225 protein-coding genes, 12 tRNA genes, 7 pseudogenes, 2 riboswitches and 3 other annotated features (1 of these 249 cut by a window edge) are annotated in these 230,686 nt (G+C 47.5%); of the genes and pseudogenes, 186 read left to right on the forward strand and 58 right to left on the reverse strand.

The window, feature by feature from the left end:
• Positions 1–42 precede the first annotated feature (42 nt).
• The 12 genes from AB447_RS05840 (at position 43) to AB447_RS05895 (ending at position 1,101) form a co-directional block, all read left to right on the forward strand.
• A tRNA-Met gene (locus AB447_RS05840) sits at positions 43–116 on the forward strand.
• A 5-nt stretch (positions 117–121) separates the two neighbouring features.
• Positions 122–198, forward strand: a tRNA-Ile gene (locus AB447_RS05845).
• A gap of 7 nt (positions 199–205) precedes the next feature.
• Positions 206–298 (forward strand) — tRNA-Ser (locus tag AB447_RS05850).
• Between the two features lie 14 nt (positions 299–312).
• A tRNA-Met gene (locus AB447_RS05855) sits at positions 313–389 on the forward strand.
• A 7-nt stretch (positions 390–396) separates the two neighbouring features.
• Positions 397–473: transfer RNA gene (locus AB447_RS05860), tRNA-Asp, on the forward strand.
• 10 nt (positions 474–483) lie between these two features.
• Positions 484–559 (forward strand) — tRNA-Phe (locus AB447_RS05865).
• Positions 560–585: 26 nt separating this feature from the next.
• Positions 586–661 (forward strand) — tRNA-His (locus AB447_RS05870).
• A 19-nt stretch (positions 662–680) separates the two neighbouring features.
• A tRNA-Gly gene (locus tag AB447_RS05875) sits at positions 681–754 on the forward strand.
• Positions 755–766: 12 nt separating this feature from the next.
• Positions 767–843 (forward strand) — tRNA-Ile (locus AB447_RS05880).
• A gap of 6 nt (positions 844–849) precedes the next feature.
• Positions 850–924: transfer RNA gene (locus AB447_RS05885), tRNA-Asn, on the forward strand.
• A 3-nt stretch (positions 925–927) separates the two neighbouring features.
• Positions 928–1,018 (forward strand) — tRNA-Ser (locus tag AB447_RS05890).
• Between the two features lie 11 nt (positions 1,019–1,029).
• A tRNA-Glu gene (locus tag AB447_RS05895) sits at positions 1,030–1,101 on the forward strand.
• A 358-nt stretch (positions 1,102–1,459) separates the two neighbouring features.
• Here the strand turns inward: AB447_RS05895 and AB447_RS05905 are convergent.
• Both AB447_RS05905 and AB447_RS05910 read right to left on the reverse strand, forming a co-directional pair.
• A complete protein-coding gene (locus AB447_RS05905; RefSeq protein ID WP_048355304.1) occupies positions 1,460–2,212 on the reverse strand; it encodes a TraR/DksA C4-type zinc finger protein in 753 nt (250 codons plus the stop codon).
• Between the two features lie 105 nt (positions 2,213–2,317).
• Positions 2,318–3,253: a 1,4-dihydroxy-2-naphthoate polyprenyltransferase gene (locus AB447_RS05910; RefSeq protein WP_048355296.1), complete on the reverse strand. Its 936-nt coding sequence runs from the start codon at positions 3,251–3,253 to the stop codon at positions 2,318–2,320.
• A 267-nt stretch (positions 3,254–3,520) separates the two neighbouring features.
• Between AB447_RS05910 and AB447_RS05915 the strand changes: the two genes are divergently transcribed.
• From AB447_RS05915 to AB447_RS05975, 13 genes are all read left to right on the forward strand, one after another.
• Positions 3,521–4,945, forward strand: a complete 1,425-nt coding sequence (locus tag AB447_RS05915; RefSeq protein WP_048355295.1) for an isochorismate synthase — start codon at positions 3,521–3,523, stop codon at positions 4,943–4,945.
• Complete coding sequence (gene menD, locus AB447_RS05920) at positions 4,942–6,681, forward strand: 2-succinyl-5-enolpyruvyl-6-hydroxy-3-cyclohexene-1-carboxylic-acid synthase (RefSeq protein ID WP_048355294.1); 1,740 nt, start codon at positions 4,942–4,944, stop codon at positions 6,679–6,681. The genes AB447_RS05915 and menD overlap by 4 nt, the downstream gene beginning before the upstream one ends.
• Positions 6,669–7,490, forward strand: coding sequence for a 2-succinyl-6-hydroxy-2,4-cyclohexadiene-1-carboxylate synthase (menH, locus tag AB447_RS05925; protein ID WP_048355293.1), 822 nt, complete (start codon positions 6,669–6,671; stop codon positions 7,488–7,490). Before menD ends, menH begins: the two co-directional genes overlap by 13 nt.
• A 12-nt stretch (positions 7,491–7,502) precedes the next feature.
• Positions 7,503–8,321 carry a 1,4-dihydroxy-2-naphthoyl-CoA synthase gene (gene menB, locus AB447_RS05930; RefSeq protein ID WP_048355292.1) on the forward strand — a complete coding sequence of 273 codons (819 nt, stop codon included), beginning with the start codon at positions 7,503–7,505 and terminating at the stop codon, positions 8,319–8,321.
• A 77-nt stretch (positions 8,322–8,398) separates the two neighbouring features.
• Positions 8,399–9,835: an o-succinylbenzoate--CoA ligase gene (locus AB447_RS05935; protein WP_048355291.1), complete on the forward strand. Its 1,437-nt coding sequence runs from the start codon at positions 8,399–8,401 to the stop codon at positions 9,833–9,835.
• An 11-nt stretch (positions 9,836–9,846) separates the two neighbouring features.
• Positions 9,847–10,956, forward strand: a complete 1,110-nt coding sequence (menC, locus tag AB447_RS05940; RefSeq protein ID WP_048355290.1) for an o-succinylbenzoate synthase — start codon at positions 9,847–9,849, stop codon at positions 10,954–10,956.
• A gap of 355 nt (positions 10,957–11,311) precedes the next feature.
• Positions 11,312–12,625, forward strand: coding sequence for an LLM class flavin-dependent oxidoreductase (locus AB447_RS05945; RefSeq protein WP_048355289.1), 1,314 nt, complete (start codon positions 11,312–11,314; stop codon positions 12,623–12,625).
• 16 nt (positions 12,626–12,641) lie between these two features.
• Complete coding sequence (locus tag AB447_RS05950; RefSeq protein ID WP_048355288.1) at positions 12,642–13,139, forward strand: GNAT family N-acetyltransferase; 498 nt, start codon at positions 12,642–12,644, stop codon at positions 13,137–13,139.
• 23 nt (positions 13,140–13,162) lie between these two features.
• Positions 13,163–13,957, forward strand: a complete 795-nt coding sequence (locus tag AB447_RS05955) for an amino acid ABC transporter substrate-binding protein (RefSeq protein ID WP_048355287.1) — start codon at positions 13,163–13,165, stop codon at positions 13,955–13,957.
• A 21-nt stretch (positions 13,958–13,978) separates the two neighbouring features.
• Positions 13,979–14,653 carry an amino acid ABC transporter permease gene (locus tag AB447_RS05960; RefSeq protein WP_048355286.1) on the forward strand — a complete coding sequence of 225 codons (675 nt, stop codon included), beginning with the start codon at positions 13,979–13,981 and terminating at the stop codon, positions 14,651–14,653.
• Positions 14,654–14,665: 12 nt separating this feature from the next.
• Complete coding sequence (locus AB447_RS05965) at positions 14,666–15,415, forward strand: amino acid ABC transporter ATP-binding protein (RefSeq protein WP_048355285.1); 750 nt, start codon at positions 14,666–14,668, stop codon at positions 15,413–15,415.
• Positions 15,416–15,430: 15 nt separating this feature from the next.
• A complete protein-coding gene (locus AB447_RS05970) occupies positions 15,431–16,582 on the forward strand; it encodes a M20 peptidase aminoacylase family protein (protein ID WP_048355284.1) in 1,152 nt (383 codons plus the stop codon).
• Entirely contained in the window at positions 16,579–17,922 is a 1,344-nt protein-coding gene (locus AB447_RS05975; protein WP_048355283.1) for an MmgE/PrpD family protein, read from the forward strand. Before AB447_RS05970 ends, AB447_RS05975 begins: the two co-directional genes overlap by 4 nt.
• A gap of 67 nt (positions 17,923–17,989) precedes the next feature.
• Here the strand turns inward: AB447_RS05975 and AB447_RS05980 are convergent, their stop codons facing one another.
• The 4 genes from AB447_RS05980 to AB447_RS05990 all read right to left on the reverse strand — a co-directional run bounded on the left by AB447_RS05980 (position 17,990) and on the right by AB447_RS05990 (position 20,836).
• On the reverse strand, positions 17,990–18,181 hold the full coding sequence (locus AB447_RS05980) for a hypothetical protein (RefSeq protein WP_048355282.1): 192 nt from the start codon (positions 18,179–18,181) through the stop codon (positions 17,990–17,992).
• A gap of 27 nt (positions 18,182–18,208) precedes the next feature.
• Positions 18,209–18,367, reverse strand: a complete 159-nt coding sequence (locus tag AB447_RS25065; protein WP_082142542.1) for a DUF1540 domain-containing protein — start codon at positions 18,365–18,367, stop codon at positions 18,209–18,211.
• A gap of 63 nt (positions 18,368–18,430) precedes the next feature.
• Positions 18,431–19,474, reverse strand: coding sequence for a cytochrome d ubiquinol oxidase subunit II (locus AB447_RS05985; protein WP_172796323.1), 1,044 nt, complete (start codon positions 19,472–19,474; stop codon positions 18,431–18,433).
• 30 nt (positions 19,475–19,504) lie between these two features.
• Entirely contained in the window at positions 19,505–20,836 is a 1,332-nt protein-coding gene (locus tag AB447_RS05990; protein ID WP_048355281.1) for a cytochrome ubiquinol oxidase subunit I, read from the reverse strand.
• 191 nt (positions 20,837–21,027) lie between these two features.
• Between AB447_RS05990 and AB447_RS05995 the strand changes: the two genes are divergently transcribed.
• A complete protein-coding gene (locus AB447_RS05995; RefSeq protein WP_048355280.1) occupies positions 21,028–21,273 on the forward strand; it encodes a type B 50S ribosomal protein L31 in 246 nt (81 codons plus the stop codon).
• 43 nt (positions 21,274–21,316) lie between these two features.
• On the opposite strand, the gene AB447_RS06000 is transcribed toward AB447_RS05995, so the two are convergent.
• Positions 21,317–22,294, reverse strand: coding sequence for a metal ABC transporter solute-binding protein, Zn/Mn family (locus AB447_RS06000; RefSeq protein ID WP_048407154.1), 978 nt, complete (start codon positions 22,292–22,294; stop codon positions 21,317–21,319).
• A 201-nt stretch (positions 22,295–22,495) separates the two neighbouring features.
• Between AB447_RS06000 and AB447_RS06005 the strand changes: the two genes are divergently transcribed.
• The gene (locus tag AB447_RS06005) at positions 22,496–23,065 is read left to right on the forward strand and encodes a beta-class carbonic anhydrase (RefSeq protein WP_048355279.1); all 570 of its coding nucleotides are present in this window, start codon (positions 22,496–22,498) and stop codon (positions 23,063–23,065) included.
• Here the strand turns inward: AB447_RS06005 and yidD are convergent.
• Positions 23,062–23,289 (reverse strand): membrane protein insertion efficiency factor YidD, encoded by a 228-nt coding sequence (yidD, locus tag AB447_RS06010; RefSeq protein ID WP_046131357.1) that lies wholly within the window; start codon positions 23,287–23,289, stop codon positions 23,062–23,064. The two genes, AB447_RS06005 and yidD, sit on opposite strands and share 4 nt — an antisense overlap.
• 132 nt (positions 23,290–23,421) lie before the next feature.
• Here yidD and AB447_RS06015 point away from each other — a divergent pair, with 132 nt between their 5' ends.
• On the forward strand, positions 23,422–23,895 hold the full coding sequence (locus AB447_RS06015; RefSeq protein WP_048355278.1) for an S-ribosylhomocysteine lyase: 474 nt from the start codon (positions 23,422–23,424) through the stop codon (positions 23,893–23,895).
• A 132-nt stretch (positions 23,896–24,027) separates the two neighbouring features.
• The gene (locus AB447_RS06020) at positions 24,028–24,474 is read left to right on the forward strand and encodes a FixH family protein (RefSeq protein ID WP_048355277.1); all 447 of its coding nucleotides are present in this window, start codon (positions 24,028–24,030) and stop codon (positions 24,472–24,474) included.
• Here the strand turns inward: AB447_RS06020 and ytzI are convergent.
• Positions 24,468–24,620 carry a YtzI protein gene (gene ytzI / locus AB447_RS25720; protein WP_096891879.1) on the reverse strand — a complete coding sequence of 51 codons (153 nt, stop codon included), beginning with the start codon at positions 24,618–24,620 and terminating at the stop codon, positions 24,468–24,470. The genes AB447_RS06020 and ytzI overlap by 7 nt on opposite strands.
• A gap of 134 nt (positions 24,621–24,754) precedes the next feature.
• Between ytzI and AB447_RS06025 the strand changes: the two genes are divergently transcribed.
• The 3 genes from AB447_RS06025 (at position 24,755) to AB447_RS06035 (ending at position 26,115) form a co-directional block, all read left to right on the forward strand.
• Positions 24,755–25,192 carry a Dps family protein gene (locus tag AB447_RS06025; protein WP_048355276.1) on the forward strand — a complete coding sequence of 146 codons (438 nt, stop codon included), beginning with the start codon at positions 24,755–24,757 and terminating at the stop codon, positions 25,190–25,192.
• A 146-nt stretch (positions 25,193–25,338) separates the two neighbouring features.
• Complete coding sequence (locus tag AB447_RS06030) at positions 25,339–25,743, forward strand: phage holin family protein (protein WP_048355275.1); 405 nt, start codon at positions 25,339–25,341, stop codon at positions 25,741–25,743.
• 48 nt (positions 25,744–25,791) lie between these two features.
• Positions 25,792–26,115 (forward strand): hypothetical protein, encoded by a 324-nt coding sequence (locus AB447_RS06035; RefSeq protein WP_048355274.1) that lies wholly within the window; start codon positions 25,792–25,794, stop codon positions 26,113–26,115.
• A 46-nt stretch (positions 26,116–26,161) separates the two neighbouring features.
• Here the strand turns inward: AB447_RS06035 and AB447_RS06040 are convergent, their stop codons facing one another.
• Positions 26,162–26,968, reverse strand: coding sequence for an AIM24 family protein (locus AB447_RS06040; protein WP_048355273.1), 807 nt, complete (start codon positions 26,966–26,968; stop codon positions 26,162–26,164).
• Positions 26,969–27,218: 250 nt separating this feature from the next.
• Between AB447_RS06040 and ytkD the strand changes: the two genes are divergently transcribed.
• A complete protein-coding gene (gene ytkD / locus AB447_RS06045; RefSeq protein WP_048355272.1) occupies positions 27,219–27,695 on the forward strand; it encodes an RNA deprotection pyrophosphohydrolase in 477 nt (158 codons plus the stop codon).
• A gap of 31 nt (positions 27,696–27,726) precedes the next feature.
• Here the strand turns inward: ytkD and AB447_RS06050 are convergent, their stop codons facing one another.
• Genes AB447_RS06050 through AB447_RS06060 form a run of 3 tightly spaced genes read right to left on the reverse strand, consistent with a single transcriptional unit; the run spans position 27,727 to position 30,265 of the window.
• Positions 27,727–28,539 (reverse strand): ABC transporter permease, encoded by an 813-nt coding sequence (locus tag AB447_RS06050; protein ID WP_048355271.1) that lies wholly within the window; start codon positions 28,537–28,539, stop codon positions 27,727–27,729.
• A complete protein-coding gene (locus AB447_RS06055; RefSeq protein WP_048355270.1) occupies positions 28,514–29,296 on the reverse strand; it encodes an ABC transporter ATP-binding protein in 783 nt (260 codons plus the stop codon). Before AB447_RS06055 ends, AB447_RS06050 begins: the two co-directional genes overlap by 26 nt.
• 12 nt (positions 29,297–29,308) lie before the next feature.
• Positions 29,309–30,265 carry an ABC transporter substrate-binding protein gene (locus tag AB447_RS06060; RefSeq protein WP_232517724.1) on the reverse strand — a complete coding sequence of 319 codons (957 nt, stop codon included), beginning with the start codon at positions 30,263–30,265 and terminating at the stop codon, positions 29,309–29,311.
• 145 nt (positions 30,266–30,410) lie between these two features.
• Between AB447_RS06060 and AB447_RS06065 the strand changes: the two genes are divergently transcribed.
• Positions 30,411–31,184 (forward strand): alpha/beta hydrolase family protein, encoded by a 774-nt coding sequence (locus tag AB447_RS06065; protein WP_048355268.1) that lies wholly within the window; start codon positions 30,411–30,413, stop codon positions 31,182–31,184.
• A gap of 54 nt (positions 31,185–31,238) precedes the next feature.
• On the forward strand, positions 31,239–31,481 hold the full coding sequence (locus AB447_RS06070) for a DUF2584 domain-containing protein (protein ID WP_048355267.1): 243 nt from the start codon (positions 31,239–31,241) through the stop codon (positions 31,479–31,481).
• A 41-nt stretch (positions 31,482–31,522) separates the two neighbouring features.
• Here AB447_RS06070 and pckA read toward each other — a convergent pair whose 3' ends face one another.
• Complete coding sequence (pckA, locus tag AB447_RS06075) at positions 31,523–33,106, reverse strand: phosphoenolpyruvate carboxykinase (ATP) (protein ID WP_048355266.1); 1,584 nt, start codon at positions 33,104–33,106, stop codon at positions 31,523–31,525.
• Between the two features lie 194 nt (positions 33,107–33,300).
• Positions 33,301–33,432: riboswitch (SAM riboswitch) on the forward strand.
• 309 nt (positions 33,433–33,741) lie between these two features.
• Here pckA and metK point away from each other — a divergent pair.
• Positions 33,742–34,944 (forward strand): methionine adenosyltransferase, encoded by a 1,203-nt coding sequence (metK, locus tag AB447_RS06080; protein WP_048355265.1) that lies wholly within the window; start codon positions 33,742–33,744, stop codon positions 34,942–34,944.
• A 219-nt stretch (positions 34,945–35,163) separates the two neighbouring features.
• Entirely contained in the window at positions 35,164–37,062 is a 1,899-nt protein-coding gene (gene asnB, locus AB447_RS06085; protein ID WP_048355264.1) for an asparagine synthase (glutamine-hydrolyzing), read from the forward strand.
• A gap of 45 nt (positions 37,063–37,107) precedes the next feature.
• Here the strand turns inward: asnB and AB447_RS06090 are convergent, their stop codons facing one another.
• From AB447_RS06090 to AB447_RS06100, 3 genes are all read right to left on the reverse strand, one after another.
• Positions 37,108–38,244 (reverse strand): glycosyltransferase family 4 protein, encoded by a 1,137-nt coding sequence (locus AB447_RS06090; protein WP_048355263.1) that lies wholly within the window; start codon positions 38,242–38,244, stop codon positions 37,108–37,110.
• A gap of 58 nt (positions 38,245–38,302) precedes the next feature.
• Positions 38,303–38,815 (reverse strand): phosphatase PAP2 family protein, encoded by a 513-nt coding sequence (locus tag AB447_RS06095; RefSeq protein ID WP_172796324.1) that lies wholly within the window; start codon positions 38,813–38,815, stop codon positions 38,303–38,305.
• A 194-nt stretch (positions 38,816–39,009) separates the two neighbouring features.
• Positions 39,010–39,528 (reverse strand): gamma carbonic anhydrase, encoded by a 519-nt coding sequence (locus tag AB447_RS06100; RefSeq protein ID WP_046129340.1) that lies wholly within the window; start codon positions 39,526–39,528, stop codon positions 39,010–39,012.
• Positions 39,529–39,582: 54 nt separating this feature from the next.
• Between AB447_RS06100 and AB447_RS06105 the strand changes: the two are divergent.
• Positions 39,583–40,367 (forward strand): annotated as a pseudogene (locus AB447_RS06105) (lysophospholipase).
• 14 nt (positions 40,368–40,381) lie between these two features.
• A complete protein-coding gene (locus tag AB447_RS06110; RefSeq protein ID WP_048355262.1) occupies positions 40,382–41,461 on the forward strand; it encodes a tetraprenyl-beta-curcumene synthase family protein in 1,080 nt (359 codons plus the stop codon).
• A 39-nt stretch (positions 41,462–41,500) separates the two neighbouring features.
• Here the strand turns inward: AB447_RS06110 and gltP are convergent, their stop codons facing one another.
• The 3 genes from gltP to mnmL form a co-directional block, all read right to left on the reverse strand.
• Positions 41,501–42,751, reverse strand: a complete 1,251-nt coding sequence (gltP, locus tag AB447_RS06115; RefSeq protein WP_048355261.1) for a glutamate-aspartate/proton symporter GltP — start codon at positions 42,749–42,751, stop codon at positions 41,501–41,503.
• 183 nt (positions 42,752–42,934) lie between these two features.
• Positions 42,935–43,519, reverse strand: coding sequence for a tRNA 5-(aminomethyl)-2-thiouridylate-methyltransferase MnmM (mnmM, locus tag AB447_RS06120; RefSeq protein WP_048355260.1), 585 nt, complete (start codon positions 43,517–43,519; stop codon positions 42,935–42,937).
• On the reverse strand, positions 43,516–44,484 hold the full coding sequence (gene mnmL / locus AB447_RS06125) for a tRNA modification radical SAM protein MnmL/YtqA (RefSeq protein ID WP_048355259.1): 969 nt from the start codon (positions 44,482–44,484) through the stop codon (positions 43,516–43,518). The genes mnmM and mnmL overlap by 4 nt, the downstream gene beginning before the upstream one ends.
• Before the next feature lie 153 nt (positions 44,485–44,637).
• Between mnmL and AB447_RS06130 the strand changes: the two genes are divergently transcribed.
• The 7 genes from AB447_RS06130 to AB447_RS06155 all read left to right on the forward strand — a co-directional run bounded on the left by AB447_RS06130 (position 44,638) and on the right by AB447_RS06155 (position 49,489).
• Positions 44,638–44,916, forward strand: a complete 279-nt coding sequence (locus tag AB447_RS06130; protein WP_048355258.1) for a YtzC family protein — start codon at positions 44,638–44,640, stop codon at positions 44,914–44,916.
• 112 nt (positions 44,917–45,028) lie between these two features.
• Entirely contained in the window at positions 45,029–45,169 is a 141-nt protein-coding gene (locus AB447_RS26155; RefSeq protein WP_172796325.1) for a hypothetical protein, read from the forward strand.
• 47 nt (positions 45,170–45,216) lie between these two features.
• Positions 45,217–45,609 (forward strand): GntR family transcriptional regulator, encoded by a 393-nt coding sequence (locus AB447_RS06135; RefSeq protein ID WP_046129333.1) that lies wholly within the window; start codon positions 45,217–45,219, stop codon positions 45,607–45,609.
• A complete protein-coding gene (locus AB447_RS06140) occupies positions 45,602–46,480 on the forward strand; it encodes an ATP-binding cassette domain-containing protein (protein WP_057957475.1) in 879 nt (292 codons plus the stop codon). The genes AB447_RS06135 and AB447_RS06140 overlap by 8 nt, the downstream gene beginning before the upstream one ends.
• Positions 46,474–47,457, forward strand: coding sequence for a hypothetical protein (locus AB447_RS06145; RefSeq protein WP_057957476.1), 984 nt, complete (start codon positions 46,474–46,476; stop codon positions 47,455–47,457). The genes AB447_RS06140 and AB447_RS06145 overlap by 7 nt, the downstream gene beginning before the upstream one ends.
• Before the next feature lie 12 nt (positions 47,458–47,469).
• The gene (locus AB447_RS06150; RefSeq protein ID WP_048407150.1) at positions 47,470–48,168 is read left to right on the forward strand and encodes an ABC transporter ATP-binding protein; all 699 of its coding nucleotides are present in this window, start codon (positions 47,470–47,472) and stop codon (positions 48,166–48,168) included.
• Positions 48,158–49,489, forward strand: a complete 1,332-nt coding sequence (locus tag AB447_RS06155) for an ABC transporter permease (RefSeq protein ID WP_046129329.1) — start codon at positions 48,158–48,160, stop codon at positions 49,487–49,489. Before AB447_RS06150 ends, AB447_RS06155 begins: the two co-directional genes overlap by 11 nt.
• A 28-nt stretch (positions 49,490–49,517) precedes the next feature.
• On the opposite strand, the gene AB447_RS06160 is transcribed toward AB447_RS06155, so the two are convergent.
• Positions 49,518–50,198, reverse strand: coding sequence for a sunset domain-containing protein (locus AB447_RS06160; RefSeq protein ID WP_048355257.1), 681 nt, complete (start codon positions 50,196–50,198; stop codon positions 49,518–49,520).
• A 119-nt stretch (positions 50,199–50,317) separates the two neighbouring features.
• A riboswitch (SAM riboswitch) is annotated at positions 50,318–50,423 on the forward strand.
• 55 nt (positions 50,424–50,478) lie between these two features.
• On the opposite strand from AB447_RS06160, the gene AB447_RS06165 reads away from it, so the two are divergent.
• From AB447_RS06165 to AB447_RS06195, 7 genes are all read left to right on the forward strand, one after another.
• A complete protein-coding gene (locus AB447_RS06165) occupies positions 50,479–51,300 on the forward strand; it encodes a MetQ/NlpA family ABC transporter substrate-binding protein (protein ID WP_048355256.1) in 822 nt (273 codons plus the stop codon).
• Positions 51,285–51,518: a hypothetical protein gene (locus AB447_RS06170; protein ID WP_048355255.1), complete on the forward strand. Its 234-nt coding sequence runs from the start codon at positions 51,285–51,287 to the stop codon at positions 51,516–51,518. Before AB447_RS06165 ends, AB447_RS06170 begins: the two co-directional genes overlap by 16 nt.
• 100 nt (positions 51,519–51,618) lie before the next feature.
• On the forward strand, positions 51,619–52,059 hold the full coding sequence (locus AB447_RS06175; protein ID WP_048355254.1) for a hypothetical protein: 441 nt from the start codon (positions 51,619–51,621) through the stop codon (positions 52,057–52,059).
• Between the two features lie 146 nt (positions 52,060–52,205).
• Positions 52,206–53,375, forward strand: coding sequence for an MDR family MFS transporter (locus AB447_RS06180; RefSeq protein ID WP_048355253.1), 1,170 nt, complete (start codon positions 52,206–52,208; stop codon positions 53,373–53,375).
• Positions 53,376–53,590: 215 nt separating this feature from the next.
• The gene (locus tag AB447_RS06185) at positions 53,591–53,920 is read left to right on the forward strand and encodes a DUF4257 domain-containing protein (RefSeq protein WP_156415969.1); all 330 of its coding nucleotides are present in this window, start codon (positions 53,591–53,593) and stop codon (positions 53,918–53,920) included.
• Between the two features lie 102 nt (positions 53,921–54,022).
• Positions 54,023–54,234 (forward strand) — a binding site (T-box leader).
• A 112-nt stretch (positions 54,235–54,346) separates the two neighbouring features.
• Positions 54,347–56,761 carry a leucine--tRNA ligase gene (leuS, locus tag AB447_RS06190; RefSeq protein WP_057957477.1) on the forward strand — a complete coding sequence of 805 codons (2,415 nt, stop codon included), beginning with the start codon at positions 54,347–54,349 and terminating at the stop codon, positions 56,759–56,761.
• Positions 56,762–56,882: 121 nt separating this feature from the next.
• Positions 56,883–57,287 carry a VOC family protein gene (locus AB447_RS06195; RefSeq protein ID WP_048355251.1) on the forward strand — a complete coding sequence of 135 codons (405 nt, stop codon included), beginning with the start codon at positions 56,883–56,885 and terminating at the stop codon, positions 57,285–57,287.
• On the opposite strand, the gene AB447_RS06200 is transcribed toward AB447_RS06195, so the two are convergent.
• Positions 57,284–58,189 (reverse strand): LysR family transcriptional regulator, encoded by a 906-nt coding sequence (locus tag AB447_RS06200; protein ID WP_048355250.1) that lies wholly within the window; start codon positions 58,187–58,189, stop codon positions 57,284–57,286. The two genes, AB447_RS06195 and AB447_RS06200, sit on opposite strands and share 4 nt — an antisense overlap.
• Positions 58,190–58,315: 126 nt before the next feature.
• On the opposite strand from AB447_RS06200, the gene AB447_RS06205 reads away from it, so the two are divergent.
• From AB447_RS06205 to AB447_RS06225, 5 genes are all read left to right on the forward strand, one after another.
• Positions 58,316–59,551, forward strand: a complete 1,236-nt coding sequence (locus AB447_RS06205) for an APC family permease (RefSeq protein WP_048355249.1) — start codon at positions 58,316–58,318, stop codon at positions 59,549–59,551.
• Positions 59,552–59,631: 80 nt separating this feature from the next.
• Positions 59,632–60,519, forward strand: coding sequence for a dienelactone hydrolase family protein (locus AB447_RS06210; RefSeq protein WP_057957478.1), 888 nt, complete (start codon positions 59,632–59,634; stop codon positions 60,517–60,519).
• Between the two features lie 19 nt (positions 60,520–60,538).
• Positions 60,539–61,303 carry an NAD-dependent epimerase/dehydratase family protein gene (locus tag AB447_RS06215; RefSeq protein WP_048355302.1) on the forward strand — a complete coding sequence of 255 codons (765 nt, stop codon included), beginning with the start codon at positions 60,539–60,541 and terminating at the stop codon, positions 61,301–61,303.
• A 146-nt stretch (positions 61,304–61,449) separates the two neighbouring features.
• Positions 61,450–62,328: a carbohydrate ABC transporter permease gene (locus tag AB447_RS06220; protein ID WP_048355248.1), complete on the forward strand. Its 879-nt coding sequence runs from the start codon at positions 61,450–61,452 to the stop codon at positions 62,326–62,328.
• 18 nt (positions 62,329–62,346) lie between these two features.
• Positions 62,347–63,852: an extracellular solute-binding protein gene (locus AB447_RS06225; RefSeq protein ID WP_048355247.1), complete on the forward strand. Its 1,506-nt coding sequence runs from the start codon at positions 62,347–62,349 to the stop codon at positions 63,850–63,852.
• Between the two features lie 38 nt (positions 63,853–63,890).
• On the opposite strand, the pseudogene AB447_RS06230 reads toward AB447_RS06225, so the two are convergent.
• Positions 63,891–65,849, reverse strand: a pseudogene (locus tag AB447_RS06230) (helix-turn-helix domain-containing protein); the annotation flags it as partial.
• 108 nt (positions 65,850–65,957) lie between these two features.
• On the opposite strand from AB447_RS06230, the gene AB447_RS06235 reads away from it, so the two are divergent.
• The 11 genes from AB447_RS06235 to AB447_RS06280 all read left to right on the forward strand — a co-directional run bounded on the left by AB447_RS06235 (position 65,958) and on the right by AB447_RS06280 (position 74,775).
• Entirely contained in the window at positions 65,958–66,923 is a 966-nt protein-coding gene (locus tag AB447_RS06235; protein ID WP_048355246.1) for an ABC transporter permease, read from the forward strand.
• Between the two features lie 26 nt (positions 66,924–66,949).
• Positions 66,950–68,071, forward strand: coding sequence for a glycoside hydrolase family 88/105 protein (locus tag AB447_RS06240; RefSeq protein ID WP_048355245.1), 1,122 nt, complete (start codon positions 66,950–66,952; stop codon positions 68,069–68,071).
• The gene (locus AB447_RS06245) at positions 68,068–68,550 is read left to right on the forward strand and encodes a hypothetical protein (RefSeq protein WP_048355244.1); all 483 of its coding nucleotides are present in this window, start codon (positions 68,068–68,070) and stop codon (positions 68,548–68,550) included. Before AB447_RS06240 ends, AB447_RS06245 begins: the two co-directional genes overlap by 4 nt.
• A gap of 19 nt (positions 68,551–68,569) precedes the next feature.
• A complete protein-coding gene (locus AB447_RS06250; protein WP_048355301.1) occupies positions 68,570–69,847 on the forward strand; it encodes a Gfo/Idh/MocA family protein in 1,278 nt (425 codons plus the stop codon).
• Between the two features lie 15 nt (positions 69,848–69,862).
• Positions 69,863–70,522, forward strand: coding sequence for a YesL family protein (locus tag AB447_RS06255; RefSeq protein WP_048355243.1), 660 nt, complete (start codon positions 69,863–69,865; stop codon positions 70,520–70,522).
• Positions 70,519–70,878, forward strand: a complete 360-nt coding sequence (locus AB447_RS06260; protein ID WP_048355242.1) for a DnaJ family domain-containing protein — start codon at positions 70,519–70,521, stop codon at positions 70,876–70,878. The genes AB447_RS06255 and AB447_RS06260 overlap by 4 nt, the downstream gene beginning before the upstream one ends.
• A 136-nt stretch (positions 70,879–71,014) precedes the next feature.
• Complete coding sequence (locus tag AB447_RS06265; protein ID WP_048355241.1) at positions 71,015–72,121, forward strand: response regulator aspartate phosphatase; 1,107 nt, start codon at positions 71,015–71,017, stop codon at positions 72,119–72,121.
• Positions 72,118–72,267, forward strand: coding sequence for a hypothetical protein (locus tag AB447_RS25725; protein WP_156183565.1), 150 nt, complete (start codon positions 72,118–72,120; stop codon positions 72,265–72,267). The genes AB447_RS06265 and AB447_RS25725 overlap by 4 nt, the downstream gene beginning before the upstream one ends.
• A gap of 63 nt (positions 72,268–72,330) precedes the next feature.
• Complete coding sequence (locus AB447_RS06270; protein WP_048355240.1) at positions 72,331–72,645, forward strand: rhodanese-like domain-containing protein; 315 nt, start codon at positions 72,331–72,333, stop codon at positions 72,643–72,645.
• A 273-nt stretch (positions 72,646–72,918) separates the two neighbouring features.
• Positions 72,919–74,361 (forward strand): anion permease, encoded by a 1,443-nt coding sequence (locus tag AB447_RS06275; RefSeq protein WP_048355239.1) that lies wholly within the window; start codon positions 72,919–72,921, stop codon positions 74,359–74,361.
• A gap of 231 nt (positions 74,362–74,592) precedes the next feature.
• Positions 74,593–74,775, forward strand: coding sequence for a sporulation protein Cse60 (locus AB447_RS06280; RefSeq protein WP_048355238.1), 183 nt, complete (start codon positions 74,593–74,595; stop codon positions 74,773–74,775).
• A gap of 23 nt (positions 74,776–74,798) precedes the next feature.
• Here the strand turns inward: AB447_RS06280 and AB447_RS06285 are convergent, their stop codons facing one another.
• The 4 genes from AB447_RS06285 to AB447_RS06300 all read right to left on the reverse strand — a co-directional run bounded on the left by AB447_RS06285 (position 74,799) and on the right by AB447_RS06300 (position 79,321).
• The gene (locus AB447_RS06285) at positions 74,799–76,145 is read right to left on the reverse strand and encodes a gluconate:H+ symporter (protein ID WP_048355237.1); all 1,347 of its coding nucleotides are present in this window, start codon (positions 76,143–76,145) and stop codon (positions 74,799–74,801) included.
• A gap of 98 nt (positions 76,146–76,243) precedes the next feature.
• Positions 76,244–77,254: a 4-hydroxythreonine-4-phosphate dehydrogenase PdxA gene (pdxA, locus tag AB447_RS06290; protein WP_048355236.1), complete on the reverse strand. Its 1,011-nt coding sequence runs from the start codon at positions 77,252–77,254 to the stop codon at positions 76,244–76,246.
• Between the two features lie 13 nt (positions 77,255–77,267).
• Complete coding sequence (locus AB447_RS06295) at positions 77,268–78,554, reverse strand: four-carbon acid sugar kinase family protein (RefSeq protein WP_048405847.1); 1,287 nt, start codon at positions 78,552–78,554, stop codon at positions 77,268–77,270.
• Positions 78,551–79,321 carry a DeoR/GlpR family DNA-binding transcription regulator gene (locus tag AB447_RS06300; RefSeq protein WP_048355235.1) on the reverse strand — a complete coding sequence of 257 codons (771 nt, stop codon included), beginning with the start codon at positions 79,319–79,321 and terminating at the stop codon, positions 78,551–78,553. The genes AB447_RS06295 and AB447_RS06300 overlap by 4 nt, the downstream gene beginning before the upstream one ends.
• 414 nt (positions 79,322–79,735) lie before the next feature.
• Between AB447_RS06300 and AB447_RS06305 the strand changes: the two genes are divergently transcribed.
• Positions 79,736–80,134 carry a YunG family protein gene (locus AB447_RS06305; RefSeq protein WP_048355234.1) on the forward strand — a complete coding sequence of 133 codons (399 nt, stop codon included), beginning with the start codon at positions 79,736–79,738 and terminating at the stop codon, positions 80,132–80,134.
• A 114-nt stretch (positions 80,135–80,248) separates the two neighbouring features.
• Here the strand turns inward: AB447_RS06305 and AB447_RS06310 are convergent, their stop codons facing one another.
• Positions 80,249–81,523, reverse strand: coding sequence for a BaiN/RdsA family NAD(P)/FAD-dependent oxidoreductase (locus AB447_RS06310; protein ID WP_048405848.1), 1,275 nt, complete (start codon positions 81,521–81,523; stop codon positions 80,249–80,251).
• Between the two features lie 195 nt (positions 81,524–81,718).
• On the opposite strand from AB447_RS06310, the gene AB447_RS06315 reads away from it, so the two are divergent.
• Positions 81,719–83,347 (forward strand): putative polysaccharide biosynthesis protein, encoded by a 1,629-nt coding sequence (locus AB447_RS06315; protein WP_048355233.1) that lies wholly within the window; start codon positions 81,719–81,721, stop codon positions 83,345–83,347.
• 428 nt (positions 83,348–83,775) lie between these two features.
• Positions 83,776–84,486, forward strand: a complete 711-nt coding sequence (locus AB447_RS06320; RefSeq protein ID WP_048355232.1) for a pseudouridine synthase — start codon at positions 83,776–83,778, stop codon at positions 84,484–84,486.
• 96 nt (positions 84,487–84,582) lie between these two features.
• On the opposite strand, the gene AB447_RS06325 is transcribed toward AB447_RS06320, so the two are convergent.
• Together AB447_RS06325 and AB447_RS06330 are read right to left on the reverse strand one after the other, a co-directional pair.
• Positions 84,583–84,804 carry a DeoR family transcriptional regulator gene (locus tag AB447_RS06325; RefSeq protein ID WP_006636141.1) on the reverse strand — a complete coding sequence of 74 codons (222 nt, stop codon included), beginning with the start codon at positions 84,802–84,804 and terminating at the stop codon, positions 84,583–84,585.
• 234 nt (positions 84,805–85,038) lie between these two features.
• Positions 85,039–86,346 carry an NCS2 family permease gene (locus AB447_RS06330; RefSeq protein WP_048405849.1) on the reverse strand — a complete coding sequence of 436 codons (1,308 nt, stop codon included), beginning with the start codon at positions 86,344–86,346 and terminating at the stop codon, positions 85,039–85,041.
• A gap of 107 nt (positions 86,347–86,453) precedes the next feature.
• On the opposite strand from AB447_RS06330, the gene pepV reads away from it, so the two are divergent.
• Together pepV and AB447_RS06340 are read left to right on the forward strand one after the other, a co-directional pair.
• Positions 86,454–87,845: a dipeptidase PepV gene (gene pepV / locus AB447_RS06335; protein WP_048355300.1), complete on the forward strand. Its 1,392-nt coding sequence runs from the start codon at positions 86,454–86,456 to the stop codon at positions 87,843–87,845.
• A 6-nt stretch (positions 87,846–87,851) separates the two neighbouring features.
• Positions 87,852–88,307: a DUF2691 family protein gene (locus AB447_RS06340; protein ID WP_048355231.1), complete on the forward strand. Its 456-nt coding sequence runs from the start codon at positions 87,852–87,854 to the stop codon at positions 88,305–88,307.
• A 54-nt stretch (positions 88,308–88,361) separates the two neighbouring features.
• On the opposite strand, the gene cysK is transcribed toward AB447_RS06340, so the two are convergent.
• On the reverse strand, positions 88,362–89,291 hold the full coding sequence (gene cysK, locus AB447_RS06345; RefSeq protein ID WP_048355230.1) for a cysteine synthase A: 930 nt from the start codon (positions 89,289–89,291) through the stop codon (positions 88,362–88,364).
• A gap of 137 nt (positions 89,292–89,428) precedes the next feature.
• On the opposite strand from cysK, the gene thpR reads away from it, so the two are divergent.
• The 4 genes from thpR to AB447_RS06365 all read left to right on the forward strand — a co-directional run bounded on the left by thpR (position 89,429) and on the right by AB447_RS06365 (position 93,109).
• Complete coding sequence (thpR, locus tag AB447_RS06350; protein ID WP_231592060.1) at positions 89,429–90,007, forward strand: RNA 2',3'-cyclic phosphodiesterase; 579 nt, start codon at positions 89,429–89,431, stop codon at positions 90,005–90,007.
• 20 nt (positions 90,008–90,027) lie between these two features.
• Positions 90,028–90,972, forward strand: coding sequence for a hypothetical protein (locus tag AB447_RS06355; RefSeq protein ID WP_048355229.1), 945 nt, complete (start codon positions 90,028–90,030; stop codon positions 90,970–90,972).
• A gap of 52 nt (positions 90,973–91,024) precedes the next feature.
• Positions 91,025–91,945 carry a YegS/Rv2252/BmrU family lipid kinase gene (locus AB447_RS06360; protein ID WP_048355228.1) on the forward strand — a complete coding sequence of 307 codons (921 nt, stop codon included), beginning with the start codon at positions 91,025–91,027 and terminating at the stop codon, positions 91,943–91,945.
• Positions 91,946–92,305: 360 nt separating this feature from the next.
• Positions 92,306–93,109, forward strand: coding sequence for a phosphotransferase family protein (locus AB447_RS06365; protein WP_048355298.1), 804 nt, complete (start codon positions 92,306–92,308; stop codon positions 93,107–93,109).
• On the opposite strand, the gene AB447_RS06370 is transcribed toward AB447_RS06365, so the two are convergent.
• The gene (locus AB447_RS06370) at positions 93,104–93,382 is read right to left on the reverse strand and encodes a YtzH-like family protein (protein ID WP_048355227.1); all 279 of its coding nucleotides are present in this window, start codon (positions 93,380–93,382) and stop codon (positions 93,104–93,106) included. The genes AB447_RS06365 and AB447_RS06370 overlap by 6 nt on opposite strands.
• Before the next feature lie 181 nt (positions 93,383–93,563).
• Here AB447_RS06370 and trmB point away from each other — a divergent pair, with 181 nt between their 5' ends.
• The 3 genes from trmB to AB447_RS06385 all read left to right on the forward strand — a co-directional run bounded on the left by trmB (position 93,564) and on the right by AB447_RS06385 (position 96,910).
• Complete coding sequence (gene trmB, locus AB447_RS06375; RefSeq protein ID WP_048355226.1) at positions 93,564–94,205, forward strand: tRNA (guanosine(46)-N7)-methyltransferase TrmB; 642 nt, start codon at positions 93,564–93,566, stop codon at positions 94,203–94,205.
• Between the two features lie 84 nt (positions 94,206–94,289).
• The gene (locus tag AB447_RS06380; RefSeq protein WP_048355225.1) at positions 94,290–95,135 is read left to right on the forward strand and encodes a YtnP family quorum-quenching lactonase; all 846 of its coding nucleotides are present in this window, start codon (positions 94,290–94,292) and stop codon (positions 95,133–95,135) included.
• A 77-nt stretch (positions 95,136–95,212) separates the two neighbouring features.
• Positions 95,213–96,910, forward strand: coding sequence for an NAD-dependent malic enzyme (locus tag AB447_RS06385; protein ID WP_172796326.1), 1,698 nt, complete (start codon positions 95,213–95,215; stop codon positions 96,908–96,910).
• A gap of 39 nt (positions 96,911–96,949) precedes the next feature.
• Here AB447_RS06385 and AB447_RS06390 read toward each other — a convergent pair whose 3' ends face one another.
• Positions 96,950–97,264 carry a PepSY domain-containing protein gene (locus tag AB447_RS06390; RefSeq protein WP_048355223.1) on the reverse strand — a complete coding sequence of 105 codons (315 nt, stop codon included), beginning with the start codon at positions 97,262–97,264 and terminating at the stop codon, positions 96,950–96,952.
• Between the two features lie 138 nt (positions 97,265–97,402).
• Between AB447_RS06390 and AB447_RS06395 the strand changes: the two genes are divergently transcribed.
• Positions 97,403–98,476 (forward strand): M42 family metallopeptidase, encoded by a 1,074-nt coding sequence (locus AB447_RS06395; RefSeq protein WP_048355222.1) that lies wholly within the window; start codon positions 97,403–97,405, stop codon positions 98,474–98,476.
• A 33-nt stretch (positions 98,477–98,509) separates the two neighbouring features.
• Here AB447_RS06395 and AB447_RS06400 read toward each other — a convergent pair whose 3' ends face one another.
• Positions 98,510–98,956: a YtoQ family protein gene (locus tag AB447_RS06400; protein WP_048355221.1), complete on the reverse strand. Its 447-nt coding sequence runs from the start codon at positions 98,954–98,956 to the stop codon at positions 98,510–98,512.
• 252 nt (positions 98,957–99,208) lie between these two features.
• On the opposite strand from AB447_RS06400, the gene AB447_RS06405 reads away from it, so the two are divergent.
• The 14 genes and pseudogenes from AB447_RS06405 to motS all read left to right on the forward strand — a co-directional run bounded on the left by AB447_RS06405 (position 99,209) and on the right by motS (position 111,588).
• Entirely contained in the window at positions 99,209–99,565 is a 357-nt protein-coding gene (locus AB447_RS06405; RefSeq protein WP_326076896.1) for a thioredoxin family protein, read from the forward strand.
• 19 nt (positions 99,566–99,584) lie between these two features.
• Complete coding sequence (locus AB447_RS06410) at positions 99,585–100,394, forward strand: DUF1444 domain-containing protein (RefSeq protein ID WP_048355219.1); 810 nt, start codon at positions 99,585–99,587, stop codon at positions 100,392–100,394.
• A 17-nt stretch (positions 100,395–100,411) separates the two neighbouring features.
• The gene (gene ytpR / locus AB447_RS06415) at positions 100,412–101,017 is read left to right on the forward strand and encodes a YtpR family tRNA-binding protein (protein ID WP_048355218.1); all 606 of its coding nucleotides are present in this window, start codon (positions 100,412–100,414) and stop codon (positions 101,015–101,017) included.
• Between the two features lie 179 nt (positions 101,018–101,196).
• Positions 101,197–101,997 (forward strand): annotated as a pseudogene (locus AB447_RS26700) (cell division protein FtsK); the annotation flags it as partial.
• Positions 101,998–101,999: 2 nt separating this feature from the next.
• Positions 102,000–104,004 (forward strand): annotated as a pseudogene (locus AB447_RS06420) (DNA translocase FtsK); the annotation flags it as partial.
• A gap of 274 nt (positions 104,005–104,278) precedes the next feature.
• Complete coding sequence (gene murC / locus AB447_RS06425) at positions 104,279–105,577, forward strand: UDP-N-acetylmuramate--L-alanine ligase (RefSeq protein WP_048356473.1); 1,299 nt, start codon at positions 104,279–104,281, stop codon at positions 105,575–105,577.
• Between the two features lie 150 nt (positions 105,578–105,727).
• Positions 105,728–106,138 carry a DUF948 domain-containing protein gene (locus AB447_RS06430; protein ID WP_048356474.1) on the forward strand — a complete coding sequence of 137 codons (411 nt, stop codon included), beginning with the start codon at positions 105,728–105,730 and terminating at the stop codon, positions 106,136–106,138.
• 14 nt (positions 106,139–106,152) lie between these two features.
• A complete protein-coding gene (locus AB447_RS06435) occupies positions 106,153–106,554 on the forward strand; it encodes a YtxH domain-containing protein (protein WP_048356475.1) in 402 nt (133 codons plus the stop codon).
• A gap of 22 nt (positions 106,555–106,576) precedes the next feature.
• A complete protein-coding gene (gene ytxJ / locus AB447_RS06440; RefSeq protein ID WP_048356476.1) occupies positions 106,577–106,900 on the forward strand; it encodes a bacillithiol system redox-active protein YtxJ in 324 nt (107 codons plus the stop codon).
• 138 nt (positions 106,901–107,038) lie between these two features.
• Positions 107,039–107,428, forward strand: coding sequence for a hypothetical protein (locus tag AB447_RS06445; protein ID WP_241494759.1), 390 nt, complete (start codon positions 107,039–107,041; stop codon positions 107,426–107,428).
• A 196-nt stretch (positions 107,429–107,624) separates the two neighbouring features.
• On the forward strand, positions 107,625–108,701 hold the full coding sequence (locus AB447_RS06450) for a bifunctional 3-deoxy-7-phosphoheptulonate synthase/chorismate mutase (protein ID WP_057957480.1): 1,077 nt from the start codon (positions 107,625–107,627) through the stop codon (positions 108,699–108,701).
• 317 nt (positions 108,702–109,018) lie between these two features.
• Complete coding sequence (gene ccpA / locus AB447_RS06455) at positions 109,019–110,023, forward strand: catabolite control protein A (RefSeq protein ID WP_048356415.1); 1,005 nt, start codon at positions 109,019–109,021, stop codon at positions 110,021–110,023.
• 88 nt (positions 110,024–110,111) lie between these two features.
• Positions 110,112–110,924 carry a flagellar motor protein MotP gene (gene motP / locus AB447_RS06460; RefSeq protein ID WP_048356416.1) on the forward strand — a complete coding sequence of 271 codons (813 nt, stop codon included), beginning with the start codon at positions 110,112–110,114 and terminating at the stop codon, positions 110,922–110,924.
• On the forward strand, positions 110,914–111,588 hold the full coding sequence (motS, locus tag AB447_RS06465; RefSeq protein WP_048356417.1) for a flagellar motor protein MotS: 675 nt from the start codon (positions 110,914–110,916) through the stop codon (positions 111,586–111,588). The genes motP and motS overlap by 11 nt, the downstream gene beginning before the upstream one ends.
• A gap of 43 nt (positions 111,589–111,631) precedes the next feature.
• Here motS and AB447_RS06470 read toward each other — a convergent pair whose 3' ends face one another.
• From AB447_RS06470 to AB447_RS06480, 3 genes are read right to left on the reverse strand one after another with little or no spacing between them, the layout of a single operon-like run.
• Positions 111,632–112,792, reverse strand: a complete 1,161-nt coding sequence (locus tag AB447_RS06470; protein ID WP_048356418.1) for an acetoin utilization protein AcuC — start codon at positions 112,790–112,792, stop codon at positions 111,632–111,634.
• Complete coding sequence (locus AB447_RS06475) at positions 112,789–113,433, reverse strand: acetoin utilization AcuB family protein (RefSeq protein ID WP_048356419.1); 645 nt, start codon at positions 113,431–113,433, stop codon at positions 112,789–112,791. The genes AB447_RS06470 and AB447_RS06475 overlap by 4 nt, the downstream gene beginning before the upstream one ends.
• A gap of 21 nt (positions 113,434–113,454) precedes the next feature.
• Complete coding sequence (locus AB447_RS06480; protein ID WP_046131902.1) at positions 113,455–114,087, reverse strand: GNAT family N-acetyltransferase; 633 nt, start codon at positions 114,085–114,087, stop codon at positions 113,455–113,457.
• 155 nt (positions 114,088–114,242) lie between these two features.
• Between AB447_RS06480 and acsA the strand changes: the two genes are divergently transcribed.
• The 3 genes from acsA (at position 114,243) to AB447_RS06495 (ending at position 118,306) form a co-directional block, all read left to right on the forward strand.
• On the forward strand, positions 114,243–115,961 hold the full coding sequence (gene acsA, locus AB447_RS06485; RefSeq protein WP_048356420.1) for an acetate--CoA ligase: 1,719 nt from the start codon (positions 114,243–114,245) through the stop codon (positions 115,959–115,961).
• 54 nt (positions 115,962–116,015) lie between these two features.
• Positions 116,016–116,249 (forward strand) — a binding site (T-box leader).
• Positions 116,250–116,297: 48 nt separating this feature from the next.
• Positions 116,298–117,563 (forward strand): tyrosine--tRNA ligase, encoded by a 1,266-nt coding sequence (gene tyrS / locus AB447_RS06490; protein WP_048356423.1) that lies wholly within the window; start codon positions 116,298–116,300, stop codon positions 117,561–117,563.
• Between the two features lie 314 nt (positions 117,564–117,877).
• Positions 117,878–118,306: a DUF805 domain-containing protein gene (locus AB447_RS06495; RefSeq protein WP_048356421.1), complete on the forward strand. Its 429-nt coding sequence runs from the start codon at positions 117,878–117,880 to the stop codon at positions 118,304–118,306.
• Between the two features lie 284 nt (positions 118,307–118,590).
• Here the strand turns inward: AB447_RS06495 and AB447_RS06500 are convergent, their stop codons facing one another.
• Both AB447_RS06500 and rpsD read right to left on the reverse strand, forming a co-directional pair.
• A complete protein-coding gene (locus AB447_RS06500; RefSeq protein ID WP_057957481.1) occupies positions 118,591–118,995 on the reverse strand; it encodes a hypothetical protein in 405 nt (134 codons plus the stop codon).
• A 341-nt stretch (positions 118,996–119,336) separates the two neighbouring features.
• A complete protein-coding gene (gene rpsD, locus AB447_RS06505; protein WP_046130819.1) occupies positions 119,337–119,939 on the reverse strand; it encodes a 30S ribosomal protein S4 in 603 nt (200 codons plus the stop codon).
• A 330-nt stretch (positions 119,940–120,269) separates the two neighbouring features.
• Here rpsD and AB447_RS06510 point away from each other — a divergent pair, with 330 nt between their 5' ends.
• Entirely contained in the window at positions 120,270–121,970 is a 1,701-nt protein-coding gene (locus AB447_RS06510; RefSeq protein ID WP_048356199.1) for a sensor domain-containing diguanylate cyclase, read from the forward strand.
• A 13-nt stretch (positions 121,971–121,983) separates the two neighbouring features.
• On the opposite strand, the gene AB447_RS06515 is transcribed toward AB447_RS06510, so the two are convergent.
• On the reverse strand, positions 121,984–122,478 hold the full coding sequence (locus tag AB447_RS06515) for a GAF domain-containing protein (RefSeq protein WP_048356200.1): 495 nt from the start codon (positions 122,476–122,478) through the stop codon (positions 121,984–121,986).
• Between the two features lie 126 nt (positions 122,479–122,604).
• Between AB447_RS06515 and refZ the strand changes: the two genes are divergently transcribed.
• Entirely contained in the window at positions 122,605–123,243 is a 639-nt protein-coding gene (gene refZ / locus AB447_RS06520) for a forespore capture DNA-binding protein RefZ (RefSeq protein WP_048356201.1), read from the forward strand.
• Here refZ and hisJ read toward each other — a convergent pair.
• On the reverse strand, positions 123,236–124,045 hold the full coding sequence (gene hisJ, locus AB447_RS06525) for a histidinol-phosphatase HisJ (protein WP_048356202.1): 810 nt from the start codon (positions 124,043–124,045) through the stop codon (positions 123,236–123,238). The genes refZ and hisJ overlap by 8 nt on opposite strands.
• 192 nt (positions 124,046–124,237) lie before the next feature.
• On the opposite strand from hisJ, the gene ezrA reads away from it, so the two are divergent.
• Positions 124,238–125,935, forward strand: coding sequence for a septation ring formation regulator EzrA (ezrA, locus tag AB447_RS06535; protein ID WP_048356204.1), 1,698 nt, complete (start codon positions 124,238–124,240; stop codon positions 125,933–125,935).
• 44 nt (positions 125,936–125,979) lie between these two features.
• Here the strand turns inward: ezrA and brnQ are convergent, their stop codons facing one another.
• A complete protein-coding gene (gene brnQ, locus AB447_RS06540; RefSeq protein WP_048356205.1) occupies positions 125,980–127,317 on the reverse strand; it encodes a branched-chain amino acid transport system II carrier protein in 1,338 nt (445 codons plus the stop codon).
• A 189-nt stretch (positions 127,318–127,506) separates the two neighbouring features.
• On the opposite strand from brnQ, the gene AB447_RS06545 reads away from it, so the two are divergent.
• The 6 genes and pseudogenes from AB447_RS06545 to AB447_RS26160 form a co-directional block, all read left to right on the forward strand.
• Positions 127,507–128,652, forward strand: a complete 1,146-nt coding sequence (locus AB447_RS06545; RefSeq protein WP_048356206.1) for a cysteine desulfurase family protein — start codon at positions 127,507–127,509, stop codon at positions 128,650–128,652.
• Between the two features lie 7 nt (positions 128,653–128,659).
• Positions 128,660–129,865, forward strand: coding sequence for a tRNA uracil 4-sulfurtransferase ThiI (gene thiI, locus AB447_RS06550; RefSeq protein WP_057957482.1), 1,206 nt, complete (start codon positions 128,660–128,662; stop codon positions 129,863–129,865).
• A 110-nt stretch (positions 129,866–129,975) separates the two neighbouring features.
• Positions 129,976–130,191, forward strand: coding sequence for an alpha/beta-type small acid-soluble spore protein (locus AB447_RS06555; RefSeq protein WP_006638006.1), 216 nt, complete (start codon positions 129,976–129,978; stop codon positions 130,189–130,191).
• A gap of 194 nt (positions 130,192–130,385) precedes the next feature.
• Positions 130,386–131,975, forward strand: coding sequence for an acyl-CoA synthetase MbcS (gene mbcS, locus AB447_RS06560; protein ID WP_057957483.1), 1,590 nt, complete (start codon positions 130,386–130,388; stop codon positions 131,973–131,975).
• A gap of 32 nt (positions 131,976–132,007) precedes the next feature.
• Positions 132,008–132,220, forward strand: a complete 213-nt coding sequence (locus tag AB447_RS26705) for a hypothetical protein (protein ID WP_232517701.1) — start codon at positions 132,008–132,010, stop codon at positions 132,218–132,220.
• 166 nt (positions 132,221–132,386) lie between these two features.
• Positions 132,387–132,587 (forward strand): annotated as a pseudogene (locus AB447_RS26160) (transporter); the annotation flags it as partial.
• Between the two features lie 58 nt (positions 132,588–132,645).
• Here the strand turns inward: AB447_RS26160 and AB447_RS06570 are convergent.
• Positions 132,646–133,446 (reverse strand): NAD kinase, encoded by an 801-nt coding sequence (locus AB447_RS06570; RefSeq protein WP_048356207.1) that lies wholly within the window; start codon positions 133,444–133,446, stop codon positions 132,646–132,648.
• A 188-nt stretch (positions 133,447–133,634) separates the two neighbouring features.
• Here AB447_RS06570 and sppA point away from each other — a divergent pair, with 188 nt between their 5' ends.
• From sppA to AB447_RS06640, 15 genes are all read left to right on the forward strand, one after another.
• Positions 133,635–134,642 carry a signal peptide peptidase SppA gene (gene sppA, locus AB447_RS06575; protein WP_048356208.1) on the forward strand — a complete coding sequence of 336 codons (1,008 nt, stop codon included), beginning with the start codon at positions 133,635–133,637 and terminating at the stop codon, positions 134,640–134,642.
• A gap of 15 nt (positions 134,643–134,657) precedes the next feature.
• A complete protein-coding gene (locus AB447_RS06580; RefSeq protein WP_048356209.1) occupies positions 134,658–135,173 on the forward strand; it encodes an RDD family protein in 516 nt (171 codons plus the stop codon).
• Between the two features lie 118 nt (positions 135,174–135,291).
• Entirely contained in the window at positions 135,292–135,975 is a 684-nt protein-coding gene (locus AB447_RS06585; RefSeq protein WP_048356210.1) for a DUF2953 domain-containing protein, read from the forward strand.
• Between the two features lie 12 nt (positions 135,976–135,987).
• Positions 135,988–136,440 carry a GerW family sporulation protein gene (ytfJ, locus tag AB447_RS06590; protein ID WP_048405868.1) on the forward strand — a complete coding sequence of 151 codons (453 nt, stop codon included), beginning with the start codon at positions 135,988–135,990 and terminating at the stop codon, positions 136,438–136,440.
• Positions 136,441–136,565: 125 nt separating this feature from the next.
• Positions 136,566–137,069: a thiol peroxidase gene (gene tpx / locus AB447_RS06595; RefSeq protein ID WP_048356211.1), complete on the forward strand. Its 504-nt coding sequence runs from the start codon at positions 136,566–136,568 to the stop codon at positions 137,067–137,069.
• Between the two features lie 82 nt (positions 137,070–137,151).
• Positions 137,152–138,138: a class I SAM-dependent methyltransferase gene (locus AB447_RS06600; protein WP_048356212.1), complete on the forward strand. Its 987-nt coding sequence runs from the start codon at positions 137,152–137,154 to the stop codon at positions 138,136–138,138.
• 225 nt (positions 138,139–138,363) lie between these two features.
• Entirely contained in the window at positions 138,364–139,551 is a 1,188-nt protein-coding gene (locus AB447_RS06605; RefSeq protein ID WP_048356213.1) for an acetate kinase, read from the forward strand.
• A gap of 103 nt (positions 139,552–139,654) precedes the next feature.
• Positions 139,655–140,179, forward strand: coding sequence for a MogA/MoaB family molybdenum cofactor biosynthesis protein (locus AB447_RS06610; RefSeq protein ID WP_048356214.1), 525 nt, complete (start codon positions 139,655–139,657; stop codon positions 140,177–140,179).
• Between the two features lie 171 nt (positions 140,180–140,350).
• Positions 140,351–141,562: an argininosuccinate synthase gene (locus tag AB447_RS06615; RefSeq protein WP_048356215.1), complete on the forward strand. Its 1,212-nt coding sequence runs from the start codon at positions 140,351–140,353 to the stop codon at positions 141,560–141,562.
• Positions 141,559–142,938 (forward strand): argininosuccinate lyase, encoded by a 1,380-nt coding sequence (gene argH, locus AB447_RS06620; protein WP_057957484.1) that lies wholly within the window; start codon positions 141,559–141,561, stop codon positions 142,936–142,938. The genes AB447_RS06615 and argH overlap by 4 nt, the downstream gene beginning before the upstream one ends.
• A gap of 76 nt (positions 142,939–143,014) precedes the next feature.
• Positions 143,015–143,152, forward strand: a complete 138-nt coding sequence (locus AB447_RS26165; RefSeq protein WP_172796327.1) for a hypothetical protein — start codon at positions 143,015–143,017, stop codon at positions 143,150–143,152.
• Between the two features lie 175 nt (positions 143,153–143,327).
• Complete coding sequence (locus tag AB447_RS06625) at positions 143,328–144,089, forward strand: SDR family oxidoreductase (RefSeq protein ID WP_048355042.1); 762 nt, start codon at positions 143,328–143,330, stop codon at positions 144,087–144,089.
• Positions 144,090–144,130: 41 nt separating this feature from the next.
• Positions 144,131–144,820 (forward strand): metal-dependent hydrolase, encoded by a 690-nt coding sequence (locus AB447_RS06630; RefSeq protein ID WP_048355041.1) that lies wholly within the window; start codon positions 144,131–144,133, stop codon positions 144,818–144,820.
• Positions 144,821–144,922: 102 nt separating this feature from the next.
• Positions 144,923–145,474, forward strand: coding sequence for a PadR family transcriptional regulator (locus tag AB447_RS06635; RefSeq protein WP_048355040.1), 552 nt, complete (start codon positions 144,923–144,925; stop codon positions 145,472–145,474).
• A gap of 119 nt (positions 145,475–145,593) precedes the next feature.
• Entirely contained in the window at positions 145,594–146,916 is a 1,323-nt protein-coding gene (locus AB447_RS06640; protein WP_048355039.1) for a CBS domain-containing protein, read from the forward strand.
• A gap of 21 nt (positions 146,917–146,937) precedes the next feature.
• On the opposite strand, the gene AB447_RS06645 is transcribed toward AB447_RS06640, so the two are convergent.
• Positions 146,938–147,240, reverse strand: coding sequence for a YtpI family protein (locus tag AB447_RS06645; protein WP_048355038.1), 303 nt, complete (start codon positions 147,238–147,240; stop codon positions 146,938–146,940).
• 147 nt (positions 147,241–147,387) lie between these two features.
• Here AB447_RS06645 and AB447_RS06650 point away from each other — a divergent pair, with 147 nt between their 5' ends.
• Positions 147,388–148,329: a DHH family phosphoesterase gene (locus tag AB447_RS06650; protein ID WP_048355037.1), complete on the forward strand. Its 942-nt coding sequence runs from the start codon at positions 147,388–147,390 to the stop codon at positions 148,327–148,329.
• Positions 148,330–148,452: 123 nt separating this feature from the next.
• On the opposite strand, the gene AB447_RS06655 is transcribed toward AB447_RS06650, so the two are convergent.
• The 3 genes from AB447_RS06655 to ytrH form a co-directional block, all read right to left on the reverse strand.
• Positions 148,453–148,632 carry a YtzJ family protein gene (locus AB447_RS06655; RefSeq protein ID WP_048355036.1) on the reverse strand — a complete coding sequence of 60 codons (180 nt, stop codon included), beginning with the start codon at positions 148,630–148,632 and terminating at the stop codon, positions 148,453–148,455.
• Between the two features lie 110 nt (positions 148,633–148,742).
• Positions 148,743–149,246 carry a sporulation membrane protein YtrI gene (gene ytrI / locus AB447_RS06660; protein ID WP_048355035.1) on the reverse strand — a complete coding sequence of 168 codons (504 nt, stop codon included), beginning with the start codon at positions 149,244–149,246 and terminating at the stop codon, positions 148,743–148,745.
• Positions 149,243–149,584, reverse strand: a complete 342-nt coding sequence (ytrH, locus tag AB447_RS06665) for a sporulation membrane protein YtrH (RefSeq protein WP_046129667.1) — start codon at positions 149,582–149,584, stop codon at positions 149,243–149,245. Before ytrH ends, ytrI begins: the two co-directional genes overlap by 4 nt.
• A 137-nt stretch (positions 149,585–149,721) precedes the next feature.
• Between ytrH and dnaE the strand changes: the two genes are divergently transcribed.
• The 7 genes from dnaE to AB447_RS06700 all read left to right on the forward strand — a co-directional run bounded on the left by dnaE (position 149,722) and on the right by AB447_RS06700 (position 160,127).
• Positions 149,722–153,066: a DNA polymerase III subunit alpha gene (dnaE, locus tag AB447_RS06670; protein ID WP_057957485.1), complete on the forward strand. Its 3,345-nt coding sequence runs from the start codon at positions 149,722–149,724 to the stop codon at positions 153,064–153,066.
• A 142-nt stretch (positions 153,067–153,208) separates the two neighbouring features.
• The gene (gene ystJ / locus AB447_RS06675) at positions 153,209–154,444 is read left to right on the forward strand and encodes an NADP-dependent malic enzyme (protein WP_048353870.1); all 1,236 of its coding nucleotides are present in this window, start codon (positions 153,209–153,211) and stop codon (positions 154,442–154,444) included.
• Between the two features lie 370 nt (positions 154,445–154,814).
• Positions 154,815–155,690, forward strand: a complete 876-nt coding sequence (gene accD / locus AB447_RS06680; RefSeq protein ID WP_048353871.1) for an acetyl-CoA carboxylase, carboxyltransferase subunit beta — start codon at positions 154,815–154,817, stop codon at positions 155,688–155,690.
• Positions 155,675–156,652 (forward strand): acetyl-CoA carboxylase carboxyl transferase subunit alpha, encoded by a 978-nt coding sequence (gene accA, locus AB447_RS06685; RefSeq protein WP_048353872.1) that lies wholly within the window; start codon positions 155,675–155,677, stop codon positions 156,650–156,652. The genes accD and accA overlap by 16 nt, the downstream gene beginning before the upstream one ends.
• A 237-nt stretch (positions 156,653–156,889) precedes the next feature.
• Positions 156,890–157,849, forward strand: a complete 960-nt coding sequence (gene pfkA, locus AB447_RS06690) for a 6-phosphofructokinase (RefSeq protein WP_046129662.1) — start codon at positions 156,890–156,892, stop codon at positions 157,847–157,849.
• 26 nt (positions 157,850–157,875) lie between these two features.
• Positions 157,876–159,633 carry a pyruvate kinase gene (gene pyk / locus AB447_RS06695; RefSeq protein ID WP_057957486.1) on the forward strand — a complete coding sequence of 586 codons (1,758 nt, stop codon included), beginning with the start codon at positions 157,876–157,878 and terminating at the stop codon, positions 159,631–159,633.
• Positions 159,634–159,740: 107 nt separating this feature from the next.
• Entirely contained in the window at positions 159,741–160,127 is a 387-nt protein-coding gene (locus AB447_RS06700) for an FxsA family protein (RefSeq protein WP_048353873.1), read from the forward strand.
• Between the two features lie 36 nt (positions 160,128–160,163).
• On the opposite strand, the gene ytvI is transcribed toward AB447_RS06700, so the two are convergent.
• Entirely contained in the window at positions 160,164–161,279 is a 1,116-nt protein-coding gene (gene ytvI, locus AB447_RS06705; RefSeq protein ID WP_048353874.1) for a sporulation integral membrane protein YtvI, read from the reverse strand.
• A 99-nt stretch (positions 161,280–161,378) separates the two neighbouring features.
• Between ytvI and AB447_RS06710 the strand changes: the two genes are divergently transcribed.
• The 10 genes from AB447_RS06710 to coaE all read left to right on the forward strand — a co-directional run bounded on the left by AB447_RS06710 (position 161,379) and on the right by coaE (position 173,732).
• Positions 161,379–161,843: a DUF441 domain-containing protein gene (locus tag AB447_RS06710; protein WP_048353875.1), complete on the forward strand. Its 465-nt coding sequence runs from the start codon at positions 161,379–161,381 to the stop codon at positions 161,841–161,843.
• Between the two features lie 417 nt (positions 161,844–162,260).
• A complete protein-coding gene (citZ, locus tag AB447_RS06715; protein ID WP_057957487.1) occupies positions 162,261–163,379 on the forward strand; it encodes a citrate synthase in 1,119 nt (372 codons plus the stop codon).
• Between the two features lie 161 nt (positions 163,380–163,540).
• Entirely contained in the window at positions 163,541–164,812 is a 1,272-nt protein-coding gene (icd, locus tag AB447_RS06720) for an NADP-dependent isocitrate dehydrogenase (RefSeq protein ID WP_048353928.1), read from the forward strand.
• Positions 164,813–164,857: 45 nt separating this feature from the next.
• Positions 164,858–165,796 (forward strand): malate dehydrogenase, encoded by a 939-nt coding sequence (mdh, locus tag AB447_RS06725; protein WP_048353876.1) that lies wholly within the window; start codon positions 164,858–164,860, stop codon positions 165,794–165,796.
• 335 nt (positions 165,797–166,131) lie between these two features.
• Positions 166,132–166,854, forward strand: a complete 723-nt coding sequence (locus tag AB447_RS06730; RefSeq protein WP_048353877.1) for a response regulator transcription factor — start codon at positions 166,132–166,134, stop codon at positions 166,852–166,854.
• On the forward strand, positions 166,847–168,583 hold the full coding sequence (pnpS, locus tag AB447_RS06735; RefSeq protein ID WP_057957488.1) for a two-component system histidine kinase PnpS: 1,737 nt from the start codon (positions 166,847–166,849) through the stop codon (positions 168,581–168,583). Before AB447_RS06730 ends, pnpS begins: the two co-directional genes overlap by 8 nt.
• A gap of 253 nt (positions 168,584–168,836) precedes the next feature.
• Positions 168,837–171,476 carry a DNA polymerase I gene (gene polA, locus AB447_RS06740; RefSeq protein WP_048353878.1) on the forward strand — a complete coding sequence of 880 codons (2,640 nt, stop codon included), beginning with the start codon at positions 168,837–168,839 and terminating at the stop codon, positions 171,474–171,476.
• A gap of 18 nt (positions 171,477–171,494) precedes the next feature.
• Positions 171,495–172,322, forward strand: coding sequence for a DNA-formamidopyrimidine glycosylase (gene mutM, locus AB447_RS06745; protein ID WP_048353879.1), 828 nt, complete (start codon positions 171,495–171,497; stop codon positions 172,320–172,322).
• 103 nt (positions 172,323–172,425) lie between these two features.
• A complete protein-coding gene (gene ytaF / locus AB447_RS06750; RefSeq protein ID WP_269769344.1) occupies positions 172,426–173,109 on the forward strand; it encodes a sporulation membrane protein YtaF in 684 nt (227 codons plus the stop codon).
• A 17-nt stretch (positions 173,110–173,126) separates the two neighbouring features.
• A complete protein-coding gene (gene coaE / locus AB447_RS06755; RefSeq protein WP_048353881.1) occupies positions 173,127–173,732 on the forward strand; it encodes a dephospho-CoA kinase in 606 nt (201 codons plus the stop codon).
• 26 nt (positions 173,733–173,758) lie between these two features.
• On the opposite strand, the gene AB447_RS06760 is transcribed toward coaE, so the two are convergent.
• Positions 173,759–175,246 carry a pectate lyase family protein gene (locus AB447_RS06760; protein WP_048406001.1) on the reverse strand — a complete coding sequence of 496 codons (1,488 nt, stop codon included), beginning with the start codon at positions 175,244–175,246 and terminating at the stop codon, positions 173,759–173,761.
• A 252-nt stretch (positions 175,247–175,498) separates the two neighbouring features.
• On the opposite strand from AB447_RS06760, the gene AB447_RS06765 reads away from it, so the two are divergent.
• From AB447_RS06765 to thrS, 9 genes are all read left to right on the forward strand, one after another.
• On the forward strand, positions 175,499–176,521 hold the full coding sequence (locus AB447_RS06765; protein ID WP_048353882.1) for a glyceraldehyde-3-phosphate dehydrogenase: 1,023 nt from the start codon (positions 175,499–175,501) through the stop codon (positions 176,519–176,521).
• Between the two features lie 225 nt (positions 176,522–176,746).
• Complete coding sequence (gene speD, locus AB447_RS06770; protein WP_046129648.1) at positions 176,747–177,133, forward strand: adenosylmethionine decarboxylase; 387 nt, start codon at positions 176,747–176,749, stop codon at positions 177,131–177,133.
• Positions 177,134–177,301: 168 nt separating this feature from the next.
• Entirely contained in the window at positions 177,302–177,685 is a 384-nt protein-coding gene (locus tag AB447_RS06775; RefSeq protein WP_048353883.1) for a hypothetical protein, read from the forward strand.
• A 25-nt stretch (positions 177,686–177,710) separates the two neighbouring features.
• On the forward strand, positions 177,711–178,169 hold the full coding sequence (gene nrdR / locus AB447_RS06780; protein ID WP_046129646.1) for a transcriptional regulator NrdR: 459 nt from the start codon (positions 177,711–177,713) through the stop codon (positions 178,167–178,169).
• A gap of 116 nt (positions 178,170–178,285) precedes the next feature.
• Complete coding sequence (gene dnaB, locus AB447_RS06785; RefSeq protein WP_048353929.1) at positions 178,286–179,692, forward strand: replicative helicase loading/DNA remodeling protein DnaB; 1,407 nt, start codon at positions 178,286–178,288, stop codon at positions 179,690–179,692.
• A 20-nt stretch (positions 179,693–179,712) separates the two neighbouring features.
• Positions 179,713–180,645 carry a primosomal protein DnaI gene (gene dnaI / locus AB447_RS06790; RefSeq protein ID WP_048353884.1) on the forward strand — a complete coding sequence of 311 codons (933 nt, stop codon included), beginning with the start codon at positions 179,713–179,715 and terminating at the stop codon, positions 180,643–180,645.
• A 27-nt stretch (positions 180,646–180,672) separates the two neighbouring features.
• The gene (locus AB447_RS06795; protein WP_048353885.1) at positions 180,673–181,305 is read left to right on the forward strand and encodes a TVP38/TMEM64 family protein; all 633 of its coding nucleotides are present in this window, start codon (positions 180,673–180,675) and stop codon (positions 181,303–181,305) included.
• A gap of 77 nt (positions 181,306–181,382) precedes the next feature.
• Entirely contained in the window at positions 181,383–182,225 is an 843-nt protein-coding gene (ytxC, locus tag AB447_RS06800) for a putative sporulation protein YtxC (RefSeq protein ID WP_046129643.1), read from the forward strand.
• A 339-nt stretch (positions 182,226–182,564) separates the two neighbouring features.
• Positions 182,565–184,496 (forward strand): threonine--tRNA ligase, encoded by a 1,932-nt coding sequence (gene thrS / locus AB447_RS06805; RefSeq protein WP_048353886.1) that lies wholly within the window; start codon positions 182,565–182,567, stop codon positions 184,494–184,496.
• 29 nt (positions 184,497–184,525) lie between these two features.
• On the opposite strand, the gene AB447_RS06810 is transcribed toward thrS, so the two are convergent.
• Positions 184,526–185,317 (reverse strand): HAD family hydrolase, encoded by a 792-nt coding sequence (locus AB447_RS06810; protein ID WP_048353887.1) that lies wholly within the window; start codon positions 185,315–185,317, stop codon positions 184,526–184,528.
• A gap of 175 nt (positions 185,318–185,492) precedes the next feature.
• Between AB447_RS06810 and AB447_RS06815 the strand changes: the two genes are divergently transcribed.
• Positions 185,493–187,268, forward strand: a complete 1,776-nt coding sequence (locus AB447_RS06815) for a sensor histidine kinase (protein WP_048353888.1) — start codon at positions 185,493–185,495, stop codon at positions 187,266–187,268.
• Positions 187,253–187,975 carry a LytR/AlgR family response regulator transcription factor gene (locus AB447_RS06820; RefSeq protein WP_048353889.1) on the forward strand — a complete coding sequence of 241 codons (723 nt, stop codon included), beginning with the start codon at positions 187,253–187,255 and terminating at the stop codon, positions 187,973–187,975. Before AB447_RS06815 ends, AB447_RS06820 begins: the two co-directional genes overlap by 16 nt.
• An 8-nt stretch (positions 187,976–187,983) precedes the next feature.
• Here AB447_RS06820 and AB447_RS06825 read toward each other — a convergent pair whose 3' ends face one another.
• Positions 187,984–189,543, reverse strand: a complete 1,560-nt coding sequence (locus tag AB447_RS06825) for an alkaline phosphatase D family protein (protein ID WP_082634629.1) — start codon at positions 189,541–189,543, stop codon at positions 187,984–187,986.
• A gap of 243 nt (positions 189,544–189,786) precedes the next feature.
• Between AB447_RS06825 and lrgA the strand changes: the two genes are divergently transcribed.
• The 6 genes from lrgA (at position 189,787) to AB447_RS06855 (ending at position 192,690) form a co-directional block, all read left to right on the forward strand.
• Positions 189,787–190,206, forward strand: coding sequence for an antiholin-like murein hydrolase modulator LrgA (gene lrgA / locus AB447_RS06830; protein WP_048353890.1), 420 nt, complete (start codon positions 189,787–189,789; stop codon positions 190,204–190,206).
• 15 nt (positions 190,207–190,221) lie between these two features.
• Entirely contained in the window at positions 190,222–190,905 is a 684-nt protein-coding gene (gene lrgB / locus AB447_RS06835) for an antiholin-like protein LrgB (protein WP_048353891.1), read from the forward strand.
• A gap of 136 nt (positions 190,906–191,041) precedes the next feature.
• Positions 191,042–191,174: a sequence feature (ribosomal protein L20 leader region), on the forward strand.
• 67 nt (positions 191,175–191,241) lie between these two features.
• Positions 191,242–191,760: a translation initiation factor IF-3 gene (gene infC / locus AB447_RS06840; RefSeq protein ID WP_087962510.1), complete on the forward strand. Its 519-nt coding sequence runs from the start codon at positions 191,242–191,244 to the stop codon at positions 191,758–191,760.
• Positions 191,761–191,777: 17 nt separating this feature from the next.
• Positions 191,778–191,978: a 50S ribosomal protein L35 gene (rpmI, locus tag AB447_RS06845; protein ID WP_003152493.1), complete on the forward strand. Its 201-nt coding sequence runs from the start codon at positions 191,778–191,780 to the stop codon at positions 191,976–191,978.
• 32 nt (positions 191,979–192,010) lie between these two features.
• The gene (gene rplT, locus AB447_RS06850) at positions 192,011–192,370 is read left to right on the forward strand and encodes a 50S ribosomal protein L20 (RefSeq protein ID WP_006637946.1); all 360 of its coding nucleotides are present in this window, start codon (positions 192,011–192,013) and stop codon (positions 192,368–192,370) included.
• A gap of 56 nt (positions 192,371–192,426) precedes the next feature.
• Positions 192,427–192,690: a DUF1294 domain-containing protein gene (locus tag AB447_RS06855; RefSeq protein WP_048353892.1), complete on the forward strand. Its 264-nt coding sequence runs from the start codon at positions 192,427–192,429 to the stop codon at positions 192,688–192,690.
• A gap of 16 nt (positions 192,691–192,706) precedes the next feature.
• On the opposite strand, the gene AB447_RS06860 is transcribed toward AB447_RS06855, so the two are convergent.
• Positions 192,707–193,108, reverse strand: a complete 402-nt coding sequence (locus tag AB447_RS06860; protein ID WP_048353893.1) for a hypothetical protein — start codon at positions 193,106–193,108, stop codon at positions 192,707–192,709.
• A gap of 166 nt (positions 193,109–193,274) precedes the next feature.
• Here AB447_RS06860 and AB447_RS06865 point away from each other — a divergent pair, with 166 nt between their 5' ends.
• The 11 genes and pseudogenes from AB447_RS06865 to AB447_RS06915 all read left to right on the forward strand — a co-directional run bounded on the left by AB447_RS06865 (position 193,275) and on the right by AB447_RS06915 (position 205,777).
• Positions 193,275–194,360, forward strand: a complete 1,086-nt coding sequence (locus AB447_RS06865; RefSeq protein WP_048353894.1) for a M42 family metallopeptidase — start codon at positions 193,275–193,277, stop codon at positions 194,358–194,360.
• A gap of 140 nt (positions 194,361–194,500) precedes the next feature.
• Positions 194,501–195,443 (forward strand): annotated as a pseudogene (locus AB447_RS06870) (glycoside hydrolase family 43 protein).
• Between the two features lie 220 nt (positions 195,444–195,663).
• Complete coding sequence (araA, locus tag AB447_RS06875) at positions 195,664–197,145, forward strand: L-arabinose isomerase (RefSeq protein WP_048353895.1); 1,482 nt, start codon at positions 195,664–195,666, stop codon at positions 197,143–197,145.
• A 16-nt stretch (positions 197,146–197,161) separates the two neighbouring features.
• A complete protein-coding gene (gene araB / locus AB447_RS06880) occupies positions 197,162–198,841 on the forward strand; it encodes a ribulokinase (RefSeq protein ID WP_048353896.1) in 1,680 nt (559 codons plus the stop codon).
• Between the two features lie 28 nt (positions 198,842–198,869).
• Positions 198,870–199,556: an L-ribulose-5-phosphate 4-epimerase gene (gene araD / locus AB447_RS06885; protein ID WP_048353897.1), complete on the forward strand. Its 687-nt coding sequence runs from the start codon at positions 198,870–198,872 to the stop codon at positions 199,554–199,556.
• 18 nt (positions 199,557–199,574) lie between these two features.
• Positions 199,575–200,768: a sn-glycerol-1-phosphate dehydrogenase gene (locus tag AB447_RS06890; RefSeq protein WP_048353898.1), complete on the forward strand. Its 1,194-nt coding sequence runs from the start codon at positions 199,575–199,577 to the stop codon at positions 200,766–200,768.
• A 30-nt stretch (positions 200,769–200,798) separates the two neighbouring features.
• Positions 200,799–202,079, forward strand: coding sequence for an arabinooligosaccharides ABC transporter substrate-binding protein AraN (locus AB447_RS06895; RefSeq protein ID WP_096892175.1), 1,281 nt, complete (start codon positions 200,799–200,801; stop codon positions 202,077–202,079).
• Between the two features lie 30 nt (positions 202,080–202,109).
• Positions 202,110–203,054, forward strand: coding sequence for an arabinooligosaccharides ABC transporter permease AraP (locus tag AB447_RS06900; RefSeq protein WP_048353900.1), 945 nt, complete (start codon positions 202,110–202,112; stop codon positions 203,052–203,054).
• Complete coding sequence (locus AB447_RS06905) at positions 203,054–203,893, forward strand: carbohydrate ABC transporter permease (protein ID WP_046132169.1); 840 nt, start codon at positions 203,054–203,056, stop codon at positions 203,891–203,893. Before AB447_RS06900 ends, AB447_RS06905 begins: the two co-directional genes overlap by 1 nt.
• Positions 203,894–203,926: 33 nt before the next feature.
• Positions 203,927–205,435: an arabinosylfuranosidase ArfA gene (gene arfA, locus AB447_RS06910; RefSeq protein WP_048353901.1), complete on the forward strand. Its 1,509-nt coding sequence runs from the start codon at positions 203,927–203,929 to the stop codon at positions 205,433–205,435.
• Between the two features lie 69 nt (positions 205,436–205,504).
• Positions 205,505–205,777, forward strand: a complete 273-nt coding sequence (locus tag AB447_RS06915) for a hypothetical protein (RefSeq protein ID WP_048353902.1) — start codon at positions 205,505–205,507, stop codon at positions 205,775–205,777.
• A 101-nt stretch (positions 205,778–205,878) separates the two neighbouring features.
• Here the strand turns inward: AB447_RS06915 and AB447_RS06920 are convergent, their stop codons facing one another.
• The 3 genes from AB447_RS06920 to AB447_RS06930 are packed head-to-tail and all read right to left on the reverse strand — an operon-like array spanning position 205,879 to position 208,400.
• Positions 205,879–207,330: a PH domain-containing protein gene (locus tag AB447_RS06920; protein WP_048353903.1), complete on the reverse strand. Its 1,452-nt coding sequence runs from the start codon at positions 207,328–207,330 to the stop codon at positions 205,879–205,881.
• On the reverse strand, positions 207,317–207,796 hold the full coding sequence (locus tag AB447_RS06925) for a PH domain-containing protein (RefSeq protein WP_048353904.1): 480 nt from the start codon (positions 207,794–207,796) through the stop codon (positions 207,317–207,319). The genes AB447_RS06920 and AB447_RS06925 overlap by 14 nt, the downstream gene beginning before the upstream one ends.
• Positions 207,797–207,806: 10 nt before the next feature.
• Entirely contained in the window at positions 207,807–208,400 is a 594-nt protein-coding gene (locus AB447_RS06930; RefSeq protein WP_057957489.1) for a TetR/AcrR family transcriptional regulator, read from the reverse strand.
• 150 nt (positions 208,401–208,550) lie between these two features.
• On the opposite strand from AB447_RS06930, the gene cstA reads away from it, so the two are divergent.
• Positions 208,551–210,347 carry a carbon starvation protein CstA gene (cstA, locus tag AB447_RS06935; RefSeq protein WP_048353905.1) on the forward strand — a complete coding sequence of 599 codons (1,797 nt, stop codon included), beginning with the start codon at positions 208,551–208,553 and terminating at the stop codon, positions 210,345–210,347.
• Positions 210,348–210,377: 30 nt separating this feature from the next.
• On the opposite strand, the gene sspI is transcribed toward cstA, so the two are convergent.
• A complete protein-coding gene (gene sspI, locus AB447_RS06940) occupies positions 210,378–210,593 on the reverse strand; it encodes a small acid-soluble spore protein SspI (RefSeq protein WP_046131922.1) in 216 nt (71 codons plus the stop codon).
• Positions 210,594–210,707: 114 nt separating this feature from the next.
• On the opposite strand from sspI, the gene AB447_RS06945 reads away from it, so the two are divergent.
• The 3 genes from AB447_RS06945 (at position 210,708) to pheT (ending at position 215,276) form a co-directional block, all read left to right on the forward strand.
• A complete protein-coding gene (locus AB447_RS06945; RefSeq protein WP_048353906.1) occupies positions 210,708–211,454 on the forward strand; it encodes a TrmH family RNA methyltransferase in 747 nt (248 codons plus the stop codon).
• 357 nt (positions 211,455–211,811) lie between these two features.
• Complete coding sequence (pheS, locus tag AB447_RS06950; protein WP_048353907.1) at positions 211,812–212,846, forward strand: phenylalanine--tRNA ligase subunit alpha; 1,035 nt, start codon at positions 211,812–211,814, stop codon at positions 212,844–212,846.
• A 15-nt stretch (positions 212,847–212,861) separates the two neighbouring features.
• Complete coding sequence (gene pheT / locus AB447_RS06955; protein WP_048353908.1) at positions 212,862–215,276, forward strand: phenylalanine--tRNA ligase subunit beta; 2,415 nt, start codon at positions 212,862–212,864, stop codon at positions 215,274–215,276.
• A gap of 49 nt (positions 215,277–215,325) precedes the next feature.
• On the opposite strand, the gene AB447_RS06960 is transcribed toward pheT, so the two are convergent.
• Positions 215,326–216,126 (reverse strand): zinc-dependent metalloprotease, encoded by an 801-nt coding sequence (locus tag AB447_RS06960; RefSeq protein ID WP_048353909.1) that lies wholly within the window; start codon positions 216,124–216,126, stop codon positions 215,326–215,328.
• 512 nt (positions 216,127–216,638) lie between these two features.
• Here AB447_RS06960 and AB447_RS06965 point away from each other — a divergent pair.
• Entirely contained in the window at positions 216,639–216,866 is a 228-nt protein-coding gene (locus AB447_RS06965) for a hypothetical protein (protein ID WP_053071197.1), read from the forward strand.
• A gap of 605 nt (positions 216,867–217,471) precedes the next feature.
• On the opposite strand, the gene rnhC is transcribed toward AB447_RS06965, so the two are convergent.
• Positions 217,472–218,413, reverse strand: a complete 942-nt coding sequence (gene rnhC / locus AB447_RS06970; RefSeq protein WP_048353910.1) for a ribonuclease HIII — start codon at positions 218,411–218,413, stop codon at positions 217,472–217,474.
• A 149-nt stretch (positions 218,414–218,562) separates the two neighbouring features.
• On the opposite strand from rnhC, the gene zapA reads away from it, so the two are divergent.
• The 12 genes and pseudogenes from zapA to AB447_RS07035 all read left to right on the forward strand — a co-directional run.
• Positions 218,563–218,820: a cell division protein ZapA gene (zapA, locus tag AB447_RS06975; RefSeq protein WP_048353911.1), complete on the forward strand. Its 258-nt coding sequence runs from the start codon at positions 218,563–218,565 to the stop codon at positions 218,818–218,820.
• Between the two features lie 8 nt (positions 218,821–218,828).
• Positions 218,829–219,362 carry a CvpA family protein gene (locus tag AB447_RS06980; RefSeq protein WP_048406021.1) on the forward strand — a complete coding sequence of 178 codons (534 nt, stop codon included), beginning with the start codon at positions 218,829–218,831 and terminating at the stop codon, positions 219,360–219,362.
• Positions 219,363–219,481: 119 nt separating this feature from the next.
• Positions 219,482–221,197, forward strand: coding sequence for a DNA polymerase/3'-5' exonuclease PolX (gene polX, locus AB447_RS06985; RefSeq protein WP_048353912.1), 1,716 nt, complete (start codon positions 219,482–219,484; stop codon positions 221,195–221,197).
• A gap of 16 nt (positions 221,198–221,213) precedes the next feature.
• The gene (locus AB447_RS06990; RefSeq protein WP_048406022.1) at positions 221,214–223,571 is read left to right on the forward strand and encodes an endonuclease MutS2; all 2,358 of its coding nucleotides are present in this window, start codon (positions 221,214–221,216) and stop codon (positions 223,569–223,571) included.
• A gap of 17 nt (positions 223,572–223,588) precedes the next feature.
• Positions 223,589–223,993, forward strand: coding sequence for a DUF350 domain-containing protein (locus AB447_RS06995; RefSeq protein WP_046131931.1), 405 nt, complete (start codon positions 223,589–223,591; stop codon positions 223,991–223,993).
• 453 nt (positions 223,994–224,446) lie between these two features.
• Entirely contained in the window at positions 224,447–224,968 is a 522-nt protein-coding gene (locus tag AB447_RS07000; protein ID WP_048353913.1) for a TetR/AcrR family transcriptional regulator, read from the forward strand.
• Positions 224,969–225,040: 72 nt separating this feature from the next.
• On the forward strand, positions 225,041–225,631 hold the full coding sequence (locus tag AB447_RS07005; RefSeq protein WP_048353914.1) for an NAD(P)H-dependent oxidoreductase: 591 nt from the start codon (positions 225,041–225,043) through the stop codon (positions 225,629–225,631).
• A gap of 312 nt (positions 225,632–225,943) precedes the next feature.
• Positions 225,944–227,622, forward strand: a pseudogene (locus AB447_RS07015) (AMP-binding protein).
• A gap of 137 nt (positions 227,623–227,759) precedes the next feature.
• Positions 227,760–228,353: a TetR/AcrR family transcriptional regulator gene (locus AB447_RS07020; protein ID WP_048353916.1), complete on the forward strand. Its 594-nt coding sequence runs from the start codon at positions 227,760–227,762 to the stop codon at positions 228,351–228,353.
• A 2-nt stretch (positions 228,354–228,355) separates the two neighbouring features.
• Positions 228,356–229,132, forward strand: a complete 777-nt coding sequence (locus AB447_RS07025; RefSeq protein WP_048353917.1) for an enoyl-CoA hydratase — start codon at positions 228,356–228,358, stop codon at positions 229,130–229,132.
• A 30-nt stretch (positions 229,133–229,162) separates the two neighbouring features.
• Positions 229,163–229,936: an electron transfer flavoprotein subunit beta/FixA family protein gene (locus AB447_RS07030; RefSeq protein ID WP_048353918.1), complete on the forward strand. Its 774-nt coding sequence runs from the start codon at positions 229,163–229,165 to the stop codon at positions 229,934–229,936.
• A gap of 39 nt (positions 229,937–229,975) precedes the next feature.
• Positions 229,976–230,686: the 5' portion of an electron transfer flavoprotein subunit alpha/FixB family protein gene (locus AB447_RS07035; protein WP_048353919.1), read on the forward strand. The gene runs 267 nt beyond the window's last position; 711 of the gene's 978 nt are visible here — the first part of the coding sequence; the start codon lies at positions 229,976–229,978; the stop codon falls past the right edge of the window.

Here is a 230,686-nt window from a genome sequence, read left to right on the forward strand (position 1 = left end):
TCGATCCCGCTAGGCTCCACTTTGTATCTTTATATTGATCATGGCGGTGTAGCTCAGCTGGCTAGAGCGTACGGTTCATACCCGTGAGGTCGGGGGTTCGATCCCCTCCGCCGCTATTAAAGGACCTTTAGCTCAGTTGGTTAGAGCAGACGGCTCATAACCGTCCGGTCGTAGGTTCGAGTCCTACAAGGTCCACCATTATTACGGAGGAATACCCAAGTCTGGCTGAAGGGATCGGTCTTGAAAACCGACAGGGGTGTCAAAGCCCGCGGGGGTTCGAATCCCTCTTCCTCCGCCATACATTTTTATTATCGCGGGGTGGAGCAGTTCGGTAGCTCGTCGGGCTCATAACCCGAAGGTCGCAGGTTCAAATCCTGCCCCCGCAACCAAAGTATTGGTCCGGTAGTTCAGTTGGTTAGAATGCCTGCCTGTCACGCAGGAGGTCGCGGGTTCGAGTCCCGTCCGGACCGCCATTTAAATAAAGGCTCGGTAGCTCAGTTGGTAGAGCAACGGACTGAAAATCCGTGTGTCGGCGGTTCGATTCCGTCCCGAGCCACCATTGTATAGAAACTTCATAAAATTGCGGCGGTTGTGGCGAAGTGGTTAACGCACCAGATTGTGGCTCTGGCACTCGTGGGTTCGATTCCCATCAATCGCCCCATACATATCATATTATTATTGCGGGTGTAGTTTAGTGGTAAAACCTCAGCCTTCCAAGCTGATGTCGTGGGTTCGATTCCCATCACCCGCTCCATTTGTATATCATGGGCCTGTAGCTCAGCTGGTTAGAGCGCACGCCTGATAAGCGTGAGGTCGATGGTTCGAGTCCATTCAGGCCCACCATGATATTCCACAGTAGCTCAGTGGTAGAGCTATCGGCTGTTAACCGATCGGTCGCAGGTTCGAATCCTGCCTGTGGAGCCATATGGAGAAGTACTCAAGTGGCTGAAGAGGCGCCCCTGCTAAGGGTGTAGGTCGCGTAAGCGGCGCGAGGGTTCAAATCCCTCCTTCTCCGCCATGATGATATACGGCCCGTTGGTCAAGTGGTTAAGACACCGCCCTTTCACGGCGGTAACACGGGTTCGAATCCCGTACGGGTCATCCGTTTCAAACCCCCTGTATTAATAATACAGGGGGTTTTTTGTATGGTAGAGGCGTTCAAAAGAGATGGTGCATACTCAAGCACAATGTCCTTTAGTGCATTGAAGTGCTGTATTGCTACATCGGATTGAAGGCTAATAAAGTTCCAGGCTATGTCGAAAAAGGCGGTTACAGATCAAAGCTGCCGATCAGCTCGTCAATGGATTTTTTGAAAGGAGAATTGAACCGATTTTTGAGTCTCTCCTTCAAAAGATAAGCAGCTGTAAGCCGAAAAGGCGGTCGCCAACCGGCTCTTTTTGTATATGCCGGCGGTACATGGGGCATCAAAAGCAGAAGATAAGCCCCGGATCTTCGGGGCTTAGTCATCCTCTGTATAAGGTTCCTTTTCTGCCGGGGGAAGATCCCCAAATGAGGTCATGATGCCTTCTTCATCAAGCAATTCCTCGTATTGTTCATGTTCGATTGTCGGATAAACGGTGATTTCTTTACCCGTAATATCCGTCGCGACGAAGTTTTCGTAATCCTCGACATTTCCCAGCCGCTCTTCATATTCCATGTACGTCTGGCTGTATGACTGCGGAGGAAACTCCATATCCTGAGGCGTATCTGAGTCGCCGTAGCGTTCAACATCTTGATACGCGTCTTCTGCATCGTATGCCACATTTTCGTTGCGTTCATCCTGTTCAAAACGACCATAAGGAGGGGTGAGCACTTCTTCTTCAATCGGACGGTCCTTTGAGACGGAGACGGTTGAGGAATGTTCGCTGCACGTCGTCGCCGTCGGCAGGACGGACAGCCTTTCGTAAGGAATTTCTTTTCCGCATACTTCACAGCGTCCGTAGGTTCCTTTTTCAATTAAGGAAAGGGCGTGTTCGATATCGTGCAAATGCTCCCTCTCATGTTCGTAAAGGGCAAGATCCTTTTCGCGCTCATAAAGCTCTGTTCCTTCATCGCCGGGGTGATTGTCGTATGAAGACAGGTCTCCCGTTGAATTGAAAGGAAACGTAACATCTATGCCAAAATGACCGTTAGCTTTAAAACGGCTGATAATTTGTTCCTTGCCCGCCTTGAGTTCGTTTTTGAGCTTTGTCAACTGTTCTTTTGTTAGCACATGCATCGCCTCGTTTCTAAAAAGTGCTGCCTTTTTAGTATGAACGATTTTAAAAAGAACTTTCATTGTAAAAAAAACAAAAAAAAGAGCCGGTTAAGGCTCTTTTTAGACAAAATGATGAATCAGAACGCCAATCGCCAAAAGCAGGCCGAAAAATGTGTTCGTCTGCGCCGTGGATTTCATGGCGATCATCAGCTCTGCCGGTTTTTCTTTTGCTTTGAATTCTTTGATTGCTTTGACCGGTTTCGGAAGGCTTAACAGAACAATAGCGCTCCATACCGTAACAATCCCCATGACGATATAAAGTCCGATTAACAAATAAGAAATAATGAATGCCCAGCTTAAAATGTGCACGGCATTTTTCCGCCCTGCCAAAATAGGAAGCGTCTTTCGTCCGTTTTCTTTATCCCCGGCCAGATCTCGGATGTTGTTGGACAGGTTGATCCCTCCGACTAAAATCGTGATCGGAAGCGAAATCAGAAACACGTTCCAGGTCAGTTCACCGGTCTGGATATAATAGGAGATGAGGATGATGATCATTCCCATGAAGACGCCTGACATAATTTCGCCAAACGGCGTATAGGAGATCGGAAGCGGGCCTCCTGTGTAAAGATAGCCGACGGCCATGCAAATTAATCCGATAAGCGCCAGCCACCAGCTTGAAGACATACAAATATATACCCCGAGCAAGACGGAGACGGCAAACAATCCGTATGCCGTATATAATACCGTTTTCGGCTTCATCCCGTGGCGGACAATCGCGCCTCCGATTCCGACCGAATTTTCATTATCGAGCCCTCGGACGAAATCAAAATACTCATTAAATAAGTTCGTTCCGATTTGGATTAGAATCGAAGCGACAAGCATGGCGATAAACAGCCAGATGTCGATTCGGCCTGTTTGAAGAGCCAGTACCGTCCCGAGTGTAGCAGGGACGAATGCGGCTGTCAGCGTATGCGGCCTTGTCAACATCCACCACACGCGCCAGCTTTTTTCAGGTTTTATTCCAGAAACACTTCCTGAAAGTGATTGATGCTGCATAAAGTTTGACTCCTTTAGTTTTAATACGTACACGTCCATACTAAGTTTAGAAAAAGTTAAAAAAGGTGTCAATATAATGGGTGATATTGTTATAAAAAAAGCGGTGAGACAGCCCTGAAAAAAATAATAAAACACCCTGTCTTTTTCAATCGGCCGATTAAGTTTATAATAGTAAGAGGTCTGTTGACAAAGTGTCGTTTTGTTGACACACATCGTTCACAGGTGTATGGTTAAAAAAGCATTTTACGGACTTTGGAGGAATGTCTCATGGTGACAACAGTGCAGCGCACTTCCCTCAGGGAAGCATCTGAAGCGTTAAATATCGTCAAAAAAGTCAACCATGCTGTTTTAATAAGTTATTCCAGAAAAATAAAAAATATAGATGCCCTTTCTTTTTTCAGAAGCGGAGAAGAAGCATTCGCCGGGAAGCGGTTTTTTTGGTCCGATCCTGACGGCGAAATGACGCTTATCGGCTTCGGAAAGGAACTGCCGATTTCCACAAGCGGGAAGGATTCCGGCCGTTATCGGGAAATCGATCAACAATGGGCGCATTTAAAAGAAAAAGCCTACCACTTTCATGAAGGTGAAGATCTTCATCAAGCGGCAGTGGGCCCTTTGCTGTTCGGCGGTTTTTCTTTTGATCCGCTGGAAACAAGAGAGCAGCATTGGGATGGTTATCCGGAAGGCGCTTTTTTTGTCCCCTCTGCCATGCTGACAAAAGCAGGAGAAGAAGCGTTTTTAACGGTGAACAAATGGAAGTCTCCCAATGAGGATGCAAGCAATGTTCTTGCCGAATTAAAGGCCGCTTCTTTACATCTGACAAATATCAGCGCTTTCAAAGAAGATGAAAAAGCGGGCGCCCGGATTGAAGCGAAAGAGGAATTGCATGTGTCAGAGTGGCTTGATGCGATTCGCCGTGCAACAAGCGACATCAAAAAAGGGGCATACGATAAAGTCGTGCTGGCGCGGGACATCCTGCTGACGTTCGATAAGCCCGTCAAGCTTCATGAAGTATTGTCCAGGCTGATGTCAGAGCAAAAAACGAGCTACATTTTCGCCATCGAGGAAAACGGCAAAAGCTTTGTCGGCGCTTCTCCGGAGCGCCTGATCAAAAAGGACGGAATGAAAGTGCTGTCCACCTGTCTGGCCGGTTCGATTAAAAGGGGCGAAACCGAACAGGAGGACCGGATGCTCGGCCTTGAGCTATTGAACGATGAGAAAAACCTCATCGAACACGACATTGTCGTGGGGATGATCCACCAGGCGTTTTTGGCAAACTGCAGCCACGTGAAAAAGCCGGCCAAGCCCGGATTGTACAAAACGAAAAACGTTCAGCATCTATATACACCTGTCGTCGGTCAAATGAATGATCAAGCGTCGCTCTTCGATTTGATTGAGCAGCTTCACCCGACTCCGGCACTCGGAGGATCGCCGCAGCAAAAAGCGGTCGAGGTCATCAGAAACATCGAACCGATGTCAAGAGGCTGGTATGCCGCTCCGGTCGGATGGATCGACATCGGAGGCAACGGGGAGTTTGCCGTGGCGATCCGTTCCGGATTAATCGAATCAAACGAGGCCAGACTGTTTGCCGGCTGCGGAATTGTCGCTGATTCCGATCCGCTGCTTGAATATGAGGAAACACAAATTAAATTGAAGCCTATGCTGTCCGCATTTGGAGGCGATACCCTTTGACAGAAAACCCGATTACAACATATATAGGCAATTTTATTGATGAGCTTTCACTCACAGGCGTGACTGAAGCCGTCATCTGTCCCGGATCAAGGTCGACGCCCCTTGCGATTCTGGCGGCAGCCCACCCGGACATCAATGTTCACGTCCATGTCGATGAAAGGTCGGCAGGCTATTTTGCATTGGGGATCGCAAAAGCGAAGCGGGAACCCGTTGCGTTGATCTGTACGTCGGGAACGGCTGCGGCGAACTTTTATCCGGCTGTCGTTGAGGCTCATTATTCAAGAATACCGCTCATCGTTTTAACGGCTGATCGGCCGCACGAGCTGCGTGAAGTAGGTGCACCTCAGGCGATTGATCAGCAATTCTTATTCGGCAACTTTGTTAAATATTTCACAGACTCGGCTTTGCCTGATGCACATCCCGATATGCTGGCGTACATTCGTTCAGTAGCAAGCCGTGCCGCAGGAGAGGCGTCGAGAGCGCCGAACGGACCGGTGCACATCAATTTTCCATTAAGAGAGCCGCTCATGCCGAACCTTGATGCCGATCCTTTTCAACGGACGGAAAGAGGCCGTCATGTGTCGGTATCAAACGCCACTGCCGCAGCTGATCAAAAAGAGCTTGAAGCGGTGATGGCTTTGATCAGGGGTACGGAAGAAGGCGTCATTGTCTGCGGGGAACTTCCGAATGAAGAAGCGAAGCGCGATATTTTATCGCTTGCGGAGATGACGGGGTATCCGATTTTAGCAGACCCTTTGTCAAACCTGCGGAACGGCACGCATTCGAAGAAATCGGTCATTGCAGCGTTCGATTCGCTTTTAAGGGATGAAGAGCTGAAAGCTTCCCTTATGCCGAAGCTTGTCATCCGTTTTGGACCGATGCCGGTTTCGAAGCCGCTGTTCCAGCTTTTAAAACAAAACCCTGAAATTGGGCAGATCGTCGTCGATCCCGATGGCGGCTGGCGCGATCCGACACAGCGAAGCTCCTGGATGATGCATTGTTCAGAACGGGAATTTGCCGAAGCTGCGGCCGCTTCCATATGCGAAAAAAGAGCGGGCCGCTGGCTGGAAAAATGGCAGTTTGCGGACAGCCGTTTCCGACACCATTTAGGAAATCTTGAAGCTGAGGATCTTACATTTGAAGGAAATGTGTACCGCAATCTGCAACATATCATCCCGGAAAAAAGCTCCCTTTTTGTCGGAAACAGCATGCCGATCCGCGATGCCGATACGTTTTTTGAAAATCAGGACCGGCCTTTCCGAATCTTCGCCAACAGGGGGGCAAACGGAATTGACGGCGTCGTGTCGACAGCGCTCGGCGTATATGCCGCCACGAAAGAGCCGGTGACGCTCGTGATCGGAGATTTATCGTTTTATCATGATTTAAACGGCTTGCTTGTCACGAAGACGCTGGACATTCCGCTGACGGTCGTTCTCGTCAACAATGACGGCGGAGGGATTTTCTCATTTCTTCCCCAGTCGGCTGAAGAACGATATTTTGAACAATTATTCGGGACGCCGACAGGACTGGAATTTGAGCATGCCGCTAAACTGTATGGCGGACGCTATGTGTGCCCTGAGTCTTCCGCAGAATTCGCCGATGCCTACTTGTCTTCTGTCAACCGCCGCGGGCTTGATATCATCGAAGTGAAAACGAGGCGCGAGACCCGTGTTGAGCTGCATCGCCGGCTGCTTGATACGGTGCTGTATGAAATCAGAAAAGAGTGGCCGTTTTGAGACTAACGTTGCGGGACGGCACAGGCTATGAAATTGAAGACAACCGAGCATCTGCAGAAAAAACGGCGGTTTTTCTGCACGGATTTACAGGCAGCGCAAAAACGTGGGATGAGACGGACGAACATTTTCGAGGCATCCGTCTCATCAAACTGAATTTACTCGGCCACGGCAAAACCGATTCGCCCGCCGACAATCGGCGGTACACGACAGAACAGCAAGTCGCCGATCTTTTGGAGATTTTTGATCTGCTGAAGCTGAAAAAAGTTGATCTCGTCGGCTATTCCATGGGAGGAAGGCTTGCCCTCTCTTTTGCCATAACGCATCCTGAACGTGTGTCGGGCCTTGTGTTGGAAAGCAGCTCCCCCGGTCTTCAAACAGAAGAAGAAAGACGCAGCAGGAGGGCTCAGGACGCCCGGCTCGTCGAGAGAATCATCAATGAAGGGATAGAATCGTTCGTCGATTATTGGGAACAGATTCCGCTGTTTGCTTCCCAATTGTCGCTTGAGGCGTCCAAAAGAAAGAAGATCCGCGAAGAGCGTTTAAGCAGCAACCCGACCGGCCTTGCGGGCAGCCTGGCCGGGATGGGAACCGGCTCACAGCCGTCATGGTGGGACAAGCTGGGTGAAATCACATTTCCAGTTCTCCTCATCGCCGGCAGCCTTGACAAAAAATTTGTCGAGATCAACCAAAACATGCACCGGAAAATTCCCGGAAGCCGCTTGGTGATCGCCGAACAAACCGGACATGCTGTACATGTGGAAGAGCCCGTTTTTTTTGGTAAAATAGTAAGTGAATTTATTTTCAAATAGGAGGTCACGTTCATGACTGTAGAATGGAAAAGCGAACGTCAATATGAAGATATTTTATATGAAACATACAAAGGCATTGCAAAGATTACGATCAATCGTCCTGAAGTACATAACGCGTTTCGGCCGAAAACCGTTACCGAGCTGATCGATGCTTTCGCCTATGCAAGGGATGATGCGGATATCGGCGTCATCATCCTTGCAGGTGCAGGAGACAAGGCGTTTTGCTCAGGCGGTGACCAAAAGGTAAGGGGCCACGGAGGATACGTCGGAGAAGACCAGATTCCGCGTCTGAACGTTCTTGATTTGCAGCGTTTAATCCGTGTCATTCCGAAACCGGTCGTTGCGATGGTTTCAGGCTATGCCATCGGCGGAGGCCATGTGCTGCATATCGTGTGCGATTTGACAATTGCCGCAGACAACGCGATTTTTGGACAAACCGGACCAAAAGTTGGCAGCTTTGACGCCGGATACGGTTCAGGCTATTTAGCGCGGATCGTCGGCCATAAAAAAGCCCGCGAAATCTGGTATCTGTGCCGTCAATACAACGCGGAGGAAGCGTTGGAAATGGGCCTTGTCAACACGGTTGTTCCACTTGAGAAGCTGGAAGAAGAAACGATTAAGTGGTGTGAAGAAATGCTTGAGAAAAGCCCGACGGCTCTCAGATTCCTCAAAGCAGCCTTTAACGCCGATACGGACGGACTCGCAGGCATCCAGCAGTTCGCCGGAGATGCGACTCTCCTATATTACACGACGGATGAGGCAAAAGAAGGCCGTGACGCGTTTAAAGAAAAACGCCGTCCGGACTTTGGACAGTTCCCTCGTTTTCCGTAAAAACGAGAAAGAAACAGCTTGGTGTAACTGAGCTGTTTTCTTTTATCAATCGAGAAATATTCTTTGGAGATGATGACATGCTAATGGACCAGCCGAACTGGCTTAAACAGCGTGCAGAACTGACACCCGACAGGCTGGCTCTGATTCAGGGAAATCAGCAGCTGACCTTCCTGGAATTATATGAAGAAGCGAAAAAAATGGCGGCACAGCTGAAAAATTGCTCCATCGGAGAAGGGGACACGGCAGCCGTTCTTTTAACAAACCGTACCGAAATGGTCATTGCGGTACACGCCTGCTTTTTACTCGGCGTCCGCCTTGTTTTGCTGAATACAAAGCTGTCAATGGCGGAAAGAATGTATCAGATCGAGCATTCGGAGGCGAAACTGCTGATTACGGAACAGCCTTTTGCAGAAGAGCATTCACAAGACCCTTCGGTCCGAACCGCTCAAATCGAAGACATTCAAACGATCAAGGCCGAGCCGCTTGTAAAGGAAGCGGACATCCATCTGGACGATACGGCAACCATCATGTATACATCGGGTACGACCGGACGGCCGAAAGGGGTTATGCAAACATTTGCCAACCATTATTTCAGCGCGGTTTCTTCTGCGTTGAATTTGGGGCTGGCCGAGAATGAAAGGTGGCTTATCGCCTTGCCGCTCTTTCACATCAGCGGGCTGTCGGCCCTGTTTAAATCGGTGATCTACGGTATGGCTGTTGTCCTGCATCAAAAATTTGACGCGGACGATGTTCTCCGTTCGATCAAGGATCATCAAGTGACCGTCATTTCTGTCGTTCAGACGATGCTTTCCCGGCTTGCCGCGCGTGTGGACAACTGTCCGGAATCTCTGAGATGCCTTTTGCTTGGGGGAGGGCCTGCGCCGTATGCGTTGCTTGAAGAATGCAAAAGCAAGCGGCTGCCCGTCGTTCAGTCGTACGGCATGACGGAAACGTGTTCACAAGTTGCGACACTCGCGCCCGAATACAGCATGACGAAGCTGGGATCGGCCGGCAAACCGCTTTTTGCCTCCGGCATTAGAATTGAAAAAAACGGCGCGCCAGCGGAAAACGGCGAACACGGCGAAATCTGCGTGAAAGGGCCGACTGTCATGAAAGGCTATTTGAAAAATGAAGCGGCAAACGAAGAATCGTTCAATGATGGCTGGTTTAGAACCGGTGATATCGGGTATCTTGACGATGACGGATTTTTGTATGTGCTTGACAGACGATCAGACTTAATCATCTCAGGCGGAGAAAACATTTATCCCGCAGAGGTCGAAGCGGTTCTCCTCGCTCATCCTGCCGTTGATGAAGCGGGAGTAAGAGGAGCGGATGACGAAACATGGGGAAAAGTCCCGCACGCTTATCTTGTCGTCAATGAGCCTGTGGAGGAGCAGGAGCTGATCCGGTTTTGCAAAGAGCGGCTTGCTTCATATAAGGTTCCGAAAGCCTTTCATGTTGTCCGGCAACTACCGCGCAATGCGTCGAACAAATTGATGAGACACAAACTGTAGAGGAGAGCGCCATGATTCAAATGAAACAGCTCACATTGTACCATCTCAGCATGTGGCTGAAAAAGCCTTTTACATCAAGCTTGGAAACCTTTCAGGAACGAAAATTTATCATTATAGAAGCGAAGGATAAAGACGGTGTGACAGGCTGGGGGGAAGTCTCCGCTTTTTCTTCTCCTTGGTACACGGAAGAAACAACCGAGACATGCTACCATATGCTCAAAGATTTTTTCATCCCGGCTGTGCTTCGCGAATCATTCACACATCCTTCCGATATTCCTGAAAAGCTTCGCGGCTTCAAAGGCAACCGGATGGCAAAAGCGGGGCTGGAAGCTGCGTTCTGGGACATTTACGCACAAAAGAACGGCATCACATTAAGCGAAGCCTTGGGGGGCGTCAAAACGGAGGTGCCCGCGGGGGTTGTCGTCGGACTTGCGCCATTGGACGACATGCTTCGCGAAATTGATCAATATGTAAAAGAAGGTTATCAGAGAATAAAACTTAAAATTCAGCCAGGACAGGATATCGGGCTTTTAAAAGAAATCCGCAGGCATTTTCCGCGCGTGCCGCTGATGGCAGATGCGAACTCATCCTACGATATAAAAGATATCAGCAGAATCAAGTCGCTTGATGAATTCAACCTCATGATGATCGAACAGCCGCTGGCTGACGATGATATCGTGGACCACCGCCATTTGCAAAAGCATATCAAAACCTCGATTTGCCTTGATGAAAGCATACGCTCCGCCGATGATGCGAGGAAAGCAATCGAGCTCGGCAGCTGCAAAATCATCAATATCAAGCCTTCAAGGGTCGGGGGATTGACCGAAGCGCTGAAGATTCATGACCTTTGCAAACAGCATAACATGCCTGTCTGGTGCGGTGGCATGTTTGAAACGGGGATTTCCAGAGCGCACAATATCGCGCTGAGCTCCCTCCCGCAATTTGTGATCCCGGGGGATATTTCGTCGTCTTCACGCTATTGGGAAGAGGACATCGTAAAGCCGGAAATCCGGATCAAAGACGGTTTTATACAGGTTCCTGACCGGCCCGGCATGGGGTTTGAGGTTGATGGAAATATCTTGAGGAAGCATTCGTTTAAAATGGACGTTTTCAGGCCATAAAACGAAAGCGTGCCGTTGATTTTTTCGTTTTTGAGATTTGTTTTCCCGTTCGCCAACAAGTATATTGAAGCTGTACATTATTCCCTTCTCGTTTGGACCGGCTCGCTTAGCAGCCGGTTTTTTTGAAATCCGGCCCGTTTTCTAACGGGTCATTTTTTGTGAAAACCTCCTGTACGCTCCTTATTTTCATCAATTTTCAATCTTATTTTAATTTTAAAATAAAAAATTGAGTTCATTTTATTGACAAACTTTCGAGACAAATGTACATTTTGATTTATTCATATTAAATATCTAGGATTAAAAGGATTATGTTTTGACCTTTGCAGCCTAAAAAATCATAAAAGGAGAAAACGTTATGAAACAAATAAAACTAGGCGTGTTTCTTGCAGGAACAGGACATCATGTAGCATCTTGGCGGCATCCGGGTGCTCCTGAAGACGCCAGTATGAACCTCGATTATTTTAAAGAGCTTGCCAAAACAGCGGAGCGGGGCAAACTCGATATGCTGTTTTTAGCTGACAGCCTTTCAATAGACAGCAAATCACATCCGAACGTGTTAACAAGATTCGAACCGTTCACTCTGCTTTCCGCATTGGCGCAGGTGACGTCTAAAATCGGCCTGGCAGCTACCGCTTCGACTACGTATAGCGAGCCGTTTCATATTGCGAGACAGTTCGCTTCTCTTGACCATATTTCGGGCGGGCGCGCCGGTTGGAATGTGGTGACCTCTTCCATTGAATCGACGGCGTTGAATTTCAGCGGTGAGAGGCATCTCGAACATCATCTTCGCTATCAGCGGGCAGAGGAATTTGTGGAGGTTGTGAAAGGTTTGTGGGATTCGTGGGAAGAAGATGCCTTTATCAGAAACAAGGAAACGGGCGAATTCTTCGATAAAGAAAAAATGCACGAGCTCAACCATAAAGGAACATATTTTTCAGTCCGCGGGCCTCTAAATGTCGCAAGAACCCCACAGGGCCAACCGGTTATTATTCAGGCCGGTTCATCGGGAGACGGAAAAGCGCTGGCTGCCAAAACGGCTGAAGTGATATTCACGGCGCAAAACCATTTGGAGTCTGCTCAAGCGTTTTACCAATCGATCAAAGAGCAGGCGGCAGAGCTGGGACGCGATCCCGGGAAAATTGCGATTATGCCTGGTATTTTCCCGGTGATTGCCGATACAGAAGAAGAGGCGCAGGCCAAATATCAAGAACTTCAGGATTTAATTATTCCATCTGTCGGATTGCAAATCCTTCAAAATTATTTAGGAGGCATAGACTTGTCAGCATATCCGCTTGACGGGCCTCTGCCTCAATTGGACGCCGATGCTTCAAACGCGGTGAAAAGCCGCTTTAAGCTTGTTCAAGAAATGGCTGAGAGAGACAATATGACGATACGTCAGCTTTATCAATATGTCGCCGGTTCCAGAGGCCATCATATATTTGTCGGAACCCCTGAACAACTCGCTGATAAAATGCAGGAATGGGTCGACAAGAAAGCTTGTGACGGATTTAATATCATGCCGCCTCTTCTTCCGGAAGGGCTTGAGCTGTTCGTTGACAAGGTCGTTCCGATTCTGCAGGAACGGGGGCTGTTTCGAAAAGAATATGAAGGTGCAACATTAAGGGATCATTTCGGTTTGGATAAACCGGCCAACCGCTATTCAAAATAAAGGAGGGGAACGTTCGATGACGCGACGATACCGAATGGCAGACGAAAGCGATGCAAAAGAGCTTCTGGCGCTTACCGAGCGGGCCTATGAGCCGATACGAAGGCTGGGCATTCATTTTGCCGCAGCACATGCCGATCTTGATCTGGTTTTAAACAATATCCGGAAAAATGCGTGCTATGTCATGGAAGAAGACGGGCGGATCATCGCGACGGTTTCAATAAGAATGCCATGGGGACAGCAGCCTGGGCCGTACGGGGTCCCTCATATCTGGTGGTTTGCTGTAGACCCGGCCTCTGGAAAAAAAGGAGTTGGCTCAGAGCTCTTAGAATGGCTCGAACAGACGATCCTCCGCGATACGCTGAAGGTTCCGTTCGTATCGCTCGGCACGGCGGATAAGCATCCGTGGCTGATCGACATGTATGAGAGAAAAGGCTATGTCCGCTCAGGGGAACAGGATCTTGGCAAAGGACACATTACGGTTTATATGAAAAAACAATTACGGACTGATCTATAACATAAAAAAAGGCGGGGAAATCGATGAAAAAGAAAAAATGGACTATGCTGCTTGCTGCTGCGCTAATGACGGCGGTATTATCAGCATGCGGAAATGGAAACAGCAATGAACAAGAGAACAACGTACTGCATGTCGGTGCAACAGGGCAAAGCTATCCGTTTGCTTATAAAGAAAACGGGAAACTGACAGGTTTTGATGTTGACGTGATGACGGCAGTTGCAAAAAAGCTTGATATGAAGCTCGATTGGAAGCTCCTTGAATTCAGCGGACTGATGGGAGAGCTACAAACCGGAAAGCTTGACACCATTTCCAATCAGGTGGCGGTTACCGACGAGCGCAAGCAAACGTACAATTTCACAAAACCGTATGCTTATGCGGGAACACAGATTGTTGTTAAAAAAGATAACAATGACATCAAATCTGTGGCCGACTTAAAAGGTAAAACCGTAGCAGCTGTCCTCGGTTCAAACCATGCAAAAAATCTTGAAAGCAAAGACCCTGATCATAAGATCAACATTAAAACATACGAAACACAGGAAGGTACGCTGAAGGACGTAGCTTACGGCCGCGTAGACGCATATGTCAACAGCAGAAGCGTGCTTATCGCACAAATTAAAAAAACGGGCTTGCCGTTGAAGCTTGCCGGCGATCCGATTGTCTATGAGCAAGTCGCATTCCCGTTTCCAAAGGACGATTCGCACGATAAGCTCCGCAAAAAAGTCGATCAAGCGCTGGACGAACTGCGTAAAGACGGAACGCTGAAAAAACTTTCAGAAAAGTATTTTAAAGAAGACATTACGGCAGAACAGAAGAAATAGAAACGGCGGTGAAACACGAGTATGAATACGATTGATTGGGGATTTATGATATCTGCATTCCCAGCTTTGCTTCAAGCTCTCCCGATTACCCTGTTCATGGCTGTAGCTGCCATGATCTTTGCGATCATCGGGGGACTTGTACTCGCGCTGATTACAAAAAACCATATTCCAGTGCTTCATCAGCTGTCAAAAGTGTATATTTCGTTCTTTCGCGGCGTGCCGACGCTTGTACAGCTTTTCTTGATTTATTACGGACTGCCGCAGCTGTTTCCGGAGATGAGCAAAATGACGGCTTTGACAGCCGCCATCATCGGACTTAGCCTAAAAAACGCCGCCTATTTGGCGGAAATCTTCCGTGCGGCCTTGAATTCGGTTGATGAAGGGCAGCTGGAGGCGTGCCTGTCCGTCGGAATGACGAAGCTGCAGGCATATCGGCGGATCATTCTCCCGCAGGCGGTCAGAAACGCAATACCTGCAACAGGCAACACGTTTATCGGCCTCCTGAAAGAAACCTCTTTGGCTTTTACTTTAGGAGTCATGGAGATGTTTGCCCAAGGCAAGATGTATGCATCAGGCAATTTAAAATACTTTGAAACCTATCTGGCTGTTGCGATTGTCTACTGGATTCTTACTATTATATACAGCATTTTGCAGGATCTGTTTGAACGCGCCGTCAGCAAGCCATACCGGACATAGAGGTGAAATCAGTTGATAAAAGTGAAAAATATTCGCAAAGCATTTAAGGATCTTGTCGTACTGGACGGGATTGACCTTGAAGTGAAGCGCGGAGAAGTAGTGGCGATCATCGGCCCGTCCGGCTCCGGAAAATCGACGCTTCTGCGCTGTCTAAACCTTTTGGAGCGTCCTGATCAAGGCGTCATTGAAATCGGCGAAGCCAAATTGAATGCGGAAAAATTTACGCGTAAGGAAGCACATATGCTTCGTCAGCAAACCGCCATGGTGTTCCAAAATTACAACCTGTTCAAAAATAAAACAGCACTGCAAAACATTACCGAGGCTTTGATCACCGCACAAAACAAATCGCGGGAAGAAGCGGACCGCATCGGTATAGATATGTTGAAGCAAGTCGGTTTGGAGCATAAGGCCCACAGCTATCCGGTTACGATGTCCGGCGGGCAGCAGCAGAGGGTCGGCATCGCGCGGGCGCTTGCTGTCAACCCGCACGCGATTTTGCTTGATGAGCCGACTTCTGCTCTCGATCCGGAGCTTGTGGCAGGCGTGCTTCAAGTCATCAAAACGATCGCCGAAAAACAAACGACGATGATCATTGTCACACATGAAATGGCGTTTGCCAAAGAAGTCGCAGATCAGGTGATTTTTATGGCGGACGGCCATATTATCGAGCAGGGGACACCGGAAGAGCTGTTTGATCATCCGAAAAACGACCGGACGAAAAAATTTATCAAACAGGTGGGAGAGCCTGCTGAACTTGTATAGAAGGGATGAAATGGAATGGCCGAAGAATATCATGAAGCGTTGCATACGCGTTTGATCAACATTCGCCGGGATCTTCACGAACATCCTGAACTGTCGTTTCAGGAATTTGAAACGACGAAAAAAATCCGCCGCTGGCTTGCAGAAGAAAATATTACAGTTATCGACGTGCCGGGGCTTGAAACGGGCGTAGTTGCCGAAATCAAAGGGCGCGAGGAAGGACCCGTCATTGCGCTGAGAGCGGATATCGATGCGCTTCCGATTCAGGAACAGACCGGACTTCCGTTTGCCTCTATACACGAAGGAAAGATGCATGCGTGCGGACACGATTTTCATACTGCCTCGATCATTGGAACAGCCATTTTGCTGAACCGTAGAAAGGACGAATTCAAAGGGACGGTCCGCTTCATTTTTCAGCCCGCAGAAGAAATTGCCGCTGGAGCAAGAAAGGTCATTGAAGCAGGAGTGCTGGACGGGGTTTCCGCCATTTTTGGCATGCATAATAAACCCGATTTGCCAGTCGGCACGATCGGATTGAAGGAAGGGGCCTTAATGGCGAGCGTCGACCGATTCGAGATCACGGTTAAAGGTAAAGGCGGGCACGCCGGCATTCCGAACAACAGCGTCGACCCCATAGCCGCGGCAGGCCAGATCGTCAGCGGCTTGCAGTCGGTTGTCAGCCGCAATATCAGCTCGCTGCAAAATGCGGTCGTCAGCATTACAAGAATACAGGGCGGCAGCTCGTGGAATGTTATTCCGGACCAGGTAGAAATGGAAGGTACCGTCCGCACCTTTCAAAAAGAAGCCAGATCGGCTGTGCCCGAACATATGAAACGGGTGGCCGAGGGAATTGCAGCCGGCTTTGGGGCCCGGGCTGAATTCCGCTGGTTCCCATATTTGCCTTCCGTTCAGAATGACGGCCGCTTTTTAACGGCGGCAGCAGAAGCGGCATCACGTCTCGGCTATCAAACCGTCCGGGCCGAACAGTCCCCCGGCGGAGAAGACTTCGCTCTTTACCAGGAAAAAATTCCGGGCTTTTTTGTTTGGATGGGGACTAGCGGAACAGAAGAATGGCACCATCCGGCATTTACATTGGATGAAGCGGCTTTAAAGACGGCCGCCCGCTATTTTGCCGAGCTGGCTGTCATCTCGCTGGAGATGGTCGAATGAATGGACAAGAGCTGACAAAAAGTCTGGCTCATGCCGTCATATCTTCGCGTCCTGAGGATTCCGCTGATGCGATGCGGGAAGCAGAGAAGGGCTTGCTCGATTTCACAGCCGCAGCTTATGCTGGAAGAAAAGACAGCGGCGTGAAAAAACTGCTGCACTTGCTCGAGGGGGAAGGCGGCAAACCGATCGTTCCCCTTATCGGCCAAGGAAAAAAAGCATCTCCATTACAAGCGGCGCTGCTTAATGGATTTGTGGCACATGCGCTTGATTTTGATGACGTCCATTCCGATGTAAGGGGGCATCCGAGCGCGGTCATATTGCCTGCTCTTCTTTCTTCCGCGGCTTCCCGCGGGGAGGATGAACGTTTTTTCGGCGCTTATATTTTAGGGGTAGACGTCATGGCGAGGCTGGGCGAATCGATTGGCAGCCGGCACTATGAAAAAGGCTGGCACAACACAGGGACGCTTGGCGCTATAGCTGCAGCTTGTGCAGCGGGTTATGCGGAAAACCTATCCATTGACGAGCTTGAAAGAGCGATCGGTTTTGCCGCCTCTCAATCGGCGGGAATGAGGGTACAGTTCGGTACGGAAATGAAGCCTCTGCACGCCGGCCATGCTGCCCGATCCGGGTTGTTTGCCGTTAAGCTGGCTCAATCGGGCTTTGGGGGCTCGGACGCGGCCCTTGATGGAGAACTCGGTTTTTTTAGCCTGTACGGCGATTTGGAAAAAGCGCAACAGGCTTTGGTAAACCATTGGGGAGCGCCGTGGAGAATCGTTGACCCTGGACTGTGGTTTAAAATTTACCCGTTCTGCTCTGCAGCACACCACGCAGCAGATGCCATCCGCCATCTTATAGCTGAGCATGCGATCTCTGCCGAAAAGACGGAAAGGGTTGAAGTTGTTTTTCCTCCTGGGGGAGACGCCGCTTTAACAGAAAGCCGTCCCGCAACAGGGGAAGAAGGCCGCTTCAGCGTTGAGTACGTCATCTCCCTTGCTTTGAACGGTCAGGAGCTTATGGCAGACCGCTTCAGCCGCGAGCCGATCCCAAGCGGCATCCGGGCGTTTATGGAGCGGATTCACCGCGTTTATGATGCCGGGATCCGCCCTGATCCGAAAGCTGTTCCAAAAGGCCGTTTTACGATTGTACGTGCATTTCTTGCGGACGGGCGGGTTTGCGAAGCCCGCATCGATTGTCCGAAGGGAGCGCCGGGCAATCGATTATCAGGACAAGAATTGATACAAAAGCTGAAACTTGCGCTTCATCCTGATGAACAAAAAGCGGAGCATTTGCTTTCCGCTATCAGGGAAAAGGACATTCACCGCTTTTTATTGCAAATATAAAAACGCAAAAAATAACACGGCACAAATACTGTTTGTGCCGTGTTGTTTTTTAAATAAGCAAACCGGTTTAGTCCCGCAAAAGCCGGCCTTCGTGCACGGTTTGTCCGATCAGTTTGTCTGCCTGCTCAGGCAAACCGTCGAGACATCCGTATTCATAATCCCATAAGTTCATGAAGGAGCGGGCGGCCTTTTGAAAAGAGATTTCATCGGCTCCGTGGATTTCCTGATAAAAAGCCTTTAGCAGCGACTCTCTGTTCATGCCTGTTCCTCCTTCATCACATCTGTTCTAGTGTTCGGGTTTGAATGTTTTACAATCCGTTTCCTCGGTTGTAGAAGCTTTTTCACCTTCGGCATGGCTTACGACGTATATGGCATCTGCCGTACATTTGTTTCCTTGGTCCCAGTACGTGCAATTCGAAACTTCACACAGTATTTTTTGGTCCACTTTTTTTGGCCCCCTTAAAATAGTGTACGATCTTAGCTTAACCGCCCTGCACATCGTTCATACTTATTCAGGCTGTTTTATGTACCGTCTGTCCTTCATGAATAATTTCCAGAAGTAATAGAACCCGGGAAATAAAATAATAAAACCGACGATGTACGAAATAAACAGCGCTCTGAACGTTTCCGGGGCGGTGAAACCGGATTGTATCGTCACTTCGGGGTGGATCATATACGGCAAATGTGCCCTTCCGTAAACGTAGCTGGCCGTAAAATACTGAAGTGTAATCGCAATAACGGAAAGCCGCGGCTTTCCTAACCGGTCCTTATTGTAGGTATTCGGCAGAAACAGTGCACCTAAGGCCGCCAAAAACAGCAGAAACGATAAAAACAGCCATGGAAGACCGTTCATCATTTTTGTGTAAAGCCAGTTTGCTTCGGTTCTCATTGTCATCATGATGCTTAAGGACAGGATCAAAGCGAGCGGTCCGGTGATAAGAGCGTTTCGGCGATACACCTGGTACGCGTCTTTTTCATCGGCCACATTTGAAAAATCAGCGAGCAGCAAAGAAGACAAAAACAGGGTGCTGAAAATGGCAAATCCCATAAACGAGTAGGCGTGCGGACTCAAAAATAAATCGGCGAAATCCAAGCGGTAGCTGCCGTTTTGCCGGTACACAAAATGTCCGTGGGTAATGGGCAAAACGAGAATTAAAACGGCGGGAATGATAAATCCGCTGATTCCCGAAACGTAAGTCAACGCTCTTTCATAGCCTTTGGCAGCGTGGGCAAAAACCAAAAAGCCGCTTCTAATTGCTAACAGCAATAAAATGATGCTGCCCGGCAGCAAAAGCACCGTTCCGAGGACAAACGTTCCGCCCGGGAAAAAGCTGAAAAGGGCCACGACGATTCCGACAATAAAGACATTTGTTACCTCCCACGTCGGGGAAAGGTAGCGGTTGGCGATATTCGTCGCTTTCAGCTGCTTTTTATTCATATAAATCATCGACCAAAATCCTGCTCCAAAATCCATGCTCGCCATGACGGCGTAGATAAATATAAATCCCCACACGATCGAAATGGCCAGCAGGGCATCTGTAGTTCCATCCATTTGCATGTTTGACTCCCTTCTTTCGTATTGTTACGCTTCCGATGCTTTAAGGTCTTCTTCGACGGGGTGGCGTTTAAAATAATATTGCAATACGAAGACCACTGCTGCTCCTAAAATGACGTAGACGATAAAAAACAAGAAAAACAGCAGTCCGATTGATCCAGAGGATGTCACCACTTCAGCCGTTTTCTGCATGTGGTAAATCACCCAGGGCTGTCTTCCGGTGCATGCAAACACCCAGCCGAATTCAATTCCAAGCAGGCTGAGCGGGCCGGCCGTCGTGAAAAAGACGAGCATCCAGCGCGGAAAACGATCTTTTTTCAATACGTTTCGCCAAATAAAGCCGGCTGCTGCGTAAACGATCAGCAGCATGCCGATCAGCACCATTCCGTTAAACAGCGTATGAATGTATAACGGCGGCCACTCATCCCGCGGATACTCATTCAAGCCTTTCACAACGGTATCAAACCGGTTGTCTGCCAAAAAGCTCAGCGCCCACGGTATTTCAATCGCTCCTTTAACTGATTGCGTCTCTTCATCGGGAAATCCTCCGATCGCAAGCGGAGCATAGGACTGTGTTTTAAATAAACCTTCTGCTCCAGCCAGCTTTTCCGGTTGATAGCGGTGAAGAAACTGTGCAGATTCGTGTCCGCTCAGCGCGGTAATTAACGAAAACAGTCCGCCGACGAGCAATCCGAGCAAAAGCGCTTTTCTGTGAAGGGCATACACTTTTTCATTGTTCCGATTGCGAAGCATTTTATATGCGGCGATCGTTGCAATGATGAAGGCTCCTGTCATAAACGCCGAGACGACGACATGGCTGGCCGTGATGAAAAAGCTTTTATTGAAAAAGGCCGTCCATGGATGAACATCCGAAATTTCCCCGTTGACGATTTTGAAGCCTTCAGGTGTTCCCTGAAATGCATGGACGTTTGTAATTAAAATGGCTGAAGACGCTGCACCGATAACGATGAAGACGATGGCGGTGATTCTCATGAGCGGAGTCAGCCGGTCAGCCGCATAGACATAAATGGACATAAATAAAGCCTCGATGAAAAATGCGTATATTTCAATTTGAAATGGAAGGGACATTACCTTTCCGATGACTTCCATGAATCCCGGCCAAAGAAGGGCAAGCTGGGTTCCGGCGATCGTTCCGGTCGGAATGGCGACGCCCAGCAAAACGGCCTGTGCCTTCGTCCATCTTTTCGCCATTATGGCGTAATGGGGATCTTTTGTTTTTTGGTAAATCAGCTCAGCCAGCAAAATCATTAAAGGAATCCCGACGCCGAGCGTAGCGAAAATTATATGGAATCCCATCGTTGTTCCGAATAGGCTTCTAGCGAACATTAAATCATTCATCCGGAAAACCACCTTTCATTCACACCATTTTGCTTTTATTGTTCACCTCCTTTTTTAGATTATTCTTCCTGTTTGTCGGGAAATTTGTTAAGATGCTTAAAAATGTCAAATCAGGAGTGAAATTTTGACATGAGGATATTGATGGTATATAATAAAACGTAATTGTTACGTTTTAAAAAGGAGGGACTATAATGAAACCGAATATTCATCCTAAAACATATCAAGTGATCTTTCAGGATGTAAACAGCGGCTACCGTTTTTTAAGCCGTTCCACGAGAACGTCTGATGAAACGACCGAATGGGAAGACGGCAAAACGTATCCGGTGATTAAAGTTGAAATCAGTTCGGACACCCATCCGTTTTATACGGGAAGACAAAAATTCAATGAAAGAGGCGGAAGGGTCGAACAGTTTAAGAAGCGGTTTAATATGGATTAAACGAAAAAACACGCGCATTCCTCAGTTTGCGCGTGTTTTGCTTTTATTGATTTGACAGTGCTTTTTTCAATACGGACACATTTTCATCCATGATGCTCAGATAATCCTCGCCGTTTTGTCTGTCTTCTTTTGTAACGGATTCAAGGTTTTTCATCGTCAAGCTTTTGGCCCCGATTTCATTTTTAATAATCTCTGAGATTTTGCTGCTGACGTTGTTTTCAAAAATGACGTATTTAATGTCGTGTTCTTTTGCTGTTTTGACGATTTTTTCAAGTTCTTTTTGGGAAGGCTCCTCTGTCGGAGAAAGGCCAAGCACGCTTATCTGTTTGATGCCATAGCGCTTTTCCCAGTATCCGTATGCGGCATGCGAGACGAGGATCTCTTTTTTGTCAGCTTTGGCGACTGTCTGTTTAAGCTCTTGATCAAGCTGTTCCAACTCTTTTTTGAGAGATTCATAGTTTTTCGTGAACTCTTTTTTATGCTCCGGTTCTAATGCGGCCAGTTCATTTTTAATGTTTTCCGCCAGCTTTTCGGCAAGGACCGGATCAAGCCAGACGTGAGGGTCTTTACCTCCATGATCATGATCGTGTTCATGTTCGTGATCGTGATGGTGTTCTTCTTCACCGTGTTCGTGCTCTTCTGTTTGGGACAAGAGATCAATGCCTTCGCCGGCTTTGACGATTTTGACGTCGCTCCCTTTTAACGTGTTCACAGCTTTATCCGCGAACCCTTCAACACCGACCCCGGAATAAATGAAGGCATCGGAATCAGAAATCTCCGCCATCGTTTTTGAGCTTGGCTCATACGTATGCGCTTCAACGTTTGGAGGGTAAACGCTTTTGACGTTCACATATTCCCCGCCGATTTTTTTGGTGAAATCCTCAAGCGGATATATGGTTGTGTAGATATCCAATTTTCCGTCGTGTTCTTTATGATCGCCGGAAGCTCCGGTGCTTGAGCAGCCCGCTGTCAAGCCCGCTGCAAGAATGAATGCGGATGCCAATCCGAGTGTCTTTTTCATCGTATTTCTCCTCTCAACGTAAAAACTGAAATCATTACGATTTAATCATCCTGTATCATTGTATCGTAATAATTACGATTTGAAAAGAGGAAAAATAAAAGAAAAAATCGGGTGAAAACCGGAAACGCTTTGATGGATGAAAGAAAATGAAGTTGTATGGTATATTTAAATATAAAACATTGTTTAGAAAGGAACTGGCTCATGAAACTTTTGGACAATATTCTACAGTTTAACAAACAGTTTGTTGAACGCGGGGACTATAAAAAGTATGAAACAAGCAAATTCCCTGACAAAAAAATGGTCATCCTCTCTTGCATGGACACAAGGCTTGTTGAGCTTCTGCCGCACTCGATGAACATGCGGAACGGCGACGTAAAGATCATCAAATGCGCGGGCGCCCTTGTCGCCCATCCTTTTGGAAGCATTATGAGAAGCATCCTTGTCGCTGTATATGAATTGAATGCCGACGAGGTTTGCGTTATCGGCCATCATGACTGCGGGATGAGCAAGTTGAACTCCGAAAGCTTTTTGGACAAGGCAGTCAAGCGCGGCATTCCGAAAGAGCGGATTCAAACGCTTGAGTATTCAGGCGTCGATTTTGAGCAGTGGCTGAAAAGCTTCGAATCTGTAGAGGACAGCGTCAAAGACAGCGTCAACGTCATAAGAAACCATCCGCTTTTGCCGGAAGGCGTTCCTGTTCACGGGCTTGTCATCGATCCGGAAACGGGCAGACTTGACCTTGTTGTCAACGGCTATAAGGAAGAGCGCTAATCTTTTTGCTTTTTTTCAGGCACGGGATCAACGCCGCCGGGGTGAAACGGATGGCATTTCAGAATGCGCTTGACGGTCAGCCAGCCTCCTTTGAGGGCGCCGTGTTTCTCAATCGCTTCCAGCCCGTAATTTGAGCAGGTCGGATAAAAGCGGCAGGATGGCGGCAAAATGGGTGATATCCATTTTTGATACGTGCGGATGATCAGCAGGAACAGAGTTTTCATGTTTTCAGCACCTTTTTTTCTTCATATTATAATATAAGAAAAAAGCACACAAAACGAAAAAGCATTTACCTAAAAACATACCGGTAAAGTGTGATATAATCAAAAAAGACCGATAGAGGGGAGAGAGGAAACATGCCTTCAGTAGAAAGTTTTGAACTTGATCATAATGCAGTTAAAGCGCCTTATGTCAGACATTGCGGCGTTCACAAAGTCGGGACGGACGGCGTCGTCAACAAGTTTGACATCCGCTTTTGCCAACCGAATAAACAGGCGATGAAGCCTGATACCATCCATACACTGGAGCACCTGCTTGCATTTACGATCCGCACTTACGCGGAAAAATACGACCATTTCGATATTATCGACGTGTCGCCGATGGGCTGTCAGACGGGCTACTACCTAGTCGTAAGCGGTGAGCCGACTGCTGAAGAAATCGTCGATTTGCTTGAAGACACGTTTAAGAAAGCCGTCGAAGTGACGGAAATTCCGGCTGCAAACGAAACGCAGTGCGGCCAGGCGAAGCTTCACGATCTGGAAGGTGCGAAACGCATGATGCGCTTTTGGCTTTCACAAAATAAGGAAGATTTATTAAAGGTATTTGGATAATATCTTATAAACACCGGCTCTTTCCCTGAGCCGGTGTTTTTCATTTGTTCACAAAGAAAATAATGCCATAAATGCCGGAACTTTGCTATACTTGAATATGTGATACATCATATTTAAAAAAGGGTGATAGGGATGCGTTTGGGTAAATGGGTCATACTCTTTGTTTTAACGGCCGGCCTGTCAGCCTGCGGTCAGGCGGATAAACCGGCATCATCAGAACAGGAGCCCAGGTTATTGACTGCAAAGCTTACGGCGCCTGAGCATGCGGACAAAAATGAAAAGGCTGTCATTAAAGCGTCCGTGCTTTACGGGGACGAGCCTGTGGCAGATGCTGATGAAGTCGAGTTTGAAGTTTGGAAGTCCGGAAGCAAAGAGAAAAGCGAGCTTGAGAAAGCGAAAAATGAAGGAAAAGGGGTCTACAGCATTTCAAAAGCATTTCCGGAAGACGGGCTTTATAAAGTTCAGGTCCATGTCACAGCTAAGAAGCAGCATACGATGCCGGTAACGGAACTTAAAGTCGGTTCTGCAAAGGATCAGGCGGGAAAAGATGAAGAGGAAGAAAGCGGCCATCATCATTGATCAGGCCGTTCTTCTTCTATCTGGCGGCTCGGCGGAGGAGGGGGATCGATTCGATGCTGAAAGTCGTACGCTTTTGATGTCGTGACCAGTGATAATGCCAGTACAATGCCCGTAATCAAAATGCCTGCAACAATCCAGAAGATCATAAAAAACCTCCGTGTCCTTTTTACAATAGTTTACCATATCAGGAAACGGAAATCATGATCGCGAGTAAAAGAAATGTTTTCTGTACAAGCTAAACGGGTAAACCATAAGTAAATCAAAAGGAGGACGATAAGAGATGTCGGAAAAATTGAAAACAACGGTTAACAAACAAGTTGCAAATTGGACTGTCCTATACGTCAAACTACATAATTATCACTGGTATGTGAAAGGCAAAGATTTCTTTACGCTGCACGAAAAGTTTGAAGAGCTGTATACGGAAGCCGCCCAGTATATAGACGATTTGGCTGAACGCCTGCTGGCCATGCAAGGCTCTCCGGTCGGAACGATGAAGGAGTGTCTTGAAATCTCATCGATCAAAGAAGCGGACGGCGGCGAGACCGCAGAACAGATGGTACAAAATATTCATGATGACTTTTTGACGGTGGCCGAAGAGCTGAAAAGCGGAATGGAGCTTGCCGATGAAGTGAATGATGAAACGACGGGAGACATGCTTCTCGCCATTCATCAAACGATCGAAAAGCACAACTGGATGCTGAAGGCGTATTTGGGATAATGGATGGACCCGGGCTGATGCCCGGCCTTTTTTGTTCGTTTTAAAGCCTTTTTTATAAATTGTCAAACAATTCATCCAAGCCTTTCAAAGCCGCTTTTCATAGGATAAGCTATGAAAAGTCTTTTTTTGAAAGGATGTTGAAGCGCATGAACAGAGACTTAGGCATCTTTTCGCTATTTTCAATCTGGTTTTCACTTTTCGGATTTTTGTTTGGTGCAATCGAATATTTATTTTTAATATTAATTACGTTAATGGGTATTGAGTTTGTCTGTAACAGTTTAAACGAATGCGTGAACGATCACTTCACGGTCAAGAGCTTGTTTACACGGCTTGCGAATAAATTTGTTACGCTTTTTCTTATATCTGTGGCTCACTTTTTTGACCAGCTGCTTCAGACGGATAGTTCAATCCGCGATTTTTCGATCGTCTTTTATATTTTGTATGAGACATTTCTGATCGTCGGCACGGCTCATGCGCTGGGAATACCGGTTCCGCAGTTTTTGTTGGAAATTCATGAATTCGTTAAAAATAAACTGCGCCGAAAACCGTAACTTTTTGAAGCAACAGGCAATACTAACGAGAAAAAGGGATGATTGGCTTTGGAAAAAAGGACATACTATATTTCGGTTCAAGATGGAATGATTTCGCAGCATCCCGGCGCATCTCCCTGGGAATTTCAAATTTCGGCAACCGATGAGGATGTCATCCTGTTAAGGGAATATTTCGACCAGCTCTACTCCGAGGATTGGATTAACTTTTTCCGGGCGCACGTGCCGGCTGTCGAATACCATCATGACAGCTCAAATGATAAAATGGACGAACTTCGCCGGAACATTTATCAGATGCTTTACCGCCTCGGCAATGAAGAAACGAAAACATTCATCAGCGAGAACGGCCTTTGTGACATGAAATCCGCCGATTAAAGAAGCGACCTCTTCTTCAGAAAAGAAGAGGTTTTACATCGTGCAGTTATCTTCTGTTATTTAAAATGCTGCCGACGATACCGCCGAGTCCGCCCTGATCTTGACCATGATGCTCCGGCTGATTCGTCGTACCCTGGCGTGTATTCTGCCATGCGCTGTTTTGCGTCTCCGCCTTGTAGCGATTATCGTCAAGCCCCACCTTGAGCCCCGATTGTCTTTCAAACGGCTGAACGATCACGATCTGTCCCGGCTGTTGAAATTCGAACATATACGATTCTCCTGAAGTCTGCCCGATGACCGTTTTCCAGTTCACATCCAACGTTACCTTCGGAGCCGGTCCTGTCCAAGCGACGATTGCATCCGGATCGACGCGGCACGGACTTTCAAGAATGAGCGGGTTGCCGGCCGTTTTAACGGCCACTTGTGCACCTGTCCCGTTATATGTAAGCTTTGAAGTGAACAGTCCTTTTTGGGATAAAACGCCGACGCCGACGGGCGTAACGCCGTAATGGCAGTCTTCCGTAAACGCGAGCAAATCCTCGCTTTCCACAGAGACGCTCTGCCAAATTCCGTTCGGCTCCAGGTTAATCACCGTGACATGCTCGCCTTGATCGGCTAAATAGCAGACCCCGCGGCCGGTTACTTCCATCATCTCGAGATTTTCCCCAGTCAATTTTCTGCTCAAATGATTGAATACCTGCTTGACGATATTTCCCTGGTTTGTCCCGAGCAGCCGTTTGCTGTATTTCAATTGGCCCTGATCGGCGATCATTGCTCCTTTCTTCGCAAAAAAACGTCCGCTTCCTTCTGCTTTCAGTGTTAATTCTTGTACTGTATCAAAGTGAAAACTCAAAATATGACAACTCCTTGCTTGTCCAAAGCTAGCAATTTATGAAACTATCGTATCATACACGCAGATGTCATGCAGAAGGTTTCTATCCCATCCGATTTTTTGGCTTCCCAATACGGTGTTTTAGGGAGCGCTTTTTGTGAAACAATAAAATGAAAATTTACAGCTTGCAAATGTACAAAAGCACTACAGAAAAAACGGATATATGATATGATGAGTTGAAGAAGCAAGGAAACGGATTAGAGGGATCATGATGTACGAATTTAAAGACTTTTACCGGAACACGGTTCAGCTCTCCTTTGAAAATCATCCCTTTTCACAAGCGCCAAAGCATGTGTGGGTGATCTGCCGCTATCAAAATCAGTGGCTTTTAACGAATCACCAGGACAGAGGGTACGAGTTCCCCGGCGGCAAAGTAGAGCCTTTTGAAAATGCCGAGGAAGCAGCGCTGCGTGAAGTGAAAGAGGAGACGGGGGCTGATGTGAAAAAGCTGACATATATCGGGCAATATAAAGTCCTTGGCATGGAAAAAGTGATCATCAAAAATATTTACTTTGCCGAGATTGATAAAATTGAAAAACAGGAAACGTACTATGAGACGAAAGGTCCTGTTTTAATGGACGATCTGCCGGAGGATATAGCAAAAAACAGAAAATACAGCTTTATTATGAAAGACTCCGTCCTGAAAATCAGCCTTGAGAAGCTGAAAAAAGACGGCATGATCAAATAAAAGCCCCGCTTATCCGGGGCTTTTTCGATATTTATGTCCTTCCCCTCATCAATTTCCTCTCTAACAGCTCGACGCACTGGTACATGATCGTTGCAAAGACGGCGATGATCAAAAGGCTCAGCATCACGAGCGTGAAATTAAAGACCTGGAACCCGTAAATGATCATATAGCCGAGACCTTGTGCCGATACTAAAAATTCCCCGACGATGACGCCGACCCAGCTCAGCCCGACGTTTACTTTCAAAGCAGAAATGATTGTCGGAATCGATGCAGGAAGAAGCACTTCTTTAAAAATTTCGCTTTTTGTGGCGCCGAACGTTTTCATGACCTTTATATAATTTTCGTCGATTTCCTGAAAAGATGTATAGACGACAATCGTGGTAATGATCACGCTGATGATGGCGCCCATGGCGATGATGCTCGAAAGACTCGGGCCGATGGCGACGATGAGGATCGGGCCAAGCGCAACCTTGGGCATCGCATTAAGGACGACGAGATACGGATCCAATATTTTGGAAAGGCGCGGGAACCACCATAAAAGAGCGGCCAGAAACGTCCCGAGCAAAGTCCCGAAGAGAAAGCCGAGCATCGTTTCAAATACTGTGACACCGATGTGCCCGGGCAATGAACCGTCTCCCATTTTTTCAAGGAAAAGCGCCCAGACGGCCGAAGGGGAGCTGAAGATGAGCGGATCGATCCATGCCAATCGGCTGGCCGTTTCCCAGAGCGCGAAAAAAATGATAAAGATCGCAGCTTGATAAAAACGGACCCGCCTTTTTTCCGCCTGCTGCTGTTTTAAAAATTCCTGATGAAGGACATCAACTTTCTGCCCGATATTGTTCAAGGTGATTGAGCTCCTTCCATATGTTCTGAAAAAGGGATTGAAAATCCGGCTCCTGCCTTGCTTCAAAAGGTGTCATTCCTTTTAGGGAATCGGGGACGGCAAAGGTTTTATGAATCGTCCCGGGCTGTTTTGAAAACAGCAAAATCCGGTCGCTCATCGCAATCGCCTCACCGATATCATGGGTGACGAGAACGGCTGTTTTTTGATAGGTCTTTAATGTATCGAATACCAAATCTTCAAGGTTCAGTTTTGTCTGATAGTCAAGAGCTGAAAAGGGTTCATCCAAAAGCAGGATATCCGGGTCGACGGCAAGGGTGCGGGCGAGCGCGGCTCTCTGTCTCATGCCGCCTGAAAGCTCCTTCGGATATTTTTTTTCGACATGGTAAAGTCCGAGCTTTTCCAGCAGCTCCAAAGCGGTTTTTTCCGTCTCAGGGGTAAGATTGTTGGAAATATGCAAGCCGATTAAGACGTTTTCCTCAATGGTTTTCCAGGGAAATAAATAATCCTGCTGCAGCATGTAGCCGATTTGCAGGTCTTTTTCGCCGGGTTTGCGGTTTTCAATCAATACGCGTCCTGCTGTGGGAGACACGATGCCTGCGATGATTGACAACAGCGTCGTTTTGCCGCAGCCGCTCGGGCCGAGAAAGGAAACGAATTCGCCCTTTTCCGCTTCAAAGCTGATATTTTCGAGCGCTGCCGTTTTTTCTTTCAGGGAAAAATAAGTATGTGTGACATCCTGAACTTGCAAAAAAGACAATGCGGCCACCTCCTAGTGATTTTTTGTGACCTTTTCGGCGATCTTTGTATTGACCAGTTCGTGATGGGAGGTGCGTTTCGGCAGTTCGCCGGCTTCATCCATAATGGTTTGAAGCTGATTCCATTCCTCTTCATCCAAAATCGGATCGTGTGCAAAGGACTTTTGCTGTTTATACCGTTCGATCGACGATTCAAGGATCGAAGGTTCCGTATCTTTAAAAAACTGGTCCTGGATGCTCTGCGCGGCTTCTTTTGAAGAATGCGACTCGACCCATTGCTGCGCTTTGTAGATCGCCCGGGTGAATTTTTCCGCCGTTTTTTCGTTTTTCTTTAAATAGCTTTGTTTTGCCATAAATGTTGTATAGGGAATGCGGCCCGATTCTTTGCCGAAGGAGGCGACAATGCGGCCGATGCCTTCTTTTTCAAAAATGGAGGCCTGGGGTTCGAAAAGCTGAACGTAGTCACCTGTTCCGGAAGCGAAGCTGTTTGCAATATTCGCGAAATCAATCGTTTGGATTAAATCGATATCATTTTTCGGGTCAATGCCCTTCTGTTTTAAGACAAACTCTCCGGCCATTTGGGGCATTCCGCCTTTGCGCTGTCCGAGAAAGGTTTTTCCTTTCAGCTCTTCCCAGCCAAAGTTATCCGCTTTTTTGCGGGCGACGAGGAACGTTCCGTCAGTTTGGGTTAGCTGGGCAAAATTGATAGCGGGGTCGCTTGCGCCTTGAGCATTGACATAAATGGAAGTTTCAGAGCCGACAAGCGCGATATCGGCGCCGTTCGACAAGAGGGCCGTCATCGTTTTATCGCCGCCCCACGTCGTTTTCAGTTCGACATCCAAGCCCTCTTCCTTAAAAAAACCTTCGGAGATGGCGATATATAAAGGCGTATAGAAAACGGAACGGGTCACTTCCGCAAGCCGGACTTTTTCGGTTTTGACTCCGCTGCAGGAAGCGAGGATAAACAGCATCAGGGTGAAGGATAATATGTTAAAAAAGAAACGCTTCAAACCGATTTCCCTCCTTTAATTTCGGTTGCTTTCGGCATAAAATAGTTTATGTTAAATGCAAAACAGGTGTGAGGGACGACTGCGGATTATCAGAGGTGAGCAATACATGTGGATAGAAAAAAGGAGGTTCCCGTCTCCGAATAAACGGATTCGCCTGTTTTCCGTCACCTATTTGTCGCAGGGGCTCAAGGTCAAGGGGCTGCTTGCTGAACCGGCTGCTCCCGGCCGATATGACGGATTTTTGTATTTGCGCGGCGGGATCAAAAATGTCGGGATGGTCAGGCCCGGACGAATCGTCCAATTTGCTTCGCAAGGGTTTGTCGTCTTTGCGCCGTATTACAGAGGAAACCAGGGCGGTGAGGGCAATGAAGATTTTGCCGGAGACGATAGAGAAGATGCATTTGCGGCTTTTCGCCTGCTTCAGAATCACGAGCTTGTGAACGATCGGCGGGTCCACATTTTCGGGTTTTCAAGAGGCGGAATCATGGGCATCTTAACGGCCATAGAAATGGGATCTGCCGCCGCTTCATTCGCTTCCTGGGGAGGGGTCAGCGATATGGCCTTGACTTACCGCGAGCGCAAAGACTTGCGGCGAATGATGAAACGGGTCATTGGAGGCACGCCGGAAAAAGTGCCGGAAGCGTACGGGCGAAGGACGCCGTTTGACAAAGTCGGCAGCATCGAAGCGCCGGTGCTGCTCATCCACGGTGAAAAGGATGAGAATGTTTCGATCGAGCACGCGAGACACCTCGAACAGGAATTGATCAATCAAAAAAAATCGGTCGAAACATGGTATTTCAATCAGTTCACCCATTACTTTCCCCCGCAGGAGAACAGGCGGATTGTAAGGGACCTTGCGCAATGGATGAAAAGCAGGTAATGGACAAGCTATGGTAAACTAAAGCTGACAGATAAAAAGGAGGGGGATTTTCTGATGGGAATGCCTGTTGAATTTAATACGATGATCGTCACAAAAGGAAAAGAAACGCGGGTCGAGGAAAATGTATTTACGCTTGAAAAAGAAGGCTATCGTGTTTACCCTCTTCATGTGCCGATAGAAGTCAAAAAGACGAAGGGCGGCGATGTAACGGGGACCGCCCATGCGGAGCGCCTTGAATGGTCGGAAGGGCGCACTCATTTAACATATAGACTCGTTTCTTTAAATTCGACGAATTAAACATAAAAGCCAAGGCGCTGTCCGCGACCTTGGCTTTATCGTTAAATTAAAGGGCCTCCCGTTTTTTCCAGGTCTCCCGTGTTGGAAAACTTTTTGAAGTTCTTTTTGAACTCATTTGCCAACCGGATCGCTTTTTCTTCGTACTCTTTTTCATCCGCCCACGTTTTCGCAGGATCGAGCACCTGGTCAGGAACGCCTGGAACGTGGATCGGCGTATGCAGGCCGAAAATCCGGTCCGTTCTCATCTCGGTGTTGTCCAAATCCCCTTCGATTGCCGCGCGCACCATTGCCCTCGTGTAGGCGAGGCTCATTCTTTCCCCGATTCCGTAGCCTCCGCCGGTCCATCCCGTGTTGACAAGGAACACGCTGACTCCGTGTTCGTCAATTTTCTTGCCGAGCATTTCCGCGTAAACGTGAGCAGGAAGCGGAAGGAACGGCGAGCCGAAGCACGTTGAGAAGGTCGCTTCAGGAGAGGTGATGCCGCGTTCTGTTCCGGCAAGCTTGCTCGTATACCCGCTCAAGAAATGGTACATCGCCTGCTCTTTCGTCAGCTTGCTGATCGGAGGCAGCACGCCGAACGCATCTGCCGTTAAAAATACAATCGTCTGCGGATGTCCGGCAATACTTGGCAGTGCGATGTTATCGATCGCATCTATCGGATAGGCCGCTCTCGTGTTTTCCGTATAAAATGCGTCATCATAATCCGGCTCCCCGGTCGCATCGTCAACGACGACATTTTCCAGAACGGAGCCGAAGCGGATCGCCCGGTAAATCTGCGGCTCTTTTTCTTCGCTTAAATGTATGCATTTTGCATAGCAGCCGCCTTCAATATTGAAGATTCCCGTACTTGACCAGCCGTGTTCATCGTCTCCGATCAGCCTGCGGTTCGGATCTGCGGACAGCGTCGTTTTTCCCGTCCCGGATAATCCGAAGAAGAGAGCTGTGCCGCCTTCCTCGCCAATGTTGGCAGAACAGTGCATCGGCAAAATGTTTCGTTCGGGCAGAAGGTAGTTCATAATTGAAAAAATCGATTTTTTCATTTCTCCGGCGTATTCTGTACCCCCGATTAAGATGGTGCGCTTTTCAAACGATACGATGATGAACGTTTCCGATTTGGTGCCGTCGATCAGCGGATCGGCTTTGAAGTTCGGCGCCGAAAGAATCGTAAAAGGCTCTTCAGCCGCTTGCCGGGAGCGGCCGTCAGGTCTGATGAACAGCTGTCTCGCGAACAGGTTATGCCACGCAAATTCGTTGACGACAGTAATCGGAAGCCGGTATTTTTCGTCTGCACCTGCAAACCCCTCAAATACAAACAGTTCCTCGCGCTCCTTTAAATAGCTGACGACTTTCGTGTAAAGGCGGTCAAAAGCTTCTTCCGAAATCGGCTGATTCACAGCGCCCCAGTCGATTTTTTCTTTTGTGCTTTTTTCTTCCACGATGAATTTGTCTTTAGGAGAGCGGCCGGTATATGTACCGGTCGTCGCGCGCACGGCTCCGGATGATGTCAAAATTCCCTCTTTCCGATCAAGAACCTTTTCAACCAGATGGGGAACGGATAAATTAAATTGAACGTTTTTGCCTGACAATAACGTTTGTAAATCGTTCGTTACATCTACAGAGTTCATAAAAAACCTTCCTTTGCGTGTTATTTAATGTGTATAACATTAATGTAGAATTAGTATAACACATTTGTTCTTATAGTCTATACTGTTTATCAAATTTCGTGCGGGTTTTTTCTTTACGTCCGGAGTGCAAATTTATTTCTGCTTATATTGACATGACAAGTCATTTTAAGATAAGATATTTCATTGAGCGGATACTCTTATCCCGAGCTGGCGGAGGGACAGGCCCAATGAAGCCCAGCAACCGGTTTCTCTTCATCATCACAGTTTTCGAGACAACTACGGTGCTAACCTGATGCAAGGTTTTGACATACCTTGAGCGATAAGAGTGAAAGGCACGCACTACCAGACCCTTTCCTCAGCGAACAGGAAAAGGTTTTTTTATTGCATAAAAAATCATGCCTTCAGGAGGAAGGTACTGGGCGTTTTTCACATAAAAGTGAAAGGTTTTGGCCGGGTATCCGGGCAAAAGGAGATGCTAAAAAAGCCTCTTTCCATAGACGGCTTGGCGTCCCAATTAGCGAAGCCTTTCAGACGAGAGAGTATGAAGCCCGAGTATCGTCATATAATTAAGAGAGACGAGTTCCGTATCATACTTTAAGATCACGGCTGATCTTCATATACAGGAGGAAACATACATGAGCAAAAATCGTCGGTTATTTACATCAGAGTCAGTTACGGAGGGACATCCGGACAAAATTTGCGATCAGATTTCGGATAGTATATTAGACGAAATTTTAAAGAAAGATCCGAATGCCCGCGTTGCATGCGAAACATCTGTGACGACCGGTTTGGTGCTGGTAAGCGGTGAAATCACGACATCCACGTACGTGGATATCCCGAAAACGGTTCGTGAAACGATTAAAGAAATTGGATACACGCGCGCAAAATACGGCTTTGATGCAGAAACGTGCGCGGTGTTGACGTCGATAGATGAGCAGTCTCCGGATATTGCGATGGGGGTTGACCAGGCGCTTGAAGCACGCGAAGGAGCGATGAGCGACGCTGAAATCGAAGCGATCGGAGCCGGTGACCAAGGCTTGATGTTCGGTTTTGCGTGCAATGAAACAAAAGAGCTCATGCCTCTGCCGATTTCCCTTGCTCACAAACTGTCCCGCCGTTTGACTGAAGTTCGTAAAGAGGAAATTCTTCCATACTTGCGTCCGGACGGAAAAACGCAGGTGACCGTTGAGTATGATGAGAATAACAAACCGGTCCGCATCGATACAATCGTTATTTCTACGCAGCACCATCCGGAAATTTCGCTGGAACAGATTCAGCGCAATCTGAAAGAACATGTGATTAACCCGGTTGTTCCGCAAGACCTGATCGATGAAAATACAAAATATTTTATTAACCCGACAGGCCGCTTTGTTATCGGAGGACCGCAAGGCGATGCAGGCTTGACAGGACGAAAAATCATCGTTGACACATACGGCGGATACGCGCGCCACGGCGGCGGAGCGTTCTCCGGAAAAGACGCGACCAAAGTCGACAGATCCGCGGCTTATGCAGCGAGATATGTGGCGAAAAACATCGTGGCAGCAGGGCTTGCTGATTCATGCGAAGTGCAGCTTGCTTATGCGATCGGCGTCGCACAGCCTGTATCCATTTCAGTCAATACGTTCGGCACCGGCAAAGCCAGCGAAGAGAAATTGATCGAAGTGGTTCGCGAAAACTTTGATTTGAGACCTGCCGGCATTATCAAAATGCTTGACTTGCGCCGTCCGATCTACAAACAAACGGCAGCTTACGGACATTTTGGACGCCCTGATCTTGATCTGCCTTGGGAGCGCACGGATAAAGCAGATCAATTGCGCAAAGAGGCGTTAGGGGAATAATCGCATAGCCGCTTACATAAGCGGCTTTGTTTTTGATGGCAAAAATAGCGGGTTTTGAAACTTGAAAAATATCCAGATTGACTATCGTTTTTTGTTAGAAAACAAGGATTCTAATGTGAACATTTTTCAGGTATTTTGAAACGTTTTTCTTTAAACACATGTCTAATAAAGCAGCAGATACAGTCTGCTTCGAAATCTTAAACAATCGGAGGCAATACTATGTGTGGATTTGTAGGGGTATTCAATCATCGCCCATCATCCGAGACAGCAGCCCAGGAAGAATTAATTAAGCAAATGAACGAATTGATTGTACACCGCGGTCCGGACGATGATGGGTACTATCATGATGAACATGTAGGCTTCGGATTTAGAAGACTGAGCATCATCGATGTGGAAAACGGGGGACAGCCTCTGTCATATGAAGATGATTCATACTGGATTATTTTTAACGGAGAAATCTATAACTATATAGAGCTTAAGGAAGAACTGATCTCAAAAGACTATGAATTTAAGACTGATTCCGATACGGAAGTTCTTCTTGCGACATACCGCCATTACAAACAAGAAGCGGCGGCAAAGCTGCGGGGAATGTTCGCGTTTTTGATCTGGGATAAACAAGAGCAGCTTCTGTACGGCGCGCGCGATCCGTTTGGAATCAAACCGCTCTATTTCACGAAAACGGACGGACACGTCTACTTCGCATCAGAGAGAAAAAGTCTGATGCCTGTCAGCGCCGATGTGGAGTTTAATGAAAAGGCGCTTCAGCAGTATGCTTCATTCCAATTTGTTCCTGAACCTGAAACGCTTGATCAAAAGGTTCAGAAAGTGGAGCCGGGCCAGCAATTTACGATTCGTCCGAATGAAGACATTCAATTTAAAACGTACTGGAAAGTCCAATTTAAGCCTGTGCAGACGGACGAGGACAAGCTTGTCCAAGAGGTGAGGGACGCCATCTTTGATTCCGTCAAAGTACATATGAGAAGCGACGTGCCTGTCGGTTCATTCCTTTCAGGCGGTATCGATTCTTCCTTTATCGTGTCCGTTGCCAAGCAATTTCATCCAAATTTAAAAACGTTCTCGGTCGGTTTTGAACATGAAGGCTTCAGTGAAGTCGACGTGGCGAAAGAAACCGCCGAAAAGCTCGGTCTGGAAAACTTCAGCACGGTTATTTCGCCTGAAGAGTACATGAATGAGCTTCCGAAGATCGTCTGGCATTTGGATGACCCGCTTGCAGATCCTGCAGCGATTCCTTTGTATTTTGTCGCTAAGGAAGCGAAAAAACAAGTGACGGTCGTCTTGTCCGGAGAAGGGGCGGATGAGCTTTTCGGCGGATATAACATTTACCGCGAGCCGCTGTCATTAAAGCCGTTCGAACGGATTCCGTCTCCTTTGAAAAAGATGCTTCTCTACGTGGCGTCTGCGATGCCTGAGGGCATGAAAGGGAAAAGCTTCTTAATGAGGGGATGCACGCCTCTTGAAGAGAGATATATCGGCAATGCGAAGATTTTCGAAGAAGGCATGAAATCGAAGCTTCTTCGCCAATATGACGAACATATCACATACCGTGATGTGACAAAGCCGTTTTTTGAAGAAAGCAAGTCTTACAGCGACATTAACAAAATGCAGTATGTCGACATTCATACGTGGCTGCGCGGCGATATTTTGCTGAAAGCAGATAAAATGACGATGGCCAATTCCCTTGAACTCCGGGTTCCGTTCTTGGATAAAGTCGTCTTTGAAGCGGCTTCCAAAATTCCGGAAGAGCTCAAAACGAAAAACGGCACGACAAAGTATCTGCTTAGAAAAGCGGCTGAAGGCATCGTTCCTGAACACGTGCTAAACCGCAAAAAGCTGGGCTTCCCTGTGCCGATCCGCCACTGGCTGAAAAATGAAATGCATGACTGGGCCGTGGGCATTATTAAAGAGAGTCAAACAGATGCATATATTCATAAAGATTATGTGCTTCAGCTTCTTGAAGACCATTGCGCCAACAAAGCGGATAACAGCCGCAAAATCTGGACAGTCCTCATCTTCATGATCTGGCACAGCATTTTCGTTGAAAAGCGCTTTGTGCCGGAAGAGCTGAACCATCAGCCGAAGGAAGTCATTATCGTATAAGCATAAGAAAAAGGTTTTCGATGTATCGAAAACCTTTTTCTTTTTTTAAGCCGTCCTTTCTCCGGAACATTCGGCAAGCACGCCTTCGCATTCGGAGAGGAGTCTTTCAAAAATGGCGTCCCACGATTGCGCGAGCGCATAGCTCCGCGCTTCTTCCCCCATCTGTTTTTTCAATCCGTCGTTTGATAGGATTTCTAAAATGTGTGCGGCAAAGGCTTCCGGGTTTTTCGGCTCTGCAAGAAACCCGTTCTTTCCGTGCTGAATGAAGTCTTTCAGGCCTCCGGAGTCTGCCCCGACCACCGGAGTTCCGCACGCGAGCGCTTCAAGGGCCGCGTTTCCGAACGTTTCCGTCGGCGAAGGAAACACAAACAAGTCTGAGCTTGCATAAATGCTTGAGAGCTCTTCGCCTTTGACATAGCCGGCAAAGGTCATGTTGGCGGGAGCGCGTTTTTCAAGCTCTTTTTTGAATGGGCCGTCTCCGGCGATCAGCCAGTGAACATCCTTTTGCAATGATGGGTGGTCTGCAGTCATGAGCAGGGTCTCAAGGTCTTTTTCAGGTGCGAGCCGGCCGACATAGCTGAGCAAATATCTTTCCTTTATTCCATACTGCTCCCGCACCTTTTCAGTGCGAAAAGCCGGATTGAATAAACAGCAGTCGACGCCGCGCTTCCAAATGGACAGATTTCTGAACTGCCTCATCTTTAGCTGCCGCAGCGTTTCGTGCGAAGGAACAAAGATTTTTTGAAAAGATTTATGAAACCAATGCATATACTTCCATAAAAGCTTGGAAAACATGTGCAGGTCATAATAGGCGAGGTACTGGTCAAAGTCGGTATGATACGAACCTACGACGGGGATATTCGATTTTTTCGCGTATTTCAGCCCCGCCAGGCCGATGTTAAACGGGGTAGCGATATGGATGAGGTCAGGCCTGAATTCGCGAAGCTCTGCTTTCATTTGAATGAGATTGGGAAGGGCGAGCCGGCATTCGGGGTATAGAAAGAACGGCAGGCTTGCAAAACGGCGGATACTGCTGGAAAACTGTGTTTCATGCGTGCTTTCCGGTGCAAACACTTTATACGGAATTCCTTTTTTCTCCAGAAAGTCTGTATACCTCTTTAACGTTCTGGCGCAGCCGTTGACATCGGGTGTAAAGGTGTCGGTAAAAATGGCAACTTTCATCGTTTCCCCTCCTGATGGTTGTTTCTTAACATTTGGCGAAATCTGGAAGAAACGGTTCTCACATGATCATACATGACAATATTCCGGCTGAGACGCCAAGCACCATTCCGGCCAGCACATCTGACGGATAGTGAAGGCCCAGATAGATTCTTGAGAGGCCGACTGTGATTCCGGCCGGGATTAATAAAAGCGCCAGTATCGGAAAGAATACGATTACCGGTGTAATCACGGAAAATACGGCTGTCGTATGTCCGGATGGAAAGGAATGGTCCTTTAACGGATTGTTCAGCACCTTTGCCTGTTTCAGCGTTATATACGGGCGCTTTCTCGGATAAAGCTTTTTGATGAGCAAGACCTGCAGATGGCTGAGGAGAAGCGCAAGTGCAGAGGCGGCACCGGCAAGACGAATATTTCCTTCGCCGAACACAATCGGTAGAAGCGAAGCGAAAATGGTGCAAAAAGCTCCCCCTAAATGGGTTGAAGAGCGAAAATAACGATTTAATGCTTTTTGATGGAACAAGCTGTTCATACCGAGGAAAATTCTGCATTCAAAGTTGTACATGCCGATCATCAGTTTATTCAGCGTGATAACCCCCTTAGGCGAATGATAGCTCGCTTTTATTGTAAAAAATGAATGTTTAGCAAATGATAAGTATTTGTAAAGATTTCGGAAACGAAAAAAAGCCGCAGGCGCTATGGCTGCAGACGGCAGAAAAAGGTTTTTGCTTAATTTATGGCGAAAAAAATGGTAAAGTTGTAGCAAAGCTAGTCTTTTTGTTGAAGGGACTTGTAGTATTGTCCTTTTTCAATGTATTCTTTGCGTATTCTTTCCATATCCTGTTTGTCACTGTCGGTTAACGGACGAATGACTTTGGCGGGCCTGCCGAAAGCAAGATGAAACGGCGGGATTTTTTTCCCGGGCGGGACAAGGCTTCCAGCACCGATAAAAGCGCCTTCGCCGATCTCGGCTTCGTCGAGGATAATCGACCCCATTCCGATAAGGGCATGCTTTCGAATCACAGCGCTATGCAATGTGACCTGATGGCCGACCGTCACGCCATCCTCGATCAAAAGGGGGCGGTTCGGGCTTTGATGCAGACAAGAAAGGTCTTGAATATTGACGCCTTTTCCTATCCGGACCGGTGCGACATCCCCGCGGATGACGGAGGAAAACCAGATGCTAGAGTGCTCTCCGATCGTAACATCTCCGGTGATGCACGCGTTGTCGGCGATAAACGCCGTTTTATGAATGAGCGGTTCGGTATCTTTATAAGGGTAAATCATGAGTTCCATCCTTTCATTTACGTGTTTTAAAAATATAGCGCGAGGTGGTCAAGCATGTTTTGCGTGGAAGCGGAAAGACCTGTTGCTTCAATCGTCATCGTCCATGGGGCCTGTGAGCATCACGGGCGGTATAAATGGCTGTCCGACATGTGGCGTTCATCCGGATACAATGTCGTCATGGACGATCTGCCCGGACAGGGCACATCGACAAGAGCAAGAGGACATATACGGTCGTTTCAAGAATATATTGATGAAGTAGACAAATGGATTGACAAGGCAAAATCGTTTCGGCTGCCGGTATTTCTCCTCGGACACAGCATGGGCGGACTTGTCGCAATTGAGTGGTTCAAGCAGCACGAAAATGGCATTAACGGTCTCATTTTATCATCCCCTTGTCTCGGGCTGCAATTAAAGCTAAAACCGAACAAATTGGTGGACGTGCTCTCTAAAGGGCTGAATGTCATGGCTCCGTCCCTTTTGTTCGAATCCGGCATTACGCCCGACAAAGCGACGAGAAACAAAGAACTCATCGAAATGGCCGACAATGATCCGTTGTATTTTACAAAAGTTTCCGTCAGATGGTATCATGAGCTATTAAAAGCAATGAAAAGCGCGCTGGAGCCGGCTGACACGTTTCTCAACATCCCTTTGCTTGTCATGCAGGCCGGCACAGATTTGATCGTCGATAAAAAAATGACAGTCAAAGGTTTGATCAGCTTGCATCCCGAAATAAAGCATACAGGGAATGGGAGGGCTTGTATCACGAGATCTTTAATGAGCCTGAACGAGAGGACGTTTTTAAAGCGGCAAAAGCGTTTGCAGATCAATATATCACGTAATGGAGGTGCATTCTTTGTCAGTACCGGAGCATCCGTTAGGATTAATGGCAAAAGTATACAGAGAGGTTTTTCCGCTCGTCCATCAGGAATTAGACAAATGGCGGACGAAGGCAGAAAACATTGAAAACTCTGAGCTGAAAATGCAGGCGTTGGCAAGCATCAGGCAAAAAACCTTTCACTGTGAAGGCGGCGGCATATTGGCGCTTCTTTCAGGAGAGAAGATCAGGCAGTCGATCCGCTTTATTACCGCCTATCAGACGATAAGCGACTACCTTGATAACTTATGCGACCGCAGCACCTCGCTTGATCCGGACGATTTCGCCATGCTTCATCAATCGATGAAAGACGCGTTGACTGTCGGCGCGGAGCTGAAAAACTATTACCGGTTCAGGGAAGATCAAGAAGACTGCGGCTATTTGCACGAGCTGGTCAAAACATGCCAGGACGTTCTGGCCGATATCGAAAACTACGGCTTGATCAAAGAGCACCTGCTTGAGCTTTGCAGCTATTACTGCGACCTGCAAGTCCATAAACACGTCATTGAGCATGAACGCGTGCCGCGGCTTGAGGCCTGGTTCGACAAATACAAATCCGCTTTGCCTAAAATGGAATGGTATGAATTTTCAGCGTGTGCAGGCTCGACGCTCGGCATTTTTTGTTTAGTATCGTATTCCGTCCGGCCGGACTTTACAGAAGCGATGGCCCGAAAAATACGAGACAGCTATTTTCCGTACATACAGGGATTGCACATTTTGCTTGATTATTTGATCGATCAAGAGGAAGATTTGATCGGCGGAGACTTGAACTTTTGCACCTATTATTCATCACATTCTGAAATGATGGAAAGGCTTGAGCATTTTATCGAAATGGCGGATAAGCATTTGCGCGGCATCCCGCATGAAAATTTTCACCGCTTGATCAACAGGGGTCTGTTGGGCGTTTATTTGTCAGATGACAAAGTAGCGGGCCAGAAGGAAATCGGCCGGCTTGCGAAAAAACTGATCAAAGCGAGCGGCAAAACGTCTTTCTTTTTCTATATTAACGGCAGGGCATACCGCAAAATTCAAAAAATGCCCTGGATGAAAAGCTCGTAATAAAAAGCTCAAACCGGTCATCGGTTTGAGCTTTAATGTTTATAAGCTTTCCGTCCGATATTGTTTTTCAAGCACAAAGCGCTCATTATACCGGAAGCTTTTTTCCCATTTTGAAACAACGATGCAGGCGACAGCATGCCCCGGGACGTTAACGCCTGTTCGCGCCATGTCCATGACGCGGTCTACGCCCGCGATAATCGCCACTCCTTCAGCGGGAAGGCCGACTGCGTTGGCGGTGGCCAGAAGGACGACGAGCGAGCCCGATGGCACGGCGGCGATCCCTTTGCTTGTCATCACAAGCACGAGCATCATGAGCAATTGCTGCGAAATGCTCATGTCTATATTAAATGCCTGCGCCAAAAAGATACAGGCGACCGATAAATACAGACTGGAGCCGTCGCAATTCAGCGATAAGCCTGAAGGAACCACGAAGGAAACGACCCGTTTCGGACAGCCGTATTTCTCCATGCGATCCATCAGCTGCGGCAGCACCGTTTCCGTGCTCGTCGTAGAAAACGCGATCAAAAACAAATCCCAAATCATTTTCAGGACTTCGAAATATTTAATTTTAAAAATAAGACCGACGAGCGGAAATAAAACAAAAAGAATGAGAAACAGTCCGAGAAAAACAGTGCCGACCAATTTTAACATAGGAAGCAGGAGCTCGATGCCGTATTGGCCGACAGATGCGGCCATAAGGGCAAGCACGCCGATAGGGGCTGTGACCATTACCATCTGCGTCAGTTTGAACATGATATTGGCAACAGACTCAAAAAATTTCATGACAGGTTCTGAGGCTTTGCCGATCCCGGCAGCTGCGACGCCGAACAATATCGCAAAGAAGATCACGGCAAGCAAATCGTTTCTGGCCATAACGTCAACGATATTGGTAGGAATAATATCGAGGATCATTTGTTTAAGATCGACTACTTTTTCCGTGTATCCTGAGAGCTCGCCGATATCTTTTTTGGCCAAATGGGAGAGGTCAAGGCCGATGCCGGGCTTTAGCACATTGGCCAACAGCAGCCCGAGTCCGAGCACGATGGTCGTGATCACTTCAAACCAAATAATCGTCTTGATGCCAAGGCTGCCCATTTTTTTCATGCTTCCGCTTCCGGCCGCTCCGATGACGATTGTAGAAAAAACGATCGGAACGACGATCATTTTGATCAAGCGGATAAATCCGTCTCCGATGGGGCGCAGCGCCATTCCGAAATCAGGGAAAAAGTGTCCGATCACTGCTCCAATGGCGAGTGCGATCAAAATTTGATAAGCGATAAATTTTTTCAAGCGAATCCCTCCGTATTTTTACGTGTGATTTCAACAATTTCGTGACAAAGAGCTAAACCACCTCCATTTTTTTGATATTTTTTTGGAAAATTCCGAAATAAAAAGTGTTTCATATTTTATTTTGATATCGCTTACATTATGTTTAAATGAAAAAAATCCTCCAAACGGAGGATCTTCAGCCTATCACTTTTGAACCGCTTCTTTCTTCTCGATCGCAATGATAAACGGCGGATCGTTTCGCTGGTTCAAATATTCGTAGCAGAGAACCCGGGCAGTATCCTGGTCAAGCGATGCGCAAAATTCGAGCAGGGCGTCCTTTTCCCGCTTTCCTTCAGGATGGCCGTGGTAGACGACCAGCACGATCAGTCCTTCATCTTTCAGGATGTTGAGCAGCTGCTTGATGCTGGCGATGGTCGACTCGCTTTTTGTCGTCACCGATTTGTCTCCTCCCGGAAGATACCCGAGGTTAAACACGGCTGCCGACACCTTGCCTGAGACGTCGTCAGGAAGCGAAGAGATGAGCTCATCATGGCTTTTTTGAATCAATGTTACCCGGTCTTGATATTCGTTTCCAAGCCTTTCGGCCGTGTTCAAAAGAGCCGCTTCCTGAATGTCAAAGGCATAGACGTGACCGCTCTCTCCGACCAGCCCGGCCAAAAAGAATGTGTCATGACCGTTTCCCATTGTCGCATCAATGACGATGTCGCCTTCCCCGGCGGCAGTTTTCAGCAGTTCTTTTGCATATGGAAGGATTTTCTTCAGCTTCATGACAGGGCTTCCTCTTTCGTTTTTTTGTACCATTTTCCTTGATAGCTGCCGCGCTTTTCAAGCTCGCCGTTAATGGCGTTTAATACTTCCCATTTGTTGACGCTCCACATCGGTCCGACCATTAATTCGATGGGGCCGTCTCCCGTAATTCTGTGGATGATCATTTCAGGAGGCAAAATTTCAAGCTGGTCACAGACGAGCTTGACATACTCATCCTGGGAAAGAAACGCCAGCTTGCCTTTTTCATACTGCTTCACCATCGGCGTTCCCTTTAACAGGTGAAGCAAGTGGATTTTGATTCCCTGTACGTCTAAATCGGCAACGGCTTTTGCCGTCTCCATCATCATATCGTAGTCCTCCAGCGGCAGACCGTTAATGATATGGGAACAGACCCTGATGCCGTGTTTTCTCAGCTTGTTTACGCCTTCGACATAACATTCGTAATCATGGGCCCGATTAATTAAAGCGGCTGTCCGTTCATGAACGGTCTGCAGACCGAGCTCCACCCAAAGGTATGTCCGTTCATTCAGCTCGGCAAGGTATTCGACGACATCATCGGGCAGACAGTCAGGGCGCGTCGCGATCGAAAGTCCGACAACCCCGTCAAGACCGAGGACGGTTTCATACTTTTCACGGAGAACGTCAACAGGTGCGTGCGTATTCGTGAAAGCCTGGAAATAGGCCATATATTTGCCGTCTTTCCATTTCTCATGCATTCTGTCCCGGATTTCGTGAAATTGGGTGATGAGATCGTCTGCGCGATTTCCCGCAAAGTCGCCGCTTCCGGCCGCACTGCAAAACGTGCATCCCCCGTGTGCGACCGTGCCGTCGCGGTTCGGACAGTCAAACCCGCCGTCAAGGGCAACCTTAAAGACCTTGTGTCCGAAATGATTTCTTAAGTGATAATTCCATGTATGATATCGTTTTTCGCTGTTCGTATACGGAAAAGGGTTGTTCTGATACAAATCAGGCTCCTCCTTGTAGTAGATGGCATCCTAAAATTGTAGCAAATAATGCGGACGAGAACAAATCCATTTCTCCATTATTTTCTTTATTGATCATGAGCGGATAGGGCAAAACTAAACGCGATGGAATTTTCCATTAAGGAGGGGTTTTCTTTGGCTACAAGACAATCCGTCGGAGAACACATCCAAAGAAGCGATGATGCTTACGATTATGCTTTGACTCAATTTGAAACTGCGAGCAAGCAGGAACATTACAATGAGACAGAGTACAGCAATGCGCAGCTGATGCTTGAAAATGCAGTCAACGATTTAAATAAGCTCTCACTGTTTGCCAATGCGCAGCAAAGGGAGGAAATTTACCGCAAAAGGCTTCAGCTGCAAGCCCTTCAAAATAATATGATTCTCGAGAGATCGTATGAAAGGCCCTTTTAAAGGGTCTTTTTTTTGGAAAAATTGTTGACAAATCGCTTGTGTGTAATTATTGTATTAGGTGTACTACATCGAGTGATACAATTCATACACGAGTGGAAAGGAGCTTTCTTTCATGAGTGATAAACATAAAAAAGCAAAGAAGCCAATGGTTGTACTGGCGTTTATTATCGCCTGTTCTTTCTTGTTTGCTCTTGCAACGCTTGGTTTTATGCTTCAGGAAAATATGGGGATCGCGTTTTTTCTGAAGATTTAAAGATGCCCCATTAATTGAAGAGATTGAATGAGAAAGAAGGGAGACAGATGATCCAAATCGATCCAAGAAGCTCGACTCCAATTTATGAGCAGATTATTCAGCAGATGAAAGAGCTTTGCTTAAAAGGAATAATGAAACCAGGAGATAAGCTTCCTTCTGTCCGAGAGCTTGCGACGATCATCATTGCAAATCCGAATACGGTAAGCAAAGCCTATAAAGAACTTGAGCGCGAAGGGATTATCGAAACGTTGCGGGGAAGAGGGACATACATTTCAGAAAACGCGAAAGTCACGCTTGATGAAGGGAAGATCACGATGATGAAAGAGCAGTTAAAACAGCTGATCATCGATGCACACTACGCCGGAATCGACATTCAGAAGCTATATGAATGGATCGCGGAAATCAGTGAAGAGGTGAAAGGAGGCGCGGCAGATGATTGAGTTAAAGCATGTATCAAAAACGATCGATGGAAAAGAAGTGCTCAAAGACGTTTCTTTAAAGCTTGAAGAAGGAGAGATTTTCGGACTGCTCGGCAGAAACGGCTCGGGAAAAACGACGCTTCTTCGCCTCATTCAGCAGATTCTTCTTCCAGACGAGGGAGACATTTTATTCGACAGCATTAGAATCAAGGACCATCCGTTGGTGAAGCGAAACATCGTGTACATGCCGGTGCAAAATCCTTTTTTTGAGAAATACAGCTACAAACAGCTCGTTGCGATTTTGCGCGGCATATATCCGGACTTTGATGTTACATATGCAAACGAGTTAATGAACCGCTACGGGATTTCTGAAACTAAAAAATACCGGGAATTGTCGACAGGATTGAAAAAGCAAATGTCGCTCATTTTGTCATTTGCCATCCGCCCGGCGGTCATTTTGCTCGATGAGCCGACAGAAGGCATCGATGCGGTCACAAGGCATGACGTCCTTCAGCTGATGGTCGATGAAGTGGCCGAACACAATACGACCATTCTGATCACATCCCACAGGCTCGAAGATATAGAGCGGATGTGCAACCGGATCGGCTTTCTCGAAGACAATACGCTGTCAAACGTCATGGACCTTGACGATCTGAAAGAAGACTTTATCAAAATTCAAATGGCGTTTGAAGAAGACGTCAATGTGAAGATCAGGGAGAGAGACATACCTGTTTTAGACCATACAGGCGTGTTTTATACAGTGCTCATTCCGAAAGGAGACGATGTGAGCAGGCAGTTCCTCAAAAGCTTGTCGCCTAAGGTGTGGAACGAGCTTCCTGTCAGCCTTGAGGAAGTATTCATCGCGAAGTTTGGAGGGAAGCGAAGATGGTAGACCGCGGATTGCTTTATAAAGAGTGGAAGCAGCATCAAGCTTTGTTGTTGGCGATTTTTTTTCTTTTGTTTTTAAGCACTCCTCTTTCAATTATAAGCGAATATTTTTCCTATCAGGGATGTTTGAATAATGACAATTGGAATCCTAGAGATTGCGAATTTTATCTGAATTATGAAACCGGCGGTTCGCTTCAATTTTTCTGGGCACCCGGCGTTCTTTTGGCCGTAGCCCAGCTGGGAATTGCGCGAAGCAAAGGGCTGCTGGATTTTACGTTAAGCCTGCCGTATTCAAGAGGTCGGGTGTTTAATACGAAATTTTGGATGGGAAGCACTATGATAGTAGGCGCCCAGCTGCTAGGCTACCTGTTGTCGAAACTGTTGATCATCTTTCTCAAACCAGGCAGTGTCGAGTTTTTCGACCACTTTATGATCGGTTCAATGATCATCAGTTTTATGGCGTATGCCCTGGTCATGGCTGCGGGAGCGCTAACAGGAAATATATTTGCCCAGCTTTTAACGTCTTTTACGGTAACGATTCTGCCTTTTTTAATTTTGGTGTTGCCGGCTTTAAATCTCAGGGTCATTATAGGCAGGGATCTCTTTTGGGATAGGTTGCCTATTGTTGATTCTACAATTTTTCAATATATGATCCCGATTATTTATGTCAATCCAGTGTGGGTCATGAAATCAAAGTATATTTTGCTGATTCCGGCTGCTATGAGCATTGTGTTTTATGGTATCGGATATATCAGCTTTGTGAAACATGCGAGTGAGCGAAGCGGCAGCTTTTTCTTATGGAAACAGCTTGATCGGCCCATTCAAGTATTTGTTATTATCGCCGGTATTCTGTCATTTGGATATTTTGGCTATGGCGCCAGCGAGTCAATGATAGGATATGTGTTCGGCATGATCCTGGGCGCGGTAATCGGTTTTTTCATCAGCTACTTTGCCATTTATAAAAAAATGAAGCATTTATAAAGGAGAGAGAAAATGATCGACATTCAGCACATTCACCATTCATTCAAAATTGGAAAAAAAGGAAGGGAAAACGAAATCAAAGTATTGAAGGACGTCTCGCTTACCGTCCAAAAAGGAGAAATCGCCTGTATCGTCGGGCGGAGCGGTTCAGGGAAATCGACGCTGTTAAACCTGATTTCCGGCTATATTGGGCCGACAGAAGGAAAGATCATGATCGGCGGTACGGATGTGACGGGATTCAGCGAAAAAGAGTGGGCGGAGTTTCGCCTTGAACATTTCGGTTTTATCTTTCAAAGCTTTCAGCTGATTCCGAGTCTGACGACGTTTGAAAACGTTGAGCTGCCCCTTACATTAAAAGGCGTTCGTCCGGCGGAGCGCAAGCAAAGGGTGAATGACATGCTGCGCCGCGTCGGCCTTGAAAACCATGCAGGCCATTATCCGAACGAGCTTTCCGGAGGACAGCAGCAGCGCGTCAGCATCGCGCGGGCGCTGATTTTAAACCCGTCGATCATTTTGGCGGACGAGCCGACGGGAAGCCTTGATTCCGAAACAGAGCAGGAAATCCTCGGATTCATCAAGCAGCTGAACAGAGAAAGAGGCATCACGTTCATTATTATTACCCACGATGACGAGGTGGCGTCGATCGCAGATACGAAATTCCGTTTATTTGACGGGGTGTTGGAGAAAGGGGAAGAGACCGTTGAAGTTTAAGGACCAGCTGAAATTCATCAGAAGAAACATGAAGAAAAACCGCCTCAGGGTGTTTATGACAATATTGGCGACAACGGTGGCCTGCGCGTTTTTAATCGTGCTCGCCTCCGTCGGCTTCGGGCTGCAAAAGTCGATGACCGAGCAGCTGATGAAAGATCAGATTGTCACGAAAATCGATGTCGCAGGAAAAGAAGGGCAAGGCGACAAGCCTGTTCAAAAGAAAGACTTAAAAGACTTTGAGAAACGCGGCGATGTAGCAGCCGTTATTGAACGTACAAGAGTGATGGCGCCTGTAGAAGCCAAATTTGGCAATCGGACCAATGAGCAAATCGGTTATTTGATGCTTACCGATATGGCGGCAGAGCAAAAAGCGAACATCAAACTGGACCGCGGACGCGTGGCGAAATCGCCGAATGAAATCGTCGTCGGCTATCATTTCGGCAAGATGCTGTGGACGAAAAAAGAAGCGAAAGAATATCAAAAGCAGCAAGAAAACAATCCAGATGACATAAAAGAACCTAAAGGATATGAAAAAGATATTCTCGGCAAGACGATAGAATTAAAGATTGAGAAGGTAGATGAAAAGACAGGAGAAAAAAGCAAGGAAAAAACGTATGACTTTAAGGTTGTCGGGGTAATGGAAAAGCCTTCTTACGATTGGGTGAGCGATTCCAGCGTCTATGTCAGCAATGACATGCAGAAAGGGATTACCGATTTTCTGAAAGCGGATAAAGACAGCGGTGATATAGAAAAAGAACTGACAGTCTATGCGGACAACTTTGAACATGTCGATCAGCTCACGAAAGATATGGAAGACAAAGGCTTCTTCGTCGATTCTGTCACGAAAAAGCTGGACAGCGTCAACCTGCTTTTTATGGCTTTTAAAATCGGACTGATTTTCGTCGGGGTAATCGCCGTATTGATTTCTGCGATCGGCATTTTCAACACGATGACAATGGCCGTCACGGAGCGGACCCAGGAGATCGGAATTATGAAAGCGATCGGTGCGAGTCCGAACGTCATCCGCAAAATGTTTTTAATGGAAAGCGCCTATATCGGCTTCATCGGATCTGTATTCGGCGTTATCATCTCATACGGTGTCAGCTTCCTGGTGAACAAGCTTCTCCCCGTGATTTTGTCATCGGTTTCCCAAGGCGAAGGGAGCGCACAGGATTTCAGCATCACGTTCTCCTATATTCCGGTGAGCCTTGTCATCATTGCGACTGTCATCAGTATGGGGGTTGCGATTCTGTCAGGATTGAATCCGGCCGTCAAAGCGACGAGAACGAACGTGCTGACTGCGTTAAGAAGAGAATTATAGAAAGAAAGCCGGCAGCGCGCCGGCTTTTTTAACGTTTTGGCGGTCTGTATCCCGCGTCTTGTGCTTCCTGTTCAGAACAAAACCATTGGACGACGTTTTTCGTGCGGTCATAGTATGTACTTCCAGGCGTATGATAAATTTTGTTGACGCTTCCCTTAATGTTGCACTCCTGACTGTGCTCTGCGGTCTTTTTGGAAGAGCCTGAGCTTTTATTCTGCCCGGCTGAAGCAGCTTCTGTTTGCTTATCTGCCTGGGCCTGCTTCGTTTTTGCGCTGTTTTTTTGGACGCCTGCCAGTTTTTTCTCTGCTGATTTCTTATCTTTCGCGAGCTTGTCCTTTTCTTTGAGCAGGTTCTCATTTTCTTTTTTTAACGTTTCGTTCTCTGTTTTTACGGATGCCAATGTTTCATTCGTTTCTTGAATCCGCTCTTTTAATGATTTGATTTCGTTTGAAAGAGACGTTTTCTCAGACGTCAATTCTTTGATTTGAGCCGTCTGTTCTTTCGTTTCGTTTTCCCCGGCGTATGTTTTCTGATCCGTATAAGGTGATGTCGCAGCGCAAAGGAGAAAACCGCCTATCAGAAAGGGATAAAAGATTTTTTTGGAGAATCGTTTGTCAGGCGAAAAGAACTTTTTTCTGATCAAATGAAAAACAGCATAGCCGAGCGAAAAAGTGAAGAATAAAAATCCGATTGCATAGAAAAATTCCATTTTTGGGTCTCCTTTCTTCTGATATTCATATTTTAACTCATTATGAAAAAAATGTTTAGGTTGAAAAAGTTCTTGCAAATCTCAATATTCATACGTAAAATGAAGGGAATCAAATATGTAACTTATGAAGAGAGATGGAGGGACTGGCCCTGTGAAATCTCAGCAACCTGCATATGCAAGGTGCTAAATCCAGCAGAATGTCAGACGCATTCTGAAAGATAAGTGATCAACTCTTTCAGGCGGACTGGAAGAGTTTTTTTATGTTGAGGAGGAGATTGGAATGAAGAAATGGACAAAATTGTGGGGAACAATTGCATTGGCGGGAATACTCGCACTTCTTGCCGCATGCGGAAACAGCGCGGCAAACGGAGGCAAGACGATTAAAATCGGTGCAACCGCAGGCCCTTATTACGATATGGTCACAAAGGCGATTAAGCCTGAGCTTGAGAAAAACGGCTATCAAGTGGATGTCGTTCAATTTACAGACTATGTGCAGCCGAATACGGCATTGACGGAAGGCGAGCTTGACGCCAATCTGTTTCAGCATGAAGTCTTTATGAAGGCTTACAATAAGGAAAACGATAAAGATCTCGCCGCTCTGATTTCGGTGCCGACCGCACCGATGGGTTTGTACTCATCCAAGTATCAATCTCTGAAAGATGTCAAGGCGGGGGCCCAAGTAGCTATACCGAATGATCCGGCTAACGCCGCCAGGGCATTTTTAACGCTAAAGGATCAAGGGTTGATCAAGCTGAAGGACGGCATCGACACATTGAAGGCTTCTGAACGCGACATCACGGACAATCCGAAAAAGCTGACGTTTAAGCAGCTCGAATCCGCCAACCTGCCAAGGGCGGTTGAAGACCTTGACATCGCCGCCGTACCGGGCAATTTCGCCCTGTCTGCAAACATGAAATTGCAGGATGCCCTTGCGCTTGAAAACATGCCTGACCGCTACCGCAACCAAATCGTTGTCGACGGGAAAAACAAAGATAAACAATTCGCCAAAGATTTAAAAGAAGCGGTCAAATCGGAGGCTTTCGAAAAAACGATTGACAAAGAATTTGCCGGGTTCGGAAAGCCGAAATGGATGACCGAATAGCGGCATGCGACCATACGGCTTGCAACGGCACGGGAGATGCCGCTGTGCTGCTTCGAACCTCAGACAGTCTCAGGGAGCCGGCATCTTGCCGGCTTTTTTTCGTTCTCGCGCTTTCTGTTACATTGGAAAACTTTTTTCAGGAGGGCTGGAGAACCGCCGAAAAACAGGTTGTATATAAAACGAAATGCGAAATCGCCGATAGAAAGCAGGAAAGCTAAAATTCCGATAATATGTAACCGGTGAAAAACGAAGAAGAGACCGGTCCTCCGAATCTGCGAACTTTTTCCGGTAGCTTTTTTATGATAGGAGGCGTTTCACGTGATAAAATTTTCAATCTTAACAGGCGTGCTTGGGATGGCAGGAGTGATTACGCTCATCATTTCATGTGCAAACGGAACAGAAAGCGGCAGCCGGACGATTAAAATCGGTTCTGCTGAAGAACAGTATTTTGATATTCAGCCCGCAAAAACGGCTCGTTTTGCGGCGTTCTTTCAGCCGAATCGCGAGGAAAAGCCTTACGCCGGTCAGTTTCAAAACGGGGTGTTTGCGGAACTTCAAAATAAGAAACATGACAAAAAACCCGGCTGCTATATGAGAGAACCGGGTTCGCCAATGGACGTAAGAAACGGAGCTGAACGTCCGCCGTCATTCGAACAGCTTGGAACCGTAAAACCTCCGCGGAACGGGAGCGGGGCTGAGCCGGACAGGATAAAACTGAACGATGGTCCGGGACCTGAAAACAAGCCCCGCCCCCTTTAAGTAAAATATTTTTCCGAATATTATAAAAAATACCCTTTCTAAAAAGGGATTTTTTTATGAAGAAAAACCGAATTCCCTCCATTGAAAAAAATGGCCAAAACGAATAGAATCTAGAAGGAACGAAAATCAGAAAGAAGGAAAATACAATGCCGCGTACGTTATGGATGCTGATCATCGGGATGTTTATCAATGTAACGGGGTCTTCTTTTTTGTGGCCTTTGAATACCATCTATATTCACGACCATTTAGGGAAATCGTTAACCGCAGCCGGGTTTGTACTGATGCTCAACTCCGGCGCCAATGTCATCGGAAATTTATGCGGCGGTTATTTGTTTGATAAAATCGGCGGATTCAAATCTGTCATTATCGGAATCGTGATCACGTTTGCCAGCCTTTCCGCCCTCGTGTTTTTTCATGGCTGGACGGCTTATATCCTCTTGTTGACAGCTGTCGGATTCGGGTCGGGTGTTGTGTTCCCTGCGTGCTATGCAATGGCCGGAGCGGTTTGGCCCGAGGGTGGCAGAAAGGCTTTTAATGCCGTGTATGTAGCGCAAAATGCCGGAGTCGCTGTCGGTTCCGCGCTTGGGGGAGTCGTTGCATCATTTTCATTCGCTTATGTCTTTTTTGCGAATGCGATGCTTTATGCCGTTTTTTTCGCGATTGCATGTTTTGGATTCAGACATATTCGCACAGAACGTGCAGTACAGTCATCCGTTGTGGATCATGCTGCCGGCGCAAGCGGAAAATCAAGATTTTCGGCCCTCATGCTCGTATGTACGGGCTATCTTCTCGGCTGGGTCGCTTATTCCCAATGGTCTTCAACGATCGCTTCACATACGCAGGATCTCGGCATATCGCTCGGGCAGTACAGTCTGCTATGGACGGTCAACGGTGCGCTCATCGTTCTGGGCCAGCCGCTTACCGGAATGTTTGTCCACCGGTTTGCCAATTCGCTGAAAAAACAAATCGTGAGCGGATTCATCATTTTTATGTTTGCTTACGGCATGCTGTTTGCCGCTGAATCTTTCCGGGTTTTCCTCGGCGCGATGATCGTGCTGACGCTCGGGGAAATGCTCGTCTGGCCGGCTGTTCCGACGATCGCAAACCGCCTCGCACCGCGGGGGAAAGAAGGGTTTTACCAAGGTTTCGTCAACAGCATGGCGACAGGAGGAAGAATGATCGGGCCGCTGTTCGGCGGAATGATCGTTGATTTTTTCAGCATGCAGGCATTATTGGCTGTTCTGCTCGTTTTGTTGATGATCAGCATAGGAACAACATTTTTATACGCTCGAAAAGAAAAGCAGCTCTCTGTTTAATATAGAAAAAATAGGTAATTGTGATTATGTGAAAATGAATCGAAGGAATCAAGATTATTACCTAATTCTTCACATATAATGGAAGAAACAAGCTTTTTTTTCTCAGAGACAGAACACATTTTCTGTAGTAGTATCGAATATCATCGCGAAGGGTTCTAGGGGGGCTGCTCGATGGCCTGAAGTCGCTTGACGAATCTAAGGGCTTTAGGAAGGTGATGAAGATGCTGCATCAAGTTTTTGTTGCTTGTTTGATTGGAGGGATTATGGGGGTTCTCGGGCACATTAAAAAAAGAGGACGGCTCGAGAAACCGAGAACGACGAAACGATTTATTTACCTCGGTTTTTTTGAAGATATTCTTGTCGGTATGGTTGCCTCTATTTTGCTTGTTTTATCTGCGGAACCTGACTCCGGAATTCAGCTCGTGGTTTTATCCATTGTTGCAGGCTACGGCGGTGAAGCTGTATTGAGAAGCTTTGACTTTGTCAGAGAACAGCAGGCAAATGTACAAAACTCCGGACGGCAAAACGATTCTCCACACGATTAAGATCCTCACTCTTACCCTTTTTTCAGCACATTCCCATTGTATACAAACCTGCTTGCACTTATGAACAGAATTCTATAAAATACAGATAAGATTACGGTTACGGCAAGAACAGTGAAGAGGAGCAGTAAGAAGCCCCATCTGTCACAGAGAGTTGACGGCTGGTGAAAGTCAATCAGGTTGGGCTTCCGAACTCGCCTCAGAGTTGCAGCAGTGATGAGCTGCTGCCGTGCATCTGCGTTAAAGATATCAAGTGAGTGTATGAATGTACACTAACAAGGGTGGTACCGCGGGAAGTCGAATCTCTCGTCCCTTTTTAGGGATGGGAGAGTTTTTTTGATTTTGGAATAATCTGAATATCACGATGCCGGTCCCGTCCATACTTGTATGCAAGGATGCCGTACGTACATTCAAAGGAGGTTTTTACAATTGAGTTTTGATCATCAAAAAATCGAGAAAAAGTGGCAGGACTATTGGCTTGAAAACAAAACATTTGCCACGCTTGAAGATACATCCAAACCGAAGTTTTATGCGCTGGATATGTTTCCGTACCCGTCTGGAGCGGGCCTGCATGTCGGCCATCCGGAAGGCTATACGGCGACGGACATTCTCTCGCGCATGAAGCGCATGCAGGGATATGACGTCCTGCATCCAATGGGCTGGGATGCATTCGGGCTTCCGGCTGAGCAATACGCGCTTGATACGGGGAATGACCCTGCCGTCTTTACGAAGCAGAACATCGATAATTTCCGCCGCCAGATCAGGGCGCTCGGCTTTTCGTACGACTGGGACAGGGAAGTCAATACGACAGATCCGGACTACTATAAATGGACACAGTGGATTTTCTTAAAGCTTTATGAAAAAGGCCTCGCTTATGTAGATGAAGTGCCTGTGAACTGGTGCCCGGCGCTCGGAACCGTTCTCGCCAACGAAGAAGTCATCGACGGAAAGAGCGAACGCGGCGGTCATCCTGTCGAAAGGCGTCCGATGAAGCAATGGATGCTGAGAATTACGGCATATGCCGACCGCCTGCTCGAAGACCTTGAAGAGCTCGACTGGCCGGAGAGCATTAAAGAAATGCAGCGCAACTGGATCGGCCGTTCTGAAGGTGCACACGTTCATTTTGAAATCGACGGCCAGGACGCCATGTTTACGGTTTTCACGACCCGTCCCGACACTCTGTTCGGCGCGACGTACGCCGTACTCGCTCCTGAACACGATCTGGTCCAAAAGATCACGACGCCTGAACAAAAAGATGCGGTCGACGCTTATATTGCCGAAGTTCAGTCAAAGAGCGATCTTGAGCGCACCGATTTGGCAAAAACGAAGACAGGCGTTTTCACAGGCGCTTATGCGGTTAATCCGGCGAGCGGAGAAAAAATTCCGGTCTGGATCGCCGATTATGTCCTGGCTACATACGGCACTGGAGCGGTCATGGCGGTTCCGGCTCATGATGAACGCGACCATGAATTTGCAACGGTATTCGGTCTTTCGATCAAAGAAGTTGTCAAAGGCGGAAACGTTGAAAAAGAAGCGTATACAGGCGACGGCGAGCATATCAACTCCGATTTTCTGAACGGTCTCGATAAAGCGGCTGCGATCGAAAAAATGATCGAGTGGCTTGAAGAGAACGGCAAAGGCGAGAAAAAAGTGACATACCGCCTCCGCGATTGGCTGTTCAGCCGCCAGCGCTATTGGGGCGAGCCGATTCCGATCATCCATTGGGAAGACGGAACATCCACCCCGGTTCCTGAAGAAGAGCTGCCGCTTATTTTGCCGAAAACGTCTGAAATCAAGCCGAGCGGTACGGGAGAATCGCCGCTTGCCAACATTAAAGAATGGGTCGAAGTAACAGACCCTGCAACAGGCAAAAAAGGAAGACGGGAAACGAATACAATGCCGCAGTGGGCCGGCAGCTGCTGGTACTTCCTGCGCTATATTGATCCGAAAAATCCGAATGAACTCGCGTCTCCTGAAAAATTAAAGAAATGGCTTCCTGTCGATATGTATATCGGTGGCGCAGAACACGCCGTTCTTCACTTATTGTATGCGCGATTCTGGCATAAATTCCTTTATGATATCGGAGTCGTGCCGACAAAAGAGCCGTTTAAGCAGCTCTACAACCAGGGAATGATTCTTGGCGAAAACAATGAAAAAATGAGCAAATCAAAAGGCAATGTCGTCAATCCGGACGAAATCGTCACGACGCACGGGGCAGACACGCTTCGTTTGTATGAAATGTTCATGGGGCCGCTCGACGCTTCGATTGCCTGGTCTACGAAAGGCCTTGACGGAGCGCGCCGCTTCCTTGACCGCGTATGGCGCCTGTTCATCGACGACAATGGCGAATTGAGCAGCAAGATTACGGAAGGAGCGGGCGAAACGCTTGAACGCGTCTACCATGAAACGGTAATGAAAGTGACAGATCATTTCGAAGGGCTGCGCTTCAACACGGGGATTTCCCAGTTGATGGTCTTTATCAATGAAGCGTATAAAGCGGACAAGCTTCCGAAAGAATACATGGAAGGCTTTGTGAAACTGCTTTCTCCTGTTGCACCGCACCTTGCTGAAGAGCTTTGGAGCCGTCTCGGCCATGAAGGCTCGATCGCATATGAAGCATGGCCTGTCTATGATGAAGAGAAGCTTGTCGATGATGAGGTCGAAATCGTCGTTCAGGTGAACGGGAAAGTAAAAGCCAAGTTAAACGTTCCGGCTGACGCAAACAAAGAACAGCTTGAGGAACTGGCCAAAAACAACGAAAAAGTAAAAGAACAGCTTGAAGGAAAGACGATCAGAAAAGTGATCGCCGTTCCGGGCAAGCTTGTCAATATTGTCGCAAACTAAAAGCAAAAACCCCTTCCTCGCGAAGGGGTTTTTTCGATCCTAAGCCTTGGATCTTTTAGCTTATGTTTGATTTCAGCCGTTTCGCCCATGTATTAAAATAGGGGTAAAGGAGCTGATGAATATGGAGTTTGCCGATTTTTCCGCCGTGCAGGTCCGAATCGCAAGACCGACAGACCGTTTTGAAGAGGTCATCGCCTTTTACGAGAAAGGTCTCGGTTTACAAAAAATCGGTGAGTTTTCCGGGCATGCAGGCTACGATGGCGCGATGTTCGGCCTGCCGAATTCCCTGTATCACCTTGAATTTACGTCACACGAAAACGGGAGCCCGTGTCCCGCCCCGACGAAAGACAACCTTCTCATTTTTTACATCCCTGATCTTCATCAAATCAAAGCGATTGCAAACAGGCTGTCTGACATGGGGTATGAAGAGGTGCCTCCGGAAAACCCGTATTGGGAAGAAAAAGGCGTAACGATCGAAGATCCCGACGGCTGGCGGATCGTGCTGATGAACACGGAAGGAATTTAGCCGGCTATGCTTGCTTCGCGCCACTTTTCAGCCTGACTGCGGACGATTTCTGTAAAAGCAGTCATCGCCGGAGAGAACCATTTGTTTTTATGATAAGCCATTTGGGTAGAAAAGAGGGCGTCCTTGACCATGATGCCCTCAAGCTTTTGTTCGCTGATTTCAGTACGGGTTGTGATCATCGGGAGGAGAGAGACGCCCAGCCCGCACATGACGCATTGTTTAATGGCCTCCACGCTCCAAAATTCCATCGTCTTATCGGTGACGACGCCTTGATTATGCAAATATTCTTCAAAAAAGTCTCTGTAGCTGCACCCGTGCTCCGTATATAAAAACGTCTCATTTGTGCTGAACGCCAAATGCTGATAATCGGTTTTCCCTGCCGGATGCCCCTTTGGAAAGATAAATACCATCGGCTCGTCCACGAGTTTTTCAATATGGAGGTCCTCTTCGTTCCGCTCTTCATCCAGCAAGAAAGCGACATCGATTTTCCCCTGTCTCAACTCATCCCTAAGCTGCCAGCATGTTGAAGACTTCAGCGTCACTGTCACCTGCGGATACTTGCTTTTATATTCATGAAGGATCGTCGGCAGCCTGTAGACGGTTAACGATTCGGAAGCGCCGATGATCAGGTTTCCGGATGGCTGCTCATCGTCTGCAGAAATGTACCTCGCTTTTTCATACAGCTCGATCATCTTCGTTGCATAAGGAAGGAGATGTTTCCCCGCTTCCGTCAGCAGCATCTTTTTTCCTAAACGATAGAATAACGGCTTTCTCAATTCTTGTTCAATCGCCTGAATATGGGAAGTCACCGTCGATTGTGCGTAGCCCAAATAATCTGCCGCACGGGTGTATCCCCCGATTTCGACGATGGTTTTGAATGTTTTCAAGTGGCGGATTTCCATCTGTGTCAGGTCTCCTTTTTTTCTAATATCGAAAAATCCGAAGTTGCGGATCATTACTATCTATTTTACTGATTTAATAAATGAGATTACAATCATTTTACATCGTTTAGAAGGGATTGTGTTCAGGTGAAAGAGAAAAAACTGGGGTCTTTATTGCTAAGCGGTTTGATGACAGGGCCGATTTTAGGCTCAGGTGTTATCCTGCTGCCGCCGATGGTTCATGAGATAGCGGGGGACTATGCGATATTTGCCTGGCTGTTTATGATGGGGGCCGGATTTTTGTTCGCGTGGATTTTTGCGATATTGAGTATTCAATATCCAAACGATGCGGGTATAGCCTATGCTGCTGAAAAAGCGTTCGGCATTCGGGCGAAAAAACTGGCAGTCCTCTATTTTATCACTGCGGCAAGCTTTGGCCCCGCAGCCGTACTCATGACGGCCGGCCAATATATTCACTCGATCGCGGCTGGTTCTGCGGTTTCAACAGAAGTTTACAGCCTTTTGCTGTTCATCATTTGCCTCGTTGTGCTGTGTTTTCGCATTTCGTTTGTGGGAAAGGTTTCGTTCGTCTTTTCAAGTGCTGCGGCGGTTCTCTTGCTTGGAGGGAGCTTCACATCGATTCCTTTTTTCAGGGAAGGGCCGCTGATCGAAGGGGCTTTTCGGCTTGCCGATTTTGGCCATGGTTTGCTGCTGCTGTTTTGGGCTTTAGTCGGCTGGGAAATGATCGGCAACTATAGCATGGAGGTAAAAGACAGAAGGAAGGTGATTCCGCGTGCTGTCGTGATCAGCGGCCTGACGGTTACACTCGTGTATCTTGCAATAGCCGGAGCCGCCCAGTGGATCGATCCGGGCCGTTTTCAAAGCGGCCAGCTGAAGCTGACGCTCATTTTAACGCCGCTGTTCGGCCCGTACGCATTAGCCGTCATCGCCGCGGTAACGTCTGTATTGTGCATGAGCACGTATTTGCTTGTCGTCGGGGGAGCCGCCAGATTAATATCCTCGCAGACAGCAGGCGTCCTTGCATACAGAACGAAGGACGATAGGCCGATCGCAGCGCTTGGCTTGATTTTCGCCGTACACGCAAGTGTTTTCGTTTGTTTGTTTTTTCATGCCGTCAATGTCGACACGCTCGTCGCTATCGCAAACGCCTTTTTTATCTGCCATTCGCTCTGCGGCCTTCTTGCCGCATACCGGCTGTTGGGCGGTTTTGTTTATAAAGCGATTTGCGTTTTTTTGATCGGCTGTTTTTCGCTTCTTCTATTGTTTTCATCGCTTCCGATCTTATGTTTTGTCATGTTCGTGACCGCTATTTTTGCCCTTCGCAGCAGTCCTTTAAAAGACACACGGTATGAACAGCTTTAAATATTACCTGAAAAACAGGTGAAAGCTCCTTTCAAATCGTATTTATGTAACCATGAAGAGATGAAGAAAGGAGACATGTGATGCGCGGACAATTGCTCAGGCTGCTCGGCGATTTGCCGGATCAAACGGAGATTCAGGCGAAAACTCTTAAAAAAGAAGAAAAGGATTCGTTCATTCTTGAAACGCTGTTGCTCGGGTTAAACGGCATCGAACCGGTTCCGGCCTATTTTGTGAAGCCGAAACAGGCGCAAGGCAAACTGCCGGTCGTGCTCTATTGCCATTCCCACGGCGGGCGATACGAAAGGGGAAGGAAGGAGCTGATCGAAGGAGCGGAGTATTTGGAAAGGCCACCATACGCCGATGAGCTGACATCTCTCGGGTTTGCGGCGCTCGCCATCGATCATTGGGCTTTCGGAGACAGGCGGGGGAAAACGGAGAGCGAGATCTTTAAAGAGATGCTCTGGACCGGGCGGGTGATGTGGGGGATGATGGTGTATGACAGCATCCGGGCCCTTGATTATCTTGAGACGCGGGATGACACGGACACTGCGCGAATGGCTGTGCTCGGGATGTCAATGGGAGGTTTGATGGCCTGGTGGACGGCGGCACTGGACGCACGCATCAGCGCATGCGTCGATATATGCAGCCAGGTTGACAGCGAAACGCTAATCAAGACGCAGAATTTGGACAGACACAATTTGTATTCATATGTTCCAGGGCTCGTAAAGCATGTTTCAACCGCACAGATTCAGAGCCTGATTGCTCCGAGGCCCCACTTGAGCCTCGTCGGAACGGCGGATAAGCTCACTCCCGTCATGGGGATTGATATCATCGAGAAATCATTGACTTCCGTGTATAAAGAAAAAAACGCGGGTGAACGCTATGAAGTGTTTCGCTCCCATTCGGGGCATTTGGAAACGGCCGCAATGAGGCAGAAAGCGATCGATTTTTTGAAAACATGGCTGTGAACAGGAGGACTGATCATTGGTGAAGAAGGTCACGATTGTCGGGGGAAGCGGAACGGTCGGGCGCATATTGATCCGCGGGCTGTCTGATGAAGGCTACGATCTGACGGTAATGGATGTAAAAAAGCCTGAAGAAGAGCTGCCTGCAAGGTTTATCCAGGCTGATGCACGAAACGATGAAGAAACGGTGAAGGCCATCCCTGAAGACACCGATGTGCTGATCAACCTTCTCGCCGTCAAACCGACCGGCAATCTCCTTGACAAGCATGAATTTGAAAACATGACAGACATCTTTTTTAAAGCGACGTATACGATGCTGATGGCCGCGGTGCAACGCGGCGTGCCGAAAGTCATTTTTGCAAGCAGCAACCATGTCACAGACGTTTATGAGCAAAACGGCGTGTCTTTGCTTAAAAGACCGATTCAGACGGAAGATTATCCGCTGTCAAAAAGCCTGTACGGCTTGCTGAAATTGGCCTCAGAAAACCTGGGATACCTGTTTTCGCATCATTCAGGCGTCCCGGTTTCCGTCATCAATTTGCGGATCGGCACGGCGGTCGAAAATGAAAAAGAAGCGCTGCTGACAAAGCCGAGGACGAAAAAAACGCTGCTGTCCAAGAAGGACCTCGTCGGCATATTTAAATCTGCGATTGAAGCCGACAAAACGTATGGTACATATTATGCCGTCAGCGACAATCCGGACCGGCCGTGGTCGATCACATCCGCCATCCGCGAATTAGGGTATGAGCCGAAAGTCAATTCGGCCGACCTTATGAAAAAAGACTGACGTATCATCTTCTAAGGCGATGATCTTTTTCTTTGTTTTCGCGTCCCTGCTTACAAAATGATTATAGACGCTTCTCTCCTCGGTTTGCTACATTTTAGACACGATATCGTAATTTTTTGACAGCGCTTACAAATAGGAGGGGTGAAATGGCGATCAGGCATTCCGCGGGAAGCCGCGTGTTTGATGTGCTGAATTACGCTTTTTTAACCGGATTCGGCCTCGTTTGCGTGCTGCCGTTTATCCATGTGATAGCCGCCTCTTTTGCAACGGTGGAAGAGGTCATTTCGAAAAAGTTCATATTGTTTCCGACCACGTTTTCATTGGATGCGTACAGGTACATTTTTTCGACTGACATCGTGTACAGAAGCTTGATCATTTCTATTCTCGTAACAGTCGTGGGAACGGCTGTCAGCATGTTCCTTTCCTCGCTGATGGCATACGGTTTGTCGAGAAAGGAACTGATGGGCAGACGCGTGCTGATGTTTTTGGTCGTCTTTACGATGCTCTTCAGCGGCGGGATGATCCCGACGTTTCTCGTCGTGAAATCGCTCGGATTGCTTGATTCCTATTGGTCTCTGATACTTCCGAGCGCCATCAATGCTTTTAACCTGATTATTTTAAAAAACTTTTTTCAAAACATTCCGTCCAGCTTGGAAGAATCTGCGAAAATCGACGGGTGCAATGATCTGGGGATCTTTTTCCGTATCATTCTGCCCTTATCTTTGCCGGCGATTGCCACGATTTCGCTGTTTTATGCCGTCACCTATTGGAATACGTACATGCAGGCGATTCTGTATTTGAGCGATGCGACGAAATGGCCGATACAGGTTCTGCTCAGGCAGATCGTCATCGTTTCAAGCGGCATGCAGGGGGATATGACGGAAATGGGAGCAGCCGCGGCGCCGCCTGAGCAAACGATTAAAATGGCGGTGATTGTCGTCGCGACAATTCCGGTGCTGCTCGTCTATCCGTTCATTCAAAAACATTTTGCAAAAGGTGCGTTATTAGGATCTATTAAAGGTTAAACACGAGGGGGACAATGTATGGGGAAAAAATGGCTGATCCCGATGTTCGCGTTCGCGCTTTTAGCGGGAGGATTGTTTGGCTGTTCGAACAAAGGAGCGGAGCAGGCCTCTTCGAAGGAAGAAAAGGTCGATCGCAACTCTCCTTTGGATCTGAGCTGGATGGTGATTCTCTATCATCAGCAGCCGCCGAAGGACACGGCGATTAAAAAGATCGAAAAGCTCACAAACACAAAGCTCGATTTGATGTGGGTGCCTGACGGGGTGAAGGAAGACCGCCTGAATTCCGCGCTTGCCGCCGGCAATCTTCCTAAAGTCGTCACCATCCAGGATATCAAAAATTCATCGGTTATGAACGCCTTCAGGTCAGGCATGTTCTGGGAAGTCGGACCTTATTTGAAGGATTATCCGAATTTGAGCAAGATGAATAAGCTGATCAATAAAAATGCCTCCATTGACGGTAAACTGTACGGCATTTACAGGGAGCGCCCGTTATCAAGGCAAGGAATCGTCATCCGCAAAGACTGGCTTGACAATCTTGGCCTAAAAACGCCGCAGACGCTCGATGAGTTGTACGAGACGGCAAAGGCGTTTACTGAAAAAGATCCCGACCAAAACGGCAAAAAGGATACGATCGGTTTTGCCGACAGAAACGATTTGATCTACGGAGCGTTTAAAACATTGGGATCCTACATGGGAATGCCGACGGACTGGAAAGAAGAAAACGGCACATTCACACCCGATTTCATGACGCCGGAATATAAGGAAACGGTGAAATACATGAAAAAGCTGTATGATGAAGGACTCATCAATAAAGACTTTCCAGTGACAAGCAAAACGCAGCAGCAGGAGATGTTTTCGCAGGGGAAAGCCGGGATTTACGTCGGGAATATGGTCGATGCCGTCAATCTAAGAGATCAGTCTGTTGACGACAAGATGGAGCTCGATATCATCAACCGCATCAAAGGCCCTGACGGAAAAGAGCGCGTCTGGGCATCAGGCGGGCACAACGGTATTTTTGCGTTTCCGAAAACGAGCGTGAAAAGCGAAAAAGAGCTGAAACGGATTCTAGCCTTTTTTGACAGGATCGCCGAAGAGGATGTCTACAGTCTGATGACCTACGGAATCGAAGGCGTCCATTACAAAAAAGAAGACAAGGATCATTTCAAACGGATCGATGATAAGCTTAAAAGTTGGCAGGCGGAAATTCAGCCGCTCGTCTCCCTTGTCGGCATTGATAAAGCGTACTTGAAAAACACGGGAGATCCTCTGCGTACCAAATATGAAGAGCTGACAGAGGACAACGAAAACATCATCGTCTCCAATCCGGCCGAAAGCCTGTACTCTCCGGCTGCTTCTGAAAGGGGAGATGAATTGCAAAAGATCATCGATGATGCGACATACCAATTTATCCTCGGCAAAATGGACGAAAGCCAGTTTGACAATGCGGTCGAAAAATGGCGGAAAAACGGCGGAGACCAAGTGATTGAAGAATATGAACAAGCATATAAAAAATCGGAGAAATAAATACAGGCGATCCCGGGTCTTTCCGGGACCGCCTTGTTTTATGCCGAATGGTTTTTCAGTTCGCGATACTTTCCCGGGGTGATCCCTTCGAGCTTCTTGAACGAACGAATAAAGTTTTGCGGATTTTTATATTTCAGTTTTTCAGAAATTTCTTTAACGGATAAGCTCGTTTCCGTCAGCCAGCTTTTGGCGATATGATGGCGGTACGATGATAAATATTCGCTGAATGATATCTTCATCTCTTTTCTGAAAATGCTGCTTAAATAGTTAGGATTGTAGTGCAGTCTTCCCGCGATCGATTCCAAGGTCAGATCGGTGTCGAATTCCTGCTGGATGATGTGGACGATTTTCTCCGAGATGTTTTTATACTGCGATTCCTCTCTGACGCTCAACGTTTCGATCATGTTGCTGACGATTCGGGTGTTCAGCCAGCTTTCGATCTCTTCTATTGTCGTCAGCTCAAAAACGTCGTCATACAGCATATTATTGCCGTCCGGTTCAAACAGCTCGATTCCGAGAAGGTGCATGAATTCAATTAAATTGTTGAGCAGCCTGACAATCGCAATTTGGCAATGATGAGGGTTCGTATTCTCGGAACAAACCGTTTCGATTAATTGATGAAGCCGTTCAGCGGCTTTTTCCCGTTCGCACGCTTTAATCGCTTCAAACAGTTCGTTTTGGAGCTGCTTCGGAAACTGGGTCAAAAACGCTTTGTTCCTGTCAAGGTGCTCAAAGAAAATGATCGCGCGTTTCCCCGATTTCAGCCTGTATGTCAGCGCTTCAAGCCCTTCCAAATAAGCGTGCTTGGACATGGAGAGATTTGTAAAAGGCTGGCTGATCCCGATGCTGACAAATACCCCGAACTCCTCATGGATTTTATGCTGTATCGATTCGGCCGTACTTTTCAGCTGCTGATGAAATGTGTCAAGCGATTTGCCGCGGTTCAGCATTACGGTCGTTTGCGTCTTATCGATCACGACTGAAGGGAGACGGTTTTCCTTTGGGATCGACTGTTCGACAAGGCTGTTGATCGCAAACAGGAGGACGTCCAGGTCTTTTTTTTCGTACGGCGTGTCCTTCAAGGTGTCAATTTGCAGGGCAAGGACGGAAAGGTGGCTCCAATCGTCCGAAAAGCCGAGGCCTGAAAAGCGTTCTTTCGTTTCTTCCTCAATCAATTTGCCGAGCAGAAGCCTTGTTAAAAAATATTGCTTCAGCTGTGTGACCTGTTGCTCGACCCGCTTTGCGAGGTCGTGATTTTTGTTTTTCATTTCTTTAATATTCCGCTCGATCAGCTCGAATTCGCTTTCGTTACGCTCTTTGTCTGTTCCGGAGGCGAAGCCGGAAACGGACTCATATAAAACCTTGATCGGCTTGTAGAAATGGCGTGAACCAAACCAGGAGAACAACAATGAAAGCGCTAACAAAATACCGCATATCGAAAACGTGAACCAGCCGATTGAGGCGGTCTGCATGTAAAGTTCAGGCATCGTCGTCATTGAAACGTATATCCAGTTGTTATAGTCTGATTTCTGGTATGTAATCTTATAGTCCGTATCGCCGATTGATGCGTCAAACTGTCCGTTTTTCGAAGAAAGCTGCCTGATTTTTTGAAAGTAATCTTCATGCCGGATCGATTGCCCGATTTGCGACCGTTTTTGATGAAGGATGATGCGGCCGTTGTCATCAAGCGCCATCATGCTGTTTGTTTTCGACTTCAGGGGCATTCGTTTGACGAGTGAACACGACGGAATGCTCGCGATGGCAAGCCCTTTATGCCGCATGCTGTTTAAGGGAAGCTATTTGACGAGACTGACGATGTACGGGCAGTCTTCCGAACCGCCTTCCTTTGTGGCGACAAGGGCGTTGTTTTTTTCAAGCAGCCAGCTTGACCGGCTTTTCAGCGAGTTGTAGAGCGAGACCATCAAAGCCTGTTTCCCCTGATCCAATTTGTACAGTCCGGAATTGTTGATATACCACTTTTTTTCCTGGCTGATCAGGTCATATACACCGCCGGGTAACGTGCGGGCCATGTGATGAGATGATTGTAGACGAATTTTTCGATGCTGGGATAAAGTGAAAGCAAACATCGTGGAGGGAGGCTGTTTATGAAAACTGCAGAAGCTCAGGCTGGACAAGAACCGGCCCTTGTTGCCGGAAAAGAACGAAAGGTGCGTTTTTTTGCAAAGGCGTTTCAGCAAAAGTATTTGTATTTGATGATTCTGCCGGGGCTGATCTATTTTCTCCTTTTTAAGTATGTGCCGATGTGGGGGATCGTTATTGCGTTTCAGGACTACCAGCCGTTTCTCGGCATAACGGGGAGCGAATGGGTCGGCTTTAAGCATTTTGAAAGGCTGTTTACGGAGCCGACTTTCTTTATGCTCTTGAAAAACACGCTGATCTTGTTTCTTCTGAACCTCGTCGTATTTTTTCCAATCCCGATTATATTGGCCATTTTATTGAACGAAGTCAGAATCGTGCTGTTTAAAAAGTTCGTTCAGACGCTGATTTATATTCCGCATTTTATGTCATGGGTCATCGTCGTGTCGCTTTCATTTGTCCTTTTAACGGTAGACGGGGGACTGATTAATGAAATCATCGCCTATTTCGGCGGAGAAAAAATCAATTTTTTGCTTGACGAAAACTGGTTCAGGCCGCTCTACATTCTCCAGGTGATCTGGAGGGAAGCCGGCTGGTCGACGATCATTTATTTAGCGGCGATTACGGCGGTCGACCCGCAGCTTTACGAAGCGGCGAAAATGGACGGGGCGAACCGTCTGCGGAGAATGTGGCATGTGACCCTTCCCGCGATCAGAAGCGTGATCGTCGTTCTCTTGATTCTGAAAATCGGCGATACGCTGGAGCTTGGATTTGAGCATGTGTACCTGCTTTTAAACGCGACAAACCGTGAAGTGGCTGAAATTTTCGATACGTATGTGTATACGGCGGGCTTAAAGCAGGGGCAGTTCAGCTACAGCACAGCCGTCGGCTTGTTCAAAGCCGCTGTCGGACTCATTTTAGTCATATTTGCAAACAGGATGGCAAAGAAATTTGGAGAAGAAGGTATATATTAACATTTTGATGAAAGGATTTGAATGCCATGAATCGATCTCTCATCACAAAATCGCCTCTTCACGTTGCCGAGGAAGCGGCCAACACGATAATGAAAGCGTATACAAAGGATAAGCTGCCTCCCGCGGGCCGCTGGCATTATCATCAAGGCGTGTTCTTATGCGGGCTGCTTCGCCTTTGGGAAATGACAGGGAAAGAAACGTATTTTGATTATGTAAAGGATTACGTCGACTATCTCGTTGATGAACACGGTAATTTTTATTTCAGCAGAGATGAGCTTGATGCCGTTCAAGCCGGCCTTCTATTGTTTCCTTTGTATGAGGAGACAGGTGATGAACGATACAGGAAAGCGGCGGAAAAGCTGAGGGGCCTGTTCGGGACGCTGAACCGGACATCAGAAGGAGGCTTTTGGCATAAAGATAAATACCCTTATCAAATGTGGCTTGACGGTCTGTATATGGGCGGACCTTTTGCACTCAAGTATGCAAGGGCTTTCGGCGCTCCCGAGCTGTACGACTTGGTCATCCTCGAAGAAACTTTGATGAGAAAGCATACGAAAGACCGTCATACGGGATTGTATTATCACGCCTGGGACGAACGGCGCAGCACGCCTTGGGCCGATCCTGAATCGGGATGTTCGCCCGAGTTTTGGGGAAGATCGATCGGCTGGTATGCGCTGGCGCTCAGCGACATGATCGAACTGCTTCCGGAAGAGAGCGGGATGAAGTCCGAATGGATCAAAACGCTTCAGGAGATGGTCAAAAGCCTCGCCGATTTTCAGGATGAAGCAACGGGGTTATGGTACCAGGTCGTTGACAAAGGAGAGCTGGCGGACAACTGGCTGGAAAGCTCCTGTTCGTGTCTCTATGCATATGCGATGGCAAAAGGGGTCCGCATGGGCTATATCGATCAATCGTATATGGAACGGGCCGTGAAGGCGTATAAAGGGCTCTTGGAGAAAAAAATCGAAATCAGGCCAAAAGAAGGTTTGGTTTTGAAAGACATTTGCGTCGGGACATCCGCGGGAACATACGAGTATTACGTCAGCCGCGAGAAAAGCGTCAACGATCTGCACGGAGTGGGCGCTCTCATTATGGCGCTGGCGGAGCTTGAAAAAAGCGGGCGCTTTCAGGAAGAGGGAGACAGGTGAAAAAGGCGGCTTTGCCGATGATTCTCACCGCGGTGATGCTTTTTTTGTCAGCGTGCGGCAAAGCGGATTCTGAAAGGGCAGACGTGTTTATGTTTTCGGATGCGTCTTCCGGCATCAAAGAGAAGATCAAAAAGGCAGCCGGGAAAAAGGGGATGAATGTCACGTTTTTCCCGGCTTCTCCCGAAAAACTGCTCGCCGAAATTGCGGCAAAGGAAGGAGATCTGTTTGTCGTTCCCGAAGACATGTTTAAACCGTTTTTTGATCCGGAAGGGCTCCGTCCGCTCGGCTCTGATCCTGAGGGAGAGGGGCCGTATACAGCAGGCGGACAAAAGGTCTATGCAGCCGTCATCAAAAAAGGAGAAAAGCAGCTGAACGGCTATTCGTTTCAGCTGAATACGGATATGGCTGCCTTTATCCCGATTTATGCGAAGAAAACCGATGAAGCGCTTGAACTGATCGAGGGGCTTCTAGGTCAATGAACAGAGGTGTCAATTGCCGATGAAAAAGTATGTGATATGCGGTCTGAGCGGCCGCGCAATCAACATGTTTATCGAGCCGCTTGTAAAGGAATACAGCCGCGGGCACCGGATCGCGGCACTTCTGGACGACGATCCGCTCAGGGAAGCCGTCTGCAAAGAGCGCTTTCCCGAGCTCCGTTCGGTTCCGTTTTTCAGGGCGGAAGCATTCAGCGACATGATCGAAAAGATTGATCCCGACACCGTGATCGTGGCGAGCCGCGATGACACGCATGTCCGCTACATTTTGGGCGCTTTGCAATCTAACAAAGACGTCGTAACGGAAAAGCCGATGGTGACAACGGTAAAAGACGCTGCAGCCGTAATAGCCGCCGAAGCTGAAAGCGAAGGAACGGTGACGGTCACTTTTAATTACCGATACAATCCGTACCACCGCAAAATTAAAGAGATGATCCTCGAAGGAAAGCTCGGCAGAATCACGTCCGTCGATTTGAACTGGTACATCGATACGTATCACGGAGCAAGCTATTTTAAGCGCTGGAACAGGATGAGAAAGTATTCCGGCGGGCTCAGTGTCCATAAGTCGACTCACCATTTTGACCTTGTCAATTGGTGGCTTGATCAAAAGCCCGAGGAAGTCTTTGCCTACGGCGGATTGTATTATTACGGGCCCGACGGTGAAATGAACCCTGAAAAAGGCGAAAACCGCTATTGCGGTACGTGCCATGTCAAACAGGCATGCCGCTATTTTATGAGGTGGGAAGCGGGCGATGCGGAAGACGACCATATCCGGTCAGACGAACATCAGCATCTGCTGTACACCAATTACAGGCCTGACGCCTGCATTTTCGACGAGGTAATCGATATTGAAGACACCTATGCGGCCGTTTTGAAATATGACGGCGGCGCTCTATTAAACTACTCCGTCCATTTTTCCGCTCCGTATGAAGGCTACCGCCTCGCGATAAACGGTACGAAAGGAAGGCTGGAAACGACGGAATATCATGCACCCGGAAGAATTCCTTTTGAGGTACCCGAGCAGACGATCGAGTATTTTCCGCTGTTTGAGTCAAAGGAAACGATCCGTGTCGTCCGTCAGCCGGGCGGACACGGCGGAGGGGACCCCCTGCTGCTCAGGGAGCTCTTTACGGGCAAAGATCCTTTCAGGGAGTATGACATTCTGGCCGGAAGTGAAGCAGGGGCCTATTCGATCGCAGCCGGGGAAGGAATGTGGCGTTCGGTCAAGGAGAACAGGCCGATAGGGATCGAAGAGCTTCTTCATTCCCGGCAACACACCTGAAAGGGGGCCGTGTGAGTGGAACAAAATAACTCCATGGGGAGAGTAATGAACTTTTGCGAATGGGTGGTGAGATTTGCCTATACGAATGTGCTGTGGTTTATGTTTACGCTTCTCGGCTTTGGCCTATTTGGATTTATGCCGGCGACCACCGCTTTATTTTCCGTAATGAGAAAGTGGATTATGGGCCATACGGACATTCCGGTTTTCAAAACGTTTTGGCGGGCGTACCGCGGGGAATTTTTCCGCTCCAACGCGATCGGCCTCATTTTGGCGGCGGCGGGAACGATTATTTATGTTGATCTGGCCTTCATTTATCCGGAAAATGCCTTCCTGCACATCCTTCGTTTTGTCATCATGACGTTCGGCTTTTTGTTTTTCATTATGCTGTTTTATCTGTTTCCGCTCCTTGCCCATTTCGACTGGAAAAAGCGGATGTATCTCAAATTTTCGCTCATCCTCGGGGTTTCGTATTTGCAGTATACATTAACGATGATGGCCATATGCGCCGCGCTTTACGTCGCGTTTAGCTATCTGCCGGGAATCGTTCCTTTTTTCAGCGTCAGTCTGTTAAGCTATACAGTCATGTGGCTTGCCTATCAAGTATTGAGGAAAGCGGGAGCAGCAGAGCCGGACTCTGCGGAATCCCTGGTAATGAAAGGAGCCGATCGTCTTTGAACAAAGAAAACGATGAAAGGTATCTGCATTGGATCGATCATGTCGTGAAAGACAGCCTTGGAAAAGATGGGATACAGTCGCTTCCGGGATTCGGAAAGCCGTTGAAAAAAGAGGCTCTCCAAGGGGACGCCCTTTCCAGCACTCTGAAAAACGCCCGCTACCTTCCAGAGTGGCTCAGGCTTCAAAAAGAAATCAAACAAGAAATCGAAAACGCGATTAAATCCGGGAACCGGGAAGAAAAGATCGGCTCGATCAACCGAAAAATCAAACGATACAACCTCTCCTGCCCAAGTCAATTCCAGAAAAGCCTTGTAACAGCAGAAAGCCTCGAGAATCAGCTTGAAGCCTGGAGCTGACCGCTTGTTGAATACCGCAAATTTGATAATGATAAAATAATTGCCTATAACAATCGTTTTTTGTAAAATAGAATCATGAAGAAAAAGGAAATAAATCCATATAATGTTTTTGAGCATAAGAAAGGATGAAAAGTGAGTGGAAACGAAAACGGCATACGAAAAGGCGGCCGGGCTCATGAACCAATGGTATACCATGATTAAACGCCACGAAGCACTGCAAGCGATTTCGTTAAAATACGAGATTGAGAATCTGCTTGCAAACATGGAAACACGCGGAGACTTGTTGCTTTATTTTCACCTCTTGGATTACCGCCACAAGCTGATGACAGAGCAATTCGCAGAATCCGCTAAGGCGTTCAGGGAGATTCAAAAGCAAAAGGAAGCAGTCAAGTACGCGGATGACCTCATTCAATATTACTTTTTCTTTTTTTCCGGCATGTACGAATTCTATGAAAAAAATTATCTTGAGGCGATCAGCTTTTATAAAAAAGCGGAAAGCAAATTATCTAAGGTGACCGATGAAATAGAAAAAGGAGAATTCCATTACAAAATCGCGATCGCATACTATCAGGGAGACGATCATTTCCGTTCCATGAATCATGCCGAGAAAGCCCTTTCCGTTTTCGGCAGAGGGGATGAATACATAGACAAAGCCATCGGGTGTTACATGATTCTCGGCTCCATCCAGTTTGACCTGTTCCGTATCAAGGAAGCGGAAGAACATTACAGACGGGCGTTGGAAAAGGCCGCTTCTTGCCATCATCACAGGGTGGTCGGGCTCATTTTTCATAACATGGGGGTGAATTACGCCAATCGAAACATGCCGCTTTTAGCAGAGCAACATTTCAGAAAGGCGCTCGCCATCAAGGTTCATGAGCAATCGATTTTTGGGATCAACACCTTTTTCGAACTGGCCCGCAACCTGTATAAGCAAGGCTATGGAGAAGAAGCGAGGCAGCTTTGCAAGGAGGGTTTTTCAAGGGCGGCGGAATACGGAGAGGAAGAGTACACGGCGAAGTTCAGGCTCATCTTTGCTTTATACGACGGAGGACACCCGCTTGACATCGATTTTGCGCTTGAATATTTGACAAATAAAAAGCTTTGGACGCATGTCGCCGAATTGACGAATGACATTGCCGATTACTACATGAGGCTTGGCGATAAAGAAAAAAGCGCTTATTATCTCGAACAATCGAGCAATGCCAAACATCAAATATGCAAGATGAAGGAGGAACTCATATGAAAAAAGCCGTTTGTTCTTCAGCTGTCATGCTTGCCTGCCTGATTGCGTGCGGATCCTTGGCGTGGGCTTCCCCGCAAAACGAGACGTTTTACATATCGGGAAAGTCGGTGTTTCCTGATAAAGGGACACAGCAGGCGACGTCTTAAATAGCATTCGCTCACTGCCTTTTGCTATAATAATCACACTCTACAATCAAGGGAGCTGGAAGTATGACAGTAAAAGAGATCACACCGGACGAATTAAAAGAAAAGCTTTCAGAAGGCGAAACGCTATACATCGTCGACGTCAGAGAGGATGAAGAGGTAGCGGAAGGCATGATACCGGAAGCCGTCCATATGAAGATGGGCGACATTCCCGATAAGATCGATTTCTTTCAAAAAGACGTGCCGTATATCTTTGTCTGCCGGTCCGGAAAGCGCAGCGAAAACGTTTGTCTTTATCTCATGGATAAAGGATTTGACGTTACAAATATGGTCGGCGGCATGCTCGAATGGACGGGTGACACGAAGCCGAAAACAACATAAAGGGAAAAACTTCTTATCGCAAAGATAAGGAGTTTTTCTTTTTTTATTCAAACAATTGATAGAAATTAGTCAAAAAACAAGGTGAAAATGGGTCTGATTTTACATATTTTGATATGTTTTTATAAAAAAATTTATTGTAAAGTAGCTTTTGAAAGGATTGTAAAAATGATCGGTGATTTTGATAGGGAGGGGTGTTTCGAGAATTAATCGGGGTATTTCTGACGGATTAAGTAAAATATCAAGCAAACATCGTAATACGGAGTGATAAAAAAAATGGCAATGATTGAGCAAGCACATACTTCACAAGCACCATCAGAGATCAGATGGCCCCCATTGCTATTGACGGTGATGATCGGTGTCGGCATTTGGCTGATCGGACCTCCGGCGGGGATCGAGCCGAGGGCATGGCATTTATTAGCGATATTCGTCGCGACAATCGTAGGCTTTATCAGCAAACCGCTCCCGATGGGATCGCTGTCGATCATCAGCATGATGCTTTTGATCGTCACCGGGACATTAAAGACACAGGAGGCGCTCGCCGGGTTCAGCAATACGACGATTTGGCTGATCGTCGCTGCATTCTTTATCTCCCGCGGATTTATTAAAACAGGTCTGGGAACGCGGATTGCCTATTTATTTGTTAGACTGTTCGGAAAGAAAACGCTCGGCCTTTCGTATTCGCTGATTTTATGCGATTTGATTTTGGCCCCTGCAACGCCGAGCAACACGGCCCGGGCCGGCGGAATCGTGTTTCCGATCGTCCGTTCTTTGGCCGAAGCTTACGGTTCGCGTCCGGGCGACGGGACGGAACGAAAGGCAGGGGCATTTTTAACGCTGACATCCTTTCAGGGAAACATGATCACGTCAGCGATGTTTATGACGGCAATGGCTGCAAACCCTCTTGCCGTATCCTTCGCAAAAGCGGCTGAAGTCGATATCACATGGGGAGGCTGGCTGTTGGCTGCTTTAGTCCCGGGTTTGATCAGCCTGATCGTCATTCCGCTGTTTATCTACAAGGTTTATGGTCCTGAAATCAAAGAAACGCCCGGAGCCAGACAGGTGGCCATTGATAAATTAAAGGAACTCGGTCCTGTCAAACGCTCAGAAAAATACATGATTTTCGTATTTATCGTGATTTTACTATTGTGGATTTTCGGCGAGAAGGTCGGAATCGATGCCACCGCAACCGCGCTGATCGGCCTATCTTTATTGCTCGTCACAAGCGTTTTAAGCTGGGATGATATTAAAAATGAAAAGGCGGCATGGGACACGCTGATTTGGTTTGCCGCGCTCGTGATGATGGCGACGCAGCTCAATGAATTGGGGCTGATTCCTTGGGTTTCAAATAAGATCAGCCAGTCTGTCGGCGGGATGTCCTGGATCACGGCATTGATCGTGTTGGGCGTCGGTTATTACTATGTCCACTATTTCTTTGCCAGTTCAACAGCGCATGTCAGCGCCATGTATCCGGCATTTTTGGCCGTAGCGATCCATGCAGGGGCACCGGCCATGTTAGCCGCACTTCTTCTTGGCTTTTTCGGCAATTTATTCGGCTCAACGACGCATTATGGAGCAGGTCCTGCGCCGGTATTGTTCGGTTCCGGCTATGTCACACAGGGCAAATGGTGGTCCATCGGCTTTTTCGTTTCTATTTTGCATATGATCATCTGGTTTGGGACAGGCATGATCTGGTGGAAGCTGCTCGGATTCTATTAAGAGAAGCAAATTCGGATGAGGTCAGGCAGTATGAAACAGATGGTTAACGGCCCATGCAGAGAACATGAGCGAATGCGCCATACTGGCATATCAACGCGATCAAACATCACACTGAGCGCGAAAGCAGCCGATAAAACGATCAAATCTCCCCGGCATCGGTCCGGGGAGATTCTTTTTCATTCATAACTTCTGTACTTCGCGAATACCTTTCAAATAGAAAGGAGAGAGCGTATGCTGAAGGTTGCCGTATTTGATGAAGAACACGAAAAAGATTTGCAGCACGAAATCAACGAGTTTTTAAAAAAACTGTCAGAAGACCAGCTGATCGATATAAAATATAACGTATCCGCTGCATGCGATCCCCAGGGCGAACAGCTTTACTGTTTTTCAGCGTTGATTTTGTATAGAAAATAAGCCGGAGAAGAGCAAGACTTCGTTCAGACAAAAACATCCAAAATCATCGTAAACGCAAGACCTGATACCGCAGTGATGGTGGAAAGCACCGTATACGTTCCGAAGGCTTCCTTCAACGTCATACCGAGTGATTCCTTTACCATCCAGAAGCCTGCGTCATTGACATGGGAAGCGATAGCGCTTCCTGCTCCTGTCGCCAGTGCGACAAGCTCGAGATTCACATCAGGCATAGAGGCAAGCGACGGGATGACGAGGCCGGCTGTCGTCAGAGTTGCAACCGTTCCGGAGCCAAGGCAGATGCGCAGGATGGCCGCCACCATCCAGGCGAAGAATACCGGTGACATCGATGTGCCGGAAAAAATGGATGCTACATAATCTCCTACACCGCCGTCGATGAGAACCTGCTTTAAGGCACCGCCGCCGCCGATGATCAAAAGCAGCATCCCGAGGGCATTGATGGCAGAACCGCAGGAATCCATCAGCTTTTGAATCGGCACCTTTCTTCTGATTCCCATTGTGTAAACCGCTACTAGCAGCGAGATGACCATCGCGGTCGATGAATTGCCTACAAAGCGGATCATGTCAATAAACAGACTGTCTGAGAATTTCAGTTCTGCCTGCAGGATGTCGACAGCAGCACCGAGTGCCATCAGAATAACAGGGAATAGGGCAGTGAAGACGCTGACCGCGAATCCGGGCATTTCTTCTTCCTTGAATGTTTTCGCAATCCCGAAGGATTCACTGCCTTCCCGCGTCCAGGCAGAAGGGACGATGCGTTTCGCAAGCTTGGGATACAAGATTCCCGACAGGATCACTGTCGGAATCGCAACAATGATACCATAAATAAGGACAAGCCCTATATTCGCTCCGTACTCGGCAGCAACTGCTGTCGGACCCGGGTGGGGCGGAAGGAAGGCATGCGTTGCGAGTGCGGCAGAGACCATCGGCAGCCCAAGGTGTACGATGGAGACCCTGAGCTCCTTTGCAATCGAGAAGATGATCGGAATCAGCAGGACGATGGTTACTTCGAGAAACAGCGCAATCCCGACGATGAAAGAGGCGAATAAAACGGCCCATTGGATGCGCTTTTCGCCGAAGCGGTCAATCAGCGTGGTAGCGATGCGGTTTGCCCCGCCGGCGTCGGCAATGAGACGGCCCAGCATGGCGCCCATTCCGAAGATAAGCCCGATATGGCCCAGCGTTCCGCCTAAACCGCTTTCAATGGAGCCCACAACGTCTGACATCGGTATGCCCAAAAGCAGCGCCACGATAAAGGAGACGATGATCAAGGAAACGAATGTATTGAGCTTGAACCTCATGATCAAGATGAGCAACAAGAGTACACCTAAAGCGATGATGAGTAATGGCATTTGTTTATCCCCCTAAAGTCTATTTTTGTAAGCGGTTACAAATAAGGGTTTTAGAAAGGAAGGATGCGGGATCCTTCCTTTCCGGCGGTATGCAATGTTTACAGGCTGTTTGGCGAGAAGTTCGGTGCGTACTGTGCTGCAACCTTGATGCATTCTTCCATGCTGGTGCTTTCTGCGATGTTTTTGCCTGCAATATCGAATGCAGTACCGTGGTCGACGGAGGTACGCAAGAACGGCAGACCGTTCGTGATGGAAATCGTCCGGTGAAAGTCTGTCATTTTTGCAGCGATATGTCCCTGGTCATGGTATAACGATAGAACCGCATCGTATTTGCCGTTCAGTGCCTGGTAGAAGACCGAGTCCGCCGGCACCGGACCGACCGCGTCTATACCATCTTTCACCGCGAGCTCAATGCCCGGCTTGATTTGCTCGATTTCCTCCCGGCCGAACAAGCCGCCTTCCCCGCTATGCGGATTCAAGCCTGCCACCGCGAATTTGCCTTTTTTAACTCCAAGTCGCTGCAATGCTCGATTACAACGAATCAAGTAATCATGTACTCTTTCTTTTGTCATTTGATCAATGGCATCTTTTAATGACAGGTGGCGGGTGAGGAAGAAGATGCGCATGCCGTTCACCTCGAACATCGTAAGCGGATCTTCTGAACCGGCCAGATCCTCCAGCATTTCGGTATGCCCGATATACGGCACTTTAGCCGCTTTCAACGATTCCTTGTTAATTGGTGTCGTCGCCAGTGCTTTAACTTCTCCGGCCATGGCAAGCTCCACGGATTTTTTAATGTATTCGAATGCGCCCCGGCCGCCTTGGGCGGAAACCTGTCCGTATTCAAGCTTATCGATGTCGATATTCGCCAGATTGATCACATCGACTGTACCGAATTCATATTTTCCTTCTGCAGGTGCTGCAACTTCGTTCACTTGCAGATCCGCTTCCACGATCCCGATCGCTTTTTTGATGACTGCTGTATCACCGATCACAAGCGGTTTGCATACATCGTAGATTTCCTTCTTCGTTAAAGATTTCATCGTGATTTCCGGGCCGATTCCTGCCGGATCTCCCATCGGAATTGCAATAATTGCTCGTTCTGCCATGATAGATTCCTCCTTAAAATGTTGCTTCAAGATATTTCACGCTTGTGTAAATTGCTTTCGTATCGCCTGCCGTACCGCCTTTTGTAACAATCGGAATACCATCCAGGTAGCCTCCGATGAATTTTCCGTAGGCGACTAGCGGCAGGATTTCGTCGATCAATTGGATGCCTTCCGCTCTTGAGATCGAGCAGAGGGAAGCGGTTACATCTCCGCCGCTTGTAAAACAGCCGCCAATGTCAAACCGGCTGTTTTGGATCACGAGCCTTGTCATCTTGCCCAGGCCGTCGGCGATGCGCTTTGCCAATGCATCCTGGCTTACATGCTCCTTCTCAGCGAGCGTTTTCAAATCCAGGATTTCTGATCTTCGCGAATCGGTCGTGATCAGAAGAATGTCCTGCTTTTCCATCTCTTCTGCCGCTCTTTTGATGACACGGTCTATTTCTTGATCCCACGTTCCGCCCATTGTCGCAAGCTTTTTGGCATCCACATAGACAGGGCGGAGATTCGTCCTATCGATCAAATATTGCAGCTGTTTGGAGCTGTTGGATGTGACGCTGCCGACGGTGATGATAATTTTTTTGTCCTTCATCTGCTTTCTGCTGAACGCTCGGGCGTACGCGGAAGTCAGCGGCCCGGGATCGGCGGGGACCATCTGATACATATCCAGCTCCGCCATAGCACATGCGATTGATTCAATGTTCTCATTCGTGATGGCATCAGGAACGAGGATTCGGGCGCCTTTTTGGATTTTCTTCAGCATGTCCGCTTCGATCGCTTCTTTGCCGGCGAGGATGGTCTCCAAACCGATGCCTGCAACCTGATAATCGCTTTGCTTTTGTACAAGCTTCGGGATATGCGATTCTGTAACAGGCTTGACCGGATCCTTTCCGACATCAGACAGCTGGACGGGTACGCCGTGGATCAGCAGATAGCCGCCTGACACGATACGGCCTGAGTCTGGATATGCCGGAACGACGACCGCGATGGACTCTTCGCCCAATTCATGAAGAAGGGTACCCAGCTCTACTACGATGTTGCCGCGCACCGTGCTGTCGATGCGTTTGCAGACGATATCCGTTTTCCACTTTTTCAGGTTCGCTGCCGCCGTCTTCACCCGGCGATGTGCGACTTCCTCTTTGGCATACCGGCTGTCGGTATCGATGATCACACCATTGATCTCTTCAGATGACGGCAAATTTTCGTAAAAGACCATCGTCGCCACGGTGTAGCCAAGCTTTGTCAGCTTGACGCCGGTGCCATTGCCTCCGGTGAGATCATCTGCGATAACGCCTATTTTCATTCGGGTTCCTCCTCCGCTGCTATGACATCTAAAAGCTCCCGCAACTCATGAGGATGGTAATCGACGATGCCGGAATCTGAAATGATGCCGGATAAATCCTTTAAGCCGCACACCTTAACAAGTGCTTTTTGATCAAGCTTGCTGGCATCAGCGACGAGCCAGGTTGCCCGGGCGGATTCGATCATGAGCTTCTTAATTGATGCCTTTTCGAATGTCGGTACTGTGACCCCGGCATGCAGGTCGACGGCGTGCGCTCCGAGGAAGCACAAGTCAACGTGCACATTGCGTAACGTCTGTTCCGTCAGCGGACCGAAAAGTGCGCCAATATTATTCTGCACCTCCCCGCCTGTGAGAATCAGCTTGACTTCGCTGTCCATCAGCTCTGCTGCAATCTTGATGTCATTTGTCACGACCGTCAATTTGCTTTTGTGCTTCAGCAGCTTGGCGATCTCGAGTGTAGTCGTTCCAGAGTCAAGCAGGATGGTGTAATTTTCTTTCACGAGCTCTGCCGCTTTTTGGGCGATGCGCTTCTTCTCTGCTGCACGTTTTCCTTCCTTTGTCAGAAAGGAAGATTCCATGACAAGCGGCTTATTGAGAACAGCGCCGCCATGCGTGCGGATGATCTGTTCCTTCTCCTCCAGATACGCCAAATCGCGCCGGATTGTCATGGCGGAAACATCCAGCTCCGCCGCCAATGCTTCAATATCGATTTTTTGGTGCTTATTCAATTGTTCCAGAATTACATTTCTGCGTTCATTCGGTTGCATTTTCCTCACCTTTTGTTAGATATGAACAACTTATATGTTTATAATAAACATATTTGCGTGGAGAGTCAACGTTTTTTTGTGAGAAATGATCATCGTAAGGAGGCAGAATGTTAATCATGAACAATCGAGACACATCTGCTTCGGGCGGAAAAACAAAAAAACAGCCGGCGAGGTGCCGGCTGCCGTTGTTCGTACGTCTCATTATGCCTTAATTACCTTGCTTGGTCCTTATTTGTAGATAGTCGTAGTGACAAAAACACAATATAAAGGAATCTTCTTTTGTATTTGAAATGACCGATGCTTATAATAAGTTTACGTTTGTCAAAATTCAATATGTAGTCCTTGTTCAACCAACAATGCAGGTATACTTAATTAAAATTGAAATAAGTTAATCTGTGAAAAGGAGGATTTTTTATGGATGATCATTACCTCTTACAAATCGAACAAATAATGAAAGCATTGTCTAAATCCTGGTCTTTAGACTCAAGCTCAAAATGGAGCAAGGATAACCCTGCAAATGGACAATGCGGCGTAACCGCTCTAGTAGTAAATGATATATTAGGTGGAGAAATAAGGAAAACAAAACTGCCTGATGGATGGCATTTTTATAATTTTATCAATGGTAAAAGATATGATTTTACGGTTTCTCAATTTAAAGAAGACATTCTGTATATGGACATTTCCTCTAATAGAAGCGAAGCATATTCAGATACCGATGAAAAACAATATAACCATTTAAAACAATGCGTTATGAATCGTTTGTCTGTTTCAAATATTGAGTTACGTTATAATAAAGAAAAGGGAACCCCTTAAATATTGAGGGTTCCCTTCATTTTATACAAATATCAACATTAAAATGAACACAGCTTTTCGTTAAACTTGTCCAAAGCTATGATTAAGGTTGATATCATTGAACATGCCTTGTTTTTATTTTTTGGGGAGCGACGCAGAAAACTCCGCTGCGTTTAAGCCGGCAAGCCGTCCGGTGACGAGGGCTGATGTAATGTTGTACCCGCCGGTGTACCCGTGGATATCAAGGATTTCCCCGCAAAAATATAATCCGTCCTTTTTTTTGGACGCCATTTTTTTCGGATCGATTTCTTTTATCGAAACACCGCCTCCGGTCACAAAGGCTTTTTCAAGCGAAAGCGTGCCGTTCACCTTGACGGAAAACTCCTTGCAGTCTTTTACGAACGCCCTGAAACGGTCTTTGGAAAGGGTGAAAAAGGTTTCGGAAGGATCGATCCCGCTTCGTTCGAACAGAAACAGAAGATACCGTTCCTGCATCCAGGATTTGAGCACATTTTTAACCGATTTTTTCGGCGACTCTTTCAGCTCTTTCTGCATTCGCTGAAACAGCTGTTCTTCGTGGATGTCTGGGAACAAATCGATTTTCATCCTTACATGCTCCTGTTTTTTCAGCTCTTTTACGACAAATTGGCTGCACCTGAGGACGGCCGGGCCGGAAAGGCCGAAATGCGTGAAAATCATATCCATCTGATGGGTGATGACGGGTTTGCCTTTTTTGTTTAACACGCTTAGCGCGACATTTCTCAATGACAGGCCCTGCAATGTTTTTTGTTTAATGAACGGCTCGTCTGAAGTGACGGGAACCTCAGTCGGGAAAAGCTCGGTAATCGTATGCCCGGCATTCTCGGCCCATTCATAGCCGTCTCCCGTTGAACCGGTATGCGGGACGCTTTTGCCGCCGACCGCCACGACGACCGCCCCGGTCAGAATCTTTTCACCGTTATTCGTTACAATGCCGCATGCCTTCTGATCGTCGTATAACACAGATGCCACCTTTTCGTTCGTACGAATGTTGACATGCAGCTGTTCAAGTCTTTTCAACAGGGCGTCCACAACGCTTTGCGCTTTATCGGAAACGGGAAACATCCGCCCGTGGTCTTCTTCTTTCAGCTTCACGCCGAGACGTTCAAAAAACGCGATGATGTCTTCATTGTTAAACTCGGAAAAAGCGCTGTATAAAAAGCGCCCGTTTCCGGGGATATGCTTGATGATTTCATCAATCGGAAGGCGGTTTGTGACATTGCAGCGGCCTCCTCCCGAGATGGCGAGCTTGCGGCCGAGCTTGTTGCCTTTATCAATGAGCAGCACGTTCAGGCCCCGCTCACCGGCCGCGATGGCGGCCATCAGCCCGGAAGGCCCTCCGCCGATGACGATTACATCATAATGCTTCATAACATTTCCTCAACTTTCCTGCAGTGTAAGGCTGCGCGAAGTGAATCCGCGCTCCATCCTATTATTATAACGAAACAATCGCCCCTTTAAAAAAAGATCTGTTAAAATTTAGCCCAGTTATTATTACCTAGGTGAAGCACCTGTGTGTTAAAATAGAAAAGTTGAATCTATTTTAGAAAAATGGTGATTGGGAACATGTCAAGCAAACTGTTAAGAGGCACGTTTATATTAACGCTTGGTACCTATATTTCAAGGATCCTCGGAATGATTTATTTAATTCCGTTTGGAGCCATGGTCGGTGCCACCGGAGGTGCCCTGTTCCAGTACGGTTATAATCAATATACGATTTTTTTAAGCATTGCCACGATGGGCTTTCCGGCGGCCGTGTCCAAGTTTGTTTCAAAATATAATTCGATCGGTGATTATGATACAACGAGAAGGATGCTGCGCGCCGGAATGTCGATGATGCTCGTCACGGGAATCATCGCTTTTTCCCTTCTTTATGTAACCGCTCCGTTTTTTGCGGAAACGGCGCTCGGCGGGACGGAAAATAACGGTCTGACGATCGAACACGTCGTTTATGTCATTCGCATGGTCAGCCTGGCTTTATTGGTCGTGCCGGTATTGGCTCTTGTGAGGGGATTTTTCCAAGGCCACCAGATGATGGGGCCGACAGCCGTTTCACAGGTTGTTGAACAGCTTGCCAGAATCGTTTTTCTCCTCACTGCGACGTATTTGGTCATGAAAGTGTTAAACGGCGGACTTGTGGTAGCCATCGGCTATGCAACGTTCGCTGCATTGATCGGTGCGTTTGCGGGGCTTTTCACCCTTTATTTTTCCTGGCAGAAAAGAAAAGGGCACCTTATATCGATGAAGCCGAACCTCGTTCCGCCGTCAAATATTACGTACAGGCAGATGTTTAAGGAACTGTTCAGTTATGCCGCTCCGTATGTTTTTGTCGGGCTGGCGATCCCGCTTTATCAGTACATTGATACAAATACGTTTAATAAAGCGATGATTGAAGCGGGGTATCAAAGCCTCAGCCAGGATCTGCTGGCGATCGTCACGCTTTACGTTCCTAAGCTTGTGATGATTCCGGTTTCTCTTGCGACGGCGTTCGGACTGACATTGATTCCGGTTATTACGGAAAACTTCACCAACCGTGATTTTCCGGCTTTAAACAAGCAGATTGACCAGGCGATGCAGATTATTTTGTTTATCGTGCTCCCGGCTTCCGTCGGAATGTCGCTTCTCGCGGGACCGTTCTACACGTTTTTCTACGGATCGGAAAGCCTGCTTCCCGATGTAGGACAAGACATCTTATTCTGGTATTCGCCGGTGGCGCTTTTATTTTCTTTATTTACGGTTAACGCCGCTATTTTGCAGGGGATTAACAAGCAAAAATTCGCTGTTGTCAGCCTGCTGATTGGGGTCATCATCAAAGTCGTGCTGAACGTACCTTTGATCAAGCTCTTTCAGGGAGAAGGATCGATTTTGGCGACAGCTCTCGGGTATACGGCATCTTTATTGTATGGTTTCATCATGATCAGACGACATGCGGGCTACTCTTATAAAAAGCTGTTTAAAAGGTTTTTGCTGATGGCGATCCTGACCGCTGTAATGGGAGTCATCGTATTGATCGCCAAAGCGGTCCTCGGTTTATTTATTTCATATGAGGGCGGACAGATCCGCTCAGCTGTTATCATCGCCATTACATCGGCAATCGGCGGTATCGTCTATCTGTATTTGGCTCACCGTCTAAAACTGTTAGAAAAAATATTCGGTCAGCGGTTAAGCCGCTTTTTCAAAAGAAAGGCCTCGTAAGCAGGCTTTTCTTTTATTTTACGTTAATCTTTGAGAAGGTTGTTCCTTTGTTTTGAAAAGAGGGTACAAAATCGTGATGGACAATAAGGGATATATAGCATGCACACAATAACCATTCCGATCACGTTTAGGTACATGTCCGCAATTATTCGCAAAAAACGAACGGCAAAGGAGCAAGGAAACATCATGAAGGACATTGGAACATTAAGTTACCGGAGTTGGTTGAACAAAAACAGACTAAGGAAATGACTTTAGAAGCACATGTTGGACAAGCTTACTTCCGAATAGTCTGGCGGGAACGGAGCGGACAGCCGCGGAGCAGGGACGCAATTTATCAAACAGCCAGATTGAAATGTCCGGTTGTTTTTTTGAAGTCATAACAGCATAATGAACAAAGCCTTTTATTTATATTAAGGAGGAATCACCTTATGAGATTGGATAAGCTTCTCGCGAACAGCGGCTATGGATCGAGAAAAGACGTGAAAAAAATGCTGAAGAACGGAGCGGTTCGCGTAAAAGACAGAATCGTCAAGGATGCGAAAGAACAGGTTGATCCGAATCATGACGAAGTAACCGTATACGGCGAGCCCGTCCATTATCGGGAGTTCATTTATTTGATGATGAACAAGCCGCAGGGTGTGGTGTCGGCAACAGAGGACAGCCGAGAAGAGACGGTTATCGATTTGCTCGAACCGGAGTTTTTGCACTTTGCGCCGTTTCCGGTCGGAAGGCTTGACAAAGATACCGAGGGCCTGCTTCTTCTGACAAACGACGGCGGGCTTGCGCACCAGCTTTTGTCGCCGAAAAAGCATGTCCCTAAAACGTATGAGGTGCATGCCGAGAAGCCGGTCACAGAGGCTTGCGCCGCCAGACTCGAAAGCGGGGTCGATATCGGGGACGGGTATGTCACAAAGCCGGCGAAAGCGGTGATTCTGGAAAATGAAAACGGCAGACATAAGCTGCTGTTGACGATCACGGAAGGGAAATTCCATCAGGTGAAACGGATGCTGAAAGCCGTCGGCAATGAAGTGACTTACTTAAAACGGCTGAAGATGGGAGATGTGGCGCTCGACTCAGACCTTTTGCCGGGAGAGTACAGAGAGCTGACGGAATCGGAGCTTGCGGCTCTGAAAAAATAAAAGACACTCAAAACTCTGAGTGTCTTGTTAGAAGCAGTTTCAAAAACTCACAAAGCAAAGTGAGTCTTATTTATATCAATTGTGTCTGGAACATTTCTATGAAGATATTCTCACTTTTTTTCTTGTTGTTTCCCATTTGCCTCTGCTCGGGCTGCGAACCAAATCGTTGTATGCCAACACATTCAGATCACGCTGGATTGTTCTCGGTGTAGTGCCAAATTCATCAACCAGTTCCTGGGTTGTAACGAGTCCCTTTTCTTGAATGAACATGTAGACTGACTTAATCCTGGTTAGCATTCGGTTTGTTGAAGGTTTCAAACAACCACTCCCTATCATATGATCGAATGGACTTGACTACCACAACTTACGACTCCAAAATGCAGCATGGACGATTAACAAACAACTCGTAAAAATAATCAATAAATATTATACACGATGTGTCAAAGAAATATCCAGAAAAAAGCCGGAACCAAAATTATGAAAAAATGAAAATCGAAAGCGAAAACGCTTGAAATCAAGAGGCTGGCTGCCGCCTAAGCCTCTTTTTCTATATTAATGGCCCTGCAAAAAGAACAGGTGGATGAAAAACAGGATCGCGAAGATCAGGACGAGCGGATGAATCTCCCGCCATTTTCCTTTCGCGGCTTTCACGATCGGATATGAAATAAATCCGAGCGAAATCCCTGTTGCGATGCTTGATGTTAAAGGCATGGCAAGGATGACGAGAAAAGCCGGGAACGCCTCGTCGAGCTCTTTCCAGCGGATGTCGGCGACGGCTCCGATCATCATGCTTCCCACAATGATCAAGGCTGGAGACGTTATCGCCGAAATGCCGGAAACAGCGCCGACAAGAGGACCGAAAAACAGAGCTGCGCCAAAGAGAACGGCGACTGTCAGAGACGACAGCCCGGTTCTTCCTCCGGCTGCTACCCCGGCCGATGACTCAATATAGGCGGTTGTCGGGCTTGTCCCGAACATGGCGCCGATCGTCGTGGCCGTCGAATCGGCGAGAAGCGCCTTTCTCGCGTTCGGAAGCTTGTTGTTTTTCATGAGTCCCGCCTGTTCGGCGACGCCGATCATCGTGCCTGTCGTATCGAAAATCGTGACGAGCAGAAAAGAGAAGACGACCGAATAGAGCCCGTAATGGATGACGTCAGAAAAGGCCGTCAAAGGATTCGCGATGATCAGCTTTTCAGGCAGATGAGGCATGGATAAAACGCCTTGGTCAAAATGGAGCTGACCGGTGAAAAAGGCGATCAGGCCGGTGAAAAGCATCCCGAAAAACAGAGCGCCGTTTACATTCATGATCATCAGAACGACGGAAAAGGTAAGCCCGATCAAGGTCAGTACGACTTCCGGCGAGCGCAGGTTGCCGAGGCCGATCAAATTGGCTTCATTGGCCGTAATGATTCCGGCTCCTCTTAGTCCCACAAATGCGATAAACAATCCGATCCCTGCGGTAATCCCGTGTTTTAAATTGGCGGGAATCGCTTCGATCAGTTGTTTTCTGAGCGGTGTTAAGGATAAGATAATAAAGAGAATCCCTGCCGCGAATACGGCGCTGAATGCCGTTTGATACGAAATTTCACCGTTTGATGAACCGACGACGGAAACTGCAAAATACGCATTAAGCCCCATTCCCGGTGCAATCGCGATCGGGAAGTTGGCCGCAAGCGCCATCCAGAGCGTTCCGACGACAGCGGCGATGATCGTAGCGGTAAACACCTGGTCAAAGGGAATGCCGGTGCCAGAAAGAATGCTCGGATTGACGACAACAATGTAAACCATCGTAAAGAAGGTTGTGATTCCTGCAAGAATTTCTTTTTTAACTGTTGTTTTGTTTTCTTTTATGTTAAACATAATTCCTCCAATAACGAACATTATAACGAAACAATATCTATAATATTCGTTAACAGGCATTTTTGCAAGTCGTTTTCGCGAATCTGATAAAAGGAAAGGATGAAACGATGAACTGGGAACTGGAAGTAGAAAAGAGAAAGGACGGCATTGTTCAGGATATACAGGATTTCTTAAAAATAAACAGCGTTCTAGATGAAAAGACCGCCGGGCCTGGCAAGCCGTTTGGAGAAGGGATTCACAAATGTCTGACGGCTTTGCTTGAAAAAGGGGAGACAAACGGCTTTACGGTGAAAAACCTCGATGGCTATGCGGGCCATATCGAATGGGGAGAAGGCGAAGAGATCATCGGCATCCTCTGCCATATTGACGTCGTCCCGCCCGGAGACGGATGGACAAGCGATCCGTTTGCCGCCGACATCAGAGACGGCCGCATTTATGCGAGGGGCGCGCTCGATGATAAGGGGCCGACAATGGCCGCTTTTCACGCCCTGAAAATCGTGAAAGAGCTGAATCTTCCGTTGTCAAAGCGGATCAGGCTGATCATTGGAACAGATGAAGAAAGCGATTGGCGGTGTGTGGAGCATTATTTTAAACACGAAGAAATGCCTTCAGCCGGATTTGCTCCTGATGCCGACTTTCCGATTATTTACGCGGAAAAGGGGCTGATTGACGCAGTTTTGCACTTGGATTGCCCTAATAGCGGAAGCGGCGGGGGATTGGTTTTGGAATCGCTTCGGGCAGGGCGCCGTTTCAATATGGTTCCTGATGAAGCTGAAGCTGTCCTTTCCGGAACGGTTACACCGTATGTTGAACAATCGTTTGCCGATTTTGTAAAAGAAAAGCGGGCCGAGGGCCGAATTACGAAAAACGGAGACCGTTGCAGGATAAAAGTTTTCGGAAAATCGGCACACGCCATGGAGCCTGACAACGGCATCAATGCAGGGCTGATTCTGGCAGAGTTTCTACATACGCAAGCGCTTGATTCAGCGGGCCGCCATTTTGTAAAAGCGGTGTCAGATGCCTTTAGCGGTGACACGAGAGGGAAAAAGCTCGGGATCGCCGTAAGCGATGAGATCAGCGGTGACCTGACCTTAAACGTCGGACGGATCGCTTACGGGAAAGAAAAAGAAAGTACAGTCGGCATCAACATCCGCTATCCGGTGACAGAAACGAGCGGTCCGGTCAAAGAAGCGCTCGAACGCGTACAAGGCGGAAAGCTTGTGAGCTTTAAAGACAGCAAGCCGCACCATGTTCCAAAAGACCATGAACTGATCAAAACGCTGCAGCGGGTATATGAAGAACAGACAGGGGAACAAGCGGAATTGATTTCGATCGGAGGCGCGACATACGCGAGGTCGCTGCAAGCGGGGGTGGCGTTCGGCCCGCTCTTCCCCGGGCGCCCCGACGTTGCCCATCAGAAAGACGAATATATGGAAATTGACGACCTCTTGCGGGCGGCATCTTTGTACGCGCAGGCTATATACGAACTTGCGAAGTGATACAAAGTGAGAAGAGGCGTTTCATTTGAAATTCCCAACCGCGGCGGATGGTTTCTATCCGATATGTTACAACCGATTCGAATTTCTAAGTACGATTGGCTGCTTGATGGATACGAATGGTATATCGTTCAACACGAACAGCTGACAGATGAGGAGCTTTTTCCGGATGATCAAAACGTCGTGGAAGGTGAAACGCTGCAAACACGCTTGGAAAACACGTCATATACGATTTGTGCAGAAATGAAAGCATTCCCGAAGAATCAGCATCCTGAGCAAATCGAGACATATGGAGAGATCATCAAAAGCGAATGCAGTCTGATTGTTCTCATTGCGGATTCCTGTTATGTATCCATCTATGGCAAAGACCACAAGCAGATTGGCTTGTTGTACAGAAATGCAAGAGCTTGCGGTTTTGAATATATAACAGATGAAAATGATGCAAGGACAGCGCTGCATGTATAGAATCTGTTACATAAAAAACACTTGATTTCGCACGTCGAAATCAAGTGTTTTTCTTTAATATTGAAATAAATCGCTTGATAGATAGCGTTCTCCGGTATCGGCGGTCATACAGACGACAATTTGATCGGCCGGCAGTTTTTTAGCCGTTTCAATCGCGGCAAAGCAAGCCGCACCTGAGGAAGGGCCGACAAGAATGCCTTCTTCCCGGGCCAGTCTGCGCGTCATCTCATACGCTTCCTCGTCGTTTATTTTCAAAATTTCATCATAGACGTTTTCGTTTAAAATATTCGGGATAAAACCGGGGCTTGTCCCGACGAGTTTATGTTTTCCGGGCTTGCCTCCGGATAATACGGGCGACCCCGCAGGTTCCGCCACATGGACCGTTATTTTCGGAAACAGCTCCTTCAGCTTTTCACCCGTTCCGGTAATCGTGCCGCCCGTTCCTGCAGTCGCCACAAACGCAGCAAGCGGTTTGCCGATTTCTTCTATTGCCCGGGCAATTTCCAAAGCGGTTGTTTTTCGGTGGGCCTCGGGGTTCGCTTCATTATCAAACTGCATCGGGATGAAGCTTCCCGGAATTTGTTCCGCAAGTTCCTGCGCTTTTTTGATGCTTCCCGGCATTCGTTCATCCCCCGGTGTAAGGACGACTTCTGCTCCGTACGCTTTTAAAAGGTTGATCCGTTCTTTCGTCATCGTATCAGGCATGACGAGAATCGCCTGATATCCTCTTGCGGCGGCATTCATGGCGAGTCCGATTCCCGTGTTTCCGCTTGTCGGCTCGATGATCGTAGCCCCGGGCTTCAGAAGGCCTTTTTCTTCAGCGTCTATGATCATTTGATATGCCGCTCTGTCTTTCACGCTTCTGCTCGGGTTGAAATATTCGAGCTTTACGTAAACCTGTGCCGCATCCTTCGGCTGAACCCGGTTCAATTTAACGAGGGGTGTATCTCCGATTAAGTCTGCTATATTGTGAACGGCTCTCACACTTGTGCACCCTTTCTAAGAAAACATGTTCTTTTCAATATCCTATCACAACCCCGTAAAAGTGAAAAATAGAGAGGTTATAAGTCCCTTTGTTTTTTGTTAAAATAGTAAGAAGATCAATGGAAGGATGGCATGCCATGCATATGTCTGTAAAACCGCATTTTTTTATTGGAATTCCTTTTCCGGCTGAGCTTGCTGAGCCGCTTTATCATTCCATCAGCAGCCGCCCGGAGTTTTCTTTTCATAAATGGGTTCATCCTTTGGACTATCATTTTACGCTCGTATTTCTTGGACCGGCTGACAGTGAGCCGCTTTCGGACCTTGAAGAAAGCTTAAGTCTGATCGCTTCTGACACGGACTCCTTTGAACTCCGCCTCAAAAAAACGGGGACGTTCGGCAAGCCGTCTGAGCCGAGGATCCTCTATGTTGAACCCGAATATTCCGCCGCTCTTTTTGAATTAAGGGAGCGGGTGAAGCAGGCGGCGGCCGGCGCGGGCTTTGAAATTGAGAAGCGGCCTTTTCATCCCCATATGACGGTTGCGAGAAAGTGGAAAGGGACCGCCTCCTTTAACGGGCGCTTAGATCCGCTGAATGATGAGGTTTCGTTCACGGCACGCAATCTCACCGTTTTTCAGACGCATCTGGACAAGGTTCCAAAATACGAGCATAAAACTGTTTTTCCTTTCGGCGCAAGACATCAAGCAGCAGAAATGTAAGATTCGGAGTTGAAACAACGATGGCACAGATTATTAAAATACAGGATTGCATTTCAAGATATGAACAAGACCCTTATCACTATATGAATCAGTTCATCCGCTTAAAAAAACAGCGATGGCAGTCAATGACGGCCATCGCGGAAGAGAAGGAAGCGGGCCGTTTTCAGATCGCCGCAGCCGCCCGGGAAGAAACGGGCGGCACGAAGAAGAAAAAATTTTCATTAAAAAGAAAAAAAGAAGCATCCGATATGAATAGTGGAAGAGAAGTCGATGATCAATGGTTTAACGGTTTGGAAGCCGAAATGGACGGAAGTTTTATCGCAAAAATCCCCGCCGGCAAAAAAGAGCTTGCTCCATTTTTTAAAGAATACCTTTATCAATTTCAATTAAAATGGGCAAGCTCGACGATTTCTGACATATCCAGCCTTTCCCGGGAAATACATAACGATAAAATTCTGCAAATTTTGGCCCAGCAGCTTCCGGATTCGTATTTTCTGATGTACAAGCCTGTTTTGCAAGTGAATCAGGCGACGGTCGAATTAAGCATCATTCTGTTAACGCCGCTTGAAATCTATTGCATAATTTTCCTCGAAGGTGATAAGGAAAGCACCTTTAGCGGTTCCAAAAATCGTTTTTGGAAGGAAAAAACCGTACGAGGCAGAGAAACATCCGTTTTAAATCCGTCAACTGAACTTATCAGAACCGGTTCTGTCCTTTCGGGGCTTTTGAAGGGGGCAGACATTGACCTGCCGATTCGCAAAGCGATCTTCAGCAGGACTTCGTATATCGATTACCCCGAACCTCCGTACGGAATCGACATTTATGACCGGAGAGAGTGGCGCAACTGGATCGCGAGACAGCAAAAAAACATCGCTCCGATTAAAAACAGGCAGCTGAAAGCCGCGAAAATTCTGTTAGCTCACGGCGTTTCCGATTCAAAGCGCAGAAAGGAATGGCTCGATTAACCGTCTGAACGTTATCCGGCTTTTTTCATATTATAAAATGGAGAATTGAATCATGAGTGAATGGTATATCATCATTAACCCAAAAGCAGGAAGATCGTCGGCTCTCAGAGTATGGAAGTCGCTGCAAAAAGAGCTGCAAAAAGCAAACGTTTCGCACCGCTCGTTCATCACCAAGCATCCGGGGCATGCCGAAGTGCTGGCAAGGCAAATATCGACGATCCAGGATGACCGGCTGAAGCGCCTGCTTATCATTGGCGGAGACGGCACCATCCATGAAGTCCTAAACGGATTGACCAGCCTCCAGGACATTCAGCTTAGCGTAATCCCGGCAGGCTCTGCAAACGATTTTAAAAGGGGATTCTCCATTAAAAAATCGGATGTCATCAAAGAGCTGAAAAAAGCCGGAAAATCACTGACCAGGACGTATGCACTCGGAAGCTTTCTCACAAAGGACAGTGCAAACGAGCTTTATTTTGCCAATCACCTCAGCATCGGGTTTGACGCTGTCGCCGCCAAAAAAATGTCTGACATGCCGAAGTGGACGACCGTTTTCAGATTGAATCATCTGATTCAGCCGTTTTTGTTTTTGGCCGCCGCCTTTACGTTTAAACCGTTTGTCCTTTCTTTTGAAAGCGAAGACGAAAAGCGGACGTTTAAAAAAGTTTGGTTTGCGGCGATTTCAAATCATCCATACTATGGCGGAGGAATGAAGATCGCGCCGGATGCAAATCCGCGCGAAGAACTTTTAGATGTGACGATCATCGAAGACCGGCCGGTGCTAAAAAAAGCGGCGCTGTTATTTGCGATGTCTTTCGGCAAACATATCGGTAAAGACGGGGTCACGTCGTTTAAGACGAAAGATATTTATTTTCATACGAACGAGCGGGTGCTGTTCCAGGCGGACGGGGAGATCATCGGTTCAGCGCCTGTTTTTGTAAAGACCGGGGAAGAATCGCTCCGCTTAAAAACATAAACCATTCGCATGAAAGGGAGACTTGGGATGCGGTTGAAGCTCCCTGATACCAAGCGCTCTTTGGCATATTGCGGCTCTTTTCAAATTTTCGATAAAACGCTTTGGGCAAACGGCAAGCTTCAGCTTAAGCGGCATCGGCACACATATTCTTTACGAGCCGGAGGGAATTTCTAGTTTTGCTTGACGAAGTTTGGCGTATAGCGCTAAAATTTATAAGACGGCTATTGTTTAGCACAGATGACTCTCAATAGCCGTCTTTTTATTTTAATAGAGAGATGATCAATACAGCATCTTGTTTTCCGGCCAAGGAAGGCAAATGCTTTTAAAAACTTTTAATGAAATGATGGGTTGAAAATCGATATGAACTGGTTGGGACAATTACTAGGTAGCGAATGGGAGATTTCCCCCGCAGGAGGAGCTACAGGAGACGCATATTATGCAGAACATAATGGGCAGCAGCTTTTTTTAAAGCGGAACAGCTCCCCTTTTTTGGCTGTCCTGTCCGCGGAAGGAATTGTTCCTAAGCTCGTTTGGACGAAACGAATGGAAAACGGGGATGTGATTACGGCGCAGCACTGGCTCAGCGGCAGAGAGCTGAAACCGAAGGACATGAACAGCCAGGCGGTGGCTGAGATGCTTCGGAAAATTCACACCTCCAAAGAGCTTTTGGATATGCTGAAAAGACTCGGCAAGCAGCCTTTTCAGCCAAGCTCCGTGATCACGCAATTAAAGCAATTTATCCAAGCCCGGCAATATCCGATTCCGCTGCTGGATCAAGTGCTCTTTTACCTTGAGCACCATCTTGATGACGTTCAGACGGGTGAAAAAGTCGTCTGCCACTGCGATATTAATCATAATAATTGGCTTCTTACAGATCAGAACCAGCTTTATTTAATCGATTGGGACGGTCCTATGATTGCAGATCCTGCCATAGATCTCGGGCCCCTTCTGTACCACTACGTTGAGGAGAAGGAATGGGAAAGCTGGCTCGAGCGGTACGGCGCTTCATTAACGGACAATCTAAAGCTGAGAATGGCCTGGTACGTATTGGCAGAAACAGCGATGACAACGCTCAGGCAAAAGGCGAAAAGAAATCAAGAGGGCTTTAACCAGGGGCTCGAACAGCTGCACTTGCTCCTGAAGCGTCTCCTCCGCACTTCATGAAAACGAGCCTATTTCTCTGACCCATTGCGTGAGACGGTCCTGGTGATCTGAGATATGGTCGTTGATTGAAGAAGTCGATTTCCCTCTCTGGCTGTACAGGTAAATGTCTTCAAGGATGCCTTTAAGGTTTGCATCAACATGTGTATTGGCCATCAGCGACTTAATAATCCGTTCCATCTGTTCGCATTCGGCGACGGTGCCCGTGCAGTCCGCCTGATGATCGGAGAGGATGTCCTGTAAGAGACGAATTTGATTTTCTTGATTTAATCCCATGATATTAGCTCTTCCCTTCATTTGCATATATGGATTAAATTGTTCAGAACGCTTATTTTTTATACATGAAAGACCCGGGGTCGAAAGCCCCGGGTCTTTCGCGTCTCTCCAAGAGGCCTTGCGGGGCGGTGGATTTCGTGGTATGTTGTTAGACGATATAACAGATAGAGGTGTAAAGTACATGCGAATGCGTCACAAGCCTTGGGCGGACGATTATTTGGCTGAAAACTCCGATATTGTCATCATCGACCCGTCCCAGTATAAAGGGAAATGGCATTCCGTTTTTGGAAATGACAACCCGCTTCATATCGAAGTAGGAACCGGAAAGGGCCAATTTATTTCAGGAATGGCGCTCAAACATCCGGATGTAAACTATATCGGCATCGAATTGTTTAAAAGCGTCATCGTAACGGCGGTCGATAAGGTAAAGCAGACGGGGGCGCCGAACGTAAAGCTTTTAAACATCAATGCTAACGATCTTTCCGAAGTATTTGCGGAAGGGGAAATTGAGCGGGTGTATTTGAATTTTTCCGATCCGTGGCCTAAAAAACGCCATGAAAAACGCCGTCTGACAAACCATGCTTTCATAAAAAAATACGAGCGCGTCTTGGGGGGAAAAGGTGCGATTCACTTTAAAACGGATAATCGCGGATTATTTGAATATTCCCTGACGAGCTTTTCCGAATACGGACTCGTTTTGACGTTCGTCAGCCTTGATTTGCATCAGAGCGATTTTGAAGGGAACGTCATGACGGAATATGAAGAAAAATTTGCTGCCAAAGGCCAGCCGATTTACAGGGTTGAAGCCGAGTGGAGAACATGAAAAAACAGACGATCTAAAAGTCTGTTTTTTTTTGCGTACAAATTGGCCGGATTTTTTTGCTACGATAAGGTGGGAGGGATCATAATGGAAACTTTACACATCGGCGGTATCAAGCTGACCTGGCTGAACGGCGGCGTAACGCATATGGACGGCGGCGCCATGTTCGGCGTTGTTCCAAAGCCGCTATGGTCAAAAAAATATCATGTAAATGAAAAAAATCAGATCGAATTGAGGACAGATCCGATTCTTGTCCAAAAGGACGGAACCAATCTGCTGATCGATTCGGGAATCGGGTGCGGGAAGCTCTCGGACAAACAAAAAAGAAATTTCGGGGTGACGGAAGAATCTTCGCTGGATGAGTCGTTACAGGCGCTTGGCCTTTCAGCGGAGGATATTGACGGGGTGCTGATGACCCACCTTCATTTCGACCATGCCTGCGGCTTGACGCGGTATGAAGGGGATAAACTTGTCTCCGTTTTTCCGAATGCCGCCATTTATACGTCCTTGATCGAGTGGGAAGAGATGAAAAACCCGAACATCCGTTCAAGAAATACATATTGGAAAGAGAACTGGGAACCGGTTCAGCAGCAAGTGACAACATTTGAGCAAAAGCTTGACGTACTGCCCGGCATCACGATGCATCATACTGGCGGGCATAGCGACGGCCACTCTGTGATCGTTCTCGAAGATTCCGGTGAGACGGCGCTTCACATGGCTGACATCATGCCGACGCAAGCCCACCGGAACCCATTATGGGTGCTCGCTTATGACGATTACCCAATGACATCGATTGCCGCAAAACAAAAATGGCAGGCTGCCGCTGCCGAAAAAGACGCATGGTACATTTTTTACCATGATGCATCTTACAGGGCTTTGAAATGGGATGAAAACGGCGATATCAAAGTTTCAGTGAAAAGGCAAAAACAGTAGTTCTCCTTTTTTTGTGAATGGTTTACCCGAATGTTATCCATCCTATAGGTAATTAACATGTGAAAGGAAGGCTACGGGTGAGCTACAAAGATCTGAACGAGCATGTCATTGAAACCAAATTAAGAGGATTTGAAGTGCTTTCGACTCCCATGCTGAATAAAGGGGTGGCGTTTCCGCTTGAGGAAAGGGAAGCCCTGGGCTTAACGGGCCTTCTTCCGCCGAAGGTGCTGACATTGGAGGAGCAGGCAAAGCGGGCTTACAAGCAGTTTCTCTCACAGCCTGATGACTTAAGCAAAAACGTATATTTGACCGCTCTTCATGACCGAAATGAAGTGCTCTTTTACAGGCTGCTGAATGATCATATGACAGAGATGCTGCCGATCGTTTATACTCCGACCGTCGGTACGGCGATCCAGCAGTACAGCCATGAGTACAGAAAGCCGCGCGGTCTGTTTTTGTCCGTCAATGACCCGGCCGGGATGAAAACGGCTTTTGAAAACCTGGCGGCTGAGAAGGATAGGATCGACTTAATCGTGGCTACTGACGCCGAGGGGATTCTCGGCATCGGAGACTGGGGAGTCGGAGGGATCGCCATCTCCATCGGAAAGCTTGCCGTCTATACGGCTGCGGCCGGAATTGACCCGAACAGGGTGCTTCCTGTCGTGATTGATGCGGGTACGAACCAGGAGAGGCTCTTAAACGATCCCCTCTATGTCGGAAACCAGCATTCGCGAATCAGGGGCGAGCGTTATGAATCATTTATCGAGCAGTATGTCGAGATTGCGACTAAGACCTTTCCGGGCGTCTTGCTGCACTGGGAGGATTTCGGCACGCAAAATGCCCGCCGGATTTTGAAAAAATATAAAGACAAAATATGCACCTTTAACGATGATATTCAAGGAACCGGAGCGGTCACGCTTGCCGCTGTGCTGGCGGCCGTGAAAATCTCAAAAATTCCGCTGAAAGACCATAAAATTGTGATATTTGGAGCGGGTACGGCGGGTATCGGCAACGCCGAACAGATCCGGTCCGCGTTCATCAAACAGGGGATGTCGGAAGAGGAAGCGTACCGCCGTTTCTGGTGCATCGACCGGAACGGACTGCTGACGGACGATATGAACGATTTGCAGGACATGCAAAAGCCTTATGCAAGGCCGGCCGATGAAGTGAAGGATTTTGAGCGGAACGGTCCCGGACAAACGATTGATTTGGAAGAGGTCGTCAGGAAAGTGCAGCCGACGATTTTGATCGGAACATCGACCGTCTCAGGCGCATTCACCGAAAAAATCGTAAAAGAAATGGCGTCTCATACCGAACGCCCGGCGATATTCCCGATGTCAAATCCTACGCCTTTATCAGAGGCAAAGCCGGAGGATTTAATTGCATGGACGGAAGGGCGTGCGCTCGTCGCTACTGGAAGCCCATTTGATCCCGTGCAGTATAACGGCACGGAATACGTCATCGGCCAGGCGAACAACGCTTTTGTGTTTCCGGGCCTCGGACTCGGAACGCTCGTCTCAAAGGCAAAACTCATCACCGACAACATGTTCTTTGCAAGCGCCGAAGCGATTGCCAATATGGTTGATGTCGGCAAGCCGGGAGCGGCTTTGCTGCCTCAGGTGGAAGATTTGCGGACGGTGTCGGCGACCGTCGCTGTGGCTGTTATTAAAGCGGCCGTCCAGGACGGGGTTGCCGCATCACAGCCCCAGGATATCATCCAGGCGGTGCAGGACGCGATGTGGTATCCGGTTTATCGGCCGATTCGCGCCATATAGCAAAGATGCGGCACATTCAGATGGCCGCATCTTTTTTCATTACGCCGCTGTCTCAATGACATCAACGATCATTCCTGTTTTTGCGTCAACCATGACTTCATACTGTTCAAGCTCTCCTAAACATGATCGGGTGATCCCTGTTTTATAGACGATGACGGTTTCGCCGTTGACGGTATAAGGCTCTGGGACGGTATATATCCAGGAACCGTCGATTGGTCCCCTCTGCTTAAAAGCCGATTTGACGATCCGCAGCGCTTTTTCAGAGGAAATATAAGGGGTCATGACATATCGTTTGACAGCGACGGCTGCGGCGATGCCTATCCCGGCTCCGATGAGAAAATGGCGCAATTTCATAATCATAGCACCTCCAAGGCTTCTTTTTTCCATTATACAGAACATGTCCTTCTCTGTTAAGGATGGGGTCTGCTGTGGAAACATATTGTATACTTGCTGTAAAATGTGTTTGAGATACATAGGAAATGAGGGAAACTGATGAATCAGGAAACGAGAAAGCTTTTTCAAACGCTGACCGAACTTCCCGGCGCTCCCGGCAATGAACATCACGTCCGGGCTTTTATGAAAAAAGAGCTGCGAAAATACGCCGACGAGATCATTCAAGACAGGCTCGGAAGCGTATTTGGCGTGAAAAAGGGACGCGAGGGAAGCCCGAAAATCATGGTCGCGGGCCATATGGACGAAGTGGGATTTATGGTCACTTCCATTACGGACAACGGAATGCTCCGGTTTCAAACGCTCGGGGGATGGTGGAGCCAGGTTCTTTTGGCACAGCGCGTTGAAATTCATACGGAAAACGGACCGATTCCAGGTGTTATCGCCAGCACTCCGCCGCACCTTTTAACAGATGAACAGCGGAAGCGTCCGATGGATATCAAAAACATGCTGATCGACATCGGTGCGGATGACCGCGAAGATGCCGAAAAGATCGGTGTCAAGCCGGGACAGCAAATCGTCCCGATCTGTCCGTTCACCCCGATGGCGAATGAAAAGAAAATATTGGCGAAAGCATGGGATAATCGCTATGGCTGCGGGCTGAGCATCGAATTGCTGAAAGAGCTCCACGGGACGGAGCTCCCGAATACGCTGTATTCAGGAGCGACCGTTCAGGAAGAAGTCGGCACGCGAGGCGCCCAGACCGCGGCAAACATGATTCAGCCCGATTTGTTTTTCGCGCTTGATGCAAGTCCGGCAAACGACTCCAGCGGGGACAAAAACGAATTCGGCCAGCTCGGCAAAGGCGTGCTGCTGAGGATTTTCGACCGTTCCATGGTAACCCACAGCGAAATGAGAAACTTCGTGCTGGATACGGCCGAATCGAACGATATCCCGTATCAATATTTCGTCTCTGCAGGCGGAACGGATGCAGGACGCGTCCACATTTCAAACGAAGGAATTCCTTCAGCCGTTATCGGAATCTGTTCAAGGTACATTCACACATCGGCCTCGATCATTCATGTTGACGATTACCTGGCTGCGAAAGAATTGATCATTCGTTTGGTAAAAGCGTGTGACAGCTCTTTGGTCAAATCGATTTTGCAAGCCGACTAAAATGATGAAACCTGTGCCGTAAGCACAGGTTTTTTATTCGCTTTCAAACACGTATGACAGCGATTTGATCGCCTGGTTGACGGTTTCGACGGTGATATTGGCTTTGTTTGACAGCTCTTTCAGCGGATGATGCAGAGATTTGGGGCGGATGATGATCAGCGGTTTTCCTTTCGCGATGGCGTAGGAAGCATCCATGGCCGTGTTCCATTGCTTATACTTTTCGCCGAAAAGGGCGATGACAATATCCGCTTTGTTCATTAAAACCGATGTTCTGAAATTGTTTAAATCGGAAGCCGCATCGTCTTTAGCGACCGGGTCGGTCTGCTTGCCCAAAATTTCTTCTCCGATGTTGTCTGACCGGTCGTGATGTTCCATCGGTCCGACAAATGTGACAGGCAGTTTCAGCGATTTCGCTTTTTCCTTTACTTCCTCGCGCCAGTTGCTATGTATTTCCCCGGCAAGATAAACGGTAAATTCCATACAGGATTTCCTCCTTCCTTGTTTTAAGCTTTGTACGCCTTATCGGATATTTTTACCCGTTCAGCTTTCATGTTAAACGAGAATGGGTTGATAAAGCAAAAAAATTATGCTAATGATATGAAGAAGGTTTCAAGCAGGCGTCATATCAGATTTTCCCCGCTGAAAAGGGGTATGATACATAAAAGAACAGTCATCCTTGGACCGGTCCCGGCAAAAATCTGGCGATAGAACCCGTTGTCTGGTATGATCCGAATGGATGATAAGAACAATACACTGGAGGCGTTGACCATGAAAAAAATCGAATCTAATGAAGAGCTGCAAAAAGCCGTCAATGATGACTTGTCCCTGCTGATGTTTTCAGCTGACTGGTGCCCGGACTGCCGGTTTGTCGAACCGTTTTTACCCGAGCTTGAAGCGAATTATCCCGAATTCGCATTCTACTATGTAGACCGCGACAAATTTATTGATACATGCGCCGAGTGGGATATTTTCGGAATCCCGAGCTTTCTTGTATTCAAAAACGGAACAGAAATCAGCCGCTTTGTCAGCAAAGACCGGAAAACGAAAGAGGAAATTGAGCAATTTTTGACCGATTCCCTGAAAAAGTAGCAGAAAGGAAGTTCCCTCTATGAAAATGACGTCAAGGAAACTTTCCGATATCTTAAAAAAACGATTGCAAAATGAAAGCTGGACCTTTTATTTTGACAGAGAAAAAGATACGCTGAGGATTGAAGATAAAGCCACTAAAAAAGGCATTACCCTCGAGCTTCCCGGCATCATCGCAAAATGGGAGCAAAAAAAAGGCGAGGCCATCGATGAAGTCGTCTATTATACCGAGGAAGCGCTGAAGGCAATGAAGGGCCAGGCTCAAGAAATGGAAGGACGGGAAAGCCTGATTTACCCCGTCATCCGTTCGACGTCATTTCCTGAAAAGTCCAGCGCCGGGATTCCGCTCATATTCGACGATCATACCGCTGAGACGAGAATCTACTACGCGCTGGATCTTGGCAATACGTACCGGCTGATTGACGAGAAAATGCTTGAAAAAGAAGGCTGGACAAAAGAGCGGATCAGGGAAACGTCCTCTTTCAATCTTCGCTCGCTCAAAACCGTTGTTAAGGAAGACGTTGTAGCCGACAACCGCTTTTACTTTTTCAGAGCAAACGACGGCTATGATGCAAGCCGCGTGTTGAACGAATCGATCCTTGCCGCGTATGAACAAAAAGCCGAAGGAGCGCTCGCGGTCTCCATTCCGCATCAGGATGTATTGATCATTGCTGACATTCGCAATCAGGCAGGGTATGACATTCTCGGGCAAATGTCGATGAGCTTTTTTGCGAGCGGAACAGTACCGATTACGGCGCTTTCGTTTTTATATGAGGATGGAAAGCTTGAACCGGTCTTCATTCTCGCTCAAAACCGCCCGAAAAAGAAATGATAGAAAGGATTTTTTTGATGAACGCATTTTATAATTTAGAAGGAGTAGGCGACACGCTTCTCATCTCTCTTCACGACATTCCACGCGAGAACATGGCTTTCGAACGCTTCGGAGATGTCGTTAAAATCTTTGATAAAGAAACAAAAGAAACATCAGGATACAACATTTTTAATGCCTCATCTTACATGAACCTGGCCGAAAACGGACCCATCGCCCTTTCTGAAAGCTTTGTCCAGGATGTAAATGAAATTCTGGTCCGGAACGGATTAAAAGACGAGCTGACTGTCGACCTTTCTCCGAAGTTCGTCGTAGGTTATGTCGAAGAAAAAGAAAAGCACCCGAATGCCGATAAATTGAGCGTCTGCAAAGTCAACGTGGGAGCAGAATCATTGCAGATCGTTTGCGGAGCTCCGAATGTTGAAGCAGGCCAAAAAGTCGTCGTCGCCAAAGTCGGAGCCGTGATGCCAAGCGGCATGATCATCAAAGATGCCGTGCTCCGAGGCGTGCCGTCAAGCGGGATGATCTGCTCTGCAAAAGAATTGAACCTCCCCGATGCACCGAAGGAAAAAGGGATTCTCGTCCTTGATAACAGCCGTGAAGCCGGAGAAACCTTTGAATTTTAAAACGGCATAAAATGAACCATACGTTCGAATACATGTGAAAGAAGCCGCTGGGTCAAAAACTTGGCGGCTCTTTTATTCGTCGGACGGCAGGAAGCACCTTGTTCTTTTCTGGCGGGTGAAGCAATGGTATACTAAAAACCGTCCCCGAAAAATTCAAGGGAGTTAGAGAGTGATGATTCATGAGCTGGATTAGCAAAATGTTCGGCCTATTTTTAGGCGAAGATGAACATAACGAAAAAAACACGAAAAACATGTCAGAGGAGCCGCTTTCAGGCTCGTCTTTTGAAGAAAACGAAGATATGCCGCAAATATCAGACGCAAAAGTCGTTTATGAATACCCAAAAGGCAAGTTCCGTTTCCCGGTGATTCCTGATCAAAAGGCACAGCAAAGGGAAAATACAAGGGAGCCTCAGCAAAGACAAAGGCAACGCCATTCCTACAACAACCCTGCAACAAGGCAGCGCCAATCCGAAGTTTCAATAAATGATACGGAAAAACCGGCTAAAAAGCCGTTCAAACCATCGGTCATCCCTTCGCCGATTTACGGCTACCACGAACAAAAAAGAATCAAGCCGAACCATTTGCCGGCCAAAAAGCAAAAAGAACCGCGCGTGACGCTTTTCACGGAAGAAATGGAAAGGGAACAGCGCTTTTTTGAACAGCCGATCCAAAAAGCACCTTCTCACACTGTCAGTCAGCCGGCGGCAGAGCTGGAAAAACCGGTTCAGAAAGCGTCTGTCGTACGGGAAGATAGCATTTTTGGTGGAGCATCAATATCCCATGCATATGATGCGGAACAGGAAGAACCGCGGACCGTTCGGGAAGAAAGCGATACACAAGCGGCGGAAAAATCCGCAGGCTATGTTGAAGAAAAAGAAACCCATGCATATGTCGCGGAACGGGAAGAACCGCGGTCCGTTCGGGAAGAAAGCGATACACAAGCGGCGGAAAAATCCGCAGGCTATGTTGAAGAAAAAGAANNAAAAGAAACCCATGCATATGATGCGGAACAGGAAGAACCGCAGACTGTCCTGGAAGAAAGCGATGTACAATTGGCGGAAGACCGCGGAGCCTCTCTTGATGAAAAAGAAGTAACGGATGAAGAGCCGGTCGAAAAAGCCGGAGAAAGCGGGGAAGAGCACAGCTTTTTCGAAGAAAACGAGGCATCTGTACATCCGCCGTTCTCCTCAGAGGAAACGGAAGTGCTCTTGAGAAAGGCAGCAGCCCCTGAAAACGAAGCGATGTCAAGTCCAGGCATTCAAATGGGTGAGGAAAACGGATCGCCTGAACAAGCAGAAGAAAACGAACAGGCATTTCCTGCTGAACGAAACCGTAAGGACCCTGAACCGCTTGATCCGTTAGAAAGAGACAACAGCGAATCGCAAGCCGCCGTACGTGAAAAGAATGAAAGCCAAGAACTTTCCGATTCGAAGGCGGGCGGCAATGCAAGCGGAAATTTGACTGCGCCGAAACCGAAGCACAGGTCATCTTCCGTACCGTTTAATGTCATGATGTTTGCTGCAGATAAACAAAAAGAAAACGCGCCAAACGCCTCCCGCGGATACGAGTTCCCGAGTTTGGCCCTGCTTGATGTTCCGCCAGCTCAAAAGCGGGACGATCAACCATGGATAAACGAGCAGCGGGAGCTGTTGGATGTGACCCTCGAAAACTTCAATGTCAGAGCGAACGTTGTTCATGTTACACAGGGACCGTCGGTGACGAGATTCGAAGTGCACCCTGAACCGGGAGTGAAAGTCAATAAAATTACAAACCTTTCGGATGACATCAAACTGAGCTTATCGGCAAAAGACATCCGCATCGAGGCGCCGATTCCCGGAAAGAATACGATCGGAATCGAAGTTCCGAACCTACATAGCAAGATGGTGTATTTGCGCGAAATGATCAGAAGCCCGGAATTTAGAACGAACCCGTCTCCTTTGACGGCGGCTCTCGGGCTTGATATTTCCGGACAGCCGGTTGTCTGTGATCTGAAAAAAATGCCTCACGGATTGATCGCAGGGGCTACGGGATCAGGAAAAAGCGTATGTCTGAACACGATTTTAGTCAGCCTGCTGTTTAAAGCCGACCCTACAGAGGTGAAGCTTTTGCTCATTGACCCTAAAATGGTCGAGCTTGCTCCTTACAACGAAATTCCGCATCTTGTCAGCCCTGTCATTACGGATGCAAAAGCGGCTACGGCGGCCTTGAAGTGGGTCGTTGAAGAAATGGAGCGCCGCTATGAATTATTCGCTCATTCCGGAGTGCGCGATATTGAGCGCTTCAACGAAAAGGTTCATGAAAAGAAAATGGGCGAAAAACTTCCATATCTCGTCGTCGTCATCGATGAGCTTGCCGATCTGATGATGGTCGCTCCGAATGAGGTCGAAGAAAGCATTTGTCGAATCGCCCAAAAAGCCAGGGCATGCGGCATTCACCTGCTGATTGCGACACAGCGGCCGTCGGTCGACGTCATCACAGGCTTGATCAAAGCGAATATCCCGACCAGAATCGCATTTTCCGTTTCAAGCAACGTCGATTCAAGAACGATTATCGATATGGCCGGGGCGGAAAAGCTGCTTGGAAAAGGAGATATGCTCTTTTTGGAGAACGGATCCGGCAAACCGGTGCGCCTTCAGGGCAACTTTGTATCTGACCGCGAAATTGACCGGGTCGTTTCACACGTCAGAAAACAGCAAAAGCCGTCTTATTTATTCGAGCAGGAAGAGCTGGTCAGACAAAATCCGGCAGGCTTTGATCATGACGAACTGTTTCTTGAGGCGTGCGAATTCGCCGTTGAACAAAACAGCGCCAGCACCTCGAGCCTGCAGAGGCGGTTTAGGATCGGCTACAACAGGGCCGCCAGATTAATCGATATGATGGAAAGAGAAGGCATGATATCGGAAGCAAAAGGAAGCAAGCCGAGAGAAGTGCTGATCACGCGTACGGATTTGGAACAGCTGATAGAAAGTAGTTCACTTTTCAGCTAAACATGGTATGATAGCTGTTGGGCGTGTTTTTTTAAAAAGTTTGGTGCGCCATACGAAGAAAGCGCCGTAAGCGGCGTTTTCAGCCGTTTTAAGAGAACCTTTCGGAAGGTGCAAAAAATCTTTCGAAAGGAAGGTTTAATCAATCTTAAAAATGCCTGATACTAAAAATATCGAAGCAAGTTAGAAGAACATTGATGCGGCCAGGCTTTAGGTTGCAAATTGAAATAAGCGTCATATACTGGGAAGCAGATAGACGTTTGTTGGAGGTACAATTATGACTGTTTATCATTTTGTCGGAATAAAGGGGACAGGTATGAGTCCGCTTGCCCAAATTCTCCATGATAATGGATATACTGTCCAAGGATCGGATATCGAAAATTATATTTTTACACAAAAAGCGCTGGAAGAAAGAAATATTCCGGTTTACCCTTTTGATCCCGAAAATATTAAACCGGGAATGACCGTTATTGCCGGGAACGCCTTTCCCGATACGCATCCCGAAATCGAGAAAGCCCTTGCAGACGGGCTTCCTGTCGTTCGGTATCATAAATTTCTCGGAGAGTACTTGAAGAATTTTACAAGCGTTGCGGTCACGGGCGCTCACGGAAAAACATCGACGACAGGTCTGCTGTCGCATGTTATTCAAAAAGCAAAACCGACATCGTATTTAATCGGCGACGGAACAGGAAAGGGAAGCGAAAACAGCGAATATTTCGTACTTGAAGCGTGTGAATACAGAAGGCATTTTCTGAGCTATCAGCCGGATTATGCAATCATGACGAATATTGACTTTGACCATCCCGATTACTTTGCAAACATCGATGATGTGTTTGACGCCTTTCAAACGATGGCTCTGCAGGTTAACAAAGGGATCATCGCGTGCGGGGATGACGAATACTTGATGAAGATCCACGCCAACGTTCCTGTCGTATACTACGGCTTTGCGGACGAAAACGATTTTCAGGCGAGAAACGTTATCAAAAATACGGAAGGCACCACCTTCGATGTTTTTGTCCGGAATACATTCTATGACACATTCTATATACCGGCTTACGGAAGCCATAATGTCCTGAACGCGTTGGCTGTCATTGCGCTTTGTCACTATGAGCAGGTCGATGTCGACATCATTAAAGAAGGGCTTAGAACCTTCAGCGGCGTCAAACGGAGATTTAATGAAAAAATCGCCGGAAATCAAGTGTTGATTGACGATTACGCACACCATCCGACTGAAATCACAGTAACGATTGAAGCGGCAAGGCAGAAGTATCCTGACCGTGACATCGTTGCGGTGTTCCAGCCGCACACTTTTACGCGGACGCAGTCTTTCCTGAACGAATTCGCAGAAAGCCTGAAAAAAGCCGATTATATCTATCTTTGTGACATTTTCGGCTCAGCCCGCGAGAATGCAGGAAAGCTGACAATCGCCGATCTGCAGGAAAAAGTCGGGCAGGCAAAGCTTATCGATGAAAATGACACAGCCGTTTTGAAAGAGCATGAAAACGGAGTTCTGATTTTTATGGGAGCCGGAGACATACAAAAGTATTTAAAAGCATATGAAAATGTATTAGCGTAACATAAAAAAAGGCAGTGTGAGTCCATTCCGCTGCTTTTTTGTACATAAAGGAATTCAATGGTCCGTGTAGAAAAATATATACAAAAGAGGTTTACAATTCGGCCAGTTGGGTATATACATCACTGTAAGCCCGTACATAAGGAGGATTAGATGATTATTATTCTTTATTTAAGCGTTGCACTCATTGCTGTAGCTTTTCTCATTTTAGTAATCTACTTATCAAAAACGTTAAAATCGCTTCAATTGACGCTTACAAACGTGGCATCGACTTTAGAGGGGCTTGAAGGACAGATGAAGGACGTGACAGCGGAGACCGCAGAGCTCCTTCATAAGACGAACCGCCTGGCGGATGACATCCAGGAGAAATCGTTGAAGCTGAACACGGTGGTAGACGCGGTTCAGGAAGTCGGCACGTCGGTCCGCCAGTTTAACGCTTCGATTCAGCAGGTGTCAGACTCTGTTACGTCAGCAGCAGAACAAAATCGCGAGAAAATTTCTCAAGTTGTGAGCTGGAGCAATGCAGCTTTGGAAATTTGGAATAAATGGAAACAAAAAAGATGAAGGAGGAATAAAACATGGGCAAAGAAGGAATGAATACTAGAGATTTTCTCATCGGCACATTCGTAGGCGGTATCATCGGAGCAGCGACGGCGTTGTTTCTGGCGCCAAAATCAGGGAAGGAGCTGCGCGATGACATTGGAAGCCAAGCCGCTGTGATCAAAGATAAAACGTGCAAACTGACAAACGAAGCGAGAGAAAAAGGTGTGGAATACGTCAGCATCGCAAAAGATAAAACGTCTTCGATTTCACAGCTTGTCTCCGATCGATCCACACAACTCATGGATAAAGTCAAAGACCTTCGCGCCCAGGGAGCCGAGAAGGCCGTTGAGCTGAAGGAAAATGCTGCCTCTGCCATTGATGAGGCTGAAGAGGAAACAAAAACTGAAGGAAAAGAAACAGAGACAGCCCAGAACTAATACGCAGAAAGGGAAGGTCATCATGTCAAAGCAGCTCATTCAAACAGAGGATGAATTTAAACAGCTGGAAATGGACGGCACATTCGTCTTTTTTAAGCACAGTACGACATGTCCCATCAGCCGGCGCGCTTTCGAGGAATTTGAAGCATTCGCTGACGGACACGAAGACATTCCGGCATATTATTTAACGGTGCAGGAGAGCCGCCCGTTGTCAAACTATATCGCCGAGCAGTACGGGATCAAGCACGAAAGTCCCCAGGCAATCGTTTTTGAAAACGGGGAAGTAAAATGGCATGCTTCCCATTCACAGATTACCGCTCTGGCGCTTGCAGAAAACAGCAAATAGGCCTTTAGAGGCAAAAAAGACCAAATCGTACAGCGTTTTTGGTCTTTTTTATATTTTTACCTTTAGGAAATGCCTTTTTGCCAAAATGCATCGTTTGACCCGCAGTTCTTCGATATAATAAAACAAGCGGGAGGTGATATGGTGAACAGCGATTTAAAGGACATGCTTCAATCCGTTTTAAAGGAAGAAATCAATCCGATCCATCAGCGTCTGGACGGAATCGATAAGCGCTTTAACACTGTAGACGAACGCTTAAACGCAATAGATGAGCGTTTTAATGAAGTAGACGAGCGCTTCAGCTCAATAGACGAACGTTTAAACGCAATGGACGAGCGGTTTGACCGTCTTGAAACAAGCGTAAAAGAAGTGAAAAAAGGGCAGGAGCAGCTTCAGCAAAACATCATTGACAATATGGGGAAATTTACCGATCATCTAACCGAATATGTCGAGGATAAAACCGCCGCCCTGAATCAGCGGGTTTATAAAATAGAGACCGATTTGCAGCGGTTATACAGACAATCAAGTTAAAGAATCAATCCCTGATTCTTTTTTTTATATTTTTCGAAAACAAGGGATAAACTGCATATCATACTTTATCGCTTAAAAGCGTTTGGGTAATAAAGAATTTTTTCGTGACAATTCAACAAACATTGTTTATAATAAACCCTAATAATTGAATCATTCTTATTTTCTAGGGTGAGGCCAAAAAGAAAGGATGGAAAAAATGAGCAATACTGAACTGGATTTGCTGAGGCAGCAGGCGAACGAATTGAACTTGCAGATTTTGAAGTTGATTAACGAACGGGGCAGAATCGTTAAGGAGATTGGCAAAGCGAAAGAAGCGCAAGGAATTAACCGCTATGATCCTGTAAGGGAAAGAACGATGCTGAACAGTATCATTGAAAACAACGACGGTCCGTTCGAAGATTCTACCATTCAGCATATATTCAAAGAGATTTTTAAAGCCGGACTTGAGCTTCAGGAAGATGACCACAGCAAGGCTCTCCTCGTCTCCCGGAAGAAGAAGCCTGAAGATACGATTGTCAATATAAAAGGCGAAACAATCGGCGACGGCGAACAAAGATTCATCATCGGTCCGTGTGCTGTTGAAAGCTATGACCAAGTAGCCGAAGTCGCAGCGGCTGCAAAAAAACAAGGCCTGAAATTGCTTCGCGGCGGAGCATTCAAGCCACGTACAAGCCCGTACGACTTCCAGGGTCTCGGTGTTGAAGGCTTAAAGATCTTAAAGCGTGTAGCTGACGAATATGATCTCGCCGTCATCAGCGAAATCGTAAATCCGCAGCATATTGAAGAAGCGATCGATTACATTGACGTTATCCAAATCGGTGCCCGCAACATGCAAAACTTTGAGCTGTTAAAAGCGGCAGGCTCTGTGAAAAAGCCGGTCCTTTTAAAACGCGGTCTTGCCGCAACACTGAAGGAATTCATCAATGCGGCGGAATATATCATTTCCCAAGGAAACGATCAAATCATTCTTTGCGAGCGCGGAATCAGAACGTACGAAACAGCGACAAGAAACACGCTCGACATTTCGGCTGTACCGATTCTTAAACAGGAAACACACCTTCCTGTATTCGTGGATGTCACTCATTCAACGGGACGCCGCGATCTCTTGCTTCCGACGGCAAAAGCAGCGCTTGCTATCGGGGCTGACGGCGTAATGGCGGAAGTTCATCCAGATCCATCTGTTGCCCTTTCAGATTCCGCACAGCAAATGGATATCCCGACATTCGAAAAATGGCTGAATGAGCTGAAGCCGCTTGTACAAGTAAAAGCATAAACGCTTCATTTAACCAGGACCGCTTTTATAAGCGGTCTTTTTTTGTACATACTAAAAATTGTCGAAAAAAGTTCTTTTTTCATAACATGACGCGATTTTTGTGTTTAAATTAATTATAAAAATAAAGGGAACGTTTTCATATTAGGTAAAACCGTGTATAATTTCAGGAGAGCGCTTTTTTGTTTGAATATTAATGAAAAATAATGTAAACTTAGTCTTTGCTTATTTTACATAAAGTTTTACATTTTGACATTTCTCTACATGAAAATGTTTATGCTATAGAAAAAGATTGTACCCAGTTGAAGGAGTGGTAAAAAATGAGTAATGTTACAATATATGATGTCGCACGTGAAGCAAATGTAAGCATGGCGACGGTTTCCAGAGTCGTGAACGGGAATCCGAACGTAAAGCCGACAACCCGAAAAAAGGTGCTTGAAGCAATCGAGCGTCTCGGCTATCGTCCAAACGCCGTCGCAAGAGGACTGGCCAGCAAGAAAACGACAACCGTCGGCGTCATTATTCCCGATATCTCAAGCATCTTTTATGCGGAGCTGGCAAGGGGAATCGAAGATATTGCGACAATGTACAAGTACAATATTATTTTAAGCAACTCTGACCAAAACATGGACAAAGAGCTGCACCTGCTTAATACGATGCTCGGCAAGCAGGTCGACGGCATCGTGTTCATGAGCGGGAACGTCACGGACGAGCACGTTGAAGAATTTAAACGGTCACCGGTTCCGATCGTGCTTGCCGCGTCTGTCGAAGAAAAAGGGGAAACGGCTTCTGTTGCGATCGATTATGAACAGGCTTTATATGATGCCGCAGTCATGCTGATCGAAAACGGCCACAAGCGCTTGGCATTTGTATCAGGACCGATGCAAGAGCCGATCAATAAGGCGAAAAAGCTTCAAGGCTTTAAAAGAGCTTTGCAGGATAAAGGTCTCGAATTTAAGGAAGAGTACGTCGTAGAAGGAGACTATACGTACGATTCCGGCATGGAGGCGCTTGATGCGCTCATGAAGCTTGATGAAAAACCGACGGCCGTCATTTCTGCAACAGATGAGATGGCGCTCGGAATCATTCATTCCGCACAGGACAAAGGATTATCGATTCCGGAAGACCTTGAAGTGGTCGGATTTGACAATACGCGCCTGTCATTAATGGTTCGTCCGCAGCTGACGACGGTCGTTCAGCCGACATATGACATCGGTGCCGTAGCGATGAGGCTGTTAACAAAGCTGATGAACAAGGAAGAGGTCGAGGAGCATATCGTTCAGCTTCCGCATCGGATCGAACAAAGACAATCAACGAAATCATAAAAAATAAAACAAGAAAGAAAGCAAGTTTTCACAGCTTTTTTCGTGAAGATCTTGCTTTCTTTTACGTGAGTGGAGAGAATGCAAAAAGATGAAACGTTTTGATTATCTTACACCGGTCGGATTTATGTTAGGCATGTTGATTTTGACGGTCGGCGTGATTTCGGGAGCAGGCCTTTCCGGATTTTATTCGTTTATCGATGTAACGTCTTTTTTTATCGTGACAGGCGGATTATTCGCAGCCGTTTTTATGAGCTTTTCTCCGAAGGATCTAAAAAAAGCGCCGGCGGTTCTGAAGCAGGTGTTTGTTTCGGAAGATGACGACATAAGGGACTTGGTCAAAACGTTTGTCATCCTTTCCGAACAGGCGCGAAAACAAGGGATTTTATCATTGGACGCCAATATCGGCGAAATGAAAGATCCGTTTTTAAAAAAAGGCTTGCTGCTTGCTATTGACGGGTGGGATGAAGAGACGATCCGCAACGTCATGAACTCGGAGATTGCAGCGATGGAAGAAAGGCACAGAAAGGGAAGACGAATCTTTGAAAAAGCAGGAGAATTTGCGCCTGCATGGGGCATGATCGGTACTCTCGTCGGACTGGTGATGATGCTCAAAAATCTGAACAAACCGGAAACCCTCGGCCCGAATATGGCCGTCGCCCTTTTGACGACGCTCTACGGCTCGCTGTTGTCCAACATGCTGTTTATTCCAATCGCAGCAAAGCTAGAGGAAAAGACGGAAGCCGAGATCTTTAAGAAGCAGGTCATGATCGAAGGGATCATCGGCGTACAGTCGGGAAGAAACCCCCGCAATCTTGAAAGTCAGCTCGTCGTATTCAGCTCCAAGGAGGAATGGAGAAAAAAGCAGGCGGAAAACGTAAAGGGTAAGGCCCATGAAGCTTAGGCACGAGAGACGAAAACGCGAGGCCGGCCGCAAATCGCCGTCATGGATGATTACTTTTACCGATTTGATTACGCTGATTCTCGTGTTCTTTATTTTACTGTTTTCGATGTCGCAAATCGATTTGCAAAAATTCAAGACCGCTGTCGGCTCTTTTCAGGAGAGAGGGGACAAAAAGGCGGCCGCAGAAGCTGGCAGCGAAGAGAGCAAGCTGCCGGGCAAAAGCGAAGATGACTTATTAAAGAAAATCAATGATTATATCGAAAAAAACCGGCTGTCACGCCTGATTACCGCAAAGCGCGATGAACGGGGCGTCGTCCTCGTCCTGCAGGAGGCGGTTCTCTTTGATTCCGGAAAGGCGGACATTAAAGATCAGGCTTACCCGCTATTACACAAAATGGCGGTACTGTTTAAAACGCTTCCCAACCAGATCGATGTTGAGGGGCATACGGACAACCGGCCGATTTCCACATACCGGTTTCCGTCCAACTGGGAGCTCTCTGCCGCAAGGGCAAGCACGGTCATCGGCTATTTTACGACCAAAGGAAAACTCGACTCTTCACGCTTTCTGGCGGTCGGATATGCCGATACGAAACCGGTCAGGGATAATCGGACGGAGAGCCATATGAAGGAAAACAGGCGCGTCGAAATCGTAATCAGAAAATAAAACCAAAAAGGCCTTGCATCGTGCAGGGCCTTTTATATGCATGCTATGACGGACGGGAGGCGGAACGGATCGGGAACAGCGCTTTTGAAACGGTCCGCGCATTTTTTTCCGTAATCTCGGCTTTTCTCGGAATCGGAGCATACAGGCCGTCAGGATCGCTCCAGGCGGCCGGCAGCGGGACGGACGCTTGTTTTTCCCAGCGTTTCAGCCATTTTTCGGGCATACGGCCTTCAGCCTTGATTCCTTTCATTTCGAGCCAGATTCTCCCCCATGCCCGCGGCACGACCCTCCAAATGTCATAGCCTCCGCCGCCGACGGCAATCCATCTGCCGTCGCAATACTTGTGCGCCAATTCGTGAGCAAGCTTTGGAATTTCTTCATAGATTCTCATTGTTGTGCACAAGTGTGTGAGCGGATCATAGTAATGAGCGTCAGCGCCGTTTTGCGTCAAAATTACGTCAGGCTTGAAAAATTCGGCGATTTCACGTACAGCCGTGAGATAGGAATCGATGAAAGACTGATCCTCGGTAAACGCGTCAAGCGGAATATTAAACGCGTACCCGTAGCCTTCGCCATGGCCCCTTTCCTGAACCTGGCCCGTTCCCGGGAACAGATAGCGCCCTGTTTCATGAATCGAGACGGTGCAGACAGATGGATCGTCGTAAAAGGTGAATTGCACGCCGTCTCCGTGATGGGCGTCTGTATCAATGTACAAAATTCTGGCGCGGTAGTTTTTCTGCACATAGCGGATCACAACCGAGCTGTCGTTATAAATGCAAAAACCGGAAGCTCTCCCTCTGAATCCGTGGTGAAGCCCGCCGCCAAGGTTGAGGGCGTGCCTTGCCTTGCCGGTCATGACATAGTCAGCAGCAGTCAGCGTTCCGCCCACCAAAAGCGAAGCGGCTTCATGCATGCCGGCAAAAACGGGCGTATCTTCCGTGCCGAGTCCATAGCTCTCTCCGTCTGCTTCGGGAAGCTTTCCCCGTCCGGCAAGCTTTACGGCTCTGATATAATCTTCCGTGTGAACGAGGCTGAGTTCAGATTCCGTCGCCATTCGCGGCGCGATGATTTCTCCCTGTCCAAACGCATTCATCGTGTTCAGAAGGTCATACGTGACATAGACTCTGAGCTGGTTAAACGGATGGTCTTGATGAAGTTGATAGGTTTGGTAGGAGGGAGAAAAGACAAAGACGCAGTCTTTCATAGCAAATCCCTTTGCTCTGCGGGCCAAAGCACTTGATACCCTTTTGATTTCACATCTTTTATGCTTGCTTCGGGATTCATCGTCTGCACGCGAAACACGAGAATCTTTTCATTTTCTTCTTCGCCTGGATAAACGAGCACGCTTGAAATGCCGATTTGCCGCCTGCTGAAAATCATGCTGATATCGGCGAGGCTTTTGGCGATATCATCGGTTTTGATTTCGATCTGCGAGCCGGGAAAATGGGCGCCCGTCAGCCTGACAAACGTATGAAGCAAGTCAGACTTCGTCACGATGCCGACCAATTTTCCGTTTTTCACAATCGGAAGGCAGCCGATTTCGTGTTCGAAAAACACGGCTGAGATTTCCTCGGCGAAATCGAGCGGATGCCCTGTCACGACTTCTTTTGACATGATCAGTTCAACCGGTTTATGCAAAGCGTCGGCTGAGCTGTTTTGAGCAAAAATACTCGGGGTTGCCGTCTTTACATCCCGATCCGTCACAACGCCGATGACGGTTCCCCGTTCATTGACGACAGGGAGGTGTTTAATGCGGAAGGTCCTCATTCGTTTGATCGCTTCTTCGATCGTATCTGTTCTTGAAAGCGTCACAACGTCCCTTTTCATGATTTTTTCAACAATCATATTTAGATCCCCTTTGCTCCCTTAATACATAAAGCGGTTATGGAACCGGAGCCTGTCAAAGCGCTCGATCGATTCCTGGCTGACCTCTTTTCCGATGCGGGCCATTAAACAGTTGGCGGGATGAGAACTGATTTCCGGATCGTCCGTGGCAAACCAGACAAGGCCCCCGGCATTCATCATCTTTTCCATCATCTTTCTGTACTCCCAGACATCTTTGTTTGTCCCCTTCAAATCCCAATGCCAGTAATATTCAGTCGTAATGATAATGTATTTTTCCATTTGTTGATCCATCATGCTGACCTCTAAAAGCGTTTTTCCGACAGAGTGGCCTCTGAACCTTGGAACCACCTCGATGGCGCCAAGTTCGATTAAATTTTCCATGTTTCCTTCAGACCATCTTTCAAGCGGGTCGGGATAAACGTAGGTGACATAGCCGACAATGGTGTGATGGAAACGAGCGATGATAATCCGTCCTTCGGGAAGCCCTGCGATTTCGATTAATGCTTCATGCTGTTTTTCAGATGGGCGAAAGGCTGTAAGCTCTGCATGAAACTCATACTCTGCGAGTTTATCGGGGCTGATAGGGCCCTCTATCAGCAATGTGCCTTCCCCCGTGTGCAATTCTTTGGCATGATAGGTTTTGTGATGCTTCACGTATTCACCGCCTCACGTCTTAGTTGAAGTCTTTTACACATAACATACCAAAATATTAAGCGTTTTCAAAGGAAAGAACAATATTTTTTAAAAATTGAGAAAATAAAAAATCTATACTATAATATATTTTGATGATCGAACAAAGGGGGATGGGCATGGAATTGAAAGCGTTGCCAGCCATGAAGGGAAATTATAATTTAAACGGCTATGAGGAAGTATACCGGACGTTTGACTGGAAAGATGCTGAAAAAAACTTTTCATGGCACAAAACAGGAAAAGTGAATGCGGCACATGAAGCCATCGACCGCCATGCTGAATCGCACTTGAAAAACAAAGTGGCTTTTTATTACAAAGATCCGGCCCGTGACGAAAAGTACACCTTCAGAGAGATGAAAAATGAAACGAATAAAGCCGGGAACGTCTTAAAAAAGCACGCCGATGTCAAAAAAGGCGACCGTGTGTTTGTTTTTATGCCGAGATCGCCCGAGCTTTATTTTATTATTCTCGGCGCCGTCAAACTTGGGGCCATCGTCGGGCCTTTGTTTGAAGCGTTCATGGAGGGTGCGGTAAAAGACCGGTTGCAAAACAGCGAGGCGAAGGTCATCGTCACGACGCCTGAACTGCTGGAGCGGATTCCGCAAAAAGAGCTTCCGGATCTGAAATCGATTGTGGTCGTCGGGGAAGGCGTGAAGGAAGAAGGGCCTATTGTAGACTATTTTTCAAAAGCTGAAGAAGCGGACACCGATCTTGAGGTTGAATGGGTCGATCCGGAAGACGGAATGCTTCTTCACTATACATCAGGCTCCACAGGCACGCCAAAAGGGGTTCTCCACGTCCATCAGGCGATGGTCCAGCATTACCAGACGGCGAAATGGGTCCTTGATCTGCGGGACGATGATATTTACTGGTGCACGGCTGATCCGGGCTGGGTAACCGGAACGATCTACGGCATCTTCGGTCCGTGGCTGAACGGGGCGACGAATGTCGTCGTTGGCGGCCGATTCAGCCCCGAGTCGTGGTATGAGACGATCGAACAGCTGGAAGTCACCGTATGGTACAGCGCCCCGACAGCCTTCCGGATGCTGATGGGAGCCGGCGACGACCTCGTAAACAAATACGATTTAAGCTCATTGAGGCATATCTTGAGCGTCGGAGAGCCATTAAATCCGGAGGTCATCAGATGGGGACACAAAGTGTTCCATAACCGGATTCATGACACATGGTGGATGACCGAGACAGGCGCACAGCTCATTTGCAATTATCCTTGCATGGAGATCAAGCCGGGTTCGATGGGCAAGCCGTTCCCCGGCATCGAGGCAGCGATCGTTGATAATCAGGGAAAGGAGCTCCCGCCTTACAGAATGGGGAATCTCGCCATCAAAAAGGGCTGGCCGTCGATGATGCGCTCCATCTGGAATAATCCCGAAAAATACAGCTCGTATTTTATGCCGGGGGATTGGTACGTATCCGGAGATTCCGCATACATGGATGAAGACGGATACTTTTGGTTCCAGGGACGGATTGACGATGTCATCATGACGTCAGGCGAACGCGTCGGTCCGTTTGAAGTCGAAAGCAAGCTCGTCGAGCATCCGGCCGTGGCTGAAGCCGGCGTCATCGGCAAACCTGATCCCGTTCGCGGGGAAATTATTAAAGCTTTCATTGCGCTCAGGGAAGGATACGAGCCGTCAGACGCCTTAAAAGAGGAAATCAGGCAGTTTGTCAAAAAAGGCTTAGCCGCGCATGCTGCGCCAAGGGAAATCGAATTTAAAGATAAGCTGCCGAAGACGAGGAGCGGAAAAATCATGAGACGCGTCCTGAAAGCGTGGGAGCTGAACCTCCCGGCCGGCGATCTGTCGACGATGGAAGACTGATGCTTCATTGACAACGAGGAAATATTATGTTAAAAAAGATTTAGTCTTAAATAAGAAAAGGTGAAGACTGAGATCAGTAGAACGCATCCTTCCCTGTCTTAGAGAGCTGATGGCCGGTGAAAATCAGCACAAATGGATGGTTTGAATTACACTCACGAACCGCTTTTACGAAAAAGCCTGTCGCTTTGTAGTAAAAGAACGGACGATGTCCGTTATCAACAAGAGTGAAAAGGACGCCCCGTGCGTTCTTTTAAGCAGGGTGGTACCGCGATGTTCATCGTCCCTTCGTTTACACGAAGGGGCGTTTTTATTTTAGGAAAAAAGGAGCCAATAATGATGACACATTTACTTGACGATTTGTCCTTCAGAGGACTGATTCAGCAGCAAACCGATGAGGAGGGATTAAGGGAGCTCCTCGATCAGGAGAAGATCAGCCTGTACTCAGGTTTTGACCCGACGGCTGACAGCCTGCATATCGGGCATTTGCTGCCGATCTTAATGCTCCGCCGTTTTCAGCAGGCCGGGCATCGCCCGATCGCGCTCGTAGGCGGCGCGACAGGCCTGATCGGCGATCCGAGCGGAAAAAAAGCCGAGCGGACGCTGAACAACGAAGAGATTGTCCGCGAATGGTCGCAGAAAATCAAGAATCAGCTATCGCGTTTCCTTGACTTTGAAGCTGACGAAAACCCGGCGGTAATGGCCAACAACTATGACTGGATCGGGCAAATGAACGTGATTGACTTCCTGAGGGATGTCGGCAAAAACTTCGGCATCAACTACATGCTTGCCAAAGATACGGTAAGCTCCAGAATCGAAACGGGTATCTCATACACAGAATTCAGCTACATGATTCTGCAGTCTCTCGATTTCTTAAATCTATACAGAAACGAAGGGTGCAAGCTGCAGGTCGGCGGCAGCGATCAATGGGGCAACATTACAGCCGGCCTTGAGCTGATCCGGAAATCGGAAGAAAGCGCAAAAGCTTTCGGATTGACGATCCCGCTTGTGACAAAAGCGGACGGCACGAAATTCGGAAAAACGGAAGGCGGCGCCATCTGGCTTGATAAAGAGAAAACGTCGGCCTACGAGTTCTACCAATTCTGGATCAACACAGATGACAGAGATGTTGTCAAATACTTAAAATACTTCACCTTCCTTTCTAAAGAAGAAATCGAAGAGCTGGCAGAAAAAACAGAAACAGCTCCTGAAAAACGCGAAGCGCAAAAACGCCTTGCCGAAGAAGTGACAGTCCTCGTTCACGGCCGCAAAGCGTTCGAGCAGGCTGTCAACATTTCAAAAGCGCTCTTCAGCGGAGACATTAAACAGCTGTCAGCCGAAGAAGTGAAGGTCGGCTTCAAAGGCGTTCCTTCCATGGAACTCGGGCAAACCGATGAACTGCCGCTCGTCGATGTCCTCGTCCAATCGAAGCTGTCGCCATCCAAACGCCAGGCGCGCGAAGACATCACAAACGGAGCCGTCTACATCAACGGCGAACGACGCACTGACGTAAACAGCGTCCTCAGCCGCGAAGACCGCATCGAAGGCCAATTCACCGTCATCCGCCGCGGGAAAAAGAAATACTTCCTGCTGACATATAAGTAATCAGCGAACCCTTGCCATTTGGCAAGGGTTTTTTACGTTCTTGGGACGTGCGAAAATGATAGTGGTGAATAGCTTTCGGTTCTTGTTTCTTGCAGCGAAAGAAAAGAGGAAGAACAGGCGATGGTTGAGGGCAATCGTTGAATCAGGCAGAAAAGATTAAAGAGCAGAAATAAAAGGAACTTTGATGATCGAACAGTAACCGGTCGAGGGAGTCGACTGCAAACATACCTCAGCTGCATTTTTGTTCAATATTTTTTATGATATAATGGATATGTTTTGCATTAATCAATACAGTTGGCAACGGAGGAAATTGTATGAAGTGGTATTGGAAAGGTTTAAAGAACTATGCAAATTTTGAAGGGAGAGCAAGGCGAAAAGAATATTGGATGTTTCATCTCTTTAATGGGATCATTTGTTTTCTTTTATTAATGCTATCATTAATAATAGTAGGTTTATATATTGCCGAATTACTAGGAGAAGGCGGATTTCAAGCAGGATATGTAGTCGGGTATGGAGGAGGATTGCTCGCATACATTCTGATCTTTATTTATCAGTTAGCTGTTTTGGTGCCGTCATTAGCTGTCGGCGTCCGCAGATTGCATGACATCGGGAAAAGCGGCTTATGGATACTCATTGGCTTGATTCCGTTTGTCGGTGCTATTATACTTCTGATCTTTTACTGCCAAGATAGTGAAACAAAAGATAATCAATATGGACCAAATCCAAAAGCCAATTTAAATTAATTGTAAATTGCACCCTGATTGTTAAACAATGAATCCAGCGATTGGGGTGTTTTGTTTGTCTTAAAAAACTCAAAGGAAAAATTTAAAACCGGTTTGGTCGTTCTTTCAAAATAGGTTTCCAAATGTCTCTTTAAACTGCCGTAAATATCAAAAAAGAAAGGAAACCTGATGTCTATTCTCCCAAGTTGTATTGATTTTTACTGGGCATGTTGTGAATGGGCTCGTCTGCACTTTCGCAGCACAGCCTTGAAAAACAAATATTTCCGTTTGTTTTTCATATAACTTTATTCTAATCCTGAATATGGATTTTCAACGTTTCCTTCTAATTCCTCTATAAGCTCTTTAACTTCATCACTAAATTTTTCTTCTATCATCATTTCCTGTAATGCTTGAAAACTTTCCGGAAGTCCCAAATAAGCAATTATTGACGTTGCATTATCTATTAGGTCATAAGAATTCACATCCAAGATGTTTTTTATTAAAATATCCACTTTATGTTTAATTTTGCCGTTGAGAATTTTATAAGTATGCCATTGTCTTTCTGAAAGTTGGTATATAGCTTCAGATAATTCAATTTTGCTGACAGTGCCTTTTGTACTTTCATACATTTCAATCATTTGATTGAAATACTTTTCTAAAGTATCTTCAGATAAAGAATCGGGTAATTCGTCAAACTTGGAAAAATCCATGTTTGTTCCACTCTCCTGCAACTGGTATGTGTGTTATATTACTCGTTTTTTATGGAGGTTACCATCTCGTCCTAGAGGTTTATTTGACAGTCCGCATATGTTTTCCTTTCTTGCTCCCGCAGCAGGCTGTCCATTTTATAATTCCTTGATTTTTCAATGGCGTTCATCTGCTTGAGATGGTTTGTCTGCTCGCTTGTTTGATTTTATCCTCCAAAACCCCCAAAAATTGATGGGGGAGAATGCAGAAATCCGCAAAGCAGCAAATAAACAAAAAACCCTAGAATCGTTGGTATATCAACGATTCTAGGGTTTCCATCAATACTCTTTGCAGAGCATTTCTCTTAACGAGAGTAGAACTCAACGATAAGCGCTTCGTTAATCTCAGCAGGAAGTTCAGAGCGCTCTGGAAGGCGAGTGAACGTACCTTCAAGTTTTTCAGCATCGAAAGTCAGGTATTCAGGAACGAAGTTGTTCACTTCAACCGCTTCTTTGACGATTGCAAGGTTTTGAGATTTTTCGCGAAGCGAGATGGTTTGACCAGGTTTTACCTGGTAAGACGGAATGTCAACGCGGCTTCCATCAACAAGGATGTGACCGTGGTTTACCAGTTGGCGAGCTTGGCGGCGAGTGCGCGCTAAGCCGAGACGGTACACGATGTTGTCAAGACGTGATTCAAGAAGAACCATGAAGTTTTCACCGTGTTTACCGGCCATTTTCGCAGCTTTGTCAAAAAGGTTGCGGAATTGGCGTTCGTTTACACCGTACATATGGCGAAGCTTTTGCTTCTCTTGCAATTGCAAACCATATTCAGATAGTTTTTTGCGTTGTCCCGGACCGTGCGGACCTGGTGCATAAGGACGTTTTTCTAATTCTTTACCCGTACCGCTTAAAGAGATTCCCAAACGGCGGGATAGTTTCCAGCTTGGACCTGTATAGCGAGCCATAATGTGACTCCTCCTTTGGTTTTATTTTGTGAAAATAAAACCCATCTGTTCAATTCAGCCATGTCCATTTTGTTTTCATGTATCCTCGCTCCAGCAGCAAAGAGTTACACGATACACCTTATATAGCATAAGGAACAAAATGAAACACAGATGCAGAACAAAAAGGCTGCAATATTTCACACAAAGTCGATTATATAATGTTCAAGGATGAAAGTCAACCATATGTGACAGGAGTCGAAAATACTATATGTCAACGAGGATAAAGTCCTGGTTTTGTGATATAATCGGGAAAATAAAATGAGATTTTGTGGATATTTTCGGGTGATAATCATGAATAAACAAACGGAAGACCTATATTTGTCTTTTCATCAGGAGTTGCTGCAGTTTTTATTGAAAAACCGGGATGCCTCTTACAGCGAGTCAATCGCCTGGCTCAAGGGGGCGGCAGAGTCTTTTTTTTCGTTTATGTCCTTAACCTTGCACGCTTCATCCCGATCGGACGAGCAGTACGAACCTGATAAAGAGGCCGATAAATATTATACCATAATAACAATTGAAGAATATAATAAATATATTAAGATTTCATGTCAAAAGAATCATAAAATATTGCATGATTTGACTGAATCCGTCCGCTTGTTTTTGCAGAACTGCTTAAAAGCAGAAGCGTCTGCGGAGGAAACGCGCCGCCAAGCGAGGATCTATGAGCAGACAGCGTTGTTTCATGAGCTCATGGGTCAGGAAAAAGTGCTCAAAACGATGCTTGAGAGCTTACAAGGAGAGTTTTCTTCCTTGTCATACGGCCTTTTTCTGTCTTATGACCAAGACCAGTATTTGCAATTGCCTGCAAAAGAAATCGATGTCAATGGTGAATCGGCCGATTCTTTTGCACTTGAAGCCTATCTGTCGGGGCAGGTGAAGCTGATCAACGGATCTACCGTCTATATTCCGCTGAAAGGCAGGCAAGGTACGTACGGCGTTTTGCGTGCCGAGGGAGAGAATGCAGCCGAAGTCGCTGCTGACATCGGCATGATTGCCAATGCTGCGGGAATAGCCTTCGAAAACGCGCGGCTTTATGAACAGGCCAAAAACATGATTTCCAATCTGGAACTTATCAATGAAACGTCTCATCAGCTCAATCAGACACGGCAGCTTCCGGAAATGATGAAATATTTGTCAGAACGGCTGATCGGGTCATTTGGCGCCGATGAAGTGGGCTTTTTTTATAACAACCACTTAGAGGAACAACGGCTCTTGCCTGGGAGCACCGTCTTTTTTCAAACGGGTGCAGCGGATCCGTACATCCGCTATGTCAAAGAGAAAATTTCAGAAGAGGACGGGGTTTTTGTCGGCAGCGGATCATCGATGTTCGGCCCTGACGGCTACGCGTCATTAATGGGCGTTCCAATGATCCAAAACAATGAATACATGGGATTTGCGCTCGTTCTGAAGAAAAATGCCTATTCATTTTCTTTTGAAATGTTCAAGCTCTTTCAGACGCTGATCAGGCATTCCGCACTTGCCGTGACGAATTCGATGCTCCGTGACCGTCTGAAGCATATGGTTCAAACGGACCAGCTGACAGAGCTGTATTCGAGAGCCTATCTCGACGAAAAAATTCAATACAGCATGGAAGCTCATCAGGAAGGGGTGTTTTTGCTGATTGACATTGATAATTTTAAACGGATCAATGATACGTACGGGCACCAGACCGGGGATGCCATCCTTATTCAGGTTGCCCGGGTGATACAGCAGAACATCCGTGAACAGGATGTAGGAGCGAGGTGGGGCGGGGAGGAACTGGCCGTGTACGTTCCGAAAATCGATATGTCCGCCGGGGAAAAGCTGGCTGACCGTCTGATCGCGCCCGTCAGGGAAAACACGAATCCGAAGGTTACGATTTCCTGCGGAATTTCGCACTGGTCGGCGGATGATCCGAAATCCCTGACATCTCTCGTCAAGCAAGCCGATATCGCCTTGTATGAAGCAAAGAGAAACGGAAAAAACAAGCTGATGATTTTTGAAGCCAATTAAAAAAGAGCCGGGATTACCGGCTCTTTTTACTGATACGCTCCCCGAGCTGTTCGGCGAACTTTTTCAAATACAATTCATCTATTTCGTCAAAGCGGTTTGTAATCGGGCTGTCGATGTCAAGCAAGCCGATCACTTCGCCGTCTGCTTCAAGCGGAATCACGATTTCGGATTGTGAAGCAGCATCACACGCGATATGACCCGGGAATGCATTGACATCATCCACGCGTTCGACCTGTTTGTTGGCGAATGCCGTACCGCAGACGCCTTTTCCGAACGGAATCCTGACGCAGGCCGGAAGCCCTTGAAACGGTCCTAACACGAGCTCTCCGTCTTTTGCAAAATAAAAGCCGGCCCAGTTGACGTCCTCAAGCGAATGGTAAAGGAGGCTTGAGGCGTTGGCCAAATTCGCAATCATATCAGGCTCGCCTTCTGTCAGCGCATCCGCTTGTTTAAGCAGGAGCTCGTATTTTTTTTCTTTGCTGCCTTCTGTTTTTTCGACATGAAACATGTTATTTCCCTCACTTTTTATTTGAAAATGCAAAATCGCGGCTTTGCGTGATGTGATTTGTCGAGCACTTTTTACAGGAACAATTCCTGGTGCGTGGAATTGTTTTTGTAAGAAGGGGTGAACAAGATGGGATCAAACTCATTTTTTACCACAAAGGACAGAATTATCGAATCTGCCGTGCAGCTGTTCAACCAAAAAGGGTTTTCAGGAACGTCCGTCCGTGAAATCGCAAAAGCAGCGAATGTCAATGTGGCCCACATCTCTTACTACTTTAATGGAAAAGGCGGATTAATGGAACATTTGGTATCCCGTTTTTATGAAGGATATTTGAGAATCCTTGAAAAGGGATACGAGCGTCTCCATGGCACAACTGCAAAGGATTGCCTTCTTCAGCTGATTTTTGATATTCTATCGTATCAGCATGAACACCGTCAATTAACTCGATTCGTCTATCGCGAGGTAACGATCGATTCGACGCTGATTCGTGAAGTGATGTCGACATACTTAACAAAAGAAAAGTACATTCTCCATTTGATCATTGAAAAAGGAAAAGAGAACAGAGAATTTTCTCATTTTCCCCTTTCGCATTTTATGATCCAGTTGAAATCGCTTTTGACGATGCCCTATTTGCAGCCGCAGTATATTTCTGAGGTACTGTATTTGCAGCCCCATGAACCTTACTTTTACAGGGCGTATTATCAAGAGGTCAAAACATGGATCATCAGCTTGTTTGACAGGAAACAGGAACAGATTGCCGCTATTTAACGATATGTTCAAAACGTTCATAGCCAAACCCGGCATCCTTTGCTTGATGGGCATCAGACCCATAAACAAGCGGGATGTTTTTTTGTTTGGCTTCTTCGATCATCCACTTCTCCAAATAAATGTCCCCGGCATGCGGTTTGCGGAGGCCTGACGTATTGAAATCGAGCTCAAGCCCGCGTGCTGCCGCTTCTGTCAGACATGAGGACACCGATTGGCGGACCTTTTCTGACATGGTGTATGGAAAAAGTTTGACAAACTTTTTAATCAATGTGAGATGACCGATTCGTTTTGGCTTAAAGACGCCGAGCGATGATACAATAGAAGAAAAGATTTCCTGATAGTATGCGAGATACACTTCTTCGATCGTTCCATAATGCCTGATCAGTTGTTGAAACGCGGCATCATCATAATCAAGGCAGATATGAGACTCACCCGCCGGCAAAAAGTGAACCGACAGGATGCCGTCGTCAAGAACCGGGCCGAAATCATCGAGAAATGACTGGATTTCGCGTTCAAAGGCGCGGATATAGTCGACTTCAAGACCGATTAAAATATCGATTTGCCCTTCATATTCTTTTTTCAGCGCCGTAAGGCTTTTCAAATAGCGCTCCAGTGACGCCATCGGCATGGCGCTGTCCTTCCCGGGTGTCGGGTCAACGAAAGAAGGCGGCAGGGGGGCATGCTCTGTAAAGGTAACGGAATGAAAGCCTTTTTTGCATAATTCTTCTATATATTGTCTGAATTCATCCTTTGATCCGTGAGGGCAAAAAGGAGAGTGGACATGACCGTCTCGTTTCAGCATGATGTCACCCCGTAAAGAAATAGTCAGATGTTGTCACTTTGATGTAAAAAAATTAAAAATTCTGCTCAAAAAATGTTGGTTACATGGTATCATAAGAACAATGAAAACGATAGCTTTACTTCTTTTTTACATAACAATTTTTCAAAATATTATAACCCTGACAGAACAAGTTAAACAGCAAGGGGGCTCATTATGGAGTTTGTCATAGGCTTATTAGCGGCTTTTTTGATTTTATTCGCTGCAGGCTACTTATTCAGAAAAAATATATATAAAGAAATCGACCGTTTAGAAGCATGGAAAATCGAAATCCTCAACCGTTCGATCGTGGAGGAAATGTCGAAAATCAAGCATTTGAAAATGACGGGACAGACCGAAGAATTCTTTGAAAGATGGCGCAAAGAATGGGATGAAATCGTCACATCGCACATGCCGAAGGTTGAAGAGCTGTTGTTCGAAGCGGAGGACTGCGCCGATAAATACCGCTTTCAAAAGTCAAAGCAGGTGCTCGCCCACATCGAAAACCTATTAGCAGCGGCCGAGTCCAATATAGAGGACATTTTAAAGGAAATCGCCGACCTCGTTTCAAGCGAAGAACAAAACCGCAAGGAAATTGAAGACGTGAAAGAACGGTATACAAAGGTGCGCAAAAACCTTTTGGCGTACAGCCATTTGTACGGTGACCTTTACCCGAAAATCGAAGCCGATCTTGATGAGGTATGGGAAGGGATCAAGCGATTCGAAGCCGAGACCGAAGGCGGAAACTACATAGAGGCAAGAAAGGTGCTGCTTGCTCAGGACCGCTTGCTTGAAGAGCTTCAAGCACATATAGACGATGTGCCGAAGCTGCTTGCCAGCTGCAAGCAGACCGTACCGCAGGAGCTTCAGAAACTGAGGGCGGGCTACCAGGAAATGATCGGCAAAGGCTACAAGCTTGACCACATTCAGATCGACAAAGAACTGGAAAACCTTATGAAGGAACTGAAGCGCGCCGAAGCAGCGCTCATGGCAGACCTCAATCTGGAAGAAGCATCACAGATCGTGCAAATGATCGATGAGACGATACAGACGCTGTATAACGATTTGGAGCATGAGGTCGAAGCCGGTCAGCTCGTATTAGGCAAAATGCCGGAGCTGGCTGTCACGCTTGAAAAGCTTGAATCGAACAAAGAGGAAACAAAAGCCGAAACAGAGCTCGTAAAAGAAAGCTACAAGCTGACGACGAGTGAGCTGGAAAAGCAGCAGTCGTACGAAAAGCGGCTTGAAACGATCAACAAGCAGTTTGAGCAGGTGAAGGAAAGGCTTGATCAGAAGCATGTCGCTTATTCCCTCTTGAAGGAAGAGCTGCTGGACGTCGAAAAGCAGATGGAAACGGCTCAAAAAGAGCACGATGAATACAGGGAAATGCTTCAATTGCTGCGAAAGGAAGAGCTTCAGGCAAGAGAGCTTCTTGAACAGTTGAAGCACACCGTCAAAGATACGGCAAGACGTCTGGAAAAAAGCAATGTTCCGGGCATTCCCGAGTCATTGACAGAACAGATTCAAGAGTCGCGCTCCATCGTTTTGAAGGTGAATGAACAGCTTGATGTTCTCCCGTTAAACATGGATGCCGTCAACGAGCGGCTGAAAGAAGCCGAAAAGCTTGTCACGGGTGTGAAAGAACAGACGGATGATCTTGTTGAAAAAGTGTTGATGACCGAGCGCATCATTCAGTACGGAAACCGCTTCAGAAGCCAGAACCATATGCTTTCCGAGCAGCTGAAAGAAGCGGAAAGGCGCTTTTATTCATACGATTACGATGAGGCGTTTGAGATTGCCGCAAGAGCGGTGGAAAAAGCCTCTCCGGGTTCTGTGAATCACCTGAAATCGCAGGCCGATCAGCCTGAAAGCTAAAAGCACAAAAAGCCCCCCTTCCAAAAGAAGGGGGGCTTATCATTTTAGCTGACTTTCTCTAAACGGTCCGGACTTACAGGGATAAGGAAAGTCAAGATGTAACCGATCACTGCGCCGATGATGGCCGGGATGAGCCAGCCGATTCCGACGCTGAATAATGGAATGTGCTCGCCTAAAAATTTGTTCAGCGCTCCTAATGGAATGTTCGCGGCATTCAAGCCGTCGATAATGCTGAAAATGCCTGTTGCGAAAAGCGCTCCGATATACACCTCGCGCCGTTCGTTAAACAGTCTGTCAATAAACGAAAGGAATACAACGACGATCGCAAGCGGATAAATCGCTGAAAGAATCGGCACTGAAAGCGAGATGATTTCATTCAATCCGAAATTCGCGATCACCAGGCTGAACAGCGATACAATGATCACGACGGTTTTATAGGAAAGACCCGGAATCAGCTTTGAAAAATATTCTCCGCACGAAGAAACAAGTCCGACGCTCGTTGTCAGGCAGGCGAACAAAATGGCAACCCCGAGGACGACATTACCAAATGAGCCGAACAAAAAGGTGGAAGCCTTAGATAAGATGGCTCCTCCGTTATCGAGTGACCCGACCGTCTCAACGCTTGTCGCTCCAAGATAAGCAAGTGATACATACACAAGCGCAAGTCCAACTGCAGCCACAACCCCGGCTTTAATACAGGAGGCCGCGATTGATTTCGGATTTGTCACTCCGCGCTCTTTTACCGCTGAAATAACGACGATGGCGAAGACGATCGACGCAATGGCGTCCATTGTTTTATAGCCCTCTAAAAAGCCTGTGAAGATCGGAGCGGCCTCATACGCTTTCGTAACAGGACCAATGCTGCCCATCGGCGTAACGATTGCTTTGATTACGAGTATAGCGATGACTGCCAATAAGATCGGTGTTAAAATTTTACCGATGCGGTCAACAAGCTTGCTCGGATTTAAAGCCAGGAAAAAAGTGATACCGAAGAAAATCAGGGTAAAAATAAACAGGTAAATCCCTGATGAATGGCTGCCCAAAAACGGTTCAACGGCAATGACGTACGAAACGGTTCCCGTTCTTGGAATCGCAAACAGCGGTCCGATCGTCAAGTAAATGCAGACGATTAAAATGGTGCCAAAGACGGGGTGCGCTTTATCCGCCAGCCCTTTTGCACTGCCGGTAAGGGCTACGGCAATCACGCCGAGAAGCGGCAGGCCGACGCCTGTCAGCAAAAACCCGATGATGGCCGGCCATACGTTTTCTCCCGCAGCTTGGCCGAGCAGGGGAGGGAATATCATGTTTCCCGCTCCGAAAAAGAGAGCGAACAGCATCAAACCGATCGCTAACGTTTCCTTAGCGGATAGCGTAGTTTTCATTAAAAAGACCTCCTGTTATTGTTAAAATTTTCTGTCAATTATTTTTGCGATATAATGTGACAAAAGTCCAAAGACTATTATATTTTAAAAATCAGATAAGTCAAACATTTATTTTAATTTTCAATTTCGGGTTGATATGATAACATATACAGTCATGAAAAAGAACGTTCAATTCCAAAGGAGCAGATTATGATTTATCTTGATAACAGTTCGACAACTCAACCTTATCCTGAAGTGTTGCAAACGTATGAACAAGTCAGCCGTCGTTTCTTCGGCAATCCATCCTCGCTGCATCACCACGGGGTGGAAGCCGATCAATTATTGGCTGAAGCAAGAAAACAAATCAAATCGGCTTTGTCCGTCACTGATTATGACGTCGTATTTACGTCAGGCGCTTCAGAAGCCAATAATATGGCGCTGAAAGGCATTGCGCTTGCACACGGCCAAAAAGGAAAGCATATCATCACTTCTTCCATTGAACATCCTTCTGTTTCCGAATCTTTGGAACAGCTGAAAACCGCGTTCGGTTTTGACATTACGTATCTTCCCGTCGACGGTCAGGGGCGCGTGTCGCTTGAAGAGCTGGAAAAAGCGATCAGGAAAGATACGATTCTTGTCAGCATCATGCATGTTAACAATGAAACGGGCGTCATTCAGCCTGTCGAGGACATTGGGAACATCGTAAAAAGGACGAGCCGTGCGTTCTTTCACGTCGATTTTGTTCAAGGGATTCATAAAGTTCCGCTGGACATCGCCCGTGCAAAAATCGACCTTTGCACAATATCCGGCCATAAATTCCACGGCTTAAAAGGGACCGGAGCTCTCATACTAAAAGAAGAAATTACCCTTTTTCCGTTAATTTCAGGGGGCGAACAGCAAAACAGCCGAAGGGCCGGGACAGAAAACACAGCCGGCGCGGCAGCGCTCGCAAAAGCGATCAACTTATCAGCAAAGGATTATTCCGGTTATATAGAGGAGATGAAAGCGGCAAAAGCGGATTTCATCAAGCAGCTTAAAGGTTTGGAAGGCGTGATTTTAAATACGCCTGAAGATGCGAGCGCACCGCACATCATCAATTTTTCCGTTCCGGGAATTAAAGCTGAAGTCCTCTTGCATATGCTCGAAGAACGGGGTATTTTTGTATCGACGACATCCGCATGCTCATCAAAGCAGCATAAGCCGAGCAAAGTGCTGATGGCTATGGGAAAAGGGGAGCAGGCGGCCGAAAGCAGCATCAGAATCAGCTTAACTTACCGGGGAAACGAAGGGGTTGTCGAGCCGTTTATGACAGCTCTAACAGAAAGTGTACACAAACTAAAAGGAATTATGAGGTAGAGAAAAAATGAAATATGACTACATGTTAATCCGTTTTGGCGAAATTTCAACAAAAGGAAAAAACAGACGCCTTTTTGTCGATCGTCTGAAAAGAAACATCAAAATGGTTTTGCGCGATTTCAGAAACATCCGTTACGAAGCAACAAGGGACAGAATGACGCTCACATTAAACGGCGAGGATGCCGAAGCCGTAACCGCCCGCTTAAAAAACGTTTTCGGCATTCAATCGTTCAGCCTCGCCGTCAAATGTCCGACAGACTTGGACAGCATTAAAGAGACGGCCCTTGCATCCGTACAAGAGCAATACAAGGCCGGTGACACGTTCAAAGTATCGACAAAAAGAGCCTATAAACAGTTTGAATTAAACACCAATGAAATGAATGCCGAAATCGGCGGACATATTTTGCGGAATACTGAAGGCCTGACCGTTGACGTTCACTCGCCTGACATTCATTTGCGAATCGAGATCAGGGAAGATGCGACTTATTTGACGTTCCGCGATGAAAAAGGAGCCGGGGGACTGCCCGTCGGCAGCGGAGGAAAAGCGATGCTGATGATCTCGGGCGGCATTGACAGCCCTGTCGCCGGATTTTATGCGATGAAGCGCGGCCTTGAAATTGAGGCGATTCACTTTTTCAGTCCGCCGTACACGAGCGAGCGCGCCAAGCAAAAGGTGATCGACCTTACCGAAAAGCTGACGGCGTTCGGCGGGGACATCAAGCTTCACATCGTGCCGTTTACAAAAACGCAGGAGCACATTCAAAAGCAAATTCCCGAAAACTATTCGATGACGGCAACCCGCAGGCTGATGCTGCAGATCGCAGACAAGATACGCGAACAAAACAACGGCCTCGCCATTTTTACGGGAGAAAGCCTCGGACAGGTGGCAAGCCAGACGCTTGAAAGCATGTATGCGATTAATGCGGTGACGAATACGCCGGTTTTGCGTCCGCTGATCGGAATGGACAAAACCGAAATCATCGAAAAGGCGAAAGAGCTCGGCACATACGACATCAGCATCAGGCCGTACGAAGACTGCTGCACGATCTTCACGCCGTCAGCGCCGAAAACGCGGCCCAAAAAAGAAAAAATCGAGCATTTTGAAAGCTATACCGACTTCGAGCCTCTCATTCAGGAAGCGGTAGAAAAGACGGAAACGATCGTTTTAAGCGGCAAAACGGAGGCGAAAGAGAAGTTCGCCGACTTATTTTAAAGGCGCATTCCCAAGGTCGATACCGTCTGTTTTGCATACAATTACCAAACATTCTTTGCATGAAGTCATGTGTTTCTACACAATCTATACTCACAAGGAGGTGAGAACACATGGCTCAAAACAACAGACAAAGCAATTCTAACCAACTATTGGTTCCAGGAGCTGCTCAAGCAATCGACCAAATGAAATTCGAAATCGCTTCTGAATTCGGTGTTAACCTTGGAGCGGAAACTACTTCTCGTGCAAACGGTTCAGTTGGAGGAGAAATCACTAAGCGTTTAGTTTCTTTCGCTCAGCAACAAATGGGCGGAGGTACACCTCAGTAACTTAAAAATTAAACAAGTAATGGATAATGAGAGTGGGGTTTTCCCCCACTCTTTTATTGTGCGAAAAGAACGTGTCAGCAGTACACACTCTTTATATCTGCCGAACATACTGTATTTTCATGGGACAAATCGTTTTAGAAAATACACAATATTGTTTATAATGAAATGATGGCAAATGTGAGGAGAGGAAATCGTTGAAAAGAGAAGATTTGATAGCTCCAGAGAAGTATAATGCGGTTGATGAGATTGAAAAATTCAATGCTTTTCCAAACAAGACGGCTTTAATCTGGGAAGATGAATCAGGTCGAACAGCTTCCTGGACATATCAGACGCTGATCGATAAAACTAACAGGATAGCAGGCGTTCTGGCCGATTCAGGTTTGCAAAAAGGCGATAAGCTGATCGTGATGATGCCGCGCGTTTTGGAAACCTATGCCGTTTATATGGCGATTCTAAAAGCGGGAATGGTTGTCATTCCTTGTTCTGAGATGCTTCGCGCAAAAGACCTGGACTACAGGATCGAGCATGCCGGTGTGAAAGGCGCCGTTATTTATTCTTCGTTTATTGATTCTATAGAGGGAGTTCAGTCCAAGGAAAAGCTGAAGACTTTCTCGGTCGGAGAAAATGAAGCTGGATGGCCGGATCTACTAAAAGAGATGGAAACGGGGAACGGAGCATCCTTTCAAGCGGCAGAAACGAGCCGCGACGATATCGCGTTTTTATCGTATACATCCGGCACGACAGGCCAGCCCAAAGGCGTTGTTCACACACACGGCTGGGCGTATGCCCATTTAAGAACGACGGCTTCCGCCTGGCTAGATATCAAAGAAGACGACCTCGTCTGGGCAACGGCCGGCCCAGGGTGGCAAAAATGGCTGTGGAGCCCGTTTTTGGCTGTGCTGGGAAGCGGAGCGACAGGATTTGTCTACCACGGAAAATTCGATCCAGAGACGTATTTGTCGTTAATGGAACGCTATCGAATCAATGTGCTTTGCTGTACGCCGACAGAGTACCGATTTATGGCAAAGGTCAATGATCTGTCAGGCTGGGATCTTTCTTCTATCCACAGTGCTGTTTCGGCGGGCGAGCCTTTAAACCGGGAAGTCATCGACGCGTTTAAAAAGCATGTAAACGTTGAAGTGCGGGACGGCTATGGACAAACGGAAAACACTTTGCTCGTCGGCGTCCTGAAGGGAATGAAGGTCAAACCGGGCAGCATGGGTAAGCCAACCCCGGGCAACATCGTCGAAATCATAAATGAAGACGGGGGTATCTGCGAACCCGGTGAAACGGGGGATATCGCCGTCCATATCAGTACGCCGGCCCTTTTCAAAGAATATTATAATGATCCGGAACGGACGCTTCTTCAAAGAAGAGGGGATTACTTCATCACCGGCGATAAAGCGAGCAAAGATGAAGAAGGCTATTTTTGGTTTGAAAGCCGAAACGATGATATTATCATCAGTTCCGGCTATACGATCGGCCCTTTTGAAGTCGAAGATGCGCTGATCAAGCACCCGCGTGTAAAAGAATGCGCCGTTGTCGCAAGTCCTGATGAAATCAGAGGAGCCATCGTCAAAGCGTACGTTGTATTAAAGGATTGCTCCGGAGACCAAAGCCTGGTAAAAGAGCTGCAAAACCATGTCAAGGCATTAACAGCTCCGTACAAATACCCGCGGGAAATCGAATTCATCGACCAGCTTCCTAAAACCCCTTCAGCGAAAATCAAACGCTTTGAATTAAGAAAACGGGAACTCGCCCGGAAAACGGAAAGAAATCGCTGAACGGCAAACTTTTAATAATAGGGAGACCTCCTTTGAGCCGTGACTCACTCCGAACCATCGAGAAAGAAATCGCGCTCCTGGTGCGCCTGACAACGGCCTACAGTCCGCGATTCGGAAATTTGGACCGTTCCGAATACCTGCTTTTGAGCGAACTTGACAGCGAAAGTCCTCTTGCGATCAATACATTAGCTGACAAGCTGATGATGAATCCTCTCGACTGCAAGCCGGCAAGTTCCGGCTCTTAAGCGGAAAAACTGATCAGGCGTTTTCCAGATCCGCAAAACGGCCGGATCAACCTTGTGGAGATGACTCAGGAAGGAATTGACAAGCTGCATAAGGTGCAAAAGGCCAGCTGTGATGTTTATGCCGAGGTTTCCCAAGAATGGCCGGATAAAGTGGATATTACCGCCTGACGGTAATCAGGACACAACATTCGAAGGGGAAGTAAAGGACATCGTCAAAGCGACAAACTCTGCATTTTCAATGTTGCCGGAGAATACGAACGGAAACTGTACAAAAGTGACTGAGAAGGTGCAGGTTAAGATCTCTATCGATCATCCTTCTTCCAGCGTGCTTCCCGGCATGAATGCGAAAGTTAAAATGTCGATATAACAAAAAAGAGGCAGGTGCTTGGCACCCGCCTCTTTTCATCTTGAAAAGGCTTCCAATATTAAAGAAATGTACGCTTTACTTTTTCCCAGAATGAATTGTCTTTCAGCTTGACGGTTTTCATGACTTTTCCGGACAGGCTGACCTCAACCTCTTTTACATTCATCGTGCTGAATGCTTCGTTATCAAGGCCGATGATCGGATAATCGTTGCCGTCCTGGGCGATTTTAAGCGTCAGCTTACGGTCGGCGCTTAAGATAAACGGCGAACCGAGCGTCCTGTAGGTGTTGTTGTTTAATGAAGCGAGCTCTGTCACCTGTATGCATGGAAGCAACGGATCGACAACCGCCCCTTCGACAGATTTATTATAAGCCGTGCTTCCCGTCGGGGTGGATACAATCATTCCGTCCCCGCGGAATGTTTCAAAATGAAGATCGTCAATATATACATCCATCACAAACGTTTTAATAATGCTTGAGCGGATGGATACCTCGTTCAGACAGTGAAATCGGTTCGTCCCGTCAACCGTCACATCAATCAGCGGGTATTTTCTGACTTCGATTTGTTCCGAGTTTGTCGCTTCAATCATTTTATCTGTATCATGAATATTAAAATCAGCGTAAAGGTGAGCCTTCCCCTTTTTGGCTATCCCTACATACAGACAGTCATCCCTGAAATTCGTTTTTCGCACCGCCTGCAAAAAAGTACCATCGCCGCCGATACTTGCGATAATGTTGGCCTGCCGATGATCGTCGACGACTTGAAATCCATGTTCTTTGGCAAGCTGCTTCAGCATATTGCACTGTTCATCTGTTTCCGCATTTTTCTTGTAAAAGAAATAAATGTTCCGGCGGTCTGTCACAACCATTCTCCCCTTTGTTTGTGAAATTTAGATTTCTCTGCCATCCAACATATATGTTAAAATGACCTGTGACCCTAGTTTATCATGTCCTCAGGAGTTTGTTGTATATGAAGCGTCATCATATCGAACTTTTTCTCTTCGTATACGTACTATGACATGCAACGTTTTTTATTAAAGGAGGAGAACAAATGAATCCTAAAAGGTGGATAGCGCTCGTGATCGCTGTGGGTATTTTCGGCGTTTCTTTGATCATGAGCCTTATTTTGACGGTTTTTGAAAGTTTCAGCGATGACAGCAAGATGCAGTTTGGCCTCACTGACGGCCAGGAAGAAACGGTTTTGGAGAACGGGAGCGGTTCAAATAAAATCGCAGTCCTCGAAGTGGATGGAACGATTCAAGACAACGGTGATGGCTCAAGCCTTCTCGGCTCTGACGGATACAACCACAGATCGTTCTTGAAAATGCTGGAGAGAGCGAAAGATGATTCCGCGGTAAAAGGGATCATTTTACGCGTGAATTCTCCGGGAGGCGGAGTATACGAAAGCGCTGAAATACATAAGAAACTCGAAGAAATCAAAAAGGATGCGAAAAAGCCGATTTACGTATCAATGGGTTCAATGGCAGCGTCCGGAGGCTATTACATTTCCACCGCGGCGGATAAGATTTACGCAGCGCCCGACACCCTGACAGGCTCTCTCGGGGTCATTATGGAAGGCCTGAATTACAGCAAGCTTGCCGAAAAGCTCGGGTTGAAAACGGAAACGATCAAAAGCGGAGAATATAAAGACATCATGTCACCGACGCGCGATATGACGAAGAAAGAGCGGGAGATTATGCAGTCCATGGTCAACGATTCTTATGAAGGCTTCGTTGGCGTAATTTCCGAAGGGCGCAATTTATCAAAGGCCGACGTGAAAAAAATCGCCGATGGACGGGTTTATGACGGACGGCAGGCGAAAAAGCTGCATTTGGTCGATGAACTCGGCTATTACGAAGATACAGTAAAAGCAATGAAAAAAGACCATAAAGATTTGGCTAAGGCGTCCGTTGTCAGCTACAAAGAATCGACAGGCCTTTCATCGCTCCTGTCGATGAGCGCGAACAAGATATTTAAAAGCGAAGCTGACTTTTTGAATATTAAAGAAGCCGTTTCGCAATCCGGCGCGCCTAGACTGATGTATCTTTACGCTAAATAGGAGGGGGACCGAAAAATGGATGTGACTTATGATGGAAAGGATCATAACGAAGTATCTGCGCCCGCTGACGTTTCTCAAGCCAAATCGGCCCCGCCTTTGGAGCATGCATACGCCGGTTTTTGGATCAGATTTTGGGCGTTTCTGCTTGACGGGATTGTGATCGGCAGCATCAACCGCCTGCTCATCTCTCCTGTTTTCAGTTTGCTTCATTTACCGAAAGAAACAGGGCTTTTCACTTTTTCGCTGTATTCGATTACGTCGGCTGTCGTGTTTTTTGCCTATTTTGCCATTATGACGAAGTGTTTCAAGCAGACATTGGGCAAAATGGTATTCGGGCTCAAGGTGGTTTCACTTGTTCCCGAAAAAGGGCTTACCTGGGATGTGATCCTGTTCAGGGAAGTCATCGGCCGCTATATCAACAGCGTGTATATCACCTATCTCATTGTCGGTTTTACGCCGAAGAAACAAGGAATCCACGATTATTTTGCCGATACTGCGGTCATTCACGAAAAGCTGTATCGGAAAAAGTGAATACACCATTCAGGAGCCCGGCAGCCAGACTGCCGGGCTTTCCTGAGCCATGGCGATCTTCCACGTTTATTTTTTTTGCGTTTATCCCATAATGCCTAATATAAGAGGAAGTGAAAACATGGTTTACATATGGATAGCAGCCGCCATATCTTTGCTTGCGGCTGTTTGGTTTATGAAAATCCGCGTTTCAATCGAATATGTTCATGCACAAGATGACGACCGGCTGACCGTTAAGATTCGGACGCTTTTCGGCCTCCTTCATATCAAAAGGGAAATTCCTTTGATCAAGGTCAATCAAAAGAATATGACCATTGATGTGAAGGAGCGGACGAACACGGCTGTCAGGAAAGATAAAAAGAAGCGAAAAGTGGGGTACAAAGACGTACTTAAAAGCACGGGTCAGATCAAAAAACTGGTCGAACAAATCCGGAATCTTCAGCCGGTCATCCGCAATTTCATGAAGCGCATTCATGTAACGAAGCTTGAGTGGACGTCAGTTCTCGGGCTTCCTGACGCGGCTTTGACCGGTATCGCAACGGGGGGCGCCTGGTCCGTTAAATCCGCCGCGATAGCTATTTTGGACCGGATTTTAAGTTTTGACCGGCGCCCTGAGTATCAGGTGATTCCCGTTTTTAACAGCCCGTCCTCCCAAACGCACCTGACATGTATATTCCATTTTCGCGTTGGACATGCTATAACCGCAGCTTTCAGAATCGTGGTTAATTGGAAAGGAAACAGGCGCGGCTTGTTTAAGCTGACGAAACATCAGTCAGGTTCAACAAAGAAAGACTCATCTGTATAGGAGGAATGGAGTATGGCTGAACATCCAATTCAAGGTTTGATGAAAACCGCCATGGAAAATTTAAAAGAAATGATCGATGTCAATACCATTATCGGAGATCCTGTAGAAACACCTGACGGCAGTGTCATTTTAACCGTCTCCAGAGTAGGCTTTGGATTTGCGGCCGGAGGAAGCGAATTCAGCGGTAAGCAACCTGCGGAATCGAAAGCAAGCGACGGTGAACGGGAACGAAAAGAAGCGAAGCTTCCGTTTGGCGGCGGGAGCGGCGGAGGCGTATCGATCACCCCGATTGCGTTTTTGATTGTCGGCACATCAGGCGTAAGAATCCTCCATTTGGATGAAAACACGCACGTCATTGACAAAATTTTGGATTCCGCGCCGCAGACCATCGAGCGGATTCAGCAAATATTTAAGAAAAACGATAAGCAAAAACAAAAAATGAATCAAAAAGATATGCCATTATAAAACAACGCTCTGAAAGTTAACTGTTTTTAGAAGCAGTTAACTTTTTTTGGTCTCAAACTTAAGCTTTGCAGTTTGGCTCAAACTCTTTTATAGTAGAGTCATACATAAGTGAAGGAGGAATGAAGATGGCTTCAATAACATTTAAAGGAAACCCTGTGACATTGGTTGGTTCCGAAGCACGCGTCGGTGATCAAGCTCCCGATTTTACGGTGCTTTCCAATTCGCTTGAGGAAGTGACGCTTCAAGACATCAAAGGCACACCTGCGATTATTTCAGTTATACCATCCATTGATACGGGAGTTTGCGACGCACAGACCCGCCGTTTTAACGAAGAAGCCGCAAGCCTCGGTTCAGTGAAAGTGTACACGATCAGCGCGGACCTTCCGTTTGCGCAGGCGCGCTGGTGCGGATCGAACGGAATTGAAAATGTGGAAACATTGTCAGATCACCGGGAGATGTCATTCGGGGAAGCATTCGGCGTCTATATCAAGGAACTGAGATTGCTCGCCCGCGCCGTGTTTGTTTTAGACGAAAACGGAAAAGTCGTTTACACTGAATATGTAAGTGAAGCGACAAATCATCCGGATTACGAAAAAGCGATTGAAGCTGCAAAGTCGCTTGCAAAGTAAAAAGTACGTTAAAAAGGGCTCCAGGTGAACAACTCCCGGAGCTCTTTTCATGGCTTTACATTTTCATAAGGAGAGACATTGCATGCAAAACAACCAAGTGGAAACGATATACGGATGGCTTGATGACGGAGCACACATCATCGCCCGCGACCGGGAGATCCCATACATAGAAGCGTTGGCAGATACCGGAGAAGCGTACTTTCTGGGAGAAGCAAGCCGAACGTTGTCAGAAGCAGGCGAACAAAAGATGAAAGAGCTGATCGAAAAAGCGGATTTTTCCCAATGCAGCCATGAATCCATACGAAAAGCCTTTCAGCTTGCGATTCTCAAAGGGCTGAAAAATATCCCCCATCCGAACCGGCAGATGACGCCGGATACGATCGGTTTGTTTATCGGATATCTCGTCAACAAGTTCATGGGCCGCAAAAAAGGGCTCACCCTTTTCGATCCGGCGGTCGGCACAGGAAACCTTCTGCTCGCCGTATTGAACCAGCTTGCAGAAACACCCGGCAAAGCTTTCGGTTCCGAGATTGATGATGTACTGATCAAACTCGCCTATGTTCAAGCGAATCTTCAGCAAAAAGAAATTGAATTGTTCAACCAGGACAGTCTGCAGCCTATTTTTATGGATCCTGTCGATGCGGTCATCTGCGATCTTCCCGTCGGATATTATCCGGATGATGAAAGCGCGCGGGCGTTCCGGCTGAAAGCCGACGAAGGCCACTCTTTTTCGCATCATCTGTTCATCGAACAAAGCCTGACATATACAAAACCGGGCGGATATTTATTTTTCATGATTCCGAACCATTTATTTGAAAGCAGCCAAAGCGACCAGCTCCGGACCTTTTTAAAGGAAACCGCGCACATCAATGCAGTGCTTCAGCTGCCGCTTTCGATATTTAAAGATGAAGCACACGCAAAAAGCATCCTTGTGCTGCAAAAGCAGGGAGAAGGGGCAAAATCGCCGAAGCATGTACTGCTTGCCGAACTTCCGTCCTTCTCCAACAAAGAAGCGATGCTGAAGATGACCGCAAAACTTGACAATTGGTTCAAACAGGAAAAAAGCTAAAACAGTCAGAGATAGAATTCTCTGGCTGTATATTTATTTTCAGAAAATAATAAAATCTTTTTGAAAGCGTTAACAATCAGAATCATACTTGAAAAGGATTCTTTTGAATGTTTAAATGAGAAAGGCAGATATTTTTTGAATTTACTAAGAACGATTTATACATATTTTTTATGATCCGGGTAGAACATAAAATAACCGGACTCTAGGTAAAAAGGAGCGTCATTTATGTCCAAAATTATCGCAATCAATGCTGGGAGCTCATCATTAAAATTTCAGCTTTTCGAAATGCCCAGCGAAAAAGTATTAACAAAAGGCTTAGTCGAACGGATCGGGCTGGATAACGGCATTTTTACGATCTCTTTCGATGATCAAAAAAAGAGCGAAACAACTGACATTCCGGATCATTCCGTAGCGGTAAAAATGCTGCTCGGCAAACTGACGGAATACGGCATCATTAAAGACTTAAACGAAATCAACGGCATCGGCCACCGCGTCGTCCACGGAGGCGAAAAGTTCAGTGACTCCGTTTTATTGACAGACGAAATGATCCGCGAAATTGAAGAAATTTCTGAATTGGCGCCGCTTCACAACCCGGCTAACATCGTCGGAATCAAGGCGTTTAAAGAAGTTCTTCCGAATGTTCCTGCGGTTGCTGTATTTGATACGGCTTTTCATCAGACGATGCCTGAACAGTCTTACTTATACAGCCTCCCTTATGAATATTATGAAAAGTTCGGAATCCGCAAATACGGCTTCCACGGAACGTCTCACAAATATGTCACTGAACGGGCTGCGGAGCTTCTCGGCCGTCCGCTTGAGGAATTGCGCCTGATCTCCTGCCATTTAGGAAACGGAGCAAGCATCGCTGCTGTTGAAGGCGGCAAATCGATCGACACGTCAATGGGCTTCACACCGCTAGCTGGCGTGGCGATGGGAACGCGGTCCGGAAACATCGACCCTGCACTCATCCCGTTCATTATGGAAAAAACGGGACAAACTGCTGACGAAGTGCTGAACACGCTTAATAAAAAGAGCGGTCTTTTGGGCATTTCCGGCTTTTCAAGCGATTTGCGCGATATCGTAGAAGCGTCTAAAGAAGGCAATGAGCGTGCGGAAACGGCTCTTGAAGTATTTGCAAGCAGAATCCATAAATACATCGGTTCTTATGCAGCGAGAATGAGCGGCGTTGACGCGATCATTTTCACTGCCGGCATCGGCGAGAACAGCGTTGAAGTAAGAGAGCGCGTTCTTCACGGCCTGGAGTTCATGGGCGTGTATTGGGATCCGGCGTTAAATAACGTCCGGGGCAAAGAAGCGTTTATCAGCTATCCGCATTCTCCGGTAAAAGTGCTGATCGTTCCGACCAACGAAGAAGTCATGATTGCAAGAGACGTTGTCAGACTTGCAAAATAAATACAGCCTTCCCCCAGGTTACGGGGGAAGGTTTTTTATATGTTTCAAGAAAGCTTTCTCCTTTATAATGAAAAAGATCGCTAAAAAAGGAGGCGGATGTAACATGAGCGTCGAAGAACACAAAAAAGAAGCGCCGGACTGCGTGTCCTGCAAGGTGATCACGGTCAGCGACACAAGAACGGAAGATACGGACAAAAGCGGCCGGCTGATGAAAGAGTTTTTGACAGATGCCGGCCACGAAATTGTTTCCTACGAGATCGTGAAAGACGAAAAGGAAGAGATTCAGGCGGCGGTGCTTGAAGGATGCCGCGATGATCGCGTTGAAGCGGTACTGTTAAACGGAGGGACAGGCATTGCAGCGAGAGACGTAACGATCGAATCGATTGCACCGCTTTTTTCGAAAGAGATTCCCGGCTTCGGAGAAATCTTCCGGATGCTGAGCTATACCGAGGATATCGGATCAAGCGCGATTCTTTCCAGAGCATCAGCCGGCGTCATTCAAAACAAAGCCGTATTTGCGACGCCGGGCTCAAGCGGAGCGGTCAAGCTTGCGATGGCAAAACTGATTGTTCCGGAGCTTGCCCACGTGATCAGGGAATTGAGAAAAGACGTGCAGAACCTGTGGTGAATATGCTGAATACTGACGAAACTTCATTCATAAAAAATGAATGAAGTTTTTTTTATAAAAAGGTTGAAAAAACGTGACTTCCTTGATAAAGTGTATACATATTAAATGTATTTTTATTAAATGAAACTTATTTTTATACAAAAGACACCGATGTGAGGGGAGTTTTTCAAAATGACGGAAAAGAAAAAAGTGGTTTTAGCATACTCAGGAGGTCTTGATACTTCTGTTGCGATAAAATGGCTGCAAGAGCAGGGATACGATGTAGTTGCCTGCTGCCTTGACGTCGGCGAAGGCAAGGATCTAGCGTTTGTTCAGCAAAAGGCGCTTCAAGTGGGTGCCGTCAATTCTTACATGATTGATGCAAAAGAAGAGTTTGCCCGGGAGTTTGCGCTGGTCGCCCTGCAGGCCCACACAATGTATGAAGGCAAATACCCGCTGGTGTCAGCCCTTTCAAGACCGCTGATCGCCAAGAAGCTTGTAGAAGTCGCCGAAAAAGAAAACGCAGTCGCCGTCGCTCACGGATGCACAGGCAAAGGAAATGACCAGGTCCGCTTTGAAGTTTCCATTAAATCGCTGAACCCGGATCTCGAGGTTCTCGCTCCCGTACGCGAATGGAAGTGGTCGCGCGATGAAGAGATCGCATACGCGGAAAAGCACGGCATTCCGATTCCGATCAATTTAGACAGTCCGTATTCAATCGACCAAAACCTGTGGGGCAGAAGCAATGAATGCGGCATCCTTGAAGACCCTTGGGCAGCGCCGCCTGAAGGAGCGTATGACTTAACAAAGCCGCTTGAAAAAACGCCTGATGCGCCGGCTGTTGTCGAAATTGCTTTTGAACAAGGCGTTCCGGTATCGATTGACGGCGTGTCTTATACCCTCTCTGATTTGATTTTAAAGCTGAACGAATTGGCGGGGGAACACGGCGTCGGCCGGATCGACCATGTTGAGAACCGCCTGGTCGGCATCAAGTCCCGCGAAGTTTATGAATGCCCGGGAGCCGTGACGCTGTTGAAAGCGCACAAAGAGCTTGAAGATCTGACATTGGTGAAAGAAGTCGCCCACTTTAAGCCGCTGATCGAACAAAAAATGGCTGAAGTCATTTACAACGGCCTTTGGTTTTCACCGCTGAAAGACGCGCTTTCCGCTTTCCTGAAGGAAACGCAAAAGCACGTGACGGGCGTCGTCCGCGTCAAGCTGTTTAAAGGCCATGCAATCGTGGAAGGCCGCAAGTCCGATTATTCCCTTTACGACGAAAAATTGGCGACATACACAAAAGACGATGCATTTGACCATCACGCGGCAGTCGGTTTTATCGAACTGTGGGGGCTGCCGACAAAAGTAAACAGCATCGTCAAACAGAAGGAGAAGGTTAAAGCATGAAAAAGCTTTGGGGAGGCCGGTTCCAAAAAACACCGGAAAAATGGGTCGATGAGTTCGGAGCATCGATCCACTTTGACAAAACGCTTGTAAAAGAAGATATCTCAGGGTCTCTCGCCCATGCTTCCATGCTGAAAAAGTGCGGCATTTTGACAGAGGAAGAAGCGGAAAAAATAAAGGAAGGCCTCACATCTCTTTTGCATAAAGCCGAAAAAAACGAACTCGATTTTTCCGTCGATTATGAGGATATTCACTTAAATATCGAAAAGATGCTCATCGATGAAATCGGACCGCTCGGCGGCAAGCTTCATACGGCGAGAAGCCGAAACGACCAGGTTGCAACCGACATGCACCTTTATTTAAAGGAACACACCGAACACATTCTCGATTTGATCGCGGCTTTTCAAGGCGTGCTTGTCGAAAAAGCGGAAGAACACGTCGAAACGATTTTGCCCGGCTACACGCATTTGCAGCGGGCCCAGCCGATTTCGTTCGCCCACCATCTGCTCGCTTATTTTTGGATGCTTGAACGCGATAAAGAACGCTACCGCGATTCGCTGAAGCGGATCAATACATCTCCGCTCGGATGCGGAGCGCTCGCGGGGACGACCTTTCCGATCGACCGCGGATATTCCGCAGAGCTGCTCGGATTCGATTCGATTTATGAAAACAGCCTTGACGGCGTCAGCGACAGGGATTTCATCCTTGAATTTTTAAGCGCAAGCAGCATTCTGATGATGCATCTGTCGCGTTTTTCTGAAGAAATCATCCTTTGGTGTTCACAGGAATTTAAGTTTATCGAGCTTGATGACACATACGCGACAGGCAGCAGCATGATGCCGCAAAAGAAAAATCCGGACATGGCGGAGCTGATCCGCGGGAAAACCGGACGCGTATACGGCAGTCTGATCGGCCTGTTAACGATTATGAAAGGCCTTCCTTTAGCTTACAACAAAGATTTGCAGGAAGATAAAGAAGGTATGTTTGACACGGTCAAAACAGTCGAAGGAAGCCTTGAGATTTTCGCCGGCATGATCAAAACGATGACCGTCAATCAAAACATGATGAAAAAAGCAACCGAGCAGGATTTCTCAAACGCAACCGAGCTGGCCGATTATCTGGCGAAAAAAGGGATGCCGTTCAGGGATGCGCACGAAGTCGTCGGAAAGCTCGTCTATACGTGTATTGAAAAAGGGATTTACCTCAGTAGCCTTCCGTTTGAAGAATTCCAAAAGGCGAGCGGCCTGTTTGAAGAGGACGTCTATGTCGTGCTCGATCCGCACCATGCCGTCGAAAAAAGGATGAGCGAAGGCGGTACCGGATTCAAAAAAGTTAAGGAAGCCCTGCAGAAAGCAAAGCAAAAATTGAACAATTTTTAACACTTCGCGATTCGATTCATAACTGAGAATGCTCAGACGCAAACTACACGTATGAATCGAAAAGAGGGGTGTGGGAATGAAGCAGGATAAGCTAAAACAAGCCTACATGTATGATGCCGACGGGGAAAAGGAAACCGTCCAGCAAATATCTGATGCTTATTTCAGCGGCTTTGTTAGTTATGACGAACAGCAGTCTGATCAAGACGAACAATAGAACCCTTTCGATAAAGCTGGAGCCTGATGGCTTCAGCTTTGTTATTGTAATCTTCTCAAAAATTGCCGATGCTCAACATGTGATATCCTCCCGATTTTGTAGTAAAGTATAGATAGAAAAGAATATCATGCCAATGATGGTGAATACAGAGAACCAATGCCTGGGAGGGAAAGATGTGCGCCATGCGTTAATTACAGCCGGTTCAAAAGGTTTAGGGCGTAAAGTGACAGAAGCGCTGCTCGAAAAAGGATATTCCGTGACGGTGAACTACAGACGGGATGAAGAAGCTGTCAAGCGCCTGAAAACCGAATGGCAGTCTTGCCTTGACCGATTGCAGTTTGTAAAGGGAGATGTCACGAAAAAGGAAGATTTGCATCACATGGTGAATGCGGCTCTCGAGCGGTTCGGAACAATCGATCTGCTGATTAACAATGCCGGCCCATACATATTTGAGCGGAAGAAGCTTGCCGATTATACTGATGATGAATGGTATGAAATGCTTGAAGGAAATTTGAGCGCCGTCTTCCATCTGTTTAAAGCGGTCGTTCCGGTCATGAGACGCCAGCAGTTCGGACGCATCATCACATACGGATTTCAAGGGGCTGACCATGCTCCGGGCTGGCTGCACCGTTCAGCTTTTGGAGCGGCGAAAGTCGGACTTGCCTCCCTTACCAAAACGATCGCCATCGAAGAAGCGGGCTCAGGCATTACAGCAAACATGGTCTGTCCGGGCAACATCGTCGGGGACATGAAAGAATCCTCGATCTCAGACGCCCGTGCTTCCCTTGATCGGGAAACGCCGATTGGCAGATCGGGAACCGGAGAAGACATCGCAAGGATCATTGCATTCCTCTGCGATGAAAATTCGGACTACATCACGGGAACGGTTATTGAAGCAACAGGCGGCCTGAACGTGATTAACCGTCACTCTCACTAAAAGTTTTGTTTCATAAAAAACATGAAATTGGGGTGGATATGATGAAAGTGACATACCATGGTCATTCGGTCATTACAGTTGAAACAGAAAATCACCATTTAATTTTTGATCCGTTTCTTACTGGCAATCCTTTAACAGACTTAAAGCCTGAAGATGTTAAAGCAGACGCCATCCTGCTGACACACGGCCACAGCGACCACGTCGGCGACACCGTGGAAATCGCCAAGCGAAACGGCGCGCTTGTCGTCGCTCCGAACGAACTTGCGGTTTACCTCGGATGGAAAGGCTTGAATGTACATCCGATGCACATCGGCGGTTCGCACCGGTTTGATTTTGGAAAAGTGAAGCTGACACAGGCATTCCATGGCTCCGCTTATACGGAAGAAGACAATCAAAAAATCGTTTATACCGGAATGCCGGCGGGGATCTTGCTGACTGTTGAAGGTAAAACGATTTTTCATGCGGGAGACACGGGTCTTTTTTCAGATATGAAGCTCATCGGTGAGTTAAACCACATCGACCTCGCATTCTTGCCGATCGGCGACAATTTTACAATGGGACCTGAAGATGCAAAACTGGCTGCGGAATGGCTCAGAGCCAAACAGGTTGTTCCCGTTCATTACTCGACGTTCCCGGTCATCGAACAGGATCCGCACGCCTTTGCCGACAGCCTGCCGGGCGGCGTCGGGAAAGTGCTGGAAGTCGGCGAATCGATCGAATTGAAATCATGAAGGCAGCATGGGGCCCCTTGATCGCGGGCTCCTTTTTTGTATGTAAATCAAAACATGTGCAGCATGATATAATATCATCACGATATACGTTGGAGGATAAACATGAGGGTACTGAAATACGCCATTTTGGGTCTCTTGGATAAAGGCAGTCTGAGCGGCTATGATATGACGAGCCATTTTAAAGCAGAGCTTGGCCAATTCTGGAGCGCGAAGCACAGCCAGATTTACCCCGAGCTGAAAAAGCTTACAGATGAGGGGTTCATCGAATTTGAAACGGTTATACAAGGATCGAAATTGGAAAAAAAGGTCTATTCCATAACCGCCGCCGGAAAACGGGAGCTTCATGAATGGCTGACGGCATATCAGCCGGTTCCTAACACGGTGAAAGATGAATTTATGCTGAAAGCCTATTTCATTTCGGCGATGGAGCCGGGTGAAGCAGAAGGCCTTTTTGCCGACCAGCTCGCCAAACGGAAGCAGAAGGCCGCTTTTTTAAAGGAAAGGCTTGAAGAGCTGAAACAGGAAGCCGGACCAGAGTTTTCCTTTCAGTCCCCGCACTTTGGCCACTACCTTGTCCTGACGAGGGCGCTCGAACGGGAAAATGGCTATTGCAACTGGCTAAAGAAGGCGCTGGAGCTGATGAAGCGCGGATGAAGGCAGCCATGGGCCCATGAACAGCTTATTTTTATTTTGCGCGGGCCGGATTGCGGCAAAAACGTCCAAGCATTTATAATATAACCATATCATGCAGTCAGAGGATGAAGGTGAAACGATTGGCGACAAAACACGAACAGATCTTAAAATATATTGATTCCTTGCCCGTCGGTGAAAAAATTTCCGTCAGGCGGATTGCCAAAGAAATGAAAGTGAGCGAAGGGACGGCTTACAGAGCGATCAAAGAAGCGGAAAACAAAGGCTTCGTCAGCACGATCGAGAGAGTCGGGACGATCAGGATCGAGCAAAAGAAAAAAGAAAATATTGAAAAACTGACATACGCCGAAGTGGTCAACGTCATCGACGGACACGTACTCGGCGGCAAAGCAGGGCTTCATAAAACGCTGAATAAGTTCGTCATCGGAGCGATGGAGCTCGATGCGATGATGAGATACACCGGAGCCGGCAACCTTTTGATCGTCGGGAACCGGATCGATGCGCACCGCCAGGCTCTTGAAGCGGGCGCCGCTGTTTTGGTAACGGGCGGGTTTGATACCGAACCGTCGATCCTTGAGCTTGCCGACAGGCTTGAGCTTCCGGTCATGTCGACGAGCTATGACACCTTTACCGTCGCAGCCATGATCAACAGGGCGATCTACGATCAGCTCATTAAAAAAGAGGTTGTGCTTGTTGAAGATATATTGACCCCGCTTGAAAAAACGGTCTGCTTATCTCCCCTTGAAAGGCTTGAAAGATGGTACGAAAAGAATTTTGAAACGGGCCACGGGCGCTTTCCGGTTGTTGACGACCAGATGAAAATCCACGGCATTCTGACGCCAAAGGATGTTGCAGGATATGACCGCTCCGTGCTTATCGAGAAAGTCATGACGAAAAATCCGATTACGGTCGTCGGCAAAACGTCCGTAGCCTCGGCAGCACAGATGATGGTCTGGGAAGGAATCGAAGTGCTTCCGGTGGTAGATGAGCGGCAGAAGCTGATCGGCATGATCAGCCGTCAGGATGTGTTAAAAGCGCTGCAAATGATCCAAAAACAGCCGCAAGTCGGTGAAAAACTAGATGATATCGTCACAGGCGGATTCAAGGAATCAGAAATTGACAAACAGAATCCTTCCCCCGTTTATCAATATGAAGTGACACCGCAGATGACGAATCATTTGGGAACGATCTCTTACGGTGTATTCACGACAATTTTGACCGAAGCGGCAAACCGCGTTTTGCGTTCGCGCAAAAAGGGTGATCTTGTTATCGAAAGCATGACGATTTATTTTTTAAAGCCCGTGCAAATGGAGTCTGTCATTGAGATTAAGCCGCACATCCTGGAAGCGGGAAGAAAGTTCGGAAAAATGGATATTGAAGTTTTTCATCAGGGAGCCCTCGTCGGCAAAGCGATGATGATGGTACAGCTCATGGAAAGAAGCTGAAGGGATCCGGCCGGATGCCGCTCAAGCGTTTTCCCTCTCGTTTTCCTTTGCGAGCAAAGGGACATAATGTTTATAAGCCCTGTATCCGGCCCACATGCTTCCGATTCCGGTCAGAACGAAAATGACCCCGATGGCAGCGCTTAAAGCGCCCCTGTTTAATAAGAGCTGATTCAGTCCGAAAAACATAATAAAAAGGCCTAAAGACATGCTCGATTTAGCGGACAGGTATTCTTTCAAAAGGGCCCTTTTTGTTCTTACATATTGAATCTTGTAATACACATAAAGAATCGCTGAAACCACAATGAAAAAAACAAAAAACGGCATATTCGACATCCTCCATTGTAAGTTTTACAAACCCATTGTATACATAAACGGGTTTGCTTTCTACAATAAAAAGTCATAACTTTCACTTTCCACCAACTACAGTTTATGATTTAATGGTTAAAAATAAGTGTAAAGAAGGGGCACGGCATGAAAAAAGAAATCATCAGAACCATATCATTATATGACACTATCATTATACATAGACATGTGAGGCCTGATCCTGATGCCTACGGATCCCAGTGCGGCCTTACGGAAATCTTGAAAGCAACCTATCCTGAAAAAAATATTTTTGCGGTGGGTACGCCAGAACCGTCTTTGTCATTTTTATATACGCCGGAAACAATCGAAGACTCCGTCTACGAAAATGCCCTTGTCATCGTTTGCGATACGGCAAATCAGGAAAGAATTTCAGACCCCCGCTACAATATGGGCGCAAAGCTGATTAAAATCGACCACCATCCGAACGAAGACCGGTACGGCGATCTGATCTGGGTCGATACGGATGCAAGCTCAACGAGCGAAATGATTTATGAATTGTATTTGGCCGGGAAAGAAGCGGGATGGAAGCTTCCGGTAAAAGGGGCCGAGCTGATTTATGCAGGCATCGTCGGCGATACAGGGCGTTTTCTGTTTCCGAACACGACCAAGAAGACATTGAAATATGCGGGCGAGCTCATCGAATATCCTTTCTCATCTCAGGAACTTTTTAATCAATTGTATGAGACAAAGCTCAATGTTGTGAGGCTGAACGGATACATTTATCAAAATGTTTCATTGACGGAACACGGTGTTGCCTCTGTGCACATTACAGAGGACATATTAAAGCAGTACAATATTACGCCGTCTGAAGCATCGCAGCTCGTCAGCACGCTTGGCAATATTTCCGGAATTAAGGCATGGGTGTTTTTCGTCGAGGAAGCCGATCAAATCAGGGTAAGGCTGCGGTCGAAGGGGCCGATTGTAAATGAAATCGCAAAAAAATACAACGGCGGAGGCCATCCTCTGGCGGCCGGCGCTTCCATTTACGACTGGAAAGATGCCGAACGCGTCATCGCCGACTTGGAGCACATATGTAAAGAACAAAAATAAGAGGGGAAACCCTCTTTTTTTGTGCTGTCTAATTGGTAGCGTTTGCATTTTCAGGTAAACAAAACAGCCCACATCGCCGGTTTTCATGCGTGTTCATCGTGCGGACGCCCTCCGTGTTTTCGCCTATTCGGGTATAAACCAAGATCCGAAATCCGTCACATCTTCAAATACGCGGATGTTTTGTGCCTTTAATTCTTTTTTGATAAGGGACGCGAGAATATCAGTTTCCGCATAAGCCGAATAGCCCAGCTTGATTCGGTTGACTTTATCTCTTGCCAGCTGATGGTAACTGTAAATGTACATTCTGCTTTCCTCCCTTTTTCGATTGTCATCATATCATGTAATGACAGTTTAAAATAAAAAATGGAAAAAAGCGACGAAAGTCTTTAAATAGTTAAAAAAAATCCATATTTTTATTCGGAAAAAGAAATTTTGATCTCGACGGAAAGCCTTGTATAAATCGTCAGCTCCGTAACCTTTGCTTTGTAGGTTTTATCGTTGATCGTATACACTTTGTTTTCAATCGTCCGTTTCAGAAGCTCCCTCGTTCTGTAAACACTTTCGATGTCCTTCGTAATGACGTCGGAAATATTATCTTTAATATTCTCTTCAACATTCATCTGATCTGGCTGGGACAGTTTGTATTGCTTGGCGTTTACAAGCTTGACGTCAACGCTTTGGATCAACAGCTTTCTTTTGTTGTCTTCATTCAGTTTATGGAGATCCTCCCGGTAAATGTCGATTTGTTTATTCAAATCCGTGATTCGTTCCTTCTGCTCGCGTATCATGATAACCTGTTTCTCCTGGAATGTGCCGTACGTAAACAGGAATACGCACCAGCTGATTACGGCTCCGCACATGATCCCCGCGAAAAAACGTTGCCAGCCCGGCTTTTTATGATAAGGAGGGACCCTCATGATGAAATATGCTCCTGCGTAAGCCAATTGATGATCAGAAATCCCGTCTGCGCTCCTCCCATTGCCGAAAGGATCAGAAGAAGCTGCTTCACGATGTCTCTCGTATTGCCTTCGATAATGCCTCTTTCAAAACTGTAGACCGCATCGAATGTACCGCCGATTGCGGCTACCAATGCCCATATCTTCAGACGGTTTGCAAGACTCGTAATAATCGTTAAAGGCGGCTGGCCTGACAAATAAGCGCCGATTCCGCCGATTAATGCACCGCCGAGAAGAACGCCGAGCGCGATAAAGTAACAGCTGATAAAGTTTGGAAAAAAAGGCTGTTCCGGGTCCATTTCGATCACCTCACCTTTTAACATGATATGGACAATGTAAGACAAGTATGAATGATGCGGGAAGAAAGAACATTTGTTTCTAATTCATTCACATCATATAATGAAAGGAGATTGCTCGAAAAGGAAGGGGTGACAGAATGCCTTTTGTTCACCTGCAAGTGCATAGCGGCTACAGTTTATTAAGCAGCGCCGCCTCTGTGGAGGATCTCGCTGCCAAGGCCGAAGCGCTCGGCTACGGCGCGATGGCCCTGACGGATGATGAGGTCATGTACGGGGCGGTTGAGTTTTATAAAGCATGCAAAAAACGCGGGATTAAGCCGATCATCGGGCTGACCGCTTCCGTTCTTACAGATGAAAAAGAACAGCTTTCATATCCGCTCGTTCTTTTGGCTAAGACGAATAAAGGATATCAAAATCTGCTGAAAATCAGCAGCGTGCTGCAGTCAAAATCAAAATCAGGCATAAAAGAAAAATGGCTGAAAAGCTATCATGAGGATATTATTGCGCTCACAACGGGCGAAACGGGTTATATTGAAACGCTGTTAAAAGGCGGGGAGCCCGAAAAGGCAAAAGAAGCCGCACTCCGGTATCAAGCGATTTTCGGCGAGGAGCACTTCTATCTGTCTTACCAGCCGTATAAGGCCGATCCGCTGCTTTCCGAGCGCATCATGGAGCTTTCGCAGGCGGCGGGAATTCCGATTGCTGCCACTGGAGATGTGCGGTACATCGAAAAAGAGGATGTTACGGCTTACACTTGCTTAAAAGCGATTAAAGCGGGGGAGAAACTCGGGGAAACGGTTGAGGCTCAAGGCGATCTGCACCTTGATCTGAAGCCTGCCTGTGAAATGCTGGACATTTACCGGAATCACCCGGATGCGCTCGAGAATACGGTCAAGATCGCAAATCGATGCCACGTCGATTTAAGCCTCGGCCAGACGCGTCTCCCGAAGTATCCGGCTCCCGGCGGCAAACACGCGGATGAATTTTTAGCTGAGCTTTGTTTTGAAGGGCTTTCCAAGCGGTTTGCCTCGCCTTCCCGTGAATACGTCGAAAGGCTCGAATATGAGCTTTCCGTTATTAAAGACATGGCGTTCAGCGACTACTTTCTCATCGTCTGGGACTTTATGAAATTCGCACACGAAAACGGCATCATCACCGGCCCGGGCCGCGGATCTGCGGCAGGGTCTCTTGTCGCCTATACGCTGTTTATTACGGATGTCGATCCGATCAGGCACAAGCTTCTGTTTGAACGCTTTTTAAATCCGGAACGGGTCACGATGCCCGATATTGACATCGATTTTCCGGATACGAGAAGGGATGAAGTCATTCAGTATGTGAAAAATAAATACGGCGCCATGCACGTCGCCCAGATCATTACATTCGGGACACTCGCCGCAAAAGCCGCGCTCAGGGATGCGGGAAGGGTGATGGGCATCAGCCCGAAAGAAGCCGATCAGCTGGCAAAGCTGATTCCGTCAAAGCCGGGTGTGACCTTGAAAGAGGCGAAAGAGCTATCTCCTGAACTCGCAAGGCGCCTGAATGAATCAAAGCGGCTGCAGGACATATTTCAAACGGCCCGGAAAATCGAAGGCCTGCCCCGGCACACGTCCATTCATGCGGCAGGCGTCGTATTGAGCGAGGAGCCGCTCACGAATATCGTACCGATACAAGAAGGTCATGACGGGGTGTATTTAACGCAATATTCAATGGGCCATCTCGAAGATCTGGGCCTTCTCAAAATGGATTTTCTCGGCCTGCGCAATTTGACGCTGATCGAGTCAATCAAATCGCTGATCGAAAAAAAAGAGCGGATCACGATCGATTTTTCCGCTATCCCGTATGATGATGAACAAACGTTTCAGCTTTTATCAGCGGGCGACACGACAGGCATCTTTCAGCTCGAATCCGCCGGAATGAGAAATGTGTTAAAACGTCTCAAACCGAACAGCCTCGAGGACATCGTTGCGGTCAACGCCCTTTACCGGCCCGGCCCGATGGAAAATATCCCGCTGTTTATCGGCAGAAAGCACGGTCAGGCGCCCGTTTTCTATCCGCACGAAGATCTTGAGGACATTTTAAAAGATACGTACGGCGTCATCGTTTATCAGGAACAAATTATGATGATTGCCTCAAAAATGGCAGGCTTCAGATTGGGGGAAGCCGACCTTTTGCGGCGGGCCGTCGGCAAAAAAAACAAGGAAATTCTCGATACAGAGAGAAATCATTTTATAGATGGATGCCTGAAGAAAGGATATTCCGTTAAATCGGCAAACGAGGTATATGATCTGATCGTCAAATTCGCCAATTACGGCTTCAACCGAAGCCATGCGGTCGCTTACAGTATGATCGGCTATCAGCTCGCTTATTTGAAGGCCCATTTTCCCCTGTACTTTATGTGCGGCCTTTTGACGAGTGCAATCGGCAATGAGGATAAGCTCGCCGAGTACATCTATGAAGCAAAGGGTAAAGGGCTTCGCGTTCTGGGGCCTTCGATCAATAAAAGCGGCTACCCGTTCACGGTTGAAAACGGAGCGCTCCGCTACAGCTTAAGGGCCGTGAAAGGCGTCGGAATATCGGCTGTAAAAGAAATATACAGGGCGAGAAAGGAAAAGCCGTTTGCAGACCTGTTTGACTTTAGCGTCAGGACATCCGCGAAAAGCGTCAACCGCAAGACGATAGAGGCTCTCATATTTGCCGGAGCAATGGATGAATTCGGGGAAAACCGCGCCACCCTGCTCGCTTCCGTAGATATCGCTCTGGAGCATGCCGAGTTGTTTGCGGGGGACAATGAGCAGCTTGGATTTTTTCTCGATGAAGCGCTGACCATCAAACCGAAATATGCGAAAACGGAAGAGATGCCGCTCGTCGATCTGCTTGCCCGCGAAAAAGAAACGCTCGGCATTTACTTTTCAGACCATCCGCTGACCGTCCACCGCACCTTGCTGGACCATGCGGGCGCCCTTCCGATCATTCAGCTGACCGGAAACAGCCGGACGAAAGCCGCTCTCGGCGCTCTTGTAACAAAGATGAAAACGATACGGACGAAAGCGGGACAAACGATGGCATTTCTCGAATTAAGCGATGAAAGCGGGGAGATGGAAGCGGTCGTGTTTCCCGAACAGTTCAGACGGCTTTCTCCGATATTGGAAGAAGGGGTCGCGCTTTACGCCGAAGGGCGGCTTGAAACAAGAAACGAAAAACGCCAGCTTATCATCGCCAGGGCTTCTCTCCTTGAGGCGCTGCATACGGAGAAAAAGCCTGCTGTTTATATCAAGGTTGAAGAACATCAGCATTCCCAGGAGATCCTTGAAAAAATCAGCGCGATTTTACGTGAGCACAAAGGGGATACACAGGTCTGCATCTATTACGAAAAGAAAAAGCAAACGATGAAGCTTCCCGAAGGCTATAATATAAAAGCTGATCACGCCGTGCTGTACCGCCTGAAAAGCGTCGTCGGAGAAAAAAATGTCGTACTGCGGTAACAATTTCGTGAGCATTTAGGGTTAAAAAAGTCATGAATTGTGTTATCATTTTTAAGATTCTATTGTTCGTCCAAAAAGAATCTTACAGCAGTATACGAAGCAAAATTTTAGGCAAAATTCCCTTGAAGGAGTGTTTGTTAACATGTCATTGAAAGAAAAAGCGCTGCACATGCATAAAGTCAACCAGGGTAAACTGGAGTCAAAATCAAAAGTTCAGGTTCGAAATGCGGAAGACTTAAGCCTCGCTTATTCTCCAGGTGTCGCCGAGCCTTGTAAAGCAATCTATGATGATAACAGTAAAGTATACGATTATACAATGAAGGGAAACATGGTAGCAGTTGTATCCGACGGAACGGCTGTGCTCGGCCTCGGAAATATCGGCCCTGAAGCTGCGCTTCCCGTTATGGAAGGTAAAGCGGTTCTTTTTAAAAGCTTTGCAGGCGTAGATGCTTTCCCGATCTGTCTCAATACAACGGACGTTGATCAAATCGTTGAAACCGTAAAGCTTCTTGAGCCGACTTTCGGCGGCGTCAATCTGGAGGACATTGCAGCGCCGAACTGCTTTGTCATCGAAGAACGCCTGAAAAAAGAAACGAAAATCCCGGTTTTCCATGATGATCAGCACGGAACAGCGATCGTTACAGTCGCCGGGCTTGTAAACGCCTTGAAGCTGTCAGGAAAATCAATGTCTTCCGTCAAAGTGGTAGCAAACGGCGCCGGTGCGGCCGGAATCGCAATCATCAAGCTTCTGTATCATTTCGGCGTCCGCGACATCATCATGTGCGACACGAAAGGCGCGATTTACGAAGGCCGTCCGAACGGCATGAACGCCGTCAAAGCCGAAGTGGCGAAATACACAAACAAAAACAGAATAGAAGGATCGCTTCAGGACGTGATTAAAGGTGCGGATGTCTTTATCGGCGTTTCAGTCGAAGGCGCCCTGACAAAAGAAATGGTTGAAAGCATGGCAGATCAGCCGATCATTTTCGCCATGGCAAATCCAAATCCGGAAATCATGCCGGACGAAGCGCATGCAGCAGGAGCCAGCGTTGTTGGAACCGGACGTTCGGACTTCCCGAACCAGGTGAACAATGTCCTCGCATTCCCGGGCATTTTCCGCGGAGCGCTTGACGTAAGGGCGACACATATTAACGAAGAAATGAAAATTGCCGCCGTCGAAGCGATCGCATCGCTTGTTTCTGACGAAGAGCTGCGCGCGGAATACGTCATTCCGGCTCCGTTTGATCCGAGAGTCGCCCCTGCCGTTGCCAAAGCGGTTGCAAAAGCAGCTATGGAAACGGGTGTGGCAAGGATTGACGTAGACCCTGAGGAAGTCGCTGAAAAAACAAGAAAACTCGCGATTATCGAAGTAAAATAACACACCGCCGTTTGCTTTTATCAGCGCGTGATCACTCGGAGCTTTCCTCGAGTTGTCACGCGCTGTTTCTTGAATCAATTGATTGATTTTTCCTCTTTTTGGACACGCTCCCAAGGGAAATTCTCGCTTGAAAAAATTTTTTTCGGCCAAGCTGTTCCGGACGTTTGTATCCGCTCTCAAGGCTTATATATCGGTTTGTCGGTCCAAAAGCTCATAAACGCGAGCCGCGCCTTTGCCGATTAAAAATTGTCGAATTGAGGATGACACCGTTTGACAAAAAAAGTACAATAGTTTCGGTATAGTGATGTTCTAGTCTAAGAGTTAGGACAGGCATGTATGAGGAAACCCTTCAGAAAAGGGAGGTAATCTTTTGTTAAAGGATATATTCAGCAAAAAGAAGAAAAAATACGCTTCCGTTCCCGCGGAGAAAGCGAAACAAGACGTACCTGAAGGCATTATGACAAAATGCCCTGATTGCAAAAAAATCATGCTCACAAAAGAGCTGGATAAAAACTTAAGGGTCTGCATGAACTGCGGCTACCATTTAAAAATGAACGCGAAGCAGCGCTTCAAAAGCCTGCTTGATGACCAGTCCTTTGAAGAATTCAATCAGGATATGGTGTCTGAAAATCCGCTGGGATTTCCGGGATACTTGGAAAAGCTGGAAAAAGACCGGGAGAAGACCTCTTTAAATGAGGCGGTTGTCACCGGAAAAGGCACGATCGACGGGTCACCTGCTGTCGTTGCCGTGATGGATTCGTCATTCAGAATGGGGAGCATGGGGTCTGTCGTAGGCGAAAAAATTACGCTGGCGATTGAAAAAGCAAGGGAAGAGAAAATCCCTTTCATCATTTTTACCGCCTCCGGCGGGGCGAGAATGCAGGAAGGCCTTCTCAGCTTGATGCAGATGGCGAAAACAAGTTCGGCATTAAAGCTGTTCAGCGAAGAAGGCGGCTTGATTATTTCCGTCATGACGCATCCGACAACCGGCGGCGTTTCGGCAAGTTTTGCATCCCTTGGCGATTACAACCTTGCCGAACCAGGCGCCCTGATCGGCTTTGCCGGTAGAAGGATCATCGAGCAGACCATTCGCGAAGAGCTGCCTGAGGATTTTCAAACCGCGGAATTTTTGCTCAAGCATGGTCAGCTTGATGCCGTCGTTCACAGAGCCGACATGAAAAAAACGCTCGGCAGTATTTTAAATATGCATCAAACTGGAGGTGATCTCGAGTGGCTGGAGAATTAGAATTTGAAAAACCGGTAATCGAACTGCGTGAAAAGATTGCCGAACTGAGAAAAATCACGCAGGATTCAGATATGGATTTAAGCTCTGAAATAACAAAGCTTGAAGCACGTCTTGAAAAACTTGAAGAAGATATTTACACAAATCTGAAGGCATGGGACAGGGTGCAGATTGCAAGGCATCCGAACCGTCCGACAACGCTAGACTATATAGAACGTCTCTTTACCGATTTCTTCGAATGCCACGGGGATCGTTTTTTCGGTGATGATGAAGCGATTGTAGGCGGTATCGCCAAGTTTCGCGGCCTGCCCGTGACGGTGATCGGCCACCAGCGCGGCAAGGATACAAAAGAGAACATCCGCCGCAATTTCGGCATGCCGCATCCTGAAGGATACCGGAAAGCGCTCAGGCTCATGAAGCAGGCTGACAAGTTTAACAGGCCGATCATCTGCTTTATTGATACGAAGGGTGCCTATCCGGGCAAAGCGGCTGAAGAAAGGGGACAAAGCGAAGCCATTGCGAAAAACCTTTTTGAAATGGCCGGACTTTCCGTACCCGTCATCTCGATCGTCATCGGTGAGGGTGGCAGCGGGGGAGCGCTTGCTCTCGGCGTCGCGAACCGTTTATTTATGCTGGAAAACTCCACATATTCGGTGATTTCTCCGGAAGGAGCGGCAGCGATTTTGTGGAAGGATTCAGGACTTGCGAAAAAAGCGGCTGAAACGATGAAAATCACGGCTCCGGACCTGAAAGAATTAGATATTATTGATCATGTTATAAAAGAAGTGAGAGGCGGAGCGCACCGCGATGTGAAGAAGCAGGCGGCATATATTGACGAGACGTTAAAGCAGGCCCTTCAATCGCTGATGAAGCTGGATAAAAACGAGCTTATCCAGCAGAGATACGAGAAATACAAATCAATTGGAAAAATTTCGACTGAAAACCAATTTGTTGGGGTAAAATAAATAAACGTGAGGCCTTTTGGCTCACGTTTATTTTTTGTGGCAGCATAGAAAGTGAAAGGATTGTGTCATTACCTCGAATTTTCCATGAGTTTATTTAAAATTTATTTAAAAACTTTTTGTTTAATTGTATAATAAATAAGGTTTACAAGGGACTCGGGCAAATTTGCATCCCTTTTCATTGTTTTTGCGGCAATGAACATGGTAAGGTAATTTATATATGTTTTCGAGGTGAAAAAGATGAAGCGAATCGGAGTATTGACAAGCGGCGGGGACTCCCCGGGAATGAATGCGGCTGTTCGGGCGGTTGTCAGAAAAGCGATCTATCATAACGTAGAGGTTTACGGAATTTATAATGGGTATTCAGGTCTAATCAGCGGAAAGATAGAGAAGCTGGAAATCGGTTCAGTCGGTGATATCATCCACCGCGGGGGAACGATGCTTTATACAGCAAGGTGCCCTGAGTTTAAAACTGTTGAAGGACGGGAAAAAGGCATAGAGAACTTAAAAAAATACGGGATAGAAGGATTAGTTGTCATCGGAGGCGACGGTTCATATATGGGTGCCAAAAAGTTGACCGAACACGGCTTTCCTTGTGTGGGCGTGCCGGGAACGATCGACAATGACATTCCGGGAACCGATTTGACGATCGGCTTTGATACGGCATTGAATACCGTTATTGATGCGATCGACAAGATCAGAGATACAGCAACATCCCATGAACGTACATATGTGATTGAAGTAATGGGCCGTCATGCAGGAGATATCGCTCTGTGGTCAGGATTGGCCGGAGGAGCGGAATCCATTCTGATTCCTGAAGCAGACTACGATATGGACGAAATCCTTGCCAGACTGCAAAGAGGACACGAACGCGGCAAGAAACACAGCATCATCATCGTTGCCGAAGGCGTCGGCAGCGGAGTGGAATTCGGAAAACGAATTGAAGAAGCCACTAATCTCGAAACTAGAGTATCTGTGCTTGGTCACATCCAGCGCGGAGGTTCGCCGACAGCTGCTGACCGCGTATTGGCAAGCCGGCTCGGCGCATTTGCAGTTGAGCTGCTGCTCGAAGGAAAAGGCGGCCGCTGCGTCGGTATTCAAAATAACGAACTTGTGCATCATGATATTATCGAGATTCTTGATGAAAAGCACACCGTTGATCAAAGCATGTACCGGCTGTCTCAAGAACTGTCAATCTAGTGTATAACCCGAGGAGGAAGTAACAAATGAGAAAGACGAAAATAGTTTGTACGATTGGCCCTGCCAGTGAAAGCGTTGAAAAGCTTACCCAGCTGATGGAAGCGGGAATGAACGTAGCGCGCCTTAACTTTTCCCACGGAGATTTTGAAGAACACGGCGCAAGGATTCAAAATATCCGTGAAGCAGCAAGCAAGCTTGGAAAAGACATCGGGATTCTTCTTGATACAAAAGGGCCGGAAATCCGTACGCATACAATGGAGAATGGCGCAATCGAGCTTGTTACAGGCTCCGAACTGATCGTTTCAATGGATGAAGTCATCGGAACGACCGATAAAATTTCAGTGACGTACGAAGGTTTGGTTCATGACGTTTCCAAGGGTTCGACGATTTTGCTTGATGACGGCCTAATCGGCCTTGAAGTACTGGAAGTGAACGCAGACAAGCGCGAAATCTTGACGAAGGTGCTGAACAACGGAACATTAAAAAATAAAAAAGGCGTCAACGTGCCGGGTGTCAGTGTCAATCTTCCGGGAATTACGGAAAAAGACGCAAAGGACATCGTGTTCGGCATTGAACAGGGCGTTGATTTTATCGCCGCATCCTTTGTGCGCCGCCCGTCCGACGTTCTTGAAATTCGCGAATTGCTAGAAGAGCATAATGCAACGGATATTCAAATCATTCCAAAAATCGAAAATCAGGAAGGCGTCGACAACATCGATCAGATCCTTGAAGTGTCAGACGGCCTGATGGTTGCGCGCGGAGATTTAGGCGTTGAGATCCCTGCGGAAGAGGTTCCGCTCGTTCAAAAAGAGCTGATCAAAAAATGCAACGCGCTCGGCAAGCCTGTTATTACGGCTACGCAGATGCTCGACAGCATGCAGCGCAATCCGCGTCCGACGCGGGCCGAAGCAAGCGACGTCGCGAATGCGATTTTTGACGGCACTGACGCGATCATGCTTTCCGGGGAAACCGCAGCCGGAAACTATCCGGTTGAAGCCGTTCAAACGATGCACAATATTGCATCCCGTTCTGAACAGGCGCTCAACCATAAAAAAATCCTGTCCGCGAGAAGCAAGCAGGTCGGCATGTCGATTACGGACGCCATCGGACAGTCTGTTGCGCATACGGCAATCAATTTGGACGTTTCTGCGATCGTGGCCCCGACCGAAAGCGGCCATACGGCGAGAATGATCTCCAAATACCGTCCAAAAGCACCGATTGTAGCGGTTACGGTCAACGACTCCGTATCGAGAAAGCTGTCCCTTGTATTCGGCGTTTTCGCAAAAAGTGGACAAAATCACAGCACAACGGACGAAATGCTCGAAAATGCCGTGCAAAAGTCGCTTGACAGCGGCATCGTCCACCACGGCGATTTGATCGTCATCACGGCCGGCGCTGTCGGTGAAGCCGGTACAACGAACTTGATGAAAGTGTATGTCGTCGGCGATGTGATCGCAAAAGGCCAGGGGATCGGACGCAAATCAGCATACGGAGAAGTGGTCACAGCTCAAAATGCGAATGAAGCGGCCGAAAAAATGAAAGAGGGCGCTGTTTTGGTCACGAAAAGCACTGACCGCGATATGATGGCTTCCCTTGAAAAAGCGTCTGCTTTGATTACGGAAGAAGGCGGCTTGACAAGCCATGCGGCAGTCGTAGGCTTAAGCCTGGGCATCCCTGTCATCGTCGGATTAGATAACGCGACTTCGATTTTGACAGATGGCGAAGACATTACGGTCGACTCTGCCCGCGGAGCGGTGTACAGAGGACACGCAAGCGTGCTTTAATCGCATATGCTGAAAAGAAGGGGAATCATATTTCCCTTCTTTTTTTACACGGTAGAAAGGACTTTAGTCCGGCCGTTCTCTTCCTTACAGAATTTGAGGTGAAAACGATGAAGTTTTTCCTGTTGTTTCTCATTATCTTTCCGGCATGTGAAATCGGTCTGTTCCTATTTTCCGCAAAATCGATCGGCGTTTTGCCGACCGTGCTGCTGATCATTTTGACGGGCTTTCTCGGTGCGGCTCTCGCTAAAAAACAGGGCATAGAGATTTACCATAAAGTTCAGCGCGATCTGCAATACGGAAAGATGCCGGGTGATGCGATGTTAGACGGGCTGTGTATTTTCGTCGGCGGCATGCTGCTTCTTCTTCCCGGGTTTTTATCCGACATGATCGGTTTGTTGCTTCTGCTTCCGCTGACGCGCAATCGGCTAAAACCGTTTTTATCACGCAGGCTGAAAAAAATGTCTGAAGGAAGACGGATAAAAATTATTAAATAAAGTATAGCGGCAGCCTGCTGTAAAGCGGATTGTCGTTTATTTTTGGTTTCCTTTAATAAAAAACCAGATTTCCTTGAATATACCTGTTGTAAACAGGGCCTGAATCAGAACGAAAAGAGCGGGCCCCATGATTAGTCCGAGAAACCCAAACAGCTTGATGCCGGCAAAAAGGGCGATCAATACGCCCAAAGGATGAATTCCGATCGACCTGCTCAATATTTTAGGCTCGGCAAGCTGCCTGAACGTCAGGACAACGATATACAAAATGCCGATGCCGATGGCAAGCGGAAGCTGCTTCGTCATCACCAAATATAAAATCCAGGGAACAAATACCGATCCTGCTCCTAAATACGGAAGAAGATCGACAAGCCCGATAAAAAAAGCAATTGCCACAGCGTGATTGATGTTCAGTATGATAAGACCGGTCAGGACGAGGAGCATCGTGATCGAAACGAGCAAAGCTTGAGCTTTCAAAAAACCGGCCACCGCTTTTTTTAGCTCGGCGTAAACCGCGATTCCCCCTTTGATCAGACGGTCAGGCAAAACCGTCTGCACCCATTTTTTCAATTTGTGCAAATCCTTGCTGATGAAAAAGGTGGCAAGGAGCGAAAAAATCAGCACGGCCGCCATGTTCGGCAAAAAGGCGAAAAAGAGCGGGACCATTTCTAAAATTTTGGAAAGAAATGATGCGGTGCCGGAAGCGAATTCGCTTCCCACATTCTCGATCTGGGCAATGATCGATTCCTGCTGGCCGGCATCCAATCCGTCAAAAAATGCGGCAAGCTGGTTATAAAGCGGCATGATCTGATCGGTGAAAAAACGCTCGGCATAAAAAGCTGCTTTTTGAAATTGAGCGGGCAGCACTTTGGCCAAATAAGCAGCGCCTGAGACAACTTCGGCAACGATCAGTGTCATAAAGCCGGCCCCCGCGGTCAAAAAGCCGACGAGAACGATGCCAACATTAACGCCCCGCGGAAATCCCGTCCATTTTTCCAGCCATTCCACAAAAGGGTTGATGATGATGGCCAGAATAAGAGCGATCACAAAGGGATAGGTTAACGGAAACGAGTAGTATCCTGCTATTCCGGCCGCTGCCGCCAAGAAAAGCACACAGCATGCCCGGAGCGCAATTGTTACATAGGATTGATTCAATTCTAAAATCCTCCCGCGAAAAAAGCGTGTCCTTTTTTTCATTTTATTCATGAGTCTTGCGATTATGAGACAGGTCATTAAAAAATGGAGATGAAACAGATGTTTACACAAGCCAATTTATTTTTGCTTCTTTTGCTGGCGGTCGCTTTAATAGCGAAAAACCAGTCTCTCATATTTGCCGTCGCAGTGCTTTTGGTCATCAAGCTGATCGGGCTCGACCAAAAGCTGTTTCCCGCGATTCAGTCAAAGGGAATCAACTGGGGCGTTACGGTGATTACGATTGCCGTCCTTGTACCGATCGCCACCGGGGAGATCGGGTTTAAGCAGCTCGGAGAAGCGATGAAATCGTATTATGCGTGGATCGCCCTTGGAGCCGGGATTCTCGTTGCATTGATCGCCAAAAACGGCATCACGCTGCTGGCGGACGACCCGCATATCACCACCGCCCTTGTTTTCGGAACGATTTTGGCCGTCGCGTTATTCAAGGGCGTCGCAGTCGGCCCTTTAATCGGCGCCGGCATCGCATACCTTGCTATGCAGATCGTCCAGTATTTTACATCATAGATCCTGAAATCCTCCGACATCCCCTTTGTGAAAAGGGGATGTTTTGTTTCGTCTCTAAAAAAATTTCAGGGCCGTATTTTTTCAAAAAAACATAATTGAATATAAATAAAACGGCTGAAACTACTAAAAATCTGTAAATAGAAGACAGCAATCTCAAAAAATAAGAAAAAAAAACTATAGTTAAACATTTAACAAATGTCTGATAATTGTTTATAATATAAATACGCTTAATCTTTATTAAGCATATCGGAGTATTGAATGGTATAAAGACGCACGATTGTTTTATTTGAAAAACAATTAAAATGTAAGCATTTTCTTTTTGGGACAAAGAGGGTGCATACAGTATGCGTTGTGTTTGCTCCATGGTTTTGGTTTAATTTTAAAAGGGGAAATTTTTAAAAAAAGGGAGAGATGTATATGACAGCAACACGCGGCCTTGAAGGGGTAGTCGCGACTACGTCATCCGTAAGCTCAATTATTGATGATACTCTTACATACGTAGGGTATAACATCGATGATTTGACAGAAAACGCAAGCTTTGAAGAAATCGTATATCTGCTTTGGCATTTAAAGCTGCCAAACAAAGCCGAACTTGAAGAACTTAAAAAGCAGCTTTCTGAAAATGCCGGTATCCCCACCGAATTAATTGATCATTTCAAATCCTATTCAAATCGAAAAGTCCATCCGATGGCAGCGATCCGAACAGCCGTTTCTTTATTGGGGCTGTATGACGATGAAGCTGACCAAATGGATGCGGAAGCAAACTACAGAAAAGCGGTTCGCCTGCAAGCCAAGATGCCGACTCTTGTCGCTGCTTTTTCAAGAATCCGCAAAGGGCTTGAACCCATCGAGCCAAATCCTGAACTCGGCGTTGCCGCCAATTTTCTCTACATGCTGAACGGAAAAGAGCCTTCCCCTGTCGAAGTGGAGGCCTTTGATAAAGCATTGATTCTCCATGCAGACCATGAACTGAACGCCTCTACATTTACGGCACGGGTATGCGTGGCTACGCTTTCAGACGTGTACTCCGGAATCACGGCTGCGATCGGCGCCTTGAAAGGCCCGCTTCACGGCGGTGCAAACGAAGGAGTTATGAAAATGCTTACAGAGATTGGCGATGTAGAAAACGTAGATTCCTATATTCATGCCAAGCTCGAAAAGAAAGAAAAGATCATGGGATTCGGCCACCGCGTATACCGTCAGGGCGATCCGCGGGCCAAGCACCTGAAGGAAATGAGCAGACGGCTGACGAATTTAACCGGTGAGAGCAAATGGTTCGACATTTCTGAGCGGACTGAGCAAATTGTCACAACTGAAAAAAAGCTCCCGCCAAACGTAGACTTTTATTCTGCTTCGGTTTATCATAGCTTAGGAATCGACCATGATTTATTCACTCCTATTTTTGCGATCAGCAGGGTGTCAGGCTGGCTGGCGCATATTCTCGAACAGTATGAAAACAATCGTCTGATCCGTCCGCGAGCCGATTATACGGGGCCGGACATGCAGAAGTTCATTCCGATTGAAGAAAGAAGCTGAACGGATGGAGGAAGAGGCTGTCCGTACTTCACGGGGGCGGCCTCTTTCACTCGCGGTTTGCAAATGAACGTATGAATCTATGAAAAAACATGCTTGTCCTCTTGCTTAGGAGGAAACAAATGTTTTTCAATATTGCATTACATAATATGGGAGGTTTTATTGTGGCACAAGGTGAAAAAATTACAGTCTCTGGCGGAGTATTAAACGTTCCAAATAACCCGATCATCCCGTTTATTGAAGGAGACGGAACCGGTCCTGATATTTGGAGAGCGGCTTCAAGGGTTTTGGAAGCAGCCGTTGAAAAAGCATACAAAGGCGAAAAGAAAATCACCTGGAAAGAAGTCTATGCCGGTGAGAAGGCATTTAACAAAACGGGCGAATGGCTTCCGGAGGAAACGCTTGACACGATCCGCGATTATCTCATCGCTATCAAAGGTCCTTTAACGACACCGGTAGGGGGCGGAATCCGCTCGTTAAACGTTGCGCTCAGACAGGAGCTTGACCTGTTTACATGCTTGCGTCCTGTCCGCTATTTCAAAGGCGTTCCTTCTCCGGTTAAACGCCCTGAAGATACAGACATGGTCATCTTCCGCGAAAATACTGAAGACATTTACGCGGGCATTGAATACGCCAAAGGCTCTGATGAAGTGAAAAAGCTGATTTCCTTCCTGAAAGACGAGCTCGGCGTCAATAAAATCCGTTTCCCTGAAACGTCAGGCATCGGCATCAAACCGGTTTCTGAAGAAGGAACATCAAGACTTGTCAGAGCGGCAATCGAGTATGCGATTGAGCACGGCCGCAAATCCGTGACCCTCGTTCACAAAGGAAACATCATGAAATTCACTGAAGGAGCCTTTAAAAACTGGGGCTATGAAGTGGCTGAAAAAGAATTCGGCGATAAAGTATTTACATGGGCCGAGTATGACCGCATTGCCGAAAAAGACGGAAAAGACGCTGCCAATAAAGCGCAAAGCGAAGCTGAAGCGGCTGGGAAAATCATCATTAAAGACAGCATCGCCGACATTTTCCTTCAGCAGATTCTGACGCGCCCGGCAGAATTTGATGTCGTAGCGACAATGAACCTAAACGGGGATTATATTTCTGACGCTCTTGCCGCCCAAGTCGGGGGAATTGGGATTGCGCCTGGAGCGAACATCAACTATGAAACAGGGCATGCCATTTTTGAAGCGACTCATGGCACGGCTCCTAAATATGCCGGTCTTGACAAGGTCAACCCATCCTCAGTCATCCTTTCCGGCGTCCTGCTTCTTGAGCATTTAGGCTGGAATGAAGCTGCAGATCTTGTCATCCAGTCGATGGAAAAAACGATCGCATCAAAAGTCGTCACTTACGACTTTGCCCGTTTGATGGACGGTGCGACAGAAGTGAAATGCTCTGAGTTCGGAGACGAGCTCATCAAAAACATGTCTTAAACGGCAAGCTTTATCCAAATACAATCATTTAAAGGGGTAGAAAAAATGGGTAAGAAGCGAAATAAAGTATCTGTTATCGGAGCGGGTTTCACGGGTGCAACAACTGCATTCCTGACGGCACAAAAAGAATTGGCAGATGTCGTATTGGTCGACATTCCGCAGCTCGAAAACCCTACGAAGGGGAAAGCGCTCGATATGCTTGAATCGAGCCCGGTCCAAGGGTTTGACGCCAATATCACAGGAACGGCAAATTACGAAGATACGGCTGATTCCGACATCGTCGTGATCACCGCGGGCATCGCAAGAAAACCGGGAATGAGCAGGGACGACCTGGTCGCTACAAACGAAAAAATCATGAGAAGCGTCACCAAAGAGGTCGTCAAATACTCTCCGGACTGTATCATCATCGTTTTGACGAACCCTGTTGATGCGATGACTTATGCGGTATACAAAGAATCCGGTTTTCCGAAAGAGCGGGTCATCGGCCAGTCCGGCGTTTTGGATACGGCCAGATTCAGAACGTTTGTCGCTCAAGAGCTGAATCTTTCCGTCAAGGACATCACGGGCTTTGTACTCGGCGGCCATGGGGATGATATGGTGCCGCTTGTCCGCTATTCGTATGCGGGCGGTATTCCGCTTGAAACGCTTCTTCCAAAAGACCGCATCGATGCGATTGTCGAAAGAACGAGAAAAGGCGGGGGAGAAATTGTCAATCTGTTAGGGAACGGAAGCGCGTATTATGCGCCGGCCGCTTCGCTGACAGAAATGGTTGAAGCGATCTTGAAAGACCAGCGCCGCGTATTGCCGACGATCGCCTACCTTGAAGGCGAATACGGCTATGAAGGAATCTATCTCGGCGTGCCGACCATTATCGGAGGAAACGGTCTTGAGAAGATCATTGAGCTTGAATTGACGGATTTCGAAAAAAGTCAGCTTGATCAGTCTGTCCAATCTGTGAAAAACGTCATGAAAGTGCTCTCATAAGTCAATCACCACAGGAAGGCTCTTACGCGAGCCTTCCTGTTTTTTTGCCTTCCAAACGCGCAAAAATGAAAACGAAAGACATAAATACAGGCTCCCGGCATATACCTAATCTTAATGAGCTTCCCGGACATTTCCGTCTTTTACGTTCTCGCAATTTTTCGGACTTACGGGACCGGCGCCGGCTGTTTTACCGAAATTTCAGAAAGTTTATGTGATACACAGAAAAAATCAAATTGTCGAACAGACAGGCTTTCGTTACAATAAGAGTGAAAACGTTTATGAATCAATAAAGAGAGATAGAGATGTCGGGGAAATATGAAGCCTGGAGGCGTGTCATGAGCAAAAAGATATTAGTTGTAGACGATGAAGAATCAATTGTTACCCTTCTAAAATATAATCTTGAACGGTCCGGCTACCAGGTCGTCACGGCCATGGACGGAGAAGCCGGCTTATTAAAGGCGGTAGAGGAGAAGCCGGATCTGATCGTGCTCGATCTGATGCTCCCTAAAATGGACGGAATCGAAGTCTGCAAGGAGCTCAGGCAGCAGAAGCTGATGTATCCGATATTGATGCTTACCGCAAAAGACGATGAATTCGATAAGGTGCTTGGCCTTGAACTCGGTGCGGACGACTACATGACAAAGCCGTTCAGCCCAAGGGAGGTTACGGCAAGGGTCAAGGCGATCTTACGGAGAACGCAGACGATACCTGTTCATCAGGATGAAGCAGAGGAAACGGATGCCGGCGAACTGATCATCGGCGAGCTGAAAATTCTGCCTGAACATTATGAGGTGTATTTCCAAAATGAACGGCTCGAGCTCACGCCGAAGGAATTTGAGCTCCTTTTATATCTTGGAAAGCATAAAGGAAGAGTGCTGACGAGAGACCTGCTTTTGAACGCTGTCTGGAATTATGATTTTGCAGGAGATACGAGGATCGTCGACGTCCATATCAGCCACCTGCGCGATAAGATTGAAAAAAACACGAAAAAACCTGAATACATTAAAACGATCAGAGGTCTTGGCTACAAAATGGAGGAGCCGAAACTGAATGATTAAATTCCGGACCCGGCTTCTGGCTGCCCTGCTGTCGCTCTTGATTCTCGTGTTTGCTTCACTCGGCTTTCTGCTCGTGCACTTGTTTCATACGTCTTACGATGAAAAGCTGGAAAGCCGGATCAAAAAAGAAGCAGGATTCATTGCCGGCCTTTCGGACACCGATCATCTTCAGTCTCCGGAGCAAGGGGAACGATTGCAAAAAGCAAGCCGTGAACTCGACAGTGCTGTATCGCTGATAGATACAAAAGGTCAGGTTCTTTTTCATTTTGGCGGCCGCCCTGATCGATCCGTCATAAAAAAAGCGGTTCAATCAGTAGATAGCGGTGAAGGTGTCCGGATCAACCCGGATGATGACTCGCGCTTCAGCTTTGCACAGCCGCTGAAAAAAGGAGGAAAGCTCTACGGTTATATCCTGATCGATTCGCCTGTCGATCCCGACGCCGGCATCAACCAAAAGATCTGGATTCTCCTCGGCGTCAGCCTCGGAACGGCGTTTCTGATCATAGCGGGCCTCGGGGCGAGAATCACCTCGCAATATACCACTCCGATCGAATCTGCGACTCAGGTTGCGATTGAGCTTGCAAAAGGAAACTATAATGCAAGGACATTTAACGAAGATGAGACGATGCTGAGCCAGTCGATCAATATGCTGGCCCAGAATTTGCAGGATATGACAAGAGCCCAGGAAATGCAGCGCGACCGGCTGCAAACCGTGATCGAAAATATCGACTCCGGGCTGATTTTAATCGATGGGAAAGGCTATATTCATCTTGTGAACAGAGCCTACCAAAAACAGTTTCACGTTCAAGCCGACCAGCTTCTTTACCATTTTTACCACGAGGTGCTGGAGCATGAGGAAATTATCAATCTTATAGAAGAAATTTTCATGACCGAAACAAAGGTCCGCAAGATGTTTCATTTGCCGATCCGGATTGAAAGAAGATATTTTGAAGTCGACGGGGTTCCGATCATCGGCATGAATGACGAATGGAAGGGAATCGTCCTCGTGTTTCACGATATGACGGAGAGAAAGCAGCTTGAAGAAATGAGAAAGGATTTCGTCGCCAACGTCTCGCATGAGCTGAAAACGCCGATTACGTCGATCAAAGGATTCACTGAGACGCTGCTTGACGGAGCCATGAACGAACGGGAAACCCTGCAGCAATTTCTCTCGATTATTTTAAAAGAAAGCGGGCGCCTGCAAACCCTCATTCAGGACCTATTGGACCTTTCCAAAATCGAACAGCAAAACTTCACCTTGAATATCCAGGATTGCGAAATCGGTGAAATCCTTACAGAGATTGAAATGCTGTTAAAAAATAAGGCGGAGGAAAGAGGAATCGCGCTGAAGCTCGAAAAGCCGGAAGAACCGGCCATTGCATCTGGAGATCCGCACAGGCTGAAGCAGATCTTTTTAAATCTGGTCAACAATGCCCTCACATATACGCCGGAGGCCGGCAGTGTGACCATTTCTGCCGAGGTGCTTGAAGATGCGGTCCAAGTGAAGGTGAAGGATACGGGCATCGGCATCAAAAAAGCGGAAATCCCGAGAATTTTTGAACGGTTTTACCGGATCGATAAAGACAGAAGCAGAAATTCGGGAGGCACGGGGCTCGGCCTTGCAATCGTCAAACATTTGGTTGAAGCGCATCACGGAGAAATCGATGTTGAAAGCGAGCAGGGGAAAGGGACCGTGTTTACAGTCCGCTTGAAACGCGCGCCGCATTGAGAATAAGCAATCTTTACAAAGGCTTTACAACTTTTATAAACACATTTAAAACTTGATTGGTAGGATCATTAGTGAACCCCTTCATCCAAGGAGCCAAATGGACGGACGCGAGATCATCACGCGTCCCTTTTTTTGTTTGCTTTAAAAGGACTCCCGATTTTCCTTTCAAAATGAACTTTGCTAAAATAAAATAAGCAAAATATGAGCATGAAGTGAATGGAAGCTTCCATACCGGCTTCTTAGGAGGATAAAAATGACTGAGAGAAAAAAATTAGTATTGGTTGACGGAAACAGCCTGGCATACCGTGCGTTCTTCGCTCTGCCCCTTCTCAGCAATGAAAAAGGGATACATACGAACGCGGTGTACGGTTTTTCGATGATTTTGCTGAAAATGCTCGAGGAAGAAAAACCGACACACATGCTTGTCGCATTTGATGCGGGAAAGACGACGTTCAGGCATAAAACGTTTAAAGAATATAAAGGCGGCAGGCAAAAAACGCCGCCGGAGCTTTCCGAGCAATTCCCGTTTATTCAGGAGCTGCTGGACGCCTACCGCATTTCCAGGTACGAGCTTGAAAACTACGAGGCTGACGATATCATCGGAACGCTTGCCAAATCAGCAGAAGAAGACGGTTTTGAAGTTAAGATTTTTTCCGGTGACAAAGATTTGACGCAGCTTGCGACAAAAAGAACAACAGTGGCCATCACGAAAAAAGGGATTACCGATGTCGAATATTATACACCTGACCACATTCAGGAAAAATACGGCCTTTCCCCCGGCCAGATCATCGACATGAAAGGCTTGATGGGCGATGCCTCAGACAACATTCCCGGAGTGCCGGGCATCGGCGAAAAAACGGCAATCAAGCTGTTAAAGCAGTTCCATACGGTTGAAAAGCTATTATCGTCAATAGACGAAGTAAGCGGTAAAAAGCTGAAAGAAAAGCTGGGCGAATTTAAAGAACAGGCGCTAATGAGCAAGGAGCTTGCGACGATCACGACAGATGCGCCGATCGAAGTCGGTCTCAACTCGCTCGGGTACGAAGGCTATGACAGGGAAGCGGTCATCAAGCTCTTTAAAGATCTCGGCTTTAACTCTTTGCTTGAGCGGCTTGGCGAAGAACCGGCGGAAAAAGAGGAAGAGCGGTTTGAAGACATCAATGTGACGATTCAGACGTCCATCACGGAGGAATTGTTTGCATCACCAGCTTCGTTTGTCGTCGAACAGCTCGGGGACAATTATCATGAAGCGCCGATCCTCGGGTTTTCCATCGCCAATGAAAACGGCACATTTTTCATTCCGACTGAAACGGCCATAGGTTCTGACCGCTTTAAGGAATGGGCTGAGGATGAGTCGAAAAAGAAATGGGTGTTTGATGCAAAACGCGCCGCCGTCGCCTTGCGCTGGCACGGAATCGAGCTGAAAGGGGCCGAATTTGACGTCCTTCTTGCAGCCTATATCATCAATCCGGGACATTCGTATGACGATATCGCAAGCGTGGCAAAGGAACATCAGCTAAACGTCGTCTCCAGCGATGAAGCGGTCTATGGAAAAGGCGCCAAACAGGCTGTTCCCGGCGAGGATGAACTTGCCGACCATTTAGGCAGAAAAGCGGGGGCGATTTCGATGCTCCGCGAAACGCTGCTTGACGAATTGGAAAAAAACGAGCAACTTGAGCTGTTTGAAGAGCTCGAAATGCCGCTTGCCCAGATCCTTGGCGAAATGGAATCCACCGGCGTCCAGGTCGATGTCGACAGGCTGAAAAAAATGGGTGAAGAGCTGTCGGGAAAACTGAAGGAATACGAAAAGAAAATCCATGAGTCAGCCGGTGAAACGTTCAACATCAACTCGCCAAAGCAGCTCGGCGTGATTTTATTTGAAAAGCTCGGACTGCCGGTCGTGAAAAAAACAAAAACGGGCTATTCCACATCAGCGGACGTTTTGGAAAAGCTCCGCGATAAGCATGTCATCATCGAAGACATTCTTCATTACAGGCAAATCGGCAAGCTGCAGTCAACATATGTCGAAGGGCTGTTAAAAGTCATCCGGAAGGATACGCATAAGGTGCACACCCGCTTTAACCAAGCTTTGACCCAGACCGGACGGCTCAGCTCGACGGATCCGAACCTGCAAAATATCCCGATCCGCCTTGAAGAAGGCCGGAAAATCAGGCAGGCATTTGTTCCGTCGCAAAAGGGCTGGCTCATGTTTGCGGCAGATTACTCGCAAATCGAGCTGAGGGTGCTTGCCCACATTTCAAAAGACAAAAACTTGATCGAAGCCTTTACAAATGACATGGACGTCCACACGAAAACGGCGATGGATGTGTTTCACGTACCCGAAGATGAAGTCACGCCGGCCATGAGAAGGCAGGCGAAAGCCGTCAACTTCGGAATCGTATACGGCATCAGCGATTACGGGCTTTCCCAAAACCTCGGAATTACAAGGAAGGAAGCCGCTGCGTTTATCGAACGCTATTTCAACAGTTTCAAGGGAGTCAAAGAATACATGGACGAAACCGTTCAGGAAGCAAAGCAGAAGGGATATGTTACGACTCTGCTGAGCCGGAGACGATACATTCCGGAATTAACGAGCCGTAACTTCAATTTGCGAAGCTTTGCCGAACGGACAGCAATGAACACCCCGATCCAGGGAAGCGCCGCTGATATCATCAAAAAAGCGATGATCGCCATGGCGGAAAAGCTGAAGGAGAAAAATCTCCAGGCTAAACTGTTATTGCAGGTGCACGATGAATTAATATTTGAAGCGCCCGAAGAGGAAATCAAAGAGCTTGAAAAGCTGGTGCCCGAAGTGATGGAAAACGCATTGCAGCTTGATGTGCCGCTCAAAGTCGATTATGCCTCAGGGCCTTCATGGTATGACGCGAAATAATGAAAAGGAAGTGATGATGTGCCGGAGTTGCCAGAAGTCGAAACCGTCCGGCGCACTTTAGCCGGACTTGTAATAGGGAAAACGATCGAATCTGTTGAAATTCGCTGGACAAACATCATTAAACGCCCGGCAGAACCGGAGGAGTTTGCAAGGCTTCTCATTGGGGAAACGATTCAGTCGATTGACAGAAGAGGGAAGTTTTTGGTGTTTCATCTCGATCATTTTGTCATGGTCTCACATTTAAGAATGGAAGGAAAATACGGGCTTCACAAAAGCGATGAGCCTACGGATAAGCACGTGCATGTCATTTTCAGATTTACGGACGGAACGGAGCTTCGCTACCGCGATGTCAGGAAATTCGGCACGATGCATTTGTTTGCACCGGGTGAAGAACAGACTGAGCTGCCTCTCCGGCAGCTCGGCCCGGAGCCGTTCAGCGGCGAGTTTACCATCCGGTATTTAAGAGAGCGCCTCAAGAAAACGAGCCGCTCTGTCAAAACAGCGCTGCTTGATCAGCGGACAGTCGTCGGACTGGGAAACATTTACGTGGATGAAGCGCTCTTCAGAGCCGGCATCCATCCGGAAACCGCCGCGAACAAGCTGACAAAAAAACAGACCGCCCTTTTGCATGATGAAATTGTCAAAACGCTGAAAGAAGCCGTTGAAGCAGGAGGAAGCACGGTCAGGTCTTACATCAATTCGCAAGGAGAAATCGGCATGTTTCAGCTTAAGCTCTACGTTTACGGCCGAAAAGACGAGCCTTGTAAAAAGTGCGGATCCGCGATCGAAAAAACGGTCGTCGGAGGAAGAGGCACGCATTTTTGCACGAAGTGCCAAAAAAAATAAATACGACAATTCTGTCCAGGCAGTCACAGCCGGTTAAAAACTTTCTAAGTGAAACAATACACGGACGGTTCTTATCACTCATATATATAAGAAGCCTATAAAGCTGTTAAGGCTAAAACTACACCGCCGCATCAACAGAAAGGAAGAACCGGATATGATGTTTGCATCTTTCTTGCTGCTGGCTATTGCTGTCAGCCTGGACAGTTTTTCAGTCGGATTTACTTACGGGTTAAGAAAGCTGAAGATTCCTTTCAAAGCGATTTTGATTATCGCCTGCTGCTCGGGAGCCGTCATGCTGGTCTCCATGATGATCGGCACCCTTTTGATGAAGCTGTTTCCCGTCGTTTTGACGGAAAGGCTCGGGGCCATTATTTTAATGGGGATCGGGGCTTGGGTGCTGTATCAGTTTTTCAGGCCGGAGAAAGACCAGGAACATTCTCCCTCAGAGAAAACGCTCGTGAATCTTGAGTTGAAATCGCTCGGAATCGTCATCCATATATTAAGGACGCCGACGAGCGCGGACATCGATAAATCGGGCATCATCACAGGCATCGAGGCCTTCCTGCTCGGTTTTGCCCTTTCAATCGATGCCTTCGGTGCGGGAATCGGGGCCGCTGCGCTGGGATTTCCGCCCGCTCCGATGAGCGTGACGGTCGCCGTCATGAGCTCTTTATTCGTATTTATGGGCATTCAGGCCGGGCGCTTTTTATCAAGGTGGAACTGGATGAATAAACTGACGTTTCTTCCCGGCATCATGCTGATTTTGATCGGAATTTGGAAACTGTAAAGAGGGGTGTGGGCCTAATGACATTGGTCATCGGTTTAACCGGTGGTATCGCCAGCGGAAAAAGCACTGTCGCACACATGTTTCAGAAGCGCGGCATCACGGTTGTCGACGCAGACGTCATTGCGAAAGAAGCCGTCGAAAAGGGAATGCCGGCATATCGAAAAATCGCGGAAACATTCGGGGTGGGCGTGCTCCTTGACAACGGCGGGATCGACCGGAAAAAACTCGGAGAACTTGTATTTCAAAACGAAGACAAAAGGATGCAATTAAATGCGATCGTCCATCCCGAAGTAAGAAAAACGATGATCAAAGAGCGGGATAAGGCCATTCAGGCCAGAGAGCGTTTTGTCGTTCTCGATATTCCGCTTTTATACGAAAGCGGGCTTGAGCACCTGACAGACAAGGTGCTCGTCGTCTGGGTGCCAAAAGAGCTTCAGCTCGAGCGGCTGATGGAACGGAATTCATTAAGCGAAAAAGAGGCGCTGAATCGAATTCACGCTCAGCTTTCCCTTGACGAAAAAAAGAAAAAGGCTGACGCCGTGATCGATAACAGTGGCAGTCTGAAGGATACAGAAACACAGCTTCATCAGCTGCTTGATACATGGTCAAATACTGAAAAGTGAGCGCATTTTCGCGCTCACTTTTTTCATTAATCATTTTTAAACTGGCTGTAATTCGCATAATACAGTGCGGTGCGTTGTGCACCTGCATAGCGTTCGGCAAAATCCTTGGCATTGGCTGCTTTCATCGTCCGATAGCTGTAATCGGATGAAGGTATCCAGTTTGTCTCAGGCGATTTCTGCCCCTTTATCGCCGGATATGACCCGACATCTTTAAACCAGCCGTCTCCGTAATCGTCCAGTATGCCGCCTTTCTCGCTTCCAGTGCCAAAGTAATTGGCTTCAGAGTATATTTTGGCCATTGTCGTAATCGTGAAGCCGAGGTGGAAATTGTTGATATAATTATTCTTCACATGAAAATAGCCGTAGCGCATCAGTCCGGGCGCTCTGACATAGAGATTCTCAAACCGATTGTGGCTGATCGTCATCCGCGGGTATCCATTATATATACTGTGATACTGCTTGCCATCTTCAGGCCAGCCGAGAATCAGGCCGTACCTGTGGTCTGTAAATTTGCTGTGAGACAGTGTGACGTAATCGGCTTTGGCGCCGACATATAAGAGTTTGTCGAGATCGTGTCCGTTTGCCGAATAGCTGTGGCCCTGGAATGTGACATGGTCGATCCAGTAGTTTCTTGAATCGGTAATATAGACAGGGATGTCATTGTTTTCACGAATCGATTGATCATGCGCGATAACCAGATTTTTAAAGATAACGTTGCCCGAGTTTACTTTAGTCTTAAAGTAAACATTGTTCAGCTTATGTTTTTCAAACGAACCGACAATCGTTTTATTCGCTCCCACCGTCAATACCGTTTTAGCTGAAGCACCGATATTGCTGGAGACGACAATGGTGCGGGGCGTTGAATCTTCGATATTGGCCTTTAGTTCGCCCAGATTGTTGACATAGACGACTTTTCCAAGCAGGCCGCCGGTTGTGCCTGTTTTCTGTCTGCCGTTCGTTTCCTTTGCATAGCCTGCGAACCCTTCGAGCCCGTCGCTTGGAAGCTTCCACTTTTGGAGAGAGCTCCCCTTATATTTGGCTAGCTTCACTCCGCTTCCGTTTTGTGTCAGTGCAAGACTGTTGTTTTGCGCACTGACGATTTTATACGTGATAAAATCACCGTTTCCGTCTTTGTCAGCCCCGATAATGTTCCACAACTCTTCCTTCCGTGAATTGTCATAGTAGACCACAGCGGGATTGTTGTCTGACAGTGCGTAATGAGCAGGGATGATAATTTTGCCGTTATCCATATTTCTGATTTTAAACTGTTTGCCGTCGGATGTATCAAGCCTCCACCTTTCTTCCTTTTTCCCGCTCGTCTGTGTTGTTGTAAGCGGTGCGTTGTCCTGATTCCCGATGGGCGTGATGTTGAAGCCTGATAAGCTTTCCAGCCTGATCATCTGTTTCGGATAATCTTCGCTTGCCGCAGAAGCGGCCTCTGTGCTGAATACAACATAAATGATAGCCGCAGCTAAAAAAGAAATGATAAAAGATGTGTTTTTGTTCAGTTTCATGGATGTCCTTTCTTGAAGACCTGTCTTCTATCATGTGAAAATTTAGCGCCGTTGGAAATTGTAGCACTTAATATGCAATCGAAATATATGACTTAAGAATTATTTTTCTCAGTCCTTTGGCCGCTTTATTACAAAAGCGCGTAAATTTGCTATAAAAGCAACAAATGGTATGGCTAATTGAAAATAATGTGTTATACTTATTTTGAATAAAACACGATATGGAATGACATAAAAATAAGGGGTGTTTGTTTGATGAAGGTTAAAGTTGCAATAAACGGATTCGGCCGTATCGGCAGAATGGTGTTTAGAAAAGCGATGCTTGATGATCAAATCGATATTGCGGTGATCAACGCGAGCTACCCGGCGGAAACGCTCGCTCATTTGATAAAGTATGACACAAATCACGGACGGTATGAGCTCGATGTGAAAGCTTGCGGTGATCACCTTTTGGTAAACGGCAAAAAGGTGCTGCTGACGAGCCAGAGGGATCCGAAGTTTCTTCCGTGGGCGGAGCATGACATCGATATTGTCGTTGAAGCGACCGGGAAGTTTAACTCGAAAGAAAAAGCGGAGGCTCATATTGAAGCGGGAGCGAAAAAGGTGATTTTAACGGCGCCCGGAAAAAATGAGGACATTACGATCGTCATGGGCGTAAATGAAGGTGACTTTGATGCTGAGCGCCATACGATCATCTCGAACGCGTCCTGTACGACGAATTGCCTGGCGCCTGTCGCAAAAGTCCTCGATGATGCGTTCGGAATCGAAAACGGCCTTGTCACGACTGTACATGCCTTTACAAACGATCAAAAAAACATCGATAATCCGCACAAAGATCTGCGGAGAGCGCGCGCCTGCGGTTCTTCGATCATTCCGACGACAACCGGCGCAGCAAAAGCGCTGTCGCTCGTCATGCCTCATTTAAAAGGACGAATGCACGGCCTTGCTTTGCGGGTGCCTGTTCCAAACGTTTCTCTCGTTGATCTTGTAGCGGATTTAAAAAGCGATGTAACGGCCGAGGACATCAATGAGGCGTTCCGCATGGCGGCGGCGGGTTCCATGGCCGGGATTATCGATGTATGCGATGAGCCGCTCGTGTCTTCGGACTTTAATACAAATCCGTTTTCAGCAGTTATTGACAGCCTGTCAACGATGGTGCTTGAAAACAGGAAAATGAAAGTGCTTGCATGGTATGACAATGAATGGGGATATTCGTGCAGAGTCGTCGATCTCATCAGATACGTTGCGTCGAGAATGAAACATCCATCAGCTGTATAAAATAAGAGCATGGACGGATAAAAATAAAAACCCCTTAACCATCAAAACCGCCTTGCAAAAAATATTCAAACAAAGTATACTATTTTTCGTGAACTTCTAGTCGTGAGCGCTTCGGCATTACTTAAAGGGTTAGGACCTCTCCGGACTAACTTTCCCCCGTGGTAAATGACCGGTTTAGTTGCTTGGAAATTCACTTTTTAATTCTTGTTAAGGGGGGTCCATGCTATGGAAACAATGGGGCGTCACGTCATCTCCGAACTGTGGGGATGCGATTTTGATAAGCTGAATGACATGGATTTTATTGAAAAAACGTTCGTAAATGCTGCACTGAAATCAGGTGCTGAGGTGCGGGAAGTTGCGTTTCATAAGTTTGCGCCGCAAGGTGTAAGCGGGGTTGTCATTATTTCTGAATCTCACCTGACCATCCACAGCTTTCCTGAACACGGATATGCCAGCATTGATGTTTATACTTGCGGAGATTTAGATCCGAACATTGCTGCGGATTACATCGCAGAAGAATTAAGAGCGGAAACAAGAGAGAATATCGAAATACCAAGAGGCATGGGGCCTGTACAGATCAAGCAGGCAAAAGCCAAAGCACAGGCGCTTTAATGCCTTTTAAGAGGAGCCGGATGAAAAAGCGAAAACCGCTTTTTAGATCCGCTCCTTTTTCATTTCCTGCAAAATGTTGCCCGTATTCTTTTGCCATTTTGTTTTCTCTTGGAAATAGAGAGTTTTTTTAATAAAATATAGAGAAGAAAGGCAAAGGGGATATGGAATATGAGCGTTTTCCAAAAGGTTCAGGGATTTTTTTCGACCCATGCCGAAACGTCCGACCATCATCATTTGGACGAGCTGAAGAGCCGTTACTATAAAGCGACTGCTAAACAGGCCCTGGAAGCCGTAGCAGAAATGCTGGACGGAATGCGCGGCTGCACCGTGACTTCGGTGTCGGAAGAAAGAGGGGAAATAAGCGCAGAGGTTACAAAGCCGAAAAAGGCTTTTTTGGTGGCGACTGTCGTATCGATCCGCCCTTTTGAGACAGCGGTAGATTTTAATGTATCGACGGAAACGGTTATGCCGACTGATTTTGGATACAGCCGCAGCATGGTTTCGTCGGTTTATCGGGAATTGGACCGAAAGCTGGCTCCTGCTGTAAAATGAAACAACTGAATAGGGAGCTGAAAAAATGAAATGTCCAGCGTGTCAGCATAATGGGACGAGGGTTTTGGACTCCCGTCCCGTTGATGAAAGCAGATCGATTCGCAGAAGACGCGAATGCGAATCTTGCAGTTACAGGTTTACAACATTTGAAAAGGTGGAAGAAATTCCGCTGATCGTCGTTAAAAAAGAAGGAATCCGTGAAGAATTCAGCCGGGAGAAGATGCTCCGCGGCTTGATCAAAGCGTGCGAAAAGCGGCCTGTCGCTTTAAAGCAGCTTGAAGATATTTGCTTTGAAATCGAAAAAGAGCTTAGAAACCAAGGCGTTTCAGAAGTGAAAAGCGAGAATATCGGCGAAATGGTGATGGACCGCCTGGCGAAAATCGATGAGGTCGCATACGTCAGATTTGCGTCGGTATACCGCCAGTTTAAGGATATCAACGTGTTTATCGAGGAACTGAAAGATTTAATAAAGAAAGAACGGTAAAGAGCTGAAAACTTGATGCAGCTCTTTTCTCATGACAAAAATCGCGGGCGGATGATGCTGTCCGAAAAAAGGTGTAAAATGAGGACAAGAAACAAATTGGAAGGTTGACAATCGATATGAGTAATTACTGGAAAGATTTGCTTCCCGTTGATCCTTACGTCGTCAAGAGCCACGGGCTGCTTCAGGAGTTGGACCGGCAAATTGTCACCCTTTTGTATCAGCCTTTGATCGGGTCTTTCTCGCTCAGCCTGTTTTTTACGCTCTGGGGAGAGCTTGAGCAAAACAGGATATGGGGGAACAGCTCGACCCACAGGCAGCTGATGGGGACGATGCAGGCCAGCCTGAAAACGATTCACGCCGAAAAGGAAAAACTTGAGGGGATCGGACTGCTGAAGACATATGTAAAAGAAACGGAGCAGGAACGCTTATTTATATACGAATTGATCCCGCCGCTCAGACCGGACGAGTTCTTTCAGGACGGAATGCTGAATGTGTTTTTGTACAACCGCGTCGGAAAAGCGCGGTTCCAGCAGCTGAAAGATTATTTTTCTCATCCGTCAGTGCCACAAGAGGCGCGTGATGTCACGCGCTCGTTCAACGAAGTCTTTGCCGCCGTGCAGCCGAGCGAATGGAAGCTGTCGGATGATATGGCGGAAGCTATGAAGCTTGCGGATGACCGGGAATATACAAAAGAGGGGCAAAGCAAGCCGGTCGCGGTGACAGACGACGCGTTTGATTATCAGCTGTTTCTGGCAGGGCTGTCCGAAACGCTGATTCCGAGAAAGGCGCTGACAGGCCAAGTAAAAGAAACGATTAAAAAACTTGCTTTTCTCTATGGAATCGAGCCGCTCGATATGCAGAACGTCGTCATGTCAGCCGTTGACGAACATGATATGATCACGACGGAAGCGCTGAGGAAAGCGGCGAGCGACTGGTATCAGATCGAAAGAAACGGCCTGCTGCCTGAGCTTGTCGACAAAGTGCAGCCGCTCAGGCTGCGCGAGCATACGAATGAACAGCCGGCGTCAAAGGAAGAAACGTTGATCGCCCTTTTGGAACAGGTGTCCCCGAGAAAACTGCTCCAGGATATCGCGGGAGGGGCGGAGCCTTCCAAAGCCGATTTAAAAATCATCGAAGAAATCATGCTTGACCAAAAGCTTGAGCCGGGCGTCATCAATGTCCTGATTTATTATGTCATGCTCCGGACCGACATGAAGCTTTCGAAAAACTACATTCAAAAAATCGCTTCCCATTGGGCAAGAAAAAAAGTGCAGACGGTAAGGGAAGCGATGAAGCTCGCAAAAGAAGAAAACCGTCAATATCTCGAATGGGCGGAAGGAAAGAAAAAGCAGGGTAATAAAAAAGTCATCAGGGAAGAAAAACTGCCGGATTGGCTGCAAAACGAGGCGGCTGAAGCCCTGCCTAAGGGTGAGCAGACTGCGGCAAGCAAGGAAGATTTTGAATTGCAAAAGCAAAAACTGCTCGAAGAAGTAAAAAACCTGAGAAACCATTCCCCCCTTTAAAAGTGAGGTGAACAAGAGGTATGGAGCCGATTAAACGAGCTTTACAAGGCGTGACGACGAGGCCTGATTTCCAAAAGCGCCTTGAGGATATGAAGAAAAAAGTCCTTTCCGACCATGATGTTCAGGAATTTCTGAAAACGCACCGGACGGAAGTGGACGAAAGAATGATTGAGAGAAGCTTGAACAAGCTGTATGAATTTACGCATCAAAGCAAAGCATGCAGCGGCTGTCCAAGCCTGAAAGAATGTAAAAACCTGATTCAGGGCTTTTATCCAAAGCTTGTGCTGAACGGAAAAACGATTGACGTTCAGTATGACACATGCCCTGAAAAGCGAAAAGCCGATGAAAGGGAAAGGCAGCGTTCATTAATCAAAAGCATCTACATTCAAAAGGATCTATTGGAAGCTACATTTGCTGATATTGACGGAGACGATCCGAGCAGGCTGAAAGTTCTTCAGCTTGCGACTGAATTCTTCCATGACTATAATGAGACGGGAAAGGGAAAAGGAATTTATATCCATGGGAGATTCGGCGTCGGCAAAACCTTTATGCTGGCGGCCATTGCCAATGAGCTTGCTTCAAAGGACCATCCGTCGATTCTCGTTTATGTTCCCGAGTTTGTCAGGGAGCTGAAAAACGCGATTCACGACCAATCATTGGAGGAAAAGCTGGATATGGTGAAATCCACGCCGGTCCTCTTGCTGGACGATATCGGAGCAGAGTCCATGTCAAGCTGGGTCAGGGATGAAGTGATCGGCACGATTCTTCAGCACAGAATGGCTCAGCAGCTGCCGACGTTTTTCTCTTCAAACTTTGACCCGGATGAGCTGAAGCATCATTTTACGTATTCCCAAAGAGGGGAAAAAGAAGATGTAAAGGCGGCAAGGCTGATGGAACGTGTGCTGTACCTGGCTACGCCCATCCGTCTTGATGGAAAGAACCGCCGCCAATAATTTCCTTTCATACCAGGAGATGAGGATATGCCGAAAAAAGCCCTCGTGAAGTGGGCGGCGGTGCTGGCGATAGCGGCTGCCGGATTGTGGTTTAACGCAAAGTACCTCAATCTGAATCCCCGACATATCAGGGAAGGTGTTCTATCCTTCGGCGTTTTCGCCCCGCTCATGTATATCGGATTATTAATGGTCAGGCCGTTTTTGCTTCTGCCCGCCTCCGTTTTTGCCGTAGGCGGCGGACTCGCATTCGGCCCGATCTTTGGATCTCTGTATTCTTTTATAGGAGCCGCCGGCGGAGCGTTTTTATCGTTTGCCGTTGCATACAAGCTCGGCGGAGACGTGAAAAACATGCCTTTGAAGCTTGATGCGTTCCGCGCTTTCTTGCAAAAAAACGGTTTTTTCAGCATTTTGCTTTTACGGCTTGCACCGATCCACTTTGATGCGGTCAGCTATGCGGCCGGCGTATCAAAAGTAAAACCGCTGTCGTATTTGGCGGCCACGGCTGCGGGCATTATCCCAGGAACCGTTATTTTAAACGCGCTCGGATCGAGCATCATGTCCGGAGACCTCCTGGCGATTTCGGTGATGGCCGCAATCTACCTTCTTTTTATCACTGTTCCGCTCTTGTTCAGAAAAAAAGTGCAGGAGCTGCTTGATTAAAGGCTTATCCTTTTTTTACGTCTATTTTAGTTGTCCCCCCCATATACATGTACCAGATGTTGTTAGGGGGGACAAACATGCTCGAAATTACATTTGAAGATGATTATGATACAGCCGCGTTTTTGCATCTCCTTCGCAATGCGGATGAAAACCGGCATATCAAGATTCACGAGGCGCCAGGGAAGATCGGAATTGAAAAGACCCATTCCTCTGTCAGTATTCAGGAATACATCCAGCCGATTCTGACGAGATTTTTTACAGAGTGCAAAGAAGACGAATACATGCTTTCGGTCATTGAAGGCGATTACTATTTTTTGGACCGGGATGAGCAGCAGCAGATTCTGCAACTGGCCCACAGCATCATGGAGGGGGAGCTCGAAGGTCTTCCGCTTAATCATGATGATACCCCTCGCGAATATTTCATCGAGCAGGAGCTCAAGACGATCTGTCTTGAAGAAAACGTCTTTTCGATCCGCTCCTTCATGACGTTCCGGCTCGGGAAATATTATGAGCGACTAAAAGGGTATGTCGAGGCGGCGATCGATGAATACAAAATGGAACAGGAATATCAGACGTTCATTCAATCGCTGAGAGACTACGTGACGAGGAAAGAGCCGGTACTCGATCATGTGCGCATCGTGCATGACGGCCATTTCGTATTGTGGGAATTGAAATATATTTCAGAGCGGGAACAAAAAAAATACATAGACAGGCGGTTCGTGAGAGAACACCCGATGTATATCGATTCCCATCTGCTCGCTCCGCTCGTGTCGATCGCTCCGAAAAAAATCGACCTGTATACGAAAAACAGCGAGCATGCCATGGTGCAGACGATCCAAAATATTTTCCAGGAACGGGTCCGGATTTTTTCACTTGAATCCTTTCATCCGCAGGAAAACATTTTGGAAGAGCGTTCTTGATTTTGCTTGCAAAACGATTTATAATACATTGTAAACTTTACATTCCATGTATTGATAAGGACACGAAAAAATGAACACCGGTTTGGCAGAGAGGGAGACCAAGGCTGCAAGTCTCTTAACCAAGGATCATTTTTTTACCACCTTTGAACATCAGTTGTGAACGGCGTATTGTCAAGTAATGACTGACGGGACTTCCCGTTACAGAACCGAGAGCCGAAAAAGGCAGGCGATTTTCTGCGTTTTCGGGAAAAAGGGTGGAACCACGAATTCCGTTTATTAATCCTCGTCCCTTTCTTAGGGGGCGGGGTTTTTATTATGCATAAAAAAGGAGTGACTAGGATGTCAGATATGGTAAAAATCACATTTCCTGACGGAGCGGTTAAGGAGTTTGCAAAAGGGACGACAACAGAAGATATCGCGGCATCGATCAGTCCCGGCTTAAAGAAAAAAGCGATCGCCGGAAAATTAAACAGCGAAGAAATCGATCTGCGCACACCGATCCATGAGGACGGCGCGATTGAGATCATTACGGAAGGAAGCGATGAAGCGCTTGAAATCATGCGCCACAGCACTGCACACTTAATGGCCCAGGCGATTAAGCGGCTTTATCAAAACGTCAAGCTCGGCGTCGGCCCTGTGATCGAAAACGGCTTCTACTATGATGTTGACCTGGAAGAAGCGCTCACACCGGAAGATCTCCCGAAAATCGAAAAAGAGATGAAAAAAATCATCGGGGAAAATCTGCCGATCGTCAGAAAAGAGGTCAGCCGCGAAGAAGCGAAAGCAAGGTTCGCCGAAATCGGCGACGACTTGAAACTGGAGCTGCTTGATGCGATTCCTGAAGGAGAGACGGTATCGATCTATGAGCAAGGCGAGTTCTTCGATTTGTGCCGCGGCGTTCACGTTCCGTCGACGGGAAAAATTAAGGAGTTCAAGCTGCTCAGCCTTGCCGGCGCATACTGGCGCGGCGACAGCAACAATAAGATGCTGCAGCGCATCTACGGTACGGCGTTCTTCAAAAAAGCCGAGCTTGAAGAGCATCTGCGTCTGCTTGAAGAAGCGAAAGAACGCGATCACAGAAAGCTTGGAAAAGAATTGAAATTATTCGCGATTTCGCAAAAAGTCGGCCAGGGGCTGCCGCTTTGGCTTCCGAAGGGCGCGACGATCAGACGCGTCATCGAGCGCTATATCGTCGATAAAGAAATCGCCCTCGGTTATGAGCACGTTTATACGCCTGTGCTCGGAAGCAAGGAGCTTTACGAAACATCAGGCCACTGGGATCATTATCAGGATACGATGTTCCCGCCGATGGAAATGGACAATGAAACATTGACGCTGCGTCCGATGAACTGCCCGCATCACATGATGATTTATAAAAACGACATTCACAGCTACCGCGAGCTGCCGATCCGGATCGCAGAGCTCGGAACGATGCACCGCTACGAAATGTCCGGTGCGCTTTCAGGACTTCAGCGCGTCCGCGGCATGACGCTGAATGACGCTCATATTTTCGTCCGTCCGGATCAGATCAAGGAAGAATTCATCCGTACCGTCCGCTTGATTCAGGACGTGTACAAAGACTTCGGATTAAACAACTATACATTCCGCCTGTCTTACCGCGATCCGGAGGATACCGAGAAATATTATGATGATGACGAAATGTGGAATAAAGCGCAATCGATGCTGAAAGCAGCGATGGATGAGATGGGGCACGACTACTATGAGGCGGAAGGTGAAGCGGCGTTCTACGGACCGAAGCTCGACGTTCAAGTCAAAACGGCGATCGGCAAAGAAGAAACGCTGTCAACCGTTCAGCTTGACTTCCTGCTTCCTGAAAGATTTGACCTGACATATGTCGGCGAAGACGGCAAACCGCACCGTCCTGTCGTCATTCACAGGGGCGTCGTATCGACAATGGAGCGCTTTGTGGCGTTCTTAATTGAAGAGCATAAGGGTGCGCTTCCGACATGGCTTGCGCCGGTGCAGTTCCAGGTGATCCCTGTATCGCCGTCCGCGCACCTTGACTACGCAAAACAAGTCCAGGAACGCTTGCAGCGTGAAGGATTGCGCGTTGAAGTCGACAGCCGCGATGAAAAGATCGGCTATAAAATCCGTGAAGCGCAAATGCAAAAGATTCCGTACATGCTCGTCGTGGGCGACCAGGAAGCCGAAAACAAAGCGGTCAATGTCCGCAAATACGGGGAGCAAAAATCAGAAACGGTTTCGCTTGAAGATTTCGTAAAAAAAGCCGTTGCTGAAGCAAGAAAATAAAACGAAAAAAAGCATGATTCCATTCGGAGTCATGCTTTTTTTGCGGCCAGAATATCGAACAATTCGCTTAAATGACGGATTTCGTAGTCCGGTTTTACTTCGGTTTCGTTCCCTTTGCCTTTGCGGTTGACCCAGACGGTCTGAATGCCGGCTCTGGATGCGCCGAGAATATCTGTGTTCACATTATCCCCGACCATCACGGCGTCTTCTTTCGCAATGCCGAGAAGATGAAGACAGTGTTCAAAAATGCTCGGGTCCGGCTTTCCTTTTCCGAAATTTCCGGAAATGACGATTTCCTTGAAATAAGGTGCAAGTTCAGGCACGCCGGCCAATTTTTCTCTTTGCAGGCTCGGATCACCGTTTGTCAGCAATAAAAGCTCGAATTTTCCTTTTAATTCATCCAAAACGGCAAATGTTTCTTCGTAGACGAAAGGGCTCTTCCGGCGCACGGCTGCAAAATATTCGCCAAGCTCTTCCCCGAAAGCGGGATCATCGATTCCGAATGCTTTCAGCCCGTTTGTCCATGCATTTTTTCTGTATTCAGGGACGATTTTGTTCAGCTTTTGAAATCCTTCGCTGATCGGGTCGCTGAAATTCGACCAAAGCCCTTCAAACGGATTGATGCCGATCATCACGGTGTAAGGATACGTTTCATAAGACGTGTAAAGATCGCGCGCTGCCCGGCGTACAGCGGCTTCAAATTCATCTGCGCCGATCCCGTATTTTTTTTCGGCCTTCATACATGTTTCGGCAAATGCCGTACTGACGCTTTTTTCATCCCAGAGCAATGTGTCGTCTAAATCAAAAAATACGGCTTTCATGATCGTCTCCCCTGTCTTGGATTTATCAATGTCTCATTTATTTTACAATAGATCAATAGGATGATAAAGCAGAGATTTTAAGAATGTGATGTGATAAAGCGTAAAAGTTTGAATGGCGACAGATATGATAAAATGAGGGCGAACTTTAAATTCTGTGAGAAAGCAAGGGGATAACATGATCCATTTAATGATCATGATGCTGGAAAGAGTGGGGATCATTGTGATCCTTGGCTTTATTCTCGCCCATATGAAGGTGTTCCGGCAGCACCTTCAGCATCCGGAAGGATATAAGGGGAATGCCGTTCTCATCTGTATCTTTTCACTTTTCAGCATCATCAGCAACTATACAGGAATCGAGATTCGAGATCACAAGATTTTAAACAATGATTGGATTTTTGCGATCGACCCGTCGAGCTCGATCGCCAATACGAGAATTCTCGGAGTCGAAATCGGCGGCTTGATCGGGGGGCCCTTCGTCGGCGCAGGGGTCGGGATTCTTGCGGGAATTCACCGTTTTTCGCTTGGAGGAAGTACGGCTTTAAGCTGTGCGGTTTCTTCCCTGTTGGCGGGGGTTATCTCGGGTTATATCGGGCGTTTTTTCCGGAAGCGGCACCAAATGGTGACGCCGCGGGTCGCGGCTCTTGCAGGCATCTCAATGGAAGCGCTGCAAATGGTGATGATCATCATGCTTGCTGCACCGCGGTCAGACGCTGTAGCGCTCGTTCAGATGATCGGCATCCCGATGGTCATCGTCAATGGGACAGGCAGTTTTATCTTTCTGTCGATCATTCAATCGATTATCCGTAAAGAAGAGCAGGCAAAAGCCATGCAGACGCACAAGGTGTTTTCGATTGCCGATCAGACGCTGCCGTTTTTCCGCCAGGGGCTGAATGAAACATCGTGCAAAAGCGCGGCCCTGATTATTCATCAGATGACAGGCACGGATGCCGTGTCGATTACAGACAGGGAAACGATTCTCGCGCATGTCGGCGAAGGGGCTGATCACCATATTCCTTCGAGAAGCCTGATCACCGGTTTATCGAAAAAAGTCATCAAAACGGGGAAAGTCATGAAGGTGAAATCGCGCGACGAAATCGAGTGCACCCATCACTCTTGCCCGCTCCAGGCCGCGATTGTGCTGCCCCTGACCTCCAACCGGAAGACGATCGGCACGCTGAAGCTGTACTTCAAGAATCCGGCCGGGCTAAACCGTGTGGCAGAAGAGCTTGCCGAAGGCCTTGCGATGCTTTTTTCAACACAGCTTGAGCTCGGGGAAGCGGAGCTGCAAAAGAAGCTCTTGAAGGATGCCGAAATCAAAGCGCTGCAGGCTCAGGTTAATCCGCATTTTTTATTCAATGCGATTCATACGATCTCTGCATTGTGCCGGACAGACGCCGAAAAAACGAGAAAGCTCCTGCTTCAGCTCAGCGTCTATTTCCGCTCAAACCTGCAGGGAGCGAGGCAATTATTGATTCCGCTGTCAAAAGAGCTGAACCATCTTGAAGCATATTTATCCTTGGAGCAGGCGCGTTTTCCGGGGAAATATACAATCGATTTTCACATCGAGGAGGGGCTTGAACATATGGAAATACCGCCATTTATTTTGCAGATGCTTGTGGAAAACGCGCTGCGCCACGCTTTTCCGAAAAAACAGAAGACGTGCAGGGTGACCGTTTGTGTCCGCTCGGAGCACGGCGGCGTCCTCATGAAGGTGTCAGACAACGGCAGGGGAATCGAGCCCGGGATGCTGGACCAATTGGGAAAAACGCCGTTGCCTTCAAAGGAAGGAAACGGGACGGCGCTTTACAATCTGAACCAGCGGCTGACCGGCCTGTTCGGACAGCAGGCCGCCTTAAAACTGACCAGTGAAAGCGATTCAGGAACTGAAGTTTCTTTCAAAATTCCTTTTAAATCGCAAAGAGAGGGAGAAGATCGATGCTTAAGGTATTAATCGTTGACGATGAAATGTTTGCCCGCGACGAATTGAGATATTTGCTGGAGCGGACGAAAGAAGTGGATGCGATAGACGAAGCTGAACATATCGAAGAAGCATTTGACAAAATGGCGGACCAAAAGCCGGATATTCTATTTTTAGACATCGATTTGTCAGGGGAAAACGGATTCGACATCGCCAAGCGCCTGAAAAAAATGTCGGCGCCGCCGGCTGTCGTGTTTGCCACCGCATATGACGAATATGCGCTGAAAGCATTTGAAGTCGATGCGATCGACTATTTGACAAAGCCATTTGACGAAGAGCGCATCAGACAAACGATCAAAAAATACAGACGAATGCACCCGGAAAACAAAGAGGAAAAGCCGCCGTCCGGCCATCAAAGGCTTGCTCTCAACGTTGACGAGTCGATCGTGATCCTCGACACTTCTGAAATCGTCTATGCCGGATTAAAAGACGGCCGCGTCGTCGTCAAAACCTTTGATGCGTCGTATGCAGTCCACGATACGCTGGTCGTGCTTGAGCAAAAGCTTCCGCAATCTCTGTTTATCAGGGTTCACAGAAGCTTTTTGGCCAACATGGACCATATGAAAGAGGTAAAGCCGTGGTTCAATTCGACGTATAATCTGCTGATGAAAGACGGCTCAACGATTCCTGTCAGCCGTACATATGCAAAAGAACTGAAAAAACTGCTTCATATGATGTGAAGCAGTTTTTAATGAATCCTTTGCAGTCCCGGACGGCCCGCTTCAATGACAAAGCCCGCATAGGTCGAGACTGGAGCTCCCGGGCGGGTAATGTAAGGAAGAACCTGAAAGTCGGCTTTGAGCTGTTTGGGAGTCATCGTACAGCGGACGTAGCCGCGCTGTGCATTGTACAGCTTGACATGGGGATTTCCCAGCCAGATCGGTGCGAGCGAATCGGTTTCTGCCCCATCGCCGTCTGAGGAGATGGATGTGGCAATCAGCTCTGTGCCGATCGTTTTTGACTGAGGATCATTGAAATCTGCTTTCAGATCCGCGGCGGCGTGTCGATGGATGTCCCCTGTCAGAACGACTGGATTTTTGATGCCGCACGTTTGATATGCGGAGAAAAGCCTGTCGCGCGTAGCGGGATAGCCGTCCCACTGATCCACGCTGTAAGCCGTTCCCGGTCCGGTGTCGCGGTCGATTTGCGCCAAAACGACCTGCTGTGTGAGCATATTCCAAATTGCATTCGACCTGCTCAGCCCGCGGAACAGCCACTGCTCCTGGGCTTTTCCGAGTATGGACCGGGCCGGATCGAGCCGTTCCCTCTCGTTTGCCGGATATTTGCTGCGGTACTGCCGGGTGTCAAGGACGTTGAATTCGGCCAGGTTTCCATAGCGGAAACGCCGGTACATGAGCATATCCGGCCCCTTTGGAATCGAGGTGCTCCTGACCGGAATGTTTTCATAAAAGGCTTGATAGGCGGCTGCGCGCTGCTTGAGAAACTCTTCGACAGAAGGGTTATATTGCGAATACACGCCGGCATAGTTGTTTTCCACTTCATGGTCGTCCATGGTCACGATCCAAGGCGCTAATGCGTGGATCGCCTGGAGATCGGGATCGGTCTTGAAAAGGGAGTACCGCAGACGATACTGGCTGAGGGTGACAGTCTTTGCATTGTGCGCATCGGACAGCTTGACATCCCGGTAAAGATTGTTTTCATTAATGGGATATTCGTAAATATAGTCGCCAAGGAAAAAAACGACGTCGGGATGGTCCGCGGCCATATGACGATAAGCGGTGAAATAGCCGTGGTACCAGGCCTGGCACGATGCAAGGGAAAACGACATCCCGGCAAGGTCGGCATACGGGGGAGGCGCGGTTTTTGTGCGGCCGGCCCGGCTGATTTCCTGACCTGCTTTGAATCTGTACCAATAATATCTTGCCGGCTTCAGTCCGTTCACTTCGACATGGACCGAGTGGGCAAGCTCAGGGAGGGCTGATGCCGTTCCGCGCCTGACGATTTTGCGGAAATGCTCATCTTCGGCGATCTCCCACCTGACCGGTACACTCCTGTCCGGCATTCCTCCCAAACCGTCTTCAGCAAGCGGATCCGGTGCAAGCCTCGTCCATAATACAAATCCGTCCGGGAGCGGTTCACCCGAGGCGACCCCCAGTTTAAACGGATCATCCGTAAACACAGGTGATTCGGCGGCGGGGGAATCGTCTTCAGGTTCCAATCCACGGTTGATCAAGGATGCAAGTTCTACGCGCTGTCCGGGCATGCCGGTCTGTTTTCCGGTATGCATATTTTTCTTTAGGCCCCCTTTCTTTTTTCACGTTACTAACTATACGATGGCCCCTTGCTAATTAGCACAAATTGGAATGGATTTATTGTGAAAATCGGCAAGCGCCCATAACGAGGGAGATCTGTATTTCACCGCCCGATTTCTGCACCTGGTCTTCGATATCCGGCGAGTTTTAATGAAAGCGCTTTTTTTCTGGGCTTTGTTTTATATAATGGTGCCAACAAAGCCAAAGAGGTGATCGACATGAGTGCGAAAAAGGTATACGGCTTTTTAACACAGGCATTTATTTTTGCTGTCATTATGCTTGTTTCAAACGGAATCGCCGGGTTGCTGCCCATTCCGATTCCGGCATCAGTCATTGGGTTGGTTCTCTTATTCACGCTGTTATGCATGAAGGTGGTCAAGCTTGAGCAGGTCGAATCGCTCGGTGCAGCATTAACCTCTCTCATCGGATTTTTATTCGTTCCTTCGGGAATTTCTGTCATGAATTCGCTCGGTGTCATGGAAAAATACGGGTTGTTGATCGTGTTTGTTATTCTTCTGGCCACCGTCATTTTGCTTGGCGCAACAGGGCTGTTTTCCCAGATGATTCTGTCCGCCGGCGGCAAAAAGCGGGAAGCCGGGACGCTTGAAACGGAAACGGCCAAAAAAACAGCTTCTTAAAGGGGGTTTTCAGGTATGTCACCGTATTTCGGCATTGTCGTATCGCTTGCCGCTTTCGGCATCGGCACTTATCTTTTTAAAAAAACAAACGGATTTTTCTTGTTTACGCCTTTGTTCGTCGCCATGGTGCTCGGCATCGCTTTTCTTAAAATCGGGGGTTTTTCGTATGAGGATTACAAAAGCGGGGGAGATATCATTAAGTTCTTTTTAGAGCCCGCAACGATCGCGTTTGCGATTCCTTTGTACAAGCAGGCGGCTACATTGAAGAAGTATTGGTGGCAGATTCTCTCGGCCATCGTTGCCGGCTCCGTCTGTTCGGTCGCCGTCGTTTATCTCATTGCAAAAGGAATCCACCTTGACGACGCCGTCATGAAGAGCATGCTGCCGCAGGCTGCCACAACGGCGATCGCTCTGCCGTTATCAAAAGGCATCGGCGGCATCACCGATATTACGGCGTTTGCGGTTATTTTTAATGCTGTCATCGTCTATGCGCTTGGGGCGCTTTTCTTAAAACTCTTTCGCGTGAAGAATCCGATCGCAAAAGGCTTGGCGCTTGGTACGTCAGGACATGCCCTCGGCGTGGCTGTCGGGATCGAAATGGGGGAAGTCGAAGCCGCCATGGCAAGCATTGCGGTCGTTGTCGTCGGCGTTGTGACCGTGTTCGTCATTCCGGTGTTCATTCAGATCGTCGGCGGATAAGAGGCTCGAAAAAAGAAAAATAAAATCACCATTGCGATTTTAAATATCACCTGTTATAATAGCAAATGTTGTGATGAATTTTATATCTTGACTTGAAAGATTTATTTATGTAAGATAGATAATGAATTGAATATATATCAACAAGCAGAAGCACCCGCTTCTCACCTGATTGACACATTCTTGTAGTTGGCAGGTTAAACGTACATTCTTATTTTTTCATGCAGATGTTCGCAGTGTGGGTGTTTTTATGCCCGCACTTTTTGTTTGCCTGTGAAAATGCAATGAAGCGGTCAAATGAGTTGTGAAATCAATTCAAAGATTCTATGGAGGTGGCTCATTATTAGCAAAGATCAATTGGTTAATGAGGGTATCCGTGCGCGTGAGGTCCGTTTGATCGGACAAAATGGCGACCAGCTTGGGATCAAATCCCGCCAGGAAGCACTTGAAATTGCCGGTCGCGCAAATCTTGACCTTGTGTTAGTTGCAGCAAATGCAAAACCGCCTGTCTGCCGGATTATGGACTACGGAAAGTACAGATTCGAGCAGCAGAAAAAGGAAAAAGAAGCACGCAAAAATCAAAAAATCATTAACTTAAAAGAAGTGCGGCTGAGCCCTGGTATTGAAGAGCACGACTTTAATACAAAGCTTCGCAACGCCATTAAGTTCCTGCAAAAAGGGGACAAAGTGAAAGCATCCATCCGCTTTAAAGGCCGCGCGATCACGCATAAAGAAATCGGACAGCGCGTGCTTGACCGTTTTTCGGAAGCATGCGCGGAAGTTGCGACCGTTGAAACAAAGCCGAAAATGGACGGCCGCAGCATGTTCCTGGTGCTCGCACCTAAAAATGAAAAGTAATTAAGGAGGAAACATCCATGCCAAAAATGAAAACTCACCGCGGATCTGCGAAACGTTTTAAAAAGACAGGTTCCGGGAAACTGAAACGTTCTCATGCATATACAAGTCACTTATTCGCAAATAAATCTCAAAAACAAAAACGCAAGCTTCGCAAAGGCGCGATCGTCAGCGCAGGCGATTTCAAACGCATCAAGCAGCAGCTTGCTAACATTAAGTAATTCGGAAAAGGGATAATTAGGAGGGAAATCTTATGCCAAGAGTAAAAGGCGGAACTGTTACACGCAAACGTCGTAAAAAGGTTCTTAAATTAGCAAAAGGTTATTTTGGTTCAAAACATACATTATATAAAGTAGCTAACCAGCAAGTGATGAAATCCGGAAACTACGCTTTCCGTGACCGTCGTCAGAAAAAACGCGATTTCCGCAAACTGTGGATCACTCGTATCAATGCCGCAGCTCGTATGAACGGCCTTTCTTACAGCCGTTTAATGCACGGTCTGAAACTTTCCGGCATCGAAGTAAACCGCAAAATGCTTGCTGATCTTGCTGTAAACGATCTTTCTGCATTCAATCAGCTTGCTGACGCTGCAAAAGCTCAATTAAACAAATAATGAAAACGGCCGCTTAAACGCGGCCCTTTTTATTTAAGGGCAAGGGGAGAACACCAATGCATCTGGTGCTGATATTCTTTATTATCATTAACGGATACGGCTTTTTCATGATGAGAGCAGACAAGCGAAGAGCCGTCCAACACAAATGGAGGGTGCCTGAACGCCGCATCTGGCTGACTGCGGCCGCGTTCGGTTCCGCGGGTGTCTGGCTCGGCATGATCCTTGTCAGACATAAAACGAAGCATTTGTCCTTTCGGCTCGGAATCCCCTTCCTCTTCGTGATTCAAGCCGCATTGGCCGGCTTTTATTTCATGAACTGAAAAAGCAGAAGAGGCGCTAATGCTCTTCTGCTTTTTTATGTTTCCATTTTTTAATCGATGAATCCCAATCGATTTTGCAGTCCGGGTAGTGGGCTTTGATTTTGTTTTCCAATTCGCTGAAATCCTCATTTGTGAAAGTTCTGAGCTTTTCTTCTGAAGCATCCGTCCACACGAAGATCGTATGGATGAACAGGGGGTGGTCTTTGGAAGGAATGTGTTTTTCCCCTTCGAACAGTACGCCTTTAAACGTTAGTTTGAAATTTTTGCGCGTGTTTTTTTGTTCGTCCAAAAAATAAAAATCCTTTTTTGCCTGCGCCGATTTCAGTCTGCGCTTCGGATCACCGAAAAACTGAACAACTTTGAATACGACATAGAGCAAAAGCGCAAGCAAAACGATTCTCAGAATGATAACAGCCATTTTTAAATGAACCTCCTGTAAAAGAAATTCAGGTATATCTGAATATATACGAACGGCACAGCGGAAGGTTTCATTTTTTTATCTAAAAAAGCGGCTTGATCGTATTGAATAGGATTGTTTTTGTATAATAGTAATTAAGGGTTAATTAAAGGAGGCTGTAAGAGAAATGGCAATGCTAGATGAAACGCTTACGATGCTGAAAGAACTAACAGATGCAAAAGGAATTCCAGCGAATGAAAAAGAACCCAGACAAGTCATGAAATCATACATAGAGCCGTATGCCGACGAGGTTACCACAGACAGACTCGGCAGTTTGATCGCCAAAAAGACCGGACAGACAGGCGGGCCGAAGATCATGATTGCCGGTCACCTTGATGAAGTCGGTTTTATGGTGACGCGTATTGATGACAGGGGATACCTTCGCTTTCAAACGGTCGGTGGCTGGTGGTCCCAGGTCATGCTGGCGCAGCGTGTAACGGTCGTAACCAAAAAAGGGGACATCACAGGCGTGATCGGTTCCAAACCCCCTCATGTCCTGTCGCCTGACGCGCGTAAAAAACCGGTTGAGATCAAAGACATGTTCATCGACATCGGGGCTTCAAACAGGGAGGAAGCGATGGAATGGGGCGTTCTTCCCGGAGATCAGGTCGTCCCGTACTTTGAATTCACGGTCCTGAACAATGAAAAAATGCTGCTTGCAAAAGCGTGGGACAACCGTATCGGCTGCGCCATTGCGATAGACGTTTTAAAAAACTTAAAAGGCTCTGACCATCCGAATGTTGTGTACGGCGTTGGGACGGTTCAGGAAGAAGTCGGATTGCGCGGCGCAAAAACCGCCGCACATACGATCAAGCCTGACATCGCATTCGGGGTCGATGTCGGAATTGCCGGAGATACGCCGGGAATTTCGGAAAAAGAATCGACGAGCAAAATGGGGAAAGGCCCGCAAATCATTCTATATGATGCTTCAATGGTTTCCCATAAAGGGCTCCGCGATTTCGTCACAAAGGTTGCAGATGAAGCCGGGATTCCATACCAATATGATGCCCTTTCAGGAGGAGGAACCGATTCAGGCTCGATCCACCTGACCGCAAACGGAGTGCCGGCCCTTTCGATTACGATCGCCACCCGCTACATCCATACGCATGCAGCGATGCTTCATCGCGATGACTATGAAAATGCCGTCAAATTAATTACCGAAGTCATCAAGCGATTGGATAACGAAACGGTCGAGCAGATTACGTTTGATTGATCAAATAAGCTGACAGCTGCTAATCCATGCTGTCAGCTTATTTTTTGGAATATCTTAGAAGACGCTTACATATATTCCGGAATGACTTCTGAAAGAGGTTCAAATTCATCGGATGGGAGAGTGGTTTTGTGAAGCGTAAATTGCGGGCAATTTGTATCGCGGGGGCATTGATCATCGGGCTGGCGCTGGCGGCTGAATCCGCTTCAGCCGCATTTTGGGATACGAAGGGAGACAACATCATTCATGATCCTTCCATGATCAAAGAAGGAAATACGTGGTATACCTTTGGAACGGGGATTGGAAATGGACTGCGCGTCATCAGGTCGAATGACGGAATCGCGTGGAGCGCGGCACCGAGTATTTTTTCAACGCCGTTATCCTGGTGGAAAACGTACGTACCAAATCATGAAAAAAATCCGGGCGCCGGATATCAGCTACTATAACGGGAGATACTGGCTTTATTATTCGATCTCTTCGTTCGGATCAAACACTTCGGCGATCGGGCTCGCTTCGACAGACAGTCTCGCTTTAGGGAAATGGCGCGATGACGGACTTGTGGTCAGGACGACTTCAGCTGACAATTATAATGCGATCGACGGAGATTTAGTGATTGACAAAGACGGAAACCCGTGGCTTTCTTTCGGCTCTTTTTGGAGCGGCATTAAGCTGACAAAGCTCGATAAAAAAACGATGAAGCCGACGGGAACGCTTTATTCCATCGCGGCAAGGCCGAATAACGGCGGGGCTGTTGAAGCGCCGAACATTACGTATAAAGACGGCTACTATTATTTGTTCGTTTCATTTGACAGATGCTGCCTCGGAGTAAACAGCACGTACAAAATCGCCTACGGCCGTTCAAAAAATATAACAGGTCCTTACTATGATAAAAACGGCAAAAATATGCTCGAGGGAGGAGGGACGATATTAGACGCCGGAAATGACCGCTGGAAAGGACCGGGGCATCAGGATGTAGTCGACAATTCCATCATCGTCAGACACAGCTATGACGCGCTTGACAACGGAGTCTCCAAACTGCTGATCAATGATTTGTACTGGGATTCCGCGGGCTGGCCGGCGTATTAGCGATTGCAGCAAGCTAAGCAGATGTTTTGCTTGGCTTTTTTTCTTTTTTGTTCAAAAAAATGCCGGAAATGTAATTGACAGTATGTGGTGTTAAGAATATAATGAACTCGTTCGTACAAATATATATCATGATTTTAGATGTCCGTACGTATTGAGAGATTTTTGTAAGCGTTCATTTTGGTAGTTTCATAATGTATGCCGGAACAAAGGGGGAAAAATCTTGATTCAATCAAAAGCGTACGAATTTTGGTTTGTTGCGGGGAGTCAGCATTTATACGGAGAAGAAGCAGTCAGAGAAGTAGAAGAGCATGCAAACATCATGTGCAGGGGACTAAACGACGGTTCAATGAGGTACAGCGTCAAATATAAAGCGGTTGCCACCTCGCTTGACGGAGTCAGAAAACTGATCAGAGAAGCGAATTGCGATGATGCATGCGCCGGCGTCATCACTTGGATGCATACGTTTTCACCGGCGAAAATGTGGATTCCGGGACTGACGGAACTGAAAAAGCCGCTGCTCCACTTTCATACTCAATTTAACAGGGACATTCCGTGGGAAACGATCGATATGGATTTTATGAATATCAACCAGTCTGCACACGGAGACCGCGAATACGGATTTATCGGAACGAGATTGGGGCTGAATCGAAAAGTCATCGTCGGCCATTGGGAAGACGCCGGAGTGAAAAGGGAGATCGACCGGTGGATGAGCGCTGCTGTGGCCTCAATTGAAAACCGCCATATCAAAGTGGCCCGCTTTGGTGACAACATGCGCAATGTGGCGGTCACGGAAGGGGACAAAATCGAAGCTCAAATTCAGCTTGGCTGGTCTGTCGACGGATATGGGATCGGTGACCTCGTCCGGGAGATCAACGCGGTTTCGGAAGAAAGCGTAAATGAACTGCTTGCCGAATACGAAGAGCTTTACGAGTGCCCTGAAGACGGTGCGGCCCGTGAAGCCGTAAAAGAGCAGGCCCGCATTGAGCTTGGTTTAAAGCGCTTTCTTTCGGACGGGGGCTATACCGCCTTTACGACGACCTTTGAAGACTTGCACGGTATGAAGCAGCTTCCGGGGTTGGCCGTTCAGCGCCTGATGGCTGAAGGCTACGGCTTCGGCGGAGAGGGAGACTGGAAAACGGCTGCACTTGTCAGGATGATGAAAGTGATGGCAGACGGAAAAGAAACGTCGTTCATGGAAGATTACACATACCATTTTGAACCGGGCAACGAAATGATTCTCGGGTCGCACATGCTTGAAGTGTGCCCGTCGATTGCCGAAACGAAGCCGCGCATCGAAGTGCATCCTTTGTCGATCGGCGGAAAGAACGATCCGGCCCGTTTGGTCTTCGACGGAATGGCAGGCCCTGCGGTCAACGTTTCTTTAGTCGATATGGGCGGGCGTTTCAGGCTTGTCATCAATGAAGTCGATGCTGAAAGGGTTCCGCATGAGATGCCGTACCTTCCGGTGGCGCGCGTCCTTTGGAAGCCGCAGCCTTCCCTCAAAACGTCTGCAGAGGCGTGGATATTGGCGGGGGGAGCCCACCACACGTGCCTTTCCTATCGGCTTACGGCAGAACAAATGCTGGATTGGGCTGACATGACGGGCATTGAAGCGGTGCTGATCAACCGTGACACAAAGATAGTAAACCTTCGCAACGAACTCAAATGGAGTGAAGCTGCATACCGGCTTCGCACGTTTTAAGGAGGCGCGCAAGCTTATGGCATTTGCAATCGGTGTTGATTTCGGAACATTGTCAGGGAGAGCCGTCCTGGTCAACGTCCAGACGGGAGAGGAAATTGCGACAGCGGTAAAAGAATATACGCACGGCGTGATTGACCGCGAATTGCCGGGGACGAAGAAAAAGCTTCCGAGGGACTGGGCGCTTCAGCATCCGGCTGATTACACCGAAGTGCTTGAAGAGACGATTCCGAGCCTGTTGCGTCAGTCAAAAGTCGATCCAAAAGAGATCATCGGTACCGGCATCGATTTTACGGCATGTACGATTCTGCCTGTAGACAAAGACGGGACGCCGCTTTGCATGAGGGAGGAATACGCGGGAGAGCCGCACAGCTATGTGAAGCTTTGGAAGCATCACGCCGCACAGGAGCAGGCAAACAGGCTGAATCAACTCGCAGAGGAGCGAAACGAAGCGTTTCTGAAAACATACGGCGGAAAAATTTCCTCCGAATGGCTCGTGCCGAAAGTGATGCAAATCGCTGAAGAAGCACCGCATATATACGATGCCGCCGCCGAGATCATGGAAGCTGCGGACTGGATCGTATACAGGCTGTGCGGGAAGATGAAACGAAACAATTGTACAGCGGGCTATAAGGCGATCTGGAATCGTACTGACGGCTATCCTTCCGTAGATTTTTTCGCAGCTTTGCATCCGAAGCTGAAACATGTCGTTCAGGAAAAATTGACGGAAGACATTTATCCGATAGGGGAGAAAGCCGGCGGTTTAACTGATGAAATGGCAGCTAAAACGGGTCTTTTGCCGGGTACCGCGGTCGCGGTTGCCAATGTCGATGCCCATGTGTCAGTTCCGGCGGTCGGCATCACAGAGCCGGGGAAAATGCTGATGATCATGGGGACATCCACTTGCCACGTGCTGCTCGGCGAGGACGTCCGAATGGTGCCGGGAATGTGCGGAGTCGTGGAAAACGGCATTCTGCCGGGCTATGTCGGCTATGAAGCGGGCCAATCGTGCGTCGGCGATCATTTTCATTGGCTGATTGAGCACTTCGTGCCTGAAAGCTATGCGAAAGAAGCTGAAGCAGAGGGGATATCGATTTACGAGCTGCTGTCCCGAAAGGCGGACAGATTGCGCGTCGGCGAAAGCGGCCTGCTTGCATTGGATTGGTGGAATGGAAACCGCTCGACGCTCGTCGATGCGGATCTGACCGGGATGATGCTCGGGATGACCTTATCAACGAAGCCTGAAGAGATATTCCGTGCGTTAGTTGAAGCAACCGCATACGGTACGAGAATCATCATCGAAACGTTCCGGCAGAGCGGCGTGCCGATCGAAGAGCTGTATGCCGCCGGGGGAATTGCCGAAAAAAACCCGTTCATCATGCAGATATATGCTGATGTGACAAACATGGAAATTAAAATTTCCGGTTCTCCGCAAGCTCCGGCGTTAGGTTCGGCGATATTCGGAGCGGTTGCGGCCGGAAGCGAAAACGGCGGATATGATCAGATCGAAGAGGCTGTCAAGCATATGGGAAAAGTGAAAGATCACACATACAAGCCGATTCCGGAAAACGTGATATTGTACGATCAGCTTTATGCGGACTACAGGGAGCTTTACGAATTCTTCGGAAAACAAAACAATGTCATGAAACGCCTTAAAAAGTTGAAAAACATCCAGTCAGTCAGCGCCGCCGCCCGGTAAATCGAAAAGTCAAAAGGAGGAGAACCTTGTGCTGGAGGCTTTGAAGGAACAAGTGTTAAAAGCGAATTTACAGCTTGTGGAGCACCGGCTCGTCACCTTTACATGGGGAAATGTCAGCGGGATCGACCGTGATAAAGGCTTGGTCGTCATCAAGCCGAGCGGTGTGAAATACAGCGAATTAAGAGCGGAAGATTTAGTCGTGCTGAATCTGGACGGAGAGGTTGTCGAAGGGAAGCTGAAGCCGTCTTCGGATACGCCGACACACCTTTACCTTTACAAGGAGTTTCAAACGATAGGAGGGATCGTCCACACTCATTCCCCGTGGGCGACGAGCTGGGCGCAGTCCGGCAGGGACATCCCTTCATTGGGAACGACTCACGCTGATTACTATCACGGCGATATTCCCTGTACGAGGGAAATGTACGCTGATGAAATCGCGGAACAATACGAATTAAATACCGGAAAAGTCATCAGGGAGACGTTTCAGCACCTTGATCCGCGCGACATTCCGGGCGTTCTCGTCAACAATCACGGTCCGTTTTGCTGGGGGGAAGATGCCTTGACGGCCGTGCACAACGCTGTTGTCTTGGAAGAGGTCGCAAAAATGGCCTATCATTCGCTCATGCTGAATCCGTCGTTACATCCCATCAGCGGTGTCTTGCTCGATAAGCACTTTTTCCGTAAGCACGGGGCTGACGCGTATTACGGCCAATAGGAGGAGTGAGGGATAATCATGAATGACTTGATCTCTTATATGAAAAAGACGTTGGGGGAATGCGAGTGCGGAGCCGTCCATTTCCCGCTGACGGTCGAAAAAATCGCGATTGGCGAACATGCTGTCGAAAACGAAATGCCTGCCTTTATAAAAGCTTCATTTAAAAGCGTTGCTATCGTTTGTGATGAAACGACCGGCCGGATCGCGGGAGAACGGCTGGCGTCTCTCCTTCAGGAAACGGCAGAGGTATCCCTTGTCAAGCTTGAGGCGAATGCGGCAGGGGATGTTACGGCAGATGAGAGAACGTTGGTCAAGGCATTGATCGATGCGCCGGTTGACGCGGATGCGCTCATTGCCGCAGGTGCGGGGACGATCCATGATATCGTCAGGTTTTGCGCCTATCAGCGCAGCATTCCGTTTATTTCGGTGCCTACTGCGCCGTCGGTTGACGGTTTTACATCGGCCGGAGCTCCGCTCATTTTAAACGGTACAAAGCAGACGATTCAAACGTCGGCGCCTGTTGCGCTATTTGCAGATATCGAGCTTTTGCGGAATGCGCCGCAAAACATGATCGCCGCGGGATTCGGCGATATGCTCGGCAAAATAACGTCGCTCGCCGACTGGGAGATCTCCCGTTCGCTTGCTGATGAACCATACTGTCCGACTGCTTCCGCCATCACGAGAAAAGCGCTTGATCAGTGTCTTTCCAGGATCGATGACATCGCGGCAAAATCGCGCGAGGGCATCGAAAAATTGATGGAATCGCTGATCGTCTCAGGCCTTGTCATGCTGATGCTCGACCATTCAAGACCTGCTTCCGGAGGTGAGCACCACCTGTCCCATTACCTTGAGATGAAAGCGCTCGAAAACAACAGGCGGCAGATTCTCCACGGGGCAAAAGTAGGCTGCGCCTCCATCATGCTAGCGGATGTTTACCGCTCTCTTAAAGACCGGGATTTCGGCGATGAACACGTCGCAAAAACGGTTCGTTCCGTCTATGAAAAGCTTCCCGGCGGAGAGGAGATGGCGGAATGGATGAGAAAAGTCGGCGGGCCGGTATCATTTGCAGACCTTGATGTTGACGAGCCTTTGCTTATGGAGGCAATGGCCCGGGCCCACAATCTCAGGGACCGGTACACGGGTCTTGCCATCATGAATCAATACGGACTTTTGCCTGACGCCGGGCAGCATGTCAAACATGAAAGGGGTTAAAACGTGAAAAGGTTCCTTTCATTTTTCCTCATGATCATCATGGCTTTTAGCTTGCTTTTGACAGGATGCAGTGCGAGTCCCACCGCCGGCAAAGATGACGATGCCACAGAGCTGACATTTTGGACGTTCAACGGCCTTCATGAACAGTTTTATGCGGAAATGGTGAAAGAATGGAATAAAGCATATCCGGACCGTAAGATCAAATTAAATACCGTCGTTTATCCGTACGGACAGATGCACGACAATCTTTCGATATCACTTTTGGCGGGAAAAGGGGTTCCCGATATTGCCGATGTTGAGCTCGCCCGCTTCTCCAGCTTTTTGAAAGGCTCTGACATTCCTTTGACAGACCTGACCTCCCTTGTCGAAGATGAACGCGACAAGTTCGTGGAAGCGCGGCTTACCCTGTACAGCAAAAACGGCAGACTGTACGGCCTCGACACCCACGTCGGGACGACGGTGATGTACTATAACATGGATATTTTGCACAAAGCGGGAGTCGATCCGGACGATATCAAAACATGGGAAGATTACAGAAAAGCGGGCAAAAAAGTCACAGAGGCTACAGGCAAACCGATGACGACGATCGAAACGACAGATCCAAATTCGTTTTTGCCGCTGCTTACCCAGCAGGGGTCGGGCTACTTTAATAAAAAGGGGCGCCTGACATTAAACCATGATACAAATGTCAAAACGCTCGAATTTTTGAAAACCTTGATCGAAAAGGACAAAATTGCGATCACAACGCCTGGCGGAAATCATCATAGCGAAGAATATTACGGCTTCATGAATCAAGGCGGGGCAGCTTCCGTTTTGATGCCGATCTGGTATATGGGCAGATTTTTGGATTATATGCCTGATTTAAAAGGGAAGATTGCGATCAGGCCGCTTCCGGCATGGAAAGAAGGCGGAGACCGATCGGCAGGGATGGGCGGCACAGCGACCGTTATTCCAAAACAAGCGAAGGAAGCCGGAATGGCCAAGGACTTTTTATCGTTTGCCAAAGTGTCAAAAGAAGGAAACATCAAGCTATGGACCGTCCTCGGGTTTGACCCGCTCAGATGGGATGTGTGGGATTCGGAAGAACTGAAGAAACCGAATCAATATACAGAATATTTCCGAAATGGCAGCGGGATTTTTTCGATGCTTCTTGAGGTGAAAGATGAGATCAATCCGCTTTATTTAACAGAGGATTATGCGAAAACATCCGATCTGGTCAACAAAAACGTTTTATACGAAGCTCTTAAAACGAAAAGCAAAACACCGAAGGAAGCCTTGGACAAAGCAGCCGCCGAGGTAAAGGGACAATAGTCTTTCATTACTGTAAAGCGAGGCGATAACTTGAAGACTGTCAAAACGGATACAGTGCATTCGTTTCCGCCGGTGAGCAGAAAAAGAAAGATGACCCGCCTATTATATTCAGCAAAAGCCGCACCTTACTTTTTTACAGCACCTTTCGTACTCTCCTTTTGCATCTTTTTTCTTTATCCGCTTATCAGCGTCATCATCATGAGCTTTCAAAGCATTCTCCCCGGGGAGATCCGCTTCGTCGGGGCGGAAAACTATAAAGCTTTAAATAATCCCACTTTTTATACCGCACTATTCAATACAATCAAATACACTTTTTGGACATTGCTTATTTTAATACCGGTTCCTCTTATTCTTGCAGTCTTTTTGGATTCAAAGCTTGTAAAGTTTAAAAATGTGTTTAAATCGGCTTTATTTATCCCTGCCTTGACATCGACGATCGTGGCGGGCATCATTTTCAGGCTGATTTTCGGAGAAATGGAAACATCGCTTGCGAACTCGATTTTGCTGAAGCTCGGAGCCGCGCCGCAAAACTGGCTGAACAATGAGCATACGGGAATGTTTTTAATGGTTATGCTCGCATCATGGCGGTGGATGGGCATTAATGTGCTGTATTTCCTGGCCGGCCTGCAAAATGTTCCGAAAGAATTGTACGAAGCGGCCGAAATTGACGGCGCCGGCACGCTGAAGAAATTTTTCTATATTACGCTTTCGTTTTTAAAGCCCGTCACCGTCTACGTGCTGACGATCAGCATCATCGGCGGCTTTCGGATGTTTGAAGAAAGCTATGTGTTGTGGCAAAACAATTCCCCGGGCAATATCGGGCTGACAATGGTCGGATACATTTATCAGCAGGGGCTTGCCTACAACAATATGGGCTACGGTTCGGCGCTCGGCATCGTGCTGCTCGTCATTATTTTCATCGCAAGCCTTATATCGTTAAAGCTGTCAGGATCATTTAAAAAGGAGGGCTATTAATGCATGCGAGAGGCTCAAACATTGCGAAAACAGCGACATTTTTCCTGTTTGCGATCTTAAGTTTTTTGTTTGTGTTTCCGCTGTTTTGTCTTGTGCTCGGCTCGCTTAAGCCGTCTTCGGAATTGCTGAGGTTCGGGCTTAATTTAAGGTTGAGCCCCGAATTGTTAAGCCTTGACAACTATGCCTATTTGTTTAACGGAGGAAGCATTTATTTTAAATGGTTCTCGAACAGCCTGATTCTTGTCGTCATATCGACCGTTTTAACGCTTTTGTTTTCATCGATGGTCGGTTACGGGCTTGCCGTGTATCAGTTTAAGGGGAAAAATCTCCTGTTTGTATTTGTGCTCTTGATCATGATGGTGCCGATTGAAGTTTTGATGCTGCCTTTATTTAAAATGACGGTCGCGCTGCATATCGTCGACACGTACGCCGGGGTGATCCTTCCGTTTATCGTATCGCCCGTCGCCGTCTTTTTCTTCCGGCAGTATGCGCTCGGCCTGCCGAAAGATTTGCTCGACTCGGCGAGAATGGACGGATGCACCGAATTCGGCATTTACTTCCGGATTATGGCCCCGCTCATGAAGCCGGCTTTCGGAGCGATGATTATCCTCCAGTCATTAAACAGCTGGAACAATTTTTTGTGGCCGCTGATCGTGCTGCGGTCGAAGGAAATGTTTACGCTTCCGATCGGATTATCGGCTTTGCTCAGTCCGTACGGCAACAACTACGACATGCTGATCTCAGGTTCAGTGCTGGCGATTCTGCCTGTCATACTGATTTTCTTGTTCTTCCAAAAGTACTTTGTGTCAGGTTTGACAGCAGGCGGAATTAAAGGCTGATCATAAAATATTCTCTGGGAAGGAATGATTGAAATGACTGCAAAACAAGCAAAAATAACGATCGACAAGGAATATAAGGTTGCGGAGGTTGACAAGCGGATCTTCGGCTCGTTCGTCGAGCATCTCGGAAGAGCCGTCTATGAAGGCATTTATGAATCGGATCATCCGGAGGCAAATGAATCGGGCTTTCGCAAAGACGTCATCAAACTCGTCAAAGAGCTGAAGGTGCCGTTTATCAGATATCCGGGCGGAAACTTTGTATCGGGGTATAACTGGGAGGACGGAGTCGGCCCTGTCGGAGAGCGGCCGACAAGGCTTGATCTGGCATGGGCGACGACCGAACCGAATTTGATCGGCACCAATGAATTTATGGACTGGGCGAAGCTTGTCGGCGCGGAAGTGAATATGGCCGTTAACCTTGGCACGAGAGGCATTGACGCAGCCCGCAATCTCGTCGAATACTGTAACCATCCGTCAGATTCATACTACAGCGATCTCAGAAAATCGCACGGCTATAAAGAGCCGCATAAGATCAAAACGTGGTGCCTCGGCAATGAGATGGACGGTCCTTGGCAGATCGGCCATAAAACGGCCGCCGAGTACGGAAGAATCGCCGCTGAAGCCGCAAAGGTCATGAAATGGATGGACCCTTCCATCGAGCTTGTCGCCTGCGGAAGCTCAGGAAGCGGAATGCAGACGTTTATCGACTGGGAAACGACCGTGCTCGATCATACGTATGAACACGTCGAGTATATCTCGCTTCATTCGTATTACGGAAACCGTGACAACGATCTTCCGAACTATTTAGCGAGATCGCTTGATATGGATCACTTTATCAATACGGTGATTGCCGTCTGCGACTATATGAAAGCGAAAAAGCGCAGCAAAAAAACGATCCACCTTTCCTACGATGAATGGAACGTCTGGTATCATTCGAATGAAAAAGACAAACTGGTCGAGCGCTGGGAAAGAGCGCCTCACCTTCTTGAAGACATTTACAACTTCGAGGATGCCCTTCTTGTCGGCTGTATGCTGATCACGCTCTTGAAACATGCCGACCGCGTGAAAATCGCCTGTCTCGCACAGCTTGTCAATGTGATCGCGCCGATCATGACGGAAAAAGGCGGAGAAGCCTGGCGGCAGACGACATTCTATCCGTTCATGCACGCTTCTGTCTACGGACGGGGAACGGTATTACAAACGGCCGTTTCATCGCCAAAGTATGACAGCAAAGACTTTACAGATGTTCCGTATTTAGAGTCTGTCGCCGTTTTCAATGAAGAAGCCGAAGAATTAACGGTATTCGCCGTCAACCGCGATACAGACGGCGGCCTGCAACTCGAAGCCGATACCAGAAGCTTTGACGGCTACACCGTCTGCGAGCACATCGTGCTTGAACACGAAGACAACAAAGCGACGAACGAAAAAGACCGAAACAACGTCGTTCCGCACAGCGGCGGAGACGCCAAAGTATGCGACGGCAGGCTGACGGCGTGCCTCCCTAAGCTTTCCTGGAATGTGATCAGGCTTAAAAGACAATAAATGTAAAAACCGGCCGTTGTGCCGGTTTTTTATGTGTGTGTAGAATAATATAAAACAGGGGGGAGACATATGAAATGTTTTTCTGCTGCGTATTGGTGTTTGATATACGGGTTTTTGGCATACCTTTGGCTTTTGTTTATATCGGAAATCATTGAGAGAACACAGTCTTTTAAAAGCTCATTTTTAACGGGAGCCGTCATATTGACCGGCACCGTGTTGTTTTTGACGCTGGTTCATCGTGTTACAGCTTCGGCTGAAAAGAAGAATGTCAATAGAATCGCAGGATCAGCATCGTTTTGCCTTGTGATCCTCATTCATTTTTATGTCGTTCCGCTTTGCTGAAACAAAAAAGGCGGGCATCCGGTGACTCCCGCCAATTATGCCTTGAAAAGGCAGCAGATGAAGCATGTGTTTATTTTAATCTTATTATTCCTATTAGTCAACTAGGTTTTTGTTGTTTTAATGGCATGTTGATAAATAGCTGTCGCACTCTCTATCGGAATATGGTTTAACGAAAACTTTACGTTTTCTTTTCCGGAAGCAACGGCTATCTTAATGGATGCCAAGTTTTTTCTCTCTTGCATAACTGTTTGGCCTAACGCTGCCCACTGAATGCGGCCGTGTTTAATGATGACCGTTCGCCGGGCAAAAGTTCCGTACTGCAAAGTTAAAAATCGGCTGCTTTGATTCCAACGAGTCCTTCGATACCCCATCCATCCCATCCATAGTAATCCAAGCGGCAGAATGGCAGTCAGATAATGAAAGGGATAAGGAAGGAACATCCATATCGGTATTGATAGAAGACAGCCTGCTGTAAATGGCAGAACCATATAATGAAGTCTGGCTTCTTTTGTAAGCATGCGCAAATTGCGGTTCCTCCGGTAACCTGTAAACGGTTCAAGCATGGAATGGGCTTTTTCTTTTTTAACAAAGGGAAGAATCGTAATCGTTTTTTGGCTTTGTTCATTTGGACTGTTACGTATAACGACAGCTTTAATTAAGACGAATCCCAAGAGGCGGTGAATCGGCGGCTCAATGATGAGAATCGCCTGTATCCGGTTTGGGGCAATCGTTCGCTTTTTCTTCTCAAACAGGCCTTGTTCGATTTCAAGTTCTCCTTTGGCATTCTTGCTTAATGTGAAATGATAGTCGGTTACAAATGTCAGCATTAATGAAAGTGCAAATGATAAAACCACCAGCATGACCACCGTGATCATGATCCAGTTGGAACCGAACCAGCCGGATAGGCAGGTGAACAAAGTGTCCCGGTCAGTGTCTTTCGTTATATCCTGATATTTTAGCAATCCCAGTGATAAAAGCGTAAGCACAATCCCAAATTTAGGCGAGAGAAGGCTGTGCAATATGAGATCATTTTTATATAGTTGAAACACTGACTCTCCAGAATGATTGATCGGCCTGCTGTTTGCTTCTGCTTTTAAAACCGTTCGAATGCGCTGTTCTTCTTCTTTTGAAATACAGCTGAGAATGATGCTGGATTCATCACCTCCGGCAAGTTCAATCGTTAACGTTCGCGTAGAGAATAAATGGTCATATACACGGACCGTAGAATCGACGGATTGAATGCGGTCCGGCTGCACCCATCTTTTCTTTGTCACAAACAAACCAGATTCAATATATATCGCTTTCTCGTGTATCTGGTAGGAAAATGCCCGCCATCTCAATACACCAATTATGAAAAACGCGATAATAAGCAAAGAACTAAAAGCAATCATGATGATGAAACCAGGGATGTGGCTGCCCAGTTTATGAATAAATAGTACGAGCAGCGGAACCAGCCATATGAAGGACAACGATTCCTTGATCGCTATCATGACAAAATAAAGGATCGAAACAGGATGGAGACGATGTTTTATTAATGTTTCAGACTTGTTCATCGCTTAACCTCGCATAGGCTTCAATATCTTGGCGGATAGATTCGGCGGTTCCTTCGGCTAATCCCCGAATTTCATGGCTTCCGGCTGCTGTCGATAAAGTAATCGTATATAAATTGTACTTTTTTAAAATAGGGCCTTGTTTTGCTTCGACATGCTGGACTTTACCCATGGGAATTAATACTTTCCGCTTAAAAAAGATCCCTTTATGGATTTGGATGCTTAATTCACTTATCCGATACCGCCATAAACGATATTTCCACCTCGGCAAAAGATAAAGTTCAAATGGTACAGAGGCAACAGCCAAACACGATGCTCCAGCCAAAATCCATGTTGGCCAGCCGAATGTTAAAGTACAGTATAGCAAGGCAAGGATAACGCATGTATACACGGATAACGTGATCACACCTTCAAGCTTCCTTGCGGCAACAATTTTTTTGTCTAATTTCTGCAATTCGCCAGTTCTCATGATAGTCCCCCTATTTAATTGTTTTTCTCGTTGCGTAATCGAACGTATCAACAATTTCAGATATCGTGCTCTCCATGTCTGATATATCATGATTTGCGATTTTTGGTCCCAATGAATCGATTACGCTTCGCACGGTTCTAGCCATAATAAGCGGGGAAAACTCCCTGAAACTCCCTTCTATTTCCTGTCCCCACTTGAAAATGTCAATCAGCGGTTCATATATTGATTCATCTTCGTCCTTATAATACAGCTCACCGCTTTCTGTTCGTAAGTTGGAAACCACTTCAATGATTGCGGTAACGTATTTGGGGTGTTCAAACATGAATCTGAGATTTGATTCAATATAGGCACGGAGTGTAGCCGGTGCGCTGTCTAAACCATCCATGAACTTTTCCATATAAGGCGCTGCAAGTCCGTAGGAATGCTCCACAACAGCCTTCATCAGCTGCATTTTATTCGGAAAATGATACGTGACAACTCCTTTGCTAATTCCTCCCTTTTTTGCGATATTGCCGATAGAGGCATTCGCATAGCCTTCTTCGGCAAGCACTTGAATGGCGTCTTCAATAATTTGCAGTCTTCGCTTTTGTGTTTTTGTATTCATGGCTTCATTTTAGTACGATCGTGCTAAAGTGTCAATCTGAAAATTGGTTTATATGGAAAGAAAATAAGATATAAGAGCAGGTGAAAATATGATTGCGCTTACATAAAAGATAGGCTATGTTAAAAGGGAAACAAAGGGGGAGGAATTGGGATGAATGCAATTACGATTGTGATCGCTTCTATCTGCATATTGGCGATCGCCTACCGTTTGTACGGAACATTTATGATGGCAAAAGTGCTGAAGGTGAATGACGACAAACCGACTCCTGCCCATCTTCAAAAAGACGGCAAAGACTATGTGCCGACAAATAAATGGGTGTCGTTCGGCCATCACTTTGCGGCCATCGCGGCGGCGGGACCGCTTGTCGGACCGATTTTGGCGGCGCAATTCGGCTATTTGCCGGGCTTATTATGGCTGTTGATCGGAGCGGTTATCGGGGGAGCCGTTCATGACATCGTCGTTTTATTTGCATCGATGCGAAGGAATGGAAAGTCTCTTTCAGAAGTCGCCAAAGAAGAGCTCGGGCCGGTTGCCGGATTTTGCACCGGGCTTGCAATGCTGTTTATCATTACGATCACGATGGCCGGGCTTTCGATGGTGGTGCTCCATGCGCTTGAACGCAATCCGTGGGGGACGTTTGCCGTGGCCATTACGATTCCGATTGCGATGGGAGTCGGTTTATTTTATAAAAAGACGGGCAACTTAAAGCTCGCATCAACCGGCGGGTTCATTCTGCTCATGGCCGGTGTGTTCATCGGTCCGGCCGTCGCGAATACACCGCTCGGCGAAGCGCTGACGCTTGATGTGAAAACGCTCGCGATCGCGCTTCCGGTCTATGCGTTTTTTGCGGCGGCGCTCCCTGTCTGGCTGCTGCTTGCGCCGCGCGATTATTTGAGCAGTTTTATGAAAATAGGCGTGTTTGTCGCGTTGATTGCGGGCGTTTTTGTCGTGAATCCGGCGATTCCGTTTCCGGCGTTTACCGAATTTACGAAAGGCGGCGGCCCGGTCTCGCCAGGCCCGGTTTGGCCGTTTATTTCGATCACGATCGCCTGCGGGGCAATTTCCGGATTCCACGCGTTTGTTGGTTCAGGAACGACGCCGAAAATGCTCGACAAATGGAGCGATATGAAATTCGTCGGCTTCGGCGCCATGCTGGTCGAGTGTCTTGTCGGGATTATGGCGTTGATTGCGGCGACGGCTTTGCAGCCGGGCGATTATTTTGCGATCAACAGCGCCCCTGAAGTATTTCGGACGCTTGGCATGGACACCGTCCACTTGCCTGAGCTCAGCCGCGAAATCGGTCTTGATCTGGAGGGAAGGACGGGCGGAGCCGTGACGCTCGCTGTAGGCATGGCTTATATTTTTACGGATATTCCGTTTTTCAGCCACTTGGCCTCATATTTCTTTCAATTTGTCATCATGTTTGAAGCGGTCTTTATCTTAACGGCGATCGATGCCGGAACGAGGGTGGCCCGCTACTTGATTCAAGACTTTTTCGGCGAAGTGTACAAACCGCTCAAAAAAACGGATTGGCTTCCGGGGTCGGTCTTCGCAAGCGCGCTCGCATGTTTAATGTGGGGCTACCTCTTGTATTCGGGCGATATCAGTTCCATTTGGGCGCTTTTTGGCGTCTCCAATCAGCTGATGGCATCCGTCGGGTTGATCATCGGGGCGACCGTTGTCTTAAAAATTGCCGACAAAAGGCGGTATATGCTGACATGCCTCATTCCGCTCGCTTATTTATATGCAACGGTCAATTATGCGGGATATTGGATGATCAGACACGTGTATTTTAATGCCGAAGCCGCCGGCTACAGCGTCTTAAACGGCATTTTGTCGATCATCATGCTGATTCTGGGGCTGGTGATTATGGTAACGGCCATTAAGAAGTGGACGGTGCTTTGGCGTGATCCGGTGCTGAGAATGGAGCCGTCGATTCCAGGCTGAAAAAATAAACCGGGGGCTGCAGCCTCCGGTTTATTGCTTCGGTTTTAATCCTTGCTCCAGCGTCTCAAGCATTTCATTTTTGTCTGATTCTGAAGCGTTCTGCCAAATCACTTCAAACAAAACGCCCAGTCCAGGCAGCATTTTTTCTTCTCCGCTTTGGATTGCATCGACGATCGTGTGTTCAAGCTCCTCCTGAGTGTTTCCTGTTACATTGGCGATAACCGCGTGTCGCAGATTCAAATCCACTTTTTTCACTCCATTTCCTTATCTGATTTTCTATATTCTGTCTCGTTTCCGGGTTTATTATGTATCATTCATGAGATATAATGTGACTATTGCCAGACAAAGGAGTCAAACGATTTGAAACGAATTGAATCAGCCAAAAATCAAAAAGTGAAGGATTGGAAAAAACTTCATACGAAAAAAGAACGGATAAAAACCAATACATTTTTAATAGAAGGCGAACATCTTGTGGAGGAGGCGCTAAAAAACCCCGGCATTGTAAAAGAAATCATGGTCAAGGATGAAGCGGACATCCCGTCCGGACTGGATGCGTCTGTTCCGTGCTATATCCTGAGCGATGACGCTTTTTCTCAAGTAACGGAAACGGAAACGCCGCAGGCAGTCGCCGCTGTCTGCCGTATCCCTGAACAAGGGCCCCTTCAATACGAAAAGCTGCTTCTGGCAGATGCCGTCCAGGACCCCGGCAATTTGGGAACGATCATTCGGACCGCTGATGCCGCAGGAATCGATGCCGTTGTCATCGGAAACGGGACGGTTGATCCGTACAACGCCAAAACGCTCAGGTCAGCCCAAGGCTCACATTTCCATATCCCGATCGTAAAAGCGGAGCTTCCCGGGCTGATCGAAGAGCTTAAAGAAAAGCGGATTCCGGTTTACGGCACCGCGCTGCAAAATGCCGTGCCATTCAAGGAAGCATCACCGTCGAAGTCGTTTGCCCTTCTGATAGGAAATGAAGGAGCAGGCGTTGATCCCGATCTGCTCGGCCTGACGGACAGGAACCTGTACGTTCCCATTTACGGCAAAGCCGAGTCTTTGAATGTGGCCGCCGCTGCGGCGGTTCTGCTTTACCATCTGCGCGGATAACCGCTTGCACACGATGATGGAATTCACTATAATGAATGTAATATGTTGAAAAACAGTGACAGAGGACGGTTTTTTTTAAAAGCGCCGCCATTCAGGGAGAAAATGCCCCAGACTGAAAGCATTTTTATGGCAGGCTAAAAAAACGTTTCACCTCTTGAGTTGTCGCCGGGACCGCATGATATGCGTAAAGGCGAACCGGAGCCAATCCGTTATGTCAATGAAGCGAGAAACAAAGCTTGTTTTGCTTTGTTTAAAAAGGGTGGTACCGCGGGCCACGATTCGTCCCTTTCAATAAGAAAGGGGCTTTTTTATTTGTCATTCATCGGTTTGTCCAGATAAAAGGAGGAATTGCTAAACATGCAGGAACAGCTGAAACAGCTTGAAAAAGAAGCGGTAGCCAAAGTTGAAGCCGCACAGTCATTAAAAGAAGTCAACGATGTCCGTGTCGCGTATCTCGGCAAAAAAGGACCAATTACAGAAGTGCTCAGGGGAATGGGCAAGCTTTCCGCAGAAGAAAGGCCGAAAATGGGCGCATTGGCAAACGAAGTCAGAGAGACGATTGCCGCCGCGATTGCTGAAAAAAACGCCCGTCTTGAAGAAGAAGAAGTCAAAAGAAAGCTCAAAAGTCAAACGATCGATGTCACGCTTCCGGGAAATCCCGTCAAAGCGGGGGCAAAGCATCCGCTGACCATCGTGATCGAGGACATTGAAGACCTGTTTATCAGTATGGGATATTCTGTAGAAGAAGGCCCTGAAGTGGAAACGGATTACTACAATTTCGAAGCATTGAACCTTCCGAAGGATCATCCGGCGCGCGATATGCAGGACAGCTTTTACATCACCGAAGACACGCTGATGAGAACACAGACTTCAGGAGTTCAAACGCGGACGATGGAAAAGTATAAAGGAAAAGGCCCGGTGAAAATCATTTGTCCGGGAAAAGTGTACCGCCGCGACAACGACGATGCAACGCACTCTCACCAGTTTATGCAGATCGAAGGGCTTTGCGTCGATCATAACATCAGCATGAGCGATTTGAAAGGAACGCTTGAAACCGTCGCGAAAAAGATGTTCGGCGAAGAGCGCGAAATCAGACTGCGTCCAAGCTTCTTCCCGTTCACAGAACCATCTGTTGAAGTTGACGTTTCCTGTTTCAAATGCGGAGGAAAAGGCTGCTCCGTTTGTAAACAAACAGGCTGGATCGAAATTCTCGGTGCAGGAATGGTCCATCCGAACGTGCTTGAAATGGCGGGATTTGATTCCAAACAATATCAGGGCTTTGCGTTTGGAATGGGTGTCGAACGAATCGCGATGCTGAAATACGGCATTGACGATATCCGTCATTTCTATACGAACGATGTCAGATTTTTATCTCAATTTAAACAGGCTTAAAGAGGAGGACGCGTGATGTTTGTTTCATATAAATGGTTGGAAGAGTACGTGAATTTAGACGGAATGACGCCTGAGATTCTCGCGGAAAAGATTACGAGAAGCGGGATCGAAGTAGAAGGTGTTGAATATAAAGGCGAGGGCATCAAAGGCGTTGTCATCGGACATGTTCTTGAGCGGGAGCAGCATCCGAACGCAGACAAATTAAACAAGTGCCTCGTCGATATCGGTGCAGAGGAGCCCGTCCAAATCATTTGCGGCGCCCCGAACGTCGATAAAGGGCAAAAAGTAGCCGTTGCAACGGTCGGCGCCGTACTGCCGGGCAATTTTAAAATCAAGAGAGCGAAGCTCCGCGGCGAAGAGTCAAACGGTATGATCTGCTCGCTGCAGGAGCTCGGCATTCAAGGCAAGCTCGTGCCGAAAGAATACGCGGAAGGCATTTTCGTATTCCCGGGCGATGCTGAAACCGGAACGGACGCGCTGAAGAGACTTGCGCTCGATGATGCGGTGCTGGAGCTCGGACTCACACCTAACCGCGCCGATGCGATGAATATGCTCGGCGTCGCTTACGAGGTGGCGGCGATTCTCGGACGCGATGTAAAGATTCCTGAAACGTCTTATCAGCCGGGTACTGAAAAAGCGGAAGAGTACATTGCGGTTCAAATCGAAGATCGGGAAGCAAATCCTATGTATGCGGCAAAAATCGTTAAGGATGTCAACATCGGTCCGTCTCCGCTCTGGATGCAGACGAAGCTGATCAATGCAGGAATCAGACCGCACAACAATGTCGTCGATATTACAAACTTTGTCCTGCTCGAATACGGCCAGCCGCTGCACGCTTTTGACTATGACCGCTTCGGCTCAAAAGAAGTCGTCGTCCGCAAAGCGAAAGAAAACGAAACGATTGTGACGCTCGATGAGCAGGAAAGAACGTTATCAGCCGACCACCTTGTCATCACAAACGGCTCTATTCCGCAGGCCGTTGCAGGCGTGATGGGCGGAGCAGATTCTGAAGTCCGCGAAGATACGAAGACGATTTTGCTTGAAGCGGCATATTTCAGCGGAAACACCGTCCGCAAAGCTTCAAAAGACCTCGGACTTCGCAGCGAATCAAGCATCCGCTTCGAAAAAGGAATCGATCCAGAACGGGTGCGCCTCGCCGCAGAACGAGCCGCAGACCTGATCAGCCGCTATGCAGGCGGAACCGTGCTGGAGGGCACAGTGGAAGAAAATCACCTCGATATCAAGCCGAAAGTCATCAGCCTGTCCGCTGATAAAGTGACGAAGGTGCTCGGCGTGTCCATCAGCAAAGAGGAAATGGCCGATATTTTCAAAAGGCTCGGCTTTTCTGTCGAAGAAGCTGGCGGTAAGCTCATCGTAACCGTTCCGACGAGAAGGGGCGACATTACGATCGAAGAGGACCTGATCGAAGAGGTCGCACGGTTGTACGGCTATGACAATATCCCGTCTACGCTTCCTGAGGTGACAGGCTTTACCGGCGGTCTCACCCCGTATCAGGAAAAGCGGAGAAAGGTCAGACGCTTTTTGGAAGGCGCGGGGCTTTCGCAGGCGATCACGTACTCGCTGACAAACGATAAAAAAGCGACCGCATTCGCCCTTGAAAAGTCGTTCAAAACGATCCTTTCACTGCCGATGAGTGAGGAAAGAAGCGTATTAAGGCACAGCCTGCTTCCGAACCTGCTCGACTCTGTCGCCTACAACCTGGCGCGGCAGACCGATTCAGCGGCCTTTTACGAAATCGGCTCTGTTTTCTTAAAAGTCGAAGAACAGACAAAACCGGTCGAAAAAGAGCATGTCGCCGGAGCCGTGACAGGACTGTGGCACAAGAACCTTTGGCAGGGCGAGAAGAAGCCGGTTGATTTCTTCGTCGCCAAAGGCATCGTCGAAGGGCTTTTAGAAAAGCTCGGAGTACAGGAAGGCATCGAATTCGTTCAATCTGAAAGAAAAGAGCTACATCCGGGACGGACGGCCAATATTTTGCACAACGGCAGCCTGATCGGTTTCATCGGCCAGCTCCATCCATCAGTCGAAAAAGAGCTTGATCTGAAAGAAGCGTACGTATTTGAGCTTGACTTGCACGCACTTTTTGCACTGGACGTGCCGGCCATCGCGTACAAGGCTATTCCGAAATACCCGTCCGTCACACGCGACATCGCGCTTGTCGTAAACAAAGACATCGCAAGCGGCCAGCTTGAAGACGTCATCAAAAAAGCCGGAGGGAAATTATTGAAGGAAGTGCACGTCTTTGACGTCTACGAAGGCGAACATATGGAAGAAGGCAAAAAATCGGTCGCTTTCAGCCTCCAATATTTAAATCCGGAACAAACGCTGACAGAAGAAGAAGTGACAAAAGTTCACGACAAAGTGCTGAAAGCGCTGGAGGAAACGTATCAAGCTGTGTTGAGAGGATAAAACTTAAAAAATAACCGGTTCCTATGTATCAGGAACCGGTTTATTTTCGTTATTCATACCAAACTTTATTTTTCTCGATGAGCTCGTTATGAGCCTCATCCCAGACATCGACTGTGTATGCGTAGTCATAGTTCATAATGCAGCGGATTCCGCTTCCTTGCGGATCATGTTCCACGCCGAAGTTATGGGAAAATTCGTGTCTTGCCGCTTTTGCCGAATTCTCTGTTCCCATGTCGAGCGTGACGCTGAAAGCGGGACCGTCCGGCTTAACAGGGTATTGAAAAGCGATGCCGCCCGCTTCAAAATTGTCGTTGGCTGTAAAGCCGGCAACAAATTTATAAGGCTGGCCCTCGAATTTGGCCGCAAGATTGTCAAGAATGTCAGAGGCGTTCTTTCCGGAAGAATTCCAAGGGGCAACGGCTTCCACGACAAAATCAATATCATGGTCACGGTTAAACATTTCGTCCGCCTCCTCAACAATTTGGACGATTCTTGTTTTCCAATCCTTATATTTCGTCCGAAATTGCTTATCAGCCACTGCCAATACGCTTACCTTTTGTTTGCCTGTGCTGGCTTGAGTCGAAAATTTGCTGTTGTTTACATTCTTTTTAAAAGTGATCGTACTAGTTTCATTTCCTTTCTCATCCAGTACTTTTGTTTTCGTTGTTTTTTCAATGTGAACTTTGCCGGTTAAATCTTTAAAACCCTCCTTAGGTTTAGGCAATGCTTCCTTATGAATCCCTTTTGCTTCAGGAGTATGCTCATGACCGCCCGTTTCCGCGACTCCGGCCGCCCCGGGTATTAAACTTGCAGAAAGCAATAAAGTAAAGAATAAAGACCGTTTTTTCATTTGAAAAATTCCCTCCTTAGTTTTTAACAGACTAAAGATTCGTCTAGTTAACTAGAAATCCCTTCTTTTTATCCAAAAAGAGGAAGATGTACATAGATTCTTATGACAAACCTTTCAATATAACTACAAAGTTCGCTAAAATCCGACAAGAAATCTGCCGTTTGACAGGTCTTTTCAATTAGATCTATAGGCCTTTTATTTGCTAATTTTCTGATAGATTGTAATAATCTTCAGCAAAAAGATCGAAATTCCGTAAAGGTTGCGCCGCTTTGGTTACCTGCGGCAAAAAAAGCAAGAGAAAGGCGCTGCCTGACCATATCATTGTTGTTTCGCATTAACGATGGACAAACTTTCCTCCTCTATGAACCTTATTTTGTACCTCATTCTTTCTCTCAATAAATTTTAACCAAATCGCTTTCCTCTGGATCGCTGGAAAAAACTATTTCATATTTCTTTTTTTTAGTATAAAATCATTAATAGTGCAAAATAACCATTCAGAAAGGATCGGGACTATGACGAAAAACCCAAGCAATAATACTCAAACATTTATCATTTTAGGCTGGATATGTACCGGTATATCACTGCTGCTTATTCCGATTTTATTTGGTGCAGGAGGAGTTATTTTTGGATATCTAGTAAGAAGTAACGGGAAAGTACAACACGGCACAATTATGATGATCGCAGCTATCGCTTGTGGTTTATTTGGTGTTGTATTAGGAATGGCTACGGCCGGATATTAAATTCATTTCAAGCGATAACGGGAATCTGGGACAGTCAGTATACATAAAAAAAGCAGGCCGGGTGGTCTGCTTTTTTACTTGATTATGATGCCGGGATGCCGATGGACCGTGATCCCAGGACGTACCTTTTGCTGCCCCTGTTTTTCAATGCTCTTTAAGAAGGGGTTATGATAATTGGGATTGATTTATGTGGAATATCTCAGTGATTCCAATATAACTAAGTACATGACATAATAAAGCAAAGCTTAATCAGGAGAATCTGTTATAGAATGTGACTGCCGTGACACCGAAGAATTGAAATATTTGTAGAATGGTTACTCTTATTGGGAGCTAGCATAAAAAATTAATGAAAATGACAGAGAAATAATCCTTATGACCATGAAGATCATTATGTCTTCCCAAGACGATACCCATTCCGTTTCGAATATTTACTGTAAATGGATCGATGATAAGAATATTGTCAGTTCATCGTGAAAAGCCGGGATTAATGCAGGATATAGCCGCGAGCGGAAATACTCCCCCGGAAACCCGTGAATTTGCCCTCGAGCTTCCTGCCAAAACCGCCGGGAACCCCTGCAAGTCAGGAATTCCCGCTTTTGGCGTATTCAGCTTTTCGACGCCAGCCTCATCGCTTTCTGTGTATTTGCAAAGTGGCGTTTCGTGAAATGACCGAGCGCTGCTTCGCCGTGTTTCCTGATCAGCTTTGCCGCCGCTTCATCGACGAACGGTCCCGCTCCTTTCGGCAGTGTCATGCCGGCTTCTTTTGAAAGCTTGTTCATTTCCATTAAAAATGAATAGCGCGCGATGATCGAAGCGGCGGCGACGGACAGGTGAATGCCTTCCGCTTTTGTGCTGAAATATGTACGTTCTTTGATCGCGTTTCTGCCGGCCAGGTGTTTAAAATAAACGGCCGGTTCTGCGAACTGGTCGATTAAAATGGCTTCAGGCCGGGTTCCGTCCAGTTTTTTCAGAAGGTTTGTGATCGCCTGGTTGTGCAGGAGGGCTTTCATTTTTCCCTGGCTCATGCCTTTTTCCTGCAATTCATTGTATTTTTCGTTTTTTAACACGAGCAGGCTGTATGGGACCGTCTTGATGAGGTCGCGGGCGATTTCGACGATTTGCGGATCTTTTAAATGTTTGGAATCCTTGACGCCGAGCTCTTGCAGAAGCGGAAGCTTTGTTTTATCCGCATACACGCATGCGACGGTCATCGGACCGAAGAAATCGCCGGTCCCGACTTCGTCCGAGCCGATGACAGACATTGAGCCGATGCCTTCAGGCGGCTGATAAAGAGAAGCGGTACGCGGTTTGGCAGCGGATTTTGCTGCTGTCGGTGCTTCGGTTGACGCCGCCCAGCGCCCGGCTTCTGTTTCGGCGTTTTTCCCCTGAAACAGCACCTTTCCGGATTTATATGCCGTAATGGTGCAGCCTTGGGGCTTCGCCTGAAAAACCGCTCCCTGTACAGAAAGAGAGGTGATGTCGGAACGGTAATGGCTTTTCATGCGTTCAATAACAGACTGGGGAACTTTTAAAACTGAATGTGACACGGTTTAATCTCCTTTTTTAGCCGGTAAAACAGGCTTTTTCACACGTTTTTATAAGTGTATCATAACAGCGGAAGGCTCGTCTTTCCATTCAATCTCTAAACATGTTATGATAGAGTCTAGGATTCTCGTTGAGGAATGGAGGAGAAACGTTGTCTGATGGTCGAAAAACGAAAACAACAGTTGACATCTACGGTCAGCAATTCACAATTATCGGCGATGAAACGAAAAGCCATATGAGGCACGTTGCCTCAATTGTCGATGATAAAATGAGAGAAATCAATGAAAAAAATCCGTATCTTGACATAAATAAACTCGCCGTTTTGACAGCGGTGAATGTTGTGCATGATTATCTGAAGCTGAAGGAAGAATTTGAGAGATTGAAAGGACAAATTAAAGAAAAGGATTGAACATCACGATGCTAGATATCATCATTATTGTTTTGCTTTTGTCCGGTCTGTTTATCGGTCTGAAAAGAGGATTTATCCGCCAGTTTATCCGTTTGGTGACGTTTATCGCAGCGATTGCCGTGGCGGGGATCTATTACCGCGATCTTGCGCCGAAGCTGAGCTGGATTCCGTCGCCGGATTTCACGGGCGGGCAGTCCGCGCTTACATTTATCAACGGAAGCATTGAAAATGCCTACTATAATATGATTGCGTTTCTGATTCTCTTTTTCCTGACGATTATCCTATTGAGAATTGCGGCATCATTTTTGGATGCTGTCGCGCAAATCCCGGTTCTTAAACAAATCAACCAAATTTTCGGAGCTGTGCTCGGTTTTGCGGAGATTTACCTGTTCATTTTCATCGTCCTGTTCGTCGGATCGCTGCTGCCGATCGACGTTCTGCAAAACATGATGGCCCACTCTGTATTGGCTGATGTGATTGTGAATAAAACCCCGTATTTATCAAACTTGTTAAAGAATCTGCCGGTTCAGTACGGATCTTAAAAACTTCTCTTTTCGGAGAAGTTTTTTTTCCGGCTGCAATTTGTCGAATGATTGTAGGATCAGTCAAAAATTTGTATGATTGAATCAGGTGAACACGGGGAAATAAGAGGTGAAACATATTGCATAAAAAAGATGTCATCAGATTGCTTGAAACGATTGCGATTTACATGGAGCTAAAAGGGGACAACCCGTTTAAAATATCCGCTTTCAGAAAAGCCGCCGCGGCGCTTGAACAAGATGACCGCAGCCTCTCCGAAATCGATGATATGATGTCTCTTTCCGGGATTGGCAAAGGGACGTACGCCGTCATTAAGGAATATATGGATCACGGGGCATCGAGCACGCTTGAGCGTTTAAAAGAGGAGGTTCCGGAAGGACTTATTCCGCTTTTGAAGGTGCCCGGGCTCGGCGGCAAAAAAATCGCCAAACTCTACCAGGAATTGGGCGTCTGTGACGCGGAATCATTAAAAGAGGCCTGTGAGCAGCAAAAGGTTCAGGGGCTGGCTGGATTCGGCAAAAAAACGGAGGAAAAAATCCTTCAGGCTCTCGGAGAAGCCGGAAAACGCCCTGAACGGTATCCGATCGCGGCGGCGCTCGCCGTCGCCCAGGTGATCGAAGGGCAGCTTGAAGGGCTCCCGGGGCTGATCAAGTTTTCGCGCGCCGGAAGCCTCAGACGGGCCAAAGAAACCGTGAAAGACCTGGACTATATCATGGCCGTCACAGATCCGGCCCTGGTCCGCGAGGGGCTCCTGAAGCTGTCAAACATTAAAGAGGTCATTGCCAGCGGTGATACGAAAGTATCGCTGACATTTGCGTTTGAATACGAAATCAGCGCCGATTTCAGGCTTGTGACCGAAGAGCAGTTTCCGACGACGCTCCACCATTTTACAGGATCAAAAGATCATAATATAAAAATGCGCCAGCTCGCCAAAGAAAGAGGCGAAAGAATCAGCGAGTACGGAGTCGAGACGGTTGAAACGGGAGACATTCAAACGTTCTCAAGCGAAAAAGAGTTTTTCGCCCACTTCGGACTTCCCTTTATTCCGCCTGAGCTGAGGGAGACAGGGAAAGAAGTCGATGAGTACAGCGACGACATCGGACTGATTACCGCAGATGATATCAAAGGGGATCTCCATATGCACTCGGCGTGGAGCGACGGCGCGTTTTCGATCAGGGAAATGGCCGAAGCCTGCATGGCAAAAGGATACAAGTATATGGCGATCACCGATCATTCGCAATATTTAAAAGTCGCAGGCGGCTTAACGCCGGAAAGGCTGCGCATGCAAGCGAAGGAAATTGATGAACTGAATAAAGAATTTACCGATTTTCACATATTCAAAGGCGTTGAGATGGATATACTGCCTGACGGATCACTCGACTATGACGATGAGCTGCTGGCGGAAATGGATCTTGTGATCGCTTCCATCCATTCAAGCTTTTCACAGCCGGAGCACGTCATCATGAAACGGCTCGAAAACGCGCTGAAAAATCAGCACGTCGATATTATCGCCCACCCAACCGGCCGGCTCATCGGAAGACGGGCGGGCTATGAAGTCGATATCGACCGGCTGATCGAACTCGCCAAAGAAACGAATACGGCGTTGGAGCTGAACGCCAACCCCGCCCGGCTAGATCTCAGAATGGAGCATTTGCTCAAAGCGAATGCCGCAGGGGTGACGCTTGTCATTAATACGGACGCCCACAACACGTCGATGCTTGACGATATGGAAACGGGCGTTACGGCAGCGAGAAAAGGATGGACCCCTCAAGCGAACGTATTGAATGCCCGTTCGCTTGACGAAGTCCGCGCGTTTTTGTCTCGCCGCCGATCTTAAGGAGGTTTAATTGATTTTGCAGCAAAAAGCGCTATCAGCACTCGAATTTCATAAAGTAAAAGAGCAGCTTGCAGAGCATGCGGCATCTTCTTTAGGGAAGGAGATGCTCCTTGACCTGAAGCCTTCCCGTTCATTTGAGGAGGTCAAAAAGCTCCTGGAAGAAGTCGATGAGGCGGGGACTGTCCTGCGCCTGAAAGGCAGCGCCCCTTTCGGCGGGCTGTCGGACATTAGAAAAGCGGTCAGAAGAGCCGAAATCGGCAGCATCTTAAGCCCGGCCGAGTTTACGGAAATATCAGGTCTGTTATACGCCGCCAAACGGATGAAGCATTTTCTCGAAAGTTTGTTTGAAGACGGCGTTGAGATTCCTCACCTTCATCAGTATGCGGAACAGCTGATTCCGCTGTCAGACTTGGAGAAAGACATTAACTCGTGCATCGATGACCATGGAGAGGTGCTTGACCATGCATCGGAGAGCTTAAGGGGAATCAGGACGCAGCTGAGGACGCTCGAATCAAGAATCAGAGACCGTCTGGAAGCGATGCTCCGGTCCTCTTCAGCGCAAAAAATGCTTTCAGACACGATCATTACGATTCGAAACGACCGTTTCGTCATCCCCGTCAAACAGGAATACAGGTCAAGCTACGGGGGGATTGTGCATGACCAGTCATCTTCCGGGGCTACGCTGTTTATCGAGCCCCAGGTCATTGTCGATATGAACAATTCGCTCCGCCAGGCGAAAGTAAACGAAAAGCAGGAGATCGAACGGATTTTGCGCGTGCTGACAGAAAAAACGGCAGAGCATACGGATGAACTGTTTCACAATGTAAAGATCCTGCAAACCCTCGATTTTATTTTTGCAAAAGCGAAATACGCGAAGGCGACGAAGGCAGTCAAGCCTGCGGTCAATAGAGACGGCTATGTCCGCTTCATCCGGGCGCGCCATCCGCTTTTGCCCGCCGATCAGGTCGTTCCGAACGATATCGAGCTCGGCGGTGATTATACGACGATCGTGATCACGGGTCCGAATACGGGCGGAAAAACGGTTACGCTGAAAACGCTCGGCCTTTTGACCTTAATGGCGCAGTCCGGACTTCACGTTCCGGCTGAGGAAGGCTCGGAAACCGCGGTGTTTGATCAAGTATTTGCAGACATCGGGGACGAACAGTCGATCGAGCAAAGCTTGAGTACGTTCTCGTCACACATGGTGAACATCGTCGATATTTTAAAGGACATGACGCCAAACAGCCTGGTACTGTTTGACGAACTCGGAGCCGGAACCGATCCGCAGGAAGGAGCGGCGCTTGCGATCAGCATCCTTGACGAAGTGTGCCAGACCGGCGCCCGCGTCATTGCGACGACCCACTACCCGGAGCTGAAAGCGTACGGTTATAACCGCGAAAATGTCATCAATGCAAGCGTCGAATTTGACATCGAAACATTGTCTCCAACGTATAAGCTGCTGATCGGGGTGCCGGGGCGAAGCAATGCGTTTGAAATATCGAAACGCCTCGGTTTGCCTGAACGCTTGATCGGCCGCGCGAAAGCCGAAATGACGGCTGAGCACAATGAGGTCGATACGATGATTGCCTCGCTTGAAGACAGCAAAAAGCGCGCGGAAACAGAGCTGGCTGAAACGGAAGCGATCCGTGCGGAAGCGGAAGCCCTTCACCGCGATCTGAAAAAGCAGATCAGCGAGTGGCAGGAGAAAAAAGACAGGCTCTATGAGGAAGCGGAGCAGAAAGCTGCCGAAAAAGTCAAGGAAGCGATGAAGGAAGCCGATGACATTATCCAGTCGCTCAGAATGATAAAAGACGAACAGAAAACGTTTAAAGACCACGAATTGATCGAGGCGAAAAAACGCCTCGAAGAAGCGGTGCCTTCTTTTGAAAAAACAAAAAAGCCCGTTCAGAAAAAAACGGACAAGCGTACGCTGAAACCGGGCGACGAGGTCAAGGTTCTCACCTTTGGCCAAAAAGGAACGCTGCTTGAAAAAACAGGTGCTGACGAATGGAACGTGCAAATCGGCATCTTGAAGATGAAAGTGAAAGAGAAGGATCTTGAATTTTTGAAATCGGCGCCGGAACCCGAAAAACAGCAATCGATCGCCAAAGTCAAAGGCAAAGATTATCACGTATCGCTCGAGCTCGACCTCAGGGGAGAACGCTATGAAAACGCGCTTCACCGGGTTGAAAAATATTTGGACGATGCGGTTCTCGCCGGATATCCGCGGGTTTCGATCATTCACGGAAAAGGAACGGGCGCTCTCAGGAAAGGCGTTCAGGACCTCCTGAAAAACCACCGCAGCGTGAAAAACTCCCGGTTCGGCGAAGCGGGAGAGGGAGGATCAGGAGTTACGATTGTCGAACTAAAATAAAAAGGGAGTCTGGAAACATGAAAGAGTTTTGGGAAAATGATCTCGTGGAAATCGCCGCCTATTACAGCGTTTCCGTTCTTTGCCTGGTCATCTTCTTGACCGTATTCGAACTCGTCACAACGTATAAAAACTGGGAGGAGATTCAAAAAGGAAACATGGCGGTGGCGATGGCCACAGGCGGGAAAATTTTAGGCATCGCCAACGTTCTGCAAAAGTCGATCAGCCAGCACAATTCCCTTCTGCAAATGATGGGGTGGGGATTGTTCGGCTTCATGCTGCTTTTGATCGGCTATTTCATTTTCGAATTCCTGACGCCTCGATTCAGAATTGACAAGGAAATCGAAAACGACAACCGAGCCGTCGGTTTCATTTCATTTGTGATCTCCGTCGGCCTGTCATTCGTCGTGGCCGCCGGAATCTAAAGGGGGCAGACATGGAGAAATTAGCGAAAATCCTGTTTTGCGCTGCCGGGGTATTTGTGATCATCGGTCTCATTTATATGCTGTTTTTTGCTTGAGAAGTGAATCTGCTGACTCGGATCACCGGGTGACTTCTGCGGAAGAAGGCAGTTCGGTCCGTTCGTCCGCATAAAAGGAAAACAGATACCAAGGAGCACGGGCCTCCTTGGTATTTTTTCATTTGAACCGGATAGAGCTGCCGACAACGTAAGCGAGCGTTTACAAAGCAGCTTTGTGACCGGAAGGGAATTTGCATGGCTGATCAGGGCCTCGGAGTCTAACTTGACTGCACTTGATGAAAAGCTGCAAGACCGATGCCTAAAGTTCGAAATTTCGAAAAAACAGTGCTTTACATGAAACGATATAACGCATATAATGCTATTGATTGATCAATAAATAAAAAAGAAGTGATGTGTAATGACTAAACATAAAGGAGAAAATCGCCGGGAGGCCATTTTAGAGGCTGCGGTACACGTTTTTGCCCATAAAGGGTACTATCGTGCCACAACCGGGGATGTAGCCAAAGAAGCCAACATTTCCCAACCTTATATATATCATTTTTATAAGAATAAAGAAGAGCTTTTAACAGCAGCGTTAAGAAAGGCCTGGGATCGCATCCTTCGATCTTTTGACACGGTTTCCGGCGATCCCGGGGATATTGAAGAGCGGTTTATTAAGACGTACGAAAATCTGATGCAAACGCACAAAGATGAAATATTGCTTCAGGTGCAGGCACAGGCTATACGGGAAATGGCTGTGCAGGAAGTGATGCAGGAAGGTTTAAGAACAATTAAAGATTATGTTCTAAATCGATTTCAAGCTGCAAATATTGAAAACGCACCTCAAAAAGTCAGCGATTTTTTAGCGCGGGGGATGCTTTGCAATGTCGCTGCAGCTCTTGATATGCCTGAACTAATGCCTAACAAGCATAAAAAGTAGAGTACGAACTCTGCTTTTTAAAAGCATTTTATTTATTGATCAATCAATAAAATAAATGGAGGAAAAAACAAAATGAAACATTTGATTGTTTATGCACACCCATACAACAAAAGCTTCAATCATGCGATTAAGGAAACGGCGGCAAACACTCTTCGCGCTGCGGGGGAAGAAGTGGCCATAAGGGACTTATACGAACTGAAATTTGACCCTGTGCTAAGCGGGGAAGATATCGCAGGCTTTAAGAATGGAAAAACAGCATCAGATATTTTAACGGAACAACAATATATTTCATGGGCTGATGTGATTACGTTCATATACCCGATATGGTGGACGGGGCTGCCTGCTATCATGAAGGGATACATTGACAGGGTCTTTAGTTATGGATTTGCCTACAAATATGAAGCTGGTGTACAGCACGGCTTATTAAAAGGGAAAAAAGCCGTTATTATAAATACACAGGGAAAATCGCATCACGAATACCAAGCTTTAGGAATGGATAAAGCGCTGCGTTTGACATCAGATAGAGGAATTTTTGAATACTGCGGCTTTGAAGTGATTCACCATGCTTTTTTAGAATCAGTTCCGGTATCTACATTAGAGAAAAGAGAACATTGGCTGAACGAAATTGAAGAGCTTATGAAATCAATAGCGATCAATGCTTGAACATTAGTTGAAAAGAAGGGCTCCTCAGCAAACTTGCGGGGCTTCAGCTTGCCGGTAAAGCTGCAGAAAACCGCTGCCCCGGCAAGCTTTTTGTTTTTTTGTGAATCTCGGTTTTCCAAACAACAGTTTCAATTTATTGTTTTAAGGAATCTTGATGCCGCTTGCTGGACAACTCCGCGGGAAAACATTGCTATGATCATCATGCGAAATGGAGAGATCCCAGCCCCTGAATAAATTAAAAAATCATTACCTTCTGAAAATTGTTTTGATATACTGAAATCGAGACTATATTTTGTTTAAAGGGGGGATCTTATGCCGACTGAAAAGCCGTGGCTGCTTCACTATCCAGAACAAATTCCTCATGACCTCCAGTTTGAAGATCAGACACTGCACTCCATCCTGCAACAATCCGCCCAACAGTTTTCTGAAAAAACAGCGATTCATTTTCTCGGAAAGAAACGAACGTATCAGCAAGTATACGAAGAAGCGTTAAAAATGGCAGATTATTTATTGTCGCTCGGCATGAAAAAAGGAGACAGGGTATCGATCATGCTGCCGAACTGCCCTCAGGCCGTCATCGCGTACTACGGCGTACTCTTCTCCGGCGGGATCGTCGTCCAGACAAATCCTCTCTACACGGAAAGGGAGCTTGAACATTTGCTGAAAGACAGCGGGGCTGAAATGATCATAACCCTTGATGTGCTGTACCCGGCGGCTTTTAAAATGAAAGCGTTAACAAACGTAAAGCATATTATTGCAACGGGAATTAAAGATTACCTGCCTTTTCCGAAAAATTTGCTGTATCCGTTCGTCCAAAAAAAGCAGCAGCGGTTTTCGATCGAAATCGCGGAAAATGAAACGATGCATCTGTTTCGAACGATCATGAAGTACCCCGTCCCTCCGCATCCGCCTGAAATCGACATTGATCCCGTTCGCGACATCGCGGTTTTGCAATATACGGGAGGCACGACAGGAACTCCGAAAGGCGTCATGCTCTCCCACCGAAATATTTTAGCCAATTTGGAAATGTGTGCGGCGTGGTTTTACCGATTAAAAAAAGGAAACGAGAAAGTGCTCGGCATCGTTCCGTTTTTTCACGTATACGGAATGACGGCCGTCCTCAACTTTACGATCAGGCAAGGGTATGAAATGGTCCTTTTGCCGAGGTTTGATGCAGAAACCGCCTTGAAGACGATCGATAAAGAAAAGCCGACCATATTTCCCGGCGCGCCCACTATTTATATCGCCCTGTTGAACCACCCTGATCTCAAGCGGTACGATCTGTCGTCCATCAAAAGCTGTTTAAGCGGATCGGCAGCATTGCCCGTCGAGGTCAAGCAGCAGTTCGAAAACGTCACCGGAGGCAAGCTTGTTGAAGGGTACGGACTGTCTGAAGCGGCGCCATCACCCATGCCAATTTTATTTGGGACAAAAATAAAGCGGGAAGCATAGGCTGTCCGTGGCCCGGCACAGACGCCGCCATCTTTTCGGAAGACACGTGCGGTTTTCTGGAGCCTTATGAGCACGGAGAAATCGTTGTGAAAGGCCCGCAGGTCATGAAAGGATACTGGAACAACGATGAGGAAACGGCAGCCGTTCTCCGTGACGGCTGGCTTTTTACCGGGGATATCGGATACATGGATAAGGACGGCTTCTTTTACATCGTCGACAGAAAGAAAGACATGATCATTGCCGGCGGCTACAACATTTACCCGCGCGAAATCGAAGAGGTGCTTTACGAGCACGAAGCCGTACAGGAGGCGGTCGTAGCGGGACTTCCCGACGAATACAGGGGAGAGACCGTGAAAGCCTTTGTCGTTTTAAAAGAACATGTTACAATTACGGAAAAGGAATTGGACGAATATGCCAGATCGCGCCTTGCTCCTTACAAAGTTCCGAAGGTGTATGAGTTCAGGGACGAACTTCCGAAAACGGCGGTCGGGAAGATTTTGAGAAGGGCGCTCGTTCAAGACGAAAAGGCGAACGTGTAATATCCCGATCCGCCGTCTGCCGCCGGCGGCGGATCGGGAAGAAGTTCTTTTCTCGCGCTTGACAAAGCGCGTCAGTTTATTTACGATTAAAACATGAATGAATAATCATTCATTTAAGCGGAAAGGAACGAAGCCAATTGAAACAAAAGCGACCAAAGTATATGCAGATCATCGATGCAGCTGTTATTGTGATTGCAGAAAACGGATACCATCAGGCACAGGTTTCAAAGATCGCGAAGCAGGCCGGCGTGGCGGACGGGACCATTTATCTTTATTTTAAAAATAAAGAAGATATTCTCATTTCGTTATTCAAAGAGAAAATGGGCCAGTTTATCGAGCAGATGAATGAAGAGATGAAAGCGAAGCACTCGGCGACCGAGAAGCTTGCGCTGTTCATCAAGAAGCACTTTGAGCTGCTCAGCGGCGACAGGCACCTGGCGATTGTGACCCAGCTTGAGCTGAGGCAGTCGCACCGGGAGCTGCGCCTGAAAATCAATGAAATTCTAAAAGGTTATTTAATGATTCTGGAGGACATCATCACCGAGGGAAAAGAAGCGGGCGAATTTAAAGATAAGCTTGATGTGCGGCTGGCGAAACAGATGATTTTCGGAACCGTCGATGAGACTGTCACGACCTGGGTGATGAATGATCAAAAATACGATCTGCCGCAGCTGGCAGACAGCATTCACGAATTGCTGATACACGGTTTCAGCAAGAAGGAGGAGAAATAATCATGGGGACAATAACTGTTGCGACAGACGGCCATGTTGCCGTCATCACGATTCAGCATCCGCCGGCAAATGCGCTTTCCACAAAGGTGCTTGACGATCTGTCAGCATGTCTTGATCAGCTTGCCTCAGACAACAATGTCAGAAGCATTATCATTCACGGGGAAGGAAGATTTTTCTCAGCGGGTGCGGATATTAAGGAATTTACCGAATTGATGGACGGATCGGATTACTCGGCCCTTGCCGACAAAGGACAGCAGATGTTTGAAAAGGTCGAATCGTTTCCGAAGCCGATTATCGCCGCCATTCATGGCGCAGCGCTCGGCGGCGGGCTTGAGCTGGCGATGGCCTGCCATATCCGGATCGCTGAGGAACAGGCAAAGCTCGGCCTTCCAGAGCTGAATCTCGGAATCATTCCGGGGTTTGCCGGAACACAGCGCCTTCCGAAATACGTAGGCACGGCCAAAGCGCTCGAAATGATCGGAACGTCTGAACCGATTTTAGGAAAGGAAGCGTTTGAATACGGCCTTGTCACCATCCTGGCGAAAGATGAAACCGAAGTGCTCGAGAAGGCAAAAGAGCTGGCCCGTAAATTTGCGGAAAAAAGCCCGAAAACAATGGCTTATGTCATCGAGCTGCTCCATTCAAACAAGGTGTATTCGTATGAGGGAAGCCTGAAGCTTGAAGGAAAGCATTTTGGCGACGTATTCCGTTCAGAAGATGCAAAAGAAGGGATCCAAGCCTTTTTAGAGAAGCGCAAGCCGCATTTCAAAGGGGAGTAACAAGCGCGAAAACAAGGGGGATAAGCGAATATGTACATTTATGTCTTAATGAAGCGCACGTTTGATACGGAAGAAAAAATTCACATTGAACAAGGGGAAATCAGCCGGGACGGAGCGGAATTTATCATCAATCCGTACGATGAATACGCGATTGAAGAAGCGCTCCAATTAAAGGAGAAGCACGGCGGCGAGATCACGGTCGTCACCGTCGGCGAAGAGGAAGCTGAAAAGGAACTCAGGACGGCTCTGGCGATGGGGTGCGACAAAGCCGTTTTGATCAACATTGAAGCCGATTTGGAGGAAGCTGATCAATATACGGCGTCAGCTATCCTTTATCATTACCTAAAAGACCGCGATTATGACATCATTCTCGGCGGAAATGTCGCGATTGACGGCGGATCCGGACAGGTCGCGCCGCGGCTGGCCGAGCTGCTCGGGATTCCGTGCGTCACGACGATTACAAAGCTTGCGGTAAACGGCAGCGATGTTGAAGCAGAACGCGATGCAGAGGGAGACCTGGAAGTCGTGCAAACGTCTCTTCCGCTCGTTGCGACCGCTCAGCAAGGGTTGAATGAACCGCGCTATCCTTCGCTTCCGGGTATCATGAAGGCGAAGAAAAAGCCTCTTGAAGAGCTTGAACTCGATGACCTCGATCTTGATGAAGAAGACGTAGCCGCGAAAACAAAGGCGATTGAGCGCTTTCTGCCTCCGAAAAAAGAAGCCGGCAAAATCATTGAAGGTGAGCCGGAAGAGCAGGCAAGAGAGCTCGTGTCACTGCTCAGAAGCGAAGCCAAAGTGATTTAAGGGAGAAACACGGTCATCAAAATACAGGGGGAAACGGATATGAGCAAAAAAGTTATCGTATTGGGAGAATGCCGGGACGGCGCATTAAGAAATGTCACCTTTGAAGCCATAGCCGCGGGAAAAACGATCGCCGAAGGGGGAGAGGTGATCGCGGTTCTGATCGGTGAAGGCGTTGCAGATTATGCAGGCGAACTGATCCATTACGGCGCAGATAAAGTACTGACGGCCGAGGATCCGCTTCTGAAAAACTATACGTCAGACGGCTTCGTGCAAGCGTTTATGCCGATACTGGAAAAAGAAGAGCCGGATGCGATCATTGCCGGGCACACATCAGTGGGAAAAGATTTCACGCCGAAGGTTGCTGCCCGCCTTGGGACAGGGCTGATCTCAGATGCGATCGACGTCAGTGTGACAGGCGGAAATGTCGTCTTTACGCGGCCGATTTATTCAGGCAAAGCGTTTGAGCGGATCGTTTCTGACGATGATACGATTTTCGCGACGATCAGACCGAACAACATCGCGCCGCTCGCTAAAGATGAAAGCCGGACGGGACAAGTCGAAAGCGTTCCGGTCAAGGTTACCGATATCAGAACGATCATCAGGGATGTCGTCAAGAAAACGTCTGAAGGCGTTGATCTGTCAGAGGCAAAAATTATCGTCGCCGGCGGACGCGGCGTGAAAAGCGAAGACGGCTTTAAGCCGCTTAAGGAGCTTGCCGATGTGCTCGGAGGCGCGGTCGGAGCCTCGCGC

Source organism: Bacillus glycinifermentans (genome assembly GCF_001042475.2).
Taxonomy (GTDB): domain Bacteria; phylum Bacillota; class Bacilli; order Bacillales; family Bacillaceae; genus Bacillus; species Bacillus glycinifermentans.

Bases quoted from the DNA above. Each gene is read 5' to 3' on its own strand.
- AB447_RS05910 (WP_048355296.1), bottom strand. From the start codon at position 3,253: ATGCAGCATCAATCACTTTCAGGAAGTGTTTCTGGAATAAAACCTGAA.
- AB447_RS05915 (WP_048355295.1), top strand. From the start codon at position 3,521: ATGGTGACAACAGTGCAGCGCACTTCCCTCAGGGAAGCATCTGAAGCG.
- menB (WP_048355292.1), top strand. From the start codon at position 7,503: ATGACTGTAGAATGGAAAAGCGAACGTCAATATGAAGATATTTTATAT.
- AB447_RS05935 (WP_048355291.1), top strand. From the start codon at position 8,399: ATGCTAATGGACCAGCCGAACTGGCTTAAACAGCGTGCAGAACTGACA.
- menC (WP_048355290.1), top strand. From the start codon at position 9,847: ATGATTCAAATGAAACAGCTCACATTGTACCATCTCAGCATGTGGCTG.
- AB447_RS05945 (WP_048355289.1), top strand. From the start codon at position 11,312: ATGAAACAAATAAAACTAGGCGTGTTTCTTGCAGGAACAGGACATCAT.
- AB447_RS05950 (WP_048355288.1), top strand. From the start codon at position 12,642: ATGACGCGACGATACCGAATGGCAGACGAAAGCGATGCAAAAGAGCTT.
- AB447_RS05955 (WP_048355287.1), top strand. From the start codon at position 13,163: ATGAAAAAGAAAAAATGGACTATGCTGCTTGCTGCTGCGCTAATGACG.
- AB447_RS05960 (WP_048355286.1), top strand. From the start codon at position 13,979: ATGAATACGATTGATTGGGGATTTATGATATCTGCATTCCCAGCTTTG.
- AB447_RS05970 (WP_048355284.1), top strand. From the start codon at position 15,431: ATGGCCGAAGAATATCATGAAGCGTTGCATACGCGTTTGATCAACATT.
- AB447_RS05975 (WP_048355283.1), top strand. From the start codon at position 16,579: ATGAATGGACAAGAGCTGACAAAAAGTCTGGCTCATGCCGTCATATCT.
- AB447_RS05980 (WP_048355282.1), bottom strand. From the start codon at position 18,181: ATGAACAGAGAGTCGCTGCTAAAGGCTTTTTATCAGGAAATCCACGGA.
- AB447_RS05985 (WP_172796323.1), bottom strand. From the start codon at position 19,474: ATGGATGGAACTACAGATGCCCTGCTGGCCATTTCGATCGTGTGGGGA.
- AB447_RS05990 (WP_048355281.1), bottom strand. From the start codon at position 20,836: ATGAATGATTTAATGTTCGCTAGAAGCCTATTCGGAACAACGATGGGA.
- AB447_RS05995 (WP_048355280.1), top strand. From the start codon at position 21,028: ATGAAACCGAATATTCATCCTAAAACATATCAAGTGATCTTTCAGGAT.
- AB447_RS06000 (WP_048407154.1), bottom strand. From the start codon at position 22,294: ATGAAAAAGACACTCGGATTGGCATCCGCATTCATTCTTGCAGCGGGC.
- AB447_RS06005 (WP_048355279.1), top strand. From the start codon at position 22,496: ATGAAACTTTTGGACAATATTCTACAGTTTAACAAACAGTTTGTTGAA.
- yidD (WP_046131357.1), bottom strand. From the start codon at position 23,289: ATGAAAACTCTGTTCCTGCTGATCATCCGCACGTATCAAAAATGGATA.
- AB447_RS06015 (WP_048355278.1), top strand. From the start codon at position 23,422: ATGCCTTCAGTAGAAAGTTTTGAACTTGATCATAATGCAGTTAAAGCG.
- AB447_RS06020 (WP_048355277.1), top strand. From the start codon at position 24,028: ATGCGTTTGGGTAAATGGGTCATACTCTTTGTTTTAACGGCCGGCCTG.
- ytzI (WP_096891879.1), bottom strand. From the start codon at position 24,620: ATGATCTTCTGGATTGTTGCAGGCATTTTGATTACGGGCATTGTACTG.
- AB447_RS06025 (WP_048355276.1), top strand. From the start codon at position 24,755: ATGTCGGAAAAATTGAAAACAACGGTTAACAAACAAGTTGCAAATTGG.
- AB447_RS06030 (WP_048355275.1), top strand. From the start codon at position 25,339: ATGAACAGAGACTTAGGCATCTTTTCGCTATTTTCAATCTGGTTTTCA.
- ytkD (WP_048355272.1), top strand. From the start codon at position 27,219: ATGTACGAATTTAAAGACTTTTACCGGAACACGGTTCAGCTCTCCTTT.
- AB447_RS06060 (WP_232517724.1), bottom strand. From the start codon at position 30,265: ATGCTGTTTATCCTCGCTTCCTGCAGCGGAGTCAAAACCGAAAAAGTC.
- AB447_RS06065 (WP_048355268.1), top strand. From the start codon at position 30,411: ATGTGGATAGAAAAAAGGAGGTTCCCGTCTCCGAATAAACGGATTCGC.
- AB447_RS06070 (WP_048355267.1), top strand. From the start codon at position 31,239: ATGGGAATGCCTGTTGAATTTAATACGATGATCGTCACAAAAGGAAAA.
- pckA (WP_048355266.1), bottom strand. From the start codon at position 33,106: ATGAACTCTGTAGATGTAACGAACGATTTACAAACGTTATTGTCAGGC.
- metK (WP_048355265.1), top strand. From the start codon at position 33,742: ATGAGCAAAAATCGTCGGTTATTTACATCAGAGTCAGTTACGGAGGGA.
- asnB (WP_048355264.1), top strand. From the start codon at position 35,164: ATGTGTGGATTTGTAGGGGTATTCAATCATCGCCCATCATCCGAGACA.
- AB447_RS06090 (WP_048355263.1), bottom strand. From the start codon at position 38,244: ATGAAAGTTGCCATTTTTACCGACACCTTTACACCCGATGTCAACGGC.
- AB447_RS06095 (WP_172796324.1), bottom strand. From the start codon at position 38,815: ATGATCGGCATGTACAACTTTGAATGCAGAATTTTCCTCGGTATGAAC.
- AB447_RS06100 (WP_046129340.1), bottom strand. From the start codon at position 39,528: ATGATTTACCCTTATAAAGATACCGAACCGCTCATTCATAAAACGGCG.
- mnmM (WP_048355260.1), bottom strand. From the start codon at position 43,519: ATGAAGCTGAAGAAAATCCTTCCATATGCAAAAGAACTGCTGAAAACT.
- AB447_RS26155 (WP_172796325.1), top strand. From the start codon at position 45,029: ATGAGTGATAAACATAAAAAAGCAAAGAAGCCAATGGTTGTACTGGCG.
- AB447_RS06135 (WP_046129333.1), top strand. From the start codon at position 45,217: ATGATCCAAATCGATCCAAGAAGCTCGACTCCAATTTATGAGCAGATT.
- AB447_RS06140 (WP_057957475.1), top strand. From the start codon at position 45,602: ATGATTGAGTTAAAGCATGTATCAAAAACGATCGATGGAAAAGAAGTG.
- AB447_RS06145 (WP_057957476.1), top strand. From the start codon at position 46,474: ATGGTAGACCGCGGATTGCTTTATAAAGAGTGGAAGCAGCATCAAGCT.
- AB447_RS06150 (WP_048407150.1), top strand. From the start codon at position 47,470: ATGATCGACATTCAGCACATTCACCATTCATTCAAAATTGGAAAAAAA.
- AB447_RS06160 (WP_048355257.1), bottom strand. From the start codon at position 50,198: ATGGAATTTTTCTATGCAATCGGATTTTTATTCTTCACTTTTTCGCTC.
- AB447_RS06165 (WP_048355256.1), top strand. From the start codon at position 50,479: ATGAAGAAATGGACAAAATTGTGGGGAACAATTGCATTGGCGGGAATA.
- AB447_RS06170 (WP_048355255.1), top strand. From the start codon at position 51,285: ATGGATGACCGAATAGCGGCATGCGACCATACGGCTTGCAACGGCACG.
- AB447_RS06180 (WP_048355253.1), top strand. From the start codon at position 52,206: ATGCCGCGTACGTTATGGATGCTGATCATCGGGATGTTTATCAATGTA.
- AB447_RS06185 (WP_156415969.1), top strand. From the start codon at position 53,591: ATGAAGATGCTGCATCAAGTTTTTGTTGCTTGTTTGATTGGAGGGATT.
- AB447_RS06195 (WP_048355251.1), top strand. From the start codon at position 56,883: ATGGAGTTTGCCGATTTTTCCGCCGTGCAGGTCCGAATCGCAAGACCG.
- AB447_RS06200 (WP_048355250.1), bottom strand. From the start codon at position 58,189: ATGGAAATCCGCCACTTGAAAACATTCAAAACCATCGTCGAAATCGGG.
- AB447_RS06210 (WP_057957478.1), top strand. From the start codon at position 59,632: ATGCGCGGACAATTGCTCAGGCTGCTCGGCGATTTGCCGGATCAAACG.
- AB447_RS06220 (WP_048355248.1), top strand. From the start codon at position 61,450: ATGGCGATCAGGCATTCCGCGGGAAGCCGCGTGTTTGATGTGCTGAAT.
- AB447_RS06225 (WP_048355247.1), top strand. From the start codon at position 62,347: ATGGGGAAAAAATGGCTGATCCCGATGTTCGCGTTCGCGCTTTTAGCG.
- AB447_RS06235 (WP_048355246.1), top strand. From the start codon at position 65,958: ATGAAAACTGCAGAAGCTCAGGCTGGACAAGAACCGGCCCTTGTTGCC.
- AB447_RS06240 (WP_048355245.1), top strand. From the start codon at position 66,950: ATGAATCGATCTCTCATCACAAAATCGCCTCTTCACGTTGCCGAGGAA.
- AB447_RS06250 (WP_048355301.1), top strand. From the start codon at position 68,570: ATGAAAAAGTATGTGATATGCGGTCTGAGCGGCCGCGCAATCAACATG.
- AB447_RS25725 (WP_156183565.1), top strand. From the start codon at position 72,118: ATGAAAAAAGCCGTTTGTTCTTCAGCTGTCATGCTTGCCTGCCTGATT.
- AB447_RS06270 (WP_048355240.1), top strand. From the start codon at position 72,331: ATGACAGTAAAAGAGATCACACCGGACGAATTAAAAGAAAAGCTTTCA.
- AB447_RS06275 (WP_048355239.1), top strand. From the start codon at position 72,919: ATGGCAATGATTGAGCAAGCACATACTTCACAAGCACCATCAGAGATC.
- AB447_RS06280 (WP_048355238.1), top strand. From the start codon at position 74,593: ATGCTGAAGGTTGCCGTATTTGATGAAGAACACGAAAAAGATTTGCAG.
- AB447_RS06285 (WP_048355237.1), bottom strand. From the start codon at position 76,145: ATGCCATTACTCATCATCGCTTTAGGTGTACTCTTGTTGCTCATCTTG.
- pdxA (WP_048355236.1), bottom strand. From the start codon at position 77,254: ATGGCAGAACGAGCAATTATTGCAATTCCGATGGGAGATCCGGCAGGA.
- AB447_RS06295 (WP_048405847.1), bottom strand. From the start codon at position 78,554: ATGAAAATAGGCGTTATCGCAGATGATCTCACCGGAGGCAATGGCACC.
- AB447_RS06300 (WP_048355235.1), bottom strand. From the start codon at position 79,321: ATGCAACCGAATGAACGCAGAAATGTAATTCTGGAACAATTGAATAAG.
- AB447_RS06305 (WP_048355234.1), top strand. From the start codon at position 79,736: ATGGATGATCATTACCTCTTACAAATCGAACAAATAATGAAAGCATTG.
- AB447_RS06310 (WP_048405848.1), bottom strand. From the start codon at position 81,523: ATGAAGCATTATGATGTAATCGTCATCGGCGGAGGGCCTTCCGGGCTG.
- AB447_RS06315 (WP_048355233.1), top strand. From the start codon at position 81,719: ATGTCAAGCAAACTGTTAAGAGGCACGTTTATATTAACGCTTGGTACC.
- AB447_RS06320 (WP_048355232.1), top strand. From the start codon at position 83,776: ATGAGATTGGATAAGCTTCTCGCGAACAGCGGCTATGGATCGAGAAAA.
- AB447_RS06330 (WP_048405849.1), bottom strand. From the start codon at position 86,346: ATGTTTAACATAAAAGAAAACAAAACAACAGTTAAAAAAGAAATTCTT.
- pepV (WP_048355300.1), top strand. From the start codon at position 86,454: ATGAACTGGGAACTGGAAGTAGAAAAGAGAAAGGACGGCATTGTTCAG.
- thpR (WP_231592060.1), top strand. From the start codon at position 89,429: ATGCATATGTCTGTAAAACCGCATTTTTTTATTGGAATTCCTTTTCCG.
- AB447_RS06355 (WP_048355229.1), top strand. From the start codon at position 90,028: ATGGCACAGATTATTAAAATACAGGATTGCATTTCAAGATATGAACAA.
- AB447_RS06360 (WP_048355228.1), top strand. From the start codon at position 91,025: ATGAGTGAATGGTATATCATCATTAACCCAAAAGCAGGAAGATCGTCG.
- AB447_RS06365 (WP_048355298.1), top strand. From the start codon at position 92,306: ATGAACTGGTTGGGACAATTACTAGGTAGCGAATGGGAGATTTCCCCC.
- AB447_RS06370 (WP_048355227.1), bottom strand. From the start codon at position 93,382: ATGGGATTAAATCAAGAAAATCAAATTCGTCTCTTACAGGACATCCTC.
- trmB (WP_048355226.1), top strand. From the start codon at position 93,564: ATGCGAATGCGTCACAAGCCTTGGGCGGACGATTATTTGGCTGAAAAC.
- AB447_RS06380 (WP_048355225.1), top strand. From the start codon at position 94,290: ATGGAAACTTTACACATCGGCGGTATCAAGCTGACCTGGCTGAACGGC.
- AB447_RS06390 (WP_048355223.1), bottom strand. From the start codon at position 97,264: ATGAAATTGCGCCATTTTCTCATCGGAGCCGGGATAGGCATCGCCGCA.
- AB447_RS06395 (WP_048355222.1), top strand. From the start codon at position 97,403: ATGAATCAGGAAACGAGAAAGCTTTTTCAAACGCTGACCGAACTTCCC.
- AB447_RS06400 (WP_048355221.1), bottom strand. From the start codon at position 98,956: ATGGAATTTACCGTTTATCTTGCCGGGGAAATACATAGCAACTGGCGC.
- AB447_RS06405 (WP_326076896.1), top strand. From the start codon at position 99,209: ATGGATGATAAGAACAATACACTGGAGGCGTTGACCATGAAAAAAATC.
- AB447_RS06410 (WP_048355219.1), top strand. From the start codon at position 99,585: ATGAAAATGACGTCAAGGAAACTTTCCGATATCTTAAAAAAACGATTG.
- ytpR (WP_048355218.1), top strand. From the start codon at position 100,412: ATGAACGCATTTTATAATTTAGAAGGAGTAGGCGACACGCTTCTCATC.
- murC (WP_048356473.1), top strand. From the start codon at position 104,279: ATGACTGTTTATCATTTTGTCGGAATAAAGGGGACAGGTATGAGTCCG.
- AB447_RS06430 (WP_048356474.1), top strand. From the start codon at position 105,728: ATGATTATTATTCTTTATTTAAGCGTTGCACTCATTGCTGTAGCTTTT.
- AB447_RS06435 (WP_048356475.1), top strand. From the start codon at position 106,153: ATGGGCAAAGAAGGAATGAATACTAGAGATTTTCTCATCGGCACATTC.
- ytxJ (WP_048356476.1), top strand. From the start codon at position 106,577: ATGTCAAAGCAGCTCATTCAAACAGAGGATGAATTTAAACAGCTGGAA.
- AB447_RS06445 (WP_241494759.1), top strand. From the start codon at position 107,039: ATGGTGAACAGCGATTTAAAGGACATGCTTCAATCCGTTTTAAAGGAA.
- AB447_RS06450 (WP_057957480.1), top strand. From the start codon at position 107,625: ATGAGCAATACTGAACTGGATTTGCTGAGGCAGCAGGCGAACGAATTG.
- ccpA (WP_048356415.1), top strand. From the start codon at position 109,019: ATGAGTAATGTTACAATATATGATGTCGCACGTGAAGCAAATGTAAGC.
- motP (WP_048356416.1), top strand. From the start codon at position 110,112: ATGAAACGTTTTGATTATCTTACACCGGTCGGATTTATGTTAGGCATG.
- motS (WP_048356417.1), top strand. From the start codon at position 110,914: ATGAAGCTTAGGCACGAGAGACGAAAACGCGAGGCCGGCCGCAAATCG.
- AB447_RS06470 (WP_048356418.1), bottom strand. From the start codon at position 112,792: ATGAAAGACTGCGTCTTTGTCTTTTCTCCCTCCTACCAAACCTATCAA.
- AB447_RS06475 (WP_048356419.1), bottom strand. From the start codon at position 113,433: ATGATTGTTGAAAAAATCATGAAAAGGGACGTTGTGACGCTTTCAAGA.
- acsA (WP_048356420.1), top strand. From the start codon at position 114,243: ATGGAATTGAAAGCGTTGCCAGCCATGAAGGGAAATTATAATTTAAAC.
- tyrS (WP_048356423.1), top strand. From the start codon at position 116,298: ATGACACATTTACTTGACGATTTGTCCTTCAGAGGACTGATTCAGCAG.
- AB447_RS06495 (WP_048356421.1), top strand. From the start codon at position 117,878: ATGAAGTGGTATTGGAAAGGTTTAAAGAACTATGCAAATTTTGAAGGG.
- AB447_RS06500 (WP_057957481.1), bottom strand. From the start codon at position 118,995: ATGGATTTTTCCAAGTTTGACGAATTACCCGATTCTTTATCTGAAGAT.
- rpsD (WP_046130819.1), bottom strand. From the start codon at position 119,939: ATGGCTCGCTATACAGGTCCAAGCTGGAAACTATCCCGCCGTTTGGGA.
- AB447_RS06510 (WP_048356199.1), top strand. From the start codon at position 120,270: ATGAATAAACAAACGGAAGACCTATATTTGTCTTTTCATCAGGAGTTG.
- AB447_RS06515 (WP_048356200.1), bottom strand. From the start codon at position 122,478: ATGTTTCATGTCGAAAAAACAGAAGGCAGCAAAGAAAAAAAATACGAG.
- refZ (WP_048356201.1), top strand. From the start codon at position 122,605: ATGGGATCAAACTCATTTTTTACCACAAAGGACAGAATTATCGAATCT.
- hisJ (WP_048356202.1), bottom strand. From the start codon at position 124,045: ATGCTGAAACGAGACGGTCATGTCCACTCTCCTTTTTGCCCTCACGGA.
- ezrA (WP_048356204.1), top strand. From the start codon at position 124,238: ATGGAGTTTGTCATAGGCTTATTAGCGGCTTTTTTGATTTTATTCGCT.
- brnQ (WP_048356205.1), bottom strand. From the start codon at position 127,317: ATGAAAACTACGCTATCCGCTAAGGAAACGTTAGCGATCGGTTTGATG.
- AB447_RS06545 (WP_048356206.1), top strand. From the start codon at position 127,507: ATGATTTATCTTGATAACAGTTCGACAACTCAACCTTATCCTGAAGTG.
- thiI (WP_057957482.1), top strand. From the start codon at position 128,660: ATGAAATATGACTACATGTTAATCCGTTTTGGCGAAATTTCAACAAAA.
- AB447_RS06555 (WP_006638006.1), top strand. From the start codon at position 129,976: ATGGCTCAAAACAACAGACAAAGCAATTCTAACCAACTATTGGTTCCA.
- sppA (WP_048356208.1), top strand. From the start codon at position 133,635: ATGAATCCTAAAAGGTGGATAGCGCTCGTGATCGCTGTGGGTATTTTC.
- AB447_RS06580 (WP_048356209.1), top strand. From the start codon at position 134,658: ATGGATGTGACTTATGATGGAAAGGATCATAACGAAGTATCTGCGCCC.
- AB447_RS06585 (WP_048356210.1), top strand. From the start codon at position 135,292: ATGGTTTACATATGGATAGCAGCCGCCATATCTTTGCTTGCGGCTGTT.
- ytfJ (WP_048405868.1), top strand. From the start codon at position 135,988: ATGGCTGAACATCCAATTCAAGGTTTGATGAAAACCGCCATGGAAAAT.
- tpx (WP_048356211.1), top strand. From the start codon at position 136,566: ATGGCTTCAATAACATTTAAAGGAAACCCTGTGACATTGGTTGGTTCC.
- AB447_RS06600 (WP_048356212.1), top strand. From the start codon at position 137,152: ATGCAAAACAACCAAGTGGAAACGATATACGGATGGCTTGATGACGGA.
- AB447_RS06605 (WP_048356213.1), top strand. From the start codon at position 138,364: ATGTCCAAAATTATCGCAATCAATGCTGGGAGCTCATCATTAAAATTT.
- AB447_RS06610 (WP_048356214.1), top strand. From the start codon at position 139,655: ATGAGCGTCGAAGAACACAAAAAAGAAGCGCCGGACTGCGTGTCCTGC.
- AB447_RS06615 (WP_048356215.1), top strand. From the start codon at position 140,351: ATGACGGAAAAGAAAAAAGTGGTTTTAGCATACTCAGGAGGTCTTGAT.
- argH (WP_057957484.1), top strand. From the start codon at position 141,559: ATGAAAAAGCTTTGGGGAGGCCGGTTCCAAAAAACACCGGAAAAATGG.
- AB447_RS26165 (WP_172796327.1), top strand. From the start codon at position 143,015: ATGAAGCAGGATAAGCTAAAACAAGCCTACATGTATGATGCCGACGGG.
- AB447_RS06630 (WP_048355041.1), top strand. From the start codon at position 144,131: ATGAAAGTGACATACCATGGTCATTCGGTCATTACAGTTGAAACAGAA.
- AB447_RS06635 (WP_048355040.1), top strand. From the start codon at position 144,923: ATGAGGGTACTGAAATACGCCATTTTGGGTCTCTTGGATAAAGGCAGT.
- AB447_RS06645 (WP_048355038.1), bottom strand. From the start codon at position 147,240: ATGCCGTTTTTTGTTTTTTTCATTGTGGTTTCAGCGATTCTTTATGTG.
- AB447_RS06650 (WP_048355037.1), top strand. From the start codon at position 147,388: ATGAAAAAAGAAATCATCAGAACCATATCATTATATGACACTATCATT.
- AB447_RS06655 (WP_048355036.1), bottom strand. From the start codon at position 148,632: ATGTACATTTACAGTTACCATCAGCTGGCAAGAGATAAAGTCAACCGA.
- ytrI (WP_048355035.1), bottom strand. From the start codon at position 149,246: ATGAGGGTCCCTCCTTATCATAAAAAGCCGGGCTGGCAACGTTTTTTC.
- ytrH (WP_046129667.1), bottom strand. From the start codon at position 149,584: ATGGACCCGGAACAGCCTTTTTTTCCAAACTTTATCAGCTGTTACTTT.
- dnaE (WP_057957485.1), top strand. From the start codon at position 149,722: ATGCCTTTTGTTCACCTGCAAGTGCATAGCGGCTACAGTTTATTAAGC.
- ystJ (WP_048353870.1), top strand. From the start codon at position 153,209: ATGTCATTGAAAGAAAAAGCGCTGCACATGCATAAAGTCAACCAGGGT.
- pfkA (WP_046129662.1), top strand. From the start codon at position 156,890: ATGAAGCGAATCGGAGTATTGACAAGCGGCGGGGACTCCCCGGGAATG.
- pyk (WP_057957486.1), top strand. From the start codon at position 157,876: ATGAGAAAGACGAAAATAGTTTGTACGATTGGCCCTGCCAGTGAAAGC.
- AB447_RS06700 (WP_048353873.1), top strand. From the start codon at position 159,741: ATGAAGTTTTTCCTGTTGTTTCTCATTATCTTTCCGGCATGTGAAATC.
- AB447_RS06710 (WP_048353875.1), top strand. From the start codon at position 161,379: ATGTTTACACAAGCCAATTTATTTTTGCTTCTTTTGCTGGCGGTCGCT.
- citZ (WP_057957487.1), top strand. From the start codon at position 162,261: ATGACAGCAACACGCGGCCTTGAAGGGGTAGTCGCGACTACGTCATCC.
- mdh (WP_048353876.1), top strand. From the start codon at position 164,858: ATGGGTAAGAAGCGAAATAAAGTATCTGTTATCGGAGCGGGTTTCACG.
- AB447_RS06730 (WP_048353877.1), top strand. From the start codon at position 166,132: ATGAGCAAAAAGATATTAGTTGTAGACGATGAAGAATCAATTGTTACC.
- pnpS (WP_057957488.1), top strand. From the start codon at position 166,847: ATGATTAAATTCCGGACCCGGCTTCTGGCTGCCCTGCTGTCGCTCTTG.
- polA (WP_048353878.1), top strand. From the start codon at position 168,837: ATGACTGAGAGAAAAAAATTAGTATTGGTTGACGGAAACAGCCTGGCA.
- coaE (WP_048353881.1), top strand. From the start codon at position 173,127: ATGACATTGGTCATCGGTTTAACCGGTGGTATCGCCAGCGGAAAAAGC.
- AB447_RS06760 (WP_048406001.1), bottom strand. From the start codon at position 175,246: ATGAAACTGAACAAAAACACATCTTTTATCATTTCTTTTTTAGCTGCG.
- AB447_RS06765 (WP_048353882.1), top strand. From the start codon at position 175,499: ATGAAGGTTAAAGTTGCAATAAACGGATTCGGCCGTATCGGCAGAATG.
- speD (WP_046129648.1), top strand. From the start codon at position 176,747: ATGGAAACAATGGGGCGTCACGTCATCTCCGAACTGTGGGGATGCGAT.
- AB447_RS06775 (WP_048353883.1), top strand. From the start codon at position 177,302: ATGAGCGTTTTCCAAAAGGTTCAGGGATTTTTTTCGACCCATGCCGAA.
- nrdR (WP_046129646.1), top strand. From the start codon at position 177,711: ATGAAATGTCCAGCGTGTCAGCATAATGGGACGAGGGTTTTGGACTCC.
- dnaB (WP_048353929.1), top strand. From the start codon at position 178,286: ATGAGTAATTACTGGAAAGATTTGCTTCCCGTTGATCCTTACGTCGTC.
- dnaI (WP_048353884.1), top strand. From the start codon at position 179,713: ATGGAGCCGATTAAACGAGCTTTACAAGGCGTGACGACGAGGCCTGAT.
- AB447_RS06795 (WP_048353885.1), top strand. From the start codon at position 180,673: ATGCCGAAAAAAGCCCTCGTGAAGTGGGCGGCGGTGCTGGCGATAGCG.
- ytxC (WP_046129643.1), top strand. From the start codon at position 181,383: ATGCTCGAAATTACATTTGAAGATGATTATGATACAGCCGCGTTTTTG.
- thrS (WP_048353886.1), top strand. From the start codon at position 182,565: ATGTCAGATATGGTAAAAATCACATTTCCTGACGGAGCGGTTAAGGAG.
- AB447_RS06810 (WP_048353887.1), bottom strand. From the start codon at position 185,317: ATGAAAGCCGTATTTTTTGATTTAGACGACACATTGCTCTGGGATGAA.
- AB447_RS06815 (WP_048353888.1), top strand. From the start codon at position 185,493: ATGATCCATTTAATGATCATGATGCTGGAAAGAGTGGGGATCATTGTG.
- AB447_RS06820 (WP_048353889.1), top strand. From the start codon at position 187,253: ATGCTTAAGGTATTAATCGTTGACGATGAAATGTTTGCCCGCGACGAA.
- AB447_RS06825 (WP_082634629.1), bottom strand. From the start codon at position 189,543: ATGCATACCGGAAAACAGACCGGCATGCCCGGACAGCGCGTAGAACTT.
- lrgA (WP_048353890.1), top strand. From the start codon at position 189,787: ATGAGTGCGAAAAAGGTATACGGCTTTTTAACACAGGCATTTATTTTT.
- lrgB (WP_048353891.1), top strand. From the start codon at position 190,222: ATGTCACCGTATTTCGGCATTGTCGTATCGCTTGCCGCTTTCGGCATC.
- rpmI (WP_003152493.1), top strand. From the start codon at position 191,778: ATGCCAAAAATGAAAACTCACCGCGGATCTGCGAAACGTTTTAAAAAG.
- rplT (WP_006637946.1), top strand. From the start codon at position 192,011: ATGCCAAGAGTAAAAGGCGGAACTGTTACACGCAAACGTCGTAAAAAG.
- AB447_RS06855 (WP_048353892.1), top strand. From the start codon at position 192,427: ATGCATCTGGTGCTGATATTCTTTATTATCATTAACGGATACGGCTTT.
- AB447_RS06860 (WP_048353893.1), bottom strand. From the start codon at position 193,108: ATGGCTGTTATCATTCTGAGAATCGTTTTGCTTGCGCTTTTGCTCTAT.
- AB447_RS06865 (WP_048353894.1), top strand. From the start codon at position 193,275: ATGGCAATGCTAGATGAAACGCTTACGATGCTGAAAGAACTAACAGAT.
- araB (WP_048353896.1), top strand. From the start codon at position 197,162: ATGGCATTTGCAATCGGTGTTGATTTCGGAACATTGTCAGGGAGAGCC.
- AB447_RS06890 (WP_048353898.1), top strand. From the start codon at position 199,575: ATGAATGACTTGATCTCTTATATGAAAAAGACGTTGGGGGAATGCGAG.
- AB447_RS06895 (WP_096892175.1), top strand. From the start codon at position 200,799: ATGATCATCATGGCTTTTAGCTTGCTTTTGACAGGATGCAGTGCGAGT.
- AB447_RS06905 (WP_046132169.1), top strand. From the start codon at position 203,054: ATGCATGCGAGAGGCTCAAACATTGCGAAAACAGCGACATTTTTCCTG.
- arfA (WP_048353901.1), top strand. From the start codon at position 203,927: ATGACTGCAAAACAAGCAAAAATAACGATCGACAAGGAATATAAGGTT.
- AB447_RS06915 (WP_048353902.1), top strand. From the start codon at position 205,505: ATGAAATGTTTTTCTGCTGCGTATTGGTGTTTGATATACGGGTTTTTG.
- AB447_RS06920 (WP_048353903.1), bottom strand. From the start codon at position 207,330: ATGAACAAGTCTGAAACATTAATAAAACATCGTCTCCATCCTGTTTCG.
- AB447_RS06925 (WP_048353904.1), bottom strand. From the start codon at position 207,796: ATGAGAACTGGCGAATTGCAGAAATTAGACAAAAAAATTGTTGCCGCA.
- AB447_RS06930 (WP_057957489.1), bottom strand. From the start codon at position 208,400: ATGAATACAAAAACACAAAAGCGAAGACTGCAAATTATTGAAGACGCC.
- cstA (WP_048353905.1), top strand. From the start codon at position 208,551: ATGAATGCAATTACGATTGTGATCGCTTCTATCTGCATATTGGCGATC.
- pheS (WP_048353907.1), top strand. From the start codon at position 211,812: ATGCAGGAACAGCTGAAACAGCTTGAAAAAGAAGCGGTAGCCAAAGTT.
- pheT (WP_048353908.1), top strand. From the start codon at position 212,862: ATGTTTGTTTCATATAAATGGTTGGAAGAGTACGTGAATTTAGACGGA.
- AB447_RS06960 (WP_048353909.1), bottom strand. From the start codon at position 216,126: ATGAAAAAACGGTCTTTATTCTTTACTTTATTGCTTTCTGCAAGTTTA.
- AB447_RS06965 (WP_053071197.1), top strand. From the start codon at position 216,639: ATGACGAAAAACCCAAGCAATAATACTCAAACATTTATCATTTTAGGC.
- AB447_RS06980 (WP_048406021.1), top strand. From the start codon at position 218,829: ATGCTAGATATCATCATTATTGTTTTGCTTTTGTCCGGTCTGTTTATC.
- AB447_RS06995 (WP_046131931.1), top strand. From the start codon at position 223,589: ATGAAAGAGTTTTGGGAAAATGATCTCGTGGAAATCGCCGCCTATTAC.
- AB447_RS07000 (WP_048353913.1), top strand. From the start codon at position 224,447: ATGACTAAACATAAAGGAGAAAATCGCCGGGAGGCCATTTTAGAGGCT.
- AB447_RS07005 (WP_048353914.1), top strand. From the start codon at position 225,041: ATGAAACATTTGATTGTTTATGCACACCCATACAACAAAAGCTTCAAT.
- AB447_RS07025 (WP_048353917.1), top strand. From the start codon at position 228,356: ATGGGGACAATAACTGTTGCGACAGACGGCCATGTTGCCGTCATCACG.
- AB447_RS07030 (WP_048353918.1), top strand. From the start codon at position 229,163: ATGTACATTTATGTCTTAATGAAGCGCACGTTTGATACGGAAGAAAAA.